Origin of the sequence: Pseudomonas sp. 102515 (genome assembly GCF_031085165.1) — a bacterium.
GTDB lineage: Bacteria > Pseudomonadota > Gammaproteobacteria > Pseudomonadales > Pseudomonadaceae > Chryseomonas.
Map to the genome: position 1 here is coordinate 114245 of NZ_JAVHTY010000003.1, position 224692 is coordinate 338936.

209 protein-coding genes and 1 pseudogene (2 of these 210 cut by a window edge) are annotated in these 224692 nt (G+C 67.0%); 107 read left to right on the forward strand and 103 right to left on the reverse strand.

Annotation, left to right across the window (positions count from 1 at the left end; genetic code table 11):
* From rho to RCF34_RS11890, 3 genes are all read right to left on the reverse strand, one after another.
* Nucleotides 1-226: the 5' portion of a transcription termination factor Rho gene (gene rho / locus RCF34_RS11880; RefSeq protein ID WP_059316550.1), read on the reverse strand. Its footprint begins 1037 nt before the window's first position; 226 of the gene's 1263 nt are visible here — the first part of the coding sequence; it begins with the start codon at nucleotides 224-226; its stop codon lies beyond the left edge, outside the window.
* Between the two features lie 226 nt (nucleotides 227-452).
* Nucleotides 453-779 carry a thioredoxin TrxA gene (gene trxA / locus RCF34_RS11885; protein WP_017639417.1) on the reverse strand — a complete coding sequence of 109 codons (327 nt, stop codon included), beginning with the start codon at nucleotides 777-779 and terminating at the stop codon, nucleotides 453-455.
* Between the two features lie 227 nt (nucleotides 780-1006).
* Nucleotides 1007-1702 (reverse strand): FadR/GntR family transcriptional regulator, encoded by a 696-nt coding sequence (locus RCF34_RS11890; RefSeq protein WP_308708352.1) that lies wholly within the window; start codon nucleotides 1700-1702, stop codon nucleotides 1007-1009.
* A 267-nt stretch (nucleotides 1703-1969) separates the two neighbouring features.
* Between RCF34_RS11890 and RCF34_RS11895 the strand changes: the two genes are divergently transcribed.
* The 5 genes from RCF34_RS11895 to ppx all read left to right on the forward strand — a co-directional run bounded on the left by RCF34_RS11895 (nucleotide 1970) and on the right by ppx (nucleotide 6408).
* Nucleotides 1970-2752, forward strand: a complete 783-nt coding sequence (locus tag RCF34_RS11895; RefSeq protein WP_308708353.1) for a transporter substrate-binding domain-containing protein — start codon at nucleotides 1970-1972, stop codon at nucleotides 2750-2752.
* Between the two features lie 13 nt (nucleotides 2753-2765).
* Nucleotides 2766-3431, forward strand: a complete 666-nt coding sequence (locus tag RCF34_RS11900) for an amino acid ABC transporter permease (RefSeq protein ID WP_308708354.1) — start codon at nucleotides 2766-2768, stop codon at nucleotides 3429-3431.
* Nucleotides 3428-4078 (forward strand): amino acid ABC transporter permease, encoded by a 651-nt coding sequence (locus RCF34_RS11905; RefSeq protein WP_308708966.1) that lies wholly within the window; start codon nucleotides 3428-3430, stop codon nucleotides 4076-4078. The genes RCF34_RS11900 and RCF34_RS11905 overlap by 4 nt, the downstream gene beginning before the upstream one ends.
* Nucleotides 4065-4796, forward strand: coding sequence for an amino acid ABC transporter ATP-binding protein (locus RCF34_RS11910; protein WP_183631757.1), 732 nt, complete (start codon nucleotides 4065-4067; stop codon nucleotides 4794-4796). Before RCF34_RS11905 ends, RCF34_RS11910 begins: the two co-directional genes overlap by 14 nt.
* A 112-nt stretch (nucleotides 4797-4908) precedes the next feature.
* Nucleotides 4909-6408: an exopolyphosphatase gene (gene ppx / locus RCF34_RS11915; RefSeq protein WP_308708355.1), complete on the forward strand. Its 1500-nt coding sequence runs from the start codon at nucleotides 4909-4911 to the stop codon at nucleotides 6406-6408.
* A gap of 89 nt (nucleotides 6409-6497) precedes the next feature.
* On the opposite strand, the gene ppk1 is transcribed toward ppx, so the two are convergent.
* Nucleotides 6498-8720, reverse strand: a complete 2223-nt coding sequence (gene ppk1, locus RCF34_RS11920) for a polyphosphate kinase 1 (RefSeq protein ID WP_308708356.1) — start codon at nucleotides 8718-8720, stop codon at nucleotides 6498-6500.
* A gap of 9 nt (nucleotides 8721-8729) precedes the next feature.
* On the reverse strand, nucleotides 8730-9752 hold the full coding sequence (hemB, locus tag RCF34_RS11925; protein ID WP_308708357.1) for a porphobilinogen synthase: 1023 nt from the start codon (nucleotides 9750-9752) through the stop codon (nucleotides 8730-8732).
* Nucleotides 9753-10015: 263 nt separating this feature from the next.
* On the opposite strand from hemB, the gene RCF34_RS11930 reads away from it, so the two are divergent.
* Both RCF34_RS11930 and RCF34_RS11935 read left to right on the forward strand, forming a co-directional pair.
* Nucleotides 10016-10570 (forward strand): DedA family protein, encoded by a 555-nt coding sequence (locus RCF34_RS11930; RefSeq protein WP_308708358.1) that lies wholly within the window; start codon nucleotides 10016-10018, stop codon nucleotides 10568-10570.
* A 117-nt stretch (nucleotides 10571-10687) separates the two neighbouring features.
* Nucleotides 10688-12808: an EAL domain-containing protein gene (locus RCF34_RS11935; RefSeq protein ID WP_308708359.1), complete on the forward strand. Its 2121-nt coding sequence runs from the start codon at nucleotides 10688-10690 to the stop codon at nucleotides 12806-12808.
* A 14-nt stretch (nucleotides 12809-12822) separates the two neighbouring features.
* On the opposite strand, the gene RCF34_RS11940 is transcribed toward RCF34_RS11935, so the two are convergent.
* The gene (locus tag RCF34_RS11940) at nucleotides 12823-13284 is read right to left on the reverse strand and encodes a YaiI/YqxD family protein (protein WP_308708360.1); all 462 of its coding nucleotides are present in this window, start codon (nucleotides 13282-13284) and stop codon (nucleotides 12823-12825) included.
* 100 nt (nucleotides 13285-13384) lie between these two features.
* Between RCF34_RS11940 and RCF34_RS11945 the strand changes: the two genes are divergently transcribed.
* Nucleotides 13385-14149, forward strand: coding sequence for an SDR family NAD(P)-dependent oxidoreductase (locus tag RCF34_RS11945; protein WP_308708361.1), 765 nt, complete (start codon nucleotides 13385-13387; stop codon nucleotides 14147-14149).
* 9 nt (nucleotides 14150-14158) lie between these two features.
* Here the strand turns inward: RCF34_RS11945 and rhtB are convergent, their stop codons facing one another.
* Genes rhtB through RCF34_RS11960 form a run of 3 tightly spaced genes read right to left on the reverse strand, consistent with a single transcriptional unit; the run spans nucleotide 14159 to nucleotide 17284 of the window.
* The gene (gene rhtB / locus RCF34_RS11950) at nucleotides 14159-14794 is read right to left on the reverse strand and encodes a homoserine/homoserine lactone efflux protein (RefSeq protein ID WP_308708362.1); all 636 of its coding nucleotides are present in this window, start codon (nucleotides 14792-14794) and stop codon (nucleotides 14159-14161) included.
* Nucleotides 14795-14798: 4 nt separating this feature from the next.
* On the reverse strand, nucleotides 14799-15377 hold the full coding sequence (locus tag RCF34_RS11955; RefSeq protein WP_308708363.1) for a mechanosensitive ion channel family protein: 579 nt from the start codon (nucleotides 15375-15377) through the stop codon (nucleotides 14799-14801).
* On the reverse strand, nucleotides 15377-17284 hold the full coding sequence (locus RCF34_RS11960; protein WP_308708364.1) for an ATP-binding cassette domain-containing protein: 1908 nt from the start codon (nucleotides 17282-17284) through the stop codon (nucleotides 15377-15379). The genes RCF34_RS11955 and RCF34_RS11960 overlap by 1 nt, the downstream gene beginning before the upstream one ends.
* A 47-nt stretch (nucleotides 17285-17331) precedes the next feature.
* Here RCF34_RS11960 and RCF34_RS11965 point away from each other — a divergent pair, with 47 nt between their 5' ends.
* Nucleotides 17332-17796: a TIGR02444 family protein gene (locus RCF34_RS11965; protein WP_308708366.1), complete on the forward strand. Its 465-nt coding sequence runs from the start codon at nucleotides 17332-17334 to the stop codon at nucleotides 17794-17796.
* On the opposite strand, the gene rsd is transcribed toward RCF34_RS11965, so the two are convergent.
* From rsd to RCF34_RS12005, 8 genes are all read right to left on the reverse strand, one after another.
* Entirely contained in the window at nucleotides 17793-18269 is a 477-nt protein-coding gene (gene rsd / locus RCF34_RS11970) for a sigma D regulator (protein ID WP_133860452.1), read from the reverse strand. The genes RCF34_RS11965 and rsd overlap by 4 nt on opposite strands.
* A gap of 109 nt (nucleotides 18270-18378) precedes the next feature.
* Nucleotides 18379-18864: a disulfide bond formation protein B gene (locus RCF34_RS11975; protein WP_133860451.1), complete on the reverse strand. Its 486-nt coding sequence runs from the start codon at nucleotides 18862-18864 to the stop codon at nucleotides 18379-18381.
* A gap of 88 nt (nucleotides 18865-18952) precedes the next feature.
* Complete coding sequence (locus tag RCF34_RS11980) at nucleotides 18953-20161, reverse strand: heme biosynthesis HemY N-terminal domain-containing protein (protein ID WP_308708367.1); 1209 nt, start codon at nucleotides 20159-20161, stop codon at nucleotides 18953-18955.
* Nucleotides 20158-21324 (reverse strand): uroporphyrinogen-III C-methyltransferase, encoded by a 1167-nt coding sequence (locus RCF34_RS11985; protein ID WP_374941180.1) that lies wholly within the window; start codon nucleotides 21322-21324, stop codon nucleotides 20158-20160. Before RCF34_RS11985 ends, RCF34_RS11980 begins: the two co-directional genes overlap by 4 nt.
* A 17-nt stretch (nucleotides 21325-21341) precedes the next feature.
* Nucleotides 21342-22100 carry a uroporphyrinogen-III synthase gene (locus tag RCF34_RS11990; protein ID WP_308708368.1) on the reverse strand — a complete coding sequence of 253 codons (759 nt, stop codon included), beginning with the start codon at nucleotides 22098-22100 and terminating at the stop codon, nucleotides 21342-21344.
* Nucleotides 22097-23035 carry a hydroxymethylbilane synthase gene (gene hemC, locus RCF34_RS11995; RefSeq protein WP_308708369.1) on the reverse strand — a complete coding sequence of 313 codons (939 nt, stop codon included), beginning with the start codon at nucleotides 23033-23035 and terminating at the stop codon, nucleotides 22097-22099. The genes RCF34_RS11990 and hemC overlap by 4 nt, the downstream gene beginning before the upstream one ends.
* A gap of 100 nt (nucleotides 23036-23135) precedes the next feature.
* Nucleotides 23136-23882, reverse strand: coding sequence for a LytTR family DNA-binding domain-containing protein (locus RCF34_RS12000; RefSeq protein ID WP_017639394.1), 747 nt, complete (start codon nucleotides 23880-23882; stop codon nucleotides 23136-23138).
* Between the two features lie 4 nt (nucleotides 23883-23886).
* On the reverse strand, nucleotides 23887-24963 hold the full coding sequence (locus tag RCF34_RS12005; RefSeq protein WP_308708370.1) for a sensor histidine kinase: 1077 nt from the start codon (nucleotides 24961-24963) through the stop codon (nucleotides 23887-23889).
* Nucleotides 24964-25091: 128 nt separating this feature from the next.
* Between RCF34_RS12005 and argH the strand changes: the two genes are divergently transcribed.
* Together argH and RCF34_RS12015 are read left to right on the forward strand one after the other, a co-directional pair.
* The gene (gene argH, locus RCF34_RS12010) at nucleotides 25092-26486 is read left to right on the forward strand and encodes an argininosuccinate lyase (protein ID WP_308708371.1); all 1395 of its coding nucleotides are present in this window, start codon (nucleotides 25092-25094) and stop codon (nucleotides 26484-26486) included.
* Between the two features lie 331 nt (nucleotides 26487-26817).
* The gene (locus RCF34_RS12015) at nucleotides 26818-27546 is read left to right on the forward strand and encodes an endo alpha-1,4 polygalactosaminidase (protein WP_271653329.1); all 729 of its coding nucleotides are present in this window, start codon (nucleotides 26818-26820) and stop codon (nucleotides 27544-27546) included.
* A gap of 146 nt (nucleotides 27547-27692) precedes the next feature.
* On the opposite strand, the gene RCF34_RS12020 is transcribed toward RCF34_RS12015, so the two are convergent.
* Together RCF34_RS12020 and RCF34_RS12025 are read right to left on the reverse strand one after the other, a co-directional pair.
* Nucleotides 27693-28568, reverse strand: a complete 876-nt coding sequence (locus tag RCF34_RS12020; protein ID WP_308708372.1) for an NAD(P)-dependent oxidoreductase — start codon at nucleotides 28566-28568, stop codon at nucleotides 27693-27695.
* 36 nt (nucleotides 28569-28604) lie between these two features.
* Nucleotides 28605-29591: a magnesium transporter CorA family protein gene (locus RCF34_RS12025; protein WP_308708374.1), complete on the reverse strand. Its 987-nt coding sequence runs from the start codon at nucleotides 29589-29591 to the stop codon at nucleotides 28605-28607.
* A gap of 55 nt (nucleotides 29592-29646) precedes the next feature.
* Here RCF34_RS12025 and RCF34_RS12030 point away from each other — a divergent pair, with 55 nt between their 5' ends.
* Complete coding sequence (locus tag RCF34_RS12030) at nucleotides 29647-29925, forward strand: hypothetical protein (protein ID WP_308708375.1); 279 nt, start codon at nucleotides 29647-29649, stop codon at nucleotides 29923-29925.
* On the opposite strand, the gene rnk is transcribed toward RCF34_RS12030, so the two are convergent.
* Entirely contained in the window at nucleotides 29922-30305 is a 384-nt protein-coding gene (gene rnk, locus RCF34_RS12035) for a nucleoside diphosphate kinase regulator (RefSeq protein ID WP_308708376.1), read from the reverse strand. The genes RCF34_RS12030 and rnk overlap by 4 nt on opposite strands.
* Before the next feature lie 192 nt (nucleotides 30306-30497).
* Nucleotides 30498-30827: an iron donor protein CyaY gene (cyaY, locus tag RCF34_RS12040; protein ID WP_059316577.1), complete on the reverse strand. Its 330-nt coding sequence runs from the start codon at nucleotides 30825-30827 to the stop codon at nucleotides 30498-30500.
* 169 nt (nucleotides 30828-30996) lie between these two features.
* On the opposite strand from cyaY, the gene RCF34_RS12045 reads away from it, so the two are divergent.
* The 16 genes from RCF34_RS12045 (at nucleotide 30997) to RCF34_RS12120 (ending at nucleotide 49413) form a co-directional block, all read left to right on the forward strand.
* Nucleotides 30997-31122, forward strand: coding sequence for a lipoprotein (locus RCF34_RS12045; RefSeq protein WP_007161378.1), 126 nt, complete (start codon nucleotides 30997-30999; stop codon nucleotides 31120-31122).
* A gap of 9 nt (nucleotides 31123-31131) precedes the next feature.
* Entirely contained in the window at nucleotides 31132-32379 is a 1248-nt protein-coding gene (gene lysA / locus RCF34_RS12050) for a diaminopimelate decarboxylase (RefSeq protein WP_308708377.1), read from the forward strand.
* 10 nt (nucleotides 32380-32389) lie between these two features.
* Entirely contained in the window at nucleotides 32390-33220 is an 831-nt protein-coding gene (gene dapF / locus RCF34_RS12055) for a diaminopimelate epimerase (protein WP_308708378.1), read from the forward strand.
* The gene (locus RCF34_RS12060) at nucleotides 33217-33903 is read left to right on the forward strand and encodes a DUF484 family protein (protein WP_308708379.1); all 687 of its coding nucleotides are present in this window, start codon (nucleotides 33217-33219) and stop codon (nucleotides 33901-33903) included. Before dapF ends, RCF34_RS12060 begins: the two co-directional genes overlap by 4 nt.
* A gap of 15 nt (nucleotides 33904-33918) precedes the next feature.
* Complete coding sequence (gene xerC / locus RCF34_RS12065) at nucleotides 33919-34812, forward strand: tyrosine recombinase XerC (RefSeq protein ID WP_308708380.1); 894 nt, start codon at nucleotides 33919-33921, stop codon at nucleotides 34810-34812.
* On the forward strand, nucleotides 34809-35519 hold the full coding sequence (locus tag RCF34_RS12070; RefSeq protein ID WP_308708381.1) for an HAD family hydrolase: 711 nt from the start codon (nucleotides 34809-34811) through the stop codon (nucleotides 35517-35519). The genes xerC and RCF34_RS12070 overlap by 4 nt, the downstream gene beginning before the upstream one ends.
* A 1021-nt stretch (nucleotides 35520-36540) precedes the next feature.
* The gene (locus RCF34_RS12075) at nucleotides 36541-37869 is read left to right on the forward strand and encodes a pyridine nucleotide-disulfide oxidoreductase (protein WP_308708382.1); all 1329 of its coding nucleotides are present in this window, start codon (nucleotides 36541-36543) and stop codon (nucleotides 37867-37869) included.
* 44 nt (nucleotides 37870-37913) lie between these two features.
* On the forward strand, nucleotides 37914-39086 hold the full coding sequence (locus RCF34_RS12080; protein ID WP_308708383.1) for a DegT/DnrJ/EryC1/StrS family aminotransferase: 1173 nt from the start codon (nucleotides 37914-37916) through the stop codon (nucleotides 39084-39086).
* A gap of 19 nt (nucleotides 39087-39105) precedes the next feature.
* Complete coding sequence (locus tag RCF34_RS12085; RefSeq protein ID WP_308708384.1) at nucleotides 39106-40641, forward strand: oligosaccharide flippase family protein; 1536 nt, start codon at nucleotides 39106-39108, stop codon at nucleotides 40639-40641.
* A gap of 1 nt (nucleotide 40642) precedes the next feature.
* Nucleotides 40643-41578 carry a glycosyltransferase gene (locus RCF34_RS12090; protein WP_308708385.1) on the forward strand — a complete coding sequence of 312 codons (936 nt, stop codon included), beginning with the start codon at nucleotides 40643-40645 and terminating at the stop codon, nucleotides 41576-41578.
* A gap of 57 nt (nucleotides 41579-41635) precedes the next feature.
* Nucleotides 41636-43849, forward strand: a complete 2214-nt coding sequence (locus RCF34_RS12095; RefSeq protein ID WP_308708386.1) for a polysaccharide biosynthesis tyrosine autokinase — start codon at nucleotides 41636-41638, stop codon at nucleotides 43847-43849.
* Nucleotides 43850-43896: 47 nt separating this feature from the next.
* Nucleotides 43897-44427 carry a transcription/translation regulatory transformer protein RfaH gene (rfaH, locus tag RCF34_RS12100; protein ID WP_133860432.1) on the forward strand — a complete coding sequence of 177 codons (531 nt, stop codon included), beginning with the start codon at nucleotides 43897-43899 and terminating at the stop codon, nucleotides 44425-44427.
* A 35-nt stretch (nucleotides 44428-44462) separates the two neighbouring features.
* Nucleotides 44463-45461, forward strand: a complete 999-nt coding sequence (locus RCF34_RS12105) for a glycosyltransferase (protein WP_308708387.1) — start codon at nucleotides 44463-44465, stop codon at nucleotides 45459-45461.
* Entirely contained in the window at nucleotides 45458-46705 is a 1248-nt protein-coding gene (locus tag RCF34_RS12110) for a glycosyltransferase family 4 protein (RefSeq protein ID WP_308708388.1), read from the forward strand. Before RCF34_RS12105 ends, RCF34_RS12110 begins: the two co-directional genes overlap by 4 nt.
* Before the next feature lie 31 nt (nucleotides 46706-46736).
* Entirely contained in the window at nucleotides 46737-47825 is a 1089-nt protein-coding gene (locus RCF34_RS12115; protein WP_308708389.1) for a glycosyltransferase family 1 protein, read from the forward strand.
* Between the two features lie 388 nt (nucleotides 47826-48213).
* Entirely contained in the window at nucleotides 48214-49413 is a 1200-nt protein-coding gene (locus RCF34_RS12120) for a glycosyltransferase family 4 protein (RefSeq protein ID WP_308708390.1), read from the forward strand.
* A gap of 3 nt (nucleotides 49414-49416) precedes the next feature.
* On the opposite strand, the gene RCF34_RS12125 is transcribed toward RCF34_RS12120, so the two are convergent.
* A complete protein-coding gene (locus tag RCF34_RS12125; RefSeq protein WP_308708391.1) occupies nucleotides 49417-50280 on the reverse strand; it encodes an oxaloacetate decarboxylase in 864 nt (287 codons plus the stop codon).
* A gap of 288 nt (nucleotides 50281-50568) precedes the next feature.
* On the opposite strand from RCF34_RS12125, the gene RCF34_RS12130 reads away from it, so the two are divergent.
* The 19 genes from RCF34_RS12130 (at nucleotide 50569) to RCF34_RS12220 (ending at nucleotide 78543) form a co-directional block, all read left to right on the forward strand.
* Nucleotides 50569-51777 (forward strand): methyltransferase, encoded by a 1209-nt coding sequence (locus RCF34_RS12130; RefSeq protein ID WP_308708392.1) that lies wholly within the window; start codon nucleotides 50569-50571, stop codon nucleotides 51775-51777.
* 820 nt (nucleotides 51778-52597) lie between these two features.
* A complete protein-coding gene (locus tag RCF34_RS12135; protein WP_308708393.1) occupies nucleotides 52598-54007 on the forward strand; it encodes an undecaprenyl-phosphate glucose phosphotransferase in 1410 nt (469 codons plus the stop codon).
* A gap of 154 nt (nucleotides 54008-54161) precedes the next feature.
* A complete protein-coding gene (locus tag RCF34_RS12140; protein WP_133860422.1) occupies nucleotides 54162-54602 on the forward strand; it encodes a low molecular weight protein-tyrosine-phosphatase in 441 nt (146 codons plus the stop codon).
* 15 nt (nucleotides 54603-54617) lie between these two features.
* On the forward strand, nucleotides 54618-56834 hold the full coding sequence (locus tag RCF34_RS12145; protein WP_308708394.1) for a polysaccharide biosynthesis tyrosine autokinase: 2217 nt from the start codon (nucleotides 54618-54620) through the stop codon (nucleotides 56832-56834).
* 200 nt (nucleotides 56835-57034) lie between these two features.
* Complete coding sequence (locus RCF34_RS12150; protein ID WP_308708396.1) at nucleotides 57035-57910, forward strand: glycosyltransferase family 2 protein; 876 nt, start codon at nucleotides 57035-57037, stop codon at nucleotides 57908-57910.
* Nucleotides 57903-58643: a WecB/TagA/CpsF family glycosyltransferase gene (locus RCF34_RS12155; RefSeq protein ID WP_308708397.1), complete on the forward strand. Its 741-nt coding sequence runs from the start codon at nucleotides 57903-57905 to the stop codon at nucleotides 58641-58643. Before RCF34_RS12150 ends, RCF34_RS12155 begins: the two co-directional genes overlap by 8 nt.
* Before the next feature lie 84 nt (nucleotides 58644-58727).
* A complete protein-coding gene (locus tag RCF34_RS12160; protein WP_308708398.1) occupies nucleotides 58728-60005 on the forward strand; it encodes a hypothetical protein in 1278 nt (425 codons plus the stop codon).
* A gap of 55 nt (nucleotides 60006-60060) precedes the next feature.
* A complete protein-coding gene (locus tag RCF34_RS12165) occupies nucleotides 60061-61332 on the forward strand; it encodes a flippase (RefSeq protein ID WP_308708399.1) in 1272 nt (423 codons plus the stop codon).
* 57 nt (nucleotides 61333-61389) lie between these two features.
* A complete protein-coding gene (locus tag RCF34_RS12170; protein WP_308708969.1) occupies nucleotides 61390-62424 on the forward strand; it encodes a glycoside hydrolase family 5 protein in 1035 nt (344 codons plus the stop codon).
* Nucleotides 62425-62708: 284 nt separating this feature from the next.
* Nucleotides 62709-63821, forward strand: coding sequence for a polysaccharide biosynthesis/export family protein (locus tag RCF34_RS12175; protein WP_308708400.1), 1113 nt, complete (start codon nucleotides 62709-62711; stop codon nucleotides 63819-63821).
* Between the two features lie 328 nt (nucleotides 63822-64149).
* Nucleotides 64150-66906, forward strand: a complete 2757-nt coding sequence (locus RCF34_RS12180) for a bifunctional glycoside hydrolase 114/ polysaccharide deacetylase family protein (protein ID WP_308708970.1) — start codon at nucleotides 64150-64152, stop codon at nucleotides 66904-66906.
* The gene (locus RCF34_RS12185; RefSeq protein ID WP_308708401.1) at nucleotides 66887-70483 is read left to right on the forward strand and encodes a tetratricopeptide repeat protein; all 3597 of its coding nucleotides are present in this window, start codon (nucleotides 66887-66889) and stop codon (nucleotides 70481-70483) included. The genes RCF34_RS12180 and RCF34_RS12185 overlap by 20 nt, the downstream gene beginning before the upstream one ends.
* A gap of 22 nt (nucleotides 70484-70505) precedes the next feature.
* On the forward strand, nucleotides 70506-71021 hold the full coding sequence (locus RCF34_RS12190; RefSeq protein WP_308708402.1) for a penicillin-binding protein activator LpoB: 516 nt from the start codon (nucleotides 70506-70508) through the stop codon (nucleotides 71019-71021).
* Nucleotides 71021-72394 (forward strand): PelD GGDEF domain-containing protein, encoded by a 1374-nt coding sequence (locus tag RCF34_RS12195; RefSeq protein ID WP_308708403.1) that lies wholly within the window; start codon nucleotides 71021-71023, stop codon nucleotides 72392-72394. Before RCF34_RS12190 ends, RCF34_RS12195 begins: the two co-directional genes overlap by 1 nt.
* The gene (locus RCF34_RS12200) at nucleotides 72372-73361 is read left to right on the forward strand and encodes a HEAT repeat domain-containing protein (RefSeq protein ID WP_308708404.1); all 990 of its coding nucleotides are present in this window, start codon (nucleotides 72372-72374) and stop codon (nucleotides 73359-73361) included. The genes RCF34_RS12195 and RCF34_RS12200 overlap by 23 nt, the downstream gene beginning before the upstream one ends.
* On the forward strand, nucleotides 73358-74881 hold the full coding sequence (gene pelF / locus RCF34_RS12205) for a GT4 family glycosyltransferase PelF (protein ID WP_308708405.1): 1524 nt from the start codon (nucleotides 73358-73360) through the stop codon (nucleotides 74879-74881). The genes RCF34_RS12200 and pelF overlap by 4 nt, the downstream gene beginning before the upstream one ends.
* 1 nt (nucleotide 74882) lies before the next feature.
* Complete coding sequence (gene pelG, locus RCF34_RS12210; protein ID WP_308708407.1) at nucleotides 74883-76253, forward strand: exopolysaccharide Pel transporter PelG; 1371 nt, start codon at nucleotides 74883-74885, stop codon at nucleotides 76251-76253.
* An 80-nt stretch (nucleotides 76254-76333) separates the two neighbouring features.
* Entirely contained in the window at nucleotides 76334-76945 is a 612-nt protein-coding gene (locus RCF34_RS12215; RefSeq protein WP_308708408.1) for a hypothetical protein, read from the forward strand.
* Nucleotides 76946-77049: 104 nt separating this feature from the next.
* A complete protein-coding gene (locus tag RCF34_RS12220; protein ID WP_308708409.1) occupies nucleotides 77050-78543 on the forward strand; it encodes an aldehyde dehydrogenase in 1494 nt (497 codons plus the stop codon).
* A 48-nt stretch (nucleotides 78544-78591) separates the two neighbouring features.
* Here the strand turns inward: RCF34_RS12220 and gmk are convergent, their stop codons facing one another.
* Both gmk and RCF34_RS12230 read right to left on the reverse strand, forming a co-directional pair.
* Nucleotides 78592-79212 carry a guanylate kinase gene (gene gmk, locus RCF34_RS12225; protein WP_183631867.1) on the reverse strand — a complete coding sequence of 207 codons (621 nt, stop codon included), beginning with the start codon at nucleotides 79210-79212 and terminating at the stop codon, nucleotides 78592-78594.
* A 10-nt stretch (nucleotides 79213-79222) separates the two neighbouring features.
* Nucleotides 79223-80083: a YicC/YloC family endoribonuclease gene (locus RCF34_RS12230; protein WP_308708410.1), complete on the reverse strand. Its 861-nt coding sequence runs from the start codon at nucleotides 80081-80083 to the stop codon at nucleotides 79223-79225.
* 172 nt (nucleotides 80084-80255) lie between these two features.
* On the opposite strand from RCF34_RS12230, the gene rph reads away from it, so the two are divergent.
* The 3 genes from rph to RCF34_RS12245 all read left to right on the forward strand — a co-directional run bounded on the left by rph (nucleotide 80256) and on the right by RCF34_RS12245 (nucleotide 83088).
* On the forward strand, nucleotides 80256-80978 hold the full coding sequence (gene rph / locus RCF34_RS12235; RefSeq protein WP_308708411.1) for a ribonuclease PH: 723 nt from the start codon (nucleotides 80256-80258) through the stop codon (nucleotides 80976-80978).
* A 171-nt stretch (nucleotides 80979-81149) separates the two neighbouring features.
* On the forward strand, nucleotides 81150-81512 hold the full coding sequence (locus tag RCF34_RS12240; protein WP_308708412.1) for a DUF4870 domain-containing protein: 363 nt from the start codon (nucleotides 81150-81152) through the stop codon (nucleotides 81510-81512).
* Nucleotides 81513-81795: 283 nt separating this feature from the next.
* Nucleotides 81796-83088, forward strand: a complete 1293-nt coding sequence (locus RCF34_RS12245) for a hypothetical protein (protein WP_308708413.1) — start codon at nucleotides 81796-81798, stop codon at nucleotides 83086-83088.
* 85 nt (nucleotides 83089-83173) lie between these two features.
* Here the strand turns inward: RCF34_RS12245 and garD are convergent, their stop codons facing one another.
* From garD to RCF34_RS12295, 10 genes are all read right to left on the reverse strand, one after another.
* Nucleotides 83174-84730, reverse strand: coding sequence for a galactarate dehydratase (garD, locus tag RCF34_RS12250; RefSeq protein ID WP_308708414.1), 1557 nt, complete (start codon nucleotides 84728-84730; stop codon nucleotides 83174-83176).
* Between the two features lie 21 nt (nucleotides 84731-84751).
* Nucleotides 84752-86110: an MFS transporter gene (locus tag RCF34_RS12255; protein WP_308708415.1), complete on the reverse strand. Its 1359-nt coding sequence runs from the start codon at nucleotides 86108-86110 to the stop codon at nucleotides 84752-84754.
* A 166-nt stretch (nucleotides 86111-86276) separates the two neighbouring features.
* Nucleotides 86277-87314, reverse strand: coding sequence for a LacI family DNA-binding transcriptional regulator (locus RCF34_RS12260; RefSeq protein WP_308708416.1), 1038 nt, complete (start codon nucleotides 87312-87314; stop codon nucleotides 86277-86279).
* A gap of 436 nt (nucleotides 87315-87750) precedes the next feature.
* On the reverse strand, nucleotides 87751-88791 hold the full coding sequence (locus RCF34_RS12265; RefSeq protein WP_308708417.1) for a low specificity L-threonine aldolase: 1041 nt from the start codon (nucleotides 88789-88791) through the stop codon (nucleotides 87751-87753).
* Nucleotides 88788-90599 (reverse strand): aminopeptidase P family protein, encoded by a 1812-nt coding sequence (locus RCF34_RS12270; RefSeq protein WP_308708418.1) that lies wholly within the window; start codon nucleotides 90597-90599, stop codon nucleotides 88788-88790. Before RCF34_RS12270 ends, RCF34_RS12265 begins: the two co-directional genes overlap by 4 nt.
* Before the next feature lie 120 nt (nucleotides 90600-90719).
* The gene (locus tag RCF34_RS12275; protein ID WP_308708419.1) at nucleotides 90720-90890 is read right to left on the reverse strand and encodes a hypothetical protein; all 171 of its coding nucleotides are present in this window, start codon (nucleotides 90888-90890) and stop codon (nucleotides 90720-90722) included.
* A gap of 118 nt (nucleotides 90891-91008) precedes the next feature.
* Complete coding sequence (locus tag RCF34_RS12280; protein ID WP_308708420.1) at nucleotides 91009-91950, reverse strand: LysR family transcriptional regulator; 942 nt, start codon at nucleotides 91948-91950, stop codon at nucleotides 91009-91011.
* Nucleotides 91951-92171: 221 nt separating this feature from the next.
* On the reverse strand, nucleotides 92172-95222 hold the full coding sequence (locus RCF34_RS12285; RefSeq protein ID WP_308708421.1) for an efflux RND transporter permease subunit: 3051 nt from the start codon (nucleotides 95220-95222) through the stop codon (nucleotides 92172-92174).
* Nucleotides 95219-96289 (reverse strand): efflux RND transporter periplasmic adaptor subunit, encoded by a 1071-nt coding sequence (locus tag RCF34_RS12290; RefSeq protein ID WP_308708422.1) that lies wholly within the window; start codon nucleotides 96287-96289, stop codon nucleotides 95219-95221. Before RCF34_RS12290 ends, RCF34_RS12285 begins: the two co-directional genes overlap by 4 nt.
* On the reverse strand, nucleotides 96286-97389 hold the full coding sequence (locus RCF34_RS12295; RefSeq protein ID WP_308708423.1) for an efflux RND transporter periplasmic adaptor subunit: 1104 nt from the start codon (nucleotides 97387-97389) through the stop codon (nucleotides 96286-96288). Before RCF34_RS12295 ends, RCF34_RS12290 begins: the two co-directional genes overlap by 4 nt.
* A 307-nt stretch (nucleotides 97390-97696) precedes the next feature.
* Between RCF34_RS12295 and RCF34_RS12300 the strand changes: the two genes are divergently transcribed.
* A complete protein-coding gene (locus RCF34_RS12300) occupies nucleotides 97697-97924 on the forward strand; it encodes a hypothetical protein (protein WP_308708424.1) in 228 nt (75 codons plus the stop codon).
* Between the two features lie 125 nt (nucleotides 97925-98049).
* Here the strand turns inward: RCF34_RS12300 and RCF34_RS12305 are convergent, their stop codons facing one another.
* Both RCF34_RS12305 and gabP read right to left on the reverse strand, forming a co-directional pair.
* Complete coding sequence (locus RCF34_RS12305; RefSeq protein WP_007161433.1) at nucleotides 98050-98259, reverse strand: DUF1127 domain-containing protein; 210 nt, start codon at nucleotides 98257-98259, stop codon at nucleotides 98050-98052.
* Between the two features lie 354 nt (nucleotides 98260-98613).
* Complete coding sequence (gene gabP / locus RCF34_RS12310; RefSeq protein WP_308708426.1) at nucleotides 98614-100002, reverse strand: GABA permease; 1389 nt, start codon at nucleotides 100000-100002, stop codon at nucleotides 98614-98616.
* Nucleotides 100003-100565: 563 nt separating this feature from the next.
* Here gabP and RCF34_RS12315 point away from each other — a divergent pair.
* From RCF34_RS12315 to RCF34_RS12325, 3 genes are read left to right on the forward strand one after another with little or no spacing between them, the layout of a single operon-like run.
* Nucleotides 100566-101297: a gluconate 2-dehydrogenase subunit 3 family protein gene (locus RCF34_RS12315; RefSeq protein ID WP_308708427.1), complete on the forward strand. Its 732-nt coding sequence runs from the start codon at nucleotides 100566-100568 to the stop codon at nucleotides 101295-101297.
* Nucleotides 101297-103084 carry a GMC family oxidoreductase gene (locus tag RCF34_RS12320; RefSeq protein ID WP_308708428.1) on the forward strand — a complete coding sequence of 596 codons (1788 nt, stop codon included), beginning with the start codon at nucleotides 101297-101299 and terminating at the stop codon, nucleotides 103082-103084. The genes RCF34_RS12315 and RCF34_RS12320 overlap by 1 nt, the downstream gene beginning before the upstream one ends.
* A gap of 11 nt (nucleotides 103085-103095) precedes the next feature.
* On the forward strand, nucleotides 103096-104439 hold the full coding sequence (locus tag RCF34_RS12325; RefSeq protein WP_374941181.1) for a c-type cytochrome: 1344 nt from the start codon (nucleotides 103096-103098) through the stop codon (nucleotides 104437-104439).
* Between the two features lie 8 nt (nucleotides 104440-104447).
* Here RCF34_RS12325 and RCF34_RS12330 read toward each other — a convergent pair whose 3' ends face one another.
* A complete protein-coding gene (locus RCF34_RS12330; RefSeq protein WP_308708430.1) occupies nucleotides 104448-105362 on the reverse strand; it encodes a LysR family transcriptional regulator in 915 nt (304 codons plus the stop codon).
* Between the two features lie 102 nt (nucleotides 105363-105464).
* Between RCF34_RS12330 and RCF34_RS12335 the strand changes: the two genes are divergently transcribed.
* The 3 genes from RCF34_RS12335 (at nucleotide 105465) to gpmA (ending at nucleotide 107918) form a co-directional block, all read left to right on the forward strand.
* Complete coding sequence (locus RCF34_RS12335) at nucleotides 105465-106454, forward strand: aldo/keto reductase (RefSeq protein ID WP_308708431.1); 990 nt, start codon at nucleotides 105465-105467, stop codon at nucleotides 106452-106454.
* Between the two features lie 361 nt (nucleotides 106455-106815).
* The gene (locus RCF34_RS12340; protein WP_308708432.1) at nucleotides 106816-107043 is read left to right on the forward strand and encodes a hypothetical protein; all 228 of its coding nucleotides are present in this window, start codon (nucleotides 106816-106818) and stop codon (nucleotides 107041-107043) included.
* A gap of 128 nt (nucleotides 107044-107171) precedes the next feature.
* Complete coding sequence (gene gpmA / locus RCF34_RS12345) at nucleotides 107172-107918, forward strand: 2,3-diphosphoglycerate-dependent phosphoglycerate mutase (protein ID WP_308708433.1); 747 nt, start codon at nucleotides 107172-107174, stop codon at nucleotides 107916-107918.
* 270 nt (nucleotides 107919-108188) lie between these two features.
* Here the strand turns inward: gpmA and RCF34_RS12350 are convergent, their stop codons facing one another.
* The 4 genes from RCF34_RS12350 to RCF34_RS12365 form a co-directional block, all read right to left on the reverse strand.
* Nucleotides 108189-109154, reverse strand: coding sequence for a YihY/virulence factor BrkB family protein (locus RCF34_RS12350; RefSeq protein WP_308708434.1), 966 nt, complete (start codon nucleotides 109152-109154; stop codon nucleotides 108189-108191).
* A gap of 128 nt (nucleotides 109155-109282) precedes the next feature.
* Nucleotides 109283-110125 (reverse strand): galactosyltransferase-related protein, encoded by an 843-nt coding sequence (locus RCF34_RS12355; RefSeq protein ID WP_308708435.1) that lies wholly within the window; start codon nucleotides 110123-110125, stop codon nucleotides 109283-109285.
* Nucleotides 110122-111159: a hypothetical protein gene (locus RCF34_RS12360; protein WP_308708436.1), complete on the reverse strand. Its 1038-nt coding sequence runs from the start codon at nucleotides 111157-111159 to the stop codon at nucleotides 110122-110124. The genes RCF34_RS12355 and RCF34_RS12360 overlap by 4 nt, the downstream gene beginning before the upstream one ends.
* 7 nt (nucleotides 111160-111166) lie before the next feature.
* Nucleotides 111167-112243, reverse strand: a complete 1077-nt coding sequence (locus RCF34_RS12365; RefSeq protein WP_308708437.1) for a glycosyltransferase — start codon at nucleotides 112241-112243, stop codon at nucleotides 111167-111169.
* Between the two features lie 187 nt (nucleotides 112244-112430).
* On the opposite strand from RCF34_RS12365, the gene RCF34_RS12370 reads away from it, so the two are divergent.
* The gene (locus RCF34_RS12370; protein ID WP_308708438.1) at nucleotides 112431-113162 is read left to right on the forward strand and encodes a glutathione S-transferase; all 732 of its coding nucleotides are present in this window, start codon (nucleotides 112431-112433) and stop codon (nucleotides 113160-113162) included.
* A 51-nt stretch (nucleotides 113163-113213) separates the two neighbouring features.
* On the opposite strand, the gene RCF34_RS12375 is transcribed toward RCF34_RS12370, so the two are convergent.
* Nucleotides 113214-113405, reverse strand: coding sequence for a CsbD family protein (locus RCF34_RS12375; protein ID WP_026083651.1), 192 nt, complete (start codon nucleotides 113403-113405; stop codon nucleotides 113214-113216).
* A 246-nt stretch (nucleotides 113406-113651) separates the two neighbouring features.
* On the opposite strand from RCF34_RS12375, the gene gloA reads away from it, so the two are divergent.
* The 3 genes from gloA (at nucleotide 113652) to RCF34_RS12390 (ending at nucleotide 116284) form a co-directional block, all read left to right on the forward strand.
* Nucleotides 113652-114176: a lactoylglutathione lyase gene (gene gloA / locus RCF34_RS12380; RefSeq protein WP_308708439.1), complete on the forward strand. Its 525-nt coding sequence runs from the start codon at nucleotides 113652-113654 to the stop codon at nucleotides 114174-114176.
* A 197-nt stretch (nucleotides 114177-114373) separates the two neighbouring features.
* The gene (locus RCF34_RS12385) at nucleotides 114374-116002 is read left to right on the forward strand and encodes a methyl-accepting chemotaxis protein (RefSeq protein ID WP_308708440.1); all 1629 of its coding nucleotides are present in this window, start codon (nucleotides 114374-114376) and stop codon (nucleotides 116000-116002) included.
* Between the two features lie 159 nt (nucleotides 116003-116161).
* On the forward strand, nucleotides 116162-116284 hold the full coding sequence (locus RCF34_RS12390) for a hypothetical protein (RefSeq protein ID WP_255211814.1): 123 nt from the start codon (nucleotides 116162-116164) through the stop codon (nucleotides 116282-116284).
* Nucleotides 116285-116326: 42 nt separating this feature from the next.
* On the opposite strand, the gene RCF34_RS23030 is transcribed toward RCF34_RS12390, so the two are convergent.
* Complete coding sequence (locus RCF34_RS23030; RefSeq protein ID WP_374941189.1) at nucleotides 116327-117199, reverse strand: methyl-accepting chemotaxis protein; 873 nt, start codon at nucleotides 117197-117199, stop codon at nucleotides 116327-116329.
* Nucleotides 117182-118081 (reverse strand): annotated as a pseudogene (locus RCF34_RS23035) (MCP four helix bundle domain-containing protein); the annotation flags it as partial. The pseudogene RCF34_RS23035 and the gene RCF34_RS23030, both read right to left, overlap by 18 nt.
* Before the next feature lie 531 nt (nucleotides 118082-118612).
* On the opposite strand from RCF34_RS23035, the gene RCF34_RS12400 reads away from it, so the two are divergent.
* From RCF34_RS12400 to RCF34_RS12410, 3 genes are all read left to right on the forward strand, one after another.
* Entirely contained in the window at nucleotides 118613-119320 is a 708-nt protein-coding gene (locus tag RCF34_RS12400; RefSeq protein WP_133860378.1) for a carbonic anhydrase, read from the forward strand.
* 211 nt (nucleotides 119321-119531) lie between these two features.
* Entirely contained in the window at nucleotides 119532-121091 is a 1560-nt protein-coding gene (locus RCF34_RS12405; RefSeq protein WP_308708442.1) for a SulP family inorganic anion transporter, read from the forward strand.
* A 419-nt stretch (nucleotides 121092-121510) separates the two neighbouring features.
* Nucleotides 121511-121786 (forward strand): HU family DNA-binding protein, encoded by a 276-nt coding sequence (locus RCF34_RS12410; protein ID WP_017639309.1) that lies wholly within the window; start codon nucleotides 121511-121513, stop codon nucleotides 121784-121786.
* Between the two features lie 92 nt (nucleotides 121787-121878).
* On the opposite strand, the gene RCF34_RS12415 is transcribed toward RCF34_RS12410, so the two are convergent.
* Nucleotides 121879-122046, reverse strand: coding sequence for a rubredoxin (locus RCF34_RS12415; protein ID WP_007161456.1), 168 nt, complete (start codon nucleotides 122044-122046; stop codon nucleotides 121879-121881).
* A gap of 173 nt (nucleotides 122047-122219) precedes the next feature.
* Between RCF34_RS12415 and RCF34_RS12420 the strand changes: the two genes are divergently transcribed.
* Entirely contained in the window at nucleotides 122220-123368 is a 1149-nt protein-coding gene (locus tag RCF34_RS12420) for an MFS transporter (RefSeq protein WP_308708971.1), read from the forward strand.
* Between the two features lie 189 nt (nucleotides 123369-123557).
* Here the strand turns inward: RCF34_RS12420 and RCF34_RS12425 are convergent, their stop codons facing one another.
* The 4 genes from RCF34_RS12425 to RCF34_RS12440 all read right to left on the reverse strand — a co-directional run bounded on the left by RCF34_RS12425 (nucleotide 123558) and on the right by RCF34_RS12440 (nucleotide 126910).
* The gene (locus RCF34_RS12425) at nucleotides 123558-124334 is read right to left on the reverse strand and encodes a MetQ/NlpA family ABC transporter substrate-binding protein (RefSeq protein ID WP_308708443.1); all 777 of its coding nucleotides are present in this window, start codon (nucleotides 124332-124334) and stop codon (nucleotides 123558-123560) included.
* A 69-nt stretch (nucleotides 124335-124403) separates the two neighbouring features.
* The gene (locus RCF34_RS12430) at nucleotides 124404-125186 is read right to left on the reverse strand and encodes a MetQ/NlpA family ABC transporter substrate-binding protein (RefSeq protein WP_374941190.1); all 783 of its coding nucleotides are present in this window, start codon (nucleotides 125184-125186) and stop codon (nucleotides 124404-124406) included.
* Between the two features lie 51 nt (nucleotides 125187-125237).
* A complete protein-coding gene (locus RCF34_RS12435) occupies nucleotides 125238-125903 on the reverse strand; it encodes a methionine ABC transporter permease (protein WP_017639302.1) in 666 nt (221 codons plus the stop codon).
* The gene (locus RCF34_RS12440) at nucleotides 125903-126910 is read right to left on the reverse strand and encodes a methionine ABC transporter ATP-binding protein (RefSeq protein WP_308708445.1); all 1008 of its coding nucleotides are present in this window, start codon (nucleotides 126908-126910) and stop codon (nucleotides 125903-125905) included. The genes RCF34_RS12435 and RCF34_RS12440 overlap by 1 nt, the downstream gene beginning before the upstream one ends.
* Nucleotides 126911-127195: 285 nt before the next feature.
* On the opposite strand from RCF34_RS12440, the gene katE reads away from it, so the two are divergent.
* Nucleotides 127196-129325, forward strand: a complete 2130-nt coding sequence (gene katE, locus RCF34_RS12445; protein WP_308708446.1) for a catalase HPII — start codon at nucleotides 127196-127198, stop codon at nucleotides 129323-129325.
* 214 nt (nucleotides 129326-129539) lie between these two features.
* Here katE and RCF34_RS12450 read toward each other — a convergent pair whose 3' ends face one another.
* The 8 genes from RCF34_RS12450 to glcD form a co-directional block, all read right to left on the reverse strand.
* The gene (locus tag RCF34_RS12450) at nucleotides 129540-129920 is read right to left on the reverse strand and encodes a RidA family protein (protein WP_064307739.1); all 381 of its coding nucleotides are present in this window, start codon (nucleotides 129918-129920) and stop codon (nucleotides 129540-129542) included.
* Nucleotides 129921-129979: 59 nt separating this feature from the next.
* Nucleotides 129980-132139 carry a bifunctional GTP diphosphokinase/guanosine-3',5'-bis pyrophosphate 3'-pyrophosphohydrolase gene (gene spoT, locus RCF34_RS12455; protein WP_308708448.1) on the reverse strand — a complete coding sequence of 720 codons (2160 nt, stop codon included), beginning with the start codon at nucleotides 132137-132139 and terminating at the stop codon, nucleotides 129980-129982.
* A gap of 3 nt (nucleotides 132140-132142) precedes the next feature.
* Nucleotides 132143-132415: a DNA-directed RNA polymerase subunit omega gene (gene rpoZ, locus RCF34_RS12460; RefSeq protein ID WP_007161465.1), complete on the reverse strand. Its 273-nt coding sequence runs from the start codon at nucleotides 132413-132415 to the stop codon at nucleotides 132143-132145.
* 159 nt (nucleotides 132416-132574) lie between these two features.
* Nucleotides 132575-134749, reverse strand: a complete 2175-nt coding sequence (locus tag RCF34_RS12465) for a malate synthase G (RefSeq protein WP_308708449.1) — start codon at nucleotides 134747-134749, stop codon at nucleotides 132575-132577.
* A 37-nt stretch (nucleotides 134750-134786) separates the two neighbouring features.
* Nucleotides 134787-135191 (reverse strand): heme-binding protein, encoded by a 405-nt coding sequence (locus RCF34_RS12470; RefSeq protein WP_308708450.1) that lies wholly within the window; start codon nucleotides 135189-135191, stop codon nucleotides 134787-134789.
* A gap of 14 nt (nucleotides 135192-135205) precedes the next feature.
* Nucleotides 135206-136438: a glycolate oxidase subunit GlcF gene (gene glcF / locus RCF34_RS12475; protein ID WP_308708451.1), complete on the reverse strand. Its 1233-nt coding sequence runs from the start codon at nucleotides 136436-136438 to the stop codon at nucleotides 135206-135208.
* A gap of 12 nt (nucleotides 136439-136450) precedes the next feature.
* Nucleotides 136451-137497: a glycolate oxidase subunit GlcE gene (gene glcE / locus RCF34_RS12480; RefSeq protein WP_308708452.1), complete on the reverse strand. Its 1047-nt coding sequence runs from the start codon at nucleotides 137495-137497 to the stop codon at nucleotides 136451-136453.
* A complete protein-coding gene (gene glcD / locus RCF34_RS12485; protein ID WP_308708453.1) occupies nucleotides 137497-138996 on the reverse strand; it encodes a glycolate oxidase subunit GlcD in 1500 nt (499 codons plus the stop codon). The genes glcE and glcD overlap by 1 nt, the downstream gene beginning before the upstream one ends.
* A gap of 206 nt (nucleotides 138997-139202) precedes the next feature.
* Here glcD and glcC point away from each other — a divergent pair, with 206 nt between their 5' ends.
* Together glcC and RCF34_RS12495 are read left to right on the forward strand one after the other, a co-directional pair.
* Nucleotides 139203-139970, forward strand: coding sequence for a transcriptional regulator GlcC (glcC, locus tag RCF34_RS12490; RefSeq protein ID WP_308708454.1), 768 nt, complete (start codon nucleotides 139203-139205; stop codon nucleotides 139968-139970).
* Nucleotides 139971-140116: 146 nt separating this feature from the next.
* The gene (locus RCF34_RS12495) at nucleotides 140117-141481 is read left to right on the forward strand and encodes a hemolysin family protein (protein WP_308708455.1); all 1365 of its coding nucleotides are present in this window, start codon (nucleotides 140117-140119) and stop codon (nucleotides 141479-141481) included.
* A gap of 12 nt (nucleotides 141482-141493) precedes the next feature.
* Here the strand turns inward: RCF34_RS12495 and RCF34_RS12500 are convergent, their stop codons facing one another.
* Both RCF34_RS12500 and RCF34_RS12505 read right to left on the reverse strand, forming a co-directional pair.
* Entirely contained in the window at nucleotides 141494-143395 is a 1902-nt protein-coding gene (locus RCF34_RS12500; RefSeq protein WP_308708456.1) for a diguanylate cyclase, read from the reverse strand.
* 188 nt (nucleotides 143396-143583) lie between these two features.
* Nucleotides 143584-144471 carry a M23 family metallopeptidase gene (locus RCF34_RS12505; protein ID WP_308708457.1) on the reverse strand — a complete coding sequence of 296 codons (888 nt, stop codon included), beginning with the start codon at nucleotides 144469-144471 and terminating at the stop codon, nucleotides 143584-143586.
* A gap of 349 nt (nucleotides 144472-144820) precedes the next feature.
* On the opposite strand from RCF34_RS12505, the gene RCF34_RS12510 reads away from it, so the two are divergent.
* Nucleotides 144821-145621, forward strand: a complete 801-nt coding sequence (locus RCF34_RS12510) for an AraC family transcriptional regulator (RefSeq protein ID WP_308708458.1) — start codon at nucleotides 144821-144823, stop codon at nucleotides 145619-145621.
* 186 nt (nucleotides 145622-145807) lie between these two features.
* Here RCF34_RS12510 and RCF34_RS12515 read toward each other — a convergent pair whose 3' ends face one another.
* The 7 genes from RCF34_RS12515 to RCF34_RS12545 form a co-directional block, all read right to left on the reverse strand.
* The gene (locus RCF34_RS12515) at nucleotides 145808-146707 is read right to left on the reverse strand and encodes a M23 family metallopeptidase (protein WP_308708459.1); all 900 of its coding nucleotides are present in this window, start codon (nucleotides 146705-146707) and stop codon (nucleotides 145808-145810) included.
* Nucleotides 146708-146784: 77 nt separating this feature from the next.
* A complete protein-coding gene (locus RCF34_RS12520) occupies nucleotides 146785-147705 on the reverse strand; it encodes a response regulator (protein WP_308708460.1) in 921 nt (306 codons plus the stop codon).
* 72 nt (nucleotides 147706-147777) lie between these two features.
* Nucleotides 147778-148503, reverse strand: a complete 726-nt coding sequence (phoU, locus tag RCF34_RS12525; protein ID WP_308708461.1) for a phosphate signaling complex protein PhoU — start codon at nucleotides 148501-148503, stop codon at nucleotides 147778-147780.
* Nucleotides 148504-148561: 58 nt separating this feature from the next.
* On the reverse strand, nucleotides 148562-149389 hold the full coding sequence (pstB, locus tag RCF34_RS12530) for a phosphate ABC transporter ATP-binding protein PstB (RefSeq protein ID WP_308708462.1): 828 nt from the start codon (nucleotides 149387-149389) through the stop codon (nucleotides 148562-148564).
* 22 nt (nucleotides 149390-149411) lie between these two features.
* Nucleotides 149412-151124 carry a phosphate ABC transporter permease PstA gene (gene pstA, locus RCF34_RS12535; RefSeq protein ID WP_308708463.1) on the reverse strand — a complete coding sequence of 571 codons (1713 nt, stop codon included), beginning with the start codon at nucleotides 151122-151124 and terminating at the stop codon, nucleotides 149412-149414.
* Entirely contained in the window at nucleotides 151111-153396 is a 2286-nt protein-coding gene (locus RCF34_RS12540) for an ABC transporter permease subunit (RefSeq protein WP_308708464.1), read from the reverse strand. The genes pstA and RCF34_RS12540 overlap by 14 nt, the downstream gene beginning before the upstream one ends.
* A gap of 94 nt (nucleotides 153397-153490) precedes the next feature.
* The gene (locus tag RCF34_RS12545) at nucleotides 153491-154462 is read right to left on the reverse strand and encodes a phosphate ABC transporter substrate-binding protein PstS family protein (RefSeq protein WP_308708465.1); all 972 of its coding nucleotides are present in this window, start codon (nucleotides 154460-154462) and stop codon (nucleotides 153491-153493) included.
* 269 nt (nucleotides 154463-154731) lie between these two features.
* Here RCF34_RS12545 and RCF34_RS12550 point away from each other — a divergent pair, with 269 nt between their 5' ends.
* The 3 genes from RCF34_RS12550 to RCF34_RS12560 all read left to right on the forward strand — a co-directional run bounded on the left by RCF34_RS12550 (nucleotide 154732) and on the right by RCF34_RS12560 (nucleotide 158199).
* Entirely contained in the window at nucleotides 154732-156039 is a 1308-nt protein-coding gene (locus RCF34_RS12550) for an MFS transporter (RefSeq protein WP_308708466.1), read from the forward strand.
* Between the two features lie 11 nt (nucleotides 156040-156050).
* A complete protein-coding gene (locus RCF34_RS12555) occupies nucleotides 156051-157232 on the forward strand; it encodes a M20 aminoacylase family protein (protein ID WP_308708467.1) in 1182 nt (393 codons plus the stop codon).
* A gap of 100 nt (nucleotides 157233-157332) precedes the next feature.
* Nucleotides 157333-158199 (forward strand): hypothetical protein, encoded by an 867-nt coding sequence (locus RCF34_RS12560; protein WP_308708468.1) that lies wholly within the window; start codon nucleotides 157333-157335, stop codon nucleotides 158197-158199.
* 158 nt (nucleotides 158200-158357) lie between these two features.
* Here the strand turns inward: RCF34_RS12560 and RCF34_RS12565 are convergent, their stop codons facing one another.
* From RCF34_RS12565 to arnB, 9 genes are read right to left on the reverse strand one after another with little or no spacing between them, the layout of a single operon-like run.
* On the reverse strand, nucleotides 158358-160040 hold the full coding sequence (locus RCF34_RS12565) for a glycosyltransferase family 39 protein (RefSeq protein ID WP_308708469.1): 1683 nt from the start codon (nucleotides 160038-160040) through the stop codon (nucleotides 158358-158360).
* On the reverse strand, nucleotides 160040-161437 hold the full coding sequence (locus tag RCF34_RS12570) for a UDP-glucose/GDP-mannose dehydrogenase family protein (protein ID WP_308708470.1): 1398 nt from the start codon (nucleotides 161435-161437) through the stop codon (nucleotides 160040-160042). The genes RCF34_RS12565 and RCF34_RS12570 overlap by 1 nt, the downstream gene beginning before the upstream one ends.
* Nucleotides 161434-161835, reverse strand: a complete 402-nt coding sequence (arnF, locus tag RCF34_RS12575) for a 4-amino-4-deoxy-L-arabinose-phosphoundecaprenol flippase subunit ArnF (RefSeq protein ID WP_017639274.1) — start codon at nucleotides 161833-161835, stop codon at nucleotides 161434-161436. The genes RCF34_RS12570 and arnF overlap by 4 nt, the downstream gene beginning before the upstream one ends.
* Nucleotides 161832-162173, reverse strand: a complete 342-nt coding sequence (locus RCF34_RS12580) for an EamA family transporter (protein ID WP_308708471.1) — start codon at nucleotides 162171-162173, stop codon at nucleotides 161832-161834. Before RCF34_RS12580 ends, arnF begins: the two co-directional genes overlap by 4 nt.
* Nucleotides 162170-163813: a lipid IV(A) 4-amino-4-deoxy-L-arabinosyltransferase gene (gene arnT, locus RCF34_RS12585; protein WP_308708472.1), complete on the reverse strand. Its 1644-nt coding sequence runs from the start codon at nucleotides 163811-163813 to the stop codon at nucleotides 162170-162172. Before arnT ends, RCF34_RS12580 begins: the two co-directional genes overlap by 4 nt.
* Nucleotides 163810-164691, reverse strand: a complete 882-nt coding sequence (gene arnD / locus RCF34_RS12590) for a 4-deoxy-4-formamido-L-arabinose-phosphoundecaprenol deformylase (protein ID WP_308708972.1) — start codon at nucleotides 164689-164691, stop codon at nucleotides 163810-163812. Before arnD ends, arnT begins: the two co-directional genes overlap by 4 nt.
* 11 nt (nucleotides 164692-164702) lie before the next feature.
* Entirely contained in the window at nucleotides 164703-166682 is a 1980-nt protein-coding gene (arnA, locus tag RCF34_RS12595) for a bifunctional UDP-4-amino-4-deoxy-L-arabinose formyltransferase/UDP-glucuronic acid oxidase ArnA (protein WP_374941182.1), read from the reverse strand.
* A gap of 14 nt (nucleotides 166683-166696) precedes the next feature.
* Nucleotides 166697-167686, reverse strand: coding sequence for an undecaprenyl-phosphate 4-deoxy-4-formamido-L-arabinose transferase (arnC, locus tag RCF34_RS12600; RefSeq protein ID WP_241807518.1), 990 nt, complete (start codon nucleotides 167684-167686; stop codon nucleotides 166697-166699).
* Nucleotides 167683-168831 carry a UDP-4-amino-4-deoxy-L-arabinose aminotransferase gene (gene arnB / locus RCF34_RS12605; RefSeq protein ID WP_308708974.1) on the reverse strand — a complete coding sequence of 383 codons (1149 nt, stop codon included), beginning with the start codon at nucleotides 168829-168831 and terminating at the stop codon, nucleotides 167683-167685. The genes arnC and arnB overlap by 4 nt, the downstream gene beginning before the upstream one ends.
* A gap of 300 nt (nucleotides 168832-169131) precedes the next feature.
* On the opposite strand from arnB, the gene RCF34_RS12610 reads away from it, so the two are divergent.
* The 5 genes from RCF34_RS12610 (at nucleotide 169132) to RCF34_RS12630 (ending at nucleotide 172556) form a co-directional block, all read left to right on the forward strand.
* On the forward strand, nucleotides 169132-169407 hold the full coding sequence (locus RCF34_RS12610) for a hypothetical protein (protein ID WP_308708473.1): 276 nt from the start codon (nucleotides 169132-169134) through the stop codon (nucleotides 169405-169407).
* The gene (gene zapA / locus RCF34_RS12615) at nucleotides 169404-169688 is read left to right on the forward strand and encodes a cell division protein ZapA (RefSeq protein WP_308708474.1); all 285 of its coding nucleotides are present in this window, start codon (nucleotides 169404-169406) and stop codon (nucleotides 169686-169688) included. The genes RCF34_RS12610 and zapA overlap by 4 nt, the downstream gene beginning before the upstream one ends.
* A 236-nt stretch (nucleotides 169689-169924) precedes the next feature.
* Nucleotides 169925-170476 (forward strand): chorismate mutase, encoded by a 552-nt coding sequence (locus tag RCF34_RS12620; RefSeq protein WP_308708475.1) that lies wholly within the window; start codon nucleotides 169925-169927, stop codon nucleotides 170474-170476.
* An 11-nt stretch (nucleotides 170477-170487) separates the two neighbouring features.
* Nucleotides 170488-171165: a response regulator transcription factor gene (locus tag RCF34_RS12625; RefSeq protein ID WP_308708476.1), complete on the forward strand. Its 678-nt coding sequence runs from the start codon at nucleotides 170488-170490 to the stop codon at nucleotides 171163-171165.
* A complete protein-coding gene (locus RCF34_RS12630; RefSeq protein WP_308708477.1) occupies nucleotides 171162-172556 on the forward strand; it encodes an ATP-binding protein in 1395 nt (464 codons plus the stop codon). Before RCF34_RS12625 ends, RCF34_RS12630 begins: the two co-directional genes overlap by 4 nt.
* A gap of 112 nt (nucleotides 172557-172668) precedes the next feature.
* Here RCF34_RS12630 and RCF34_RS12635 read toward each other — a convergent pair whose 3' ends face one another.
* Genes RCF34_RS12635 through RCF34_RS12645 form a run of 3 tightly spaced genes read right to left on the reverse strand, consistent with a single transcriptional unit; the run spans nucleotide 172669 to nucleotide 176609 of the window.
* Nucleotides 172669-173898: a thiolase family protein gene (locus RCF34_RS12635; RefSeq protein WP_374941191.1), complete on the reverse strand. Its 1230-nt coding sequence runs from the start codon at nucleotides 173896-173898 to the stop codon at nucleotides 172669-172671.
* A gap of 4 nt (nucleotides 173899-173902) precedes the next feature.
* Nucleotides 173903-175135, reverse strand: a complete 1233-nt coding sequence (gene mhpT / locus RCF34_RS12640; RefSeq protein WP_308708479.1) for a 3-(3-hydroxy-phenyl)propionate transporter MhpT — start codon at nucleotides 175133-175135, stop codon at nucleotides 173903-173905.
* 10 nt (nucleotides 175136-175145) lie between these two features.
* Nucleotides 175146-176609: an alginate export family protein gene (locus RCF34_RS12645; protein WP_308708480.1), complete on the reverse strand. Its 1464-nt coding sequence runs from the start codon at nucleotides 176607-176609 to the stop codon at nucleotides 175146-175148.
* A gap of 392 nt (nucleotides 176610-177001) precedes the next feature.
* Between RCF34_RS12645 and RCF34_RS12650 the strand changes: the two genes are divergently transcribed.
* Entirely contained in the window at nucleotides 177002-177337 is a 336-nt protein-coding gene (locus tag RCF34_RS12650; RefSeq protein ID WP_027598593.1) for an I78 family peptidase inhibitor, read from the forward strand.
* 52 nt (nucleotides 177338-177389) lie between these two features.
* On the opposite strand, the gene RCF34_RS12655 is transcribed toward RCF34_RS12650, so the two are convergent.
* Nucleotides 177390-178037: an HAD hydrolase-like protein gene (locus RCF34_RS12655; RefSeq protein ID WP_308708481.1), complete on the reverse strand. Its 648-nt coding sequence runs from the start codon at nucleotides 178035-178037 to the stop codon at nucleotides 177390-177392.
* Nucleotides 178038-178134: 97 nt separating this feature from the next.
* On the opposite strand from RCF34_RS12655, the gene RCF34_RS12660 reads away from it, so the two are divergent.
* Nucleotides 178135-179031, forward strand: coding sequence for an alpha/beta hydrolase-fold protein (locus tag RCF34_RS12660; RefSeq protein WP_308708483.1), 897 nt, complete (start codon nucleotides 178135-178137; stop codon nucleotides 179029-179031).
* On the opposite strand, the gene RCF34_RS12665 is transcribed toward RCF34_RS12660, so the two are convergent.
* Complete coding sequence (locus RCF34_RS12665; protein WP_308708484.1) at nucleotides 179028-179516, reverse strand: GNAT family N-acetyltransferase; 489 nt, start codon at nucleotides 179514-179516, stop codon at nucleotides 179028-179030. The two genes, RCF34_RS12660 and RCF34_RS12665, sit on opposite strands and share 4 nt — an antisense overlap.
* Before the next feature lie 37 nt (nucleotides 179517-179553).
* The gene (locus RCF34_RS12670) at nucleotides 179554-180144 is read right to left on the reverse strand and encodes a TetR family transcriptional regulator (protein ID WP_308708485.1); all 591 of its coding nucleotides are present in this window, start codon (nucleotides 180142-180144) and stop codon (nucleotides 179554-179556) included.
* A gap of 76 nt (nucleotides 180145-180220) precedes the next feature.
* Between RCF34_RS12670 and RCF34_RS12675 the strand changes: the two genes are divergently transcribed.
* The 3 genes from RCF34_RS12675 to RCF34_RS12685 all read left to right on the forward strand — a co-directional run bounded on the left by RCF34_RS12675 (nucleotide 180221) and on the right by RCF34_RS12685 (nucleotide 182341).
* Entirely contained in the window at nucleotides 180221-180850 is a 630-nt protein-coding gene (locus tag RCF34_RS12675; protein WP_308708486.1) for a glutathione S-transferase family protein, read from the forward strand.
* A gap of 146 nt (nucleotides 180851-180996) precedes the next feature.
* Nucleotides 180997-181755, forward strand: coding sequence for an SDR family oxidoreductase (locus RCF34_RS12680; protein WP_308708487.1), 759 nt, complete (start codon nucleotides 180997-180999; stop codon nucleotides 181753-181755).
* Nucleotides 181756-181807: 52 nt separating this feature from the next.
* Nucleotides 181808-182341 carry a DUF924 family protein gene (locus RCF34_RS12685; protein WP_308708488.1) on the forward strand — a complete coding sequence of 178 codons (534 nt, stop codon included), beginning with the start codon at nucleotides 181808-181810 and terminating at the stop codon, nucleotides 182339-182341.
* Nucleotides 182342-182387: 46 nt separating this feature from the next.
* On the opposite strand, the gene RCF34_RS12690 is transcribed toward RCF34_RS12685, so the two are convergent.
* From RCF34_RS12690 to RCF34_RS12705, 4 genes are all read right to left on the reverse strand, one after another.
* Nucleotides 182388-182837, reverse strand: coding sequence for an Lrp/AsnC family transcriptional regulator (locus tag RCF34_RS12690; protein WP_308708489.1), 450 nt, complete (start codon nucleotides 182835-182837; stop codon nucleotides 182388-182390).
* Nucleotides 182838-182898: 61 nt separating this feature from the next.
* The gene (locus RCF34_RS12695; protein ID WP_308708490.1) at nucleotides 182899-184230 is read right to left on the reverse strand and encodes a VOC family protein; all 1332 of its coding nucleotides are present in this window, start codon (nucleotides 184228-184230) and stop codon (nucleotides 182899-182901) included.
* A gap of 118 nt (nucleotides 184231-184348) precedes the next feature.
* On the reverse strand, nucleotides 184349-184597 hold the full coding sequence (locus RCF34_RS12700; protein WP_308708491.1) for a hypothetical protein: 249 nt from the start codon (nucleotides 184595-184597) through the stop codon (nucleotides 184349-184351).
* A gap of 70 nt (nucleotides 184598-184667) precedes the next feature.
* Nucleotides 184668-184868, reverse strand: a complete 201-nt coding sequence (locus tag RCF34_RS12705) for a hypothetical protein (RefSeq protein WP_308708492.1) — start codon at nucleotides 184866-184868, stop codon at nucleotides 184668-184670.
* Between the two features lie 198 nt (nucleotides 184869-185066).
* Here RCF34_RS12705 and RCF34_RS12710 point away from each other — a divergent pair, with 198 nt between their 5' ends.
* From RCF34_RS12710 to RCF34_RS12755, 10 genes are all read left to right on the forward strand, one after another.
* A complete protein-coding gene (locus RCF34_RS12710; RefSeq protein WP_308708493.1) occupies nucleotides 185067-186881 on the forward strand; it encodes an ATP-binding protein in 1815 nt (604 codons plus the stop codon).
* A gap of 29 nt (nucleotides 186882-186910) precedes the next feature.
* A complete protein-coding gene (locus tag RCF34_RS12715; RefSeq protein ID WP_308708494.1) occupies nucleotides 186911-188344 on the forward strand; it encodes a sigma-54 dependent transcriptional regulator in 1434 nt (477 codons plus the stop codon).
* Nucleotides 188345-188440: 96 nt separating this feature from the next.
* Nucleotides 188441-189451: an SIS domain-containing protein gene (locus tag RCF34_RS12720; RefSeq protein ID WP_308708975.1), complete on the forward strand. Its 1011-nt coding sequence runs from the start codon at nucleotides 188441-188443 to the stop codon at nucleotides 189449-189451.
* Nucleotides 189452-189678: 227 nt separating this feature from the next.
* Nucleotides 189679-190299: a response regulator transcription factor gene (locus RCF34_RS12725; protein WP_308708495.1), complete on the forward strand. Its 621-nt coding sequence runs from the start codon at nucleotides 189679-189681 to the stop codon at nucleotides 190297-190299.
* On the forward strand, nucleotides 190296-190679 hold the full coding sequence (gene csgE / locus RCF34_RS12730; protein WP_308708496.1) for a curli production assembly/transport protein CsgE: 384 nt from the start codon (nucleotides 190296-190298) through the stop codon (nucleotides 190677-190679). The genes RCF34_RS12725 and csgE overlap by 4 nt, the downstream gene beginning before the upstream one ends.
* A complete protein-coding gene (locus RCF34_RS12735; protein WP_308708497.1) occupies nucleotides 190676-191083 on the forward strand; it encodes a curli assembly protein CsgF in 408 nt (135 codons plus the stop codon). Before csgE ends, RCF34_RS12735 begins: the two co-directional genes overlap by 4 nt.
* Nucleotides 191084-191098: 15 nt before the next feature.
* Nucleotides 191099-191938: a CsgG/HfaB family protein gene (locus RCF34_RS12740; protein WP_308708498.1), complete on the forward strand. Its 840-nt coding sequence runs from the start codon at nucleotides 191099-191101 to the stop codon at nucleotides 191936-191938.
* Between the two features lie 108 nt (nucleotides 191939-192046).
* Nucleotides 192047-192493 (forward strand): curli fiber surface-exposed nucleator CsgB, encoded by a 447-nt coding sequence (locus RCF34_RS12745; RefSeq protein WP_308708499.1) that lies wholly within the window; start codon nucleotides 192047-192049, stop codon nucleotides 192491-192493.
* A gap of 23 nt (nucleotides 192494-192516) precedes the next feature.
* A complete protein-coding gene (locus tag RCF34_RS12750; protein WP_308708500.1) occupies nucleotides 192517-193437 on the forward strand; it encodes a hypothetical protein in 921 nt (306 codons plus the stop codon).
* Entirely contained in the window at nucleotides 193434-193766 is a 333-nt protein-coding gene (locus RCF34_RS12755) for a hypothetical protein (protein WP_308708501.1), read from the forward strand. The genes RCF34_RS12750 and RCF34_RS12755 overlap by 4 nt, the downstream gene beginning before the upstream one ends.
* A gap of 32 nt (nucleotides 193767-193798) precedes the next feature.
* Here RCF34_RS12755 and RCF34_RS12760 read toward each other — a convergent pair whose 3' ends face one another.
* Nucleotides 193799-194752 carry a homoserine kinase gene (locus RCF34_RS12760; RefSeq protein WP_308708502.1) on the reverse strand — a complete coding sequence of 318 codons (954 nt, stop codon included), beginning with the start codon at nucleotides 194750-194752 and terminating at the stop codon, nucleotides 193799-193801.
* A 62-nt stretch (nucleotides 194753-194814) separates the two neighbouring features.
* Nucleotides 194815-195105 carry a DUF2782 domain-containing protein gene (locus RCF34_RS12765; RefSeq protein ID WP_308708503.1) on the reverse strand — a complete coding sequence of 97 codons (291 nt, stop codon included), beginning with the start codon at nucleotides 195103-195105 and terminating at the stop codon, nucleotides 194815-194817.
* A gap of 111 nt (nucleotides 195106-195216) precedes the next feature.
* On the opposite strand from RCF34_RS12765, the gene polA reads away from it, so the two are divergent.
* Entirely contained in the window at nucleotides 195217-197964 is a 2748-nt protein-coding gene (gene polA, locus RCF34_RS12770) for a DNA polymerase I (RefSeq protein ID WP_308708504.1), read from the forward strand.
* A gap of 165 nt (nucleotides 197965-198129) precedes the next feature.
* On the opposite strand, the gene RCF34_RS12775 is transcribed toward polA, so the two are convergent.
* The 7 genes from RCF34_RS12775 to RCF34_RS12805 form a co-directional block, all read right to left on the reverse strand.
* A complete protein-coding gene (locus RCF34_RS12775; protein ID WP_374941183.1) occupies nucleotides 198130-198930 on the reverse strand; it encodes an electron transfer flavoprotein subunit beta in 801 nt (266 codons plus the stop codon).
* Entirely contained in the window at nucleotides 198920-200155 is a 1236-nt protein-coding gene (locus RCF34_RS12780; RefSeq protein WP_308708505.1) for an electron transfer flavoprotein subunit alpha/FixB family protein, read from the reverse strand. The genes RCF34_RS12775 and RCF34_RS12780 overlap by 11 nt, the downstream gene beginning before the upstream one ends.
* A gap of 52 nt (nucleotides 200156-200207) precedes the next feature.
* Nucleotides 200208-202196, reverse strand: a complete 1989-nt coding sequence (dgcB, locus tag RCF34_RS12785) for a dimethylglycine demethylation protein DgcB (protein WP_308708506.1) — start codon at nucleotides 202194-202196, stop codon at nucleotides 200208-200210.
* A gap of 138 nt (nucleotides 202197-202334) precedes the next feature.
* Nucleotides 202335-204395: a dimethylglycine demethylation protein DgcA gene (gene dgcA / locus RCF34_RS12790; protein ID WP_027597312.1), complete on the reverse strand. Its 2061-nt coding sequence runs from the start codon at nucleotides 204393-204395 to the stop codon at nucleotides 202335-202337.
* Between the two features lie 105 nt (nucleotides 204396-204500).
* Nucleotides 204501-205031 carry a DUF5943 domain-containing protein gene (locus RCF34_RS12795; protein ID WP_308708507.1) on the reverse strand — a complete coding sequence of 177 codons (531 nt, stop codon included), beginning with the start codon at nucleotides 205029-205031 and terminating at the stop codon, nucleotides 204501-204503.
* Nucleotides 205032-205150: 119 nt separating this feature from the next.
* Nucleotides 205151-206128, reverse strand: a complete 978-nt coding sequence (locus RCF34_RS12800; RefSeq protein ID WP_027597310.1) for a dipeptidase — start codon at nucleotides 206126-206128, stop codon at nucleotides 205151-205153.
* A gap of 131 nt (nucleotides 206129-206259) precedes the next feature.
* On the reverse strand, nucleotides 206260-207246 hold the full coding sequence (locus RCF34_RS12805; protein ID WP_308708508.1) for a GlxA family transcriptional regulator: 987 nt from the start codon (nucleotides 207244-207246) through the stop codon (nucleotides 206260-206262).
* A gap of 155 nt (nucleotides 207247-207401) precedes the next feature.
* Between RCF34_RS12805 and choX the strand changes: the two genes are divergently transcribed.
* The 6 genes from choX to RCF34_RS12835 all read left to right on the forward strand — a co-directional run bounded on the left by choX (nucleotide 207402) and on the right by RCF34_RS12835 (nucleotide 212166).
* Complete coding sequence (gene choX / locus RCF34_RS12810) at nucleotides 207402-208334, forward strand: choline ABC transporter substrate-binding protein (RefSeq protein ID WP_308708509.1); 933 nt, start codon at nucleotides 207402-207404, stop codon at nucleotides 208332-208334.
* Nucleotides 208335-208353: 19 nt separating this feature from the next.
* Complete coding sequence (locus tag RCF34_RS12815; RefSeq protein WP_308708510.1) at nucleotides 208354-209241, forward strand: 3-keto-5-aminohexanoate cleavage protein; 888 nt, start codon at nucleotides 208354-208356, stop codon at nucleotides 209239-209241.
* Nucleotides 209238-210182, forward strand: coding sequence for an L-carnitine dehydrogenase (locus tag RCF34_RS12820; RefSeq protein ID WP_308708511.1), 945 nt, complete (start codon nucleotides 209238-209240; stop codon nucleotides 210180-210182). Before RCF34_RS12815 ends, RCF34_RS12820 begins: the two co-directional genes overlap by 4 nt.
* Nucleotides 210183-210190: 8 nt before the next feature.
* A complete protein-coding gene (locus tag RCF34_RS12825) occupies nucleotides 210191-210661 on the forward strand; it encodes a thioesterase family protein (RefSeq protein ID WP_308708512.1) in 471 nt (156 codons plus the stop codon).
* Entirely contained in the window at nucleotides 210658-211647 is a 990-nt protein-coding gene (locus tag RCF34_RS12830) for an alpha/beta hydrolase (RefSeq protein ID WP_308708513.1), read from the forward strand. The genes RCF34_RS12825 and RCF34_RS12830 overlap by 4 nt, the downstream gene beginning before the upstream one ends.
* A gap of 267 nt (nucleotides 211648-211914) precedes the next feature.
* On the forward strand, nucleotides 211915-212166 hold the full coding sequence (locus RCF34_RS12835) for a hypothetical protein (RefSeq protein ID WP_308708515.1): 252 nt from the start codon (nucleotides 211915-211917) through the stop codon (nucleotides 212164-212166).
* A 6-nt stretch (nucleotides 212167-212172) separates the two neighbouring features.
* Here the strand turns inward: RCF34_RS12835 and RCF34_RS12840 are convergent, their stop codons facing one another.
* From RCF34_RS12840 to RCF34_RS12850, 3 genes are all read right to left on the reverse strand, one after another.
* On the reverse strand, nucleotides 212173-212964 hold the full coding sequence (locus RCF34_RS12840) for a phosphatase PAP2 family protein (RefSeq protein ID WP_308708516.1): 792 nt from the start codon (nucleotides 212962-212964) through the stop codon (nucleotides 212173-212175).
* 104 nt (nucleotides 212965-213068) lie between these two features.
* Nucleotides 213069-213947, reverse strand: coding sequence for an alpha/beta hydrolase (locus tag RCF34_RS12845; protein ID WP_308708517.1), 879 nt, complete (start codon nucleotides 213945-213947; stop codon nucleotides 213069-213071).
* 1 nt (nucleotide 213948) lies between these two features.
* Complete coding sequence (locus RCF34_RS12850) at nucleotides 213949-215034, reverse strand: tartrate dehydrogenase (protein ID WP_308708518.1); 1086 nt, start codon at nucleotides 215032-215034, stop codon at nucleotides 213949-213951.
* A 105-nt stretch (nucleotides 215035-215139) separates the two neighbouring features.
* Here RCF34_RS12850 and RCF34_RS12855 point away from each other — a divergent pair, with 105 nt between their 5' ends.
* The 3 genes from RCF34_RS12855 (at nucleotide 215140) to RCF34_RS12865 (ending at nucleotide 217760) form a co-directional block, all read left to right on the forward strand.
* Nucleotides 215140-216036 (forward strand): LysR family transcriptional regulator, encoded by an 897-nt coding sequence (locus tag RCF34_RS12855; RefSeq protein WP_308708519.1) that lies wholly within the window; start codon nucleotides 215140-215142, stop codon nucleotides 216034-216036.
* A 252-nt stretch (nucleotides 216037-216288) separates the two neighbouring features.
* Nucleotides 216289-217128, forward strand: coding sequence for an AraC family transcriptional regulator (locus RCF34_RS12860; protein WP_308708520.1), 840 nt, complete (start codon nucleotides 216289-216291; stop codon nucleotides 217126-217128).
* Between the two features lie 47 nt (nucleotides 217129-217175).
* Nucleotides 217176-217760, forward strand: coding sequence for a LysE family translocator (locus tag RCF34_RS12865; RefSeq protein WP_308708521.1), 585 nt, complete (start codon nucleotides 217176-217178; stop codon nucleotides 217758-217760).
* On the opposite strand, the gene RCF34_RS12870 is transcribed toward RCF34_RS12865, so the two are convergent.
* From RCF34_RS12870 to RCF34_RS12880, 3 genes are all read right to left on the reverse strand, one after another.
* The gene (locus tag RCF34_RS12870; RefSeq protein WP_308708522.1) at nucleotides 217757-218092 is read right to left on the reverse strand and encodes a type II toxin-antitoxin system RelE/ParE family toxin; all 336 of its coding nucleotides are present in this window, start codon (nucleotides 218090-218092) and stop codon (nucleotides 217757-217759) included. The two genes, RCF34_RS12865 and RCF34_RS12870, sit on opposite strands and share 4 nt — an antisense overlap.
* Nucleotides 218093-218341, reverse strand: coding sequence for a type II toxin-antitoxin system Phd/YefM family antitoxin (locus RCF34_RS12875; protein WP_308708523.1), 249 nt, complete (start codon nucleotides 218339-218341; stop codon nucleotides 218093-218095). It lies immediately after the preceding gene.
* A 135-nt stretch (nucleotides 218342-218476) separates the two neighbouring features.
* Nucleotides 218477-219385 (reverse strand): LysR family transcriptional regulator, encoded by a 909-nt coding sequence (locus RCF34_RS12880; protein WP_308708524.1) that lies wholly within the window; start codon nucleotides 219383-219385, stop codon nucleotides 218477-218479.
* Between the two features lie 110 nt (nucleotides 219386-219495).
* On the opposite strand from RCF34_RS12880, the gene RCF34_RS12885 reads away from it, so the two are divergent.
* On the forward strand, nucleotides 219496-220098 hold the full coding sequence (locus RCF34_RS12885) for an NAD(P)H-dependent oxidoreductase (RefSeq protein ID WP_308708525.1): 603 nt from the start codon (nucleotides 219496-219498) through the stop codon (nucleotides 220096-220098).
* 151 nt (nucleotides 220099-220249) lie between these two features.
* Here RCF34_RS12885 and RCF34_RS12890 read toward each other — a convergent pair whose 3' ends face one another.
* Nucleotides 220250-221230: an aldo/keto reductase gene (locus RCF34_RS12890; RefSeq protein ID WP_308708526.1), complete on the reverse strand. Its 981-nt coding sequence runs from the start codon at nucleotides 221228-221230 to the stop codon at nucleotides 220250-220252.
* A 118-nt stretch (nucleotides 221231-221348) separates the two neighbouring features.
* On the opposite strand from RCF34_RS12890, the gene RCF34_RS12895 reads away from it, so the two are divergent.
* Both RCF34_RS12895 and RCF34_RS12900 read left to right on the forward strand, forming a co-directional pair.
* Complete coding sequence (locus tag RCF34_RS12895; protein ID WP_145008323.1) at nucleotides 221349-221777, forward strand: OsmC family protein; 429 nt, start codon at nucleotides 221349-221351, stop codon at nucleotides 221775-221777.
* Between the two features lie 114 nt (nucleotides 221778-221891).
* Nucleotides 221892-222020 (forward strand): hypothetical protein, encoded by a 129-nt coding sequence (locus tag RCF34_RS12900; protein ID WP_278442829.1) that lies wholly within the window; start codon nucleotides 221892-221894, stop codon nucleotides 222018-222020.
* Nucleotides 222021-222305: 285 nt separating this feature from the next.
* Here the strand turns inward: RCF34_RS12900 and RCF34_RS12905 are convergent, their stop codons facing one another.
* Nucleotides 222306-222539 (reverse strand): hypothetical protein, encoded by a 234-nt coding sequence (locus RCF34_RS12905; protein WP_308708527.1) that lies wholly within the window; start codon nucleotides 222537-222539, stop codon nucleotides 222306-222308.
* 65 nt (nucleotides 222540-222604) lie between these two features.
* A complete protein-coding gene (locus tag RCF34_RS12910; RefSeq protein ID WP_308708528.1) occupies nucleotides 222605-223021 on the reverse strand; it encodes a MarR family transcriptional regulator in 417 nt (138 codons plus the stop codon).
* A 54-nt stretch (nucleotides 223022-223075) separates the two neighbouring features.
* On the opposite strand from RCF34_RS12910, the gene RCF34_RS12915 reads away from it, so the two are divergent.
* Both RCF34_RS12915 and RCF34_RS12920 read left to right on the forward strand, forming a co-directional pair.
* Nucleotides 223076-223870 carry a siderophore-interacting protein gene (locus RCF34_RS12915; RefSeq protein WP_308708529.1) on the forward strand — a complete coding sequence of 265 codons (795 nt, stop codon included), beginning with the start codon at nucleotides 223076-223078 and terminating at the stop codon, nucleotides 223868-223870.
* Nucleotides 223867-224692 carry the 5' portion of an MFS transporter gene (locus tag RCF34_RS12920; RefSeq protein WP_308708530.1) on the forward strand. 518 nt of this gene lie beyond the right edge of the window, so 826 of the gene's 1344 nt are visible here — the first part of the coding sequence; its start codon is at nucleotides 223867-223869; its stop codon lies beyond the right edge, outside the window. The genes RCF34_RS12915 and RCF34_RS12920 overlap by 4 nt, the downstream gene beginning before the upstream one ends.

Sequence of the window (224692 nt, forward strand, 5' to 3'; positions counted from 1 at the left end):
GACCGGCCAGGTAGGAGGAGTCGGCGCTACGCAGGAAGCCGAAGCCGTCCTGCAGGATCTCCAGCACGCCATCCCCGGAAATCTCGTCGCCACCCTTGGCGTGCTTCTTGAGCAGCGCAAAGATGATGTCCTGCTTGCGGGACCGGGCCATGTTTTCCAAGCCCGCGGCATCCGCCATTTCCAACAGTTCCGTGATGGGCTTTTGCTTGAGTTCGGTCAGATTCATAGACGTATGTTGACGTGAGAAGAGGCGAAGGAGGGATTCGAGCTGAGCGGCCGGATGCGAGATTAGCTTCGCGGGATGCGTTCCGAAGAGGAGAACTGACGGCTACAGCAGATGAGAAGACGGCCCGCTGATGGGGTCGTGGCTGGAATCTAGCACTTGCATGGGTACTCGTCCAGCCGTCCGGGCATAAAAAAGCCCCGCATGGCGGGGCTTTCGACTGGCTGCCTCAGACGTTGGCGTCGAGGAAGGCGGCCAGTTGCGACTTGGACAGGGCGCCGACCTTGGTGGCCTCGACCGCGCCGTTCTTGAACAGCATCAGGGTCGGGATGCCACGCACGCCGTACTTCGGCGGGGTGTCCTGGTTTTCGTCGATGTTCAGTTTGCAGACCTTGAGCTTGCCTTGGTAGTCCTTGGCGATCTCGTCCAGAACCGGGGCAATCATCTTGCACGGACCGCACCATTCGGCCCAGTAGTCGACCAGCACGGGGCTGTCGGACTTCAGCACGTCCTGCTCGAAGCTGGCGTCGCTGACATTGGTGATGTATTCGCTCATTGACTCTCTCCGAATTCGGGTGCGACTTGAAGTATGGCCATGATAGCCCTGCCGCCGTCACTTCGAAAGCATTCGAACATTGATGGTGGCTATGACCGGCATTGATGGCAGAGGCGGTTCACAATCTGGCGAGCGGGCGGCAAGGCCTGGGAAAGCGGAGTTAAGGTGCGCTTCCGAGGCCTTCGCAACCCTGGTCGATCACCGCTCAGCCAATCATGGAACGTCGTTTAGACAGCAGGGACCGTGAAGGGGGTTCCACTGCGCAGGGCTGCATTGCGGATATGTTCGCGCATGGCCTTTTGCGCCGCCGCAGGCGAGCGGCGGCTCAGGGCCCTGAGGATGCGCCGGTGTTCCTGCCAGGTTTCCAGGGCTCGCTCGGGGCGCACGAAGGGCAGCTTCTGGCTTTCGTGGAAGCGTCCGGGACTGCTGGTGATCACCGCCAGCATGGCCGGATTGTCCGCCGCCAGCAGCAGTTGGCGATGGAAGTCGAAGTCCAGCACGGCCGCCTCCTCCAGCTCGTTGGCCCGCAGCGCCCGGTGCAGGGCGGCCAGGTTGACCTCCAGGCGATCCAGGTCGGCGGGCCCCAGGGTGACGGCGGCCAGCCCTGCGGCGAAGCCTTCCAGGGCGAATCTCAGCTGGAACACGTGGGCGGCCGTCACCTCGTCGGCGAAGGGCCAGTGTCCATCCACCGCACCCGTCGCCTCCTGCACATAGACGCCGCGCCCGGGCTGGACACTGACCAGGCCCAGGGCGCTCAGGGTGGACAGCGCCTCGCGCAGGGAGGCGCGGCTCACCCCCAGCCGCTCGGCCAGCTCGCGCTGCGCGGGCAAGGCCGCGCCGGGGGCATAGCCTTCGGTCTCGATCAGTCGGCGAATGGCGTCGACGGCATATTGGGGTACGGCGCGGGTGGCAGCGAGGGGCATGGCGTGGTCAGGCCAGTCAGTCCGGAAGCTTGCCTTTTATGCCCAATTCCCAGCGACTTCAAGTGCAGCCCCAAGGCAGAGCACGCCGCCATAGCCGCGCACCAAAGCGGCTCACGGCAAGCGCCAGCGCAGGTGACTGCCCAACGCAACTGTTCAGACCAGTAAGACCAATCCTCAGGCCTGACGGCCCTTGCGCCCTTCCGGCAGGTGGCTGGCACATGAAATGCACTGGGCAGAGCCATCCCAACCTGCTTCCGGAGTCTCGTCATGCTCAAGCGCTGGACCGCCCTCTCCTTGCTCGCCCTGGGCCTGACCGCCCTGCACACCCCCGCCCGGGCCGATCAACTGGCCGACATCCAGCAGCGCGGCGTATTGAAGGTCGCCGTTCCGCAGGACTTCCCGCCCTTCGGTTCGATCGGCCCGGATCTCAAACCGCGTGGCCTGGATATCGATACCGCGCAACTGATGGCGGACAAGCTGAACGTGAAGCTGGAAGTCACCCCGGTCAACAGCACCAACCGCATTCCCTTCCTGACCACCGGCAAGGTCGACCTGGTCATCTCCAGCCTGGGCAAGAATCCCGACCGGGAAAAGGTCATCGACTTCAGCAAGCCCTATGCACCCTTCTATCTCGGCGTCTTCGGCCCCAAGGATGCCGCCATCAGCACACCCGAGCAGCTGGCCGGCAAGGTGATCTCGGTCACGCGCGGCTCCATCGAAGACCTGGCGCTCACCGACGTGGCGCCGAAGGACAGCGTGATCAAGCGCTTCGAGGACAACAACTCCACCATCGCCGCCTACCTGGCCGGGCAGTCCGAGCTGATCGCCAGCGGCAGCGTGGTGATGAAGGTGATCGGCGCGCGCAACCCGGCCAAGGAACCGGTCCTCAAGGTCAAGCTCAAGGACTCGCCGGTGTACGTGGGCATCAACAAGAACGAGCCGGCGCTCAAGGCCAAGGTCGACGCCCTTCTCGATGCGGCCCGCGCCGACGGCACCCTGAGCAAGAACTCCGAAAAGTGGTTGGGCGACCCCCTGCCGAACGCTCTCTGAGGATCGACGCGCCATGGCGTATCAGTTCGACTTCCAGCCCGTGCTCGCGCAGAGCGACCTGCTGCTCAAGGGGGCGCTCTACACCCTTGAGCTGACGGTGATCGGTGGCTTCTTCGGCATCCTCATCGGCATCGTCGGCGCCACCTGCCGCGCCTGGCGCCTGAAACCCTTCGCCCAGGCCTTCGGGATCTACGTCGAGCTGATCCGCAATACGCCCTTCCTGATCCAGCTGTTCTTCATCTTCTTCGGGCTGCCCTCCATCGGGGTGCGGATCGAAGCCGGCCAGGCGGCGGTGCTGGCCATGGTCGTCAACCTCGGCGCCTACTCCACCGAGATCATCCGCGCCGGTATCCAGGCGATACCGCGTGGCCAACTGGAAGCGGCGGCGGCCCTGGCCATGACCCGCTTCGAAACCTTGCGCTACGTGATCCTGCGTCCGGCCCTCGCCAAGGTCTGGCCGGCGCTGTCGAGCCAGCTGGTGATCGTGATGCTGGGCTCGGCGGTCTGCTCGCAGATTTCCACCGAAGAGCTGACCTTTGCCGCCAACTTCATCCAGTCGCGCAACTTCCGCGCCTTCGAAACCTATCTGCTGACCACCCTCATCTATCTGCTCATGGCCATTGGCGTGCGTCAGGCGCTGCATTGGCTGGGCGTCTTCTTCATCGTCAGGAGGCGCTGATGGACTTCACTCTCGCCGACATCCTGCGCAGCCTGGCCAGCGGCCTCGGCCTGACCCTGGTGCTGTCCCTGGCGGCCTTCCTCTTCGGCGGCCTGGCCAGCGCCCTGGTCCTGCTGGCGCGCAACTCGACGCTCCGGCCGCTACGCCTGCTGGCGCGCGGCTACATCGAGCTGTTCCAGGGCACCCCGCTGCTGATGCAGCTGTTCCTGACCTTCTTCGGGCTGTCGCTGCTGGGCCTGGAAGTCCCTGCCTGGCTGGCCGCCGGCCTGGCCCTTACCCTGTTCACCAGCGCCTATCTCGCCGAGATCTGGCGCGGCTGCGTCGAAGCCATTCCCCACGGCCAGTGGGAAGCCTCGGAAAGCCTGGCGATGACCCGCTTCGAGCAGCTGCGCCACGTGATCCTGCCGCAGGCCCTGCGCATCGCCGTGGCGCCCACCGTGGGCTTCTCGGTGCAGGTGGTCAAGGGCACCGCGGTGACCTCCATCATCGGCTTCACCGAACTGACCAAGATCGGCGGCATGCTCGCCAACGCCACCTTCCAGCCCTTCACCGTCTACGGCCTCGCCGCCCTGGGCTATTTCATCCTCTGTTATCCGCTGTCGCTGGCCGCGCGCTGGCTGGAAAGGAGACTGCATGCCGCTGCTTAGAGTGACCGCCCTGCACAAACACTATGGCAACCACCATGTGCTCAAGGGCATCGACCTGACCGTCGAGGAAGGCCAGGTGGTGGCCATCATCGGCAAGAGCGGTTCCGGCAAGAGCACCCTGCTGCGCACCCTGAACGGCCTGGAATCCATCAACGACGGCGTCATCGAGGTGGATGGCGAATACCTGGACGCGGCCAGGGTCAATCTCCGATCGCTGCGGCAGAAGGTCGGCATGGTCTTCCAGCAGTTCAACCTCTTTCCGCACCTGACCGTGGGCGAGAACGTGATGCTGGCGCCCCAGGTGGTCAAGAAGACCAGCAAGGACGAGGCCCGCGCCCTGGCGCGGCAGATGCTCGACCGGGTCGGGCTGGCGGAGAAATTCGACAGCTATCCGGACCGCCTCTCCGGCGGTCAGCAGCAGCGGGTAGCCATCGCCCGCGCCCTGGCCATGTCGCCCAAGGTGCTGCTGTGCGACGAGATCACCTCGGCGCTGGATCCGGAGCTGGTCAACGAGGTGCTGGCGGTGGTCAAGCAACTGGCCCGCGAGGGCATGACGCTGATCATGGTCACCCACGAGATGAGATTCGCCCGCGAGGTCGGCGACAAGCTGGTGTTCATGCATCAGGGCAAGGTCCACGAAAGCGGTCATCCCCAGGAGCTGTTCGCCCGTCCGCAGACACCGGAACTGGCCCAGTTCATCGGTCAGGTGGCTTCCTGAGGCGGAGAAACCCTATTTTTTCTGCCACTTTGCGCAACCGTAACCGCTGTGCGCTTGAAGCCGTCACCGGCTAGCTGGCACGATGGCGCGGTTTATCGCCGAGAGCCTCCAGATGCAGCCTTCGCCAGCCGAACCCCACGAACTGATCGCCGCCATCGACCTGGGCTCGAACAGCTTTCACATCGTCCGGGCGCGCCATTCCCACGGGGAGATCCGCATCCTTGAGCGGCTGGGCGAAAAGATCCAGCTGGCCGCCGGCCTGGACGAGTCGCGCCTGCTCAGCGAAGAGGCCATCCAGCGCGGCCTGGACTGCCTGCGCCGCTTCGCCCAGCTGATCGCCGGCATGCCGCGCGGGGCCGTGCGGGTGGTGGGCACCAACGCCTTGCGCGAAGCGCGCAACCGCGGCGAATTCATCCAGCGCGCCGAAGCCGTGCTCGGCCATGCGGTCGAAGTCATCTCCGGTCGCGAAGAGGCCCGCCTCATCTACCTGGGCGTGTCCCACTCCATGCCCGATGTGCCCGGACGCCGCCTGGTGACCGACATCGGCGGTGGCAGCACCGAATTCATCATCGGCCAGCGCTTCGAGACCCTGCAGCGCGAGAGCCTGCAGATGGGTTGCGTCAGCTTCACCAAGCGATTCTTCGCCGACGGCAAGATCACCGCCGCCCAATACGCCCGTGCCTACACCGCTGCCCGCCTGGAGTTGATGAACATCGACCAGGGCCTGCGCGAGATGGGCTGGCACCAGGCCCTGGGCGCCTCCGGCACCATCCGCGCGGTGGCCCTGGCGATCCAGGCCGCCGGCCGCGGCAATGGCGAGATCACCCCGGATGGCATCGAGTGGCTCAAGCGCAAGCTGCTCAAGCAGGGCGATATCAACCTGCTCAACATCGACGGCGTGAAGCCGGATCGACGCGCCATCCTGCCGGGCGGCCTGGCCATCCTCGAAGCCCTGTTCAAGGCTCTGGAATTGCAGGAGATGCACCTCTCCGAAGGCGCCCTGCGCGAAGGGGTGCTCTACGACATGATCGGCCGGCACAGCCACGAGGACGTCCGCGAACGCACCCTCAACGCTCTGGCCGAGCGCTACCACGTCGATCAGCGCCATGCCGAGCGGGTGGAAAAGCGCGCCCTGAAGTCCCTGGCACAGGTCGCCGAGGCCTGGGCCCTGACCGACGAGAATCATGCCGAACTGCTGCGCTGGGCGGCGCGCCTGCACGGCGTCGGCCTGGACATCGCCCACTACCAGTACCACAAGCACGGCGCCTACCTGATCGAGCACTCGGACCTGCCCGGCTTCTCCCGCCGCGACCAGCAGGCCCTGGCCTTGCTGGTGCGCGGCCATCGCCGCAACATCCCCCTGGAGCGCCTGCAGGAGCTGGGCCCGGAAGGCGAGCCGCTGCTGCGCCTGACCCTGTTGCTGCGCTTCGCCATCCTCTTCCACCACATCCGCCACAAGAGCATCCCGGACGTCCAGCTCAGCGCCGGCGAGCGCAGCCTGGACGTGCAATTCCCCGATGGCTGGCTGGCGGAGAATCCGCTGACCCAGGCGGACTTCGAGCTGGAAGCCCAATGGCTGGAGCGGGTGGGGTATAAGTTGAGCGTTCGCTGAGGGGATTTTTCGTAGGTTGGGTTGAGTGGTAGCGAAGCCCAACCTACGAAACCGGCCAGGGCCCACGTCGGCATGGGCCCGAAACTCCCTCAGCGTGTATTCACCACCGGGCTGGCCAGTCGCTCCAGCAGCGTCGCCTGCACACTGCGGGCATTCTGGTTGCCGGTCGGCGATTGCCGAACGTAGCTGCCGTCTTCCTGCAGCACCCAGGCCTGGGTGTTGTCGGTGAGGTAGCCTTCCAGCTCCTTCTTGACCCGGCTGATGAGCTTCTTGCCTTCCACCGGGAAGCAGGTCTCGACGCGCATGTCGAGGTTGCGTTCCATCCAGTCGGCACTGGAAAGATAGAGCCTCTCGTCACCACCGTTGAGGAAGTAGTAGATCCGGCTGTGCTCCAGGAAGCGGCCGATGATGGAGCGCACCTGGATGTTGTGGGACACGCCCGGTACACCGGGGCGCAGGCAGCACATGCCGCGCACCACCAGGTCGATCTTCACCCCGGCCTGGCTGGCCTTGTAGAGGGCGCGGATGACCTTGGGATCGGTAAGACCGTTGACCTTGGCCATGATCTGCGCCGGCCGTCCCTCGCTGGCCGCCACCGCTTCGCGGTTGATCATCTCCAGCAGGTTCTTCTTCAGGGTGAAGGGCGCGTGCAGCAGCTTCTTCATGCGCAGGGTCTTGCCCATGCCGATCAGCTGGTTGAACAGCTTGTGCACGTCCTCGGTCAGGGCCACGTCGGCGGTCAGCAGGCTGTAGTCGGTATACAGCTTGGCGTTGCCGGCATGGTAGTTGCCGGTGCCCAGGTGGGCGTAGCGGCGCAGCTCGCCGTTCTCGCGGCGCAGGATCAGCATCATCTTGGCGTGGGTCTTGAAGCCCACCACGCCATAGATGACCACGGCGCCAGCCTGCTGCAGGCGGCTGGCCAGCTGCAGGTTGGACTCCTCGTCGAAGCGCGCGCGCAACTCGATGACCGCGGTCACCTCCTTGCCGCTGCGTGCCGCATCCACCAGGGCGTCGACGATCTCGGAGTTGGCACCGCTGCGGTAGAGCGTCTGCTTGATCGCCAGGACATTGGGGTCCTTGGCGGCCTGGCGCATCAGGTCGATCACCGGGGTGAAGGACTCGAAGGGGTGCAGCAGCAGCACATCGAGCTTGCCCAGGACGTTGAAGAGGTTGTCCTTCTTCTGCAGGAGCTTGGGAATGGTCGGCGTGAAGGGCGCGTTCTGCAGCTCGGGATGGCTGTCCAGGCCGGTGATGGAGAACAGCCGGGTCAGGTTGACCGGACCATTGACCTTGTACAGCTCGCTGTCGCCCAGATTGAACTGCTTGAGCAGGTAGTCGGTGAGGTGTTTCGGGCAGATGTCCACCACCTCGAGCCGCACCGCATCACCGTAGCGCCGGGAGAACAGTTCGCCGCGCAGGGCGCGGGCCAGGTCTTCGACGTCCTCGGTGTCCACCGAGAGATCGGCGTTCCGGGTCAGGCGGAACTGGAAGCAGCCCTTGACCTTCATGCCGGGGAACAGGTCATCGGCATGGGCGTGGATCATCGAGGACAGGAAGACATAGTTGTCCCCGGGGCCTGCGACCTCCTCCGGCACCCGGATGATCCGCGGCAGCAGGCGCGGCGCCGGGATGATGGCCAGACCGGAGTCGCGGCCGAAGGCGTCCATGCCCTCCAGCTCGACGATGAAGTTGAGGCTCTTGTTCACCAGCAGCGGGAAGGGGTGGGTCGGATCCAGGCCGATGGGAGTGATGATGGGGGCGATCTCGTCGCGGAAGAACTTGCGTACCCAGGCCTTGATCTTGACGTCCCAGTAACGTCGGCGGATGAAGCGGATCTGCTGCTCGGCCAGGGCCGGCAGCAGGACGTCGTTGAGGATGGCGTATTGCCGCTCCACCTGACCGTGAACGATGTCACTGATGCGTGCCAGCGCCTGGTGCGGCAGCAGACCGTCGGCGCCAGCCTGCTCGCGGGCGAAGGCGATCTGCTTCTTCAGGCCCGCCACGCGGATCTCGAAGAACTCGTCCAGGTTGCTGGAAAAGATCAGCAGGTACTTGAGCCGCTCGAGCAGCGGATAGGATTCGTCGAGGGCCTGTTCCAGTACCCGGATGTTGAACTGCAGCTGCGACAGCTCGCGATGGATGTAGAGGCTGCTGTCGTCCACGTTGGCCGCCGGCACACTGGGCGCGGCCGGTACCTCGGCGGCGGGCGCCGGTACTTCGGCGTCCAGCGCCAGCGTCTCTTCCGCAGTCTCCAGCGACTCGGCGGTGACGGGCTGTTGCAGATCGGTCTCGACGAAACCCTGGCTACTCATTGAAGCTCCTTAGGAACGCGAAGGCCCCTGGCGAAGTTGTTGGGCGGCGCGTTTGGCGAAATAGGTGAGGATGCCGTTGGCCCCGGCACGCTTGAAGGCCAGGAGCGACTCGAGGATCACGGCGTCGGACAGCCAGCCGTTCTGGATCGCGGCCATGTGCATGGCGTACTCGCCGCTCACCTGGTACACGAAGGTCGGCACGCGGAATTCCTCGCGGACCCGGCGGACGATGTCCAAGTAGGGCATGCCCGGCTTGACCATCACCGAGTCGGCGCCCTCGGCCAGGTCGCCGGCGATCTCGTGCAAGGCCTCGTCGCTGTTGCCCGGATCCATCTGGTAGGTGGCCTTGTTGCCCTTGCCCAGGTTGGCGGCCGAGCCGACGGCGTCGCGGAACGGCCCATAGTAGGCGCTGGCGTACTTGGCCGAGTAGGCCATGATCTGCACGTTGTGATAGCCGGCGTCTTCCAGGGCGGCGCGGATGGCACCGATGCGACCGTCCATCATGTCCGACGGGGCGATCACCTGGGCCCCGGCAGCGGCATGGGACAGCGCCTGCTTGACCAGCACCTCGACCGAGATGTCGTTGAGCACGTAGCCGCGCTCGTCGAGGATGCCGTCCTGGCCGTGGGTGGTGAAGGGATCCAGGGCCACGTCGGTGATCACCCCCAGGTCGGGGAAGTGCTCGCGCAGGGCGCGGGTGGCGCGCTGGGCGATGCCGTCGGGGTTGTAGGCCTCGGCGCCGTCCAGCGACTTGCGCTCGGTGGGCGTGACCGGGAACAGGGCGACCGCGGGAATCCCCAGCGCCACCAGCTCGGCGGCTTCTTCCAGCAGCAGGTCGATGGACAGCCGCTCGACGCCGGGCATCGAGGGGATGGCCTCGCGGCGGCCTTCGCCATCGAGCACGAATACCGGCAGGATCAGGTCATCCACCGTCAGCACATGCTCGCGCATCAGGCGGCGGGAAAACTCGTCGCGTCGCTGACGGCGCATGCGAGTGGCAGGATAGCTACGGTTGATGGGGGTAAAACTCACGATCGACTCCCAGACCCGGATCACGGGTCAGTGTGATGGGTTATAGGCCACAATCATGACCGATTGGTAACAGCAGATGACAATATGGTGTGCCTATAGGTCCTATCCAAGGCAGACGCCGGCTGGACCCGGCGTGACACAGGGTCGCAGCGAAATCCCTGCCTGACCGTCTGGCACCTGGCGGACGGAAGTCCGTCACACTTTCTTTCCAGGCGCCAACCGGGGTAGGCTGCGCCATCTTTATTCACCTCGTGTAGCGCCGAATGCTCCAACAATTCCTCCATGATTTCGGCTATTTCGCCCTTTTTCTCGGCACCTTTTTCGAGGGCGAAACCATTCTGGTGCTGGCCGGTTTCCTGGCCTTCCGCGACTACATGAATATCCAGACCGTCATCCTGGTCGCCTTCTGTGGCAGCTATGCCGGCGATCAGCTCTGGTACTTCCTCGGCCGGCGCCATGGGCGCAAGCTGCTGGCGCGCAAACCCAAGTGGGAAGCCGCGGGCGAGAAGGCGCTGGCGCACATCCGGCGTCACCCGGATCTCTGGGTACTGAGCTTTCGCTTCGTCTACGGCCTGCGCACGGTGATGCCGGTGGCGATCGGCCTGTCGGGCTATCCGCCGGCGCGCTATCTGATCCTCAACGGCATCGGCGCCATCGTCTGGGCCACGGTGCTGGGCTATGCCGCCTATCACTTCGGCGCCGTCCTCGAAGGGGTGCTGGGCAATCTCAAGCGGTACGAATTGATGGTGCTGGGCGGTCTGGTGGTGATCGGCCTGCTGCTCTGGCTGTGGCGACGCAACCGCACGCCCAAGGCCTGATGGCCGGACAGCCCGTGTCCCGCTACGTCCATCGAACGGATTAAAGGCTCGGCTGCCGCTGCCGATGCCCTGAGCATCAACCTCTCCCGACCTCTCCATGCAAGCTGGCGATTGAGCATGCTGAACTTCTCCACCTTGCTTCCCCCCGACCATCAGATCCTGGCTGCCAACGAGTACGAAAGCCTGCTCGTGGTCCTGGCGTACCTGATCGCCAGCGCCGCCGGCTACACCGCCCTGGCCATGGCCGACTGGGTGACCAACAGTCGCTCCCGCCGCGGCAGCGAGCTGGCCAAGCTGATCGGTGCCATCGCCCTGGGCGGGGGCATCTGGTCGATGCACTTCCTGGCCATGCTGTCGTTCAAGATCGGCATCCATGTGCACTACGCGCCCCTGCAGACCCTGGCCTCGCTGCTGATCGCCATCGCCGTGTCCTACACGGTCATGCATCTGATCGGGCGCGAATCCCTGACCGCACCGCAATACCTGCTCGCGGCCCTGGCCGCCGGCCTGGGCATCGCGACCATGCACTACACCGGCATGCTGGCGATGCAGTCGGTCGCCGTGCAGCTCTATGATCCGCTGCTGGTGGTGATCTCGGTGGTGATCGCCAGCCTGGCGTCCCTGGGTGCCCTGCTGCTGGCCTTCCGCCTACGCGGCAGGACCGGCCTCAGGACCCTCTGGCTGCGCCTGCTGGGCAGTCTGGTCCTGGGTTTCGCCATCGTTTCCATGCACTTCACCGGCATGGCCGCCCTGACCCTCGCCGTGCCCATCGGCTTCGAACCCGACGGCCTGGTAGAAGTGAATCAGCACCTGGAGCTGGGCATGGGCATCGCCCTCGGCACCCTGTTCATCATCATGGTCGGCCTGCTCGCCGCCTGGGCCGGCGAACGCTTCCATGCCCAGCGCCTGCGGCTGGAGCGGGTCTCGACCACCCTCGATCAGATCACCCTGCACGATCCCCTCACCCACCTGCTCAACGGCGGCAGTTTCATCCAGACCGTCGACCGGGCCATCGGCCAGGCGCGCACCGGTGAGCAGTTCGCCTTGCTGATGCTGGACATCGATCACTTCAAGCGCATCAACGACAGCCTCGGCCACGCCCTCGGCGATGAATTGCTGATCCAGATGGCGCAGCGGATCCGCGCGGTGCTCGACAACGACCTGCCACTGGCCCGTTATGCCGGCGACGAATTCAGCCTGTTGCTGCCGCTCGGCCAGCGCGGTGACAGCCAGCCCCTGGCCATGCGCCTGCTGGAGCAGTTGCGCCCGCCCTTCGAGCTGGCCGGACAGCGCATTGCCATGACCTTCAGCCTGGGCATCGCCCACTATCCCCAGGACGGTGCCAATGCCGGCCAGTTGCTGCGCAGTGCGGGCCTCGCGGTCGGTCATTGCAAGCGCAGCGGACGCAATCGCAGCCAGAGATTCACCACCGACCTCCAGCGCGATGCCGACGACCTGCTCAGCCTGGAGATGGACCTGCGCCATGCCCTGGCCCAGGGTGGCCTGCACGTCGCCTATCAGCCCATCGTCGATCCGGACGGTGCTCCGGTGGCCCTGGAAGCGCTGGTGCGCTGGCAGCATCCGGTCCTGGGCCCACTGAGCCCCGAACGCTTCGTCCGCGTCGCCGAGGAAACCGGACTGATCGCCGATCTGGATGGCTGGGTCATGCGCCAGGCCTGCGCCGATCTCGCCCAGCTACACCGCGAGGGTCACTCAGAACTGCGCGTTTCGGTGAATTGCTCGGCACTGAATCTGAGTGATCGTCTCCTGCCCCAATCCATCGCCCGGACCCTGCAGGCCGAGGACCTGCCAGCGTCGGCGCTGATCCTCGAAGTGACCGAGAACGCCCTGATGCACAGCCTCAACGTAGCCGTCGAGGTGCTCGGCGAGATACGTACCCTGGGCGTGCGGGTGTCCATCGACGACTTCGGCAGCGGCTATTCGTCACTGGCCTATCTGAGCCGGCTGCCGGTGGACTCGCTCAAGGTCGATCGCGCCTTCGTTCGCACCATTCCCAAGCAGAGCAACGACATGGCCATCGCCGCGGCGATCATCGCCATGGCGCACAAGCTGGGCCTCAATGTGGTCGCCGAAGGGGTGGAAACCGGCGAGCAACGCCAGTTCCTGCAGGCCAACGGCTGCAACTTCATGCAGGGCTATCTGTTCGGCCGGCCCATGCCATTGCCGCAACTGCGCACCTGGCTGCAGCAACCCGCGATCGCGGCCGTCCCGGCCTAGCCGACGTATCGTTCCTAGCCAGTCGCGCTGCGCTGGAGACGGGTGATCAGCCGATCCAGGGCATTGGCGAAGGCCTGGCGATCACGTTCGCCGTAGCCGGCCTGGCCTCCGCCCATCTGGCCCTGGTCGCGCAGGTCGGTCATCAGATTGCGCATGGCCAGGCGCTGGCCCATGTTGCGCTCGTCGAATTCCTGGCCGCGCGGATCGAGGGCGACCACGCCCTTCTTCACCAGCCGGTCGGCCAGGGGGATGTCGCTGCAGATCACCAGGTCACCGGGCTGCGCCTGCTCGACCAGATGATCGTCGGCGGCGTCGGGGCCACTGGGCACCACCACCAGGCGCACACAGGCGAAGGGCGGCTTGATCTGCGGCTGGCCAGCCACCAGCACCACCTCCAGCTTGCGCTTGAGGGCGAACTTGCAGACCAGCTCCTTGGCGGCGCGCGGACAGGCATCGGCATCGATCCACAGGATCACGGGGATTTCTCCGGCAAAACCCCAGGATACCGCGCCGCCGCGGCGCACCCCAGCGCAGCGGCGCGGTCCGACAGGGATAGCGAGCTGACTGGAGTCTCCCATGACCTTCTGGCAACGCCTGGAGCAACCCGCCCAGGTCCTGGTGTATGGCGCCACCGGCGGCCTCGGTCTGGCCCTGTGCGAACAGCTGCTGGCCCGCGACGACGTCGCGCGGGTCTGGGCCGGTGCCCGTCAGGCCGAAGGGCATGCCGGTCTGGCCGCGCTGGAGCGCCGCCACGGCCCGCGCCTGCGCCGCCTCGACGTCGATCCGTTGGCGGAACCCGACCTGGTGGCCCGCCTGGCTGACGAGACGCCCCGCCTGGATCTGCTGCTGTGCGCCGCGGGGCTGCTGCAGGGCGCGCGGGCGCGCGCCGAGAAGAGTCTGGCGCAGGTGGACCAGGCCGGGCTGCTGGAAAGCTATCTGGCCAATGCCGTGCTGCCGCTGCTGCTGATCCGCCAGCTGATACCGCTGCTCAAAGGCCACCATCCTTGTCAGATCGCGGCGCTCTCGGCACGGGTCGGCTCCATCGGCGACAACCAGCTGGGCGGCTGGTACGGCTATCGGATGGCCAAGGCTGCGCTCAACCAGGGCTTGCGCTGCGCCAGCATCGAACTCGCCCGGCTCAATCCCCAGAGTTGCGTGCTGGCCCTGCACCCTGGCACCACCGATACGGCGCTGTCCCGGCCCTTCCAGGCCCGGGTACCGGCCGACAAGCTGTTCACGCCAGCCTATGCGGCAGAACGTCTGCTGGAGGTGCTGGCCACCCGGGTGCCGGCCGAGACCGGCAGCTTCTGGGACTGGCAGGGCCAGCCGGTGATCTGGTAGCGCCCGGCTTCAGACCGCGGCGCGGCGCACCGTGGACAGCAGCGCGGCCGCGGCGAGGAACAGGCTGGCGAACACCCGGTTGGTGATGCGCTGCTGCCGGGGCGTGCGCAGCAGGATCAGCACCTGGGCAGCCAGACCGGTGTAGCCGGCCATCACGATCAGGTCGACGGTGACCATGGTCACCCCGATGACCAGATACTGCGCGGCCAGGGGCGCGTGGGGATCGACGAACTGCGGCAACACCGCGAGCAGGAAGATCAGCGCCTTGGGGTTGCTCACGTTGACCAGGAAGCCGCGCATGACCAGGGCACCGATCCGCGGTGGCAGACGTTCGCCGACCACCTGTTCACCCAGGTCCAGCGGCGCCGCGCGCCATTGGCGGATGGCCAGGTAGGCGAGATAGGCCACGCCAAACCATTTGATCAGGGTGAAGGCCAGCTGCGAGGTCGCCAACAAGGCGCCGACGCCCACGGCGACCACGGCGATCTGCAGCGCCAGTCCCAGCTGCAGGCCCAGCGCCGTCCAGTAGCCGCGACGGAAACCGTGGTTGACGCCCGCGCTCATGGAGGCGACGGCGCCCGCCCCCGGCGAGAGGCTGATCATCCAGCAGGCAATGAAGAAACCGGTCCAGACCTGCAGACTCATGGATTCACCTGTCGAGATGGAAATCGAAGGAGCCGTCGGCATCGCGCCAGCGCCGGACCGATTTCTGGAAGAACTGCGTATTGGGGATCTGCACCAGGGCGCCCTCCTGGTTGTCGTCCAGTTCCTGCAGGGTCACGAAGAGCATGTTGATGGCCACCACCCGGCCCTTGATGCCCGGCTTGTCCGAGGCGTCCAGCACCTCGATGCGGTCGCCCAGGCGGAAGGGGCCGACGGTAAAGATCAGCACCGCGCAGAACAGGTTGGAGAGCACGCTCCAGATGGCGAAGAAGGCCACCGCGGCCACGGCGACGAAACCGGAAATGGCCGTCCAGAGCACCGCCGCGGAGACCCCGAAGCGCTCCAGCGCCATGAGGATGGCACTGCCCATGATCAGCCAGCGCAGGACTCCGCGCAGCCCGAGGACGATCTGCGGCGGCAGCGGATAGCGCTCGCCCAGGCCGGTGACGGCGCGGGCCACGATACGCTGCAGCACGTAGCCGAGCAGCAGCACCAGGGCCACCTGACCGGCCACCAGCAGGTAGTCGCCCCAACCCGGCAACCAGGTGTACAGCCACTGCGTCATCAGGCCCCCTCGAGTTCAGCTTGCAGACCTTCCAGCCGCTCCAGGGCCTCCAGCCACTGCTCTTCCAGCTCGGCTTCGCGGGTCTTGGCAGTGGCCTGGTCGGCCAGCGCCTGGCGCAGTTCCTCCTTGCGGGAGGCGTCGTAGAGTCCGCTGTCACCCAGGCGGGCTTCCAGGCTGGCGAGTTTTTCCTGCAGCTTGCCCAGTTCGGCTTCCAGCTTGTCGGCGGCCTTTTTCAGCGGCGCCAGCTGCTGGCGCAGGGCGGCGGCGGCCTGGCGCTGGGCCTTGCGATCGGTCTTGTCGACCGCCGGGTCGCCGTCCGACACGGACTCCTGCCGGGCACGGAAATCCACCAGCCAGCGGCTGTAGTCGTCCAGGTCGCCGTCGAAGGCCTGCACCTTGCCATCGGCCACCAGCAGGAATTCGTCGGTGGTGCTCTTGAGCAGATGACGATCGTGGGAGACCACCAGCACCGCCCCGGCGAACTCCTGCAGCGCCAGGGTCAGCGCCAGGCGCATGTCGAGGTCCAGGTGGTTGGTGGGTTCGTCCAGCAGCAGCAGGTTGGGCTTCTGCCAGGCGATCAGCGCCAGGGCCAGCCGGGCCTTCTCGCCACCGGAGAAATTCAGCACCGCCTCGTCGCAGCGCGGACCGCGGAAATCGAAGCCGCCGAGGAAGTCGCGCAGACCCTGCTCACGCTCGCCGGGGGCGATGCGCTGCAGGTGCAGCAGCGGGCTGGCCTTGGCGTCCAGGGAATCGAGCTGGTGCTGGGCGAAGTAGCCGATGGCCAGGTTCTCGCCGCGCTGCAGGCGGCCGCCGAGGGGTTCGAGTTCGGCAGCCAGGGTCTTGATCAGGGTCGACTTGCCGGCGCCGTTGGGGCCGAGCAGGCCGATACGTGCCCCCGGCGTCAGCTGCAGCTTGACCGGGTGCAGGATGGTGGTCTCGCCGTAGCCGAGTCGGCCTTCGGCCAGGTCGAGCAACGGACTGGACAGCTTGTCCGCCTCGCGGAAGGCGAATTCGAAGGGCGAGTCGACATGGGCCGGCGCCAGTTCTTCCAGGCGTTCCAGGGCCTTGATCCGGCTCTGCGCCTGGCGGGCCTTGGTGGCCTGGGCCTTGAAGCGGGCGATGTACTTCTCCATGTGGGCGCGCTGGGCCTGCTGCTTGTCGTAGGCCTGCTGCTGCTGCGCCAGGCGTTCGGCGCGGGTACGCTCGAAGCTGGAATAGCCGCCGCGATAGAGCACCAGCTTCTGCTGGTCCAGGTGCACCACATGATCGACCACGGCATCGAGGAAGTCGCGGTCGTGGGAGATCAGGATCAGGGTGCCGGGATAGCCCTTGAGCCAGTCTTCCAGCCAGAGGATGGCGTCCAGATCCAGGTGGTTGGTGGGTTCGTCGAGCAGCAGCAGGTCCGAGGGGCACATCAGCGCCTGGGCCAGATTCAGGCGCATTCGCCAGCCACCGGAAAAGTCGCCGACCTGGCGCTCCATCTGCGCGGCGGTGAAGCCCAGACCGGCCAGCAGCTTGCGTGCCCGGGCATCGGCGGTATAGCCGTCGGCGGCCTCGAAGTCGGCATGCAGCCGGCCGAGGGCGTTGCCGTCCTGGGCCGCTTCGGCCGCCGCCAGTTCGCGCTGGATGCCGCGCAAGTCGATGTCGCCATCCAGCACATAGTCCACCGCCAGCCGCTCCAGGGTATCCACCTCCTGGCGCATGTGGGCGATGCGCCAGGCCGCCGGGATGTGGCAGTCGCCGGCGTCGGCACCGAGCTGGCCGCGCAGCAGGGCGAAGAGACTGGATTTGCCGGCACCATTGGCACCGATCAGACCGGCTTTCTGGCCGGGATGCAGGGTCAGCTCAGCGCTTTCGAGCAGGCGCTGGGGACCACGCTGTAGAGTAAGGTTCTGTAGTCGGATCATGGCGGCGGAGTGTAGCAGCTCCACCACCCACGAATGGGGAGGCGGACATGCAAGAGGACCTGTGGGAATTCGCGTTGGCAGTATACGCCCGGCCCGGCGTGGAAGGAGCCTGTTTGCGTCTGCAGGAAGCCGGCGCCGATGTCTGCCTGGTGCTGACGGCGCTCTGGCTGGATCGGCGTGCCTGCGCCCTCGACAGCGAAGGCCTGGCGCGGCTGCAGCGCGCCTCGCAGCACTGGCAGGACACGGTGGTACGTCCGCTGCGCCAGCTACGGCAGGCCTGGAAGGCAGCGTCCAGCGCGGACGAAAGCCTGGCGGCACTCCGCGAGCAGCTCAAGGGACTGGAATTGGCCGCGGAACGTGAACAGCTCGCGCGCCTGGCGCGACTCGCGGGCCATTGGCCGTGCCGCGAGGCACAGGGCCCGGGGGACTGGCTGCACGCGCTGGCACCGCGCGAGGCGGCCGTAGCGGACCTCGACCTGCTGGCCGAGGCGACTCGGATGATAAAGGTCTAGACCGAAGCCAGGCGCGGTTGCTGGTGCGAGGTGTGCAGCACCTCGATGAGGCAGTCTTCCAGCTCGAAACGCTCGCGCAGGGTTTCGCCCAGCAGCTTGAGCTCGATGGTCAGCAGACCCGGGTCCCGGTAGGCCCCGCGCTCGAATCTGTCGTTGAAGTTCAGGGCGGCGTCGGTCAGGGCCTGCAGGCGCGGATAGACGCTGTCGGCGAACTCGATGGCGCGCTCGTCCTGGAATTCGCGGGCTTCGGCCACCAGCTGCTCGTAGATCTCGAAATGCGCGGTGGACATGTAGTCGACCAGCATGTCGCAGAGTCGCTCCAGTTCACCGACCTCGCGCACCGGTCCCAGCAGGGGCTCCATGTCCAGGGTTTCGTAGGCGGTCACCAGCTCGCGGCGGGCAATCAGCCAGCGGTCGATCAGCTGGTGGACCCCACCCCAGCGTTCCTGGGCATTGCGGCAGGTTTCTAGCATGACGGCAGCTCTCTATACGGGCGAGACGGTCCGGGCGCGGGCGCCCGGGTGTTATCAGGAACTATACCGACATCGTCTCGCCAGGCGAGTGCCGTTGCTCGGAGAAAGCTCAGCGACGGCGGAAGACCTTGACCAGGCTCAGGGCCATGAGCAGCACGAAGGCCAGCAGGCTCCATTCCGGGATGCTCAGACCGAACAGCGTCCAGTTGACCTCGGCACAGTCGGCGGTGCCATGCAGGACCAGCCGGATGATCTCCTGGAAGGGCAGCGCCTGCATCATGTAGTCCAGGCTCGGCAGGCAGGCCGCCAGCTCTTCCGCTGGGACCGTCTGCAGATAGACCTGGCGGCCGGCGGTGGCGGCACCGGCCGCGGCCAGCAGCAGCAGGACCACGCCATAGATGCGCCGTCCGCGCTTGCCCGGTGCCTGGATGCCGGCGATCAACGCCACCACCCCGACCAGGATGAAGAAGATCCGTTGCATGACGCACAGCGGGCACGGCTCGAGGCCGACCACGTGTTCGAGATAGAGACCGACGCCCATGAGCACCGCGCAGGTGGCGGCCATGAACAGGAAGATGAAGCGGGGACTAGTCACGGACGCGCCGTCTCCAACAGGGAATTGGGACGTTACGGTAGTGAAAGCCCGGGCACCTTTCAAGGACCCGGGCAGACGAGGCGCGCCGTCAGACCCTGGGGGTCGGCAGCGAAGTAGCGTCGTACTCGCGCCATTGGCTCTGCAGGAGCTGCTGGCTGCGGTTCACATCGCCCAGCTGGATGGCCACCCGCGCCAGTTCGCCGGCGGTGACCGCGGATGGCCGCTGCGCCAGGCTGCGCTCCAGATATTCGCGCGCCTTGCCCCACAGCTGGTTGCTCATGCACAGCCGGCCCAGGGCCAGCAGCAGCACCGCATCCTGGGGTCTGTCCTTGAGCCAGCCCTCGGCGTGGTGGAGTGGGCGACTGGCGTCGCGCGGACGCAGCTGGCCATAGAGATCGACCAGGCGCTCGTCCCACTGGCGATTGAGGGTGATGTGCAGCACCTCCTCGGCCAGATCGTCGCGGCCGATGGCGCGCAGCTGACGGGCATAGGCCAGCACCACCGAGGTGTCACCCTTGAGCGCCGTGGGCACCTGCTGCCACTGGGCATCCACCGCCGACTCGGCGCCCTGAGCGGGAACCTCGTCGAGGGTGGCGATCCACACCTTGCGCTCCAGGTCATCCTGCTCCTGGGGCCGCAGCACCTGCTGCTTGCGCAGTTGCGGCAGCAGGGCGATCAGCGCCGGCCAGTCGCGCAGGGTCACCTGCAGGCGCTGCAGTTGCAGCAGCACCTCGCCATTCTTCGGATACTTGGCCTGCAACGGCGCCAGGCTGTCACGGGCTTCCAGGTACTGGCCCTGGTCGATCTGCAGCCGGGCCTGTTGCAGACCGATGGCCAGCTCGGCCTGGGGCTCACGCTCGCGGGCCTGGCGCAGCAGGCGATCACGTTCTTCCAGGTCACCCAGCTCGTTGGCGGCGCGGGCGGCGCCCAGCAGCACGAACAGCGGCTGGTCGGCGTGCTCGGCGGCGCCTTTCAGATGCTTGAGGGCACCGCTCCAGTTGCCTTCGGCCAGTTCCAGCTGCCCCTTGTGGCGAGCCTGCTCCAGGCGGCGCTGGCGATTGTGCCGCGACCAGGGGTTGAGCACCTTGCCGGTCAGGCCCAGGGCACCCAGCACCAGCTTGAGGATGTAGAGCGCCAGCCACACGGCCACCAACAGGGCCAGGAAGGCCCAGAGACTCGATTCGTAGCGGAAGTTGCTGTAGGACAGCAGCACGTAGCCCGGCTCCTTGGCCAGCACCACGGCGACGCCCAGGCCGACGAGCAGGGCGAACAGGAACAGCAGGTACAGGCGCTTCATGGGCGATTCTCCTGAGCCGCGTCGGCGGCGGCATTGTTCGGCTGGATTTGCTGACGCTGGGCGATGTAGGCCTGCAGCGCGGTCAGGGCCGGCGTCAGGTCAGGCGCCTCGAAGGTAACCGGACGCTCGGCCAGCTCCTGCAGGCGCAGCTTGACCGCACGGCTATCGGGATTCTGGTTGTTGAAGTGAGCGGCGAGGACGTCTTCGGCCTGCTCGATGGACAGCCGATAGACCTCCTGATTGCCGTTGAGCACGGCCCACTGCGCCTGCTCCAGCGCCAGGCTCATGGCCAGGCGCACCTGGGCCAGGGACTCCTCGGCCAGCAGCGGACGGATCGGCTGGTCGGCGGAAAAGTCGATGCGGAAATAGCTGGAGATGCGCTGGCGGAAGTCCTGCCACCACTGCTGCAGGGCATTGCTCGGCGGGACCGCGGCCTTCTCGACGCCGGGCTGGTCGGCCACCGTGGTGGAGAAGCGCGGCGGCAGGGGCTCCAGGCTCTGCACCTGGTTGCGCAGCGAGGCCAGCTGGACGAACTGCCCGGTGCGATCCAGATCGGGCAGTTGCCGCAGGGTCTGCTGGGCATTGGCCAGTTGCTGGCGGGCGGCAAAGGCCGCCGGGTCGTTCTGCGCCTTGAGGATGTCATCGACGCCCTGCAGCAGATTCTGGGCGCTGGGCACGTCCTGCAACGCCGTCATGCGCAGGGTCGCCATGCGCAGCAGGTGCTCGGCTTCGGTCAGGCGCCAGGCCTGGCGACTCTGGCCGACCACCTCCTTGAACTGTTCGGCGAGGTGCTGCTGGTCGCCCTGCAGGGCTCCGAGCTGACGGCGGCGCTCTTCCAGCTCGTTGGCCGAAGGCAGGCGGCCCAGATCGGCACTCAACGCCTGGTTGCGGTTTTCCAGCTGGCGCAGCTGGCTGCGCAGATCTTCGGCCTGGGCGGCCTGGCTCTGCTCGGCCTGGCGCACCTGCTGCAGCTGCCAGACGCTCCAGCCACCGACACCCAGGCCTCCGGCGGCTACCAGCAGGGCCAGCAGCGCCAGGCCAGACGCCTTGCCCGAGCCCTTGCGGCGCACGCCTGCCGGTGGCGGTGCCGGCGGCGGCGAGGCGGGAGTCACGACTGGATCGGGAGAGACGTCGTCGGCGCGGGGGGCTTGAGTTTCGCTCACGGGAATTCCTTGTAGGGTCAATCCGGATGGTGATGGGCAAGCGCGGCGATCAAGGCGCTGGCGCTGGCGCCCTGGCACTCGATGATGCGGTCGCAGCCGCTGGCGCGAGCCAGTTCGGCCACACGGGCGCTGGGTACCAGCAGGGGATAACGGCGCACCGCGGGCCAATCCGCACCCGCACAGGCCTGCAGATGCGCGAAACCCTGCCCACTGCTGACCATGATGGCATTCAGGCGTTCCGCTGCCAGGGTCTCTAGGACCTGCCCTGCGGGGTACTCCGGGCACTGGCGGCGATAGAGTTCGAGCACCTCGACGCGGGCGCCGCGGGCGGCGAGGGTTTCGACCAGCAGGTCGCGGCCGCCCTCCCCGCGCAGGAGCAGCACCTCGGGTTCCGGGCCTTGCAGGGCTTCCTGCAAGGCCGGCAGGGCCAGCAGGCCTTCGCTGTCCTCACGCCGGGGATGGTGCACCCGCAGCCCATAGTCTTCGAGCACAGCGGCGGTGGCCGCGCCCACGGCGAACCAGGCCTGCAGCGGTGGCTGCGGCCAGTAGCGGTCGAGGGCGGCGAGGCCCAGGCGGGCCGCCGGCTTGCTCACCACCAGCACGGCGGCATAGCGATCGAGATCGAGCCAGAGCGAGCGCTGCTCGGGCGTTTCCGCCAGCGGCTGCAAGTCCAGCACTGGCAGGCTGGCGGTGGCGATGCCCGCCTGGTCCAGAACGGCGGCGAGCGGTGGATTCTCCTCCGCCGGCCGGGTCAGCAGCAGCCGCCAGCCGCTCATGATGCGCCGCTGGTCCCGTAGACGGCATCGAGGATGGCCTGGGCGCCCTGGGCGAGCAGGTCTTCGGCCACCGCCACGCCAAGGGTGGCGGGATCGTTCAGCGGCCCGCGGGCCTCGGCGCGCAGCAGCAGGCCGCCATCGGGCTGGCCGACCAGGCCACGGAGCCAGAGCAACTCGCCCTGCTGCACGGCATAGCAGGCGATGGGCACCTGGCAGCCGCCATTGAGGCGGCGATTCAGGGCGCGCTCGGCAGCGACCCGGCGTTCGGTGTCGAAATGGTGCAGGGGTTCGAGCAGGGCATGGACCTCGGCATCATCGGTCCGGCACTCGATGCCCACGGCGCCCTGGCCGCCCGCCGGCAGGCTGTCTTCGACGGTCAGGTATTCACGGATGCGCGCGGCGAAGCCCAGGCGGATCAGCCCGGCCGCGGCCAGGATGATGGCGTCGTAGTCATCGGCATCGAGCTTGGCCAGGCGGGTATTGACGTTGCCGCGCAGGAAGCGGATCTCGAGATCCGGGCGCAGGGCCAGCAACTGGGCCTGGCGCCTCAGGCTGGAGGTGCCCACCACACTGCCCTGGGGCAATTCGGCAAGACAAGAATAGCGATTGGAGACGAAGGCATCGCGTGGGTCTTCCCGCTCGCAGATGGCGTACAGGCCCAGGCCCGCAGGGAATTCCATGGGCACGTCCTTCATGGAGTGCACGGCGATGTCGGCGCTGCCGTCGAGCAAGGCGTTTTCCAGTTCCTTGACGAACAGGCCCTTGCCGCCGATCTTGGCCAGCGGCGCGTCGAGCAGCTTGTCGCCGCGACTGATCATGGGCAGCAGGGTCACCCGCAGCCCCGGATGCGCCGCCTCGAGGCGATCTTTCACAAAGTTGGCTTGCCAGAGCGCCAGGGCACTCTGGCGCGTGGCGATACGAATTTTGCGGGGCATGGGCATTACCGGCACGTCAGGACGTCAGATTGCCGGCCATGATAGCAAATCGACCGGCGCCGCTTCCGCGCTGCGCGCCGGTCATCGGCCCATGAACGCGTCAGATGCTGTGCATCAGGCGGCGCACACCGGCCACGTGGCGGCGGCTGACGGTCAGGGCGTCGCCGTTCATGCCCTTGAGGAACAGCTGGAAGTGGCCCAGGGGCGTACGCTGCAGGCGCTCGATCCGCTCGCGGGAGACCAGCGCATTGCGGTGGATGCGCACGAAGCGCTCGCCGAATTCGTCTTCCAGCGCCTTGAGCGGCTCGTCCAGCAGCACCTCGCCGCCGGAATGCCTCAGGGTCACGTACTTGTGGTCGGCGATGAAGTAGACCACGTCGTCCAGGGGGATCAGCTCGATGCCCTTGCGGGTCCGGGCGCTGATGTGGCTGCGCGGGCCCGGGCCACCGCTGGCCGGCGGCTTGGTCAGGGCGGCCAGCTGCATCCGGTTGGGACGCTGGGCCTTGCCCAAGGCGGCAGCCAGATCCTCCTGGCGTACCGGCTTGACCAGATAGCCGACGGCACTCACCTGGAAGGCGTCGAGCGCGTATTCGTCGTGGGCGGTCACGAAGATCACCGCGGGCGGCGATTCACGCTCGCAAAGACGCGCGGCCACTTGCAGACCGTCCAGACCCGGCATGCGGATGTCGAGCAGGACGATATCGGGCTTGAGGTTTTCAACCAAAGCGAGGGCTTCCTCACCGTTGGTGGCTGTTGGCTCCAGGGCGGTATAACCGTCCAGTTGCCCCACCAGACGGGCCAGACGCTCGCGCGCCAAGGGTTCGTCATCGACGATCAGGACATTCATAAGCTCAGGCTTCCCGCATGAGTCGCTCGCATGGATAGCGAAGAGACGTTGTATGCCGCTGGTCGCGGCGTTCGATTTTGAGACTCGCAGCTGGTCCGAAAAGTGCCGTCAATCGCGCCTCGATATTGCTTAAAGCTTGACGCGTGCCCTTGGGTGGGCGTGGCTGCTGCTCCACCTCGGGATCATAGGGGTTGCTGATGACCAGTTCGAACACCCCGTCCCGGTAGGTGGCGAAGATGGTCACCAGACCCCCTTCGATGCGTGGCGCGACGCCATAGATCAAGGCGTTTTCCAGCAGCGGCTGCAGGGTCAGTTGCGGAATCGGCAGGTCCGCCGGCACCCCGTCGACGTCCCATTGCAGTTGCAACCGGTCGCCCAGGCGCAGGCGTTCGATCTCCAGATAGCGGCGCGACAGTTCCAGCTCCTCGATCCAGCGCACCTTGGTGCCGGGCTGGGCGAGGCTGGCGCGAAACAGCGCCGACAGGTCCAGCACCGCGCGCTCGGCCTTGTCGGCGTCCAAGGCGACGAGGCTGGCGATGCTGTTCAGGCTGTTGAACAGGAAATGCGGGCGAATCCGCGCCTGCAGCGACTCGATGCGCGCCTGCAATTCGGCCTGCTGCTGGCGGCGCCACTGGCTTTGCAGCCAGAAATAGCGCAGCAGCAGCATGGACATGATCAGGGCGATCAGTGCATGTCTCATGTACAGCCGCACCTCGCCGACCCGCTGCAGCGGTCCGGCCAGCTGCAGCCAGTCGGCCACCAGGGTGCAGAGCAGGGTCAGGGCCACTACGATGGCGCAGCAGAAGCCGCCCGCCACCACCGGCCGATGACGCGCCAGCCAGGGCCGCAGGCGACAGAGCAATGCCGCCGACAGCAGCACGATCCACTGCACGAACAGCGACACCAGCGCCAGGCGGATCCAGTTGAATTGCAGGGTGAAGGGTTCCGCCAGCACCAGCACCAGCACCAGCAACTCGGCCAGCACCACCAGCACGAGCAGGGCTTCCGGTTCGCAGAGCGCCGGGACGAAGAAGTCGTCGACCTTGACCGGTCGGGGGGTTTTACGGCGTTCGAGTATCATTCGGGCAGTGTGGGTCAGATACCACTCGTCGGCAAGTCGGCTCCGCTGATTCGGGCCGGAACCCGCGCAGGACTGCTATCATCGGCCTTCTCCTACCCTTACCGACAAGCCCAGCAGCAGGCCGATCCATGAGCAGCGAAAAAACCAACCAGTCCTGGGGCGGACGCTTCAGCGAACCCGTCGACGCCTTCGTCGCCCGCTTCACCGCCTCGGTGGACTTCGACAAGCGCCTCTACCGCCACGACATCCTCGGCAGCCAGGCCCATGCGCGCATGCTGACCCAGGCCGGGGTGCTCAGCGAAGCCGAGCGCGACGCCATCGTCGCCGGGCTGGACGAGATCCGCGGCGAGATCGAGGCCGGTACCTTCGAGTGGCGCGTCGACCTGGAAGACGTGCACATGAACATCGAGGCGCGCCTGACCGAGCGCCTGGGCGTGGTCGGCAAGAAGCTGCACACCGGGCGTAGCCGCAATGACCAGGTGGCCACCGACATCCGCCTGTGGCTGCGCGACGAGATCGACGCCATCCTCGTCGAGTTGAATCGCCTGCAGGAAGGCCTGCTGCAACTGGCCGAGACCGAAGCCGACACCATCATGCCCGGCTTCACCCATCTGCAGACCGCCCAGCCGGTGACCTTCGGCCACCACCTGCTGGCCTGGTTCGAAATGCTCTCCCGCGACCATGAGCGCCTGGTCGACTGCCGCAAGCGCGTCAACCGCATGCCCCTGGGCAGCGCCGCACTGGCCGGCACCACCTACCCCATCCAGCGCCAGGTCACCTGCGAACTGCTGGGCTTCGAAGCCATCGGCGGCAATTCCCTGGATGGCGTCTCGGATCGCGACTTCGCCATCGAGTTCTGCGCCGCGGCCTCCCTGGCGATGATGCACCTGTCGCGCTTTTCCGAAGAGCTGGTGCTCTGGACCAGCGCCCAGTTCCAGTTCATCGACCTCCCAGATCGCTTCTGCACCGGCTCCTCGATCATGCCGCAGAAGAAGAATCCCGATGTGCCCGAGCTGGTCCGGGGCAAGACCGGCCGCGTGTTCGGCGCCCTCACCGGCCTGCTGACCCTGATGAAGGGCCAGCCGCTGGCCTACAACAAGGACAACCAGGAAGACAAGGAACCGCTGTTCGACGCCGCCGACACCCTGCGCGATTCCCTGCGCGCCTTCGCCGACATGGTCCCGGCCATCAAGCCCAAGCGCGAGATCATGCGCGAGGCAGCGCGCCGCGGCTTCTCCACCGCCACCGACCTCGCCGACTACCTGGTGCGCAAGGGCCTGCCCTTCCGCGACTGCCACGAGATCGTCGGCCATGCGGTGAAGTACGGTGTGGACAGCGGCAAGGACCTGGCCGAGATGAGCCTGGATGAACTGCGTCGTTTCAGCGACCAGATCGAGCGGGACGTCTTCGCCGTCCTGACCCTGGAAGGCTCGGTCAACGCCCGCGACCATATCGGCGGTACCGCTCCGGCCCAGGTCCGCGCCGCCGTGCAACGCGGTCGCGCGCTGCTGGGCCAGCGCTAACCCCGTCACTGCGCTTCTCGCTCACCCCTTGGCGGGGCGGGCGAGCAGGCCGCCGGCCGAAGACCCTACCCCTGCCGCTCATCGGCAGCGCGAACGGGCGCAAGTGCTCATTCCACCGTCCAGCAGGCGCCTGATCCGACGGCAAGGGCTCTAGGCCAGGGCTCTCTGCGGAAAGGGACTTGAAAGCCCGTCAGACGATGGCCGACCAGCCGTTGATAGGTACGACGACTGGCGCTCAGGACGGCGACCGGGCAGCCGATACTGGAGACTTGACCAGCCGTTCGAGTCAAGCCTCATGCGCCCTTCAGCCTGTTCCATCCTGCTTTGCGGAATGTTCGCCGCGGCTTCCAGCCAGGCCGCCCTGCCGCCGCCGCTGCCACAGACGCTCACCTGGCATGTCCAGCTGAACGGCGTGCTGCAAAAGCCCAATCGTACCCTCTACGACATCGACCTCTATGACACCAGCAAGGCGGTGATCGCCAACCTGAAGGGCAATGGGAAGACGGTGATCTGCTATTTCAGCGCCGGCACCTGGGAAGACTGGCGACCCGATGCCGCCCTCTATCCCAAGGCGGCCCTGGGCAAGGCGCTGGACGCCTGGCCGGGCGAACGCTGGCTGGACATCCGCCGCGCCGACGTCCGCGTATTGCTGGCCAAGCGCCTGGACCTGGCGGTGCAGAAGGGCTGCCAGGGCGTGGACCCGGACAACGTCGACGGCTTCAGCAATCCCAACGGCCTCAAGCTGACCAAGGCCCAGCAGCTGGACTTTCTCAACTGGCTGGCCGACGAGGCACACAAGCGCAGTCTGCTGGTGGGCCTGAAGAATGCCGTTGACCTGGTGCCGAGCCTCTACACCAAGTTCGACTTCGCCCTCAACGAGAGCTGCTACGACTACGCCGAGTGCAACGCCTACAGCTACTTCCGCACCCAGAAGAAGCCGGTGATGATCATCGACTACGGTCTCTACAGCACCAAGCGCTGCAGCCAGGCCAAGACCTCCGGCTACAACCTGCAGTTCTACCCACTGTCGCTGGCGGCGCTGGGCACCGCCTGCAAGTAGCCGCGAGAGCCTATTCAAAGGCTCGCGAGCTAGAGCCAAACAAGGCGAAAAGGCCTGAGGAAGCGGAGTTTACGAGTGGTAAATGAGCATTCCGAAGGCCTTTTCAACGTAGTTTGGCCGACGCGCAGCAGACTTTGAGCAGGCTCTCAGTCGAGGCCGGCCTTTTTGTGGGACCGCTGCCCCAGCGCGACCCAGTCCAGATCGCCCTCGCCCTGGGCGACGGCCTCCAGCAGGTTGTCTCTCAGGACGCTGGCGAAGGGTAGCGGCACCGCCTTCTCCTGACCGGCCGCCAGGGCCAGGCCGACGTCCTTGAGCCCCAGGCTGAGCTTGAAGGCCGCGGGCGAGAACTGTCGCTCGGTCAGCAGGCGACCATAGTTCTGGTACACCGGCGCGGCGAACAGGGTGCTGGTGAGGATCTCCAGCAGCGCCGCCGGCTCCACGCCATAGCTGCGTGCCAGAGCGGTGCTCTCGCCCATGGTCTCGATGGCGCTGGCGATCATGAAGTTGCCGGCGATCTTGACCACATTGGCCTGCCGCGGCGCCGCGCCCACCGGCCAGGTCTTGCGCCCCAGCACATCGAGCAGCGGCTGGACACGCGCGATCGCCTGCGGGTCCCCCGCCACCACGATGTTGAGCTGGCCACTGGCGGCCACGTCGGTGCGCCCGAACACCGGCGCCGCCACATAGCCCACGCCGGCCTCGGCATGGCGCACGACCAGTTCGTCGACCAGGGCCACCGACAGGGTGGCCATGCTGACGTGGATCAGTCCGGCCCGCGCCCGTTGCAGGGCGCCACTGTCGAGGATCACCTCGCGGGTGGCGGCGTCATTGGCCAGGATGCTGAAGACCACCTCCACGTCGAAGGCCTCCGCCGGCGTCGCCGCCGCGCGGGCGCCCTGCTCGACCAGGGTCTGGACCGGCTCCGGGGAGCGATTCCAGACCACCACCTCATGCCCGGCCTTGAGCAGATTGGCGGCCATGCCCTGGCCCATGCCACCCAGGCCGATGAATCCGATACGCATAGATTTGCCTCCTCGAGATGCGATGGATGCCGCCGGCTACAGCCAGCGGCGAAACTTGAACCAGGCATAGGGAATCAGCGCCGAGACCACCATGGCGCCCAGCGCCAGCGGATAGCCGAAACGCCAGTCCAGCTCCGGCATGACCTTGAAGTTCATGCCGTAGATGGTGCCCACCAGGGTCGGTGGCAGGAACAGCACCGAGGCGATGGTGAACACCTTGACGATGTTGTTCTGCTCCACGCTGATCAGCCCCAGGGTGGCGTCGAGCAGAAAGCCGATCTCGCCGTTCATCTTGGTCTGGTAGTCGCTCAGCGAGCGGACGTCGCGTTCCAGCGTCTTGAACCAGGTCTTGGCCGTACCGGAGATCCAGGTCGCCCCCGCTCGCCGCAGGTAGGAGACGATGCGATTGATGCCCAGCAGACTCTCGCTGAGCTGGGCCAGCAGCTGGTTGCTGCGACCCAGCTGCTTGACGATGGATTGCAGATCGGTCTTGGGCTGCTGGTTTTCCTGATGGGGATCCAGGGGTTCGCGAAACACCGCCTTGGCCAGGCGATTGAGGTGCGCCTGCACCGATTCGAGGATGTCGGCCACGCGGTCCACCAGGCTGTCCAGCAGCGAGGCGAAGATGACATCGCTGCGACAGTGCTGGCTCGCCTGCTGCTGGGCCTTGCCGAGAAAGGTCTTGAAGGCGGCCAGTTCGGCGTAGCGCACCGTCACCAGCCACTCGGGCGTCAGCACGAAATTGACCACCGAGGCCTGCGGCTGATGCTCGCTGAAGCCGCTGACCACCGTGGTGGTCAGGTGCAGGGCCTGGTCGGTCTGATAGAGTCGCGAGGATTCCTCGATCTCGGCGATTTCTTCCCGGGTGGGGATGTCCATCGCCAGCGCCTGCTCCAGATAGCGCTCTTCCGCCTCACTGGGATCGAGCAGATCGACCCAGAGCAGATCCGCGGGCAGCGGGTCTCCCGGCGACAAGGGCTGCGCGACCAGCTCGTCGGCGGATAGGCGATAGCAGGTGATCATCGAGAAGACTCCAGGCCAGAATCAGGGGTCGCACTGTAACAAAAGGTATCCAGACATGATTGACCACGCCGATGACGAAGAATCCTTCGTGTCCTCCCATCTGATCGAAGCGGTGGAGAATCAGCTCGCCGCCGGCGAGCCGGACTATGTCCAGGCCGTACTCAACAAGCTGACCCTGGTCGGCTATGACCGCGAGGAAGCGGTGCTGCTGATGGCCCAGGCGCTGTCCTGCGAGATCGCAGCCATGCTCGACGCCGACCGTCCCTTCGACGGCGCCCACTACGAGCGCCTGTTACGGGCCCTGCCGGACCTGCCCGAGGTCGCGGACGACTAGGCCTCGGCCGGCTCCAGCGCCAGCAGCTCCACCTGCTGCTCCTTGCCGCCGGGCACCGGCCAGCTGAGGTGCTCGCCGGGCGTCGCCCCGAGCAGCGCGCTGCCGGCCGGCGCCAGCACCGAGACCCGGCCCTCGCCACCGGCGTCCTCCGGATAGACCAGCACCACCTGGTACTCCTTGCCGGTATCGGTCTCGCGGCAGCGTACGCGCGAATTCATGGTGACCACCGCGCCGATCTCCTCGGGCGCCACCACCCGGGCCTGGGACAGTTCCTCGTCCAGGGCCTCGGCCACGGGCCCGAATTCGGGCAGGGCGTCGAGCAGCCTTTCGAGACGGGGCAGGTCGACGGCGGAAACGGTGATGGGCGATGCATGGCGCATGGCGGACTCCTGGAGGACAAGACGACGCGGCCCCTGCCGCGAGCAGCGGCGGACCAACGGGATGACGGGCAACAGACGCCCAGTGGGAAGCCGCGACACGGGCGGCAAAAGAAAACGGCGCTCGAAAGGCGCCGTTAGGTCACGCTAGCACAGGGGTCGCGGCAGAGGTCAAGCCGCACCGACCACAGGTCGTTACAGCCCGGGCAGGGCCACGCTCTCGCCGGTCTGCTCCAGGGTCACCCGCACCAGCAGCGCGCCGAGGGTCTCGGACGAGGTGTCGCAGATCCAGCTCTGGCCATCCCAGTCGAAGTGATAGCCACCCGAACGCGCCGCCACCCAGAGCTGCACCAGCGGCGGCTGGCGGCTGAGAATGACCTGGCTGCCGTTGTCGAACTTGATCGTCAGCACGCCGCCGGCATTTTCCAGATCGAGGTCCAGCCCGCTGTCGTCATAGGCATCTTCGACCTGGCGCTGGGTCTGGTCGACGAGGTGATGGAATTGCGCTTCGCTGAGCCGGCTCATGGCGATCCTCGAAAGAAGGGAAAGAATCGCCGCACGGTAGCGGGCCGCCCACATGACGTCCAGTCGCGGCTGCTGCCGGCAGCTGCGCTTCAGCCATCCGGGCGTGTCAAAGAGTCGCTCAACCCCGTTATACTCCGGGCAATATTCGCCTGAATAAAGGTTTAGCGTCATGAAGCGCCTGTCTCTCCTCTTCATCGCCTGCGCCTGCCTGCTGGCCGGCTGCGGTCAGAAAGGCCCGCTGTACCTGCCCGACGACCAGAAAGCCGCCAAAGAACACCGCCACGACGTGTTCTAAGGAGCCACCATGGAAGTCTTCGCTGTCCGTGCAGGTGAACTGCATGCGGAAGGGGTAGCCCTGAGCGCCGTGGCGCAGGAATTCGGCACCCCCGCCTACGTCTATTCGCGAGCGCACATCGAGGGCCAGTACCGCGCCTATACCGATGCGCTGGCCGGTCTGCCACACCTGGTCTGCTTTGCCGTCAAGGCCAACTCCAACCTCGGCGTGCTCAATGTCCTGGCCCGCCTCGGCGCCGGCTTCGACATCGTTTCCCGCGGCGAACTGGAGCGCGTCCTGGCCGCCGGTGGCGATCCGCACCGGGTCGTGTTCTCCGGGGTCGGCAAGGCCCGTGACGACATGCACCGCGCCCTGGAAGTGGGCGTGCACTGCTTCAACGTCGAATCCACCGACGAGCTGGAGCGGCTGCAACAGGTGGCCGCGGAGCGGGGTGTGGTCGCGCCGATCTCGCTACGGGTCAACCCCGACGTCGACGCCGGTACCCACCCCTACATCTCCACCGGCCTCAAGGAAAACAAGTTCGGCATCGACATCGCCGACGCCGAGGCGGTCTACGCCCGCGCCGCCGAGCTGCCGAATCTGCACATCCTCGGGGTGGACTGCCACATCGGCTCCCAGCTCACCACCCTGCCGCCCTTCCTCGACGCCCTCGACCGCCTGCTGGCGCTGATCGATCGCCTCGCCGAGCGCGGTATCGTCCTGCGCCACCTGGACCTCGGCGGTGGCCTGGGCGTGCGCTATCGCGACGAGCAGCCGCCGCTGGCCGGCGACTACATCCAGGCCATCCGCGAACGCATCGCCGGGCGCAACCTGACCCTGGTGTTCGAACCCGGCCGCTTCATCGTCGCCAACGCCGGCATCCTGCTGACCCGCGTGGAATACCTCAAGCACACCGCCCACAAGGATTTCGCCATCGTCGACGCGGCGATGAACGACCTGATCCGTCCGGCGCTGTACCAGGCCTGGATGGCGGTGGAGCCGGTGGCCGCGCGCCAGGGCCAAGCCCGCCGCTACGACCTGGTCGGCCCCATCTGCGAGACCGGCGACTTCCTCGCCAAGGACCGCGAGCTGGTCCTGGCCGAAGGCGATCTGCTGGCCATCCGCTCCGCCGGGGCCTATGGCTTCACCATGAGTTCCAACTACAACACCCGTGGCCGTGCGGCCGAGGTGATGGTGGATGGCGACCAGGCGCACCTGGTCCGTCGGCGCGAGACGCTGGAAGAACTCTTCGCAGGCGAGAGCCGGCTGCCGGCCTGAGGGGAGATCCATGCAACTGCGCTTCACCAAGATGCACGGTCTGGGCAACGACTTCATGGTCCTCGACCTGATCAGCCAGCACGCGCACATCCAGCCCAAGCACGTTCGCCTGTGGGGTGACCGCAAGACCGGTGTCGGCTTCGACCAGCTGCTGATCGTCGAGACCCCCAGCACCCCGGACGTGGACTTTCGCTATCGCATCTTCAACGCCGATGGCTCCGAAGTCGAACAGTGCGGCAATGGCGCCCGCTGCTTCGCCCGCTTCGTCTTCGACAAGCGCCTGACGGTCAAGAAGCAGATCCGCGTCGAAACCCGCGGCGGCATCATCGAGCTGCTGCTCAAGAGCGACGGCCAGGTCCGCGTCGACATGGGCGCACCGCGCCTGCAGGCGGCCGAGATCCCCTTCATCGCCGAGACGGAGACCCTGAGTCATGCCGTCCAGGTCGAGGGCGAGACGGTCGAGCTGGCGGTGGTCTCCATGGGCAATCCCCATGGCGTGCTGCGGGTCGCCGATGTCGACCAGGCGCCGGTACTCACCCTCGGGCCCAAGCTGGAATGCCATCCGCGCTTTCCGCAAAAGGCCAACATCGGCTTCCTGCAGATCATCGACGCCCAGCGCGCCCGTCTGCGGGTCTGGGAACGCGGCGTCGGCGAGACCCGCGCCTGCGGCACCGGCGCCTGCGCCGCCGCGGTGGCCGGTATCCGCCAGGGCTGGCTGAAATCGCCGGTCAGCATCGAATTGCCGGGCGGCCTGCTCAACATCGAGTGGGACGGCGTCGGTCAATCGGTACTCATGACCGGTCCGGCCACCCGCGTCTACGAAGGCCAGGTAAGAGTATGAGCGACATCCCCGAACTGACCGCGGACCAGGTCGCCGACTGGCTGCTGGACCATCCGCACTTCTTCGCCGATCGCGAAGAGCTGCTGGCGGAGATGCGCGTGCCCCATCAGCGGGGTACCGCCATCTCCCTGGTCGAACGGCAACTGGGTCTGCTGCGCGATCGCAATGGCGAGATGCGCCATCGCCTGACCCACCTGATGGACGTAGCGCGGGACAACGACCGGCTGTTCGACAAGACCCGTCGGCTGATCATCGGCCTGCTCGACGCCAACAGCCTCGAAGAGGTGATAGGCACCGTCGAGGACAGCCTGCGCCATGAATTCAAGGTGCCCTACGTCGGCCTAATCCTGTTCCACGAGCATCCCCTGCCGGTCGGCCGCAGCGTCACGCCTGCCGAGGCACAAAAGGTGATCGGCGGCCTGCTGGGCGGCGAGAAGACCACCAGCGGTGTCCTGCGCGCCCACGAACTGGCCTTCCTGTTCGGCGACTCGGCCAAGGAAGAGGTCGGCTCCGCGGCCGTCGCCGCCCTCTCCCACCAGGGCCTGCATGGCGTCCTGGCGATCGGCAGCCCCGATCCCCAGCACTATCGCAGCAGCCTGGGCACGCTGTTCCTGAGCCACGTGGCGGAAGTCCTGGCGCGGGTACTGCCGCGCTTTCCCGTCCCCTTGCGTACGGTGCGCTGAGCCCGGGAGCGGAGCATGCAGGTCCAGCTCGATGCCTATCTCGACCACCTGCGCCTGGAGCGCCAGGTTTCGCCCCACACGCTCGACGGCTACCGACGCGACCTGCGCAAGCTGCTGACCTTCGTCGAAGCCGAAGGCCTGAGCGACTGGGGCGGCCTGGACAGTCGCCGCCTGCGCGCCCTGATCGCCCAGCTGCACCGGGCCGGCGCCTCCAGTCGCAGCCTGGCGCGGCTGCTGTCGGCCTGCCGCGGCTTCTATCTCTACCTGATCCGCGAAGGCCACTGCAGCCAGGACCCGGCCCATGGACTCACGCCCCCCAAGGCACAGAAGGCCCTGCCCAAGGTGCTCGACGTCGACCGCTCCATGCAGCTGCTCGATGGCGCCGTGGAGGACGACTTCCTCGGCCTGCGTGATCAGGCGCTGCTGGAGCTCTTCTACAGCTCCGGACTGCGACTCGCCGAGCTGGTAGGGCTGGACCTCGCGGACGTGGATCTGGCCCAGGGGCTGGTCCAGGTACGCGGCAAGGGCAACAAGGAGCGGGTGCTGCCCATCGGCAGCAAGGCCCGAAACGCCCTGGAGGGCTGGCTCAAGGTCCGGCTCCAGGCCGCACCGCGGGACGACGCCCTGTTCATCGGTCAGCGCGGTCTGCGCCTGACGCCTCGCGCGGTACAGCTGCGGGTGCGCGAGGCCGGCGTGCGCGAGCTGGGCCAGCACCTGCATCCGCACATGCTCAGGCACAGCTTCGCCAGCCACATGCTCAGCGCCTCCGGCGATCTGCGCGCGGTGCAGGAGTTGCTCGGCCACGCCGACATCGCCACCACCCAGATCTACACCCACCTGGACTTCGGCCAACTCGCCGAGGTCTATGACAAGGCGCACCCCCGCGCCAAGCGCAAGGCCAGCCGATGACGATTCGCCTCGTGACCTTCGACCTCGACGACACCCTTTGGGAAATCGCGCCGGTCATCCACTCCGCCGAAGCCCTGCTGCGCGACTGGTTCGCCGCCTCCGCGCCGCGGCTGGGCAGCGTTCCGGTCGAGCACCTCTGGGCGATCCGCGATCGCCTGCTGCAGCAGGACGCTGGTCTCAAGCACCGGGTCAGCGAGATGCGCCGTCGCGTCATCCATCAGGCGCTGCTCGATGCCGGCTATATCGAACCCGAGGCCGCCCAGCTGGCCGAAGCGGGCTTCGCGGTCTATCTGGCCGCTCGCCAGCAGGTCACCCTGTTCGACGACGTCCACCCCACCCTGGAGCGCCTCGCCGATCGCTATACCCTGGGGGTGCTGACCAATGGCAATGCGGATGTCCAGACCATCGGTCTGGCCGACTACTTCCGCTTCGCCCTGAATGCCGAGCAGCTGGGCGTCGGCAAACCCGACCCCACGCCTTTCCGCGAAGCCCTGCGTCTCACTGGCATCGCCGCCGACGCCGCCGTGCACGTGGGCGACAACCCCGTGGATGACGTCCAGGGCGCGCAGCGTGCGGGCATCCGCGCCGTATGGTTCAACCCCTTGCGGCATCCCTGGATGGATCCAGGCAAACCGGATGCGGAAATTCGCAGCCTGGGCGAGCTCCCTGCCGTGCTGGCAGGCTGGTCGGACAAATCGAATCAATAGTCATACAAAATTATGGAAAGCTGATTTTTTAGCACTCGCCAGCCGTCCGCTTAATCCTTCGATTCTGATAACCAATCGCCAAAATATTCGTCACATTTGTCGCCTTTGATAGCAATCACTTTGCGACCCCTTTCACCAAATGCTCCGGGGTCGGACGATTTTTTGCCAAGCACGCCTCATTTGCTTATCGATTCCCGAATAACAACGACGCCAATAGCCGTCTCGCTGACCAAATCTTCCTCGCGGACCTTGCGTTGACAGTCCAAACCCTTTTGACAATCATTGCCACAGGTTCGAAGTAGCGCTGGGATTGCGCGCTGGACCTGCTGCCGTACAGGTCAGGGAAGACAGCATTACCTCCCCCTCCTCTGCGTCTCGCCGATGGCTTCTCAAGTTCCTGTCTGCTGCGTTGTCGGGTCTTGATATCGGTAAATAACCCTCTGTTCATCCTGTCCAGGTGCAAACCCGTGCGGTAGCCATGTCCGAACAGGACCGGTTGCAGCCAAGACACGGCAAACCTGTGCGGTAGCCACGCCCAGGCGCTGGACAGACAGGGACGATCAGCATGCCAGCGAGTACCTGCAGGAATACATGGATGTCACCTGGACCGGACTTAACTCTTTTCGCTTACTCAACTTCGATCCTGCCTAAAAACAGCCAAGCGAATGGCTGCCCAGGCAAGTGAACTTCAGCACGATCCCGCGCCCTGTGTTCCAGGCCGGCATTAGTCCGAAAAGATTGAAAATGCCAGGCAGATGGTCTTGTGCACGTTTGCGAAGTTCTGGTACCGGCGCCCAAGCATTAGTTATCGGTAACGGCTACCGCCGGTACCGACCGACATTCATCAGACGGTCATTAATTCAATAAAGATTAAAACGATCCGCTGCATTTCTTGCTGACTGCCGGGCACTGCGAAAGCCAGTTTCAACAACGTTAATTGCGCCCTAACGCGCACAGAGAGGAAGACCCGATGGCAAGGAATGACCTGTCGGAATCGACATTAGGATGTCTAATTGGCGGCATGGGTCCGGCCGGCCTGGGCTTCCTGTTCAATGCCATCAAGCGTGGCGCCCTGAAGGAACTCGCCCAGGCCGGCACCGTCATCGTCGATGCGGGTAGCGAACTGGGTGCCGGCAAGCTGGGTGACTATCAGATCATCGCCAACTCGGTGAGCGACGTCTTTCTGGACTGCCTGCGCGATCCGCTGCTGGCACCCATCCTGGCCCCGCTGCAAGCGTCCCCGACCTTTCGCCACCTCAAGCTGAATGCCCAGGAAGCACCGGCGCTGCCCATCGTCGGCCAGCTCTTCCAGCAGGCCGCCGGCCTGGTCCTGCCCTGGCTCGAACGCCAGTACGGCATCCCCACCTGGCGCCAGACGCGCATCACTGAAGTCACCTGCGAAGGCTCGAGCCATGTCGTCTGGCTGGAGCAGGCCGGCGCCATCCGCCGCGTCCGCACCTCCAGCCTGGTACTGAACCTGGGCGGCAAGCAGACCCGGTCCAGCTTCGAGGAGAGCATCCAGGCCATGGGCCTGCAACTGCCCCAGAGCGCCTCGATCGACAGCTCCGACAACCTGCTGCGCCTGCAACCCGAAGCCCTGCGCCAGCGCTATCGGGCCCGCCTCAAGGATGGCGGGCCGATCTGCGTGGTCGGCGGCTCCCACAGCGCCTTCTCCGCCCTGGACAACCTGGCCAGCGCCCTGCACCACGATGGTCTGCGCGAACTGACCCTGGTCCATCGCTCACCGATCCGGCTGTTCTACGAGACCGCCGCCGAAGCCCTGGCCGCCGGCTACGCCTTCGACCCGCTGCAGGACATCTGCCCCATTTCCAGGCGGGTCAATCGCTCCGGCGGATTGCGCTACCGCGCCCACGAGATCGGCCGCCAGGTCCTTGCCGGCCAGGGCATCGGTGGTACCCCGGTCAAGGTCAGGACGCTGCAACTGGATGGCAGCGCCGAACGACTCGCCAGTGCCCAGGCGCTGTTCGACAGCGCCGCCCTGCTGGTACAGGGCATGGGTTACCAGCCCATCGTGCCCGAGCTGCGCTGCCAGGACGGCCGTCCGCTGACCCTGCGCACCCTGCGCGGCGGTCTGGACTCCGATGCCGCCGGCAGCCCGCTGGACCAGCATGGCCAGCGCCTCAAGGGCCTGCACCTGTTCGGCCTGGGCTCGGGACTGGCAGTGGATCCCCGCCTGGGGAGCGAGGCGTCCTTTTCCGGACGCATCTACGGGGTCTGGCAGTTCCACAACGATGCCAGTCGCGAGGCCCTGGAGTCGGTTCTGGAACGTCTGGACAAGCCCGGCGCCGCCTTCCGGCGACCGGCCAGCCCGGTCGCCGAACACGCTTGACCGAACCGACACGTATCAAGGACTCGATAAGCAGGTACCGGATCATGATCAATGTGACCAAGCCCTACCTTGGCGATAAGGAACGCTTCAAGGCGTATATCGACAAGATCTACGCCAACAACTGGATCACCAACCAGGGTCCTCTGCACGCTCAGCTCGAAGAGCGCCTGCGCGACTATCTGGGCGTCAGAAACATCATCCTGGTCAACAACGGTACCCTGGCCCTGCAGGTCGCCTATCGCGCCCTGGGCCTGACCGGCAGCGCCATCACCACGCCGTTCAGCTTCGTCGCCACCACCAGCACCCTGCACTGGGAAGGGATCCGGCCGGTCTTCGCCGACATCCATCCGGAAACCTGGAACCTGGATCCGGCCAACGTCGAAGCCGCCATCGAGCATGACACCTCGGCCATCGTCGCCACCCACGTGTTCGGCAATCCCTGCGACGTGCGCGGCCTGCAGCAGGTCGCCAACCGCCACGGCCTGAAGGTCGTCTACGACGGCGCCCATGCCTTCGGCACCCTGTTCGAAGGCCGCTCGGTACTGCAGTGGGGCGACATCACCACCGTCAGCTTCCACGCCACCAAGCTGTTCCACACCATCGAAGGCGGTGCGATCATCACCGAGGACGACGAGCTCGCCGAGCGCATCCGCCGCATGATCAACTTCGGCATCGTCGATGCCGAACGCATCGAAGGCGTGGGCATCAACGCCAAGCTCAACGAGGTCTCCGCGGCCATGGGGCTGTGCATCCTCGACGAGCTGGAAGACATCCTGGCCCGCCGCGCCGTCATCGGTCAGCACTATGAAAGACGCCTGCAGGGCACGTTCGACCTGCAGCGCCCCACCTACGGCACCCAGCTGAACTACAGCTACTTCCCGGTGGCCCTGCGTGACGAGCCGAGTCTGCTGGACACCAAGAAGGCCCTGAACGCCGTCGGCATCAATCCGCGCCGCTACTTCTATCCGTCGCTGGAAACCCTGGATTACCTGCAGCCCCAGGCGATCAAGCCGGTCTCGCGCAAGCTGAGTCACCGCATCCTCTGCGTGCCGCTCTATCCGGACCTGCCGCAGGCGACCCAGGACCTGCTGATCGACACCCTGCTCCTGGCGCAGCAGAAAAAGACCAGCATGGAATCCCTGCGGGCACTCATCACCCCGGCACAGTTGCTGCCGAGCTGGGATTTTCCCGGCGACTCCTCTCCTGCCCTAACTTGATCCTGGCCCGCTATCTCCCATGACCAGTCCCGCGAAAGTGTCGGTGTTGCGCAACACCCTGATCAACTATGCCGGCCAAGCCTATGCGCTGCTGATCGGCATCTTGATCCAGCCGATGTATCTCGGTCATCTGGGTGCCGAAACCTATGGTCTGATCGGCTTCTTCGCCGTGCTGCAGACCTGGCTGCAACTCCTCGACGTCGGCATTTCCGCCTCCCTGGTGCGCGACGTCGCCCATGGCCGGGGCCAGACCGGCGCCGGGCGCACCCGCGGCCAGCTGCTGCGCTCGCTGGAATTCATCTTCATCCCCCTGGCGACCCTGGCCTTCGTCGCCATCGAGCTGAATTCGGACTGGATGGCGGGCCACTGGCTCAACGTCCAGGGCCTGCCCACGGAGACTGTGGCCCACTGCATCGGCCTGATGGGGCTGATGATCGCCTTCCGCCTACTGTCGACGCTGTACAAGAGCGGGGTCCAGGGGGTCGAGCTGCACGGCTGGCTGAATCTGGTCAATGTGCTGATCGCCACGGTGCGCTACTTCGGCGGCCTGATCCTGGTGATGTGGATTTCCCAGGAGCCCCTGGACTTCTTCGTGTTCCAGGCCTTCGTCGCCGTCTTCGAGATGCTGGTCTATGCGCTCAAGGCCTATCGGCTGCTGCCCAACCCCACCTGGTGGAGCGGCTTCGACTGGCAGCGGGTGAAGCCCATCGTGCCCTTCGCCCTGAGCATGTCCTTCACCTCGATCCTGTGGATCGCCCTGACCCAGCTCGACAAGCTGGTGCTGTCCAAGGCGCTGCCCCTGGCCGAGTACGGCTACTTCAGCCTGGTGGCGCTGATCTCCACCGGCATCGTCACCCTGACCAACCCGCTGGTACAGGCGCTGCTGCCGCGCATGACGGTGCTGGTGTCCCAGGACAAACCGCTCGAACTGGAACGGCTCTATCGCAACGCGGCGCGCTTCGCCTTCGCCATCCTGCTGCCGCTGGCGGCCATGGTGGCCTTCCACGGCGAAGCGCTGGTCTTCGCCTGGACCGGCGACAAGGTCTCCGCCCACTGGAGCGAGCCGATCCTGTTCTGGTACGCCCTGGGCTCGGCGCTGCTCGCCCTGAGCCAGTTCCAGTTCTACCTGCAGTACGCCTACGGCAAGTTGCGCCTGCACGTCTGGTACAGCCTGGTATCCGCGGCCATCTCGGTGCCCATCGTGATCCTGGTGGTCCTGCACTACGGCGCCTATGGCGCGGCGCTGGCCTGGTTCTTCATGCGCCTGATCCCCTTCGTGATCTGGCCGATGATCGTCCACGGCCGCTTCGCGCCGACTCTGCAGCGCTACTGGAACCAGGACCTGCTGGTGGCCGTGGTGGTGACCGCCATCGGCGTGGGCCTGAGCAAGCTGCTGTACCAAGAGATTCAACCGCAGGAGCGGTTCGCCATCCTGGCCACCCTCGCCCTGGGCGGTGGCCTGACCCTGGTGCTGATGGCGCTGAGCTACGTGCTCTGTTCTCCGAAACAGACCCGCTCGCGCCTGTTTTCCCAACTCTACAAAGCAGGTATCTGACATGGACGCTCGGACCGAAGCAGAGATCATGAAGCACTGGCCGACGGATTGCAGTCGGCCGGTCGCCAGCATCGTCTGCCTGACCTTCAACCATCGTGACTACATCGGCCAGGCCATCGACGGCTTCCTGCGCCAGCAGACCGATTTCCCCTTCGAGATAATCGTCAACGACGACGCCTCGACCGATGGCACCCGGGACATCCTCCAGGACTACGAGCGCCGCTACCCCCGGCTGATCCGCCTGATCCTGCAAAAGGAAAACCAGTACAGCCAGGGCAAGCCCTATGGCATGCCGGTGTTCCAGCACGCCCGCGGCGACTACATCGCCTACTGCGAAGGCGACGACTACTGGAACGATCCGCGCAAGCTGCAGCTGCAGGTGGACTTCCTGGAGAACAACCGGGACTACGCCCTGACCTTCCACGCCTCCTATGCCTTCAACAGCAAGGGGATCGTCAATCCGCAGCGTTTCGATGGCCAGGATCACTACGATCGCAGCGAAACCGACCTGAAGAAGGCGCTACCGCTGTCCACCCTGACCGCCTGCTTCCGCAATGTCCTGCGGGAACTGCCGCCGGAGCTGGAAACCGCCGCGCTCATGGACATCGTCTGGTGGTCGCTGCTCGGTGCCCACGGCAAGGGCAAGTTCATGGATGAGATCCGCCCCGCCGCCTACCGCGTGCACGAGGGCGGGATCTTTTCCATGCGTGCCAGCCAGAAGCGCCTGCAGATGGATCTCCACACCCAGTACTGCCTGGCCAACTACTACTACCGGCTGGGCGAGCGCGACCTGCATGTCTTCTTCCTGCGCCAGGTCCTGAGTCTTTCGCTGTCCTCGATTCCACCGACGCAGAAGGTCAAGGCGCTCCTGCGGGCGGTGAGCAACATCACCCTCAACATCGGCCGACGCTTCGCCCCCAAACGCGTCACCTACTGAACTTACACAGAGCAGTTTTCCGGCTGCGCTGTATCCAGCTAAAAGGAAGGGACCCCAATGACCGTCATGCAGCGCTCTTCGTTCGAACAACACGAAGAACAACACCTGGATCTCAAGACGATGGCCCTCACGCTTCTTGACCACAAGAAGCTGATCGCGGGCATCACCGCGGGCTTTCTGGCCGTGGGCATCGCCTACGCCGTGCTGTCCACCCCGCAGTACGTCGCCGGGGCGATGATCCAGATCGAACCCAAGAAGAATGCGCTCACGGCGGTCGCCGAGACCGTGGTGCGACCCAATTCGGCCTCGCCGGCCGTGGCCGAGATCGAGCTGCTGAAGTCGCGCGCGGTGCTGACCAAGACCGTGGAGAACCTGCGCCTGGACATCGAGGCCAAGCCGCGCTTCTTCCCGCTGATCGGCCACTACCTGTGGCGCCACTACGAAGCCGACAAGCCGGGTCAGCTGGCGGACAGCTGGCCGCAACTGCGTGGCTTCGCCTGGGGCGGCGAGCAGATCGACGTCTTCCAGTTCGACGTCCCGGACGACATGTACGGCGAGACCCTGACGGTGGTCGCCGGCAGCAACGGCCGCTATCGCCTGCTGGACAAGGACAAGCAGCCCCTGCTCGACGGCCAGGTCGGCCAGATGGCCGCCGGGAACGGCTACCGCATGCAGATCAAGACCCTGACCGCGCGCCCCGGCACCGAATTCAAGGTCACCCGCAATCGCGTCATCACCACCGCGCAGCTCTATCAGAATCGCATCAAGACCAGCGAAGCCGGCAAGGAGTCGGGGATCATCTACCTGTCCCTGGCGGACGAGAATCCCGACCTGGCCAAGAGCGTCCTGTCCGAGATCAGCCGCCTGTACGTCATGCAGAACGTCGAACGCAGCTCGGCGGAAGCCGCCCAGCGCCTGGACTTCCTGCGCGGCCAACTGCCGGCGGTGCGCAAGGACCTGGAAAGCGCCGAAGCGGCCCTGAACAGCTATCAGACCAACAGCCGCTCCGTGGACATCAGCCTGGAAACCAAGGGCGTCCTGGACAAGATCGTCACCCTCGACACCTCCATCTCCCAGCTCAAGCTCAAGCAGGCCGAATACGATCGCCTCTATACCCGCGATCACCCCAGCTACAAGACCCTGCTGAACCAGCTCGCCCAGCTGGAAGTGGAAAAACGCAGTCTGCAGCGCAAGGTGGAAGCCCTGCCCAGCACCCAGCAGGAACTGCTGCGCCTGAACCGCGACATGAAGGTCACCAACCAGACCTATCAGCTGCTGCTGAACCAGGCCCAGGAACAGGACATCATCCGCGCCGGCACCATCGGCAACGTGCGCCTGGTCGACAACGCCGACGTCAACCTCGACGAGCCGGCCACCAACCGCAAGATCGCGCTGATCCTGTCGCTGCTGCTGGGTCTGGTGACCTCCGTGGTGGTGGTCTTCGTCCGCCAGGCCTTCCAGAAGGGCATCGAGAATCCGGACACCGTCGAGCAGATCGGCCTGCCGGTCTATTCCACCCTGCCCTTCACCAAGGACCAGGAGCGCCTGAATCGTCGCCTGAAGAAGAAGACCCGTACCGGCGAACCCAATCTGCTGAGCGTGGTGCAGCCGGCCAACCTGGCGGTGGAATCCCTGCGCAGCCTGAGATCCAGCCTGCACTTCGCCATGCTGGAAGCCAAGAACCGGGTGATCATGATTTCCAGCCCGACCCCGGGCGTCGGCAAATCCTTCGTCTCCAGCAACCTCGCGGCCGTGGTCGCCCAGTCGGGTCAGCGCGTGCTGCTGATCGACGCCGACATGCGCAAGGGCTATCTGCACCGCGTGTTCGGCCTGCAACCGCAAGCCGGCCTGTCCGAGCTGCTGACCGGTCGCAGCAAGCTGCGTGAAACCATCGTGCCGAGCGGTATCGCCCAACTGGACATCATCAGCTGTGGCCAGGCCGCGCCGAATCCCTCGGAGCTGCTGATGCACGCCAACTTCTCCCGTCTGCTGGACGAAGTGGGCAGCCTCTACGACCTGGTGATCATCGATACCCCGCCGATCCTGGCGGTGACCGATGCCGCCCTGGTGGGGCGCCTCGCCGGCACCACGCTGCTGGTCACCCGTTTCGGTCAGAGCACCCTCAAGGCGGTGGAGAACTCCCGTCGTCGCTTCGCCCAGAACGGTATCACCATCAAGGGCGCCATCCTCAACGGCGTACAGCGCAAGGCCTCGATGGCCATCGAGGACGATGGCGCCTACGGCTACTACGAATACGGCCCCCGTACCTGATACGCCGCTCCGCCGCGCCTGACTGCCCCTAGAGAAGGAACTCGCCCATGACGCTCGCCCATCCCGCCGGTCACTGGTATCTGGTGCAGACCAAGCCCAATCAGGAAGTCCGCGCCGAAGAAAACCTGAGCAGACAGGGTTATGTCTGCTTCCGGCCCCAGCGCGAGCGCAAGGCCTCCGGCAGAAGTCGTGCGAGCGGCAGCGAGTCGCTGTTCCCGGGGTATCTGTTCATCCAGCTCAACGATGTGAACGACAACTGGTACCCCATCCGCTCGACGCGCGGCGTCAATCGGATCGTCAGTTTCGGCACCCAGCCGACGGCCGTGAGCGAAGGCATCATCGACGATATCCGCCAGCGACTCGCCGCGCTGGCGGAGCCCGCACCCAGCCATCAGCCCGGTGAGACCGTGCGGGTGCAGTACAGCCAGGAGCTGGAAATGGACGCCGTGTTCCTGAGCGCAGATGGCAACGAGCGGGCCATCATCCTGCTACGCATCCTGCAACGCGAACAACGGGTCAGCGTCGCTCTTGATCAACTGTCGGCAGTCGCCACCGTCAACCAGCGGCTGCGCGCCTGACCAAGAACTGTAAGGCCCTTTGGAGGAATCTATTCATGCAATGCAAGACCACGGTCGTTACCGTCACCTACGGCAATCGCCTCGGCTATCTGGAGCAGCTGGTCACCCGCGCCCTGGCCGAACGCACCATTCACCAGGTCGTCGTGGTGAGCAATGCGGCGACGGTGTCGCTGGATAGCCTCGAAGCCCGCTGGCCCGGTCAGGTCAAGGTGATCGCCCTGAGCGAGAACACCGGTTCCGCCAACGGTTACGCCGTGGCCCTGGAAGCGGCCCTGGCCACCGATACCACCCATATCTGGATGATGGACGACGACAACGCACCCCTGGGCGATGCCCTCGACGTGCTGCACCGTCGCCTCGACGAACTCGGCGCCGTCCACGGTCGCGACAAGGTCGCCGTGCTCGGCTACCGGCCGACCCAGCAGGCCGACATCGCCCAGTGCATCCCGACCAGGATGATCACCCAGCCGCGTTCGAGCTACTTCGGCTTCCACGTGGCCCGCATCCCCTACAAGATCTGGCGCCGCCTGCCCTGGGGCCGTCCGCGCGGGGGCCAGCCGGAAGCCTTGGTCGAGCTGCCCTTCGCCCCCTATGGCGGCATGCTCGCCCACCGCAGCCTCTATGAGCGCATCGGCCTGCCCCTGCGCGAGTTGGTGCTCTACTCCGATGACACCGAGTACACCTACCGCATCACCCAGGCCGGCGGAAAGCTGTTCATGGTCACCGAGGCGGAGCTCGAAGAACTGGAGCATTCCTGGAACATCAAGGAAGGCACCAGCAACGTCTACCAGAACTACCTGCAGGCCGGCTCGGACTTCCGTGCCTACTACGCCGCGCGCAACCAGGCCTGGTTCGACAAGAACGTCTGGGCCAGCTCCCGGCCGATGTACAGCCTCAACCGCTACGTCTTCCACACCCTGCTCAAGCTATTCGCCCGTGACGACAAGAGCCGTCAGCGCCTGGCGCTGATCCGGCAGGCGGTCCAGGACGGCGAAACCGGCGCGCTGGGAATAAACCGCAGCTATCCGCTATGAAACTGCTCTTTCTCAACAGCTTCTATCCGCCCCATGTGGGCGGTGGCGCGGAGCTCATCCTGCAACGCAGCGTGGAAGGCTTCCAGCAGCGCGGTCACGACGTGGCCGTGCTGGTGACCGGTCCCGAGCAGGGTGTGCGGCAGGAGACGGTGAACGACGTTCGCGTCTATCGCGCCGGGCTGAAGAATTTCTACTGGCCCCTGACCCAGCAGCGTCCCGGTCCGCTGGCGCGCTTCGGCTGGCACTTTCGCGACCAGTACAACAGCGCGATGCGGGCGCCCCTGCGCCAGGTGCTGCAACAGGAAAAGCCGGACCTGGTGGTGTGCCACAACCTGTCCGGCTGGTCGGTCGCGGCCTGGGACGAGATCCGCGCCAGCGGCGTTCCCATCGTGCAGGTGCTGCACGACATGTACCTGCTGTGCCCGAAGAACACCCTGTTCAAGAAGGGCCAGAGCTGCCAGAAGCTCTGTGGCAGCTGCGCCGCCCTGCGCCGGCCCCACGCCGAGCAGTCCGCCAAGGTGGATGCCGTCGTCGGCGTCAGTCGCTACCTGCTGGATACCATCGTCAACAAGGGCTACTTCGGCGGCGTTCCGCGCCAGGTCATCCATAACGCCAGCCTGATCGCCGGCAGCAATGCCGAGACCGCGCCCCCCAATCCGGACGGCGTCGTCCGCTTCGGCTACATGGGCACCCTGTCGGAGAACAAGGGCGTGGGCTGGCTGATCGAGCAGTTCCAGCGGCTGTCGCTCAACGCGACCCTGACCATCGCCGGCAAGGGCCAGCTGGATTACGAAACCCAGCTCAAGGCCATGGCCGATCCGCAAAGGGTCCACTTCGTCGGCTATCAGAAGCCCGAGGCCTTCTATCGGAGCATCGACGTCTTCGTCGCGCCGTCGCTGTGGGCCGAGCCCTTCGGCATGGTCGCCGTCGAGGCCTGCGCCTTCCGGAAACCGGTCATCGCCAGCCGCATGGGCGGCCTGCCGGAGATCGTCCGCGATGGCGTCAACGGCCTGCTCTGCAACCCCGACGACCGCGACTCCCTGGGCCGCGCCCTGCAGTGCCTGCACGACGATGCCGAGCTGCGCCAGCGACTGAGTCTGCTGAGTCGTACCGCGGTGGCCGATCTGCTGAGCATGGACACCATGCTCGACCAGTACCTGGCGCTTTTCGAGGACGTCCTGGGCAAGGCGCAACACGGCTCCGCCAAGCAGCTTCACGTACCTCACACACAGCTTTCCAACTGATCCATCCCAGGTCACGGCAACGGGCAGAATCATGATCATCGTCAATTCCCGCTTCATCACCCAGGATCTTCGCGGCGTTCAGCGCTTCGCGGAATGCATCTCGCTGGAGCTGGCGAAGCTGAGATCCGACCTGCGTTTCGTCGCGCCGCCCGGTGTCGTCAGGCCCGACGTGGCCAAGCGGCTGAACATCGAGATCATCGGCACCCGCCAGGGCCAGCGCTGGGAGCAATGGGACCTGCCGAACTGGCTGAAGAGCCAGGGCAGCCCCCTGCTGCTGTCGCTGTGCAGCACGGCACCGCTGCTCTACACCAACCAGATCGCCACCCACCACGACATCAACTACGTGCGCTTTCCCGAGAGTTACTCGTGGAAATTCCGCACCTCGTACCGCTGCCTGATCCCCATGCTGCTCAAGCGCTCGAATGCCCTGATCACCGTGAGTGAGTTCTCCCGGGACGAGATCTCGCGCTTCTATCGCTACCCGAGCGACTCGATCACGGTCGTGCCCAACGCCGTCGCCGACGCCTTCACCCTGGAGCCGCGGATCGACAGCGCCGACATCCCCTATCTGCTGGCGGTGTCCTCGCCCAGCTACCACAAGAACTTCTCGCGGATGCTGGAAGCCTTCGCCGCCCTACCGCGGGATCTGAAGGTCGAATTGCGCATCGTCGGCGACAGCCACGCCGTGTTCGGCCAGAGCGATCTGGCGACCCTGGCTGCCAGGGATCCGCGGGTCAAGCTGCTCGGCCGCATCGACGATGCCGAACTGGCGCGCCAGTATCGCCAGGCCACCGCCTTCGTCTTTCCGTCGCTCTACGAGGGTTTCGGCATCCCGCCCCTCGAAGCCCAGGCCTGCGGCTGCCCGGTGATCTCGGCCAATACCGCCTCCATGCCGGAAGTGCTGCAGGACAGCGTCCTCTACTTCGACCCCTACGAGACGGCCAGCATCACCCAGGCGATGCGCACCATCCTCCAGGACGCACCGCTCAGAGAAGCGCTCCGCGCCAAGGGCCTGGCCAACATCCAGCGCTTCAACTGGCAGACCTCCGCGAGAAAGGTCTCCGACCTGCTGGACAGCGCCCTGGCGACCGCCTCGAAGGCCACGGCCAGGGCCGCCTGAAACGACCACAGCACAATAATTCAGCGATCAAGAACTCATGGAAGAGACAAGCAACGCCATGGCAGGCCAGAGCCGTTCCTCGGTACCCCTGGCGCTCGACAACGACACGAGAACGTCCGGGCGCGCCCTTCAGCTCGCTGAATGCCACCTTCTGCAAGGAGGCTCGGCAGAGACCGCGGAATGCCCGGATAACGCCGATTCTTGCGAAATGCCTGCAACAGACACCGTCTTTGCAAAAAGCCCAACCATCAAGTTGCACGCGCTCGACGGCCCTTCGGACAGCATCGAGATAACCCGGCTGCCCTGGGGATATGCAGTGACCAGAAAGACCGGCACTCCATGAGTCAGCACCAGCACTTGATTTCATTTCACGCTTAAGGAAGACGACATGAAAATCGCCATCGTTCACGATTGGTTGGTAACCTTTGCTGGCGCCGAACGCGTGCTTGCCGAACTGCTCGATATCTGGCCGGAGGCGGACCTGTTCAGCGTGATCGACTTCCTCTCGGACGAGGATCGGGCGCAGTTGCAGGGCAAGCGGGCGACCACCACCTTCATCCAGCGCCTGCCCCAGGCCAAGAAGCGCTACCAGACCTACCTGCCGCTGATGCCGCACGCCATCGAGCAACTCGACCTGTCCGGCTACGACCTGATCATCTCCAGCAGCCATGCGGTGGCCAAGGGCGTCCTGACCGGTCCGGACCAGCTGCACATCAGCTATGTCCACTCGCCCATCCGCTACGCCTGGGACCTGCAGCACCAGTACCTCAAGGAAGCCGGTCTCGACCGCGGCCTCAAGGGCAAGCTGGCGCGGGTCATCCTGCACTACGTACGGATCTGGGATCAGCGCACCGCCGCTGGTGTGGACGCCTTCGTCGCCAACTCCCACTTCATCGCCCGGCGCATCAGCAAGGCCTATCGCCGCGAAGCCAAGGTCATCTATCCGCCGGTCGACATCAGTCGCTTCACGCCCAGCGGCGGCAAGGAGGACTTCTATCTCACGGCGTCGCGCATGGTGCCCTACAAGCGCATGCCGATGATCGTCGAAGCCTTCAGCTCGATGCCCGACAAGAAGCTGGTGGTGATCGGCGCCGGCCCCGAATTCGAGAAGGCCAAGGAAGTCGCCGGCCCCAATGTCACCCTGCTGGGCTACCAGGACTTCGACTGCCTGCTGGACCACATGCGCCGGGCGCGGGCCTTCGTCTTTGCCGCCGAGGAAGATTTCGGCATCACCCCCATTGAAGCCCAGGCCTGCGGTACCCCCGTCATCGCCTATGGCCGGGGTGGCGTCCTGGAAACCGTGCGTGGCCTCGATACGGCCCATCCCACCGGCGTCTTCTACCCGGAGCAGAGCGTAGCCTCGCTATGCGCCGCCGTGCGCCAGTTCGAGGCCCTGGAAACGCCGATCAGCCAGCAGGCGTGCCGGCAGAATGCCGAGCGCTTCGCCACCAAGCGCTTCCGTCAGGAAATGCGGGCCTTCGTCGAAGCCCGGGTCGCCGCCCTGCACCTGCCGGCCGATCTGGATCTGGAGATCGTCACGCCCTTTCCCAGCAAGGGCCTGCAACCGAGTTCGCTGAGCACGGCCTGATGGTTACTCCTTCACGTCCATGAATTCCCGCGCCCAGACTCGATACTCCTGCAGTGTCGAGTACTTGGTGGAGAGTTCCGACGCGGACAGGTCGGACGCGGTGATGTCGCGCTGCTCCCTGAGGCAGTCATAGGTCGCCTTGATCGCCGCGAAGTAGGCGGCATGCCCGTTCACCACGACCCTTACCCCGGCCTTGGCCAGGCGGGCGTTGTCACGCAATTGGGGATTGCCGTAGGTCACCAGCATCACCGGCACGCTCAGGTGCTGGGTGATCTCTTCCAGGTGGGCGAAGTCGCGAATGCCGACCATGCAGATACCGTCCGCACCCGCTGCCTCGTAGGCCTTGGTGCGGGAGATGACTTCCTCGGTGCTCAGTTCGGTGGCGTTGGTCCGGGCAAAGATGCTCAGGGCTTCGTCGATACGGGCTTCCAGCGCGCCCTTGATCTTGCCGATGCCTTCTTCGACGCTGACCAGGTCGGTGGACTTGCGGCCATAGCCGGCCGGCAGCACGGTGTCCTCGATGGTCAGGGCAGCCACTCCGGCACGTTCGAGCTCGGTGATGGTGCGCATCACGTTCAGCGCATTGCCGTAGCCATGGTCGGCGTCGGCGATGATGGGCAGCCGGGCGACCCGACCGATGCGCGTGGCCTGCTCGACGAACTCGCTCAGGGTGATCAGGGCGAAGTCCGGCGCGGCCAGCACCTGCAGGGAAGCCACCGACCCGCCGAGGATGCCCATTTCGAAACCGAGATCATTGGCGATGCGCGCCGACATGGGATCGAAGACGGACGCCGTGTGGTAGCAGCTGTCCGATTTCAGCAGGGATCTGAACGCTAGACGCAGCTTGTGCGGGGAGGTTGGCTTCATAGGATTTTCCTTCTGGGATATACCGAACAGACAATGTTAGCGCGACAAGTAGTGGTGACACGACCAGATGTCCGGCTTTGAGATAAATCGATTCATCAAGCTGACTCACGGTCACCGCTCGGCCTCGCAATCTTCAGGTACCGGAAGCCAGGGTCCGAACGTCATCGAGCAGGGATCAGCCAGCGCAGCCAGGCGCCGGAAATTTCGATACCCAAGCATGCCCGGGCGAAGTGACAATAGTGGCCAGGCCCTGCCTTCCTGCCAATCCCGTCATTGCCTAATGCCATCATGCTTGCCGCTGACTTCCTAGACCGCTTCACCGCCCTGGATCTCTTCCTGACCCGGCATCAGCACCTGTGGCGGCCCAGACCCTTCGTCGAACGGGAACTGGCCTGGGAGTCGAGCCATCCGGATCTGGCCCGCTGGCTGCGGGCCCGCAGTCTGGAAGAGGCCGAGGCGGCCCATAATACTCCCCAGCTGCTGGATGCACCTGAACCCTTCCGCTCGTTGGCAGCCGCCTCGCTGGCACTGGGTCAGGTCGACGAACGCCAGGCGCAACCCCGCCGCGGTCTGCCTGGCAAGCAGGAAGTCGACGTGCCCGGACGCAAATGGCTGCAGATAGAAGCCTTCGCCCGCACGCTGGATTTCCAGCAACCCGTGCAGCGCTGGGTCGACTGGTGCGCGGGCAAGGGCCACCTCGCCAGGCACCTGACCCATCAGGGTGCGCCAGCCGTCTGCCTGGAGGTCGATGCGGCCCTTGTCGAGGAAGGCGCAAGGCTCAGCCACCGGGCTCGAACCCCTGTACACCATTATCAGGCCGATGTGCTCCAACCGCTGCCAGGGGAATCGCTCGGCAGTCGCGACACCCCCGTCGCCCTGCACGCCTGCGGCGACCTGCACGTCCAGCTGCTCAGGGTGACCGCGGAACGCGGCTGTCAGCAGCTGGCCCTGGCGCCCTGCTGCTATGATCGCATCACCGCCGCGACATATGGCCCGCTGTCGGTGCCGGCCAAGGCCTCGGCGCTGCGCCTGGACCGGGAAGCCCTGCGCCTGGCCCTCTGTGAAACCGTTACCGGCGGGCAGCGGGTACGGCGGGACAGAGACCTGTCCATGGCCCGCCGGCTGGGATTCGATCTCCTGCAACGCGAGATCAGGGGCTGCGACGCCTATCTCAATACGCCACCCCTGCCCAGCCACTGGCTGCGCCAGCCCTTCTCGGCCTTCGGTGCGGAACTGGCGCGGCGCAAGGCGTTGCGGCTTCCTACCAGGATCGACTGGCCACTCTGGGAACAACGGGGCTTCCAGCGGCTGGCAGAAGTTCGTAATCTCGAACTGCTGCCCGGTCTGTTCCGGCGCCCGCTGGAGCTCTGGCTGGTGCTGGACCAGGCGCTGTTCCTACAGGAGCAAGGTTACAGTGTGACGTTGGGGACCTTCTGTCCCGTCAGCCTGACACCGCGAAACCTGCTGCTGACCGCGGAAAAACGCCGTTTGGTATAGGCCTACAGCCGCTCTACCCTGCACGTTTGTCGGAATCTGCGCAGAGGAGTGTAAAAAATACCTTTTGGTGATGGACTTCTCACAAAGTCTGCACAATAGTTAAGTCGCAATCTCGCAAAAAAAGCAGGAATAACAAAAATGCGCTACTACCTGCCCGTTTGGACCGGCGTTGCCGGTTGCCTCGTCTTCGCCCAAGCCCAGCTGCCCTGGCTTGCGGTGGCCTCCCTCCTTGTCAGCTGGTCTTTCCTGTTGTTCTCGCACGACAGCGCGAGAAGCTCAGCCTGGCATTCCAAGATCTCCAGCCTCCCCGTCAACTCCCCCCTGAGTTTTCAGTCCCACCATCGCCATTGAGGCGTGCTCCAGGCCAGGGACTGGCCTACACCCGACCTGACGGTCTGGCTGTCTCATTGTTTAGTGAAGCAGCTCACAATTTCCGCATCCCGCATTAAAGTCCGACGGAACGTTTTACCTCCCCCCGCTGCCCGGGCAAGCCATTCATCGCACCCTGATGCGAGAGAAGTGTGCCACCCGTCCGCCCGCGTTGTGACGCACTCCGCCCTTCTTCACTTCGCCTCCCCTGCCGCAGCCCGACTGGCGTGCTATTTGCCCCGAACTGGGGCAACTCGACAGCGTCGTCCGGCCTTTCTACCGTGTGAACCTCTTAATCAGTGCCGAGTCCTAACGTCGCTACAGCCATCATGGCATTTAGCGATCGGTGGTCAGTCATCGGTCCTAGAGCGCCATAGTGAACATTTCATACGCTGGTAGCTGCCTCGCCCAGTTGAAAGTTCGTGCACGGTATACGCACAAGGATGGAACCATGAATTTGAAAGAACGCGGCATTTTGCATACGAATTCCTCGGCAATCTCGCTCGCACACCGCCTGCTCGATCTCGCCGTGATCACGCTGAGCGCCTACGTGGCAGGCACCTGGGCGTCGGACACCGGCATGCGTCCCGAGCATTGGGTCGTCATCTTCCTGTCCTTGCTGATCTTCCACTTCCTCACCGAGCTGAACCACGTCTATGGTTCCTGGCGCGGCGAGCGCATCACCGATGAACTGCTCAAGATCGCCACCTACTGGGTGCTGACCTTCGCGACCGTGTTCATGGTGGACTATTTCTTCTTCGATCAGTCCTATCTGACGCCTGGCGTGATGCAGGGTTGGCTGGGTCTGACGCTGGGCACTCTGTGCGGCTATCGCGTCCTGCTGCGCTCGATCATGCACTCCCTGCGCAAGGCCGGCATCAATACCCGCAACGTCGCCATCGCCGGCAACGGCATGGTCGCCCAGCGTCTGGCGCACACCATCAGCACGGCGCCCTGGATGGGCCTGCGCATCGCCGGCTTCTATAGCGAAAACCAGGACACCGGTGAAGAAGGCGTGCCCAGCCCGGCGTTGAACGGCGGCCTCGAGCAGCTCATGCAGGATGTCCGCTCCGGCCAGGTCGACAAGGTCTACATCACCCTGGGCATGGCCGATCAGAGCAAGATCAACTGGCTGGTCCAGGAGCTGAGCGACACCACGGCCTCGGTTTACATCATCCCGGACATCTTCATGTTCCACCTGCTGCACGCCCGCAGCGAAAGCCTGGACGGCCTGCCCAGCATCAGCATCTTCGATACCCCGATGGATGGTGCCAGCCACATCGTCAAGCGTATCGAGGACATCGTGCTGTCTTCGATCATCCTCGCCATGATCTCCCTGCCCATGCTGGCCATCGCCATCGGCATCAAGATCACCTCGCCCGGCCCGATCTTCTTCAAGCAGAAGCGCTACGGCATGGACGGCAAGCCGATCGAAGTGTGGAAATTCCGCAGCATGAAGGTCATGGAAAACGGGGCCAAGGTCACCCAGGCCACCAAGAATGACTCCCGGATCACCCCCTTCGGTGCATTTTTACGACGTACGTCTCTCGATGAATTGCCTCAATTCATTAATGTACTCCGCGGCGAAATGTCCATCGTCGGTCCCCGCCCTCATGCGGTCGCTCACAACGAGCAGTACCGCAAGCTGGTGCAGGGCTACATGCTCCGCCACAAGATGAAGCCCGGCATTACCGGTTGGGCTCAGGTCAATGGCTGGCGCGGCGAGACCGACACCCTGGACAAGATGCAGAAACGCGTCGAGTTCGATCTGGACTACATCCACCATTGGTCCTTCTGGTGGGACGTCAAGATCATCTTCCTCACGCTGTTCAAAGGCTTCATCAATAAGAACGCATACTGAGTCTGGCCGGGGCCGCTGGCCCCACTGCTCAGCACGACGATCTGGAGCCTGGACTCCTGACTCTAATTACATCGGCAGCGAGCAACTCCCGAAGGGATTGCTGGGCTATCTGCCGTAGATATCTGTTGTCCGGACAACAGGAAGGTTTTGAAGAATGATCAAGTCGATATTGGTTGTATGCGAAGGGAACATCTGCCGTAGCCCAGTCGCAGAAGCACTACTGGCCAAGGCCCTGGAAGGCCGTGACGTCCAGGTCGGCTCGGCCGGCATCAGGGCGCTGGTCGGCCATGGCATCGAGAAGACCGCTCAGGAGGTACTACTACGGGAGAACGGCATCGATTTCACTACCCACAAAGCTCGCCAGGCGGATGCAGAGATGCTGCGCAAGGCGGATTTGATTTTGACCATGGAAGAGTTCCACTCACGCTCCGTCGAAAGTATTGCTCCTGAAGTCAGGGGTAAGGTTTTTCTGATCGGGAAATGGTTGAGCAATCAAGAAGTACCAGACCCTTATCGCCTTTCTAAAGAGATGTTTCAAAATGTCCAAATACTTTTGACGCGCTGTGTAGACAGTTGGCTTCCATACATCAAATAGGGAAGAAGGAATTTCATGACCACGATGCCTCGCTTTACTCCCGAAGTTAAGAATGAGTCGGATATCAACTTCTCCGCACTCTTCGGTATGTTGATCGATTACAAATGGCAACTCTTGTCGGTAATCGGTATTTTCGCTGCGCTCGGTATTGGCTATGCCATTCTGGCCACGCCGATGTATTCGTCCAACGCCATGATCCAGATCGAAATGGAGAAGAAGGGCGTTACCCGACTGACCGATCAGTCCACCGGCATGCCGCCGCCCATGCCCGAGGCGGTGACCGAGATCGAACTGCTCAAGTCGCGTTCCGTGATCGGCAGGGCGATCGAGAACCTCAAGCTGGATATCGAGGTCAAGCCGCGCTACTTCCCGCTGATCGGCAACTTCGTCGCGCGTCGTTTCGAGCCGCAGAATGAAACCGACGTCGCCTCTCCCCTGCTCGGCCTGAACAGCTTTGCCTGGGGCGGCGAGAAGCTGGTCATCGACCAGCTGGAAGTACCGGACAGCAATCTCGACAAGCCGATGAAGCTGAAGGTCGAGGACAACCAGAACTTCACCGTCTTCAACGCCGACGACGAAGTGGTGCTGCACGGTGGCCTCGGCCAGCCGGTGAGCAATGCCGGTTACCAGATCAAGGTGACTACGCTGCAGGCTCGTCCTGGCACCGAATTCACCATCATGAAGAAGCGCTTCTCCAAGACCATCCAGGAATACCAGGGTCGCATCGTCGCCGGTGAGCGCGGCAAGATGTCGGGCATCATCGGTGTCGGTCTGCAGGACGCGGATCCGCTGAAGGCCCAGGCCATCGTCCAGGAAGTCGCGGACATCTACGTTCAGCAGAACATCGATCGCAACGCCGCCGAGTCCACCCAGAGTCTGGAATTCCTGCGTGCCCAGATCCCGGTCGTGAAATCCGACCTGGAAAAGGCCCAGTCCGCGCTGAACTACTATCAGACCAACAAGAAGTCGGTCGATATCGACAGCGAGACCAAGGGTGTCCTGGAACAGACCGTTGCCCTGGACAACCAGATCTCCGAGCTTAACCTGAAGCGCACCGAGATGGATCGCAAGTTCACTCGCCAGCACCCGGCCTACCAGGCGCTGATGAGCCAGCTGGGCCAACTCCAGGCCGAGCGCGCCAAGCTGCAGAAGCGCGTCGAAGTACTGCCGGAAACCCAGCAGGAACTGCTGCGCCTGAACCGCGACATCGAAGTGACCGGCCAGACCTATGCGCTGATGCTGAACAAGGCTCAGGAACTGGAAGTCATTCGCGCCGGTACCGTGGGTAGCGTCCGCATCATCGACAACGCCAACGCCAACGTCGACGATCCGTCCGCCCCCAACAAGCCGCTGATCATCGCCGTCGCCATCATCCTCGGTGGCATCGTCGGCCTGGCCATCGTCTACACCCGTCACACCCTGCGTCGCGGTGTCGAGACCCCGGAAGCCATCGAGCAGATCGGTCTGCCGGTCTACGCCTCGATCCCCTACAGCAAGAACCAGGCGGACACCACCAAGGTACTGGGCACCAAGCAGCCGGGCGAATCCTCGCTGACCGCCATCACCCATCCGACCGATCTGAGCACCGAGGCGCTGCGCAGCCTGCGTACCAGCCTGCACTTCGCCATGATCGAGGCCAAGAACAACATCCTGATGATCTCCGGTCCCAGCCCGGGCGTCGGCAAGTCCTTCGTGTCCTCGAACCTGGCCGCGGTGATCGCCGAATCCGGTCAACGTGTCCTGCTGATCGACGGCGACATGCGCAAGGGCTATCTGCACAAGCTGATGAACACCAAGCAGCAGGACGGTCTGTCCGATCTGCTGAGTGGCCGCATCGCGCTGAACGACGCCATCAAGAAGACCGAAGTGGGCAGCCTGGATTTCGTCTCCTGCGGCCAGTTCCCGCCGAATCCGTCGGAACTGCTGATGAGCCTCCGCTTCACCACCGTGCTGAAGAAATTCAGCGAGCTGTACGACATCGTTATCATCGACACCCCGCCGATCCTGGCGGTGACCGAGGCCGGCATCATCGGCAGCCACGCCGGTACCAGCCTGATCGTCGCACGTTTCGGCGTGAACAGTGTCAAGGAGCTTGAGGCGACCAAGCGCCGCTTCGACCTCAACGGCATTCCGCTCAAGGGCGTGATCTTCAACGCCGTCGAACGCAAGGCCAGTAACTACGGCTCCTATGGCAACTACCACTACTCCTACGAGCAGGACGCCAAGAGCTGATGCACTACCCCGGCTGGACGGCCTGAGCGCCGTCCAGCCAATCCCTTCAGGGATCGCGGCAGTATTCGTACAGGCGCACGAACAAGAAACTACCTCACACAGCGATTTCGAAGGGTTCGCTCCTGAACCCGGCCACGCTTGGCAGCCTTGGATCTCGACGCTGTACCGGATTGATGATTCTGAAGAATAGGAACACGCCAATGAACGTAGTCATGGTGCTCAACTACAAGGCCCCCAACGAAACCATCAGTTGTGTGGAGAGCATCCTCAAGCACTGCCCGTCCATCGATCACGCGGTGGTGGTGGACAATGATTCCCAGGACGGCTCCATCGACGTCCTGCAACGCTGGCAGGCCGAAAACGGCCTCAGCCAGGTCACCGTGCTCGCCAGTCCGCGCAACGACGGCTACGCCGGTGGCAACAACTACGGCATGCGCTGGGCGCTGGACAATCTGGCGGTCAAGCATTTCTGGGTCGTCAACAACGACGCCTACGTCAAGGACGATGCCTTCGCGCCGCTGCTGGCCGAACTGCAGCGCGCACCCAAGACCATCGTCGGCTCGGTGATCCTGAGTTCCCAGACCGGTCGCCTGGAGTGCTATGGCGGCGGCATCCTCTATCCGCTGCTGGGCAAGTCCAAGCTGCTGGGCAAGGACATCGAGGTCAGCGAGATCTCCAAGCTGGACCGTGAACCCGACTACATCATGGGCTGCAGCATGGCCTTCTGCGCCAGCCTGCTGACCGAGATCGGTTTCATGGACGAAGCCTACTTCATGTATTCCGAAGAGGTGGACTGGCAGCACCAGGCCAAGCGCAAGGGCGTCGCCCTCAAGGTCTCGCGGGAGAGCCAGCTCTATCACTATGGCTCCATGAGCTCTGGCGGCCGCAGCGCCTTCTACCACTACTTCCGTAATCGCGCGGCGACCCGTTTCAATCGCAAGTTCCACGGCGCCCCCTACGCACTGGTCTCCGCCGTGCTGCTGTCCGGCATCACCGTGCTCAAGGAATTCAAGAATCCGAAACTGGCCTGGTCCGGCGTCAAGGGCGCCTTCAAGGGAGCGACGATGCATGTCTAACCTACGCACCCAAGCTTTCGGTATCGATTTCTTCACCGGTACCAAGGACGAGTTGATGAGCTCGATCAGCCAGGACATCCATCGGCCCTACAGCTACATCGTCACGCCGAACATCGACCATGTCGTGCAGCTGCAAAGCAACTCCGACATGCGCGAGTCCTATCAGCGCGCCGGCAAGCGCATCTGCGACAGCCGGATCCTGATGCCCATCCTCAAGTCGCTCGGCGTCGCCGTGCCCGAGGTCATCACCGGCAGCGATCTCACCCTGAGCATCCTGCGCAAGGCCAACGACGAGCGCCTGTCGGTGGTGCTGATCGGTTCCAGCGAGAATGACGTCGGCAAGCTGCGCCGGATGTATCCGCACATCCAGCTGGCGCACTACAACCCGCCGATGGGCTTCATCAACGATCCGCTGGAGACGCAGAAATGCGTCGACTTCGTGATGCAGAATCCGTCGGAATTCATCCTCTATGCCGTAGGGGCTCCGCGTCAGGAAAAGCTCGCGCGGCAGATCGACAGCAGCAAGCGTACCGGCGTCGGTCTGTGCATCGGCGCGTCCATCCTGTTCGCCGTGGGCACCGTCAAGCGCGCACCGCGCTGGATGCAGAAAGCCAGGCTGGAATGGCTGCACCGGCTGTGCTCGGAGCCCAAGCGGCTGGCCAAGCGTTACGTGCACGATGCGCTGAGCATCCTGCCCATCTATCTCAAGGAACGCAGCAGTCGACGCACCTGAGTGGCTGCCCCGCAGCTTTCTCAGCCGCAAGGAAGATGACCACCGGACAAGCAGTCCGGTGGTCCCGTCTGGATGGGTAGGTCTATGAGCATTCTCCGTAAAAGTACCGTTTCCTTCGTTCTCCTGATCCCGTTGCTGATCCTGCACCTGGACGTGTTCGGCGAAAGCCCGCACAACCCGGTCGGCATCCTCTACCTGAACGAGCTGTATCTGGCCATCTGCATGGCCTTCACCTTCTTCTACCTGCTGACCAGCATTGGTACCCAGCAGCGCGAATTCAAGATCCTGATGACCTACGCCGTCTATTCTTCGGCGATCTTCATCGGGTTGCCGGCGATCTTTTCCTTTCTGTTCTACGGTCAGCCGATCTTCTACGGTCTGATCGAAGAGCGGCGGATCCTGTTCAGCTTCGGCTTCGCCACCCTGATGTTCCTCGGGCGCAACATGAGCGCCTCGCAATTCGAGAAAGCCCTGCTGATCACGGCGCTGCTGGCCGCCGTCATGGCCTGGATGTTCAAGTTCGGCGTGCTGCCGGACCTGCGCGACAAGCAGTCCTCCTTCGACCGCCCGGACCGTTCTTCCATCGGTGCGCCGGCGCTGTGCCTGGCCTACTTCTACTGCATCCAGACCTGGAACAAGGGCATCTCGCCGATCGATGGCTCGACGCGTAGCAAGACCGTCCACATCGTGCTGGCCATGGTCTTCCTGCTGACCCTGGTATTCGGTACCCAGACCCGGCAGCTGATCGTGCTGGCGTTGGTTTTCACCGTGTTCTGCCTGAAGAGCAAGTCGATCGTCTGGATCTGCGTCTCCACGCTGCTGCTGTCGCCCTTCTTCATCTTCCCGGACCTGATGAAGGTGCTGGGGCTGAATCTGGACTTCTATGCCCAGTCGGTGGAGGACGGTCCCACCGATGGCGTGCGTGAGCAGACCATCGGCTACATCTTCTCCCACCTCAGCCAGAACCACTGGTTGCCGAGCGGCTCGCTGTCGCTGATGTGGAACAACGGCTTCATCCCCTATTTCGGCGAGTACTTCTTCCTCTCCGACGTCGGGGTGTTCGGCACCCTGTTCCGCTTCGGCTTCCTGGCCTTCATCATCATCCCGGTATCGCTGTTCCTCTACTATCGCTGGGCCAAGATGCTGCACCCCGATACCGGCTTCGTGGTGACCGCCACCCTGGCCCAGCTGGTGATCTGGCCGCTGGCCGGCTTCTTCGAGTACCTCCAGGCCACCATCTGCTACCTGATGGTGATCCAGGCCCTGCGCGCGCTGCACCACTACAGCTCCGCCCCGGTCCAGGAGACTTACGTCAGCAGTCCCTACCCGCGTCCGAGCAGCCCGCTGGCTCGCCCGGTCTGATCCCTCGTGCCGCCCGGAGTCCGCCGGGCGGCCCCAAGGAGTTTTCACCCCCACGATGTCGATGATCAAAAACAGCACCTGGAACATCCTGGGTGTCGTCATTCCCAGTGCCATCGCGCTGCCCACCATGGGCGTGCTGTCGCGCCTGCTCGGTGTCGAGCAGTTCGGCCTGTTCACCCTGGCCTTCGCCATCGTCGGCTATGCCACCCTGTTCGATGCCGGCCTGTCGCGCGCGGTGATCCGCGCCGTCGCCATGCACCACGGCGACAAGGCGCTCAACCGATTGGTCATGGGCACGGCCACCGGCGCCGTCATCGGCCTGAGCCTGCTGGCGACACTGCTGCTGTGGTTCGGCGCGGGCAAGGTGGTGAGCCTGCTGCACGTCTCGCCCGAGCACTTCGACAACGCCGTGGCCGGCTTTCGCTGGCTGAGCCTGTGCGTCCCGCCCTTCCTGCTGGCGACGGTCTGGTTCGCCTACCTGGAAGGCAACGAGCGCTTCGGCGAATTCAACATCCTGCGGACCTTCTCCAATAGCCTGCTGGCGATCGCGCCCCTGATCGCGGTGCTGATCGAACCGAGCTTTTCCGCCACCGTGATCGGCCTGGTGCTGGCCCGGGTGGTCTCCATGGCGCTGGCCTACTGGCCGTTGCACAAGGACTTCCCGGAAGGCATCCGTACCTTCAAGGTCGAGGTGTTCAAGGAGCTGCTGAAATTCGGCAGCTGGATGACGGTGAGCAACATCATCAGTCCGCTGATGGTCTATTTCGACCGCTTCGTGCTCTCGCACATGGTCGGTGCCAGCCGCGTGTCCTTCTACACCGCCCCGGCCGAGGCGGTCTCGCGGATGCTGATCATCCCCAATGCCGTGGCCCGCGTGGTGTTCCCGCTGCTGAGCAAGAGCGGCGAGGACGCCGCGCGCCAGGCCAACAAGGCCTTCTGGGGCCTGTTGCTGATCAGCCTGGCGATGGTGCTGCCGATCCTGGCGCTGGCGCCCTGGATCATGACCGTGTGGATGGGCCCGGAGTACGGCGGCGATGCCGCGCAGATCCTGCGCATCCTGGTAGTGGGCTTCATCTTCAACGCCCTGGCGCAGATTCCCTTCGCCAAGATCCAGGCCCGTGGCCATTCGCGGACCACCGCGATGATCCATCTCGCCGAACTGCTGCCCTACCTGGGCCTGCTGGTGGTCTGCATCCAGCATTTCTCCATCATGGGCGCCGCCATCGCCTGGACCATCCGGGTGACCGTGGACTATCTGGCGCTGGAATACTTCGCCCGGCGCACACCGCCGCTGCAACCCACGCCGGTCTATCAGCAGAGTTCCTGAGGGAGCCCTGCCCTGACGAACTTACGCAACACACGAGAGGTGCTGTCCGTGTCACGAGTGAAACGTCGTATCGGTGGTGGCCTGCTGGCCACCGTCTTGTTGTCCGCAGCGCTTTATGGCCAGGCTCAGCCACAACCGGCGACAGCCAAGGTGGACCTCATCGGCATCAACATGTCGGCCGCCGGCTTCGCCGGCCAGGTCCTGCCCGGCGTGGAAGGTACCAACTACTTCTATCCCGGCGAAGAGTACTTCCGCCGCTACGCGGACAAGGGCATCCGCTTCATCCGCTTCCCTTTCCTCTGGGAGCGGGTGCAACCCCAGCTCGGCGGTGAACTGGACCAGGCCCAGGTCGCGCTGCTGCAGCGCACCCTGGATTTCGCCGACAAGTACGGCATCCGGGTGATCCTGGACATGCACAACTACGCGCGCTATCGCGGTCAGCTGATCGGCTCGTACCAGGTGCCCTACGCCAGCTACGCCGATGCCTGGAAACGCCTGGCCCTGACCTTCCAGAAGCATCCGGCGCTGTACGGCTACGATGTCATGAACGAGCCCCACGACACCCAGGGTCTCTGGCCCCGGGCGGCGCAGACGGCCGTGGACAGCATCCGCAGCGTCGACATGAAGACGCCGATCTTCATCGCCGGCGACAGCTGGTCCAGTGCCCAGCGCTGGCCCCAGGTGAATGGCGATCTGCTGATCAAGGATCCGGCGGACAACCTGATCTACGAAGCCCACATCTATTTCGACGACGATTCCAGCGGCAATTACGCCTCGGGCATGAAGGGCGTCCATCCCATGATCGGCGTGGAAAGAACCCGCCCCTTCATCGAGTGGCTGAAAAAGCATAATTTGCGCGGCTTCATTGGCGAATATGGGATACCTGCACACCCACAGTGGCTGGAAGCCATGGACAATCTGCTGAGCTATCTGGGCGAGCAGTGCGTACCCAGCGCCTATTGGGCGGCCGGTCCGGGTTGGGGCGACTATCCTCTGGCCATCGAACCGAAGAACGGTGCGGAAAAGCCGCAGACGGCCCTGCTGCAAAAACACCTGAACAAACATGACTGCCAGGTCATAGGACCTCGTTAGCGGAGATGTGACAGATTTCGAACGGCGTCACCTTTTCCGTTCCCGGGGTGCTGAACTCGATGGCTAAAGGCCAGTCCTAGACCAGCAGACTCAGGTGCTCATACAACTAGAAGCTGAGACCTCGAGTTCTCTCGCACGCTGGACAGGCTGGTCACATGGAACCTGGTCCACCGTCGAGGCTCGCTGCGTCTCGCGAAGGAACACCATGAATAACCGGCTCGTCGCTTCTACCTTCCGATTTATTCCTCTTGCTCACACTCAATCAGCAATCAAGGACGAATGACATGAAAACCAAATTTACCGCTCTGGCCTTGCTGTCCGGCATCGTCCTGCAGGGTTGCGCCTACTCCCCGGGTCAGTACCTGGACCAGGACGACCTGAAGAGCGATCCGAGCATCCAGGGCACCAAGGTCCAGCTGATCCCGATCACCAGCTCGCTGCTGATGAGCCAGGATTCCGCGGCCCTGTCCAAGGCTCCCGACCTCAAGCCCCTGCTGGACTACAAGCCGCAGGCCTACCGCGTCGGTCCGAGCGACCTGCTCTACATCACCGTCTGGGATCACCCCGAACTGACCGCTCCGTCCGGCGCCCAGCAGCAGCTGGAAGCCAACGGTCGCCTGGTGCGTCCGGATGGCACCCTGTTCTACCCCTACGTCGGTACCGTGCGCGCCGCCGGCAAGACCCTGGAAGAGATCCGCACCGATATCTCCCGCCGTCTGGCCACCTTCATCGACAATCCCCAGGTCGACGTTAGCGTGCTGAAGTTCGGCAGCCAGAAGGTCACCATCTCCGGTGCCGTGAACAAGGGCGACGCCATTCCCCTGACCACCAAGCCCATCACCCTGGTGGAAGCCCTGGGCCAGGCCGGTGTGGCCAACAGCGGTGACGCCGACCTGACTGGCGTGACCCTGGTCCGCGACGGCAAGGAATACCGCCTGGATACCGACAGCCTGAACCGCAAGGATTCCAAGCTGTACGGCATCTACCTGAAGGACGGTGACAGCCTCCACCTGCCCTACAACGATGCCCGCAAGGTCTATGTGGTCGGTGAAGTCCGCGCTCCGGCAGCGGTCAGCTACAAGATCACCAACCTGAACCTGATGGAAGCCCTGAGCCAGGCCGGCGGCATCCAGCAGGAAACCGCCAACGCCGACGCCGTCTACGTCATCCGTGGCCCGGAAGACCTGAAGGCTCCGGGTGCCACTGCCCAGGTCTTCCACCTGGCGGCCAAGAACCCCACCGCCTATGTGCTGGCGCAGAACTTCCATCTGCAGCCGCAGGACGTGGTCTTCGTCGGCCCGGCCGGTATCACCCGCTGGAACCGCTTCGTCAGCCAGCTGCTGGGCTCGACCAACATCCTCTCCACCAGCGCCAACCTGAACAGCAGCTTCAAGTAACGGTGCCCGTTGCCGTCATGCCGGTTACCGCCGCGCATGACGGCAATTCCTCTGGACGTATCGCCACATCCCCGCTGTATTCCCCGCTTCACCTCCCCCGTCAAAACGCTTGAAATCCGCTGCCTAGAGAGCCTTGCCCTCCAGTCATTGGTTATTTCGATACCTGTTGGCCCCCTAATTGCTGCCGCTCGGCTTGGCACAGGCAGTTTTTCGTCACGCTTTTGCGTAATGTAGCTACCCTGATACCGAAGTTGGGCACGTTTAAGGACTGGGTGTGGCGTCAGGCAAGGCAACGAGAGCAAGGTCCCGCTTCGGTTGGTGGCGCAGGCTGACAGTAGGGCTCCTGGGCTACCTGTCCCTCCTGGGGACGGCCCTGGCGGCGCCCGCCAGCGTGGCGTTCTGGTACGCGGAAAAACCGCCGGTAGCCGAACTCGCCCAGTTCGACTGGGTGGTGCTCGAACCCGGCCATGCCGGCGCCGCCGATGTCCGCGCCCTGCACGAGGCCGGTGCCCAGCCCTTCGCCTATCTGTCCATCGGCGAATTCGCCGGAGACGCGGCCGCCCTGGACATGGCCGGCCTCAGCGCGGGTGCCAGCCCGGTGGCCAACAAGGCCTGGGGCAGCCAGGTGATGAATCTGGCGTCCCCGGTCTGGCGTGCCCATCTGCTCGAACGCGCCGTCCAGCTGGCCAAGGCCGGTTACACCGGGCTCTTCCTCGATACCCTCGACAGCTTCCAGCTGGTGGCCGAAGAACAGCGGGAAAGCCAGCGCCTGGCGCTCAAGAGCCTGCTGGCCGAACTGCACCGCCGTCAGCCGTCGCTCAAGCTGTTCTTCAATCGTGGCTTCGAGGTGCAACCCGAATTGCCCGGTGTCGCCGCCGCCATGGCGGTCGAATCCATCTATGCGGGCTGGGATGCCGGCAAGAAGACCTATCGCCCGGTCAGCGAGCAGGACCGCGCCTGGCTGAAGCCGCGGATCGAGGCGGCGCGCAGTGCCGGCCTCCCGGTCATCGCCATCGAGTACCTGCCGCCGGAGCAGCGCGACGAAGCCCGGCGCCTGGCCAAGCGGTTGCGCGACGAAGGCTATGTGCCCTATATCACCACCCCCGACCTCAACACCCTGGGTATCAGCTCGGTAGCCCTGCAGCCACGACGGCTGGCGCTGCTCTACGATGGCCGCGAAGGCGCCCTGCGCCAGTCGGCGGTGCACCGCTTCCTGGGCAGCGCCCTGGAATACCAGGGCTATCGCCTGGACTATTTCGATGCCTCCAAGCCGCTGCCCACGGCCTGGCCTGGCGCGCTCTACGCCGGAGTCGTGACATGGATGACCAGCGGTCCGCCACCCCATTCGCGGGAGTTCAGCGACTGGATCGGCCAGCGCCTGGACGAAAAGACGCCGCTGCTGATCCTCGGCGGCCTGCCGCTGGACAACGAGGCCCTGCTCAAGCGGCTGGGCCTTGGCGTCAGTCGCAAGCCGCTGCCCGACAACCTGAGCCTCAAGGTGCTGGACCCCGCCCTCGCCGGCAACTTCGAGGCACCGGTCAAATTGCGGACGCGTGACCTGCCCGCCGTGCAGACGCTGCCCGGCGGGCCGACACCGGTGGTCAGCCTGACCGGCCCGGGCGGGACCTTCGTACCCATGGGCGTGGCCTCCTGGGGCGGCTTCGCCTTCGGTTCCTATGTCATGGAAGACGGTCCCGAAGCCAGTCGCTGGATCATCGACCCCTTCGCCTTCACGGCGAAGACACTGCAACTGCCGCCCTTGCCGGTGCCCGATCCGACCACGGAGAACGGCCGGCGCATCGCCACCGTGCACATCGACGGCGACGCCTTCGCGTCCAAGGCGGAGATTCCAGGCGCGCCCTTTTCCGGCCAGGTGGTGTTGGAGCAGTTCATCCAGCCGCACCCCTTTCTGACCTCGGCCTCGATCATCGAAGGCGAGGTCGGCCCCAAGGGCCGCTATCCGGAGCTGACCGCGCAACTGGAGCCCATCGCCCGCCGCCTGTTCGCCGATCCCAAGGTGGAGGTGGCCACCCACACCTTCAGCCATCCGTTCTTCTGGCAACCGGCGGTCTCCGAGCAGAGCGAGAACTTCGAAGCCCAGTACGGCTACATGATGCAGATTCCCGGCTACGACAAGGTGGATTTCACCCGGGAGATCGTAGGTTCGACGCGCTATATCAACGAGCGCCTGACCACCCCGCAGAAGCCGGTGAAGATGGTGTTCTGGTCCGGTGACGCCCAGCCCGATGCCGCCACCCTCAAGCTCGCCTACGACAACGGCCTGCTCAACGTGAACGGCGGCAACTCGCACATCACCCGGTCGCAGCCTTCGGTGAGCGGTCTCTACCCCTTCATTCGCCCCACCCCGGGCGGCCTGCAGTTCTATGCGCCCATCATCAACGAGAACGTCTACACCAATCTCTGGCGCGGTCCCTATTACGGCTTTCGCGATCTGCTCTATACCTTCGAGCGTACCGAGCACCCCCGGCGCCTGCGCGGGCTGAATCTCTACTACCACTTCTACTCGGGCACCAAGCAGGCCTCGCTCAAGGTCATGGAAGAGATCTACCAGGGCATGGCCGCCGAGCACCCGCTGTCGCTGTGGATGAGCGACTACCTGAGTCGACTGCGGGGCTTCTATACCGCCAGTCTGGCCCGGGAGGACGACGGCAGCTGGTCGATCAAGGCCCTCGACGGCCTGCGTACCCTGCGCCTGGATCCGCGCCTGGGCTGGCCGGACCTGCAGCGTTCGAAGGGCATCGCCGGAGTCCGCGACCTGCCGCAGGGACGCTATGTCCACCTGGCCGGCGATCAGGCGCGGCTGGTACTGCGCGACAGCCGCGACCCCACTCCCGCCCTCGAAGAGGCCAACATCCCGCTGCAGCAGTGGGACTACCTATCGCCTACGCGTATCCGCTTCGCCTTCGCCGGGCAGTTTCCGCTGGAGATGACCCTGCGCGCGCCCTCGGCCTGCGAGGTGCGGGTCGGTCGCGAGCGCTACAAGGGCCAGCCAGGCCAGGCCGGACTGCTGACGTTCAAACTTCCGCTAACACGAGTGAGTGACGGTGAGATCGTCTGCGGCTAAGAAAACCCGGCTCCTGAGCGGTTGGACACTGCTGGGGGTCGCGCTCCTCACCGCCCTGGTGCTGGTGCTGACCTTTCACGGCAAGCAGGTCTTCCTGCCCGGCGAAGAGCCGGCCGATCAGGTCTCCATCAGCTATGCCCAGGTGCTGCTCAAGGCGACGCCGGACGATACCGGGCTGCGCATGAAGCTGATCGACCAGTTGATCGCCCTGGGGCGCATCGACGAGGCCCGGCGTCAGTTGCAACTGCTGCCCGAGCCCCTGGCGTCGACGCCCTTCTACGCCCTGGAACTGGACATCCTGCAGGCAGAAGCCCAGCCGCAAGGCCTGGCCGACACCGATCGCGAACGCCTGGCGCAACGGTTGAGCGCCCTGGACGTGGCGACCCTGAGCACGCCCCAGCTGCAACGGGTGGCCGAGCGCGCCCTGCAACTGGCGGATCCGGCCACGGCGGCGCAGCGTTACGTCGAACTGGCCCAGCGCGATCCGTCCCGGCGCCAGCAGTGGCTGGAACAGGCGGCGCGCTGGAGTCTGGCCGGCGGTCGTCAGCCGGAGGCCGCCCGCCTCTATCTGCGCCTGGCCGATCTCGCCGATTCGGCCGAACAGCGCCAAGGCTACCGGCACCAGGCCTTCGATGCCTGGCTCGCCGCCGGCCAGGGCGCCGAAGCCGCCGCCCTGCTGGAGCAGGAACTGCCGTGTCTGCAAGCCGATGCCAGCGGTCTGGCCTGGCTGCAGGCCGGGGTGGCCGCCGCCCAGGGCAGCGGGCGCCTGGACCTGGCCCAGCGCCTGATCGATCGCTGGCGCGAGTGGCAACCGGACGATCCTGCCGCCCTGGAGGCCGGCTACCGCCTGGCCCTGGGACGGGGCGACACCGAACGTGCCTGGGAGGAAGGTCATCAGCTGCTGGCACTGCGTCCGGACGATGAAAAACTGCTCGCGGAACTGGCCCAGCTGGGCGAATGGACCGGCCATATGGACGAAGCCCTCGGCCTCTGGTTGCGCCTGCTGGCCCGCCAGGACGATCCGGCCCGCCGCGACCACGCCTGGAAGCTGGCCGCCCGGGCGTTTCGCTTCGATGCCGTGGTCGAGTTGCTGGCCGGAGCGTCGCGGCAGCGCCAGCTGGACAAGACCGAACTGGATGCGCTGATCTTCGCCTACGAGTCCCTGGGGGATCCCGCCGCCGAGGAGCGCTGGCTGCGGGACTACATCAAGCGTCAACCGAAGCAGCGCCTGGCCTGGGAGCGGCTGCAGCAGCTGCTGGCCCGTACCGAGCAGGGCGATGCCGAAGCCGAGGGCTGGGCAGCGTTCGGCAAGAGATTCCCGCTGACCAATGCGGAGTATCTGACCTGGGCCGGCACCCTGTGGCGGCTGTTCAAGCCCGAAGAGGCCTGGAAGGTGCTCGAGGGCATGCCGGCCAAGCAGCGGCAGGGCGTCGACTACTGGCGCCTGCGAGCGGAGCTGGCCTGGGAACTGGAGCGCGATGGCGAGGCCCAGCTGGCCTTCGAACGCCTGGCCGCGAGCGACAAGGGCCTGGCCGCCAACGACGAGGATCGGCTGCTGGCGATCTATCTGCGCACGGCGCCGCGCAAGGCCCTGGCCTTGCTGGAAAAGAGCTGGGAAAAGAGCAAGAGCCAGAAGCGCCTGACCGACGCCCTGCAATGGGCCGAGCAACTCAAGGACACGGCGGCGCTGGAGCGGCTGCTGGCCAGTGCCGCGCGCGAGCCGGCCTCGGCCGACAATCCCGCCGTCTGGCTGGCGCGCTCGGGTCTGGACTTCCAGCGTGGCCGCGTCGCCCAGGCCGAAGAGGGCTATCGCCAGGCGCTGCAGCGCTTCCCGGACGACGACCGCTTCCGCGAACGGCTGCTGTGGCTGCTCATCGACCAGAATCGCCAGACCGAACTGGCCACCCTGTTGCGCGACTGGAAGGGCCGGGCCCGGGGCAGCGATGTGCTCTGGCTGCCCTTCGGCAGTGGCCTGGTGCTCCTGGGTCAGGCGGAAGAGGCGCTTGGCTGGTATCGCCGCTACCTGGACGCCCACCCCCAGGACTGGCTGGTGCAGGCCGCCTACGCCGATGCCCTGGACGCCGCCGGTCACCAGGACGCGGCGCTGCGGCTGCGCAAGGCCGTCACGCCGCACCTGGCCAACGACGAGGTGCCGGCCACCCCCGAGCGCTATGCCACCTACCTGCGCCTGCTCTCCAGCCTGCGCGGTCCCCAGGCGGCGCTGGCCCAGGCGCGCGCCTGGCAGGATGGCTCGCCGAGCATGCTGCAACTCTGGTTCGACCAGTGGCTCGACGCCCTCAGCCAGAACAACGACGACGGCCTCAAGAGCGAATGGCTGGCCTGGGCCAAGAGTCGTGGCCTGAAGGTGCGCCAGTACGAGCAGTTGCAGGAGGTCCTGCGCCGGCAGAATCGCGGTGAGCTGGAGAAGCTACTGGCGGCCGGCGATCTGGATCCGGCGCAGCGCGTCGAGGTGCTGCAGCGCCTCGGCCATGCCGGCGACGCCCAGGCCGCAGCCCTGACGGCCGCCGGCGACGAACCACCGGAGGTCATCCAGCGACAGCTGCTGCGCCAGGCCACCGAGCAGGCCGAACGCACCCCCAATGGCGTCCAGGCCGGCTGGGAGCGCCGCGACTATGGTGGTCTGGTCGAACAGGGCACCGAGGTGCGCGCCGCCCGGCGGCTCGGCGATGACGTCTATGCCGATGTCCAGCTCAAGCAGAATCGCGTGGAGAGCAGCGGCCTCAAGTCCGATGCCCTGGGCAACGAACACCAGATGCTGCTCAAGGTGTTGAAGAATCTGGCCGACGGCGGTCTGGAAACCACCGTGGACGCCAGTCAGCGTTCGGACAGCAATCGCCTGGGCCTGGGCGTCGCCCGCACCTGGCGTATCGATGGCAACACCGAGATCGAGGCGGCCCTGGACTGGCACCGGCAACCCGACGAGAGTGGCTATCTGCGCGCCCTTGGCCGGCGTGACAGCGTCAGCCTGGCGGGTCGCCACAACCTCACGCCACGCGACCAGCTGAGCTGGCGGGCGGCGCACAATCGCTATTCCAGTCGGGACGGCGATGCCCTGGGCAGTGGCTTCGCCTTCAACCTGGAGCTGAGCCATATGATCTTCTTCGAAGGTCCCACCTGGCAGGTGCGCAGCGGCATCACCTACCAGCAGAACAGTGCGCGCAGCACCCTGCCCGCCAGCGTCACCCGCTACCTGCAGCCGCTGGCCGGCAGTGGCGGGAACGGCGAGGTCACCGCGGCCGACCTGGAAGCCCTGGGCGGCACCCAGCTCTTGCAGGATCGCTATGGCCAGCTCTATGTCGGCAGCAGCTGGCGCCGCGGCATTCCCGGCTCGCTCAACCGCACCCATCCCCAGTACAGCTGGCTGGTGGACACCCTGGTCGGCTGGCAGTGGACCGAGCGCGAATTCAACTACGGTTTGAATGTCGGCCTGGGCATGGTAGTGCTCGGCGACGACGAACTGGCGTTCACCGCCGGCTACCAGTCCGCGCCCCAGGGCAGCGGCGGTCAGGCCGGCAGCACCCTGGGCATTCAATACAGCAATCGAATCGGTCGCTAGACCGCTTCAAGGGAGAGACCTCATGAACATCACGCGTCTGCTCGTCGCCAGTGTCGCCACCGTGCTCCTGGCCGGCTGCTCGAGCTTTACCCGTCCCAGCGGCGAGGCCCTGCCCAAGGATGCGCGCTGGGGCCTGGTGCCCCTGGCCAACTATGCCCAGGCGCCCATGGCCGGCGATCGTGCTGCGCAGATCCTGGTCAGCGTGCTGGGCGAGCGCGGCATCCGTCCGCAGGTCTATGACGACAGCCAGGGCGGCAATCCTGCCGACGACGAAAAGGCCCGCCAGCGCGCGGCCCTGGACTGGGCGCGACAGCAGAATCTGCAATACGTGCTCACCGGCAGCGTCGACGAGTGGCAGTACAAGAACGGCCTGGACGGCGAGCCGGCGGTGGGCGTGACCCTCCAGGTCATCGAGCCGGCCAGCGGCCGGGTGGTCTGGAGCAACAGCGGCGCCCGCTCCGGCTGGTCGCGCGAGAGCCTGGCGGCCACCGCACAGAAGGTCCTGCGCGGCACCGCGCAAGAGCTGCAGTTGCGCTGATGGCCCTGCAATCCGTCCACAAGGACTACACCCTGGCGCCCCGTGCCAGCGGCCGCCTGTCCTGGCTGGAAACGCTGCTGGTCACGGCGGCCGCCCTGGGGCTGGGATTCTGGCTGGTGCCGGAAGATCCCCTGATGGTCGGCCTGGCCTTTCCCTGGGTGGTGTTCGCGCCCATCCTCATGGGCGTGCGCTATGGCTTCATACGTGGCCTGGTGAGCGCCAGCCTGCTGGTGGTGGCGCTGCTCTATCTGCATCGCCAGGGCTATCCGGCCTACGAGGAAATCCCGCCATCCTTCATCGTCGGCGTGCTGCTCAGCGCCATGCTGGTGGGTGAATTCCGCGACCTCTGGAATCGTCGCCTGGAACGCTTGGACCTGGCCAACGACTATCGCCAGCTGCGCCTGGACGAATTCACCCGCGCCCACCACCTCTTGCGCATCTCCCACGATCGCCTGGAACAGCGCGTCGCGGGCAACGATCTCAGCCTGCGCAGCTCCTTGCTGGATCTGCGCCGTCAGCTGCGCGAGGTGCCCCGCGAGCAGGATTCCCTGCAGGCCCTGGCCGAACCCATCGTCGGTCTGCTGACCCAGTACGGCTCGCTGCGGGTGGCCGGGCTGTACCGGGTCGACGGCAATGGCCGGGTGGATCGTCGCGCCCTCGCCAGCCAGGGCGAGATGCCCGGCATCGATCCCGATGACCTGCTGGTGCGCCTGGCCCTGGAGCGCGGCGAGACCCTGAGCATCCGCCAGGCGCTGCTGGAGCGCGGCGAGACCCAACATTCGGCGCTGCAGGCCTGCGTGCCGCTGCTGGACACCGAGGAGCGGCTGCTGGCGGTGCTGGCCATCGAACAGATGCCGTTCTTTTCCTTCAACGAACGCACTCTCAATCTGCTGACCATCCTCGCCGGCCACATCGCCGACCTGCTGGGGAGCGATCACCAGGCGCTGGCCCTGGCCGACGACGACGCCCAGCAATTCTCCCAGCATCTCAAGCGTTCGCTGCGCGATGCCCAGCAGCACGCCCTGCCCGCCTGCCTGTTCTGCTTCGAGATGACCGAGGCCGAGGGTGGCGAGCGTGCCCTGGCGCTGCTGGAAGGCAGTCGCCGCGGCCTCGACCTGCAACTGCGCCTGACCAACCAGGCGGGCCACTCCTGCCTGCTGGTACTCCTGCCGCTGACCTCCTCCGATGGCCTGGAAGGCTATCGCCGCCGGCTACGCCAGCTGCTGGCCGAGCGCCATGGCCAGGACAGCACCCTGGAAAGCCTGGGCGTGCGCAGCCACGAGCACGAGCTGCTGCCCAAGACCCGCGCCCAGGAGCTGCGCGTCTTCCTGTTCAACGAGTGTGGCCTGCATGAACAGCAAGTGGCTGTTTAGCGGCGCCTTCGCCTTCGAGGCCAGCAGCTGGGCGCTGCTGTTCGCCAACCTGCCGGTGGCGGCGGCGGCCCTGGCCTTCGCCGCCGCCCATGCCGCCGGCAGCGCCCTGCTGGCAGGCGGCGCCTGGCTGCTGCTGCCGCGGCGCTACCAGCGCCCGCTGCCCTGGAGTCCGCTGTTTCTCTTCGCCCTGGCCTTCTTCATTCCGCTGCTGGGCGCGGCCGGGGTGATCGCCGCGGTGTTTCCGGCGCTCTATCTGCCGCGCAAGCACCGCGAGATCGCCTGGGAGGCACGCAGCGTGCCCAATCTGCCGTTCCGCCCACTGGAGCGGCGCGAGGAGATGCTGTTCAGCGATGGCGGCCTGCAGGACGTCCTGCGCCATGCGCCCAGCACCGACAAGCGCCTGACCGCGCTCTTCGCGACCCGCCGCATGCCGGGGCGCGACGCCATTCCGATCCTCAAGCTGGCCCTGCGCGACCCGGCCGACGACGTGCGCCTGCTCGCCTATTCGATGCTCGACCAGCAGGAAAGCCAGATCAACCAGCGCATCGAGACCCAGCTCGGCGAACTGGCCAGCACCCCTGCCGAGCGCCAGCCGGCGCTGCACGGCACCCTGGCCCGCGGCTACTGGGAGCTGGCCTACCTGGGCCTGGCCCAGGGCAGCGTCCTGCGCCACGTGCTCGGCCAGGCGCGGGAACACATCGAACTGGCCCTGGCTGGTGAAGAGAACGAAGAGCTGCGCATCCTCGCCGGGCGCATCGCCCTGGAACAGGGCGAGCCGGAACGGGCCCTGGCATTCTTCCAGGCCGCCGAGGCGGCGGGCGTGCCCCTGGCCCAGCTGGCGCCCTTCCGTGCCGAGATCGCCTTTCTACGCCGCGATTACGCGGTCATCCCGGCCCTGCTCGACAGCCTGCCGGCGGATCTGAAGAAGCGGCCGCCGTTCGCCGCCCTGGTGAAGTACTGGTTATGAAAGACGCCCCTGCCGCGACCGTGACGCCCGATGTCTGCCTGCTCCTGGAGGGCACCTGGCCCTATGTGCGCGGCGGGGTGTCGAGCTGGGTCAACCAGCTGATCCTCGGCCTGCCGGAGCTGACCTTCTCGGTGTTCTTCATCGGCGGCCAGCGCGAGAACTACGAGAAGCGCCACTACGCCATCCCGCCCAACGTGGTGCACATCGAGGAACACTTCCTCGCCGGCTCCTGGGTACCCAAGGGCGCGCCCATCAGCCCGCGGCGCCAGGCGCCGGTGCAACTGCTGCGCGACCTGCACGCCTTCCTGCACCACCCGGACGAACCCAGCGCCGCCCAGGGCGATGCCCTGGTGGATGCCTTCGCCCAGGGCAGCGTGACCCTGGACGACTTCATGTACAGCCGCGCCAGCTGGGAAGCCATCACCGAGGGCTACGAGCGCTATTGCACCGACCCGTCCTTCGTCGACTACCTCTGGACCCTGCGCGCCATGCAGGCGCCGCTGCTGATGCTGGCCGAGGCCGCGCGGCGCCTGCCGCGGCCGCGGATGATCCATTCGATCTCCACCGGCTATGCCGGCATGCTCGGCGCCATCCTGCAGCGGCGCTGGGGCTGCGACTTCCTGCTCAGCGAGCACGGCATCTACACCAAGGAGCGCAAGATCGACCTGGCCCAGGCCAAGTGGATCGCCGAAGGCCCGGACGAGGCCCTGCGCACCGGGCTGGACGTGGACGTCAGCTACATCCGCCGGCTGTGGATCCGCTTCTTCGAGCGCATCGGCCTGCTCACCTACAAGGCCGCCGATCCGATCATCTCGCTCTATGACGGCAACCGCCGCCGGCAGATCCAGGACGGCGCCGAGCCGGGCCGCTGCCGGGTGATTCCCAATGGCATCAGCCTCACCCAGTGGCAGGACGCCCTGGAGCGCCGCCCCGAGGGCGTGCCGCCGGTGGTCGGGCTGCTCGGCCGGGTGGTGCCGATCAAGGACGTCAAGACCTTCATCCGCGCCATGCGCGGGGTGATCAGCGCCATGCCCGAGGCCGAGGCCTGGGTGGTCGGTCCGGAAGACGAAGACGAAGAATACGCCGCCGAATGCCACAGCCTGGTCACCAGCCTGGGCCTGGAGGGCAAGGTGAAATTCCTCGGTTTCCAGAAGATCGGCGACATCCTGCCCAAGCTCGGCCTGATGGTGCTGACCTCCATCAGCGAGGCCCAGCCGCTGGTGATCCTCGAAGGCTGGGCCGCCGGGGTACCGGTGGTGAGCAGCGACGTGGGTTCCTGTCGCGAGCTGATCGAGGGTTCCATCCCCGAAGACCGCGCCCTGGGCACCGGCGGCAGCGTGGTCGCCATCGCCGATCCCCAGGCCACCGCTCGCGCCATCCTCGCCCTGCTGCGCAATCCCGGTCGCTGGCAGGCCGCGCAGCGCACCGGCCTGGCCCGGGTCAATCGCTACTACACCGAGCCACTGATGCTGGAACGCTATCGCGAGCTCTACCAGGATGCCATCGGGAGGGTCGTCTGACATGGCCGGCATCGGCTTCGAACTGCGCAAGATCCTCGCGCGCGACTCCTACACCGCCACCCTGCGCGCCTATGTCTACGCCGGCCTGATCAGTTCCGGCCCCTGGGTGCTGTCGATCATCAGCGTCATGCTGATCGGCGTGCTGGCCACCGGCATCGTCACCCCCAACGTGCTGATCCGGCAATTCCTGGTCACGGTGACCTACCTCATGGCCAGCTCGCTGATCCTCACCGGCGGCCTGCAGCTGTATTTCACCCGCTTCGTCTCGGACCGGCTGTTCGAGGAGAAACAGACGAGCATCCTGCCCAATCTGGTGGGCATCCTGCTGCTGGTGACCCTGGTCGCCGGTGGCCTGGGCTTCCTGTTGCTGGCTACCCTGTTCGATCAGCCCTTCGCCTACCGGCTGCTGGTGCTGGCCAACTTCGTCACCCTCTGCGATCTCTGGCTGGTGATCATCTTCCTGTCGGGGATGAAGGCTTACAACCGCATCCTGGTGGTGATGACGCTGGGCTACGCCATCATGATCGCCGCCGCCTTCGTGCTGCGCTTCCTCGGCATGGACGGCCTGCTGATGGCCCTGCTGCTGGGCCACGCCGCGCTGCTGTTCATGTTTCTCTACGACATCATCCGCGAGTATCCGGCCGACCGCCTGGTGGCCTTCGACTTCCTCGACCGCAAGCAGATCTTCGTCAGCCTGCTGGTCACCGGGCTGTTCTACAACCTGGGCATCTGGGTCGACAAATTCGTCTTCTGGTTCAATCCGCTGACCTCCGACGCCGTCATCGGTCCCCTGCGCGCCTCCATCCTCTACGACCTGCCGATCTTTCTCGCCTACCTCGCCATCATCCCCGGCATGGCGGTGTTCCTGGTCCGCATCGAGACCGACTTCGCCGAATGGTACGAGCGGGTGTTCAACGCCGTGCGCGGCGGCGAGACCCTGCAGCACATCAGCCAGCTCAAGGAGCAGATGATCCTGGCCATCCGCCAGGGCCTGCTGGAGATCTGCAAGGTCCAGGGCCTGACCCTGGTGCTGGTGTTCCTCCTGGCGCCCCAGTTGCTGGCCTGGCTCGGCATGTCGCACTACTACCTGCCGCTGTTCTACATCGACGTGGTGGGCGTGAGCATCCAGGTGGTGTTCATGGCCCTGCTCAACGTCTTCTTCTACCTGGACCGGCGCGACACCGTGCTGATGCTCTGCACCCTCTTCCTGGGTCTCAACCTGGCGCTGACCCTGCTCAGCATCGAGCTGGGTCCGAGCTTCTTCGGTTACGGCTTCACCGTTTCCCTGGCCTGCTGCGTCCTGCTCGGCCTGCACCGCCTGGACCGGGTGCTGGACGACCTGGAGTACGACACCTTCATGCTCCGGCACTGAAGGCCGCCGGCACCGGACGAACGGTGTGACCCGTCCACCCTGGGGGCGTCCAACACAGCTCACCCCTGCAGGACCCTGCCATGAATACCGCCGCCTTGCGCCTCGTGATCCAGACCACCCAGGCGCGCGCTCGGGACAGTGGCGAGGCCAGCCGCACCTTCGCCGACCAGGCGGCGCGCACCGCCAGCGCCGATGCCTCGCGTGGCCCGGCCCTGGAGCGCTTCGCCAGTGCCTATGTCGACAAGGTGCCGGATGCCCTCGAAGCCCTGCTGCTGCAGGCGCGGGCGGTGGCCTTCGAGGCGCCCCTGGCCGGGGTGGTCGAGCGCGCCCTGGCCGGCTTCGCCCCGGCGGCGCTGGCCCAGGCGCCTTCCGCCAGCCTGGCGCTGCTGGCCGCGGCCTATCGCCTCCACCGCCTGCTCGAAGGCCTCCAGCAACGCCTGGCCGCCTGGTGGGGCACCACCGGCGAATCCACCGCGCCCAGCCTGGGCAATCTCATCGCCCACCAGGTGCTGGGACAACTCACCGTCGCGGCCCTGGAAGACGCCGTGGAGGGCTGGCTCGATGACCTGGACGCCAGCGTCGAAGCGCCGCTCACCCAGCAGTGCTTTCAGCCCCGGCAACGGCGCGGCACCCTGGCCGCGGCCCGCCCAGCCCTGACCTTGAGTCGCCAACGCCAGCGCAGCGTTCGATAAAACGCACGTTTCCGCGCCTTTGGCGGCCGACTGTCAAATATATTGATAACCCTTCCGGGCCTGGTTTAGGGTGGCTGCTCACCGCCATTAGCGAGGAGTCACCCATGAGCTTGCCCAGCCGCGCCGAATGGGAGCAGCGCTTCCAAGGTCTCACCCTGGAAGGTCGCGCCTTCATCGACGGCGCCTATGTCGACGCCGCCGCCGGCGCCACCTTCGATTGCCTGAGTCCGGTGGACGGACGCTTCCTCGCCAAGGTCGCCAGCTGTGACGCCGCCGATGCCGACCTGGCCGTGGCCGCCGCCCGCGCCGCCTTCCAGAAGGGCACCTGGGCGCACCTGGCGCCGGCCCAGCGCAAGCGCGTGCTGATCCGCTTCGCCGACCTGCTGCTGGCCAATGCCGAAGAGCTGGCGCTGCTGGAAACCCTGGACATGGGCAAGCCCATCGCCGACTCCCTCGAGATCGATGTGCCGGCGTCGGCCAATGCCATCCGCTGGAGCGCCGAGGCCATCGACAAGCTCTACGACGAGGTCGCCCCCACGCCCCATGACCAGCTTGGCCTGGTCACTCGCGAGCCGGTCGGCGTGGTCGCCGCCGTGGTGCCCTGGAATTTCCCGCTGATGATGGCCTGCTGGAAACTCGGCCCGGCGCTGGCCACCGGCAATTCGGTGGTGCTCAAGCCCTCGGAGAAATCGCCGCTGACCGCCATCCGCGTCGCCCAGCTGGCCCAGCAGGCCGGCATCCCGGCCGGGGTGTTCAACGTGCTGCCGGGCTACGGCCACAGTGTCGGCAAGGCCCTGGGCCTGCATGCGGACGTCGATACCATCGTCTTCACCGGCTCCACCCGGGTCGCCAAGCAGCTGCTGGCCTACGCCGGTGAATCCAACATGAAGCGCGTCTGGCTGGAAGCCGGCGGCAAGAGCCCCAACATCGTCTTCGCCGATGCCCCCGACCTCAAGGACGCCGCTGCGGCGGCCGCCAGCGGCATCGCCTTCAACCAGGGCGAGGTCTGCACCGCCGGTTCGCGCCTGCTGGTGGAGCGCTCCATCAAGGAGGAATTCCTGCCGCTGGTGGTCGAGGCCCTCAAGGGCTGGAAGCCCGGCCATGCGCTGGACCCCGAGACCAACGTCGGCGCCCTGGTGGACGCCACCCAGCTGGAAACCGTACTGCGCTACATCGAGGCCGGCCATGCCGAAGGCGCCACCCTGGTGGCCGGTGGCAAGCGCACCCTGGAAGAGACCGGCGGCGTCTATGTCGAGCCGACCATCTTCGACGGCGTGAGCAACGCCATGAAGATCGCCCGCGAAGAGATCTTCGGCCCGGTGCTCTCGGTGATCACCTTCGACACCGCCGAGGAAGCCGTGCAGATCGCCAACGATACCCCCTACGGCCTGGCCGCCGCGGTCTGGACCCGCGACATTTCCAAGGCCCATAAGACCGCCCGCGCCCTGCGCGCCGGCAGCGTCTGGGTCAACCAGTACGATGGCGGCGACATGACCGCGCCCTTCGGCGGCTTCAAGCAATCCGGCAACGGCCGCGACAAGTCCCTGCACGCCTTCGACAAGTACACCGAGCTCAAGGCGACCTGGATCAAGCTGTAAGTTGAAGCGCCTCTGGTGGTGCCCGGCAGGCACCGCCAACCCTCACATTCAGCCCAGCAGGTCCACCAGCAGGTCGTCATGTCGGCGCTGCTGGCGATCCAGGCGCAGCTGGCGGGTGCGGAAGATCGACTTGAGGTCTTCCAGGGCGCTGGCGAAATCGTCGTTGATGATCAGGTAGTCGTACTCGACATAGTGGCTCATCTCGCTCACCGCCTCGCGCATGCGGCGTTCGATGATCTCGGCGCTGTCCTGGCCGCGATTGTCCAGGCGCTGGCGCAGGGCGGCCTGGCTCGGCGGCAGGATGAAGATCGACTGGGCGTGGGGCAGCTTGCGGCGGACCTGCTGGGCGCCCTGCCAGTCGATTTCCAGGATTAGGTCGTGGCCTTCGGCGAGGGTGCGCTCCAGTGCCGCCTGGGAGGTGCCGTAGTAGTTGCCGAACACCTCGGCGTGCTCGAGGAAGTCGCCGTGCTCGAGCAGGTTGGTAAAGGTCGCGCAATCGACGAAGTGGTAGTTCACCCCGTCGGTTTCACCCGGGCGCATGGCGCGGGTGGTGTGGGAGACCGACACGCGGATGTCGGGCAGGGCATCCAGCAGGGCCTTGACCAGGCTGGTCTTGCCGGCGCCAGAGGGCGCGGAAACGATGTAGAGGGTGCCGGGAAGGGCTGTCATGAGAGTCCGCCTATTCGATGTTCTGCACTTGCTCACGCATCTGTTCGATGAGCACCTTGAGATTGATGGCCGCCTGGGAGGCCCGGGCGTCGATGGCCTTGGAACCCAGGGTATTGGCCTCGCGATTGAGTTCCTGCATGAGGAAATCCAGCCGCCGTCCGGCCGCGCCGCTGCCCGCCAGCACCCGCCGTACCTCGGCCACGTGGGTTTCCAGCCGATCCAGTTCCTCGGCCACGTCGCTCTTCTGCGCCAGCAGCACCAGTTCCTGCTCCAGCCGCGCCGATTCGAACTCGACCCCCGCCTCGGCGCAGCGCTCGAGGATACGGCGCCGCTGCAGGGCCAGCAGCTCGGGCAGCAGCGCGCGCAGGGTCGCCACCTCCGCCAGCACCTGGGCCAGGCGTTCCTCGATCAGTCGCGCCAGCTCGCGCCCCTCGCGCTGCCGGCCGTCGAGCAATTCATCCAGCGCCGCCTCGAACAGCGCCAGGGTCTGGGCCTTGAGTTCGGCGCCATCCACCTCGGCGCCCGCCAGCACCCCGGGCCAGGCCAGCACGGCCAGGGGATCGAGCTTGGCCGGGCGAGCGATCAGCGCGGCGATGTCTTCGGCAGCGGCCACCAGTTGCGCGGCCCGGCGGGCATCGACGCGCAGGGCCGCGCTCTCGTCGCGCTCCTCGCGCAGCACGCACTCCAGCTTGCCCCGCGACAATCGCCGGCGTAGCGCCTCGCGCACGCCGGACTCCAGATCGCGAAAGGTCTCCGGCAGCCGCAGGTGGGGCTCCAGGTAGCGGTGATTGACCGAGCGCAACTCCCAGCTCAGGGTGCCCTGGGGCCCCGGCCGCTCGACCCGGGCGAACGCCGTCATGCTATGCACCATGGCAGGATCCTCGTCTGACGATGCGCGGATCTGGGGCGATCCCGAGCGACCACGCATGTAAAACGCACGATTCTAGCGCACCTGATCGGAGCGACCCAATGCATCCGTGTCGCATGAGCCGGACGCTCCCTATACTATGGACCTGATATCTACGCCTTACAGGAAGCCCGCAATGAAGCGTCCCAGTGGCCGCGCCGCCGATCAGCTGCGCCCCATCCGCATCACCCGTCAGTACACCAAGCACGCCGAGGGTTCGGTTCTGGTGGAGTTCGGTGATACCAAAGTGATCTGCACCGCCAGCGTCGAGGCCGGGGTGCCGCGCTTTCTCAAGGGCAAGGGCCAGGGCTGGCTCACCGCCGAATACGGCATGCTGCCGCGCGCGACCGGCGAGCGGAACCAACGTGAAGCCGCCAAGGGCAAGCAGGGCGGTCGTACCCTGGAGATCCAGCGTCTGATCGGCCGTTCGCTGCGCGCCGCTGTCGACCTGTCCAAGCTGGGCGAGAACACCATCTACATCGACTGCGACGTCATCCAGGCCGATGGCGGGACCCGCACCGCCTCGGTGACCGGCGCCTGCGTGGCCCTGGTCGACGCCCTGGGCGCGCTCAAGCGCCGCGGCAACCTCAAGGGCAATCCGCTCAAGCAAATGGTGGCCGCCATCTCCGTGGGCATCTACCAGGGCACCCCGGTGCTCGACCTGGATTACCTGGAAGACTCCGCTGCCGAGACCGATCTCAACGTGGTCATGACCGACGCCGGTGGCTTCATCGAGGTTCAGGGCACCGCCGAAGGCGCGCCCTTCCAGCCGGCCGAACTCAACGCCATGCTCGAACTGGCCCAGGGTGGCCTGCGCGACCTGTTCGAGCTCCAGCAAGCCGCCCTGCGTGGCGAGTAAGAGCCTAGTCAAAGGCTCACGAGCTAGCGTCAAACAGGGCGAAAATGGCTGAGGAAGCGGACCGGGCTGGCGCTCGAGTTTACCGTCGGTAAATGAGCGCTCCGAAGCCATTTCCAACGCCGTTTGGCCGACGCGCAGCAGCCTTTGGATAGGCTCTAAGGGAGACCAGCCATGCACGATCTCATCCCCGCCCCCAGCGCCGAAGCCCGGCGCTGGGCCATGCTCTGCCACTACGCTGCCTTCCTGGGCTTCGTCGTGCCCTTCATCGGTAACGTGATAGGTCCGCTGGTGGTCTGGCAGTTCAAGCGCGAGGACGACCCCTTTATCGACCGCCAGGGCAAGGAGGCGCTGAACTTCCAGCTCACCGTCACCCTGCTGCACATGATCTGCTGGCTGCTGGTGTGGGTGCTGATCGGTTTTCCGCTGATGCTGCTGGTGGCCTGCGTGGCCTTCGTGCTGACGGTGATCGCCGGCATCAAGGCCAACCAGGGCCGCGACTACCGCTACCCCCTGACCTGGCGGATGGTGAAGTAGCGGTCTTTTTGTGGCCTGCTTCTGATATCCGCGCTGAGGATTTCCAGTCGGCCCGGCGTCGTTTGACAGGCGCCGGAAGCCCTCCGCTATCATCCCTTCGGCTTACTTCTCACGCCTTCGCCGCGACCGATTTCGAGAGTCGCTGGCGGTAGCGTGCCCGCCTTTGCGCTTTTGCCTCAGCAGTCCGTCGATAACGCCAAGGTGGCGTGCCCCGACGGTCCTCGCTTCTTACGTCAGACTGGTGGCCTCCGGCGCCATCGGCATCAAGACAGGGATGATCATCATGTCGGTTGCAACCGCCACCCCCTCCCCCTTCCAGCGCGTGCTCGAATGGCGCTACTCCACCCTCATGGTGTGGACGGCCATCGGCCTGCTGGTCGTCGAGACCTTTTCCGGTTTTCTGCGCTATGCCCTGGACATGGTCGGTGCCTCGGCGCTGGTCTATCTGCCAAAGATCGCCTGTCTGGCGCTGTTCGCCCTGCAGGTGGCGACGGTCAAGCTGCCCCGGGTGATCTGGGTCGGCCTGTTCGCCGGGCTGGCCTACGCCGCCCTCGCCCTGCTGCATGGCGGGACCTTCAACAACGTGCTGTTCTCGCTGTTCGTCTACAGCCCGCTGCTGTTCGGCCTGGTCTGCGGACGCGAATTGCTCAAGCAGCGCCGCCTGCTGGGCCGGGCCATGTTCCTGCTGCTGCTCGCCAGCCTGATCGGCATCGCCCTGGACAAGTACACCTCGGTGCCCTGGAAAGGCTACAGCTACAACCTCGGCGGCAACGACATCGCCGGCAATACCCAGTGGGTAGCCGGTGAAGAGGACCGGATCGCCGGTTTCGCCCGGGTATCCAACGTGCTGGCGGCGCTGATCGCGGTCTATTGCCTGTTCCTCGCGCAATTCGCCCGGTCCAGGACGCTCTGGCTGGTGGTCGCCCTGGTCGGCTTCTTCGGCATCCTGCTCACCACCAGCAAGGCGCCGGCAGCGGCCTTCGCCTTTACCCTGGCGCTGATGATGACCCGCCGCTTCCAGTGGCCGACCTATGCGCTGATCCTGCTGGCGGTGGTGGGTGGCATGCTGCTGCCGGTGCTGAGCCTGGTCCGCGACTTCGATCCCCTGGTGGTGACGAGCGACAGCGGCCTGGCCTCCTTCTACGATCGCCTGGTCAACACCTGGCCGAATGTCGTCGCGGAGATGAGCCGCCATGGCTGGACCGTGGAAGGCGCCGGCTTCGGCCTGTTCGGCAGCTCCATGGCCGCCTTCCCGGTCCCCGGGATCGACCTCTTCGTCACCAGCGACAGCAGCGTGGTCTATCTCTGGTGCGTGTTCGGCGTGGTCGGCATCCTCGGCTATGCCATGCAGCTGCCGGTGTTCATCCGCCTGCATACCAATCCCGACCGCCTCAGCCACACCCTGCTGGCCATCGCCTTCTGCCTCTGCCTGATCGGCTGGACCACCGACCTCTTCGATATCGGCGTCGGCAACCTCTTCGTCGGCATCATCCTCGGCTACGTGCTGATGCGTGATCCGGAAGACGACGGCCAGCAGCGCCTGCGGCCGGTCAGCGGCAGCGCCCTCGCCGACTGAGCGCGCCGCGCCGTGACAGTGTGAAATCGCCGCACAAAAAAGGGCCGATCCCAGGGGGATCGGCCCTTTTTCATTGCCGTGTGGATCAGGTCACCGGAGCCGGATTGAACAGCGCCAGGTCGTTGTGCAGGCGATGGCGTTCGGCCCAGGTCTGGCGGCGGCCGCTGGCCACGTCCAGATAGCACTGGAAGATCTCCCAGCCCATCTCCTCCAGCGACAGCCGCCCGCTCACCACCCGACCGGCATCGATGTCGATCAGGTCCGGCCAGCGCTCGGCCAGCTGGGTGCGGGTCGAGACCTTGATCACCGGCACCATGGACAATCCATAGGGGGTGCCGCGACCGGTGGTGAAGATGTGCAAATTCATGCCTGCGGCCAGTTGCAGGGTACCGCAGATGAAGTCGCTGGCCGGGGTAGCGGCGAAGTACAGGCCCTTGCCGCGGATCTTCTCACCGGGCGCGATGACCCCGGCGATGGGGCTGGTACCCGACTTGGCGATGGAGCCCATGGCCTTTTCGACGATGTTGTTCAGCCCGCCCTTCTTGTTGCCTGGGGTGGTATTGGCACTGCGATCGGCCATGCCCCGCTCCAGGTAGCGGTCGTACCAGTCCATCTCGCGGATCAGGGCATCGGCCACCTCGGGGGTGGCGGCGCGCGGAGTCAGCAGGTGGATGCCATCGCGCACCTCGGTGTTCTCGGAGAACATCACGGTGGCGCCGGCCCGCACCAGCAGATCGGCGGCCACGCCCAGGGCCGGGTTGGCGGTGATGCCGGAGAAGGCGTCGCTGCCGCCGCACTGCATGCCCACCACCAGCTCCGCGGCCGGCACCGTCTCGCGGCGGCGCTGATCGAGCACCTCCAGACGCGCCTCGATCAGCCTCATGATCTGCTCGACCATGCCGGCGAAGCCGTTGGCCGAATCCTGCAGGCGGAACAGCCAGTCCTCTTCGTTCTGCCCGGCGGTCAGGTCATCGCCCGGCATCAGCTGGCTGGCCTGCAGCTTCTCGCAGCCGAGGCCGATGACCAGCGCCTGGCCTCCGAAATTGGGGTTGCGGCTGATGTTATGCAGGGTACGGATGGGGATCACCGCATCCGGGGCGTTGATGGCCACCCCGCAGCCGTAGCTGTGGGACAGTGGCACCACGTCGTCGACGTTGGGGTAGCGCGGCAGGAGCTCCTTGCGTACCCGCTCCACGCAGTGGTCCAGCACGCCCACCACACACTGCACGGTGGTGGTCACCGCCAGGATGTTGCGGGTGCCGACGCTGCCGTCCGGATTGCGGAAGCCCTCGAAGGTGTAGCCCTCCAGGGGTTCGCCGACCTGACCGGGTGCGGTGGCCTTGGGCAGGTTGTCCAGCGCGGGTGGCTCCGGCATGCGCAGCAGGGCCTCGGTGATCCAGCTGCCGGCGGGAACGTCCTGCAGGGCATAGCCGATGACCTCGCCATAGCGCACCACCTCGGCGCCCTCCGCGAGATCCACCAGGGAGACCTTATGGCTCTGGGGAATGGCCTCGACCGTGGTCAGGCCATCGGCGAAGGCGGTGCCGGCGGCCACGCCGGGTTCGTTGACCACCACCCCGACGTTGTCCTGGAGGTGGAGCTTGATGTAGCGCGGCGAATCACGGTGATCGATCAGGTGCATATTCTTATCCTCCGCCGGGGCTCAGGCCCGGGCCGGGTCGGGCTGGGTCGCGCCCAGGATCTCGCCGTCGGCGGTACGCAGCTCGACGCGCTGGATGCGACCGACGATGAACAGGTAGCTGAACACGGCCACCAGGGCATTGGCCCCGACATAGACCAGCGCCCACTTGAAGGAGCCGGTGGCGGCGATGAGATAGCCGATGACGATGGGGGTGGTGATGGAAGCCAGGTTACCGAAGGTGTTGAACAGGCCACCGGACAGCCCGGCGATCTGCTTGGGCGAGGTGTCCGCCACCACCGCCCAGCCCAGGGCGCCGATGCCCTTGCCGAAGAAAGCCAGGGTCATGAAGCCCACCACCATCCAGTCGGCATCGACGTAGTTGCAGAAGATCATGCTGGTGGAAAGCAGCAGGCCACAGACGATGGGCAGCTTGCGGGCGAAGGTCAGGGAATGGCCGCGACGCAGCAGGTAGTCGGAGATCACCCCGCCCAGTACCCCGCCGATGAAGCCGCAGATCGCCGGCAGCGAGGCGATGAAGCCGGCCTTGAGGATGGTCATGCCGCGCTCCTGCACCAGGTACACCGGGAACCAGGTCAGGAAGAAATAGGTGATGGCGTTGATGCAGTACTGGCCGAGGTAGACGCCCAGCATCATGCGGTTGGTCAGCAACTGGGTGATGTAGTGCCACTTCGGCCCGCCATCCCGCTGGCGAGCGCTGTTATCCATGTCCACCAGACCGCCGTTGTCGCGGATGTGCGCCAGCTCCGCGGCGTTGATGCGCGGGTGCTCCTTGGGATTGTGGATGTATTTCAGCCAGACCCCGGAGAACAGGATGCCCAGGGCGCCCATGATGACGAAGACGTGCTCCCAGCCGAAGTGGAAGACGATGCCGCCCATGATCGGCGCGAACAGCGCGGTGGCGAAATACTGCGCCGAATTGAAGATCGCCGAGGCGGTACCGCGTTCGGCGGTGGGGAACCAGGCAGCGACGATGCGCGCATTGCCGGGGAAGGACGGCGCCTCGGCCAGCCCGACCAGGAATCTCAGCATGAACAGGGTGGTTACCGCCCAGGCCACCGGCAGACCACCGACCAGCCCCTGCAGCAGGGTGAAGAACGACCAGAAGAAGATACTGCCGGCGTAAACTTTCTTCGAACCGAAGCGATCCAGCAGCCAGCCGCCGGGAATCTGCCCGGCCACATAGGCCCAGCCGAAGGCGGAGAAGATATAGCCGAGGGTGACGGCGCTGATGCCGAGGTCTTTCTGCAGGCTGGAGCCGGCGATGGCGATGGTGGCGCGGTCGGCGTAGTTGATGGTGGTCACGACGAACAGCATCAACAGGATCAGGTAGCGCACCCGGGTCGGTCTTGTGGCATCCATGGGGATCCCTCTTGCGTGATTGTTTTTATTGAAGGCGCGGACCGCTGGATGATTGCGCAATCATATCTCGATGCGACAATCGGCCTCAGCCCTTGCGTTTGCTCAAGACTAAGCCATGATTGCGCAACCATACAAGTATGATGTCTAACAAGATCAGGACCGGCGGTCAGGTCGTGGCGCGGTCGATGATATGGAAACCCGTGTCGATGCGCACCGCCTCCCGGGCCTGGTCGCCCTCGTTGAAACGCTGCAGCAGCGCCTCTGCCGCCAGGGTGCCCATGCGATCGCCCTCGACGCTCACCGACGACAGCGCCGGGTGCATCTGGGCGGCGCTGGAGAGATTGCCGAAGCCCAGCACCCCCAGGTCCTCGGGCAGGCGCAGACCGCGACTGGCGGCTTCCGCCATGACGCCCTGGGCGACGGTGTCCGAGCTGCAGACCACCACGTCGAAAGCCTCGTCGCGGGCCAGCAACTGGCGCAGGCCAGCCCGCCCGGACTCCACCAGCGCGGGGGCTGGCAGGATCTCCAGCGGCGGCTCCGCCAAGCCCAGCTCTGCCAGCCGCGCGACCAGGCTGCGACAGCGCCGCAGGGCGCGGGGGTCATCCACCGAGACCACGGCGAAGCGCCGATAGCCGCGGGCGTGCAGATGCTCGGCCTGGGCGCGCCCCACGGCTTCGTGGGAAAAGCCCACCTGCATGTCCAGGGGGTCTTCGCCCAGGTCCCAGGACTCCACCACCGGGATGCCGGCCTGGGCCAGGCGCTGGCGGCTGGCGGCGGTGTGCAGGGTACCGGTCAGCACGATGCCATCGGGCTTGCGTCCCAGCACCGCGGCCAGCAGTTGCTCTTCCTGTTCGGCGCTGTAGCCGGTCAGGCCCAGCAGGGTCTGGTAGCCGGCCTGGGACAGGCGCGCCATCAAGGCCTGGACGGTCTCGGCGAAGATGGAGTGGACGATGGTCGGCACGAACAGCGCCACCAGGCGACTGCGATTGGAGGCCAGGCCGCCGGCCAGCAGGTTGGGCACGTAGCCAGTGGCCTGCACCGCCGCCAGCACCTTCTCCCGCGCCGCCTCGCTGACGATCTCCGGTCGATTCAGCGCCCGCGAGACGGTGATCGGCGACACCCCGGCGACCCGGGCCACGTCGATGAGCGTGGGGGCAGCGGAATTGACCGCGGCAGAGAGGGCTTTGCTGGACTTCTTGGCCATGGATCGCTGGAGACGGGAAAGAGATCGGCCATGGTAACGGTTGGGGCGGGCGGCGTCCCCGGTGAACACCGTAGCGTGGAAAACCGCGCAGCGTTTTCCACGTCGGAGTGGAGCATCGACGAATGAGCGGCGCGATGCTTTGTTGATCGCGACGCCACGCAACATTCTCAACCTGAGGCCTTGGCAGCGGTGGTCTAGCTACACCGCCATCCATCCTACGCCCTGATCGCGATCCTACCGGGGCTACTGGCGACGACCGGCTGCTCGGGCAGCGCCCTCTCCCCGCGGGAGAGGGTTGGGGTGAGGGGGCTCCGGCCATGGAAGTCCCTGTGGAAAAGGCTACGCCGTTTTCCACGCTACGGTTCGCGCCCCCACGGCGCTGTACCCTCCCCGGAGGAGCGACCGCATCGACGGCCTGCCATGGCCGGGATACGCCCTACCCGCCCATCGCCGTACGAATATCCGCCGCCAGCTCCAGTACCCGCGCTTCCTCGGTGTCCCAGGAGCACATGAAACGCGCCCCGCCGCTGCCGATGAAGGTGTAGAAGCGCCAGCCGCGGTTGCGCAGGAATTCCAGCGCCGGTTCCGAGAGCTGCAGGAATACCGAATTGGCTTCCACCGGGAACATGAAGTCCACGCCGGGTACCCCGCGCACCCGCTCGGCGAGCAGCTGGGCCATGGCGTTGGCATGGCGGGCGTGGCGCAACCAGGTGTCGTTTTCCAGCACGCCGAGCCAGGGGGCGGAGAGGAATCTCATCTTGGACGCCAGCTGGCCAGCCTGCTTGCAGCGGTATTCGAAGTCCTCGGCCAGTTCGCGGTTGAAGAAGAGGATCGCCTCCCCCACCGCCATGCCGCTCTTGGTGCCGCCAAAGCAGAGCACGTCGACGCCAGCCTTCCAGGTCACCTCGGCCGGGGTGCAGCCCAGGCCGGCCACGGCATTGGAAAAGCGCGAGCCGTCCATGTGCAGGTGCAGGCCGAGGTCGCGGCAGGTGGCGCTGATGGCCTGCAGTTCGTTGAGGCCATAGAGGGTGCCCACCTCGGTGGCCTGGGTGACGGTCACCGCGCGCGGTTTGGGAAAGTGGATGTCGGCGCGCTTGGTGGCGATCTGCTGGATGGCGCCCGGCGTCAGCTTGCCCTGGTGCGCCGGCGCCAGCAGCAGCTTGGAGCCGTTGGAAAAGAATTCCGGCGCGCCGCATTCGTCGGTCTCGACGTGGGCGGTGTCGGAGCAGATCACGCTGTGGTAGCTCTGGCACAGTGCCGCCAGGGCCAGGGAGTTGGCCGCGGTACCATTGAAGGCGAAGAACACCTCGCAATCGGTCTCGAACAGCTGGCGAAAGCGATCGGCGGCGCGCGCCGTCCAGGTGTCGTTGCCGTAGGCGGTCTCGTGGCCGACGTTGGCCGCGGCCATGGCGGCCCAGGCTTCCGGGCAGATGCCGGAGTAATTGTCACTGGCGAATTGCTGGGCGTTGCTGCTCATCGGGCGGTCCTCGCGACGGGTTCGGTGCGGGCCAGCAGCCAGTCGCGCGCGGCGCCCTCGACCAGCGGCAACACGCGGCGGCGGACCTCGGCGTGATAGCCATCCAGCCAGTCCAGCTCGTCGCTGCGCAGCAGGGCCAGATCCAGGCAGCGGGTGTCCAGCGGACAGAGGGTCAGGGTCTCGAAGGCCAGGAAATCGCCGAATTCGGTGGTCTCGGCACGGGTGCACAGCAGCAGGTTCTCCAGCCGCACGCCCCACTGGCCAGGGCGATAGATGCCCGGTTCGTTGGAGGTGATCATACCCTCGCGCAGGACATGGTGCGGGGTGACCGTGGCATAGAAGGAAATCGACTGCGGCCCCTCGTGCACATTGAGGAAGTAGCCCACGCCATGCCCGGTGCCGTGGCCGTAGTCGATGCCGGCGGCCCAGATCGGCTCGCGCGCCAGGGCGTCGAGCATGGGCGCGGCGACACCGGCTGGAAAGCGCGCCCGCGACAGCGCCAGCATGCCCTTGAGCACCCGGGTGAAATCGCGCTTCTGGGCGGCGCTGGGGGTGCCGATGGGCACCACCCGGGTGATGTCGGTGGTGCCGCCCAGGTATTGGCCGCCACTGTCGATCAGCAAGAGGCCGTCGCCCTGGAGTTCGGCATGGGCCTCTTCGGTCGCCCGGTAGTGCGGCAGGGCGCCACCGGCATTGAAGCCGGCGATGGTGGCGAAGCTCAGGGAGACGAAGTTGGGACGGGCGGCACGCGCCTCGCTCAGCCAGTCGTCCACGGTCAGCTCGGTGAGGCGTTCGCCGCGGGCCAGGGCCGCCTCGAAGCGGGCGAAGAAGACGCACAGCGCCGCGCCATCCTCTTCCATGGCAAGGCGCACCTGGGCCACCTCCTCGACGGTCTTGCAGGCCTTGAGCAGGGTCGAGGGATTGATCTGCTCGTGCCGCTCGACGCCCTGGGGGGCGGCCTCGGCCAGTCCCAGGGTGACCCGCGCCGGGTCCACCAGCAGGCGACTACCAGCCGGCAGGCTGGCCAGTTCGACGGCGGCCTGGGAGTAGTCGGCCAGGGTCACGCCGTCTGCTTCCAGAGCCGTGCGGATCTCGGCCGGCACCTTGGCCGGATCGATGAACAGCTGGCAGCTGTCCCTACCCAGCAGCAGGTGGGCGAGGAACACCGGGTTGTAGGGCACGTCGGCGCCACGCAGGTTGAGCAGCCAGGCGATGTCGTCCAGCGAAGAGATGAAATGCCAGTCGGCCTTTGCGTCCGCCAGCGCCTGGCGCACCTGGGCGAGCTTGGCGCTGCGCGGCTGGGGCGCCTGGGGGGCGGCATGGGCATAGACCGGCGCGGCCGGCAGCGCGGGGCGCCCGTTCCAGATCGCCGCCAGTGGGTCGAGATCGGTCCGCAACTGAATACCCTTGGGCTCCAGCGCCCGGCGCAGGGCCGCCGCCGCGCCGAGTGACAGCACCTGGCCGTCCACCAGTACCGTGCCGCCCGCGGGCACCTGCTCGGCCAGCCACTGCAGGTGGGCCTGGGGCTGGCTGGCGACCTGCTTCATCAGGTCGATGCCGCTGTCCGCCAGCTCCTGGGTGGCCTGCTCCCAGTAGCGGCTGTCGGTCCAGACGCCGGCGGCCTGGCGCGTCACCAGCAGCAGCCCGGCGGAGCCGGTGAAACCGGACAGCCAGGCACGGCCCTGCCAGTGTTCCGGCAGGTATTCGGACAGATGGGGATCGGCGCTGGGGATCAGGCAGGCATCGGCGCTCTGCTCGGCCAGGAAGGCCCGCAGGTCGGCAAGTCGTTGAGCGGAAGTGGCGGTCATGAGCACCTCGACAAGGTCAGGGGCTCAGTGTGCCGCAGATATAAAAAAGCCGCACCCGAAGGGTGCGGCGGAGAAAGACCAAAGGAGCAAAGAGGGGTGGTCTTTCGAAAGCGGAGCGGCTCAGCGACGCACGTCGGCGGCGGGAGCGGCCTGATCGCCGTAGTGCTGCATGGCGGCATGATTCTGATCGACCAGCTTGTATCTCAGGCTGGGATTGTCGTCGGCAGCGGCGAACTGGGCAGCGGTCAGGGCAGCAAGGGTCAGCAACAGGGCGGACAGAGAACGTTTCATGGCGAACTCCTGAAAGGTCGTGTTCATCGGGGTACGGGACCATTCTAGGGAAAGAACGCCGCCTAATAAATAGCATGCTAATTAAATGACTGTTGCAAGTATTGCAACAAGCCCTGACCTAGTCCTTGGCCCAGTAGCGCTGGTCCTCCAAGACCAGATTCTCCAGCTGCAGACGTTCGGGCAGCTCTTCCTTGAGGAAATCGATCCACGTCTTGATCTTGGCGTCGAGAAAGCGCCGCGAGGGATAGAGCGCGTGGATGTTGCGTTCGCGCAGGCGGAAATTGGGCAGCAAGCGCACCAGACTGCCATCGCGCAGGTAGTTGACCGCGATGTAGCTGGGCAGCAGGCAGATGCCCATGCCCTGGCGGGCCACGCTGGCCAGGGCCTCGGCGACGTTGACCTGGAAGACGTAGCGCGGCGCGACCTGCTGCTCGCCGTCTTCACCGGCGAAGACCCAGCGTTCGGAGAAGTTCGGATCCAGCAGGCGCAGGCAGTCGTGCTCGGCGAGATCGGCCGGTACCTTGGGCGCCGGGCGCTGCGCCAGGTAGCTGGGCGCCGCGCAGACCACGCTGTAGACGCCACCGAGACGCTGGGCGACGAAATCCGAATCGGCCAGCTCGGTGTCCAGGGTGATGGCGATGTCATGCCCATCCTCCAGCAGCGCCGGATGGTTCTGCGAGAGAGTCATGACGATCTCGACATGGGGATAGCGCGCGCAGAAGCGTGACACCAGCGGCGCCAGCAACTGGGTGCCCAGGCCGGTCATGGAATGCAGGCGCAGATGGCCATGGGGCTTTAGATGGGCGCCGCTGGCCTCGGCTTCGGCCTCGCCGACGTCCTGCAGGATGCGCCGGCAGCGTTCGAGATAGCGCTCGCCCGCCTCGGTCAGCGCCAGGCGCCGGGTGGTGCGGTGCAGCAGGCGGGTCTGCAAATGGCTTTCCAGTTCCGCCAGCAGGCGCGACACCTGGGCGGTAGACAGGGCGAGGGTATGGGCGGCAGCCGTGAGACTGCCCAGATCCACCACCCGGACGAAGATGCGCATGCCTTGGAAAATATCCATTATTGCCTTTTTCGCAATGGAGTTTCGTCAAGCCGTCACTTTATTGAAAAAGTCGCACGCACGATAGTGGTGCGGTGAGCTGCTGTGGATTCGACATTCTGACCGCGCGAATCCTTCCCTCCGGCAGTGGCTCCTTGGATAGCTCCTTGCGGCCTTCTGGCAGATGTCTCCTCTGGAGACCTCCGCCAGAGGGCCGTTTTTTTGCCCGACTCTTTCACTCGTCACCCCTCACGCCCCGGCTCGCGAATGCGATAGCTGGCGATGTACAGCGCCGGCAGGAACAGCAGGGTCAACAGGGTCGCCGCGACGATGCCGCCGATCATGGCGTAGGCCATGGGGCCCCAGAATACCTCGCGGGCGATGGGAATCATGCCCAGGCTGGCCGCCGCGGCGGTCAGCAGGATCGGCCGGCGGCGGTGCCGGGTGGCTTCCACCACGGCGTCCCAGGGCGAACGACCGGCCTGCTCGAAGGCATCGATCTGGGTCACCAGGATCACCGAGTTGCGGATGATGATGCCGATCAGCGCCAGCACCCCGAGGATGGCGACGAAGCCCAGCGGCTGGCCGAAGGGGATCAGCCCCAGTACCACACCGATCAGGCCCAGGGGCGCCACGCTCGCCACCAGGAACAGCTTGCGGATGCTGTGCAGCTGGATCATCAGGAAGGTGGCCATGAGGAACAGCATCAGCGGCACCACCTCGGCGATCGGACCCTGGGCCTTGCTACTCTCCTCCACCGTGCCGCCCACCGCCACCTGGTAGCGCGGCGGCAGCTTGGCGATGAAGGCATCCACCTCCGGCTGCAGCTGCTTGACCAGATCCGGCGCCTGGGTCTCGCTGAGGATCGAGGCCTTGAGGGTGATGGTGGGCAAGCGGTCGCGGCGCCACACCAGCGGCTGCTCCAGGGCGTAGTCGATGCGGGCGAAGGCCTTGAGCGGCACCGCGACGCCCTGGGGCGTCATGATCTGCAGATTCTCCAGGGTCTCCACCGAGCGCCGCTCGGCCTCGCTGGCCCGGGCCACCACGTTGACCAGGTAGATGTCGTCGCGTACCTGGGTCACCGGGGTACCGGTCACCACGCCATTGAGGATCTGCGCCACGTCCTGGGACGAGAAGCCCAGCTGCCGCGCCTTGTCCTGGTTGACCTCGACCTTGAGCATCCGCGCCGGCTCGTTCCAGTCGTAGAGGAAGTCCCCCAGTTGCGGACTCCTGCCCAGCACGCTGGCCAGCGCCAGCGCCTGGCGACGCACCTCGGCGACGTCCGGACCACTGATGCGGTACTGGATCGGCCGGCCCACTGGCGGACCCATCTCCAGGGGCTGGACGTAGCCGGACAGGCCGACGAAGTCCTGGCGTAGCCGCTGCTTGAGCTTGGGCAAGAGGCGATTGCGCGCCTCGAGGTCCTTGGCCACCAGGATCACCTGGCCGTAGAAGGGATTCTCCAGCTGCTGGTCCAGCGGCAGATAGAAGCGCACCGCACCCTGGCCGACATAGGAACTCCAGTGGGCCACGTCCGGATCGTCGGCCAGGGTCTTCTCGAATCTGTCCATCTGCGCGCGGGTGGCGTCGAGGGAGGCGTTCTGCGGCAGGTTGAAGTCGATCAGCAATTCGGGCCGGTCCGAGGACGGGAAGAACTGGTTCTGCACGAACTTCATGGCGAACAGCGCCGCGGCGAACAGCAGCACGGTGAGGACGATGGTCAGCCAGCGATGGCGCATGGCGCCCAGCAAGAGGCCGTCGGACCAGCGTGCCAGGCGCCCGGGCTGGTCGTGATCGTGCTTCTTCACCTGTTTCGGCAGGATGTGCACGCCGATCACCGGCGAAAAGAACACCGCGACGATCCAGGACAGCAGCAGGGCCACGGCGATCACCGCGAACAGGGTGAAGGTGTACTGGCCGGCGCTGCTGGAATTGAGGCCGATGGGCACGAAGCCGGCCACCGTCACCAGGGTGCCGGTGAGCATGGGAAAGGCGGTCGACTCGTAGGCGAAGGTCGCCGAGCGGTGCAGCGACTCGCCCTCCTCGCGCTTGGTCACCATCATCTCCACGGTGATCATGGCGTCGTCCACCAGCAGGCCCAGGGCGATGATCAGGGCGCCCAGGGAGATCCGCTGCATGGTGATGCCGCTGTATTCCATGAAGACGAACACCAGCGCCAGGGTCAGGGGGATCGACAGCGCCACCACCAGGCCGGCGCGCACGCCGAGGCTGATGAAGCTCACCACCAGCACGATGATGACCGCCTCGAACAGCGCCCGGGTAAAGCCGCCGACGGCCTTTTCCACCACCTGGGCCTGGTTGGAGACCACGTGTACGCCGATGCCCACCGGCAGGGCCCCGGTCAGTTCCTGCATCTTCTCGGTCAGGGCGGCGCCAAAGGTCTGGATGTTGCCGCCGCTGCTCATGGCGATGGCCAGGCCGATGGCCGGCTGGCCGTTGTAGCGAAACAGCGAACTGGGCGGATCGGCGTAGCCACTGCGGATGTCGGCCAGGTCGGTGAGCCGATAGAAGCGGTCGTCGATGCGCAGATTGACCGCGGCCAGATCGGCGGTGGAGCGGAATTCGCCGCTGGTGCGCACGCTGATGCGCTCGGCGCCGGATTCGATGGTGCCCGAGGGGGCTACCGCATTCTGCTGTTGCAGACTCTGCATCACCTGGCGCTGGTCGATGCCCAGGGCCGCCAACTTGCGGGTGGAGAAGTCCAGGTAGATGACCTCGTTCTCCGCGCCGATCAGCTGCACCTTGCCGATGCCCGGCACGCTGCGGATCTCGCGGCGTACCTGCTCCACCTGGTCGCGCAGCTGGCGCATGCTGAAGCCGTCGCCGGTGAAGGCATAGATGCTGCCGAAGACGTCGCCGAATTCGTCGTTGAAGGCCGGTCCCTGGATGCCTTGAGGGAATTCGCCCTGGATGTCCGAGACCTTCTTGCGCACCTGGTACCAGATGTCGGGAATCGCCTTGGCCGGTGTGGTGTCACGCAGATAGACGAACACCGTGGACTGCCCCGGCCGGGTAAAGCTCTTGGTGTAGTCGAGGGAATCCAGTTCTTCGAGCTTCTTTTCCACCCGCTCGGTGACCTGGCGCAGGGTCTCCTCGGTGGTCGCCCCCGGCCAGCGGGTCTGGATGACCATGGTCTTGATGGCGAAGGACGGATCTTCCTCGCGTCCCAGCTTCATGTAGGAGAAGACGCCCATCAGCAGGGCGACGAACATCAGGTACCAGACGAAGGATTGGTGGCGCAGCGCCCAGTCCGACAGATTGAAGCCTTTCATGGCCGAGCGCCCTCCTGATCCTTCACCCGCTGTCCCTCCTCGAGACTGTTCACCCCTGCCGTCACCACCCGCTCACCCGCCTTCAGGCCCTTGCCGATCCACGCCAGGCCAGCGGCCTCGCGCAGCACCTCGACCGGACGCCGGCGCACCTGAGCCTGCTCGCCCTGGCCTTCCACCACCCAGACCGAGGCCTGGCCGTCCTGGCGCCGCAGCGCCTGGGTCGGGAGCGGCAGGCCCGCGGCCGGTGGCGACGCCAGCTCGCCCTGCACCAGGGTGCCGATACGCAAGGCGTCCGGCGGATCGCTCAGGGTCAGGCGCACCCGCCGGGTACGGGTGGTGGCATCGGCCTGGGGCTCGATCTCGCGCACCCGCCCCGTCACCGCCACCTCGGGATCCAGGGCCATGCGCACGGTCAGGACGCGCCCCGGGGTCAGCTGGCCGATGGCCTGAGCCGGCAGATCCAGGACCGCCTCGCGAACATCCGGCCGGGCGACCCGCACCACCGGCTGACCGGCGGACACCACCTGGCCGACCTCGGCCTGCCAGGCGGTGATCACCCCGTCGAAATCACTCTGGAGTTCGGCATAGTTGCGCTGGTCGCGGGCCTGGCGCTCGGCGCTCTGGGCCTGCTCGCGGGAGGCTTCCAAGGTGTGCAGCCGGGTCAGCGCCTGGTCCAGCTGGGAGCGCGAGCCGACCCCCTGGTCGAACAGCTGCTGTTGGCGCCGCGCATCGTTGCGCGCATCGCGCCACTGGGCTTCGGCATCGGCGCTCTGGCCCTGCCGACTGCGCAAGGCATTGTCCTGGTCGGTGGGGTCCAGCGCCGCCAGCAACTGGCCGCGACGCACCGGCTGACCCACGTCCAGCAGGCGACGGGTCATGCGGCCGCCGACGCGAAAGCCCAGCACGCTTTCGTAGCGCGCCTGGATGCTGCCGGCGAAGACCTCACGCCCGGGCGGCGGCGCACTGAGGGTCAGGGTCGCCACCGGCCGGATCGGCGGCGGCGGGGCCTCGTCGTCGGAGCAGCCGGCCAGGACCAGCAGCAGGCACAGCGGCAGCAGAGGCTTCATGGGCGCACCTCGTTGAAGGCGGAGCGCTCGGCGAGCTCGACCTTCTGCCCGGGACTGAGCGCCTGGCCACCGGCGACCACGATGCGATCACCGGCCTTGAGCCCGTCGCTGACGATGATGCTGTCACGGGTGTAGCGCTCGATGCGCAGCGGCTGCAGGCTGACCCGGCCATCGTCATTGAGGCGCCAGGCGGCGGGCTGGTCGGTGGTGCCATTCAGCGCCGTCCAGGGCAAGGCGAAGCCCTGCTCGGCCACGCCCTCCAGTTGGGCGTTGACCACCGCGCCCAGGGTCATGGGCGCTGGCGGCCGGTCGAGTTGCACCTTGATGCGCACCGTGCCGCTGCTGGCCACCGTCGGGGCGATCTCGCGCAGGGTGCCCTGGGTCGCGATCGCCGGTTGCGCCTGCAGGGTGACGGGCAGGGTCTGGCCGACCTTGAGTTCGCGGGCCAGGGATTCGTAGAGATCGAAGACGGCGTCGAGTTCGCCACTCACCGCCAGATCGAAGATCGCCGCCCCGGCCTGCACCACCTGCCCGGCCTCGGCGTGACGGGCGGTCAGCACCCCGGCGGCGCTGGCGCGTAGTTCGGTGTAGCCGAGCTGCTTGCGCGCATCGTCGCGCTGGGCCATGGCGGTCTGCAGGGCGCTGCGCGCACCGTCGAGGGTGGCCTGGGCCTGGTCGTACTGGCTGCGACTGGTGTAGCCCTTGGGCAGCAGCGCGGCCTGGCGCTCGAAATCGACGCGTGCCAGCCGCGTGCGGGCTTCCTGGGCCTCCACCTGGGCCTGGGCGGCGGCCAGGTTGTTGCGCAGATCCTGGGGGTCGAGCCGGGCCAGCACCTGGCCCTCGCGCACGCGATCACCGACGTCCGCCAGCCGCTCGTTGATCTTGCCGCTCACCCGGAAGCCGAGCGGCGCCTGGACGCGCGCCTGGATGTCTCCGGTGAAGGGGATGCGCTGGCTGTCCCGTATCGGACTCAGCTGCGCCACCACCACCCGTGCCAGTTCCTCGGTGGGGGGTTGCTCCTGGGAGCAGCCCGGTAACAGCGTTACCAGCGTCAGAGCAGCCGTTACCTGGCAGAGGCGAGCAAGGCGGAGAGCCCTCATGATTGTCCTTGTTGGTGGAAGGGACGCGATCTGCGAACTGACCACGCGCGCCGCAGGGGGTTCGTCTAGCGAATTGTCAGGTGCCTGACGCCACTTGGGAAGCGTTACGCCAAGGGCCAGGTGCAAACGCCCGCTCCCGGAGCGGCCACTCACCCACAAATGTTCACAAATGCCCTGGAACCCGACATTCCAGGCGGCAGTCAACTGAGACGTGCGCTGTGGACCTGTCCGTCTGCAGCTGATGCCCGCCGCCCTCCCGGTGCGGGCCCCATCGGATTCACAGGTTCATTTCGACGAGGCCGAACTCATGAAAAAGCTGCTGATCACCTCTACCGCTGCTGTGATGCTGTCGATGGCCACGGGTGTCTTCGCGGCCGATCCCTCCAAGAGCGCCACGGCCGTCGACGGCTCCGCCACCACCGAGGTGCCGGGCAAGACCACCGTCAAAGGGGGTGCCGACGGCGCTGCCGAGGTGCCCTTCAAGAGCGACAAGCCCAACAAGGTCGACGCCCGCAACCAGAACAACACGCAGTAACCGTCGTTTCCTGGCGGTAACAGAAAGCCCCGGCATACCGGGGCTTTTTGCTGTCTGCAGTGCGGCCTGCAGACAAGACAAACCCCGCCGAAGCGGGGTTTGAGGAAAGGGTGCAGCTGCCGGGCTTAGCGCCAGAACGGCTTGTGCATTTCCTGGTAGCGCTGGGCCTCCGTGATACCGGCGTCGGCCAGCATACGGGCGTCCAGGCGGGCCAGTTCGTTGCGGCTGGCGATGCGGCGCTGCCAAGTGGACAGGGTGGAGATAACGCGCAGGGCAGCGGGCACACGGTTGCTGGGCTTGGCGTTGTACAGCGAGGAACTGAAGGTGCGTTCCATGGTGGCTTTCCTTCCCGCTTGTGACGGGTACTGGTCATCGAATGGCGCCATTGTCTCGCCAGGCGAGTGCTACCACCAGTAACAGTCCAGGGAAAGGTTCGCGGATCACCCGGCACACAATTGCAACTGTACTGCTGCAATTTGGGTCATTCTGTAACGTATTGCACCACTGCAGTGCAAAACTTGGTTACCAGAGGGAACATCGCGAGAATTTGAGCTATACAGTTGGCCCGAAGGCCAAGAAACAGGAGTGCTGTTCTACCTGTTACCGCTCCAGCTGTCCAGCCTGGAAACACCTCCGTGCTCCAGAAAAGAGCGCTCCCGACGTCCATCGACGTCGGAAGCCTCTCGCGATCAACGTGCGGCGGCAGCCAGGCTCGGCGTGGCGGGCTGGCGACGGCCGACCCAGGTGCCGATGGCCACGACCACTAGGGCCAGCAGACCGGTCGCCAGGATCTCGAAGCGATGCGCTTCGCTGAACAGCATCACGGTCAGGGCGCCGACGATGAAGACGATCACCGCCCAGGTCAGCCAGGGGAACAGCCACATGCGGAATTCCAGGTGCTCGCCGCGGGCCATCAGCTTGCGTCTCAGGCGCAACTGGGTCACGGCGATCACCAGATAGACCAGCAGGGCCACGGCGCCGGAGGTGGACAGCAGGAAGCTGAACACCGCCTCGGGCATGGTGTAGTTGGCGATGGTGGTGAGGAAGCCCACGGTGGTACTGGCCAGCACGGCAGCGCGCGGCACGCCGCTGCTGGAGGCCCGACCCATCTTGGCCGGGGCATCGCCACGGCGAGCCAGGGAATAGAGCATGCGCGACGCGGTGTAGAGCGCCGAGTTCAGGCAGCTGGCCACGGCGACCAGCACCACGCAGTCGACGATCAGCTTGGCGTTGGGGATCGACAGGACCTCCAGGGCGCGCTGATAGGAACCCACCAGCGGCAGCTGGGCGTCGTTCCAGGGCACCATGGACACCACCAGGAAGATGGAGACCAGATAGAACAGCGCGATCCGCCAGATCACCGAGTTGGTGGCCCTGCTGATCTGCCGCGACGGATCCTTGGACTCGGCGGCGGCGATGGTGACGATCTCGGTACCCATGAAGCTGAACATGGTGGTCAGCAGGGCGCCCAGCACCGCGCCGAAGCCATTGGGCATGAAGCCGCCGGTATGGGCCATCAGGTTGCTCAGGCCACTGACTTCGCGACCCGGCAGGGCCCCGACCAGGGCCGCCGCGCCCAGGGCGATGAAGGCGACGATGGCGATGACCTTGAGCAGGGCGAACCAGAATTCGAACTCGCCGTACTTGGCGACGCTGAACAGGTTGGTCACCGTCAGGATGCCGGTGATGATCAGGGCGAACTGCCAGGTGGCGATCGCCGGGAACCAGGCATTGAGGATGGCTGCGGCAGCTACCGCCTCCAGCGGAATCACCAGCACCCAGAACCACCAGTACAGCCAGCCGATGGTGAAGCCGGCCCAGCGGCCGATGCCCTGCTGCGCATAAGAAGAGAAGGAACCGGTATCGGGCGAGGCGACGGCCATTTCACCCAGCATGCGCATGACCAGCACCACCAGGGTACCGGCCAGGGCATAGGCCAGCAGTACGGCCGGGCCGGCCGCGGCGATGGCATGACCGGAGCCGACGAACAGACCGGCACCGATCACCCCGGCGATGGACAACATGGTCACATGGCGCGGTTTGAGCGCCGGAGAGAGGTTGCATTCGACGTTGGACATAAGGTGTTACCTGACAACGGAAAGCCTGCCAAGTGCAACTTGCGCGCCACCCGGGCTGAAATTGGCACAAAATGAACACAAAGGGTGCATCACCTCGCGGAAAGCGGCGAAAAAGCGGCGTTCCATCGAGCTATCGCGCTAACCAACTGATGTAAAAAGCGATTTCTTTTGGATACGGATGCCCTTTGGCTTGCTTCGTTAGGTATCACCTTGTGCAACTTGCACTCTTATGGTGCTTGCCCGGGTGGAACCTTAGGTAACTCCAGGCCTGGGCTAGCCGCCGCGCCCTCTTCTGTCTGGCCACAAAACCTGGACACAACCAAAAGACCCCTCGGCCCGGCGCCTGCCGCCGGCCCGCTTGGGTGTCAGGGACCGCCCAAGGGCGCGGCCTGGGCGCTTTTCCATGCCGATGCTGCAACAGTGGGAACTTGCCAGGCCGCCAAGCCTCCACACCTGCGACAAAATGTAACCGCGACCAGCAGATGTTGGTAATATTCCAACAGATTAGCTAGCTAACCATAAGCCCTGCGGTTTCACGTCGGGCACCTGATGAGACCCTGACCATGTCCGCAGACGATCCCGTCCCGGCCCGCCGCGACTTCCTGCGCAAGTCCCTGAGCCTGATTCCCGTGGTCGCCCTGGCGGGCGGTGCCCCCTCGGGCCTGGCCCTCGCCACGCCCTCCCCGGACAACAAGCCGGGCAGCAGTCCGCGCGCCGACCACTATCAGCCGGTGTTCTTTACCGCCGAGGAATGGGCCTTCGTGCGGGCCGCGGTGGCCCGGCTGATTCCGGCGGACGAACTCGGCCCGGGCGCGCTGGAAGCCGGTGCGCCGGAATTCATCGATCGGCAGATGCAGACCTCCTATGCCCGTGGCGGCCTCTGGTACATGCACGGCCCCTTCGCCGCCGATGCCGCACCGGAGATGGGCTACCAGAGTCGCCTGGTACCCCAGGACCTCTATCGCCTGGGCATCGCCGCGGTGGATCGCTGGAGCCGCCAGCAGCATGGCAAGGTCTTCGCCGAGCTGGCACCCGCCGAGCAGGACACGGCCCTCAAGGCCCTGGAAAGCGGTGACGCCGCTCTCGAGGGCGTGCCGGCCAAGCTGTTCTTCGCCCAGCTGCTGCAGAACACCCGGGAAGGCTTCTATTGCGACCCGCTGCATGGCGGCAACAAGGAACTGGTCGGCTGGAAGCTGGTGAATTTCCCCGGTGCCCGCGCCGACTTCATGGACTGGGTGGAGCGCGACGAGCGCTATCCGCTGCCGCCGGTCTCCATTCGTGGGGAGCGCGGTTGATGGCCAAGGTATTGCCCAGCAAACAGGTAGTGATCGTCGGTTTCGGCTGGACCGGCGCCATCATGGCCAAGGAACTGACCGAGGCCGGCCTGGACGTGGTGGCCCTGGAACGTGGCAGCTACCGCGACACCTATCCCGACGGCTCCTATCCCCAGGTGATCGACGAACTCACCTACAGCATCCGCAAGAAGCTGTTCGTCGATGTCTCCAAGGAAACCGTCACCATCCGCCACGGCGTCAACGACGTCGCCCTGCCCAACCGCCAGCTCGGCGTCTTCCTGCCCGGCGATGGGGTGGGGGGCGCCGGCCTGCACTGGTCGGGGGTGCACTTCCGCGTCGACCCGGTGGAGTTGCGCCTGCGCAGTCATTATGAAGAGCGCTACGGCAAGACATTCATCCCCGACGGCATGACCATCCAGGATTTCGGCGTCAGCTACGCCGAGCTGGAGCCCTACTTCGACTTCGCGGAAAAGGTCTTTGGCACCTCGGGTACCGCCTGGAGCGTCAAGGGCCAGGTGGTGGGCGACGGCAAGGGCGGCAATCCCTATGCGCCGGATCGCTCCAGCGACTTCCCGCTGCCGGCGCAAAAGAACACCGTCTCGGCGCAGCTGTTCGAGAAGGCCGCACGGGAGGTGGGCTATCACCCCTACAACCTGCCCTCGGCCAACACCTCGGGACCCTACACCAACCCCTACGGGTGCCAGATGGGTCCCTGCAACTTCTGCGGCTACTGCAGCGGCTACGTCTGCTACATGTATTCCAAGGCCTCGCCCAATCTCAACGTCCTGCCGGCGCTCAAGCAGGAGCCGCGCTTCGAATTGCGCAGCCAGGCCCATGTGCTCCGGGTCAATCTCGACAGCACCGGCAAGCGGGCCACCGGGGTGACCTACCTGGACGCCCAGGGCCAGGAGCTGGAGCAGCCGGCCGATATCGTCATCCTCGCCGCCTTCCAGTTCAACAACGTGCGCCTGATGCTGCTGTCGGGCATCGGCCAGCCCTATGACCCCAGGACCGGCGAGGGTGTGGTCGGGCGCAACTTCGCCTACCAGAACATGGCCACCATCAAGGCCTTCTTCCGCCAGGATCAGCACCACACCAATCCCTTCATCGGCGCCGGTGGCAATGGCGTGGCGGTGGACGATTTCAACGCCGACAACTTCGACCACGGCCCCCACGGCTTCGTCGGTGGCTCGCCCATGTGGGTCAACCAGGCCGGCACCCGCCCCATCGCCGGGGCGGCCAACCCGCCCGGCACGCCGCAATGGGGCAGCGCCTGGAAAAAGGCCCAGGCCGGCTACTACAACCACCAGCTGTCGATGGACGCCCACGGGGCGCACCAGTCCTATCGCGACAACTACCTGGACCTGGACCCCACCTACCGCGACGCCTACGGCCAGCCGCTGCTGCGCATGACCTTCGACTGGAAGGACAACGACATCCGCATGACCCGCTTCATGGCGGCCAAGATGAAGAAGATCGCCGAGGCCATGAATCCCGAGCACATCAGCGTCTCGGTCAAGGATTTCGGTGGTCACTTCAACACCGCCAGCTACCAGACCACTCACCTGAACGGTGGCGCCATCATGGGCACCGACCCCAAGACCAGCGCGGTCAATCGCTACCTGCAGAGCTGGGACGTGCACAACGTCTTCGTGCCGGGCGCCTCGGCCTTTCCCCAGGGCCTGGGCTACAACCCCACCGGCCTGGTGGCGGCCCTGACCTACTGGTCGGCGCGGGCCATCCGCGAGCAGTACCTGAAGAATCCCGGCCCGCTGGTGCAGGCATGAGAGGCGCGCCCATGATCCTTCGTACCCTCGCGATCCTGCTCTTGGGCAGTGGCCTGGCGCTGGCGGCCCAGGCCGCGGAAGACGCCGACCCGGCGCTGGTCAAGAAAGGCGAGTACCTGGCGCGGGCCGGCGACTGCGTGGCCTGCCACACGGCGCCGGGCGGCCAGCCCTTCGCCGGCGGCCTGCCCATGCAGACGCCCATCGGCACCCTCTATTCCACCAACATCACCCCGGATCGGCAGACCGGCATCGGCGACTACCGCTTCGCCGACTTCGACGCCGCCATCCGCCAGGGCATCGCCAAGGAGGGCCATACCCTCTATCCGGCCATGCCCTACCCCTCCTATGCCCGGGTCAGCGAGGGCGACATGCGCGCCCTCTATGCCTACTTCATGCACGGCGTGACCCCGGTGGCCCAGGCCAATCGCGACAGCGACATCCCCTGGCCGCTGTCCATGCGCTGGCCCCTGGCGATCTGGCGCCAGCTGTTCGCGCCCGAGGTGGTGCAATTCCAGCCCGCGCCGGACCAGGATCCGGTGGTGGCTCGCGGCGCCTATCTGGTGGAAGGCCTCGGCCACTGCGGCGCCTGCCATACCCCGCGTGCCATCACCATGCAGGAAAAGGCGCTCTCCCCCGCCGACGGCAAGGACTTCCTGGCCGGCAGCGCGCCCCTGGAAGGCTGGATCGCCAAGAATCTGCGCGGCGATCAGCGGGACGGCCTGGGCCACTGGAGCGAAGCGCAGCTGGTGCAATTCCTCAAGACCGGGCGCTCCGCCGACAGCGCCGTGTTCGGCGGCATGACCGAGGTGGTGCAGCACAGCCTGCAGTACCTGAGCGACGCCGACCTGCAGGCCATCGCCCGCTACCTCAAGACCTTGCCGGCCAAGGACCCGCACGACGCGCCCTTCCAGGCCGACGGACGCACCGCCGCGGCGCTCTGGCGCGGCGACGACAACGCCCGTGGCGCCCAGGTCTATGTGGACAACTGCGCCGCCTGTCACCGCACCGATGGTCAGGGTTACGACCGGGTGTTCCCGGCGCTGGCCGGCAATCCGGTGCTGCGCACGGCCGACGCCAGTTCGCTGATCAACATCGTGCTCAAGGGCGGCACCCTGCCTGGCCTGCACACGGCGCCGTCGACGATCGTCATGCCGCCCTTCGGCTGGCGGCTGAACGACGCCCAGGTGGCCGACGTGGTCAGCTTCATCCGCGCCAGCTGGGGCAATGCCGCTGCGTCGGTCAGCGCCACCGACGTCGCCAGGTGGCGCACCGATGACAATCGCACCACGTCCGGTGATGACCTGGGCCAGGCCTTCGGTCACGGTCAGCCTGAGACGCCTGAGACGGGTAAATAGCGGTCGCGTCAGCGGCGCAGCCAAGCCGGATCGACCGCGGCGAACACCTCCACCAGCCACTCGACCCAGGCGCGTACCCGCGGTGAGGTCTGGCTGGCCGGGGGGTAGATCGCCGCCAGCGGCAAGCCCGGCGGTGGCAGGCCGGGCAGGACTTCGCACAGCCGGCCGGCGGCCAGGTCTGCTGCCACGTGATAGCGCGGCGCCTGGATCAGGCCCAGCCCAGCCAGGGCGGCACCGACATAGACGTCGGCCCCGCTGAGGGTCAGCCGTGCGGGTTGATCCAGGCACTGCAGCTCACCCTCGCAGAGAAATTCGAAGGGCAGCCGACGGCCGCTGCGCTGGGAGCGGTACCGTACCAACTGGTGATGGGCGAGTTCCGCGAGGTTGTCCGGCTGGCCCTGGCGGGCCAGATAGCTCGGACTGGCACAGGTCACCTGTACCAGCTCGCCCAGGGGCTGGGTGGCCAGGCCTTCGTCGAGCAGTGGCCCGCTGCGCAGCACGCAGTCGATACCTTCGCCGATGACGTCCACCGGCCGGTCATCGGCGCTGATCACCAGCTCCAGGCCGGGATAGCGCTGACAGAAGTCCGGCAGCGCCGGAATCACCAGGGCGCGCCCAAGGGACCCCGGCAGATCCACCCGCAGCCGACCGCGCGGCTGGCGCCGCCGCTGGCTGAAGGCCCCCTCGATATCGTCCAGCTCGGCCAGCCAGCTGACGCAGCGCTCGTAGTAGGCGGTGCCATCCAGGGTCGGGCTGACGCGGCGAGTGGTCCGGTGCAGCAACGTCACCCCCAGGTGGGCTTCCAGCTGCTGCACCAGCAGCGTCGCCATCGCTGGCGACAGGCCAAGATCGGCGGCCGCCCGGCTGAAGGAGCGACGCTCGACGATACGCACGAAGCCGCGCATGGCTGCCAATCGATCCAAGATCATTCATTCCTGTCGAATACTGCCTGTCGTGATAGCAGCTTTGTTCAGCCTGGCTCAATAGCGAGACTGATCCCATCTTTCACGAGAGGAGCGAACGTCATGCTGCAACGACGACTGGGCCGTAACGGCCCACGGGTGTCCGCCCTGGGGCTGGGCTGCATGGGGATGAGCGAGTTCTATGGCGCCACCGACGAGACCGAGGCCCTGGCCACCCTGGACCTGGCCTTGGAACGCGGCGTGACCCTGCTGGATACCGCCGATGCCTATGGTCCCCACCGCAATGAGGAATTGCTGGGCCGGGCCCTGCGCGGACGCCGCGAGCAAGTGTTCCTGGCCAGCAAGTTCGGCCTGGTGCGCAGTGCCGATCCTACCGCCCGCGGTGTGAATGGCCGGCCCGAATACGTGCGTCAGGCGGTGGAAGGCAGCCTGCGCCGACTGGGCGTCGAGCATCTCGATCTCTATTACCAGCATCGGGTCGATCCCGAGGTGCCGATCGAGGAGACCGTGGGCGCCATGGCCGAGCTGGTGCAGGCCGGCAAGGTGCGGTACCTGGGGCTGAGCGAGGCCTCCAGCGAGACCCTGAGACGTGCTCACCGGATCCATCCCATCGCTGCCCTGCAGAGCGAATTCTCGCTGTGGTCGCGCGATCCGCAGCAACACGGGGTGCTCGCCACCTGCCGCGAACGGGGAATCGCCCTGGTGGCCTACAGCCCGCTCGGCCGCGGCTTTCTCACCGGCGCCCTGAAATCGCCGGAGGACTTCGCCGCGGATGACTATCGCCGCCTGAGTCCGCGCTTCCAGGGCGACAACTTCCAGCGCAACCTGGAACTGGTGGAACGGGTACGCGCCCTGGCCAGCGCCAAGGGCGTCACGCCTGGCCAGTTGGCCCTGGCCTGGGTGCTGGCCCAGGGCGAGGACATCGTGCCCATCCCGGGGACCCGGCGGCGCGGTTATCTGCTGGAGAATCTCGCCGCGCTCGAGGTGCAATTGAGCGCAGACGAGGGCGTCGAACTGGATCGACTGTTCACCCCGGAGCAAGTGGCCGGTACGCGCTATCCCGCCGCCTGGATGCAGCTCGTCGAGCGCTAGTGACCATCAAGCCCGTCGCCGACCGACGGGCTTGCGCGGTTGGCATCGATCCTGCTAGCTTGATCGGGTTAGTACCAAGCTGACCCCAATCGCTGGACGCCTTTCCGCTCGTTGTAGCAGCGCGAAATAAGCGTCATCCGGATCGAATCGATCCCTCGATTGCTCAGGATCTGCCGCCCTGGCCTCTGAATCTCGCGCCCGGCCGGTTGCCTGCCTTCCCAAGTACTTACCTGCATGCCTGGGCATCTTGCCCACACGCTGCCTTCCTCCAGCCAGAGATTCAGCCGTCGGCCGTCATGGGTACGAGGTTGCTGGAGTTATTTCACCGCGCCGACTGAGCGTGGATCCCAAGGATAGTCAGATGAACATTCAAAACCAGGCCATCGCGGCCATGCAACACCTCCAGGCGGCCTTCGCGCCGTTCCAATGCATCACCACCCCGGCTTCGCGCAAGGGCGGCTTTAGCTTTACCGTGCTCGACGAGCGCGGTGTCGCCTGTCGCAGCGAGCGCCTCTATCCCGAGCAGTACAACGCTGCCGACGGGCTGGAGCGGGTCATCGCCCGTACCCGCCGCGCCCTGGTGGCCTGAAGCGCCACACGAGTGCCGGACGCATCACGGTTTCCGTGATGCCGATGCCGGCCGCCTCCATCTGCGGTATGTTTGGCACAGCTTCGCGTAGGCGTGAGCCAAACAATGAATCCCAAGATGGAGGTCGCATGTCGCAAGTCGTATTCATCCGCCATGGCCAGTCGGCGTGGAACCTGGAAAACCGCTTCAGTGGCTGGGCGGATGTGGATCTGACCGAACAGGGGATCCGCGAGGCCCACGAAGGCGGCCAGGCGCTCAAGGACGCCGGCTTCCTCTTCGACGTGGCCCACGTGTCGGTGCTCAAGCGCGCCGTGCGGACCCTCTGGCACGTGCAGGAAGGCATGGACCAGATGTGGCTGCCGGTGGTGAGCGACTGGCGCCTCAACGAGCGTCACTACGGTGGCCTGACCGGCCTCAACAAGTCCGAGACCGCCGCCAAGTACGGTGAAGAGCAGGTGCTGGTCTGGCGCCGCAGCTACGACGTGCCACCGCCCGAGCAGAGCGTCGAGGAGCAAAAGGCCCTGGCCGCCGATCCGCGCTATGCCGGTCTGTCGCTGGACCAGGTGCCACGCACCGAGTGCCTCAAGGATTGCGTCGAGCGCGTGCTGCCCTACTGGAACGAAGTCCTGGCCCCGGCCATTCGCAGCGGCCAGCGTGTGCTGGTGGTCGCCCATGGCAACTCCATGCGCGCCCTGATCAAGTACCTGGACAACATCTCCGACAGCGACATCGTCAGCCTCAACATCCCCAACGGTGTGCCGCTGGTGTACGAGTTCGACGAGGACCTCAAGCCCACCAAGCACTACTACCTGGCCGACCCGGATGAGGTCGCCGCCAAGATGGCCGCGGTGGCCAATCAGGGCAAGGCGAAGTAAGGCCTCTTTCGTCCTTCCTCGGATGGAGGCCTTGCAAGGTTTTCCACAGGGTCGACGAGGGGTGAGCGGTGGATAAGGCTGAAGCCGTCGTCCACCCTGCCGACTGCCCCTTGTCGTGGCCACGGGTCGCCGTAGGTTGGGTCGAGCGCAGTGAAGCCCAACAGGTCTCGTTTCGAGGGGCTGGCCAGGTTGGGCTGCGACGGTGAAGCCGTCTCGGCCCAACCTACGATCCAGGGCCGCGATCGGCGCACGTGAAAACAGCTGTTCCTGCTAGCGCTTAACCACCCGCGCCTCGCCCAGCACGCCCTCTTCTTCCGCCTGGACCGCCTGGATCTCTTCGTCGCCTTCCACCCCGCCATCGCCCGGGGTCTTCTCGCCCTTTTCCTTGCCGTCATCGCTGTGGTGCTCGATCACCGCATTGATCTCCGCGCCGAACAGCAGCACCGCGGAAGACAGATAGAAGTACAGCAGTAGCACGATGATGGCGCCGATGCTGCCGTAGGTGGCGTTGTAGTTGGCGAAATTCTGCACGTAGTAGCCGAAGCCCAGCGATGCCAGGATCCAGACCACCACCGCCAGCATCGAGCCGGGCGTGATGAAGCGGAAACTCTGCTTGACGTCCGGAGTGACGTAGTAGAGCGCTGCCACGGCGATCATCAGCAGGAACACCGCCAGCGGCCAGCGGATCAGCGCCCAGAGGGTCACCATGTAGTCTTCCAGACCCACATAGGCGGCCAGCCAGTTCATCACCTGGGGACCCAGTACCATGAGGGCGGCGGCGCTGAGCAGCAGCCCGGCGAGACCTATGGTGTGCAGCACCGACAGCGGGATGCGCTTCCAGGCCGGGCGGCTTTCCACCACGTCGTAGGCACTGTTCATCGCGGTCATCAGCGAACGGAAGCCGCCCGAGGCGGACCACAGCGCGATGATGATACTGAAGGACAACAGGCCGCCCTGCTGGGTCTGCAGCTGGTCGATGATGGGATTGACCGTATCCAGCGCGGTGGGCGGCAGCAGATAGGCGGCCTGTTCGCGCAGGAAGGTGAAGAAATCCGGCAGGTGCAGGAAGCCGATCAGGGCGATCAGGAACAGCAGGAAGGGAAACAGCGAAAACAGCATCTGGTAGGCCAGGGCTGCCGCATAGGTGGGCATGTCGTCGGCAACGAACTCCTGGACGGCACGCTTGATGAGGGTGAACGGCGCAACGCCGCGCAGGCTGAAGGCAAACAAGGACATAAAAGGCTCCTGACGAACGCTCCCCGGAAAGGATTTCTGCGGGCTGTCCGCAAGGGCCTGCGCCCGGCGGCTTTTCAGACCAGCCCTACCTTCAGAGTGGCAGCGGCTGGGTTCGTTGCGCCCAGGTGTCAGAAGCCGGAATCGGAAGCGTCCCGGCAGGCGGCGATTTCGGCGGCCGTGGGTGCTCGGATTTCCTCTATTCCGCGGCTTTCCTCGAAGTCGATATAGCCGGCGGCGGCGAATTCGCGTAGCCAGCCCTCCATGGGCCAGAGTCCCCAGCGTGCCTGGAAGCGCCGGGCGTTCTCCAGGATGCTGGAGAAATGATTGAGTGGCGGATGATAGGTGGGGTGGTATTGGTGGAAGGCGCGCGCCTCGGCCTGATAGACGGGCACCTCGGCTTCGCGGGCACGGAAGGCGAAGTCGGTGTCCTCGCCGCCATAGCCGCGATAGCGCTCGTCGAAACCGCCGATGCGGCTGAAGGTGGCGCGGGTGCAGGCGAAATTCAGCGACCAGAACAGTGGATGGGGGATCGCCTCGCCACGCGGACGATCCCGGTGCAGGGGATGGACGACGCCAGTGGCGAGCAGCTCGTCCGGTGTCCAGTCGCCTTCCGCGATGCCGGCCGGCAGGTAGTGGACGAACCCCTGGTGCAGCGCCTCGGGGCGCACTGTCAGCGCCTGGCGATAGGCGTCGAGCAAGTCAGGTGCGGGGATGCAGTCCACGTCGAGAAACACCAGCGCCTCGCCTGGGGCGGCGGCTACGGCGGCGTTGCGCGCGGCGGCCAGGGGCAGGATGCCGTCGCCTTCCACGCCAAGCACCTGGATCGGAAAGCGGGGGCTGTGCAGCACGCGCGGCGGCTCGTTCATCTGCACCACCACCAGGGCAACCGGAGGCGTCGGTGCCAATTCCAGCCCGCGGATGAGATTGGCCAGTTGCCGCTCGCGACCATGCACCAGGGTCAGGACGATCATGCCAGCACCTCGCGGGCGACCTGTCGAATACAGGCCGCGGCGCGTCGGGCGCCCTCGCCATCGCTTACCGCTGCCCAGCGCTCGGGATCGAGCTCGCGCGCCCTGGCCAGCAGCCCTGGCCAGTCAGCGTCGCCAGGCCAGGTTTCGCAGGTGATCGCCAGGCTCTGCGCGGCCAGTAGGCGCCCGGTGGACAGTTGCTCGTCGAAGGGCCGGGCGTCCGGCAGGCAGAGGAAGCGGCAGCGCAAGTCGGCCAGCTCCGCCACCAGGCTGTCGCCCGCCGAGCCGATCACCAGTTCGGCGCGGATCAGCCAGGGTGCGGGATCGGCCACATTGCCCAGAAAACTCAGATTGGACGGCGCCGCGGCGGCGTCGTCCAGCACCGGACCCAGCACCGTCCAGTGCCAGTCAGGACAGGCCCGGGCCGCCGCGACCAGTCGCGCGCGACCGAAGGCGGTGCCACCATGGCCGGCGATGACGGTGACCGTGCCGAGCTCACGCAGGCTGCCGTGCCGTTGCCCGGCATAGCGCGACAGGCTGCCGGCATAGCAGGTCTTGGCCCGCCAGGGGGCCGGGGTACCAGGCTCTTCCAGGCATTCACGATAGGGCGCGAGCAGGCGACTGGCACTGGCATAGGCCAGTTCGTGAGCGGCATCGAAGCGGCTGCCGCGCTGGCGCAGGTAGATCGTCGGCACGCCGCACAGCCGGGCCAGCAGCGCCACCTCCACCGAGACGTCGACCACCAGCAGGCAGGGCCAGGCGCGGCGGAACCAGTCCACCAGCAGGCCCATGCGCTCACGCAGTCCTGCCACGCCCAGCGGCGCATAGTGCAGGCAGGTGAAGGCTTCGCCCTCGACACCAGGGGCCACGTCGGGCGGCAGCGGGCAGAGCCGGACGTTGGGCAGCGCCACCTGCTCGGGCAGGCGACTGCCGAACAGGGTCAGGGAGCCGTCGAAGGCCGCGGCGATGGCCAGGGCGCGGGTCACATGTCCGGCGCCATGATGGTGGGCGTAGTAACCGATGTTCAGCTCAGTCAAGGGCGGTCTAGCCACGGGCCACCCGGCCGGCAGCGACATCGGCGAGCAGGCGCTCGTAGCGGTCGATCATCAGCCCGAGGCTCCACTGCGCCTCGGCCCGCGCCCGGCAGGCGTCGCGAGACAGCGACAGGGCTTCGCGCAGGGCCGCCGCCAGGGCCGGGACGTCGCCCGGCGGGGCCAGGGCGCCGGTCTCGGCGGTGAGGAGTTCCGGTAGGGCGCCGCGGGCAAAGGCGGCGACCGGTGTGCCACAGGCCAGGGCCTCGGCGACGATCAGGCCGAAGGGTTCGTTCCAGCAGGGCGTGACCAGGCAGGCGCGGGCCTGGGCGACTTCCGTCGCCAGGGCGGTACGGTCCAGGTGACCGAGGTAGACGGCCCGGTCACCCAGGCGCGGCTCGATCTCTTGGCGGAAATAGCGCTCGTCGGTGGCCTGGCCGGCCAGGCGCAGCGGCACGCCGGCCTCGCGCGCGGCATCCAGCGCCAGGTGCGGCCCCTTGTCCGGCACCAGGCGGCCGAACCAGAGGGCGTGGTCGCCGATCGGCGTATCGCGTGGGCGCCAGGCGTCGAGGTCGATGCCATTGGGAATCACGTGGCAGGCCGGCGCGAGGTGCGCCCAGTTGTCGGCATTGGCCTGGGAGACGGTGCAGTAATGGCCGCCACCGCGTTTGTGCAATTCGCCGATGGCGTTGATCAGTTCGAAGAACGGCGGGGTGTGCAGCACCGTGAGCATGGGCGTGCGGATCAGCCCGGACATGGTCACCGGCACATAGTGCAGGGCGTTGTTGAAGATGACGTCGAAGCCATGGCCATCGATGCGCTGCATGCAGTCGAGATAGCCGTGGTGCTCGTCGAGGTACTCGGAGCTGAGCACGTTGCGCTTGCGCCGGCAGCCATCCGCGCCGTAGTTGCCGTCGTCGAGGATGGGCACCACCTCCAGCTCCGGCGCCGAGGCCGAACTGGCGAACAGCGTCACCGCGTGGCCACGTTCGCGCAGCTGCAGGGTGATGTCGTAGGTGAAGGCTTCGAGACCGCCGGCGAAGGGCTGGCGTACCGGGTGTTTCACATGGGTAAGAATGCCTATGCGCATGGAACCGTCCGCCTGCTGTTGCCTGTCATCCCACCGTCCTTATCGCGAGCCGCTGGTTGATAGGAGTCTCAGCGACGGGAATTGGTTGTGCGCTTCGTCGTGAAAGCCGCGTGGTGGGCAAACCTCCGCAGCGGGCCGGGGGTCAGCTTTCCTGGACCCGTATTCCCAGCAGACGACGGAGGTTTCCATGCGTTATGAACTGCACTACTGGCCCAGTATCCAGGGCCGCGGCGAATTCGTCCGCCTGGCGCTCGAAGAGGCTGGCGCCGACTATCTCGATGTCGGCAACGCCCCGGAGGACGAAGGTCTGGGCGTACCCACCCTGCAGGACTACCTGCAGGGCCAGAAGACCGGCCGCCCGCCCTTCGCCCCGCCCTTTATCAAGGCCGGCGACGAGGTCGTCTCCCATGTCGCCAACATCCTCCAGTTCCTCGGGCCACGGCTGGACCTGGTACCGGCCGATGAAGAATCCCGCTTCTGGGTCCACGGCCTGCAGCTGACCATCACCGACCTCACCGCCGAGGCCCACGACGCCCATCATCCGGTGGCCATCTCCCTGACCTACGAAGAGCAACAGGACGAAGCCCGGCGCCGGGCCAAGGCCTTTGCCGGGGAACGGATCCGTACCTATCTGAGCTACTTCGAGCGAGTGCTGGGTTACAACCCAGCTGGTGATACCTGGCTGGTGGGCGAGCGTCGCTCCTATGTCGACCTGTCGCTGTTCCAGGTGGTGGCCGGCCTGACCTATGCCTTCCCGAACGCCATGCGGCGCCTGGCGCCCGAGATACCGCGGGTGCTGGCCGTGGCCGAGCGGGTAGCCGCGCTACCCAACATCGCCGCCTACCTGGCCTCGCCCCGCCGCCTGCCCTTCAGCGAGAACGGCATCTTCCGCCATTATCCGGAGCTGGATCCGGCCTGACGGGCAAAAGAAAAGGCCGCCCTGGGGCGGCCTTTTCCGTACAGCCTGGACTCAAGCGCGGTCGATGGTGTTCTTGACCGCTTCCTTACCCTTGCCGACGTTCTTTTGCAGTTTGCCTTCGGCTTCCTGGGCACGACCCTCGCCTTTCATGCGCGAGTTGTCGGTGGCATCGCCGACGCCTTGCTTGACCTTGCCGGCCACTTCTTTGGCGGTACCCTTGATCTTGTCGCTGGTGCTGCTCATATCAGTCTCCTTGGGATCGCACAGGCAGTGCGCTTGTAAAATCCGACTGCGGCTCTAGCCGGGTGTTTCGACCATTCGTCGCACAGCGCAGCGGCGAGCAGCGCCCGGAAGCTTTGGGCAGCGGCGCTGGAAGCCTTTAGACTGCCCGCCCTTTTTCGTGAGCGACCGCCCAGGCGCCTTTCCCGCCGGGAACGTTGCGCGGGGCCGCCTCTCCAATTTTCCACACCCCTTCACCGGAGACTTCTGATGTCGCTGAGCCAATTCGACAACCTGCCGGGCGTGACCGCCCAGCCCGACGCCGCCACCCGCGAGTTCGTCTTCAACCACACCATGCTGCGGGTCAAGAACCTGGAGACCTCACTGGACTTCTATACCCGCGTGCTGGGTTTCACCGTGGTCGATCACAAGGATTTCCCGGACGCCAAGTTCAGCCTGACCTTCCTTGCCCTGGTCGATCGTAACCAGGTGCCGGAGGACCCGGAAGCCCGCCAGCGCTGGCGCAAGTCGACCCCGGGCATTCTCGAGCTGACTCATAACCACGGTACCGAGAACGACGCGGAGTTCAGCTACCACAATGGCAACAGCGATCCACGCGGCTTCGGCCACACCTGCGTGGCGGTCCCGGACATCCGCGCCGCCTGCGAGCGGTTCGAGCAACTTGGCGTCGCCTTCCAGAAGCGCCTGACCGACGGCAGCATGAAGGAAATCGCCTTCATCAAGGACCCCGATGGCTACTGGGTCGAAGTCATCCAGTTCACCCCGCTGTCCTGATCCCTCCGGGCCCGGCGTCCGTCGGGCCCACCCCTGCCTGCCCTTCTGAAGACATCCGACGACTCTTCGGCGCTTAACTGATACCGACTGGCTCCAGGTCATCGACGCCTACTCGCGCCTTTGGCGTACTGCTGGCGGAAAGCCTTACCAAAGTCGTATTGCGCATCCCAGCCAGCGACGTCGTCAGAGAGTCCAACATGAAAAAAACAACAAGAATCCGTACCGGGATGTACAGCGTGCTCAGCCTGTTCGTCGCCTGCCTGCTGCTGGCTTGCCTCTATGGGTGGCTCAGCGCCCGGACCAGTGCCCAGCAGATCCGCGACCTGGATAGTCTGACCATGGAGCAGCTGGACCGGGTCAACAACGCCGCCACCTGGATCAGCCGCGCCAGCGCCAACTCCCATACCGCCATGCTCGACCGGGTCAACGGCGATGCGGCCAAGGCCGAGAAAGGCGTGAAGCTGGCACTGGAGCGATTGGACATCGCCCGCAAGCTGATCACCGACATGCAGGCCAGCGTCGGCGATCCCAAACTGAGTGGCCAGATCGAAGCCATGCTCAAGGCCTTCGACGCCTACAAGGTCATCGTCGAAGGGCAGATCGCCGCCTGCCGCGCCGGCGACCTGCCCGGCTACATCCGTATCAGCGACGGGGCCAAGGGTGCCAGCACGGCCTTCGCCGATACCCGCCAGGCCTTCACCGACGAGATCACCAGCCGCATCGCGGCCACCCTCGCCGCCTCCGACAGTCGCGTGTCCCAGGCCCAGATCGGCAGCCTGCTGCTGGTCGGTCTGACCCTGCTGCTGGCGGTGCTCTCCGGCTGGTTCATCGCCCGCCGCGTGCTGGCCCCGCTCAACGAGGCCGGCGAGCACTTCGCCGCCATGAGCGAAGGCGATCTGACCCGCCGTATCGAGGTGCGCAGCCATGACGAGATCGGTCAGCTGTTCGCCGGCCTCGCCACCCTGCAGAGTCGCCAGCGCGACACCCTGGCCCAGCTCAATCGCACCGCCGAGCAACTCGACAGCGCCGCCCAGGAACTGGGCCAGGTGACGGCCCAGAGCAACCGCACCCTGAATCAGCAACAGCAGGAACTGGAACAGGCCGTGACGGCGGTGACCGAGATGACCACCGCCGTGGAAGAGGTGGCACGCAACGCCGCGTCCACCTCGGATACCGCCCGCGAATCCGATCGCCTGGCCGCGGGCAGTCGCGGCCAGGTGGCCGAGGTGCTCAGCGAATTGCAGAGCATGCAGACCACAGTCAACGAAAGCGAAGCCGTAATCGCCAGCCTGGCGCAGCAGGCCAACCAGATCGGCAAGGTGCTGGACGTGATCCGCGCCGTCTCCGAGCAGACCAACCTGCTGGCGCTCAACGCCGCCATCGAGGCCGCGCGCGCCGGCGATGCCGGCCGTGGCTTCGCCGTGGTGGCCGACGAGGTGCGCAGCCTGGCCCAGCGTACCCGCCAGTCGACCCTGGAGATCGAGCAGATGATCGGCAACATCCAGACCGGCACCGGTCAGGCGGTGGCTGCCATCCAGCGCAGCAGCACCCTGGCCGGCACCACCCTGAGCACCACCCAACGCCCCGGCGAGAGCCTGGAGCACATCTTCGTCGCCATCGGCGACATCAACGAGCGCAACCTGGTCATCGCCAGCGCCGCCGAGGAACAGGCCCAGGTGGCGCGGGAGGTGGATCGCAACCTGATCAATATCCGCGAACTGGCAGGCGTGTCCAAGCGCGGCGCCGACCAGATCGAGACCTCCAGTCGCCAGCTCGTCGCGCTGACCCGCGAGATCCACGGCCTGGCGGCGCGCTTTCGCGTTTAGCCCGACGCGCCGCTACCCTCGGGACCAGGCGTCCCGGCGGTAGCCGCGGCTTTACCCAACTTTACGTTTTCTTGGCATGACGTCGTCGCCGCTACAGGCGAAAATTGGCCCCGGGCGCCAGGCGTGGCGCCCGTTCTCGCTAAGGAGCTGCCTGACGTCATGACGACCTGCCCTACCCCGCGCGGCCCTCGCCTGAGGTGCCTGCTGCTGTCCTTTCTCGCCTCGCCCCTGGGCCTGCTGGTGCTGCTGACCGGCGTGCTGCAGCTGCTCGGCCCCGGCTAGGGCCGCAGCGTCCGGCCACCGAAGCGGCCGGCCCCGCCTGGATCACAGGCGGAAGCGCGTCACCAGACCATTGAGGTCCACGGCCAGGCGCGACAGCTCGGCGCTGGCGGCGCTGGACTGCTCGGCACCCGCGGCGGTCTGGACCGACAACTCGCGGATGTTCACCAGGTTGCGATCCACTTCGCGGGCCACCTGGGCCTGCTCTTCCGCCGCGCTGGCGATGACCAGATTGCGTTCGTTGATGCCGCCGATGGCGCCATGGATGCGCTCCAGGGCATGGCCGGCACCGCGGGCCACTTCCAGGGTGGACTGGGCGCGCTCGGTGCTGCTGCGCATGGCCGCCACCGCCTGATCGGTGCCCTGCTGGATGGTGGCGATGGAGGTCTCGATCTCGCGGGTGGATTCCTGGGTGCGATGGGCCAACGCCCGCACCTCGTCGGCCACCACGGCGAAGCCACGACCCGCTTCACCGGCGCGCGCCGCCTCGATGGCGGCGTTGAGCGCCAGCAGGTTGGTCTGTTCGGCCACGCTGCGGATCACGTCGAGCACCTTGCCGATGTCGTTGACCTGGACCGCCAGGTCGCCCACCAGGGTGGCGCCGTGCTGGACGTCGTCGCTCATGGTGGCGATGGCGCCCACGGTCTCCTGCACCAGGTCGCGGCCGTCACGGGCCACACCGGCCGACTCCTGGGAGGCCTGGGAGGTGCTGACGGCATTGCGCGCCACCTCGTCCACCGCCGACGACATCTGGTTCACCGCGGTGGCGGCCTGTTCGATCTCGGCGTTCTGGCGCTGCAGGCCGCGACTGGATTCATCGGTCACGGCATTGAGTTCTTCCGCCGCCGAGGCGAGCTGGGTGGCCGACCCGAGGATGCCCTGCAGGGTCTGGCGCAGCTGGCCCTGCATGGTCTTCATGGCCTGCAGCAGGCGCGCGGCCTCGTCGCGGCCTTCGCTGTGGATCTCCTGGCTGAGGTCGCCGGTGGCGATCACCTCGGCGGCCTGCACGGCGCGGGCGATGGGCTGGGTGATGCTGCGGATCAGCAGCCAGGCGAAGACCACGGTCAGCAGCGCGGTAGCCGCCAGCAGCAGCAGCAGCCACTGGATGGCGTGACGATAGTCGGCAGCGGACTGGGCGTTGGCCGCGGCGGTCTGCTGATCCACCAGGTCGGTGAGTTGCTTGAGCACGCCGTTGACCGCATCGGAGTTGGCCAGCAGGTCTTCGTTGAGCAGGCGGCGCAGGGGCTCCAGCTGATCGGCGGCGGAAAACGCCAGCATGCGCTGCTGCAGACCATCGTACTGGGTGATCAGCTGACCGTAGCGGCCGTAGGCGGTGCGTTCTTCATCGGACTGGATCAGCGCCTCGTAGCGCTGCTGGGCGGCGCGCATCTGGCCGTTGCGCTGCTGGAACAGCGCCTGGGTCTTGGCGATGATCTCGGGCTCGCGATTGAGCAGCAGGCGATAGGAGAGTACCCGCAGGCGCAGGGTCAGGGCGGTCAGTTCGTCGAGAGCCGCCACGCGAGGCATGGCGCGGTCCTCGATGGCCAGGCCCGAGGCGCGGATATCGTTCATCTTGACGAGGGCGGTGCCGCCGAGCAGCAGCAGGAGCAGACCGATAAAGGCGAAACCAAGGGTAGCGCGCCGCGCGATGGAGAGATTACGAAAGGACATGGAGAGTTTCCGTTGAGCCTGGAAAGCCCCCGCTATCGACCGCAAGGTGCAAATCCTGAGGCGGCTTGTCGGCCCGCATTTCCCCGCCACTATCGAGCAAACGCAGCAGACCCTTGTCCTATAGGGCATTGGGACTATTGAAAGCCTGGCGAAAGGTCTAGGCTGCGGCACTGTGCCGCAGATCACAGGCCGGATGCAAAGCGGGCGAAAGACGCTCGATTTCCGCCAGCGGCATTGCGTTCACATTTTTGCACATCTCTCGCAAGCCACTGATCGCCAAGGAAATCTGCTCGGCTATCGCGATTCACGTTTTCTTCACGGGGAAAACCGCGATCCGGTGGCGAAATTCCGGGTTCGTGCCGATAAAAGGGCGAAATGTAATGATCGTGTGGCGATAATGGCGGGATGATCTCAGTATAAGTTTGAAATATCTTCCGCGTTGTCCGTCACGAGCTATTGTTTCAGCGTGGATTAAGGTTGAGGTCACCAAGATGGCCTACCGGGTGCCAGGACAACGCCCGGATACGCGATGGACCGCCAGACAATGAAGCCGCCAGCGCCCGAGAGGGCCGGGGCGTATCGAGGCGATGCCAGGGGGCGTCTAGCCACTAACCAGCGCTTGCCGCTGCCATTGCGTACTTGAGAAGAGGTCAGAAACAGATGAGCGACAACACGGATACCTTCGGCGCACCCGACGAGGCCCTCCTGCAGCTGGTCGATGGTTTCAAGCGTTTCCGCCAGGATGTCTTTCCCGAACAGGAAGCGCTGTTCAAGAAACTCGCCAGTGCGCAGTCACCCAAGGCCATGTTCATCACCTGCGCCGACTCGCGCATCGTCCCGGAACTGATCACCCAAAGCTCGCCGGGCGATCTGTTCGTGACCCGGAACGTCGGCAACGTGGTGCCCCCCTACGGCCAGATGAACGGCGGCGTCTCCACCGCCATCGAGTACGCGGTCGTGGCCCTGGGCGTCAAGCACATCATCATCTGCGGCCACTCCGACTGCGGCGCCATGAAAGCCGTGCTCAATCCCGATCCACTGGAGAAGATGCCGACGGTAAAGGTCTGGCTGCGCCACGCCGAGGTCGCCCGTACCGTGGTCGAAGACCATGGTCATTGCGACTGCGGCCACGGCGGCACCCTGGGCTTCCTCACCGAGGAAAACGTGGTCGCCCAGCTGGTCCACCTGCGCACCCATCCTTCCGTGGCTTCCCGTCTGGCCAGCGGTCAGCTGCAGATCCACGGCTGGGTCTATTCCATCGAGACCAGCGAAATCAAGGCGTACGACGCCCAGCAGGAGCGCTTCCTGCCCCTGGATGGCGAAAACATGCCAGTCGCCACCCCGCGTCCGCGCCTGCAACCGGCCTGACCCACCGCGGCCAGCCGGTCCGCCGGCTGGCCACCCCCGAGAGGGGCCGATCGACCCGTCCCCATAACAGCGCACCGCGCCGGACGATCCCACCTGGGGCTCCATCGGGATCGCCCACCCTAGCCGCTAGCCGCCTGAATCCCGAACCGTGTCATATGACGTGATATGACACGCGGGCACCCTTTTTCCTAGTCGCTGGAGGACCAGGACCATGCTTGGCAATCAACAGACCCCGGGGCGCAACCTGTCGCGCGACGCCCTGGCCTCACTCGTGGTGTTTCTGGTCGCCCTGCCGCTGTGCATGGGGATCGCCATCGCCTCCGGCATGCCGCCGGCCAAGGGCATCATCACCGGCATCATCGGTGGCCTGGTGGTCGGCTTTCTCGCCGGCTCGCCGCTGCAGGTCAGCGGTCCGGCCGCCGGCCTGGTGGTGCTGGTCTTCGACCTGATCAACCGCCATGGCATCGAGGCGCTGGGCCCGGTCCTGCTGCTCGCCGGTCTGCTGCAACTCATCGCCGGCTTCACCCGGCTGGGCGCCTGGTTCCGCGTCACCTCACCGGCGGTGGTCTACGGCATGCTCGCCGGCATCGGCATTCTCATCGTGCTCTCGCAACTGCACGTGATGTTGGATGCCAAACCGGCGGCCTCGGGTCTTTCCAACCTGCTGGCCTTCCCGGGCGCCGCCCTCACCGCGGCGGGCCAGTGGAACGGCAGTGGCAGCGGCGCCCAGGCGGCGCTGATCGGTCTGCTGACCATCGCCAGCATGTGGCTGTGGGAGAAATTCCGCCCGCAGACGCTGCGCTTCCTGCCCGGCGCCCTGATCGGGGTGACCCTGGCGACCCTCGCCAGTCTCTGGCTGGCGCTGGACATCCGCCGCGTGGAAGTGCCCAACAACCTGGCCGATGCCATCGACTGGGTGACCTTCGCCGACCTCGGCATGCTGGCCAATGCCGAACTGGTGGTGGCCGCCCTCGCCCTGGCTTTCATTGCCAGCGCCGAGACCCTGCTCTCGGCCGCCGCGGTGGACCGCATGCACAACGGGCCGCGCTCGCACTTCGACCGGGAACTGGGCGCCCAGGGCATCGGCAACCTGCTCTGCGGTGCCGTCGGCGCGCTGCCCATGACCGGGGTCATCGTGCGCAGCTCGGCCAATGTCCAGGCCGGCGCCACCAGTCGCGCCTCCACCATCTTCCACGGTCTCTGGCTGCTGGCCTTCGTCGCCGCCCTGCCCTTCGTGCTCAAGTTGGTGCCGGTGGCGAGCCTGGCCGGCGTGCTGGTATTCACCGGTATCAAGCTGGCCGATCCCAAGTCGCTGACCGGACTCAAGCGCTATGGCCGGACCCCCATGGTCATCTATGCCCTGACCGCCCTCATGATCGTCGCCACCGATCTACTGACCGGGGTGCTGGTAGGCTTTGGTCTGTCGATCGCCTTCCTGGCGGTCAAGGCAGCTCAGCTCAAGGTGAGCCTGATCTATCGCGAGGACCAGCCGGGCCAGGCCGATCTGCGTCTGCTGGGCGCCGCGACCTTCCTGCGCGTACCCCAGCTGACCAAGGTGCTGGAGCAGGTCAAGCCGGGCACCACCCTGCACGTGCCCCTGGAGCACGTCTCCTATATCGATCATGCCTGCATGGAGCTGCTGGAGGACTGGGGACGGACCCAGGCCAGCAATGGCATGCGGCTGGTGATCGAGCCCAAGGCACTGGAGCGGCGCCTGGAAGGCCAGGCCCCGGCGGGTCAACCGGTCATGCCGACCCAGGCACCGGCCTGATCCGGGTGGCGGAGCGGCCAGGAGGCGCTCCGCCACGCCTCACCCCACGCTAGCGGCCCATCGATGGACGGCCAAGCCCCAGCACGATCACCGATCGCTGATCGCGATACTGGCTTGCCAGAGCCTCGCAGCGCCCCGGTGCCATGCAAAGGCCACTCCACGAAGTGGACACTCTGTCCACAAAAAGCGCCTGAATTGGCTGATAAATGTCCAAGTTGGCGTCGGTCATCCTACCAATGGGTAATAGTCTGCTAATTAACTTTCGCTCTTCTCGGGTTTGCCTTATAACGCTATTTGGTTCGACTTTTGTCGCACCAACGATCTTTGTGTCGGGCCACCCTCTATCTCGGGGGTAATCGCTTTGCCAGGAAAGCCATGCGACGCCCACACGGCTAAAAATGACCCCACGAGAGGTAGCTATGCGCAAGCCTGAATTGGCGACTGTGATCGCTGAAAAAGTCGGACTTCCAAAGGAACAGGCCAACGTCGTGCTCAACACGCTGTTGGATGAGATCGCAAATGCGCTGCATCGCAAGGACAGCGTTACCCTGGTTGGCTTCGGCACCTTCCTGCCGCGTCACCGCGGTGCCCGCATGGGGAAGAATCCCCAGACCGGCGAGCCGGTCAAGATTCGTGCGAGCAACACGGTGGCGTTCAAGCCCGGCAAGGCGCTGAAGGACAGTATCGAAGGCTGAGCGTGAGGCGGCACGGATCGCCGCTGCAGCCAAAAGGCATCGCCCCTGCGATGCCTTTTTTGTGTCCGCGCGGAGGACGCGGAGCGGGGTGATCAGCCGATGGCGATCATCTCGAAGTCGCCCTTGCCCACGCCGCAATCCGGGCACAGCCAATCCTCGGGCACATCCTCCCAGCGCGTCCCCGGCGCGATGCCGTCATCCGGCCAGCCCAGGGCTTCGTCATAGATATAGCCGCACACGATGCACTGCCATTTCCGCATTTTCTGTTATCTCCCAACCGGCTTCAGGTAGCGCGCACGCTACGCGAAAGCCCGGCAAAGGCCAACCGTACCGGAACCCGGACGGATACCCAGCGCTCCATAGCTGCTCTTGGCGGCTGTCCGTCATCCGCGTTCACAGCTAGGCTGCGTCCATGAATTCCTCGTCCCCGCCCATGCCCTGGGCCATCTACTTCGCCGTGTTGGGCAGCGTCATCAGCGTCGGTCTGGCCATCGGCCTGTCGATGCCGCTGGTCTCGCTACGCCTGGAAGGTTGGGGTTATGGCAGCTTCGCCATCGGCGTCATGGCCGCTTCACCGGCCCTTGGTATCCTCACCGGCGCCAGTCTGGCCGGGCGCCTGGCGGCGCGGCTCGGCACACCCCGACTGATGCGGCTGTGCCTGATGAGCGGCGCCGCCTCGCTGATCCTGCTGTCGCTGCTGCCCAGCTATCCACTGTGGCTGCTCCTGCGCCTGGCCCTGGGCGCCATCCTCACCCTGGTCTTCGTGCTCGGCGAAAGCTGGATGAACCAGGTCATCACCGATCGCTGGCGCGGCCGCCTGGTGGCGCTCTATGGCAGCAGCTATGCCCTGAGCCAGCTGGCTGGTCCGCTGCTACTGGGGGTGCTGGGGACCGAGGGCGACCAGGGCTTCTGGCTGGGCGCCCTGCTCATGCTCGGCGGCGCCACCCTGCTGCTCGGCCGCCAGGGTGCCCCGGCCGCCGGCGGCCACACCGCGGCCTGGCGAGCGCTGCTGGACTTCTGCCGCGGCGCCCCGGCCATCGCCTGGGCGGTGGCGCTGTTCGCCTGCTTCGAGGCGATGATCCTCACCCTGCTGCCGGTTTACGCCCTCAACCAGGGCTTCGGCCAGCAACTGGCCCTGTACATGGTCAGCGCCGTGGTGGTGGGCGATGCCCTGCTGCAGCTGCCGCTGGGCCTGCTCGCCGACCGCCTCTCGCGCCAGGGACTGTTTCTCGGCTGCACCCTGGGCCTGCTGGCGGTGAGCCTGGCCCTGCCGCTGCTGCTGCACACCTCCGGCGTCTGGCCGCTGCTGGTGCTGTTCGGCGCCACCGCCGGCGGCCTCTTCACCCTGGCGCTGATCCTGGTCGGCGAGCGCTATCGCGACGCCGAACTGGTCAGCGCCAATGCCTGCATCGCCCAGCTCTGGGGGCTCGGCTGCCTGGTCGGTCCGCTGGTCACCGGCGCCGCCAGCCAGTGGCTCACCGGTCACGCCCTGCCGCTGCTGATGGCCGTCGGCGCCGCCGTGCTGCTGGTGATCGTCAGCCGCCGAGGCAGCGCGCCGGTTACAGCTAAAACGGCAATTTAATGCCTAAATTTATTCCTTAGAGCCGGGATTTCGGCACTAGATTGCCGGACGAAGGCAATCCCACCCTGGCGACGCTGCAGGCGGTCTTTCGACCCTTTGGCCTGGGAATGGGCGTCAGACCCCTGAAACGCCGTTGAGCCCCATGAAAAACGCCGGCACTGGGCCGGCGTTCTTCATGTCAGGCAGCGCTCAGAACGCCGGCACCACGGCGCCCTTGTACTTCTCTTCGATGAACTGCTTCACCGCCGGGGTGTTCAACGCCTTGGCCAGCTTCTGCACGGCGTCGCTGTCCTTGTTGTCCGGGCGGGCGACCAGGATGTTGGCATAGGGCGATTCCTTGCCTTCCAGCAGCAGGGCGTCCTGGGTCGGGTTGAGCTTGGCTTCCAGGGCGTAGTTGGTGTTGATCAGCGCCAGGTCGACCTGATTCAGCACGCGCGGCAGGGTCGCGGCTTCCAGCTCCTTGAACCTGAGCTGCTTGGGATTCTCGGCGATGTCCTTGGGCGTGGCCAGGATGTTGGCGCTGTCCTTGAGCGTGATCAGGCCGGCCTTTTCCAGCAGCAGCAGGGCACGGCCGCCGTTGGTGGCATCGCTGGGGATGGCCACGACGGCGCCTTCGCGGAGTTCGGCGAGCTGCTTGATCTTCCGCGAATAGATGCCGAAGGGCTCGACATGCACCTGGGCGACGGTCACCAGGTCGGTACCGCGGCTCTTGTTGAATTCATCCAGGTAGGGCTGGTGCTGGAAGAAATTGGCGTCCAGACGCTTCTGGGCCACCTGCAGGTTGGGCTGCACGTAGTCGGTGAAGACCTTGATCTGCAGGTCCACCCCTTCCTTGGCCAGCTGGGGTTTGACGAATTCGAGGATCTCGGCGTGGGGCACCGGGGTGGCGGCGACGCTGAGGGTCTCGGCGGCGTGGGCGCTCAGGCTGGCGGCCAGCAGGGCGGCGGTGGCGAGCAATTTCTTCATGGCAGTTTCCTAAAGCGGGGTGGAACCGTCGGCGCCTCTGGCGGGCGCCGACGGCAGTGGAGCGGAGGCTCAGAACGCGGGAACGACGGCGCCCTGGTACTTCTTCTCGATGAACTGCTTCACCTCGGGGGTGGTCAGGGCCTTGGCCAGCTTCTGGATGGCCGGGTCGTTGGCCTTGTCGGCGCGGGTGTAGAGCAGGTTGGCGTAGGGCGACTCGCCGCTCTCGATGAAAAGGGCGTCCTTGGTCGGCACCAGCTTGGCTTCCAGCGCGTAGTTGGCGTTGATCAGCGCCAGGTCGACCTGGTTCAGCACGCGCGGCAGGGTCGCGGCTTCCAGCTCCTTGAACTTGAGGTGCTTGGGATTCTCGACGATGTCCCGCGGGGTGGCGGTGACGTTGCTCGGATCCTTGAGGGTGATCAGGCCCTGCTTGGCGATCAGCAGCAGCGCACGACCGGAGTTGCTCGGGTCGTTGGGGATCGCCACGGTGGCGCCATCCTTGAGTTCCTTGATGTCCTTGATCTTCTGCGAATAGGCACCGAAGGGCTCGACGTGCACCGCCACCACCGGCACCTGGTCGCTGCTCGGGTTGCTCTTCTGGTAGCTGGCGTAGTACGGCTTGGTCTGGAAGTAGTTGGCATCCACCTGCTTCTGATCGGTCTGGCGATCGGGCTGGATGTAGTCGGTGAAGACCTTGATCTTCAGGTCCACGCCTTCCTTGGCCAGCTGCGGCTTGATGAACTCCAGGATCTCCGCATGGGGCACCGGATTGACCGCGACGGTCAGGGTCTCGGCGGCCTGGGCGGCGGTGGCGACACCTAGGCCGAAGGCCAGGGACAGCAGGGTACGTTTCAGCGACATCTGGGATTTTCCTTGTGCAAAACCTTCGAGTGGATGAAGCCTGAATCAACGACGACTGAAATGGGCGACGAGGCGATCGCCGACCATCTGCAGTACCTGGACCAGCACCAGCAGCAAGAGCACCGTGACCACCATGACGTCGGTCTGGAAGCGCTGGTAGCCGAAACGGATGGCCAGATCGCCCAGGCCACCACCACCGATCACCCCGGCCATGGCGGTGTAGGACACCAGGGCGATGGCGGTGACGGTGGTGGCCGCGATCAGCCCGGGCAGGGCCTCGGGCAACAGGGTGCGGGTGACGATCTGCCAGAGACTGGCGCCCATGGCCTGGGTCGCCTCGATGATGCCGCGGTCGACCTCGCGCAGGGCGGTCTCCACCAGCCGGGCGAAGAAGGGCGCGGCGCCCACCACCAGCGGCGGAATGGCGCCCTCGACACCCAGGGAGGTGCCGATCAGCCAGACCGTGATGGGGATCATCAGGATCAGCAGGATGATGAAGGGCACCGAGCGCAGCACGTTGACCACGAAGGAGAGGATGCCGTAGACCAGCGGCTGCTCCAGCAGCTGGCGGCGGCTGGTGAGAAACAGCAGCACGCCCAGCGGCAGCCCGAGGATCAGGGTGAAGAGCATGGACCAGCCGAGCATGGCCAGGGTGTCCTGGGTCGCCTGCCAGATCTCGGCCCAGTCGATGTTGCTGAAGAGTTCGTCCATCAGCGCAGGACCTCCACGGTGACGTCGGCGGCCTGGAAGCGAGCCAGGGCGGCGTCCAGGTCACCGCCCACCAGGGCGATGGTGAGCTGGCCATAGGGCTCGTCCCGGATGCGATCGATGCGACCGCCGAGAATGCTGTAGTCCACACCGGTCTCGCGGGCGACGTGGCCCAGCAGCGGTGCATAGGTGGCTTCGCCGCGGAAGGTCAGGCGCAGGATGCGCCCCTCGACGTGGGCATAGGCGTCGGCCAGGTCGGCCTCGTCCTGGTGCTCGGCCTCGAAGACAAACCGGCGGGTGGTGGGGTGCTGCGGATGCAGGAAGACATCGGCGACGGTGCCCTGCTCCACCACGGCGCCACCATCGAGTACGGCGACGCGGTCGCAGACGCGACGGATCACATCCATCTCGTGGGTGATCAGCACGATGGTCAGGCCCAGTTCGCGATTGAGCTCGGCGAGCAGTTGCAGCACCTGGGCGGTGGTCTGGGGATCGAGGGCACTGGTGGCCTCGTCACAGAGCAGGATCTTCGGCTCGGTGGCCAGGGCGCGGGCGATGCCGACGCGCTGCTTCTGGCCGCCGGACAGTTGCGCCGGATACTTGCGCGCCTGGTCGGACAGGCCGACCCGCGCCAGCAGCTCCTCGACCCGCTGGGCGATCTGCGCCCGCGAGCGGCCGCCGGCCAGTTCCAGAGGCAGGGCCACGTTGGCCGCCACGGTCTTGGACGAGAGCAGGTTGAAGTGCTGGAAGATCATGCCGATGCGGCGGCGGAAATCGCGCAGCTCGGTCGAACCCAGGGTGGTGACCTCGGCACCATCGACCAGCAGGCGACCGCCACTGGGGGCTTCGAGGCGGTTGATCAGGCGCAAGAGGGTGCTCTTGCCGGCACCCGAATGGCCGATCAGGCCGAAGATCTCGCCGGCTTCGATCCTCAGGTCGACCGGCTGGAGCGCCGCGACCTCGCGACCGCGCGTGCGGTACGTCTTGTGGACAGCGTGGAATTCGATCAATGGAAAAACCTTGTGGGTATCGTCAGACAACAGGATGGTGATCCAGCCGTGCAGTTTAACGTGCGCGCTTATATCTGCTTAGCACTTGTTGTCGGGTATTACGCCAATAAAGGCATATGGCCAGCCCAGACCCCAGCCGGGCGCCAGGCGAACAGCCCGTCGCTTCGCATCAGCCAAGCGGAACACCGGCTCTGGACCGCGAGTCACTAGAAGACTGCCTGAATTCGCCCCACATTCCGTAGGGGACGCAAAGAGCGCCCTCCAGGCGCCTGATGAGGACTTCCCATGGCTACGCCCCCCAAGAGTGAACTCGCCGGTACCGATACCCTGGATCGCCAGAACACCTCGAAGAAACTCGAGCAGCTGGAGCAGTTCCGCTCCGATGCCACCGGCCAGGCACTGCGCACCAATCACGGCGTCAAGATCGCCGACAACCAGAATTCGCTGCGCGCCGGCACCCGCGGGCCTTCCCTGCTCGAAGACTTCATCATGCGGGAGAAGATCACCCACTTCGACCACGAGCGCATCCCGGAGCGCATCGTCCATGCTCGTGGCACCGGCGCCTATGGCTACTTCCAGCCCTATCAGGACTGGTCCGACCTGACCAAGGCCGCGCTCTTTCGCGATCCCAACCATCAGACCCCGGTGTTCGTGCGCTTTTCCACCGTACAGGGCCCGCGTGGCTCGGGTGACACCGTCCGCGACGTACGTGGCTTCGCCATCAAGTTCTACACCGAGGAAGGCAACTGGGACATGGTCGGCAACAACATGCCGGTCTTCTTCATCCAGGACGCCATCAAGTTTCCCGACTTCGTCCATGCGGTGAAGCCCGAGCCGCACAACGAGATCCCCACTGGCGGCAGCGCCCACGACACCTTCTGGGATTTCGTCTCCCTGGTGCCCGAGTCGGCGCACATGGTGCTCTGGACCATGACCGACCGTGCCATCCCGGTGAACCTGCGCAGCATGCAGGGTTTCGGCATCCACACCTTCCGCATGATCAACACGGCCGGCAAGGGCGTCTTCGTCAAGATCCACCTCAAGCCCGCCGGTGGCGTGCGCTCCCTGGTGTGGGACGAAGCCCAGAAGCTGGCCGGCAAGGACACCGATGCCCACCGTCGCGACCTCTGGGAAGCCATCGAGTCCGGTGACTATCCCGAATGGGAATTCGGCGTGCAGATCATCCCCGAGGAAGACGAGCACAAGTTCGACTGGGACATCCTCGACGCCACCAAGATCATCCCCGAGGAGCTGGTGCCCATCACGCCCCTGGGCAAGCTGGTGCTCAATCGCAATCCGGACAACTACTTCGCCGAGACCGAGCAGGTGGCCTTCTGCCCCGGTCATGTCGTGCCCGGCATCGACTTCAGCAACGATCCGCTGCTGCAGGGCCGGCTGTTCTCCTACACCGATACCCAGATCAGCCGCCTGGGCGGGCCGAACTTCCACGAACTGCCGGTCAACCGCCCGGTGGTGCCGAACCACAATGGCCAGCGCGACGCCAAGTACCGCATGACCATCGACAAGGGTCGCGCCTCCTACGAGCCCAACTCCATCGATGGCGGCTGGCCCAAGGAAACCCCGCCGGCGCCCCAGGACGGTGGCTTCGAGAGCTACTACGAGCGCATCGACGGTCATAAGGTGCGCGAACGCAGCGAGACCTTCGGCGACCACTTCTCCCAGGCCACGCTGTTCTACAACAGCCTGTCGGAAGCCGAGCAGGCGCACGTCGCCGATGCCTACAGCTTCGAGCTGGGCAAGGTCGAGCGGATGTGGATTCGCGAGCGGCAGGTCAACGAGATCCTCGCCAACATCGATCTGGAACTGGCGCAGAAGGTGGCCAAGAAGGTCGGTGTGATCCCGCCCACCGCGCCCACCGTGCAGCCGCGCAAGATCTCCATCGACAAGTCGCCGGCGCTGAGCCAGCTCAACCTGCTGTCCGGCAACATCAAGGGCTTCAAGGTGGCGGTGCTGGTGGGTGACGGCGTCATCGCCAGCGAAGTGGAGGCCATCAAGCAGGCACTCAAAGCCGAAGGTGCCCATGTGAAGGTGCTCGGCCCCACCGCAGGACCGGTCAAGGCCGCCGATGGCAGCGAAGTGGCCGTGGACGGTTCGGCCGAAGGCATGCCCTCGGTGGCGCTGGACGCGGTCTATGTGCCGGGCGGCGCCGAGAGCGTCAAGGCCATGCTCGACGACGGCGTGATCAAGCACTACCTGCTGGAAGCCTACAAGCACCTCAAGGCCATCGCCCTCACCGGCGAAGCCGAACAGTTGCTCCAGGCGGTCTACCTGAGCCCCGACGAGGCGCTGCTCACCGGCGGCGATTTCAAGGCGGTGCAGCAGGACTTCTTCGCCGCCATCGCCAAGCACCGTTGCTGGGCGCGGATGCCGAAGATCAAGTCCATCCCGGCCTAGTCACGCGGGCATGAAAAAAGCCGACCGTCGCGAGACGGTCGGCTTTTTTCGTTAGGGGTTATCGCGGTCGTTGCCTGTCCGGCCCAAGGCCGCGATGCATCCGTAGGTTGGACTGGGACGGCGCCATCGTCGAAGCCCAACAGGGCGAGCCGTCCGCGCGCTCTGCTCTTGGGCTTCGCTGCGCTCAACCCGACCTACGGATCCTGCGCCGGGATCAACCCAACACCAGCACCCCGTCCATCTCCACCTGGGAGCCCTTGGGCAGCGCGGCAACGCCGATGGCGGCACGAGCCGGATACGGCTGCTGGAAGTAGCGACCCATGATTTCGTTGACGGTGGCGAAATGCGAAAGGTCGATCAGGAAGATGTTCAACTTGACGATGTCGGCCAGGGAACCACCGGCGGCTTCGGCGACGGACTTGAGGTTCTCGAACACCTGGACCACCTGGGCTTCGAAGCCGTCCACCAGCTCCATGCTGGTCGGGTTGAGCGGGATCTGCCCGGAGAGATAGACGGTGTCACCAACCTTGATCGCCTGGGAATAGGTGCCAATGGCGGCGGGCGCCTTGTCGGTGTGGATCACTTGCTTGCTCATGGGTCGCTCCTGTGCGGGAAAGGCCCGATTCTGCAAGCCCGTGGCGACCCGCTGCAACCTCAGCTGCGAACTCGAGTGATACCAGCGACGCCCTTGAGCGTGCGCAGCTTCTTGATCACCCGCGCCAGGTGCACGCGATCATGCACGCTGACCACCAGCTGGACCACGCTGACCCGGCCGTCGCGCTCGTTCATGCCGATCTTCTCGACGTTGGCGTCCACCGCGGTGACGTGGTTGGCCAGCATGGCGATCAGGCCGCGCTGGTGCTCCAGCTGGACACGCAACTCGACGCTGAATTCGCCGGTGACGTCCTTGGCCCAGTTGAGCACGATGCATTTTTCGCTGTTGTGCCGGAATTCGGCGATGTTCCGACAGTTTTCCAGGTGGATCACCATGCCCTTGCCGGCCGACAGGTGGCCGATGATGGGATCGCCCGGAATCGGCGTGCAGCACTTGGCGTAGCTGATCACCAGGCCTTCGGAGCCGCGGATGGCCAGCGGCCCCTGCGGCGTGGTGCCGGGCTGCGGCTCCAGCGGCTCTTCCTGCTCGCTGCCGGACACCAGACGCCGCGCCACCACGTAGGCCATGCGATTGCCCAGGCCGATCTCTTCGAGCAGGTCCTCCAGTACCACGCCCCTGTACTCGCCCAGCACCGAGAGGATGCGCATCGGCGAGATCTTCGACAGCTGGGTGCCGAAGCCGGACAGTGCCTTGTTCAGCAGGCGCTCGCCGAGACTGATGGACTCGGAGCGACGCTGCTGCTTGAGGGCATGGCGGATGTTGGTGCGGGCCTTGCCGGTGACCACGAAGTTGAGCCAGGCCGGATTCGGCCGGGCGCCGGGTGCGGTGACGATCTCCACCGTCTCGCCGCTGCCCAGCGGCTGCGACAGCGGCGCCAGGCGACGATTGATGCGGCAGGCGATGCAGCTGTTGCCGACGTCGGTGTGCACCGCGTAGGCGAAGTCCACGGCCGTGGAGCCCTTGGGCAGCTCCATGATGCGGCCCTTGGGCGTGAAGACGTAGACCTCGTCGGGAAAGAGGTCGATCTTCACGTTCTCGATGAATTCCAGGGAGTTGCCCGCCCGCTGCTGCAACTCGAGGATGCCCTTCACCCACTGGCGCGCGCGCAGGTGGCTGGCGCGCGGCTCGTCGCCCCCGGCCTTGTACAGGCCATGGGCGGCGATGCCATTGTTGGCCATCTCTTCCATCTCGCGGGTACGGATCTGGATCTCGATGGGCACGCCGTGCATGCCGAACAGGGTGGTGTGCAGGGACTGGTAGCCATTCGCCTTGGGGATGGCGATGTAGTCCTTGAAGCGTCCTGGGAACGGCTTGTAGAGATTGTGTACCGCGCCGAGCACCCGGTAGCAGGTGTCGACCTTGTCGACGATGATGCGGAAGCCGTAGACGTCCATGATCTCGTTGAACGACTTACGCTTGCCGCGCATCTTCTGGTAGATGCTGTGCAGGTGCTTCTCGCGCCCGACCACTTCGCCGTCCAGGCCATCGCGGGCCAGGCAGTTGGCCAGGGATTCCTGGATCTTGCCAAGGATCTCGCGGCGATTGCCACGCGCGGTCTTGACCGCGCGCTGGATGCGTTCGGCGCGCATCGGGTGCATGGCGCGGAAACCCAGATCCTCGAATTCCACGTAGAAATCGTGCATGCCCAGCCGGTTGGCGATGGGCGCGTAGATTTCCAGGGTCTCCTTGGCGATGCGCCGGCTCTTGTCCGGCGGCATGGCGTCCAGGGTTCGCATGTTGTGCAGCCGGTCGGCCAGCTTGACCAGGATGACGCGGATGTCCTTGGACATCGCCATGGTCATCTTCTGGAAGTTCTCCGCCTGGGCCTCGGCCTTGGTCTCGAACTTCATCTGGGTCAGCTTGCTGACCCCGTCCACCAGCTCCGCCACCGTTTCGCCGAACTGGGCGACCAGGGCTTCCTTGGCGATACCGGTATCCTCGATCACGTCGTGCAGCATGGCCGCCATCAGGCTCTGATGGTCCATGTGCATGTCGGCGAGGATGTTGGCGACGGCCAGCGGATGGGTGACATAGGGCTCGCCGCTGCGGCGGCGCTGCCCATCGTGAGCCTGCTCGGCGTAGTAGTAGGCCCGCCTGACCAGATTGACCTGGTCGGGGGTCAGGTAGTCCGCCAGACGCTCGGCCAGCAAATCGATGCCGGTCGGGCGGACGTCACCATACGCAGGCTCGGCGGCCATGGCTTAGAGGGCCTCGCCGTCCGCTTCTTCGTTCACTTCGAAGGCGGCGAACAGCGGCTCTTCTTCGACGATGTCGTCCAGGCGGATGACTTCCTCGTCGACCAGCCCTTCGGCGATCTCGCGCAGGGCGACGACGGTGGGCTTGTCGTTGTCCCACGGTACCTTGGGCTCCTTGCCGCCGGTGGCCAGCTGGCGCGAGCGCTTGGTGGCGAGCATGACCAGCTCGAATCGGTTGTCTACGTTATCCAGGCAGTCTTCGACAGTAACGCGGGCCATGGTCTTCCTCGTGGCGATGATGATCCCGGGAACGGGGGACCCGATAGTATAAAAATTCGCCAGTGGCAAGGGAAGAGGCGGTGGTCGGAGGACCACCGGCACCGCTCCGTGCAGAGGCGGCTCCCGCCCGCGCCGGACGGGAGCCTTGGCCGGGTCGGGTCAGGCGCCGGCTTTCTTCTTCAGGCGCCAGGCGTGCAGCAGCGGCTCGGTGTAGCCGCTGGGCTGCTCGCGGCCCTTGAAGATGAGGTCGCGGGCGGCGCGGTAGGCGTAGGAGCTGTCGAAGTGGCCGGCCATGGGTTCGTAGAGGGCATCGCCGGCGTTCTGGCCGTCGACCACCTTGGCCATGCGCTGCAGCGTCTCGTCCACCTGTTCGGCCGTGACCACGCCGTGGTGCAGCCAGTTGGCGATGTGCTGGCTGGAGATGCGCAGGGTGGCGCGGTCTTCCATCAGGCCGACGTCATGGATGTCGGGCACCTTGGAGCAGCCGACGCCCTGGTCGACCCAGCGCACCACGTAGCCGAGGATGCCCTGGCAGTTGTTGTCCAGTTCCTGCTGGATGGCTTCGGCGGACCAGTCCGGCGCTGCGGCCACCGGCACGCTGAGCAGGCCGGCGAGCAATTCGCCGCGGGCGGCGTCGACGTCGCTGCGTTCCAATTCCTGCTGCACCTGCTGGACGTTGACCTGGTGGTAATGCAGGGCGTGCAGCACGGCGGCGGTGGGCGACGGTACCCAGGCGGTGTTGGCGCCGGCCTTGGGATGGCCGATCTTCTGCTCCAGCATGGCCGCCATCAGGTCGGGCATGGCCCACATGCCCTTGCCGATCTGCGCCTTGCCGCGCAGGCCGCAGGCCAGGCCGACCAGCACGTTGTTGCGCTCGTAGGCGGTGATCCACCTGGAGGTCTTCATGTCGCCCTTGCGCAGCATGGGCCCGGCCAGCATGGCGGTGTGCATCTCGTCACCGGTGCGGTCGAGGAAGCCGGTGTTGATGAAGGCCACCCGCGCGGCGGCGGCGGCGATGCAGGCCTTGAGGTTGACGCTGGTGCGGCGCTCCTCGTCCATGATGCCCAGTTTGACGGTGTTGGCCGGCAGCCCCAGCAGGGCCTCGACGCGGTCGAACAGCTGGACGGCGAAGGCCACCTCGGCCGGACCGTGCATCTTGGGTTTGACGATATAGACCGAGCCGCTGCGGGAATTACCCTGGCGCTTGAGGTCGTGCATCGCGATGGTCACGGTGACCACGGCATCGAGGATGCCCTCGGGGATCTCGCGACCATCGTCCAGCAGCACCGCCGGATTGGTCATCAGGTGGCCGACGTTGCGGATGAACAGCAGCGAGCGCCCGTGCAGGCTCAGCGGCTGGCCGTCGGCGCCCTGGTACTCGCGATCGGGGTTGAGGCGACGGGTAAAGGTCTCGCCCCCCTTGCTGACCTCCTCGGCCAGATCGCCCTTCATCAGGCCCAGCCAGTTGCGATAGGCCAAGACCTTGTCGGCGGCGTCCACCGCGGCGATGGAATCTTCTAGGTCCATGATGGTGCTGACCGCGGCTTCCATGAGCAGGTCCTTGACCCCGGCGGCGTCGGTCTTGCCGATGGCGCTGTCGCGGTCGATCTGGATCTCCAGGTGCAGGCCGTTGTGGCGCAGCAGGACCGCGGACGGCACGGCGGCGTCGCCCTGGTAGCCGACGAAGGCGGCCGGATCGGCCAGTTCGCTGGTGCCGCTCCTGAGATCCACCACCAGCCGACCGTCCTGGATGCGGTAGGCGGTGGCGTCCCGGTGCGAACCACTGGCCAGGGGCGCCACGCCATCCAGCATCTGGCGGGCGAAGGCCACCACCTTGGCGCCACGGGTGGCGTTGTAGCCCTTGCCGCGCTCGGCGCCGTCGGTCTCGGGCAGGGCGTCGGTGCCATAGAGGGCGTCGTACAGCGAACCCCAGCGCGCGTTGGCGGCGTTCAGGGCGTAGCGGGCGTTGAGCACCGGCACCACCAGCTGCGGACCGGCCTGCTCGGCGATCTCGCGGTCGACGCCGGAGGTCGAGGCCTGCACCTGGCCGGGGACCGGTTGCAGATAGCCGATGCCTTCGAGGAAGGCCTGGTAGGCGGGCAGGTCGGTGACCGGGCCGGGATGGGCGCTGTGCCAGTTGTCCAGCTCCACCTGCAGGCGATCACGCTCGGCCAGCAGTTCGCGATTGCGCGGCGCCAGCTCGTGCACCAGGGTGTCCACGCCCGACCAGAAGGCGGCGGTGTCGAGCCCGGTGCCGGGCAGCACTTCCTCGTCGATGAAACGCTGCAGTTCGGTGGCCACCTGCAGGCGGCCCAGGGTAGTGCGGTCGGTCATGATGGCTTTCCTTGATAACGAAACTGTCGAGAGAGGGTTAACCCAGTGCCGCGATGGCGGCCTTGGCGACCTGCGCGTCTTCCGGGGCCTTGACGCCGGAGACGCCGACCGCGCCCACCACCTGGCCGTCCACCAGGATGGGTACCCCGCCTTCGAGCATGCCCTGCATCAGCGGAGCGCTGAGAAAGGCGGTACGGCCGTTGTTGATCATCTCTTCCAGCACCTTGGACTCCTTGCGTGCGAGAGCAGCGCTGCGGGCCTTTTCCGGGGCGATGTAGGCGCTGTTGGGCGCGGCGCCGTCGAGGCGCAACAGCGCCAGCGGATGGCCGCCGTCATCGGCCACGGCGATGCACACGGCCCAGCCCTGGCGTTCGGCTTCGGCGCGACCGGCGGCCAGCAGGGTGTCGATCTCGGCAAGGGTGAGCACGGCTTTGGTGTTCATGGGGCCTCCAGGGTTCAGGGTTGGGTCGGGGCGGCCAGGGCCGCGTCGAGGATTTCGATCCAGTGGCGCACCGGGGTGCGCCCGGCGCCGTCGAGATGGCTCTGGCAACCGATGTTGGCGGTGGCGATCACCTCGGGGTGACCACTCTCCAGGGCATCGAGCTTGGCGTCACGCAGCCGCCGCGACAAGTCCGGCTGGGTCAGCGAATAGGTGCCGGCCGAGCCGCAGCAGAGGTGACCGTCCGGCACCGGCGCCAGCGGAAAGCCGAGGCGCTGCAGGACGCCTTCCACGGCGCCACCCAGGCGCTGGGCGTGCTGCAGGGTGCAGGGGCAATGGAAGGCCAGCCGCGGGGTGTCCTTCAGCTGCAGCGCTTCCAGCGGGAGCTCGCGCAGCACCTCCACCAGGTCACGGGTGCGCGCCGAGACTTCCCGCGCCTTGTCGGCGTAGACCGGGTCGTCCTTCAGCAGGCTGGCGTATTCCTTGACGAAGGCGCCGCAGCCGCTGGCGGTCTGGATGATGGCTTCGGCGCCGCCCTGCAGGGCTGGCCACCAGGCGTCGATATTGCGCCGGGCGCGATCAAGGCCGGCTTCCTGGGCATTGAGGTGATAGTCCACCGCGCCACAGCACCCGGCGCGGGGCGCGGCGTCCAGGCTGATGCCGAGGCGATCCAGCACCCGCGCGGTGGCGGCATTGGTATTGGGCGACAGCCCCGGCTGCACGCAGCCCTCGAGGATCAGCATGCGCCGGGCATGGCGCGGTGCCGGGCGCACGCCCGGGGCGGCGATGCGCGCCGGCAGCTTGGCCTGGACACCTGCCGGCAGCAGCGGCTTCAGCGCCTGGCCGCCTTTCAGCAGCGCCCCGAACAGTCGCGGCTGCGGCAGCACCTGGCGCAGCCCGGCGCGTAGCAGGCGCTGGCCCAGCGGCCGCGGCACCCGGCGCTCCACCTCGGCGCGGCCGATGTCGAGCAATTCGTGGTAGGAGACGCCCGAGGGGCAGGTGGTCTCGCAGTTGCGGCAGGTCAGGCAGCGGTCGAGGTGCTCGCGGGTCTTTTCGCTGACCTCGCCGCCTTCGAGCATGCCCTTGATCAGGTAGATGCGCCCGCGCGGACCGTCCAGCTCGTCGCCGAGCAACTGGTAGGTCGGGCAGGTGGCGTTGCAGAAACCGCAGTGCACGCAGCTGCGCAGCACCCGCTCGGCATCGGCGGCGCGGGGCAGTTCGCGGGCGGCGGGACTCAGATTGGTTTGCATGACGTCTTTCCCCTACAGCCCGGCGTACAGCCGACCCGGATTGAAGATCCCCTGGGGGTCCAGGCGCGCCTTGAGGCGGCGGTGATAGTCGAGCAGCGCGGCCGGCAGCGGATGCTGGGCCTCGCGCTCGGCGTCCGGCGTGTAGCACAGCGCATGGCCACCGGCACGCTCGGCGATCTCGCGCAGGACCGTGGCCGGGGCATCGCTCTTGAGCCAGTACTGGGCACCGCCCCAGTCCAGCAATCGACTGCCGGGCAGGTCCAGCAGCGGGGTATTGACCGGTACCGACAGCCGCCACAGCGGCCTGGGGTCGTCGAAGAAGGCCAGCCGCTGTTCGTTGAGCTCGTCCCAGAAGGCCTCGCCCAGGGCTTCACCGCCCAGGCGATCGACGGCCGAGCGCACCGAGCCCTCGCCGCCCTCCAGGCGCAGCTGCAGCCGCTGGCCATCATGACAGGCCGCCGAGATCGGCAGCGCTTCGCGGCCCCATACGGCGAGGCGCTGCAGGGCGCGCGCGGCGTCCAGTTCCAGGCTCAGACTCTGGGTGCAACGCGGCCTGGGCAGCACCTTGAAGGACACCTCGGTGACCACCCCCAGGCAGCCTTGGCTACCAGCCAGCAGCCGGGAGACGTCGTAGCCGGCGACATTCTTCATCACCTCGCCACCGAATCTGAGGTGCTCGCCGGTGCCGGTGATCAAGCGGGTGCCCAGGACGAAATCCCTCAGGCTGCCGGCCCAGGGCCGGCGCGGACCGGAGAGGCCGCAGGCCAGGGTACCGCCGACGGTGGCGCCCTCTCCCAGCCGTGGCGGTTCGCAGGGCAGCATCTGCCCCCGCTCGGCCAAAGCGGCATCGAGTTCGGCCAACGGCGTGCCGGTGCGTACCGTGGCCACCAGTTCGGTGGGATCGTAGTGCACCAGACCGTGATGGCCGCTGACGTCCAGCGGCTCGCCGTCCACCGGGCGCCCCAGCCGGGCCTTGGTGTCGCCGCCATGGATGCGCAGCGGCTGGCGGCGGACCAAGGCCTCGCGGACCTGGTCGAGGAGCAGTTCCAGGCTGTCCATCAGAAGCGCTCCAGTTCGGGGTGGGGCAACTGGCCACGATGCACGTGCAGGCCACCGAATTCGGCGCAGCGCTGCAGGGTCGGCACGTTCTTGCCGGGATTGAGCAGCCCGGGGGCGTCGAAGGCGGCCTTCACCGCGTGGAAGAAGAGCAGTTCGCCGGATTGGAACTGGGTGCACATGGCATTGATCTTTTCGCGACCCACGCCGTGTTCGCCGGTGATGGTGCCCCCCACCGCCACACAGAGGTCGAGGATGCGGCCACCCAGGGCCTCGGCCTGCTCCAGCTCGCCGGGCCGGTTGGCATCGAAGAGGATCAGCGGATGCAGGTTGCCGTCGCCGGCATGGAAGACATTGCCCACCGCCAGGCCGTATTCCGCCGACAGCGCCTCGATGCCGCGCAGCACCTCGGGCAGGGCGCGGCGTGGAATGGTGCCGTCCATGCAGTAGTAGTCGGGCGACAGCCGCCCCACCGCGGGAAAGGCGTTCTTGCGCCCGGCCCAGAATTTCTGCCGCTCGGCTTCGTCGCGGGCCAGGCGGATCTCGGTGGCGCCGGCGGCCGCCAGCAGGGCGCTGACCCGTTCGATGTCGGCGGCCACGTCGGCTTCCACGCCATCCAGCTCGCAGAGCAGGATGGCGGCGGCATCCACTGGGTAGCCGGCGTGGATGAAGTCCTCGGCGGCTCTCAGGGTCAGGTTGTCCATCATCTCCAGGCCACCGGGGATGATGCCGGCGGCGATGATGTCGGCCACCGCCGCTCCAGCGCGTTCGATGTCGGCGAAGCTGGCCATCACCACCCGGGCACAGGGCGGCTTGGGCAAGAGCTTGACGGTCACCTCCACCACGACGCCGAGCAGGCCCTCGGAGCCGGTGAACAGCGCCAGCAGGTCGAAGCCGGGACTGTCCAGGGCGGCGCTGCCCAGAGTCAGGCGCTCGCCCTCCAGGGTGACGATCTCCACCGCCAGCACGTTGTGCACGGTCAGGCCGTATTTCAGGCAGTGCACGCCGCCAGCGTTCTCGGCCACGTTGCCGCCGATGGAACAGGCGATCTGCGACGAGGGATCGGGGGCGTAGTAGAGGTCGTGGGGCGCCGCGGCCTGGGAGATGGCCAGGTTGCGCACCCCGGGCTGGACCCGGGCGCGGCGGCCATCGGGGTCCACCTCGAGGATGCGATTGAAGCGCGCCATCACCAGCAGCACGCCCTGCTCCAGGGGCAGGGCGCCGCCGGAAAGGCCGGTCCCGGCGCCGCGCGCCACCAGGGGCACCTGGAGTTCGTGGCAGAGGCGCAGCGTCGCCTGCACCTGCTCCACCGTTTCCGGCAGCACCACCAGCAGCGGCGTGGTGCGATAGGCCGCCAGGCCGTCGCATTCGTAGGGCTTGAGGTCTTCCCTGTCGTGCAGCAGGCAGTGCTCGGGCAGTTCGGCGCGCAGCCGCTGCAGCAGTTGCGCCTTGTCCGGGCGGGGCAAGGCGCCGTCGAGACGTTCGTCGTAGACCAGGCTCATCGGGTAACCGCCATTGTTGTTGTTCTGGCTGGAAAGGCTTCGTTGTACCCCGACTGCAATCGGGGCGTCCATGGCCCAGAGCACTGGTCATACCAGTTTTTACACCCTATTCGACCAAAGGATGAGCCATATTCAGCACACTTGACAGCTAAAGCGGCCAGTGGCTCACTAGCGCTAAACCTCGTGGTCATACCAGCAGGAAACCCATGTCTGTGCCCGCCCCCCGCCTCCCCGTCGCCGAGAACGTCAGCCAGCAGATCGAACGCCTGGTGGTGGACGGGGTGCTCAAGGTCGGCCAGCCGCTGCCGTCCGAGCGGCGCCTGTGCGACAAGCTCGGCGTCTCCCGCACCGCCCTGCGCGAGGGCCTGGGGCTGCTGCGCGCCCGCGGCATCATCGAGACCCGTCACGGCCAGGGCAGCTTCGTCGCTCGCCTGGCGGCGCCGGCCGCGGAGAATCCGCTGCTGCACCTGTTCAGCAGCCAGCCGCGCACCCTCTACGACCTGCTGGAGGTACGCGCCCTGCTGGAAGGCGAAGCCGCACGCCTGGCCGCGCTGCGCGCCACCACCGCCGACCTGGTGCTCATAGGCCGCCGCTACGACGAGCTGTGCGCCGCCTGCCAGGACCCGGCCAGCCTGCCGGCGGAAACCCACGCCCGCCTCGACCACGCCTTCCACTTGGCGATCAGCGAGGCCTCGCACAACCCGGTGCTGGTCCACACCCTGCAATCGCTCAACGAGCTGCTGCTGGGTTCGGTGTTCGCCTGCATCGCCAACCTCTACCATCGCCCGCCGCAGCGCCGCGAAATCGACGCCCAGCATGCCCGCCTCTATGCCGCCGTGAGCCAGCGCCTGCCCGACGAAGCCCACGCCGCCGCCCGCGAGCACATCCACAGTGTCAGGGACAGCCTGCGCGAGATCGAACAGGAAGAGCAGCGCCTGGTGCGGGCTACCATGCGTCTGGAAGGCTGGATCTAGCGAAAAAGGCCCGCCGGCAAAGGTCGGTGCCAGAGCCGCTGCCCGTCAGCCCAGGGTGCGCCCCGTCCCTCCGGTGGGCGCAACATCTTGCAACTGCCCTGCCCCGCCCCCATGCTTAGCCGACCTTTCTCCAGCTCTCGGCCCTAATGGACCCTTCCACCAGTCTCGCCTCGACGTTGTTCGCCGATCTCGGCCTCGTGTTCTTCGCCTTCTTCCTCGTGCTGCTCAACGGCTTCTTCGTCGCCGCCGAGTTCGCCATGGTCAAGCTGCGCGCCACCCGCGTGGAGGCCATCGCCAAGAAGCATGGCTGGCGCGGGCGCATCCTGAAGAAGGTGCACAACCAGCTCGACGCCTACCTCTCCGCCTGTCAGCTCGGCATCACCCTGGCTTCCCTGGGGCTGGGCTGGGTCGGCGAGCCGGCCTTCGCCGAGTTGCTCGAACCCCTGCTCGGTGCCGTCGGCGTCCGCAGCCCCGAGGTGATCCACGGCATCGCCTTCTTCTCGGCCTTCTTCATCATCTCCTACCTGCACATCGTGGTCGGCGAGCTGGCGCCCAAGTCCTGGGCGATCCGCAAGCCCGACCTGCTCTCGCTGTGGACGGCGGTGCCGCTGTACCTGTTCTACTGGCTGATGTACCCGGCCATCTGGCTGCTCAACGCCAGCGCCAACGGCATCCTGCGCATCGCCGGCCAGGGCGAGCCGGGCGCGCACCACGAGCACCATTACAGCCGCGACGAACTCAAGCTGATCCTGCACTCCAACCGCGCCACCGACCCGGACGCCCGGGTACTGGCCTCGGCCGTGGAACTGGGCGAGCTGGAGGTGGTGGACTGGGCCAATTCCCGCGAAGACCTCATCTACCTGGACAGCAAGGCCAGCCTGGACGAGATCCTCACCCAGATCCGCCGCTCCAAGTACAGCCGCTACCCGGTCTATGACGAAGACAGCCAGACCTTTACCGGGGTGCTGCACATCAAGGACCTGCTCCTGGCCATCGCCGGCCTGGACAGCGAAGCCGCCTCCTTCGACCTCGACGACCTGGTGCATCCGCTGGAGCGGGTGACCAAGCACATGCCGCTGTCCGACCTGCTGGAGCAATTCCGCCGCGGCGGCGCGCACTTCGTGCTGGTGGAGGAAGCCGACCACAAGGTCATCGGCTTCCTGACCATGGAAGACGTGCTCGAGGTCCTGGTGGGCGACATCCAGGACGAACACCGCAAGACCGAACGCGGCGTGGTCGCCTACCAGCCGGGCAAGCTGCTGGTGCGTGGCGACACCCCGCTGTTCAAGGTCGAGCGACTGCTGGGCATCGACCTGGATCACGTCGAGGCCGAGACCCTGGCTGGCCTGATCTACGACAGCCTCAAGCGCGTTCCCGAAGAGGAAACGGTGCTGGAGGCCGAGGGCCTGCGCATCATCGTCAAGAAGATGAAGGGCCCGAAGATCGTCCTGGCCAAGGTCATCAAGCTGGATCCCAAGGACGTCCGCCGGCGCCAGCCAGAGGAGCGCTGAGCCGACGCGGCCTCAGCCGCGTCCGCTGCCCAGGGCCGGCAGGCCATCGCTCAGGCAGACGCGATTGCGCCCGCCGCGCTTGGCCGCATAGAGCGCGCGATCGGCGTCTTCCAGGAGCCCCAGGCCGTGTTCGAGATTGCTCGGCACGGTCACGGCGACGCCGATGCTGACCGACGGCCGCAAGCGCCCCCGCTCGGTCTGCAACTCCAGCCCCGCCACCTCCTGGCGGATGCGCTCCGCCAGCGTCCGGGCCGCGACCTGGTCGCTACCGGGCAGGGCGATGACGAATTCCTCACCGCCATAACGCGCCGCCACCTCCCCCGCCCGCTGGACGTGCTGGCGCAGCACCTGGGCCACGCACTTGAGGCATTCATCGCCCAGGGTATGGCCATGGGTGTCGTTGACCGCCTTGAAATGGTCGAGGTCCACCAGCAGCACCGCCAGCGGCAGCTCGGCGCGGATGGCACGGCGGATCTCCTGCTGGAAGACCCGCTCGAAATGCCGGCGATTGCCGAGGCCGGTCAGGGAATCGGTCTGGCTCTGGTGCAGCAGCTCGCGATTCAGTCGCTCCAGGCTGGCCTTGGCCTGCTGCAACTCCACGGTGCGCAGCGCCACCCGCAATTCCAGCTCGACAAAGGAGGCCTCGCGCTCCCGCGCCAGGGCGGTGGAGGCTTCCAGGGCCTGCCGCTGGGCCTCGATCCGCGCCCGCCGCTGCAGACTCAGGCCCTCGGTGAGTCCCATCGACAGCAGCACGAAGCCCAAGGCGAAGCCAGCCATCTGCCCGTGGAAGGCCAGGCCGTCCGCGGCCAGCCAACCGGCCACCGCCAGCAGCTGGACCAGGCTGCCCATGAGCAACAGGGCCCAGGCGGCGCTGAACCACAGCGCCATGCGACTGCCGCGCAGTGCCAGGTAGGTGGTGGTGCCCAGCAGGCCCAGGCAACTCAGCGCCATCATGCCGAGCAGTTCCTGGAAGCTCAGCAGATTCGGCCAGAACAGTGCGACGACCAGCGCCACGCTCCAGTAGCCGATCAGCAGGCGATTGCCGAAGTCGATCCAGCGGCCGCCCTGATAGAGGCTGAGCAGATAGCGGACGAACAGCCCGGCGCTCAGCAGGCACAGGGCGGCAAAGGCCAGATGGGCACGCAGGGCGAAGGTCGGGCTCTCCGGCCAGAGCTGCCAGGCGCCATAACCGGTGGTGACCGCCTGATAACCGATGACGCTGAACAGATAGAGGGCGTACCGGCCAAAGCCGGAGCGGCGGCCAAAGCTCCATAGCGTGAGGGTCAGGAGCAGGATGGTGAACAGACAGCCAAAGAAACCGCCGATCAGCCAGGCGTCCTGCTGGGCTTCGCGCAGATAGGCGGCCGGGGTCACCAGCCGCAGCGGCAGGACGAAGGTTTCCCGCGAATCCAACCGCAGATAGACCTCCTCCACCGCACCGGCGGTTGGTGCCAGGGCGAACATCAACTGCCGACCAGGCAGTGCCCGCTGCGACGCCGGCAGGACCAGGCCACTCTGCTGCAGCGGACTCCAGTGACCATCGGCACCGCGGGTGCGCAGGTCCAGGCGGTCCAGCACCGGCCAGGTCGGAATCAGCCACCAGGCCTGGTCGTCGCGCCCCTGGATGGCGAAGCGCAGCCAGAGGCCCTGGCGACCGTCATGGAGCAGCATCTCCAGTTCATCGGGCGCATGCCAGCCATCTTCGCCGCCACTGGGGCGTGCGGCGGCCTCGGCAAACGTCAGACTGGCAGGTGCCTTGAGGATCTCCAGCGCCGGTCGGGGATCGTAGCTGCGTCCCGGGTCATCGAGCCGCAAGACCTGCGCCTGGCCGTCGAGGGTGATCAACAGCCATACCAGCAGGTGCAAAGCTCGATTGCGCCCACCGGCGCACAGGGCGGCCAGGAATCCATTCATGGGGCGGCATCCACAGCCTGGAGGAAGATAAGGCAGCTGTAGCACCAGTGCCCTGGAGAAAAAAGCGTGTTGATAGCATAACGCCATCAAGCCTGTTCCTGCCAAGGGATTTCTGCAGGCGACCAGAGGCCTGGGCCCGGGACGGACCCAGTGGCGCCACCCTGTCTGGAACGCCTTGGAGCGTGGTCCTAGCGGTCGCCCAGCGCCATGTTGGGTAGGGCCGCCAGCGGCCGTACGAAACGGAAGGGAATGGAGACCATTTCACCGCCAGCGTGGGCCTGAACGACGAAGTGCAGATGGGGACCGGTGCTGCGCCCAGTGTTGCCCGACTCCGCCAGGGGCGTGCCGATCTCCACCCGCTCGCCGGGCCGCACCTTGACCGAGCCGCGGCGCAGGTGCAGATAGGCGCTCTGGCTGCCGTCCTCGTGGGCGATGCGCACGAAGTTGCCGGAGGGGTTGGGACCATGGCCGAACTGGCCGTTTTCCACGTCGATCACCGTGCCGGCCCGGGCAGCGCTGATCGGCGTGCCCTCGGGCATGGCGATGTCCACCGCATAGCGACCCTTGGGCGTGTTGTGGCTGAAATCGCCACCCGCGCCCTGGGTCACGTAGTAGACACCCTGGCGCCAGGGCCAGGCGTAGCCATAACCGATGCCGTTGTCGGCGCTGGCCGCGACACCCGTCGCCAGCGGCGGCAGGGTACCGACCGGCAACTGCGGACTGTAGCTGAACGCCTGATCGAAGTGCATGGGAAAGCCCTGCTGCCGCTTGCGGATCACCGCCAGCTGCACCGTGGAGCGTGGCTCGATGACCTGCCGGATCGGGCGCTCGGCACCGGCCACGTTGACGGTGCGTTGCAGGCGCAGCTCGACCCGCACGGGCACGTCGAAATCGTTGCGAACCTCGAAGATGCGGCCTTCACTGGCATTGCGCACCTTGAGCTTGACCTGCCCCTTGCGGGCCGGGCTCTTGGCGGAGGTCTTGGTCAGGGCCGCCTTCTCGGCAGCCGGCGCGAGAGTGGGCACGGCCAGGGCGAGGGTCAGGCAGGTGATCAGGGCGGTCAGGCGTCGGTCCATGGCATAGGGCCACCATGATGGGCAAGGACAGAACCTAACAAAGCCGTGCAGGGTGGGCGATGGCCAAACCACGGCTTTGTGAAGCCGCTGGCAAAGCATCGACGCAAATAAAAAAGCGTGGCACTCAAATCCCTGTGCCACGCTGCCACCGATCGGACGGTAGTTCAAATACAGGCCTGATGGTTCAGGCAGGTCAGCCAAGCGGCGGGTGTTCTGTGCGACACTCCCGCAAGAGGCAGGTTTTAGGCGTGCAGAGGGGTCACCCCTGGACGCGCGCGATGCTCCGGCCATAGTGCTGCAGGTTAGGCTCTGGCACCTGGACCCGGCCCAACCGAAACGGACAGCTGTTATGCAGGAACAGACAATCGACCGAGCGCGGAGCGTGGTGGCGGATGCCCCCGTCCCGCCTGCCGGTCCCCTGGTGTCCCAGCTAGGCACCTTCGCCCATGGCCAGGTGTGGCCGCCGCATGTGCACGATCAGGCGCACCTGATGTACACGGTGAACGGCGTGCTGGAGGTCACCACCCACGAAGGGGTCTGGTACGTGCCGCCCAAGCAGGCGATCTGGATCCCGCCGCGCATCGAGCACCAGGCGCGGGCCAACGGCGAAGCCACCCTGCAGGTGGTGATCATCGAATTGCCGAGCGGCCTGCCCTGTCCCCAGGCGGCCACCCGCATGGTGCTTATCTCGCCGCTGCTGCGCGAATTGCTGCGCTGCCTGAGACGCGGTGGCGCCTCCTACGGCGATGCCGAACTGGGCAGCCACGTACGGGCGCTGATGCTGGCGGAACTGGTGTTTCTCGAAGAGACCGCCCTGCACCTGCCGGCGCTGGCCGACCGGCGGTTGCGCACCATCCAGACCAGTCTGCACGCCGATCCCGCCGACGACACGGCGCTGGCGACCTGGGCGCAGCAACTGCACCTCTGCTCGCGCAGTCTGGCGCGGCTGTTTCTCAAGGAAACCGGCACCAGCTTTTCCACTTGGCGCCAGCACACCCGGCTGATGCTGGCCCTGCCGCGGCTGGCCGCCGGCGAGCCGGTGACCCGGGTGGCCCTGGATCTGGGCTATGCCTCGCCCTCGGCCTTTACCCGGATGTTCCGCCGGGTGCTGGGCGTCTCGCCCAGCGAATACCTCGACGCCCAGGGCTGAAACTAGACAAGGGTAAGAGCCTGCTCAAAGGCTCGCGAGCTAGAGCCAAACAAGGCCTAGGCGGCCCCACGAAAAGCCCTGAGGAAGCGGATCGGACCCGCGCTCGGGTTTACAGAGGGTAAATGAGCATTCCGAAGGGCTTTTCAACGCCGTTTGGCCGACGCGCAGCAGCCTTTGAACAGGCTCTCAAGGTCCGCCCACGGCGAAGTTCGGCAGGCTGTCCACCGCCTGGGCGAAGCGGAAGGGAATGGATTCGACCGCCTCGCCGGTGTTGCGCTGGACGACGAAGTGCAGGTGCGGCCCGGTGCTGCGCCCGGTGTTGCCCGAAGACGCCAGCGCCTGACCAGGGCGCACCCACTGGCCTTCGGCGACCTTGATCGAACCGCGCTGCAGGTGCAGGTAGACGCTCATGGTGCCGTCGTCGTGGAGGATGCGCACGAAGTTGCCGGAGGGGTGATTGCCGCGCCCGTCCTGATCGTTCTCCACCTCCACCACCTGACCGGCGCGCGAGACCACGATGGGCGTGCCCTCGGGCATGGCGATGTCCACCGCATAGCGACTCTTGGGCGTATTGTGGCTGAAACCGCCGCCGGCGCCCTGGCTGACGTTGAAGGGACCGCCCAGCCAGGGCAACGGATAGGCGAAACCGGACGCGAAGACGGGGGTGGCACTGCCCATCAGGGTGGTGAGCTGCGGGGTATAGCGTTGCGGACGGCCTGGATCGGGCGCGATCAGGGTCGCCAGGCGCGTCAGGCTGCGCGCCGGCAGGACCTTGCGGATGGGCGCCTCGCCTACCCCGCTGACATTCTGCAGCGCCGAGAGGCGCAGGGTGACGGTCACCGGCAGGAAGCTGTCGTTGCGCACCTCCAGCACCGTGCCGCCGGCATAGTGCCGCGGCTGCAGCTTGACCCGCTGGTCGAGCCGCTCGATGGGATCGTCGCTGAAGGTCATCACCTTGGCGCCCTTCTGCGCCTTGTCGGTGTAGGTGACCACACCGTTGGCATCGACGTACTTGTAGATGGGCGCCGCCAGGACGGGACCCGAGAAGGCGAGCGACAGCAGCAACAGGCGACAGGCAAGGGGCATGGGCAGGGCGTCAGAAATCCGCGGTGTTTCAGCGCGAAGCAGTCTCCGTGCCAGCCTCTTCATGGCGCCGCCCTGCCCTAGGCGCCCGGCACGTAGTGCCGCTGGGCGGTGCCCTTGGCGATCAGCCGCGACAGGTAGTCGAGCTTGGCCGGGTCACGGTCGATGAAGCGGAAGTTGACCTGCACCCACTCGCTGGCCGGCGTCGCTTCCACCGCGCTGAGGGAATGCAGATAGCCATTGAGGCGTGCCACGTCGCCACCGTCCTCGCCCTGCTCCAGGTCGAGCACGGCGGTTTCCAGAATCTGCGGCAGCGGATCGCCGCGCCGGACCACCAGCAGGGCCTCCTTGATGCTGAGGGCCTTGATCAGGCAGGCCATGCTGGCGTTGGGCAGCCGCAGCTGGCCCTGGCCGAAGTTGGCGGCCGGCTTGCCGCGGGCGGGTGGCGGCGGCGCGCCGCCGGTGAGCAGGGCGGCACTGGAGGCGGCGACCGAGGCCGCTACCGGGGCGGCGACGGGCTGGATCACGTCGCTGCGGCCGGCGGTCAGGGCGCCGAGCGAATCGTTGGCGAAGCCAGTGGCCGGGCGTGGCTGAGCGCCGGCCTGCAGCTCGGCGAGCTTGCCGGTGCGCTGCAGGGCCTTCTTGACCTTGGCCGCCAGCTGTTCGTTGGAGAAGGGCTTGCCCATGTAGTCGGACACGCCGGCCTGGATGGCCTGGACGACGTTTTCCTTGTCGCCGCGGCTGGTGACCATGATGAAGGGCACGCCCTTGTGGTCCGGCTGGGCACGGAACCAGGCCAGCAATTCCAGACCGGTCATGCCGGGCATTTCCCAGTCGCAGAGGATGAGGTCGAAACGCTGCTTGCCAAGCATCGTCTGGGCGCGGCGACCGTCGGCCGCCTCGTCCACCACGAGCCCGGGAAACAGATTGCGCAGGCCCTTCTTGATCAGATCGCGGATGAAGGGCGCATCATCCACCACCAGTACGTTCAACTTGCTCATCGGTCACTCCATGCCAAGTCTTCCAGCATAGCAGGCAGGTCCGGGACGCCACCCGGGGAGTGACCGGGCGGATCATTCGCGCGACCGATTGACCTCTTCGGCCATGCGCTTGAGGCCCAAGTGCCGTACGTCGGTCCCCTGTACCAGGTAGATCACCAGCTCGGCGATGTTGCGCGCATGGTCGCCGACCCGTTCCAGCGAGCGCAGCACCCAGATGATGCTCAGCACCCGCGAGATGGAGCGTGGGTCTTCCATCATGTAGGTGGCCAGTTCGCGCAGCGCGGACTTGTATTCGCGGTCGATCAGCTTGTCGTACTGGGCCACGGACAGCGCCAGTTCGGCGTCGAAACGGGCGAAGGCGTCCAGCGCCTGATGGACCATCTTGCGCACCTGCTCGCCGATGTGGCGGACCTCGACGTAGCCGCGCGGGGCCTCGCCGTCCTCGGTCAGCTCGATGGCGCGGCGGGCGATCTTGGAGGCTTCGTCGCCGATGCGCTCCAGGTCGATCACCGACTTGGAGATGCTGATGATCAGGCGCAGGTCGGAGGCCGCGGGCTGCCGGCGGGCCAGGATGCGCAGGCATTCCTCGTCGATGCCGCGCTCCATGATGTCGATCTGGTCGTCGATGGTGCGCACCTGGCGCGCCAGGCCGGCATCGGCGTCGATCACCGCGCGCACGGCGTCGCTGACCTGCTTTTCCACCAGACCGCCCATGGCCAGCAGGTGACTGCGGACCTCTTCCAGTTCGACGTTGTATTGCTGGGAGATGTGCTGCGTGTGGCCTTCTTTGTTGATCATGCTGTCAGTCCTGCCTGAGAGGAGCGAGTCGCCGGGTGGGGCACCGGCCTGCCTGGAACTAGCCGTAGCGGCCGGTGATGTAGTCTTCGGTCTGCCGCTTCGCCGGGTTGGTGAAGAGGGTGTCGGTGTCGCCGTGTTCGACCAGCTGGCCCATGTACATGAAGGCGGTGTAGTCGGACACCCGCGCCGCCTGCTGCATGTTGTGGGTGACGATGACGATGGTGTAGCGCTGTTTCAGTTCGTGGATCAGCTCTTCCACCTTGAGGGTGGAGATGGGGTCCAGCGCCGAGCAGGGTTCGTCGAGCAGCAGCACATCGGGTTGCACGGCGATGGTGCGGGCGATCACCAGGCGCTGCTGCTGGCCGCCGGAGAGGCCCAGGGCCGACTCGTGCAGGCGGTCCTTGACCTCTTCCCACAACGCCGCGCCGTGCAGCGCCCACTCCACCGCCTCGTCGAGCACCCGCTTCTGCTTGATGCCCTGGATGCGCAGGCCGTAGACCACGTTCTCGTAGATGCTCTTGGGAAAGGGATTGGGCTTCTGGAACACCATGCCCACCCGCCGCCGCAACTCGGCGATCTCGGTGCCGCGGGCATAGATGTTCTGGCCATCGAGCAGGATCTCGCCGTCGATGCGGCAGTCCTCCACCAGGTCGTTCAGGCGATTGAAGCAGCGCAGCAGGGTCGACTTCCCGCAGCCGCTGGGGCCGATGAAGGCGGTGACCCGCTGGCGCGGGATCTCCAGGGCGATGTCCTGCAGGGCCTGCTTCTTGCCGTAGAACAGATTGAGCCGCGGCACCGACAGGGCCACGCCACCTTCGCTCGCCGCGGGCTGGGCACTGGCCGCGTAGGCGGCGGCGGTTCTGAAGATGGAGGAATCGGAAGGCATGGGGTCTCCTCGGCCGCGGGCGCTAGTCTTCCAGCAGCCGGTACTTTTCGCGCAGCCGGTTGCGCAGGAACACGGCGGACAGGTTCAGCCCGGCGATCACCAGCACCAGCAGCAGCGCGGTGGCATAGACCAGCGGGCGGGCGGCTTCCACGTTGGGGCTCTGGAAGCCGACGTCATAGATGTGGAAGCCCAGGTGCATGATCTTCTGATCCAGGTGCAGATAGGGGTAGTTGCCGTCCAGCGGCAGCGAGGGCGCCAGCTTGACCACCCCCACCAGCATCAGCGGCGCCACCTCGCCGGCGGCGCGGGCCACGGCCAGGATCAGCCCGGTCATCAGCGCCGGACTGGCCAGCGGCAGCACCACCTTCCACAGGGTCTCGGCCTGGGTCGCGCCCAGCGCCAGGGAGCCCTCGCGGATGCTGCGGGGGATGCGCGCCAGGCCTTCTTCGGTGGCGACGATCACCACCGGCACGGCGAGGATCGCCAGGGTCAGCGAAGCCCACAGTAGCCCCGGGGTGCCAAAGGTCGGCGTCGGCAGGCTGGCCTGGAAGAACAGCTGGTCCAGGGAGCCGCCGAGCACATAGACGAAGAAGCCCAGGCCGAAGACGCCATAGACGATGGCCGGCACCCCGGCGAGGTTGTTGACGGCGATGCGGATGGTGCGGGTCAGCGGACCCTGGCGGGCGTATTCGCGCAGGTAGATGGCGGCGATGACGCCGAAGGGGGTGACGATCACCGCCATCAGCAGGGTCATCATCACGGTGCCGAAGATGGCCGGAAAGACGCCGCCTTCGGTGTTGGCCTCGCGCGGATCGGCGCTGAGGAATTCCCATAGCTTGCTGCCATAGAAGCCGAGCTTGGCGCCCAGGCCCATGGCATTGGGCTGGTAGGCGCGCACGATGCGGGCGAGATTGAGTTCCAGGGTGCGGCCCTCGACGTCGCGCAGCACCACGCTGTCGCGGCGGCGTTCCTGGCGCAGGCTGGCCAACTGGTCTTCCAGCTGGCCATAGCGCGCGTCCAGCTCGGCGCGGCGGGCGGCGAGATCGGCCTGGGCGGTGGCGTCGAGACGGCCGTCCAGCTCCAGGCCGCGACCCTCCAGGCGCAGGCGCTCCAAGGCATGGTTGACGCTGCCGATGTCCTGCTTTTCCAGGCGCTCCAGGCGCTCGCTCAGGTCGCGGGCGCGCAGCAGGCGGCGCTGCAACTCGGGCACCGCTGCGGCGCCCTTGGCCACCTGGCGTCCCTCTTCACGTACCTCCAGCGCATAGCCGTAGAAGTTGCCCCATTCGCGGCGCTCCAGCACCAGGGCGTCGGCCGGGGCCTTCCGATCCTGCAGCCAGTCGCCGACCAGCCAGACGAAGTCGCTGCCGTAGAGATCGCGGTTGCCCAGCTTGAAGAGTTCGCGGGTCAGGGTGTCACCGCTGTCCGCCGGCAGGGGCACCCCGGCGCTGCGCAGCCGCTCGACCGGTATCGTCTCCTGCTCCACCACCTGGCCGAGCACCAGGCGCGGCTCCAGGCCCGGCGGCGTGTAGCGCGCCTGCACCACCTCGGCTGGCCAGAAATGCGCCAGGCCACGTACGGCGAGGATGCCGATCAGCCCCAGGGTCATGAGCACGGCGATGGCCACGGCGCCGGCGCTGAGCCAGACCCCGGGCGCGCCGCCGCGCAGCCAGGCACCCAGGGAGCGCCGCTGCCCGGTGCCCTGCCCCTGCGGCGCGCCAGCGCTAGAGGGCCGCATACTTTTTCCTCAGCCGCTGGCGGATCAGTTCGGCCAGGGTGTTCATCAGGAAGGTGAAGCTGAGCAGCACCAGCGCGGCCAGGAACAGCAGCCGGTAATGGGTGCCGCCCACCTCGGATTCGGGCATCTCCACGGCGATGTTGGCCGCCAGGGTGCGCATCCCCTCGAACAGGTTGGCATCCATGATCGGAGTGTTGCCGGTGGCCATGAGCACGATCATGGTCTCGCCCACGGCGCGACCCAGGCCGATCATCAGCGCCGAGAAGATCCCCGGGCTGGCGGTGAGCAGCACCACCCGCACCAGGGTCTGCCAGGGAGTGGCGCCCAGTGCCAGGGAGCCCAGAGTCAAGCTGCGCGGCACGCTGTAGATGGCGTCCTCGGCGATGGAGAAGATGTTGGGAATGACCGCGAAGCCCATGGCCAGCCCGATGATCAGGGCATTGCGCTGGTCGTAGGCGATGCCCAGCGTCTGGCTCAGCCAGAGGCGCAGGTCGCCGGCGAACAGCAGGCCCTCCAGCCAGGGGCTGAGCCACAGCGCCAGGGCGGTGGTCAGCAGTACCACCGGCAGCAGCAGCAAGCTTTCCCAGCCTTCCGGAATGCGCTCGCGCAGCGCCAGTGACAGGCGCGACCAGCCGAAGCCCGCGGCGAGGATGGCCAGCGGCAGGAGCAGCAAGAGGCTGAACAGTCCTGGCAGGTGATTTTCCACGAAGGGCGCGAGGAACAGCCCGGCGAAGAAGCCGAGGATCACCGTGGGCAGGGCTTCCATCAGCTCGATGACCGGCTTGACCGTGCGCCTCATGCGCGGCGCCATGAAGTAGGCGGTATAGATCGCCGCGGCGATGGCCAGGGGCGCGGCGAACAGCATGGCGTAGAAGGCCGCCTTGAGGGTGCCGAAGGTCAGCGGCGCCAGGCTCAGCTTGGGCTCGAAATCGGCGGTGGCGGCGCTCGACTGCCAGACCCGCGCCGGCGCCTCGTAGTTCTCGTACCAGACCTTGCCCCAGAGCGCCGACCAGGAAACTTCCGGGTGCGGATTGTCCAGGCGGAAGCCGAGCAGCCGGCCCTGCTCTTCCAGCAGCAGCCGATCGGCGCGCGGCGACAGCGCCAGCATCCCGGCGGTGGGGGCGAGCTGCTCGCGCAGCAGGGTGCGCCCGGCGGTGCTGTGGAAGACCCCTAGCTCGCCCGCGGCATCCAGCGCCACGAAGCCTTTGCGCCGCTGCTCGGGCACCAGCTGGACGATGGGGGCGCTGCCCAGCTGGAAATCGCGGATATGTCTCAGCACCGGCTCGCCATCCTGGCCACGGACCATGAACCACTGGCCGATGCCGCCCTTGGCGGTACCCACCAGCAGGGACACGCCGCCCAGCAGCTGGGTGCTGGCGGTGACCTCGTCGTCGGCCGCGTCGAGCAGCTTGTAGTGGCCATTGAGACTGCCGTCGCGCAGGTCGAAGACATCCGCCTGGGCGCGGCCATTGAGGGCATAGAGCCAGCGGCCGCGAGGATCGAGGTGAATGGCCTTGACCGCGGCATTGAGCGGCCCGAGGGTGATCGAGGTGCGTACCGGCGCGGCCTTGCCACCGGTCACCGGCTCCGCCAGCCCAGCCAGGCGCAGGGCCGTCACCCGGTTCCCTTGGGCACCGGCCAGCACCAGCAGGTCCTCGTCACCGGCGATGGCGACGCGTTCCAGGACGGCACGGGCTGCGCCCAGCTCCAGCGGCTCGCGCCCGTAGGGGAAATCCAGTTCAGGGGTGATGACCCGCTCGCCCTGGGGATAGCGGGAGACGTAGCGCTTGTGCGCCACCAGCACGCGACCATCGGACAGACCCAGGGCGATCAGCCCACGGGGGGCATCCTGGGCCTGGCTGCTGATGGTGACGCCAGGCGGCAACGGCAGGCGCTCGCGCATGACCGGCTGGCCGTCGGCCAGGGTAAAGAACGTCGCTTCGCCGGCCTGGGAGAGGTGCAGGCCGAGGCGATTCTGCTCGTCGATGCCCAGCAGCAGCGGCGCCCCGGCGGCCGCCAGCCAGTCCGGCTGGGGCAGCGGCTGGGCCTCGAGACTGGCGCCGCGCAGCAGGGGCAGCACCACGTAGGCCAGATAGAAGAAGATCAGGGTGATGGTGGCCAGCACGGCCAGACCGCCGGCCAGCACCGAGCCCCGTACCAGTCGATCCTGCAGAGCCCGCCAGCGCCGCCGCCGGCGCAGCGCAGGCGTGTTGAAGTCCAGCCGAGCGGGGCCGCGAGGATCGGGCAGGGACGGAGGTACCGGGGATTTCATGGCGCAGAGCCTAATCACGTCGTGTGACAGAAAGGTTACAGCGAATGGGCAGCCAGAGGCGCTACGCCCGGTGCGGGCGCAGGGTGCCGCGCGCTCAGTAGCCCAGGGTCTTCCGCGCCTGCTGCACCACTGAGGCCGGCAGGGGAATATAGCCGTCCTTGAGCACGGCCTCCTGGCCGTCGCGCGAGAGGATCAGGCGCAGGAATTCCCCTTCCAGGGGATTGAGCGGGCGGTTGGGCGCCTTGTTGACATAGACGTAGAGGTAACGCGCCAGGGGATAGCGCCCGGACAGGGTGTTTTGCTGGTTGTCCTCGACGTAGTCGGTGGTGCCTTGCCGGGCCAGCGCCAGGGTGTGGACACTGGCCGTCTGGTAGCCGATGCCGGAATAGCCGATGCCACCCAGGGACTGGCTGATGGCCTGGACCACCGAGGCCGAGCCGGGCTGCTCGTTGACGTTGGCGCGGAAGTCGCCACGGCACAGCGCCGCCTCCTTGAAGTAGCCGTAGGTGCCCGATACCGCATTGCGGCCGAAGCGCTGGATCGGGCGCTTGGCCCAGTCGCCGGTCAGGCCCAGGTCGCCCCAGGTCTTGAGTTCGCGCGGGCCACCGCAGAGCCGGGTGCTGGAAAAGATCGCATCGACCTGCTCCAGGGTCAGCTGGCGCAGGGGGTTGTCCTTGTTGACGAAGATCGCCAGGGCATCGATGGCCACCGGCACCGCGGTGGGCTGGTAGCCGAAGCGCTGCTCGAAGGCCTGCAGTTCGGCGTCCTTCATCTTGCGGCTCATGGGGCCGATGCCGGCGGTGCCCTCGGTGAGCGCCGGCGGCGCGGTGGACGAGCCGGCCGCCTGGATCTGGATGTTGAGGTTGGGATACTGGCGCTTGTAGCTCTCGGCCCAGAGCGTGACCAGGTTGGCCAGGGTGTCGGAACCCACGCTCGACAGATTGCCGGAGATCCCGCTCACCTTCTGGTAGTCGGGGATGGCCGGGTCGACGCCCTCGGCCCGAGCGGTCGTGCCGCTCAGCGCCAGAGCGAGCGCCACAGCGGTCAGCGGACCTTTGATGTCCATGCCGGATTCCTCGCGGGGATGGGAGACGGGTCTGGGCCGGCGACGCTCAGACGCGGCCTGGCACTTTAGCCGGGCATTGTGACGGATTTATGAGAGACCGCCAGCCGTGGCGACGGGTTCGACTAGGCTGCAATGAGGCCGTGCCTGCACCAACCTGGCGCGGGGGCAGCGCCGGTATGCCGGTTCGAACGCCCTAAGGTACGCGGCGCCAGCGGACCGGACCATCATTTGCATAGCTAAGCATTCATCTCAGTGCAGAGGAACGCACCATGGCCCAGGCTCTTCCGACGTCCTCCTCCCCCACCGGCGGGGCAGCCGCCGCCGCGGGCGCCACGCCCTCTCGCGCCAAGCTGATCGCCGCGGCCAGTCTCGGCAACGGACTGGAGATGTTCGACTTCACCGTCTTCAGCTTTTTCGCCGCCATCATCGGCCAACTCTACTTTCCCTCGGATACGCCCTATGGCTCCCTGCTGATGGCGGTTGGCGTATTCGGCGTCGGTTTCGTCATGCGGCCGCTGGGCAGCATGGTGCTGGGCGCCTATGCCGATCGCCACGGTCGCAAGCAGGCCATGCTGCTGACCATTACCCTGATGGGCCTGGGCAGCGCCCTGATCGCCTTTACCCCGACCCACGCCCAGATCGGTATCGCCGCGCCGCTGATCCTGCTCCTGGGGCGCCTGCTGCAGGGCTTTTCCGCGGGTGGCGAGATCGGCGCCGCCACCACCCTGCTGCTGGAGTCGGCCAGCCCGGGCCGGCGCGGCTTCCATGTCAGCTGGCAGGTGATCAGCCAGGGCGGCAGCGCCCTGCTCGGTGCCGGTCTGGGCGCCCTGCTCACCCGCAGCCTGTCCGAGGCCGAGCTGCACGCCTGGGGCTGGCGCGTCCCCTTCCTGGTCGGCCTGCTGATCATCCCGGTCGGCCTCTATATCCGCCGCCAGGTGGACGAGACCTGGAGCGGCGCCGGCACGGTCGAGGGCGGCCCGGTGCGCGCCTTCCTGCGCGAGCATCCGCGGCGCTTCGGCCTGGGCCTGCTGATCGTGATGTCGGCGACCCTGCTGACCTACCTGATGCAGTTCTACATGCCTACCTACATGACCCGCATCGTCGGCCTGCCGACCACCAGCGCCTACCTGGCCGGGGTGGCCTCCAGCGCGGTGCAGATGGCCGCCGCCCTGGCCGCCGGGCTGCTGCTGGATCGCTTCGGGCGCTACAAGCCGGTGGCCCTGGTCAGCCTGGCGGTGGCCCTGCTGGGCATCTACCCGGCCTTCGTCTGGCTGAACGATCCCACCACCCAGGGCCTGGCCTTCGCCGCCCGCTTCGTGGTGATCACCGCCATGAGCGTCAACATGACCGCCGGGCTGCTGCTGATCCTCGCCGGCCTGCCGCGACCGGTGCGCGCCACCGGCCTGGCCATGACCTACGCCCTGGCGGTGACCCTGTTCGGCGGCACCGCCCAGTTCATCGCCACCTGGCTGATCGGCGCCACCGGCAGCCCGCTCGCCCCGGCCTGGTACCTGATCGTCATGCTGCTGATAGGATGGCTGGCACTGCTGAGCTATCCCGAACGCCACCTGGATTGAGAGAGATCGCCATGAGCCTTGCCACCGCTGCGGATCAAGACGCCACCGCCCGTCATATCGCCGGCTACCTGCCGGACATGGTCGCCCTGCGCCGCGACATCCACCGCCATCCCGAGCTGGGTTACCAGGAACAGCGCACCAGCGACCTGGTGGCCGCCGCCCTCGCCGGCTGGGGCTACGAGGTCCATCGCGGCCTGGGCGGCACCGGGGTGGTCGGCACCCTGCGCGCCGGCAGCGGCAGCAAGGTGCTGGGCATCCGCGCCGACATGGACGCCCTGCCGATCCTGGAAACCACCGGCCTCGACTACGCCAGCCAGCACCCGGGCCGCATGCACGCCTGCGGTCACGACGGCCACACCACCACCCTGCTCACCGCCGCCCGTTGCCTGGCCGAGACCCGCGCCTTCGACGGCACCCTGCACCTGATCTTCCAGCCGGCCGAGGAAGGCCTGGGCGGCGCCCTGAAGATGATGCAGGACGGCCTGTTCGAGCTGTTCCCCTGCGACCAGGTGTTCGGCCTGCACAACATGCCCGGTGTGCCCACCGGCAAGTTCTGCTTCGTCGACGGCGCCGCCATGGCCTCGTCCGACACCGCCCTCCTGCGCATCCGCGGCCAGGGTGGCCACGGCGCGGTGCCGGACAAGGCGGTCGACCCCATCGTCGCCAGTGCGGCCACGGTGATGGCGCTGCAGACCGTGGTCTCGCGCAACGTGGCGCCGCTGGACACCGCGGTGATCACCGTGGGCAGCATCCACGGCGGCGAGGCCTCCAACGTCATCCCCGATGCGGTGGAGATGAAGCTCACCATCCGCGCCTTCCAGGACAGCACCCGCGACCTGCTGGAGCAACGCATCGGCGCCCTGATGCGCGCCCAGGCGGAAAGCTTCGGCGCCACTGCCGAACTGGACTACCAGCGCGGCTATCCGGTGCTGGTCAACCACGACGGCCCCACCGCCTTCGCCCGCCAGGTGGCGGTCGAGCACTTCGGCGCCGAGGCCCTGCATCCCTTCGCGCCCATCCCGGCCAGCGAGGACTTCGCCTACATGCTGCAGCAGGTGCCCGGTTGCTACCTGTTCGTCGGCAATGGCCCGAGCGCCAACCTGCACAACGCGGCCTACGACTTCAACGACGCCCTGCTGCCGGTGGGCGCGCGCTACTGGGTCAAGCTGACCGAGGCCTTCCTCACCGCCTGAGGCCGCTCCCCGCCGGCACCCTCACCCAGGGTGTCGGCGACGGAATCTTCACGCGTGGGCCGCTAGACTGCAGGGTCATCCCCAACCTCGAGAGGTCGCCATGGGACGTGTTCCGCGCCTGGGCTGGCGCCAGGGTCTGGCGCTGGGCGTCGCCGTGCTGGCCGCGGGCTTCGCCTATCCGGCCTGGCGACATTTCCATCCGGTCAGTGCGGCCGAGGGCTGGCGCTACCGGGAAGTCGCCGCCGACATCCCCATGGTCAGCGCCCTGGCCCTGGACGTCGATGGCAGCCTGTTCGTGACCCAGGAGTTCTCCAGTCGCCGCGGCAGCCTCCTGCGGCTGCTGCCCAGCGGCGAACGCCAGCCGGTGCTGGGCGAGCTGTCCAAGCCCGATGGCCTGGTCATGTTCCAGGGCGGCCTGGTGGTCAGCCAGGAAGGCGGACCGCTGCCGGTGTTTCTCCTGCGCGATGGCCAGCGCCAGGCCCTGTTCGACGGCAACGACGTCGAGGGCGTGGCCACCGATGGCCAGACCCTCTATGCCATCGAGGACCTGCCGCGCGGTCGCCTGCTCAGCTACGACCCGGTGCAGCGTCGCCTGGCGGTGCTGCGCGACGGCCTGGAAGAAGGCGAAGGGGTGGCGCGCTGCCCGGATGGCCGGTTGTTCTATACCGAAAAGGCCAAGGGCTGGGTCAAGCAGTGGCAGGCCGGGGGTACCGATACCCTGGTCGCCGCGGGCCTCGACGCCCCCGGTTTCGTGCAGTGCTCGGCCGACGGCCTGTGGATCACCGAAGACGCCACCCACGGCGCCCGGGTGCTGCTGGTGCAGCCCGACGGCCGCCTGGTCACGGTGCTCTCGCACCTGCGCTCGGCGCAGACCCTGATCCCGCGCGGCGACGGTCATTACCTGGTCGCCGAGCAGGGGCGCAACCGCATCCTGGAGCTCTCGCGAGAAGCCGGAGCCGCTCGCTAAGAGTCTGCTCATAATCTGCTGCGCGTCGGCCAAACTACGTTGAAAAGGCTTTCGGAATGCTCATTTACAATCTGTAAACTCCGCTTCCTCAAGCCTTCTCGCCTTGTTTGGCTCTAGCTCGCGAGATTATGAACAGCTCTAGGTCGGCTCCGGGGGCCTCAGGGCAGGCGATACACCAGGCAGGGATTGCCGTTGAGGCGGCGACCCAGCACCGGGGTGAGGTTGGCCAGCGGGGTGCCCGCCAGCAGTTCACGGTCGTCGCGGGCGAGGATGATCCAGGCGCCGGACGGCAGGTGCGCCAGGTCCGCGACCTGCGGCCGGGCGATGAAGATCGGCTGCTCGTCGTGGTCCAGGTTCATCATGTAGCGGATCGCCCAGCTGTCCTGGCCGAGGCCGAAGAACACCAAGGGACCCGGCTGCTGCTGGCGCAGGCCTTCCACCTGCTGGACGAAGCCACGGGTGTCGTACTGCAGGTCCTGGGCCGGCTCCACCACCGTGACCAGCATCAGCCACTGGGCGGCCAGCGCCAGGGCGCTCAGCGTGAGCAAGCGGCGGTTGCCGTGCAGGCGACGCCAGCTGACCAGGGCGGCGATCTGCAGGGCGACGAAGACCGGTACCAGCAGCGCCAGGGAGATATCCGGCCAGTAGCCGTGGCGCTGCCAGAGGTGACGACAGACCAGCATGGCCACCAGGGCCAGCCCCGGCAGGGCCAGCACCAGCACCGTGTAGAGTGGCGCGATCCGGCGGAACCCGCCCGCGGCGCGCAAGAGGCCATGGGCGGCGATGGCGGCCAGGAAGGGCACCATGGGCACCACATAGTAGGCGCGCTTGAAATGCGGGATGGACAGCCCGACCAGGATCAGCAGACCACTGCCGGCCAGCCCCAGCAGCAGACGGCGCTGGGCGGTGTGCGGCCAGGCGAGCAGGCGGCGGCGCTCGGCCACCAGCACCAGCAGCGCCAGGGGCAGCACCGGCAGATAGCGATAGAGCCCGAGCTGCAGATAGAACCAGAACGGCTTGCCACTTTCGTCCAGCCGGCCGCTGACCTGCATGTGCCATACCTCGGCGGCGAAGTCCGCCCCGCCCTCGTGGTGGGCGAGCTGGATCAGCGTCCACCAGCCGAGGGCGAGCAGGGCCAGACCGGCCAGGCCATAGCCGAAGAGGCGCTGCAGGGCGAAGGTGCGGCGGGCCGGTTCACCCCAGGCGACCACCAGCCAGTAGAGGCAGACCACGCCGCAGGGCTCGATCAGCCCCAGCGGTCCGCGGATGGCGAAGCCCAGGGCGAACAGCGGCAGCACCAGCAGGCGGCGCAGTGGGCGATCGTCGCGATCAGCGCTATGGAGCAGGTAGAAGCACAGCACCACCACCAGGGCGACCAGTTGGTCCAGGCAGACCGCGCGGGCCTTTTCCAGCCACTGCGGGGTCAGGGCCACCAGCAGCACCGTGAGCAGCGCCCAGGCGCGGCGGGTGTCGGCCAGCAGCCGATAGGTCAGCGCCAGCACCGCGGCCGAGGCCAGGGCGGTGGGCAGGACATTGGCCAGGTGATTGGGCGCGCCGATCACCCGCGCGGCCAGCCAGCTCAGCCAGGTGGCGGTGCCGGGATAGTCCGGATAGGGCTGGCCGTAGGTGGTGGCGAAAAAGGCCGGTCCATGGCGGAACATCTCGCCGAGAAAGACCGCCCAGCGACCGTCGAAACCCTGGGGCGCCTGGTTCCAGATGCCGAGGGTGAACATCAGGGTGGCGACCACCCCGAGCAGCAGGCTTTCGCGGCGCAGGCGACTGGCCGCCGGCAGCGTGGCGAGGGGCGCGCTGCGTGGGGTCAGGGGCATGGGCGAGACCATCAGGCGGCGTCCACGCGGCGGGTGACCTGGGGACCGCCCAGGGCGGCGCCACGCCCGATGGCGAAGTATTCGATGCCGCGGCGCTCCATGCGCTCGGGATCGAACAGGTTGCGACCGTCGAAGATCACCGGCTGGTTGAGCTGGCGGGCGATGAGGTCGAAGTCCGGCGCCTTGAATTGCTGCCACTCGGTGCAGATGACCAGGGCATCGGCCCCGGCCAGGGCCGCCTCGGGAGTGCCCATCAGCGCCAGGCGCTCGTCGTGGCCATAGAGGCGCTGGGCCTCGGCCATGGCCACAGGGTCGAAGGCGCGCACCTTGGCGCCGGCCGCCCACAGGGCTTCCATCAGTACCCGGCTGGGCGCATCGCGCATGTCGTCGGTGTTGGGCTTGAAGGCCAGGCCCCAGAGGGCGAAGGTGCGACCGCGCAGGTCACCGTCGAAGTAGGTATTGATGCGCTCGAACAGCTTGGTCTTCTGGCGCACGTTGATGGCTTCCACGGCGCGCAGCAGGTCCAGCTCCACGGCGTTTTCCTCGCCGGTGCGGATCAGCGCCTGCAGGTCCTTGGGGAAGCAGGAGCCGCCGTAGCCGCAGCCCGGGTAGATGAAATGGTGGCCGATGCGCGGATCGGCGCCGATGGCCTGGCGCACCGCCTCGATGTCGGCGCCGACGTGCTCGGCGAGTTCGGCGATCTGGTTGATGAAGCTGATCTTGACCGCCAGCAGGCTGTTGGCGGCGTACTTGGCCAGCTCGGCGCTGCGCAGGTCCATGCACTGGATGCGGTCATGGTTGCGGTTGAAGGGCGCATAGAGTTCGCGCATCACGTCGCGGGCCACCGGCGAGTCGGTGCCTACCACGATGCGATCGGGCTTCTTGCAGTCGGCAATGGCGGCGCCTTCCTTGAGGAATTCCGGGTTGGAGACCACCTCCACGTGCAGGGTGCGACCCTCTTCGGCGAGCACCTCGTGGATCAGTGTGCGGACGCGGTCGCCGGTGCCCACCGGTACGGTGGACTTGTTCACCACCAGCAGCGGATCGCGGGAGACCGGCTGGCCGATCAGCGGCTCGCGACGCAGGCGGGCGATGGTCTCGGCCACGGCGAAGACGGCGGACAGATCGGCCGAGCCATCGGCGGCCGGCGGGGTGCCGACGGCGATGAACTGCACGGCGCCATGGGCCACGGCTTCGGCGGCCTCGTGGGTGAACACCAGGCGGCCGGCGGCCAGGTTGCTGCGCACCAGCTCTTCCAGACCCGGCTCATAGAGGGTCACCTCGCCGCGCTTGAGCTTGTCGATCTTGGCGCGGTCGATGTCCATGCACACCACCTGGTGGCCGACTTCCGCCAGCACGGCGGCCTGCACCAGACCCACGTAGCCGATGCCGAAAACGCTGATGTTCATAGGGTATTCCTCAGGGTGGGAGCGGCGCTGGCGCGGGGCCCGCCGACGAGGGCGACGCCGGCCACGACCAGCGCGACGCCCAGGGTTTTCCAGGGGGTGAAGGATTCGGCGGCGCCTGGCAGCCAGGCCGCGCCGAGGTGGACGAAGACGTAGGAGAGGCCGAGCGCCGCATAGGCGCGGCCCAGCGGCAGGCGCGCCAGGGCCGCCAGCCAGGCCAGCAGCGACAGGCCGTAGCAGAGGATGCCCAGGGCCAGCAGCAGCCCGGCCGCGCCGAACAGCGCCGACGGTGTGCTCAGCCACGTGGCCATCGCCGGCAGCCGCACCAGGGCGGCGCGCAGAGACAGTTGCGCGAGGGTGGTGAGCAGGATGCTCAGGCCGAGCGGCAACAGGCCGTTCATAGCTGGCCGCCCAGCAGCGCGGCGCCGGCGACGATGCACAGGCAGCCACACCAGGCGCGGGCATCCACCGCCTCGCCGAACACCAGGCGGGCCAGCAGGGTCACCGCCAGGGTGTTGAGCGAGAGCAGGGGATAGGCGACGCCCACCGGCACCCGCTGCAGCACCGCGCACCAGACCAGCAGGGCCAGGCCCAGGCAGACCAGGGCGCCCCACAGCCATGGCGAGCGCAGTCGCGCGGCCAGGGCGTTGCCAGCGGCCACCGCGCGCTTCTGGCCCAGTTGGCCGGCGCTGGTGAGGCCGATCACCACGGCGATCAGCAGGCCGTCGAGGGCCGTCATGGCGCCGGCCTCGGATAGACCAGCAGCACCAGGCGCTCGCTGGCGATGCTCTCGCCGGGCTCGGGCAGGCTGTCGAGCAACTGGCGATCGCTGGGCCCGTCGACCCGCAGCAGGATGGCCACCGGACCCTGATCACGATGGGCAGCGAGCCAGGCGGCCAGGTCGCGCTCCTCGATCAGGCGCCCGCTGGCGGGCTCGCGGGTGAAGCCGTACTTGAGTTCGCCCGGACCGCCCACCAGCACGACGTCGTCGCGGTGGGTGGCCCAGGCCAGGCTGGCGGCCACGCCGAGGTCGTTGCTGACCAGCAGGCCGGCATTCTTGAAGTGGCCGAGCTGGGCCTGGATGAAGGTGCTCGGCAGCTTGTTGTCGACCAGGCCGTTGGGCAGGGCGATGGACAGCAGCGGCAGCAGCACCCAGAGCGCCAGGGCCGGTGCCAGCAGGGTGCGCCGCGGCCAGACCAGGGCGGCCAGGCCGGCCAGCAGCAGCGCCAGGGGCGCCAGCAGGGCCAGCGCGTGGGTCAGGCTCTCGCCGGCGGCATAGAGCCGGCCACCATAGACCAGCAGGGCGGCCACGCCGGCCATGCCCAGCAACAGGTTGCACAGGCCGTTCAGGCGCAGGGTGCCGGTGGCGCCGCGCCGGCCCGCCTCCAGCAGGGTGCGCGCCAGCAGCGGCACCAGGGCGGTCAGGGTCGGCAGCAGGTAGGTGGGCAGCTTGCCGCGGCTGAAGCTGAAGAACAGCAGCTGGCCGACCACGGCGATGCCGAGGAAGGCGGTACCGGCATGGCGGCGCTCCTGCCAGGTCCGGCCCAGGGTACGCGGCAGGAGGCCGGCCCAGGGCAGGATGGCCAGCAGCAGCACCGGGCCATAGAACCAGAACGGCCGCTCGTGCTGGGCATCCTGGCCGGCGAAGCGCTGGATGTGCTCGTGCCAGAAGAAGAAATTCCAGAAATCCGCATCGCGCTGGGCCACCAGCAGCGCCCAGGGCGCCACCACCAGGATCGCGACCAGCACCGCCAGGGGACCGCGGCGGAGCAACTCGCCCAGGCGCCGCTGCAGGAGGAAGAAGGGCACGGCCACCAGCACCGGCAGCACCAGGGCGAGAAAGCCCTTGGTCAGCAGGCCGCAGCCACAGGCCAGCCCTAGCAGCGCCCACTGCCCCAGGGCCGCGCCGCGGGTCTCGGCGGCCTGGGCTTGCCAGAGGGCGAGCAGCGCCAGGGCCATCCAGAAGGCGAACTGGGCGTCGAGGGTCACGTAGGTGGCCAGGCCCGCCACGGCCACGCAGGAGAGATAGACCACCCCGGCGAGCAGCGCCAGCGGGCGGTCCTGCCAGATCAGCCGGGTCAGGCGCACCACCAGGGCGGCGGTGGCCAGACTGGCCAGCAGCGGCACCAGGCGTACGCTGAAAAGCGAGTCACCGAGCCAGGCCTGGGCGATGGCCTGGGTCCAGTAGCCGCCGATGGGTTTCTCGAAATAGGGCAAGCCGAGGAAGTGCGGCACCACCCAGTCGCCACGCCGCCAGAGCTCCTGGGCGATCTGCGCATAGCGCGACTCGTCCGGAATCCACAGGCCGCGCCAGGCCAGCGGCAAGGCATAGGCCAGCAGCGCCAGCGGCAGCAGCATCCACAGGCGACGCCGACTCATGCCTGGACCCCTAGCCAGCCCTGGCGGCCGGCCAGGCTGCCACGCACCAGGTTGCCCGCGGGCAACTGGCGCGGATCGGCCGGCAGGCGATCGCCCAGGGTCAGGAAGAGGACGCCTTCCTCCCGCGCGGCCTTGAGCAGGGCGCGAAAGTCCTCGGCGAAGGCGATGCCTTCCACCTCGGCGTGCAGGGTGTAGACATTGAGCGCCCCCGGACGGAAGCGCTTGAGCAGATAGTTGTTCCAGTCACCGGCGGCCAGCTCCGGGCCGACCACCTCGTCGAAGGTCGGCATGTCCACCGGCACCTGGGGGGTACCGTGGCTGCCGTTGCCCAGTCGCGGGCGGAACAGCGCACTGCCGCGGCAATCGCTGTTGTACCTGAGGCCGAAGGCTTCCTTGGCCAGCACCACGCGTGGATCGGCACGCCAGCCGGCGGCGGCGGAGCAGTCGACCTTGGTACCGAGGATGTCTTCCAGGGCCTGCAGGCCACGGCCGAACTCGGCGCCCAGGCGCTCCAGGCTCCAGCTGCCGGTATGGGCCTGCCAGGCGTGGTGGTCCCAGGCGTGCAGCCCGACCTCGTGGCCACGGGCGCGGGTCTCGCGCATCAGGTGACCGAGGTCGCGGCCGATGGGCCGACCCGGCCAGGCGGTGCCGGCCAGCAGGATGTCCCAGCCATAGAGGCTGGCGGCCTTGGAACGGAGCATCTTCCACAGGAAGGTGGGCTTCACCAGGCGCCAGAGGTGGCGCCCCATGTTGTCCGGCCCGACGCTGAAGAAGAAGGTGGCCTTGACCCCGGCTTCGTCCAGCAGGTCGAGCAGTCGCGGTACCCCTTCGCGGGTGCCGCGATAGGTGTCCACGTCGATGCGCAGGCTGGCCGGGATCAGGGTGTTCATCAGGCCTCCCGCTGCGCCATGGCTTCGCGCAGGAAGAAGTCCAGCGTCTTGCCGACGGTGGCGGCCATGGCGGTGGTCGGCTGCCAGTCGATCAGGCGGCGGGCGTTTTCCACGCTGGGCTTGCGGTGGGCCACGTCCTGGTAGCCGTCGCCATAGAAGCTCTTGCTCTCCACCTCGCGGAAGCCGGCGAAGGGCGGGAATTCGTGGCGCAGCGGATGGGCCTCGAACTGGGCCAGCAGCTCTTCGGCCAGCTCGCGGATGCTCGCTTCGTTGTCCGGGTTGCCGATGTTGACGATCTGGCCGTCGCAGCGACCGCCCTGGTTCTCGATGATGCGGAACAGCGCCTCGATGCCATCGTCGACGTCGGTGAAGCATCGCTTCTGGGCGCCGCCGTCGACCAGCTTGATCGGGGTGCCTTCCACCAGGTTGAGGATCAGCTGGGTGATGGCGCGGGAACTGCCGATGCGCGCCGAGTCCAGGCGATCCAGGCGCGGACCCATCCAGTTGAACGGGCGGAACAGGGTGAATTTCAGGCCCTTGGCGCCGTAGGCCCAGATGACCCGGTCGAGCAGCTGCTTGGAGACCGAGTAGATCCAGCGCTGCTTGTTGATCGGGCCGACCACCAGGTTGGAGCGGTCTTCGTCGAAACGCTCGTCCTGGCACATGCCGTACACCTCGGAGGTGGACGGGAAGATCACGCGCTTGTTGTACTTAACGCAGTGGCGAACGATCTTGAGGTTTTCCTCGAAATCCAGTTCGAACACGCGCAGCGGATTGCGGGTGTATTCGATGGGGGTGGCGATGGCCACCAGCGGCAGGACCACGTCGCACTTCTTGATGTGGTATTCCAGCCACTCGGTGTGGATGGAGATGTCGCCTTCCACATAGTGGAAGTTCGGATTGGCCTTGAGGCGCTCGATGGCGTCGGAGCCGATGTCCAGGCCATAGACCTCGTACTCGCCGTCGGCCAGCAGGCGCTCGGACAGGTGGTTGCCGATGAAGCCGTTGACGCCCAGGATCAGCACCCGGGTGCGGCGCTTGGCGCGGCGATCCTGGCGATGCAGGCGGGCACCGGCCACCAGACCGGCTTCGCGGGCCAGTTGCGGACCGGACAGATAGAGGCCGTTGTCGCCCAGTTGGCCGGCCTGGATTTCTAGGACGCCCTCGCCACAGGCGATGCGCAGCGGCTCCAGGCTCAGCACGCTGCCGGGGGCCTGGTCATGGGCTTCCTGGCGGGCCAGGGCGCTCCAGACGATCAGCTTGCGGTCACCGATCCAGCCGAAGGCGCCCGGATAGGGTTGGGTCACGGCGCGCACCAGGTTGGCCAGCGCGGCGGCCGGACGGCTCCACTCCAGCTCGCCATCGGCGGCGCTGCGGCGGCCAAAGGTGGTGGCCTGGCTTTCGTCCTGCTCGCGCTCGACCAGACGACCTTCGGCCAGGGCCGGCAGGCTGTCGCGCAGCAGCGTCTGGCTGGCTTCGCGCAGCTTGGCGTGCAGGGTCAGGGCGGTGTCGTCGGCGGCGATGGCGACGCGCTGCTGGGCGACGATGGCGCCGGCATCGGCGCGCTGGACCATGCGGTGCAGGGTCACGCCGGTCTCGCTCTCGCCATTGACCAGCACCCAGTTGGCCGGGGCGCGACCGCGATAGCGCGGCAGCAGCGAACCGTGCAGGTTGTAGGCGCCACGCTTGGCGCAGGCCAGGACGTCGTTGGACAGCAGGTTGCGGTAATAGAAGGAGAAGATGAAATCCGGCTCCAGGGCGCGGATGCGCTCGACCCAGATCGGGTGGTTGACGTCTTCCGGGGCGTGCACCGGGATGCCATGGCGGGCGCAGAGCTGGGCCACCGAACCGAAGAAGCGATTCTCGCTCGGGTCATCCGGGTGGGTGAAGACGGCGGCGAGGGGATAGCCGGCCTGGATCAGCGCGGCGAGGCCGGCGCAGCCGATGTCGTGGTAGGCGAAGACGATGGCGGTTTTCATCAGGGGCTTTCCTGTTACTGGACCTGGCGCAGCGGCGCCGGCGAAGGAGAAAGGGTGGCGGCGCGGATCACTTGTTCCACGTGGAACCGGGGCCGGGCACGGACGTCGTGGTACACCCGGCCGAGGTACTCGCCGAGCAGACCGAGGCCGACGAACTGGGCGCCAGTGAAGATGAACAGCACGGCGAACAGCGAGAACACGCCATCGGCCGCCCACTCGGCGCCGTGGGTGACGCGCAGCACCAGCAGCAGCGCGGCGAAGAGGAAGCCGAAGACGGCCAGGCCACCGCCGAACAGGCTGAGCATGCGCAGCGGGGTGGTGGTCATGCAGGTCAGCAGGTCGAACATCAGGTTGATCAGCTTGAGGAAGCCGTACTTGGAATCCCCGTGTTCGCGCTCGGCGTGGGCCACCTCGATCTCGGTGGTGTGGCGGGCGAAGCTGTTGGCCAGGATCGGAATGAAGGTGCTGCGCTCGTGGCAGGCCAGCATCGACTGCACCACCTGGCGGCGATAGGCGCGCAGCATGCAGCCGTAGTCGCGCATGGCGACGCCGGTGGAACGTTGCACGGCCCGGTTGATCAGCCGCGACGGCAGGGTGCGCAGGTAGGAATCCTGGCGCTGCTGGCGCACGGTGCCGACCACGTCGTAGCCCTGGGCGGCGGTGTGCACCAGGCGCGGGATCTCTTCCGGCGGATTCTGCAGGTCGGCGTCCAGGGTGATGATCAGATCGCCCCGGGCCTGCTCGAAGCCGGCGAGGATCGCCGAGTGCTGGCCGTAGTTGCGATTGAGCAGCACCGCCACGACGGGACTGTCCGGCTCGCTGGCGGCCTGCTGCAGGAGTTCGGCGCTGCGGTCGCGGCTGCCGTCGTCGACCAGGATGATCTCCACCTGGCAATCCAGCAGGCGGCAGGCGGCGCGGGTGCGGCGCAGCAATTCCGGCAGGCTGGCTTCTTCGTTGTAGACGGGAATCACCACGGATACCCGGTCGATGGCATAGGGCTTCATGCGCCTTTCTCCAGCAGGTCTTCGATGGCGCCGACCACGCGGTCGACGTCGGCGAGGGTCATGTCGGGAAACAGCGGGATGGAGCACAGCCGTGCCGAATTCCATTCGCTGTTGGGCAGCGCCAGCGCCGGCCAGCGCTCGCGGTACCAGGGATGCAGGTGGGTGGCGGTGAAATGGATGCCGGTGCCGATGCCACGCGCCTTGAGGCCGGCCATGAAGGCTTCGCGCTCCAGCCCGCAGCGCTCGGGGCAGATGCGCAGGATGTAGAGGTGCCAGGCGTGGGTCTGGGCGTAGCCGGGCAGCGCCAGAGGGGCGACCGGCAGGTGCGCCAGGCGCTGGGTGTAGGCCTGGGCCAGCAGCCGGCGGCGGCTGTTGATGTCGCCCAGGCGATCCAGCTGCACCAGCGCCAGGGCGGCGTGGATGTCCGAGAGGTTGTACTTGAAGCCGGGTTCCTGCACCTGGGCCTGGGGCTTGCGGCCCAGGGTCTGACGGTCGAAGGCATCCACCGCCAGGCCGTGGAATTTCAGCCGGCGCACGCGCTCGGCCAGGGTGGCGTCGTCGGTCACCAGCATGCCGCCTTCGGCGCAGGTCAGGTTCTTGATGGCGTGAAAGCTGAAGATGGCGGTGCCGCGCTGGCCGATGGGCTCGCCCTGGTAGCGGGTGCCGGCGGCGTGGGCGGCGTCTTCGATCAGCGCCACGCCATGCTCGCGGGCCAGGGCGCGCAGCGGGGTCAGGTCGCAACTGGCACCGGCGTAGTGCACCGGCACGATGGCCTTGGTGCGCGGGGTGATGGCGGCGGCCACCTGCTCGGCGGAAACCATCAGGGTGTCGCGGTCGACGTCGACGAACACCGGGGTGGCGCCGATCAGGGTGATCATGTTGGCGGTGGAGACCCAGGTCAGCGAGGGAGTGATCACCTCGTCGCCCGGGCCGATGTCCAGCGCCAGCAGGGTCACATGCATGGCGGCAGTGGCCGAGCACAGGGCCACGGCGTGGGCGGCGCCCACCGAATCGGCGAAGCGCTCTTCCAGCAGGTTGGCCTGGGGCCCGGTGGTGATCCAGCCCGAGGTCAGCACCTGGCTCACCGCGGCCACTTCCTCGGCACCGATGCTGGGCCGGGAGAACGGCAGGAAAGGCTCGTCCAGCTGACGCGGGGCAGTGCTCTGGGACAGATCGGTCATGGCGGCTCATCCGAAGCGAGGGGCGCCGGGACAGGACAGCCGACGCGATGAGCCCAGGCTAAGGCGTCTTGCCTTACGGCCCCCTTAGCGCAACCTGACAACTGCCTGACAGCCGGTCAGCTCGCTGGCCACCCCCGTGAACCTCTTGGCAAAACAAGGGCTTAGCCTGTTACGAATGGGGTGCCGGTGGTCGGTGAGAGGCCTAGAATGCCGACCCCTGCCCCCTTGGCAGTCCTGAACCTGACACGAGAGACGACCGCGCCCATGCTGGACAACACCCTGAGCGAACTGGAAACCGCCATCCGCGACCTGCTGCAGCGCAACCAGCGCCTGACCGCCCGCACCCAGGAACTGGAGCAGGCCCTGCTGGCCGCACGCGAGGAAAACGACATCCTGCAACTGAGTCTGCTGGAGCAGGAAGAGCACGGCGCCAGCACCCGCCAGCGCGTGGAAGGCCTGCTGGCCCTGCTGTCCGCGCAGTCCGTCGAGCAGGCCGTAGCCGCCGACGCCGAGCAACGCCACGCGGCCAGCGTCGAGTGAAGACTGCAGGCGCCGACGACGAGGTCGAGGTGCTCGGTCGCCGCTACCGCTTCAAGGTGGCCGAAGGCGACCGCGCCGCCCTGCAACAGGCCGCCGCCCGCCTGCGCGACGAACTGGTCGCCATCCAGGGCGATCGCCGCCGCGGTGACGCGACCGAGCTGCTGGTGCTGGCCGCCCTGCGCCTGAGCCTGGACACCGCCGCCGACGCCGGCGCCCTGAGCGCCCTCGACGCCCGCCTCCGGGCCCTGACCGCCGAGGTGCACGCCGCGCAGGAAGGCTAGGGCTGCGCCTTGCCCTCTCGCCCGTCGACAGAGGGTCGTGAAGACACCGCTCGGCTCAGCGCCGCCGTAGGGCGGATGACGGCGTAGCCTCATCCACGGAGGCACAGCACCCGCGCGGAAAACGCCGTGCGGTTTCCACCCTACGCCATCCCAACCGGCCCCCCTGCCCCGCCCGCTTGACCACCCCGCCGCCCCGTGCGAGCTTCGGGGCCCTTTCCCGCGCCCTGGAGGTCGTCATGCCCGGCGTTCGCTGGCTCGCCATTCCCCTATTGAGCCTCACCCTCGGCGCCCAGGCCGCCCCGGCGCCCCTGCCCGAGCTGCTGGACGCCATGGCGCAGCGGCTCGCGGTGGCCGATCGGGTCGCCCGCAGCAAATACGACACGGGCAAGCCGGTACTGGACGAAGTCCGTGAGCGCCAGGTGCTCGACCGCGTCGCCCAGGCGGCTCCGGGTGCCGACGTCAGCTCCGCTACCGCCCAGACCTTCTTCGCCGCCCAGATCGAAGCCAACAAGCTGGTGCAATACGGCCTGCTCGACGCCTGGCGCCGTGGCGAGCGCCCCCTACCCGCCGCGACCACCGAGCTGGCCGCGCTCAGAACCCAGCTGAACGAGCTGCAGACACGTCTGCTCGGCGGTCTGGCCGCCACTGGTGGGCTACGCGCGACCGCGGATTGCCCCACGCAACTGGACCGCGCCCTCGCCGTCCACTTCGCCGCCGCGCGTCCCGACGACCTCCACCGCCTGGCGCTGGTGCGGGCGCTGGGCGACTTCTGCACCCTGCCTCGTTGAGGACGTCCGCCATGCACATCCTCCTCGTCGAAGATGACGCCACCCTGGCCGACGGCATCCGCCGCGTCCTGGAAGGCCATGGCATGCAGGTAGACCTCCTGCGCACCGGCGCCGAGGCCGACGCCTGGCTGCGCACCACCCGCTTCGCCGTGGTGGTGCTGGACATCGGCCTGCCCGGTGGCCTGGACGGCTTCGAGGTGGTCCGCCGCCTGCGCCAGCGCGGCAGCGACCAGCCAGTGCTGCTGCTCACCGCCCGCGATGCCATCGACGACCGGGTGCATGGCTTCGAGGTCGGCGCCGACGACTACCTGGTCAAGCCCTTCGCCGTGCCCGAACTGGTGGCGCGGATCAAGGCGCTGGTCCGCCGCGCCGGTGGCCAGAACAGCGCCGACCTCACGCTGGGCGCCCTGCGCCTGGACACCGCCGCCCACCAGGCGCGTCTCGGCGACACGCCGCTGGATCTCTCGGCCCGGGAGTGGGCGGTGCTCGAACACCTCCTGCGCCAGGCCGGCAAGGTGGTTTCCAAGCAGCAGATCATCGACGCCCTGGCCCCCTGGGGCAGCGAGGACCTGACCCACAACGCCGTGGAGGTCTATGTCTCGCGGCTGCGGCTGAAACTGGCCGACTCCGGGGTCGGCATCCGCACCGTGCGCGGCTTCGGCTATCGCCTGGAAGAAGCCGCGCCATGACCGCCACCGCGCCCAGCCTGCGCCGGCGGCTGCTGAAATGGCTGGTGCTGCCGGTGCTGCTGGTCAATCTCGGCGGCGCCGTGGTCAGCTACCAGTTCGCCCGCAAACCGGCCTTCAGCGCCCTGGACGGCGATCTCACCGACGCGGCGATCCTGCTGCTCGAACAGCTGGAGGTGGACGGCAACGGCCGCCTGTGGCTGCCGACGGAAGCGGACTACCTGCTGCGCCACAACAGCCACGACCACGTCTGGCTGGCCGTTCGCAGCCTCGACGGCCAGCTGCTGTTCGGCGATGCCGCCATGCCGGTCCAGGAGATCACCGACGAGATGCGCGACGGCCATACCACCGCGCTGCGCACCCGCATCAACGACCGCTCGGTGTTCATGGTCGGCCGCCTGGGCGTAGTGGCCGGGCAACCGGTGGTGGCCAGCGCGGCCCAGACCCTGAGTCGCCACACCGCCGCCCTGCAACGCATGGTGCTGACCCTGGTGGCGGTGCAGATCCTGGTCGCCCTGCTCATCGCCGCCCAGTTGCTCTGGGCGGTACGCCGCGGCCTCAAGCCCCTGGAGCGGCTGGAGCGTCAGCTCGACAGCCGCCACTACGATGACCTGGCGCCACTGCGCGAAGAGGGTGCGCCCCGCGAACTGGGCACCTTCGTCACCGCGCTCAACGGCCTGCTGCTGCGCATCCGCGAGGGTGCGCGCAACCAGCGCGCCTTTCTCGACGACATGGCCCACCAGCTGCGTACCCCGCTGGCCGGCATCAGCACCCTGACCCAGTGGCTGCACCAGCGCCATGCCGGCGATGCCGAGAGCGCCGCCGCCCTGGCGCAACTCCAGGCCGCCACCGAGCGCATGACCCGCCAGACCAACCAGTTGCTGACCCTGGCCCGCGCCGCCACCGCGCGGCTGGAAAGTCCGCCGCGCGAGCCCCTGCGGCTGGACGAACTGATCGGCGAGGCCATGCCCAGCCAGCTGTCCCAGGCCGATGGCCACGGCATCGACCTGGGGTACGAACTGGAGCCGCAAACGGTACTGGGCAACGCCTTCCAGCTGCGCGACCTGCTCGACAACCTGGTGGACAACGCCCTCAGATACACCCCGCGTGGCGGTCAGGTCACGGTTCGGCTGCGCGGTCAGACCGGGGCGACGGTGCTGGAAGTGGAGGACGACGGCCCGGGCATCCCCGAGGCGGAGCGCGAACGCATCTTCGAGCGCTTCTATCGCCTCGACAGCGGCATCCACGGCACCGGCCTGGGTCTGGCCATCGTCCGCGACATCGCCACCGCCCACGACGCCGGCATCGAACTGGCGACCGCGACCAGCGGCCACGGCCTACGGGTGGCCATTCACTTCCCACCGCTGGTCGTGCCGCTGCCGGAGGCCTCGTAGGTTGGGTTGAGCGCAGCGAGGCCCAACACGGCAGAGCCTACCCCCTCACCCCAGCCCTCTCCCCATGGGAGAGGGGGCTGTCCGGCGCGGATCGAAATCCCGGTGTTCTACCCTATCCCCGCCACCCCGGATTCTCCAGCAACACCGCCATGCCCTGCCCACCGCCGATGCACACCGCCGCTACCCCATACCTGAGCCCCTCGGCGCGCAACTGACGCGCCAGGGTGATGGCCAGGCGCAGGCCAGTGGCGGCCAGCGGATGGCCGAGGGCGATGGCGCCGCCATGCACATTGAGTCGCGCCGGATCCAGTTCCAGGGCGCGCTGCACTGCCAGCAACTGGGCGCCTTGGGCTTCGTTGATCTCCAGGCGGTCGATGGCCTCCAGCCTGAGGCCGGCGCGGTCGAGCAGACCCTGGATGGCCGGCACCGGGCCGCTGCCCATGACGTCCGGCGGTACCCCGACCACACAGCTGCCGCGCACCCAGGCCAGTGCCTGGTCCGGCGCGGCATCCGCGCCCCGCGCCAGTAGCACGGCGGCGGCGCCGTCGGCCACCGCGCAGCTGTTGCCGGCGGTCTGGACCCCGCCCGGATGCACCGGTGTCAGCCGTGCCAGGGCCTCCCGCGAGGTCTCCCGCGGATGGCTGTCATGCTCGAGCACCGCGCAGCCCCGCGGCAGGCGCAACGCCCGCGGCGCCAGGCCCTCGGCCTCGAAACGCGCCGCCGCCACCGGCACGATCTCTTCAGCGAACCAGCCCTGGCGCTGGGCCGCCAGGGCCCGCTCGAAGCTCTGCAGCGCCCAGGCATCCACCGCCTCGCGGGCGATGCCATGGCGCTGCGCCAGGCGTTCCGCGGTGGCGATCATGTCCAGCCCGGCCGCCGGGTCCTTGAGCGCCTCCCAGAGAAAGTCGTGGAATTCCACCGGCGCGCCGAGGCGAAAGCCGCTGCGGTGGGTGTAGGCGGCGATGGGATTGCGGGTCATGGACTCGGCCGCCACGCACAGCACCTGGCTGGCCTGGCCGCTCTGCAACTGATCGCCGGCCTGGCGCAGCAGCTCCAGGCCGGTGCCGCAGACCCGTTGCACCTGCAGCGCCGGCACCGCCTCGGGCACCCCGGCATAGAGGCCGATATGGCGTGGCAGCAGATAGGCGTCGAAGCTGGCCTGGGCCACCGAGCCGGCCAGCACGGAGTCCACTGCGCCGGCTTCATGCCCGCGCGCCAGCAGCGCCCGGGCCACGGCGATCCCCAGGTCGGTGGGCGATACCTGCCCCAGGGCGCCATTCAGATCGGTCCAGGGCGTGCGCACGCCATCCAGCAACAGGACATCGTCGTAGAGCGCACCCATGCCGCTACGCATGACCAGGCGCCTCGGCGCGGGCTGCGGCCGCTGGCGCCGCTGCCCGCCGTTGCAGCAGGGCCAGCACCGCGCCCGCCGCCACCAGTACCGCCGGCGTGGTGGCCACCACCAGGGTCGCCGCACCACCGCCCACGGCCAGTACCTGGCCGGCCAGCAGTGGCCCGGCCATGGCGCCCAGGCGCCCGACCGCCACCGCCGCGCCGGTCCCGGTGGCGCGTACCGCCGCTGGATAGAGCTGCGGCGCCAGGGCATAGAGCACCAGTTGGCCGCCGACCACGAACAACCCGGCGGCGAAGCCGGCCAGGGCCACCAGCGGATAGGCCTTGGCCAGGCCGAGGCCGGCCAGACCCAGCAGGATGCCCAGGTAGATGGCCAGCACCGTCAGCCGCGGCCGCCAGCGATCCATGAGCAGACCGAACAGCACCGAGCCGATACCGCCGCCCAGGTTGAAGAGGATCTGCACCCCCACCGCCTGGCCGCGGCTGAAGCCCTGGCCCACCAGCAGCGAGGGCAGCCAGTTGAGCAGCATGTACATCACCGTGAGGGTGAAGAAGTAGCCGAGCCACAGCAGCAGGGTGGTCGATAGCGGCACTGCGCCCAGCCAGGCCCCGCGCGGGCCGTCCGCCTGCGTCCCACCGTGCGTGCGGAGAAAGCCGGCGGTCTCCGCCAGGTAGCGCCCGAGCAGCGGCGCCACCAGCAGCGGCGCGAGGCCGCCGACATAGAACACCGTCTGCCAGCGACCGACGTCCAGCAGCCCCACCACCGCCGCCAGGGCGCCACCCAGGGGCACGCCGCAGTACATCAGGCTGACCGCCGTGGCGCGGGCGCGCTCGTCCACCGATTCGGCGGACAGAGCGATCAGATTGGGCAGGGCGCCGCCCAGGCCGATGCCGGTGAGCAGCCGCGCCAGCAGCAGGCTCTCCAGACTCCAGACATGGGCGGTGGCCACCGAGAAGACCCCGAAGATCAGCACGCAGGCGATCAGCACCTTCTTGCGGCCGATGCGATCGGCGCACCAGCCGCCGATGAAGGCGCCGGGCAGCAGGCCGAGGATGCTGGCGCTGAACACCAGGCCCATCTGCCCCGGCTGGAAGCCGAAGGCCTTGGCCATGGCCGGGGCGGCAATGCCCATGGCCTGGAGGTCCATGCCCTCCAGCAGGGCGACGATGAAGCACAGCAGAAGGGTCAGGCGGGCCCCGGGCGGGGCGGTCGAGAGCAGGCGCATGGTGGACTCCTCAGAAACGGAAGGTGGTGGCGGCCATCAGGAAGCTGGTGTCGTCGCCATCGGCCTGACGCACGGCGGCGCCGGCCTGGAAGTAGCTGTATTCCAGGTCCAGGGTCAGGTTGGCGGTGGGCATCCAGCGCAGGTTGTTGCGCCAGAGGGTGCCGGCCTTGCGCGCCGAGCTGGCCGTGGTGCCCGGCACCGTGGTCATGCCCGGCAGGTAGACGCCGTCTTCGGTGCTCTGCCGCCAGACGCCGAACAGCCCGCTCTCCAGCTGCAGGGTCGGTCGCGGCGCCAGGGTCAGCAGCGGGCCGACCAGATAGAGGTTGGCCAGGGTGGTGAGGCCGGAGTCGCCGTAGAAGCCGTTCTTCGGATAGAGCGGATCGAAGGTGCCGACGCGGTCGTCGCCCAGGCCGTGATCGCCACTGGCGGCATCAAGGCGCAGGGCGAGCCGCGGCTTCCAGGCGCCGGCCAGGCGATAGCCGGTTTCGCTGCTCAGCCCCCAGGCGCGAATCCGGGCGCCGGCCAGATGCCCGCCCTGCCCGGCCAGGTCCCAGCTCCAGTCCCAGGGACCAGCGTTGCCGAACAGCCGGAGGCCGGCGGTGTAGCGCTTTTCCACGCCGGTCAGGCCATCCAGGGTGCGTTGGTCGGTGTCCAGGCCGAAGCCGTAGACATCGAGCTTGAGCGGCCCGGCCAGCGGCAGGGTGCCGTAGAGGCCATAGAACTTGACCGCGTTGTTGGAGCCGTCGTCGAAGCTGTCTTCGCCGGTCACCACGGGCCTCAGGCCGAAGGCGTCCAGCCGATAGCCGTCCGGACGACTCCAGGCCAGGCGCAGGCCGTCGAAGTTGAGGCGGATGTTGCGGGCGTCGCGGTAGGTGACGAAGGCCTGGTTGCCGTAGCCCAGTTCCTGGCGCCCGATGCGGGTCATCAGCTTGCCGCCGGCCAGCGGCGTGTTGAGGTCGATGAAGGCCTGGTGCAGCTCGGTGTGGCTCTGGTCGTAGGGGCCGTAGAGCGCCTTGTTCCAGGCGCGGGTGTTTTCCAGCTGGACGAAGGCGCGCACGGCGTCGTCGAACAGGTGCAGGTCGGCGTGCAGTTGCAGGCGCTGCTGGATGTAGTGATCGGTGGCCACCCCGCGCCGGCCAAAGACCGGATTGCGGATGCTGTCGAAGCGATAGCGCGCCTCGCCGCCGGTCTGCAGCCAGGCCGACTCGCCGAGGCGCTGGTAGCGCAGCCCGTCGAAGGGATCGGTGCGTTTTTGCGGATCGTCGAGAAAGCGATAGTCCTCGGCCCAGCGCGGCGGTCCGGGCGGCAGGGGACGCGCCGTCTCCAGGCTGTTGAGGGGCTTGGGCCGGGCACTTTCCAGGGTGGTGGAAGGCGCGGCGAGCACGTCCTGGCTGGCCAGCAAGGAGGCGAGAGCGGTAAAGGCGAGGCACGAGCGGGCCCGTGCGCTGGCCGGAAGCGAGCGCGAAAAAGACATGAGATGACCGTCCTGACTGAGGAAGCGGAAGGCGCCGCCGGGGCGCGCGGATCAGGGCCTAGCGGGCGCGGATCGGGTAGCGGTCAGGAAGGAGGGTGGTTGGATAGCGAGCTGACATGGCGGGTGTCCCTTTGTTGTTGTTGTCGTCACCGGGGGGCGGTTAGCCCTGGCTCGATGATGGTCCATGGCAGAAATGGATCAAGCCATCCAGGCCGAATCTGGCCGATTACCGAACGTTATCTTTATTAACTTTATCCCTGTAGGACGACTGGTCAGCCAGGGCTCTCAACGTCTTCTGTATCGCGATTTGTAACAATGCCCACCCGAGAGGGGTCCATCAGGAGGCCCGTACGGGTTAAGGTTCCTCCTCTCACGATCGAAAAGGCGAACTCATGAGCTCCAAGACCCCTCTCCTGCTGGCTGGTGCCGCGCTCTTCACCCTGCTGGCCGGTTGCGGCTCGCACGAAACCCAGAGCAGTCCAGCGGCGGCCTCCTCGGCCCCGAGCGGCGCCGTCAGCAGCAGTGGCCGTTGCAACTCCGACGCGGTCCAGGATCTGGTCGGCAAGGCCCTCTCCCCGGCCCTGGCCGAAGAAGGCCGGCAGCGCGCCGGTGCCCAGGTCGTCCGGGTGGTCCGTCCGCAGGACCCCATGACCATGGACTTCAACTCCCAGCGGCTGACCATCACCACCAGCGCCAGCCTGGTGGTGCAGACCGCCACCTGCGGCTGACCCCTACGCTCCTCGACCTGCCGGCCCCGGCCGCGCAGGTCGGCGCGCTCCACTAGAGGCCGAAGCCCTGGCGCAGGGCCGCCACACTGTGGAAGTGAAAGGCCGGACAGTGGCGTTCCAGTTCTTCCCGACTGCCGAAGCCATAGCCCAGGGCCACCGCCGCCACGCCGTTGGCCTGGGCGGCGATCAGGTCGTGCTCGCGGTCACCCAGCATCAGGCAACTTTCCGGCGCCAGGCCTTCAGTTTCCAGCACGAAGCGCAGCAGTTCGGTCTTGTCGGCGCGGGTGCCGTCCAGTTCGCTGCCATGCAGCGCGGTGAAGAACTCCGTCAGGGCGAAGTGCCTGAGGATCTCCACGGCGAACACCCGCGGCTTGGCCGTCACCAGATAGAGCCGCCGCCCGGCCGCCTGCAGATCGGCCAGCAGGTCGCGGATGCCCGCGTAGACCTCGTTCTCATAGAGGCCGGTAGCGCGGAAATACACTCGATAGGCCTCCACCGCGCGCCAGGCCCGCGCCTCGTCGAAGCCATAGTGGAGCCTGAAGCTCTCCAGCAGCGGCGGACCGATGAAGACTTCCAACGCCCGCAGATCGGGCGCCTCGATCCCCTCGGCGCGCAGCGCCACCTGGATCGCCCGGGTGATGCCCAGGCGCGAATCGGTGAGGGTGCCATCGAGATCGAACAGCAGATGAGGGTAATGCATGGGGTGTCCTGGCAACAGGAAATCCTGGCCAGTATGGCGAGCGGCAACAGAGATCGGTAGGCTCGACCGCTCCACTGGAAATGAGTCTTGTTCGCTGATGCCGCTTTCACCTCGTTTCGTCCGTCAGAGCGCCTGGCTGGCCCTGCCGCTGCTGCTCGCCCTCGCCGCTCCCGGCCAGGCCCGCCCCATCGATCAGCCCATGAACGCCCAGGTGCTCCAGCAGCCGGGCCACGGCTATGCCTTCAGCGAACTCCAGCTGGATTCCGTCGATGGGGCCCGGCACTACCAGGTATGGATCGCCCGACCCGCCACCCCGGCACCGGCCGCCGGCTATCCGGTGCTCTATCTGCTTGACGGCAACGCCGCCCTGGGCGGGCTGAACGCCGAGTTGCTCAACACCCTGGCCAAGCAGCCCCATCCGCCCGTGCTGGTCGCGGTGGGCTATGTGGGCGGCAAGCGCATCGACGGCCCCGGACGGGCCTACGATTACACGCCGTCGGCGCCTACCAGCGAACGCTTTCGCGAGATGGCCACCGGTGGCGCCGACGTCTTTCTCGCCTGGCTGCTGGACCACCTGGAACCGGCAGTTGGCCGTCAGGTGCCGCTGGATCCCCGCCAGCGTGCGCTCTGGGGTCACTCCCTGGGCGGGCTGTTCGTCCTCCACGCCCTGCTCACCCGCCCCGACGCCTTCGCCCAGGGCTACGCCGTGAGCCCCTCGCTGTGGTGGAGCCCTACCGTGCTGCCGCAAGATGACGAGCAATTGAAGGCGCGCTTCAAGACCCATCCAGCCCGCCTGGTGCTGCTGCAGGGCGGCGCCGAACGCGAACTGCCCGCGCACTTCCAGAGCGAGGTCCCTGCCGATGCCACCCGGCGCCTGGCCGACCGCCTCGGCCGGATCCCCGGCATCCAGGTGCGCTACGAGGTGCTCGCAGGCCTGGGCCACGGACCCATGCTGCCGGCCTCGCTGAAAGCCGTGCTGAGCGAGTGGCGCTAGTCCGCCAGCCACCGATACATCACCAGGCAATCCACCAGCCCCAGGCTGGCATGGCGATAGGCCCTGGGCAGGGTGCCGACGATCTCGAAGCCGTGCTTCTGCCAGAGCCGCACCGCCACCTGGTTGCTGGCCACCACCGAGTTGAATTGCATGGCCTGGAAGCCCAGCTCGCGGGCCACCTGCAGGGAATGCTCGCAAAGGGCGCCAGCCACGCCCTGGCCGCGGGCGGCGGGGGCGACCATGTAGCCGCAATTGCAGACGTGATCGCCCGGGCCCATGGCATTGGCCTTGAGGTAGTAGCTGCCGAGAATCTGGCCATCGCGTTCGGCGACGAAGGTTGCCCGGGGCAATTCCACCCATAGTCGCCAGGCGTCGTCGCGGCTCATGTCCGGGTCGTAGGCGTAGGTCTCCCGGGCCTGGGCGACCTGCTGGATCAGCGGCCAGACCTGATCGAAATCGGCGGCTACGAAGGGGCGAATCTGCATAGGTGACTCCGGTGGACGAAAGAGTCGCCAGTGTCGCCTAGCCGGCTGCCGCTGCCAAATCATCGCCCTCTTCCAGCAGTCCCTGACCGCCCTGGCGACAGGCCGCCAGCAACTCCTCGGCCAGGCCCTCGTCGTCCAGCGCCCGCGCCAGGGCCACGCCACCGATCAGGGTAGTGGCCAACTGCAGCGCCCGGGCGCGCCGCTGCGCCGGCGGTCCTGGCAGATCTCGCTCCAACCGGCTGACGAAGCGCGCGAAGAAGCGGGTGTAGCTGTCACGGATGGCGGCCTCCCGATGGGTGACGTCGGCCGCGAGAAAGGCCAGCGGACAGCGCAGCGGCTCGCCCTCGGCATGCTCGCGACTCAAATAATGCTCGACCAGCTGGCCGAGGCCTGAGCCGCCGAGACTGTCGAGCCGGGCGCTGCCGACCTGGGCGGCATGGGCGATGGCCTGGTCATAGACCTCGGTCTTGGTGCGGAAGTGGTGATAGAAAGCGCCGCGGGTGAGACCGGCATCGGCCATCAGGTCATCGAGTCCGACCGCATCGAAGCCCCGGAGGGCGAACAGCCGGGCGGCGCTGTCGAGGATGCGCTGGCGGGTCTGCGCGCGCTGATCAAGGGGCCAGGCCATGGTTGCTCCAGATTATGTTCTTGAACATAAGGTCTCCTTTGCCAGCATCGCGGCTTCTTTACAAGGAGTCTGCAGCATGAAGCCCTATCTCTTCGGCCCCGCCTTCAGCACCCTGGTGCGCAGCGTGCGCCTCCATGCTCTGGAGCGCGGCCTGGACTTGCCCTGTGGCCTCGCCCCGGGTGGCCAGGCCATCGCCTGGCGCAGCGAGGCCCACCTGGCGCTACATCCCTTCGGCCAAGTGCCGGTGCTGCTCGATGGCGAGCGCCGGATCTTCGAGACCCTCGCCATCTGCCGCTATCTCGATCGGCAGCTGTTGCCGGAGCGCGGCGGCAACCCGGAGCAGGACGCCTGGAGCAGCGCCCTGCTCACCACCGTGGATACCCGCCTGGTCCGCCGTTATCTGCTGCGGGTCAGCGGGCCGCGACCCGCACCCTTCCGCTCGCTGGAGGAGCAGCAGCGCGCCATCGCCGAGGTCGACACGACCCTGGCCGTGCTCGATCGCCAGCTGGGCGACCAGGCCTTTCTCTGCGGCGCCGAGTTCTGCCTGCCCGACGCCCTCCTGGCGCCCATGCTGGACTACTTGGAGCCCCTGCCGGAACTTCGCTGGCGGGCAACCTGGCCCCGCCTCGCCGCCTACCTCGACCGCCTGCGCGTGCGACCCTCTGGCCAGGCGATCCTGGTGGCGACCGACTTCAGGCTGCGGTGAGCCTACAGGGGCTACCAGTGACCACCTACCTTCCCAACACACCGTAACCATCCCCTCTCCCCCCGGGAGGGGGCTAGGGTGAGGGCCGCCCACCACCCCTGCCTACCTGCTAGCCTTGGAAGCTCCTCTCCCGCCAAGGACCGCCCATGACCACCGTCCACCCCATCGCCCTCGTCACCGGTGCCTCCCAGGGTATCGGCCGCGCCGTCGCCCTCGGCCTGCTGCAGGACGGCTTCCGCGTGGTCCTCGCCGCCCGCCGCGCCGAACCCCTGGAGGCGCTCGCCGAAGAAGCCCGGCAACAGGGTGGCGAAGCCCTGGCCGTACTCTGCGACGTCACCGATGCCGCTAGCGTCGAGGCGCTGTTCGCCCGCATCCGCGACACCTACGGCCGCCTGGACCTGCTGTTCAACAATGCCGGCGTCGGCGCCCCAGCGGTGCCCATCGACGAGCTGGAACTGGACGCCTGGCACCGGGCGGTCAACACCAACCTCACCGGCGTCTTTCTCTGCAGCCGCGCAGCCTTCGCCCTGATGCGGGAGCAGACACCCCGTGGCGGACGCATCATCAACAACGGCTCCATCTCGGCGCATACGCCCAGGCCCTTCAGCGCGCCCTATACCGCCACCAAGCATGCCGTGGCCGGGCTGACCAAGGCCCTGGCCCTCGACGGCCGCGCCTTCGATATTGCCTGCGGCCAGATCGATATCGGCAACGCCGCCACCGAGATGACCGAGCGCATGGCCAACGGCGTGCTCCAAGCCGATGGCAGCACCGCCGTGGAGCCGCGCATGGATGTCAGGCACGTCGCCGACGCAGTCCGCTACATGGCCAGCCTGCCGCTGGATGCCAACGTCCAGACCCTTACGGTGATGGCGACCAAGATGCCCTATGTGGGTCGGGGCTGAGGGGTTCGACGTGGACCCCGATCAGGCAAGATCGCTAGCCGAGGAGCAAGGCATGAATCCAGCAGAGGTCGTCACCTTCTGGCGCGCCGCCGGTCGCCGCCAGTGGTTCAATGGCGGCCCTGACTTCGACGCTGAATGCTGCACTCGCTTCAAGGCCGCGCATCTGGCCGCCAGCCGCGGTGAACTGGACGGCTGGGCCACCAGCGTCGAAGGCGCCCTGACCCTCTGCCTGCTGCTCGATCAGATCCCGCGCAATATCTTCCGCCACAGCGGCCACGCCTTCGCCACGGATGGCCTAGCCCTGCAGCACGCGCGACAGGCAATCGACGCCGGCCTTGATCAGCAGATCGAAGCCGAACTGCGCGCCTTCTTCTATTTGCCCTTCGAGCACTCCGAGGCGCTGGACGATCAGCATCAGTCGCTCATACTTTTCGAGGCCTTGGGGATCGAGCACTACCGGCACTATGCGGAGGCTCATCTGGAGGTGATCGTTCGATTCGGTCGTTTTCCGCACCGAAATCATGTCTTAGGCCGGCTCAACACTCCGGACGAACAGGCATGGTTAAACGCAGGTGGCGGCTTTTAAACAAGCAGTAAAGGTACTTCCGGTAAGCTCCAAGAAGGCCAAGCTATCAAGTACCCAAACGCCGGTCGATCTTCCGGTTCAGGATGATCGACGTCTGCGTCTGCCTGACCCCTTCGAGGTTGCCGATGCGGTCGAGCAGCTCGTCGAGCTTTTCGTGGGTGGTGCAGCGCAGGAAGGCCAGGTAGTCGAACTGGCCGCTGACCGAGGAGACCTCCTCGACCTCGACCATCTTTTCCAGGGCGCGGATGACGCCGGCGGTGCTGCGCGGCAGGACGCTGATGGCGCAGTAGGCGCGCACGGCGGCCTGTTCCAGTTCGGAGCCCAGGCGCAGGCCGTAGCCCTGGATGATGCCCTCGCGCTCCAGGCGCGCCAGGCGGGTGACAACGGTGGTGCGCGCCAGGCCCAGCTGGCGGGCCAGGGTCGCATTGGAGGCGCGGGCGTTCTGTTGCAGCATGTGGATGAGCTGCCAATCGGTCGGATCGAGTTTGGTGAACATCGTGGCTGCCTGCCAGGGGCGGGCGTCGGAGCCGGGGGCCGCCGACGCGGGAGCCGCCATTCTAGGCGGGGCGACCGAGGGCAGCCAGGGCCGCTGTCAGGGATTCACGCTGCTGGCGTTCGTACAGCGCCATCTCGTCGAGCACCGGCGCACCCAGGGCGGCTTCGAAGGCGGCGCGATTGCCGCCGCTCTGGTATTCCTGCTGGGTGCCGGCACCCAGGTTGGACTGGAAGATGCCCGCGGCACTGACCGGCAGGAAATCTTCGTAGGTGATGGGATCGGCGAGGAGCTGGCCGGCCGCGATCAGGGCCTCGGGATCGCGGCTATCGGTCGCCGCTTGGCTGCCAGGCGCAGCGCGATAGCGAAACCAGGCCAGACCCTGACGGCGCAGCTCATCCCAGTCATCGGGCAGCGCCTGGAACACCTCGGCCAGTACCGTTGCGTAGTCACTGCCGGCAGCCTTGCTGCGCTGGCGCACCTCCTGCAGCAGCTCGTCGTAACGCTGGCGACCGGCTGGCGTAAGGGCGATGCCGCGCTGTTCGATCTCGCCGAAGCGCGCCGTGTGCGAGCCCTGGACCTCGCCCTGGAAGAGGATGGGTTCTTCCAGGGCCTTGAAGCTGGTCTGGCGCAGCAGGATGGGGCACTGGCGGCGGGGCGGACCTTCGATGGTTTCCTTGGGTGCGATGCCACCGGCGGGCATCCGGGCCTGGACGGCGTCGATGTCGAGGGTGCGCGGGGTCAGGTGGTTGATGTGCGGACCCTTGAAGCAGACCACATCGGCGATCAGCCGGTGGGCATCGTGCAGGCGCTGATAGAGGCTGGCGTCGACATTGGCCTCGCGGTGCCAGCGAAAGGTCTCCAGGGCTTCCTGAACGAAGGCATCGGCTTCCGCATCGGTGAGACCACCCTGGGCCTCGGCGCGCTCGATCAGCTCCAGCGCGCCCGGGGTGAAGATGTGGCGTGCGTACAGGACCTTTTCGGCCAGCTGGCGCAGCTCGGCGTCCTCGATCAGCTCCAGGCGCAGCAGCGAGGTGAAGACGCGAAACGGATTGACCTGCAGGGCAGCAGGCTCGACGGGGCGGAAGGCGGTGGAATGCACCGGCACCCCAGCCACGCTGAGGTCGTAGTAGCCGACCGGCTGCATACCCATCACGGCGAACAGGCGGCGCAGGGTGGCCAGCTCGGCGGCCGTGCCGACGCGAATGGCGCCATGGCGTTCCAGATCCAGGCGCTCCGCGGAATCCCCGGCGAAGGCCGGCTGTCCGGCGTTCACCTCGGCGACCAGTTCCAGCAGGGTGCCGTACTGGGGCACTTCCTGGCGGTACATCGTCGACATGGCCTGGGAAAAGCGAGTGCGGATCAGGTCCGGGGAAAGCAGCGACGCGGCGGTCATGGGAGCGGCTCCTGGCTCAGGCTAGACGTCGATTTCGACACGCCGCCGCGCGCTGCTCAAGCGATCTTTGCTCATTGGATCATTCCCCTGGGGAATGGGCGCACCGGTAGCTGCTGCCCTAGTGATCCTTGTGCTGGGCCTTGGGCTTCTTCACGTGATCGGCACCGGTATCGCTGCCCGAACCGCCGCTGGAGCCGTTGTCGGCCGCGCCGACGCCGGTGCTGGGCGCCTTTTCCATGCCGTGGGTGCTGGTGGGATCGGGGCGCGCGGGGGTGGCCGGGGGATTGGTCGGGCTGGTCTGGGCTAGGGCGGCGCCGGACAGGCCCAGGCCCAGGATCAAGGTGGGAAGCAGCAGGGACGTGCGCATGGGAGGACTCCTCTGGACGGATTCACTCCCGTTTAGGCACCTCCCGCGCAGGGAGGTGCCACGCCGTGGGTCAGCTGCCGCTGGTGCTGGCCTTGTGAACCTTCTTGTGGGCCACCTTCTTGTGATGGGTCGTGGCCTGCTTGCCGGTCTTGGCCGGGCTGCTGCTGGTCGCGGCAGGCGGCGCTGCCGGATCGGCGGGCGCCGTCTGGGCGAAGGCGGCAGAGGTGGCCAGGAGGCCGGCGAGGGTCAGGCAGAGGGTGGTGCTTTTCATGGAAGTCACTCCTTCGGTGGCTGATTGCACCCTCAGTTAGCCGCCTTTCGCCCGGTAAAACCGTGTCCCTTTCCACAGCCAGGGCCATTGGTAACAAGATATTTCAATCGACTGCCAAGGCGTTAACAGTCTGGCGATCTCTTCGCCGGGGGCTCGGCTTGGGCATAATGCCGGGACGCCCCCTTACCGTAGCCGCGCATGCCCAAGAGTCCTCACCTTCCCAAGCGCCCCCGCTGGAGCAGCCTGCTGCTGCTGGCCCTGGGGCTGACGCTGCTGCTGATTCCGCTACGCTATGCGGCCCAGCACTATTACGAGGCGCAACTGGGCGAGCAGAACGGCCAGACCCTGGATCTCTATGTCGCCAACCTGCTGGGCACGCTGCGGCGCTACGAGGTGCTGCCGGACCTGCTGGGCGATCTGCCGGTGCTGCGCCATGCGCTGGAAGGACAGGGCGACAGCACGGCGCAGGATGCCGCCAGCCAGATGCTGGAGGACATCCGCCAGCGCACCGGGGCGGACGTCATCTACCTGATGCAGGACGACGGCACCTGCCTGGCCAGTTCCAACTATCGCCAGGCGGACAGCTTCGTCGGTCGCGACTTCTCCTTCCGGCCCTATTACAAGGCGGCCATGCAGGGCCAGCCGGGACGCTTCTTCGGCCTCGGCACCACCTCCAGCAAGCGCGGCTACTATTTCGCCGCCGCCGTGCGTGACGGTGCGCGCGCCATCGGCGTGGTGGTGGTCAAGGTCGATCTGGACAGTGCGGAACGGCTCTGGGGCAACGCGCCCGAGCAGTTGCTGGTGACCGATGACCTGGGCGTGGTCATCCTCACCTCCCATGACGCCTGGCGCTTTCGCGCCACCCATCCGCTGGACGAGCGCCAGCGCGAGCAGGTCAACGCCAACCGGCCCTACCCCACCATCAATCCCGCGCCCCTGACCCTGGTACCCGGCGACTGGCTGACCCAGACCCGCGATCTCGACGAGGTGGGCTGGAAGGCGCAGATCCTGGCACCGCGGGAGATGGTCGAGCGGCAGGTGCGCAGCGCCCTCTATGTCGGCGCGGCGACCCTGCTGGCGCTGCTGCTGTTGCTGGTGGTCATGACTCTGAGACGGCGCCACTTCATCGAGCGCCTGGCGCTGGATGCCCGGGCCAAGCGCGACCTGGAACTGAACGTGGAGGAACGCACCCGCGACTTGCAGACGCTCAACGCGCGGCTGCAGCAGGAGGTGCACGATCGCGAGCAGGCCCAGCGCGAACTCATGCGCGCCCAGGACGAAGCCGTCCAGGCCGGCAAGCTGTCGGCCCTGGGGACCATGTCGGCCAGCATCAGCCACGAACTCAACCAGCCGCTGGCGGCCATCCGCAGCTACACGGAAAACGCCGTCGTGCTCCTCGATCACGATCGCCTGGACGATGCCCGGGGCAATCTCAAGCTGATCGGCGAGCTGACCACGCGCATGGCCAACATCATCGCCCACCTCAAGGCCTATGCCCGTGGCGCCCGCCGCGCGCCGGAGAGCGTGGTGCTGCAGGGCGCCCTGGAAGATGCCCTGGCACTGGTCGCCGCGCGGCGTCGGGCCATGCAGGTGGAGCTGATCCGCGACCTGCCCGATGCACCGCTGTGGGTGCAGGCCGGCGAAACCCGCCTGCGGCAGATCATCAGCAACCTGCTGAGCAATGCCCTCGACGCCCTGGCGGAAAAGACCAGCACCCGCCGGCTGTGGCTGACGACCAGCATCGACGAACGCGGCGTGACCCTGATCCTGAGAGACAACGGGCCGGGCTTTTCCAGCGAGGCCCTGGCCCGCGCCCACGAACCCTTCTTCACCACCAAGGCCACCGCCCAGGGTCTCGGCCTGGGCCTGGCAATCTGCGATAACCTGTTGCGGACCCTCGGTGGCCACCTGCACCTGTCCAACCATGGTGACGGTGGCGCCGAGGTACGTCTCTATCTGCTGCACGGCAAGCCGGGAGTCGCCTCGGTGCCCCAGGAAGAAGTCCGCGGTTGACCGTCAGCCCTCCACCTTAGGTCCCAGTCATGAGTGCCCTGCCCCCCTTCGATCCCGCCAGCCAGATCCTGTTGATCGACGACGACGCCCACCTGCGCCTGGCGCTGAGCCAGACCCTGGACCTGGCCGGCTTCAAGGTGACGACCCTGGCCGATGCCCGCGAGCTGGAGCTGGCGGCCGTGCGCGACTGGCCCGGCGTGGTGGTCAGCGACATCCGTATGCCCGGCATCGATGGCCTGGAGCTGCTGGCCCAGCTGCACCAGCGTGACGCCGAACTGCCGGTGGTGCTGATCACCGGTCACGGCGATGTGCCCCTGGCGGTGCAGGCCATGCGCGCTGGCGCCTACGACTTCCTGGAAAAGCCCTTCGCCAACGATGCCCTGATCGACAGCGTGCGCCGCGCCCTGGGCGCCCGGTATCTGGTACTGGAAAACCGCAGCCTGCGCCTGGCGCTGGCCGAGCGCCATGAACTGCAGACCCGGCTGATCGGCCAGACCCCAGGCATGGCCCGGCTGCGCGACCAGATCGGCGCCCTCGCCGCGACCCAGGCCGATGTGCTGATCCATGGCGAAACCGGTGCCGGCAAGGAGGTGGTGGCCCGCGCCCTGCACGACCTGTCCAATCGTCGCGACGGCCCCTTCGTCGCCATCAACGCCGGTGCCCTGGCCGAATCCGTGGTGGAAAGCGAACTCTTCGGCCACGAACAGGGCGCCTTCACCGGCGCCCAGAAAAGACGCATCGGCAAGTTCGAATACGCCAGTGGCGGCACCCTCTTTCTCGACGAGATCGAGAGCATGAGCCTGGATGTCCAGGTCAAGCTGCTGCGCCTGTTGCAGGAGCGCAAGGTCGAGCGCCTCGGCTCCAACCAGCAGATCCCGCTGGATATCCGGGTGGTCGCCGCCACCAAGGAAGACCTGCGCCAGGCCGCCGACCAGGGCCGCTTCCGCGCCGACCTCTACTACCGGCTCAATGTCGCCACCCTGCGCATTCCCGCCCTGCGCGAGCGCAGCGAAGACATCCTGCCGCTGTTCCGCCACTTCGTCCTGGCCGCCGCCCAGCGCCATGGCACCCCGCTACGCGAACCCGATGCCGAGCAGCGTGCAGCCCTCATCGCCCACAGCTGGCCGGGCAACGTGCGTGAATTGCAGAACGCCGCCGAGCGCTTCGCCCTGGGCCTGGACCTGGCGCTGGACAACAGCGCCTATGCGTCCCTGGCGCCCATGACGGCGGCGCCCGTAGCCGCTTCCACGGTGGCGGCAACGCCCGCCGCCGCCCTCGCAGCCGGGCTGGGCGAGCAGGTCGAGGCCTTCGAACGCGAGCTCATCCAGCGCGAACTGGCCCGTCCCCACGCCTCCCTGCGCAGCCTGGCCGAAGCCCTGGGCCTGCCGCGCAAGACGCTGTCCGACAAGCTGCGCAAGCACGATCTGCAATTCACCGGCGGCGCGGCGGACGAGGGCGACTAAGGGCGGCTGGTCGCGCCTGCCCAGGAGTGGCAGAGTGCAGTACTCAAGCGTCGTGCAACAGGCGTTCGCGCAAGGAGACCCCTCTTGACCTCGCTCATGCTTGCAGAAGCCGCCGCCAGCGGCGCGGCGGTCACTCGCCAACTGGCGACCATCGACCAGGCCCTGGCGGCCCTGGCCGACGACCTCAGAGCCCAGCCACCGCAGCTGGCGCTGACCGTGGCGCGTGGCAGCTCGGACCATGCGGCCAGTTATTTCGCCTACCTGGCCATGGCCCACCTGGGCCTGCCAGTGCTGTCCCTGCCGCCTTCGCTGGTGACCCTGCGCCAGGCGCCGCTGCGCGTCGAAGGCCAGCTCGCCCTGGGCTTTTCCCAGTCAGGGCGCAGCCCCGATCTGATCGAGACGCTGTCCGCCCTGGATCGCTACGGCGCCCGCACCGCCGCCCTGGTCAACGAGATCGACTCGCCGCTGGCCCTGGCCTGCCGCCACGCCATCGGGGTGCAGGCCGGCCCCGAACACAGCGTCGCCGCCACCAAGAGTTTCATCGCCACCCTGGCCGCCGCCGCCCGGCTGATCGCCCACTGGCAGCAGGACGAGACCCTACTCGCCGCCGGCGCCGCCTTGCCCGAGGCGCTGGATCGCGCGGCCGAGCTGAGCTGGGCACCGGCGCTACCGGTGCTGCGCGACGCCGAACGCTGCATGGTGGTCGGCCGCGGGCCGGGTTTCGCCATCGCCCAGGAGGCCGCGCTCAAGCTCAAGGAGACCTCGGCGCTGCAGGGCGAGGCCTTCAGCGGCGCCGAATTGCAACACGGCCCCCTGGCGCTGGTGGAGCGCGGCTATCCGCTGCTGATCTTCGCCCTGCGTGGCCCCGAGCAGGCCGGCCTGCTGCAACTGGCGCGGGACCTGCGCGGACGCGGCGCCCGGGTGCTGCTGGCCGCGCCGGACGAGGTCGCCGAGCGTGACCTGCCCCTCGCCGTCGCCGGCCATCCGGATCTGGACGGCCTGCTGGCGATCCAGAGCTTCTATCGCATGGCCGCCTTGCTGGCCGAGGCCCGGGGTCAAGACCCGGACCGGCCGCGCCACCTGCGCAAGGTCACCCTCACCCGCTGAGGCGACGATCGCCGGCCCAGGCGCTCCGCCATCCGGCGCGCCTGGTTCTGCGCTTCAACCCAAAGAGCTAAGTCCTTGGAGCTAGCCGCCGCTGGCTGGTCGACGGGTAATCTGCCAAGCGGTCCACAGAGCCGGTAAGTCGCCGGAAATCGATCAATTTTTTCTTGTCGCTCCCGGCGATTTGTCTCAGCGTTCGCGCAACGGATGATGAGACAGCCCATATGGACATGCGCGCGATACCTGCGAGCAAGGTCTGCCTGACGACAGGAAACGTCCTCCTGGCAGAACTGCTCAAACCCTTTCTGGAAGAACGCCACGGCATCGAGCTGAGTTGCGCTCGCGAGCTGGACGCAGCCGGCGAGGCCGGCCTGGTGCTGGTCGATCTCGGCAGCGTGCCCGAGCCGGCGCTGGAGCGCTGGCTGGAAGGCCTGACGCCGGCGGTCACCGTGGCCTTTCTCAACGCCAGCGTCGAACAGGCCCTGCCCTGGGTCGAGCGCTTTCCCGCCATCCAGGGCGTATTCGCCCCCCAGGCCAGTCGCGACCAGCTGCTGCAGGGGCTGGGCACACTGCTGGCCGGCGAGGACTGGCTGCCCCGCGCCATCCTGGCCCACCTGCTGCGCCGCTCCCGCGAGCGTCCCAGCATCGCCGCCGACGGCCTGACCCGCCGCGAGCGGGAGATCCTCCGGCTGGTCGGTCGCGGGCTGTCCAACGCCGCCATTGGCGAGACGCTGTGCCTGAGCACCCACACGGTCAAGAGCCACATGCACAACCTGCTGCGCAAGACCGGCGCCGCCAATCGCGCCGAGGCGGCGCTGCGCTTCCATGCCGGGCAGGACCTGCCGGGATGAAGGCGGTCTGGCTGCTGTTCGGCCTGCTGCTGGCCGGACCGCTGCGGGCCGAGGGTGACATCATCCAGGGGCTGCTGGTGGACAACACCATCTCCCGCTTCGGCCACGACTTCTATCGCCATTTCGCCGACCGCCTCACCGACACCACCGACCTGGACTTCAACCTGGTGGTGCGCGAACGCCCCTCGGCGCGCTGGGGCAGCCTGGTCTGGGTGGAGTACGAGCAGCGGCTGCTCTATCGGCAGTTCATTCCGCCCAACAACAGCGAACTCAAGGATGCCGCCTACGCCGCGGCGGACCAGGTCCACGAGGGCATCACCCGCCGGCGCCTGGAAAACCTGCTGCAGGACACTTTCGACATGGAAAAGGACGAGTTATGAACGCGCACGCCTGGAAGGCCCTGCCCCTGCTCTGCATCCTAGGCGTCGCCCCGGCCATGGCGACCGAGCTGGTCTACGCGCCGGTGAATCCGTCCTTTGGCGGCAACCCGCTCAATGGCACCTACCTGCTGAACAACGCCACCGCCCAGGATCGCCACAAGGATCCCGACCTGCGCGGCAGCGCCAGCAGCCAGTCGCCCCTCGAGCGCTTCACCAGCCAGCTGGAATCGCGACTGCTTTCCCAGGTGCTGACCGATATCAAGGACGGCAACTCGGGCACGCTCTCCACCGACCAGTTCATCGTCAACATCGTCGACGATTCCGGCAACCTGACCGTGCAGATCACCGACCGCGGTACCGGAGAGATATCGGAAATCTCCGTCAACGGCTTCAACCAACCCTGAGCACGGATGCCTGCCATGAACGCCTTTTCCCTGGCGGCGGCCCTGACCGCCGCCCTCGTCCTGACCGGCTGCGTGCGCGACCCCATGCCCGCCGAACAGCACGCCGCCCCGACCCTGACACCGCGCGCCTCCACCTACTATGACCTGCTGGCGCTGCCGCCGCCCAAGGGCCCGCTGGTGGCCGCCGTCTACGGCTTCCGCGACCAGACCGGGCAGTACAAGCCCAATCCGGCCAGCTCCTTTTCCACCGCCGTCACCCAGGGCGCGGGCAGCATGCTGGTGGACGCCCTGCAGGCCAGCGGCTGGTTCGTGGTGCTCGAACGCGAGGGCCTGCAGAACCTGCTGACCGAGCGCAAGATCATCCGTGCCACCCAGAACAAGCCGGACCTGCCGGAGAACCTGCAGCAGGCGCTGCCCTCGCTGCAGGCGGCCAACCTGCTGCTGGAAGGCGGCGTGGTGGCCTATGACACCAACGTCCGCAGTGGCGGCGAAGGGGCGCGCTACCTGGGCATCGGCCTGTCCGAGGAGTACCGGGTGGATCAGGTGACGGTCAATCTGCGCGCCATCGATACCCGCAGCGGCCGGGTGCTGGCCAATGTCATGACTTCCAAGACCATCTATTCCATCGGTCGCCAGGCCGGCGTCTTCAAGTTCATCGAATTCAAGAAGCTGCTGGAAGCCGAGTCCGGCTACACCACCAACGAGCCGGCCCAGCTGTGCGTGCTCTCGGCCATCGAGGCGGCGGTGGCCCATCTGGTCGCCCAGGGCGTGGACCGGCGCCTGTGGGTGGTGGCCGACGGTCGCGATCCGCGTGATCCGGCGCTGACCAAGTACCTGGAGCCGACCCGGCGCTAGGGATTAAGCCGCAGGCCCCGCGGGATTCGCTCCCTGGAGCGATAGCGATGGGCCAGGCGGCTCCGGACAATGCCAGGCGGAGAACCTTAGGCAATGACGGTGACAGAGATGCGCAGCCCAACCCGCGGCCTGGCCGTGGTCCTTGCCCTGACACTCGGCCTGGATGCCCTGGCGTCGGCCGCCGACCTCATGGAGACCGGCGACCTGGGTCAGGCGCCCGCAGCGGGGCGCGACGCCGCCATCCGCCAGCTCGGCGTAGGCAACCAGGCGCTCATCGACCAGCGTGGCACCGCGCTGCGCGCCCAGGTCGCCCAGAGCGGCGCCGCCCAGGAAGCCCGCATCCTGCAGGACGGCACGGAGCTGAGCGCGATCATCCTCCAGGGCGGCTACGGCAACGTGGCGCGCATCGAGCAGGTTGGCAGCGGCAACCAGGCCGACATCCTGCAACTCGGCGTCCAGGGCAACGCCCGCATCGAACAGCACGGCTCGGGCCTGTCCAGCCGCATCGTCCAGTACGGAAGCAACCAGAACACGGTGGTACGCCAGTACCGCTGATGGCACTCATGGAGATCAGACAGATGTTCCTACTCAGGCCCCTGGCCGCCCTGACGCTGGCCCTCGTGGCTACCAACGCCCTCGCCCAGAACAGCACCGCCACCGTCCAGCAGGACGGCAACAGCGGCACGATCACCCTCGACCAGAGCGGCCCCGGCAACAGCGCGTCGCTCTATCAGCTGCAGGGCGAAAGCAACGCGATCAGCGTGGTCCAGACCGGCGCCAGCAGCGCCACCATCACCCAGGGCGGCGACCTCTACGGCTACGCCCAGGGCAACGTGGCGAGCTTGCGCCAGGAAGGCGGCAGCAACGTCCATAGCCTGACCCAGGACGGCTTCGGCAACCAGGCCACCATCGCCTCCATGGGCAGCAACAGCGGCACCCTGGTCCAGTCGGCCTCCAGCGCCCAGCTGACCCTGGAGCAGAACGGCGACAACAACCAGGTACGGGTCGACCAGAGCGGCGATGCCGTGACGGCCACCCTCACCCAGTCCGGCACCGACAACCGCATCGACCTGACCCAGCAGGGCTACTCGGTCGACACCGTGGAGCTGACCCAGCGTGGCCAGGCCAATGTCGCCACGGTCCTTTCCTCCGGCAAGTTCAACGAACTGACCTTTACCCAGGACGGCAATCGCAACACCCTGAACGTCGACCAGGCCGGCCGCGGCAATCGCTTCAGCGGCAGCTCCACCGGCGACGACAACCTGGCCAGCGTCACCGTCCAGGGCGACAGCAACCAGACCAGCGTCGTCCAGACCGGCAACGGTAACGAGGCGCGTCTCGACGTCACCAGCGCCATCAGCACGGCCAGCGTCAGCCAGGTCGGCGACAGCAACCGCGCCAGCATCCTGCAGACCTCGGCCAACTTCAACGGCTTCAACGACAGCGCGCAGATCTCGCAGAGCGGCTTCGGCAACAGCGCCACCATCAACCAGCGGTGACGCGTGCTGCCTGGCTGCTCGCGGCCCTCCTGCCCCTGGCGGGCGGCGCCGCGGCCAGCGCCCGCCTGGAGTTGCAGCCGCAAACGGCGGGCGCCCAGGTGCAGCTGTGCTTTACCGGCGAAGACGCACCCCTGCGCTACGAACTCATCGTCGAAGTGCAGGGTCCGGGCGGTGTCGCTCGCACCCGCCAGGCCGGCGAGGCCAGGGGTGATGGCTGCCCGGTCACCACGCGCCTGGGCGCCGCGCCGGGCAGTCTGATCGAGGCGACGCTGAGTTGGCAGCGGCAGGGACAGGTGCAGTCCGCCATCGAGCGACGCTTGCAGCTGTAGCTCAGCGCAGAGGTTCCACGTGGAACCGCGGGCTACAGGGTCAGCGGCAATTCCAGCGGGGTCTGTTGCCGCGCCGCCAGGCGCTGCTGGAATTCCGCCGGATCATGGATCAGCACATCCTGGCCGGCGAAGGCCTGGGCAGCGATCAGCCGTGACAGCCAGAAGCGTACGCAGGCGACCCGCAGCAGCACCGGCCACAATTCGGCTTCGCGCGGCGTGAAGTGGCGGTCGGCGGCATAGGCCGCCAGCAGCGCCCGGGCCCGCGGCAGGTCCAGCGCGCCGCTCTCGGTGGAGCACCAGTCGTTCACCGTGATGGCGAGGTCATAGAGCATCCAGCCGGAACTGGCGTTGTAGAAGTCGATGACGCCCGACAGCCGGGGGCCGTCGAACATCACGTTGTCGCGGAACAGGTCGCCGTGCAGATTGGCCTCGGGGAGCGGGGGCTGCTCGCTCAGCAGCTCGCGGATCTCCGCCAGGGTGCGCTCCAGCAATGGCCGGGCGGTCGCGTCCAGGGTCGCCGCCAGGCGCTCGCCTTCGGCCAGCATCCAGGCCAGGCCGCGATCACTGGCGCGCTCGATGCGGCGCTCGCCGGCGGTGGCCCGGTGCAGATGGCCCAGCAGGTGGCCGACTTCGCCGCAGTGATGGGGATTGGGCGCACGCTCGTGGCGACCGGCCAGGCGCGGTTGCAGCAGCGCCGGCTTGCCGGCCAGTTCGCGCAGGGCCTGGCCATCCTGGGTGCGCACCGCATAGGGCACCGGCAGGTCGGCGTCGTGGAGGACGTCGAGCAGCTCGATGAAGAACGGCATCTCCGCCACCGGACCGCGCTCCACCAGGGTCAGGACGAATTCGCCGCCTTCCAGGCTGATGAAGTAGTTGGTGTTTTCCGACCCCTCGGCGATACCCTGGAAATCCCGCAGCCGGCCCAGGCCATAGGGCGCGAGAAAGGCTTCGAGGGTGGGACGATCGAGGGGCGTGAAGACGGACATGACGGGGCCTGACGGGAGAATGTGCGAGCGGCGCGCAGTTTACCGGTCCAGACGCCCTGCGCCTACCAGCTGAACAGCCGCCAGCTGGGGACGTGCAGGGTCGGCTTGTCGTTGGCGGCGGTGCTGCTGCCATCGGCGGGCACCAGCTCGTAGGGCGCGCCATGCTTGGGGATGACCCGGGTGGACTGCAGCACGCCGCGGATGCGCGTCTCCTCGATGGTCTGGCCGCCGGCCTGGTAGCGGATCACCTTGATCTCGTCAGGCAGGGGCTTTTCCCCCGGTGGCAGCGGTTCCCCGGCCTGGACCAGCGGGGCCAGCAGCAACGCGGCGAAGAGGAAGCGACGAGCACCCATGGTAACCTTTGACCTTTTGAACGGAGCGAGTGGTCGATTCTAGAACCCGGCCTTGCCGTCGTCGAGACTGGCCGGACAGACGCCGCACACGCCACGACAAAGGTCCAGACCATGAGCCACGCCCCTCTCGTCCTGGTGGACGGTTCCTCCTACCTCTATCGCGCCTTCCATGCCCTGCCGCCGCTGATGACTTCCACCGGCAAGCCGACCGGCGCGGTGAAGGGCGTGCTGAACATGCTGCTGTCCCTGCGCCGCCAGTACCCGGACAGCCTCTTCGCGGTGGTCTTCGACGCCAAGGGCCCGACCTTCCGCGACGCACTCTTCGCCGACTACAAGGCCCAGCGCCCGGCCATGCCCGACGACCTGCGCGGCCAGGTCGAGCCGCTGCACGCCTGCATCCGCGCCCTGGGCCTGCCGCTGCTGGCGGTCGAAGGCGTGGAAGCCGACGACGTCATCGGCACCCTCGCCCGTCACTGCGCCAGCGCCGAGCGTCCGGTGGTGATCTCCACCGGCGACAAGGACATGGCCCAGCTGGTCTGCCCCTATGTCACCCTGGTCAACACCATGAGCGGCAGCGTGCTGGACGTGGAAGGGGTCAGGACCAAGTTCGGCGTGGGCCCCGAGCTGATCATCGACTACCTGGCGCTGATGGGCGACAAGATCGACAACATCCCCGGCGTACCGGGGGTGGGCGAGAAGACCGCCGCAGGGCTGCTCAATGGCATCGGCGGTGGCCTGGATACCCTCTACGCCAATCTCGACGCCGTGGCCGCCCTGCCCCTGCGCGGTGCCAAGTCGCTGGCCGCCAAGCTGGACCAGCATCGCGAGCAGGCCTACCTGTCCTACCAGCTGGCCACCATCAAGCTGGACGTACCGCTGGAGCTGACCTTCGAGGAGCTCACCGTCGGCGAGCCCCATGTGGAAGCCCTGATGGCGCTCTACCAGGAGCTGGAATTCAAGTCCTGGCTGGATGACCTGATCCGCGATACCAAGCGCCAGGGCGCGCCCCTGCCGCTGGCCGAGGACGCCGCCACCACCCAGGTGGAGACCCACTACGATACCGTGCTGGAGCAGGCCGACTTCGACGCCTGGCTGGCGCGCCTGCAGGCCGCCGACCGCTTCGCCTTCGACACCGAGACCACCAGCATCGACGCCCAGCGCGCCGAGCTGGTAGGGCTGTCCTTCGCCGTGGCGCCGGGCCAGGCCGCCTACGTGCCCCTGGCCCACAGCTACATGGGCGCGCCGGCCCAGCTCGGCCTGGAGCCGGTGCTGGCGGCGCTCAAGCCGCTGCTGGAGGACCCGGCCAAGCTCAAGGTCATGCAGCACGGCAAGTACGACCTCAATGTGCTGACCCGCTACGACATCGCGATCCAGGGCATCGCCTTCGACACCATGCTCGAATCCTATGTGCTGGATGCCACCGCCACCCGTCACGACATGGACAGCCTGGCGCTCAAGTACCTGGGCCACAGCACCATCCGTTTCGAGGACATCGCCGGCAAGGGTGCCAAGCAGCTGACCTTCGACCAGATCGCCATCGAGCAGGCCGGACCCTATGCCGCCGAGGATGCCGACGTCACCCTGCGCCTGCACGAGACGCTCTGGCCCAAGCTGGAGGCCATCCCCGGCCTGGCTGGGGTCCTGCGCGACATCGAGATGCCGCTGGTGCCGGCGCTGGCGCGCATCGAGCGCAATGGCGCCTTGGTGGATTCGGCACTGCTCGGGGTGCAGAGCCGCGAGCTGGGCGAGAAGATGATCGCCCTGGAAAAGAAAGCCTATGAGCTGGCCGGCCAGGAATTCAACCTGGGTTCGCCCAAGCAGCTGGGTGAGATCCTCTTCGTCAAGCTGGGCCTGCCGGTGGTCAGCAAGACCGCTTCCGGCCAACCCTCCACCGCCGAGGCGGTGCTGCAGGAACTGGCCGACCAGGACTTCCCGCTGCCCAAGGTGCTGATGCAGTACCGGCAGATGAGCAAGCTCAAGAGCACCTACACCGACAAGCTGCCGCAGCAGATCAATCCGCGCACCGGGCGCATCCATACCAGCTATCACCAGGCGGTGACGGCGACCGGCCGGCTGTCTTCCAGCGACCCGAATCTGCAGAACATCCCGATCCGCACCGCCGAGGGCCGGCGCATCCGCCAGGCCTTCGTCGCGCCCCAGGGCTATCGCCTGCTGGCGGCGGACTATTCGCAGATCGAGTTGCGCATCATGGCCCACCTGGCCCAGGACGAGGGTCTGCTGCACGCCTTCCAGAACGATCTGGACGTGCACCGCGCCACCGCCGCCGAGGTGATGGGCGTACCCCTGGAAGAGGTCAGCAACGAGGATCGCCGCCGCGCCAAGGCCATCAACTTCGGCCTGATCTATGGCATGAGCGCCTTTGGCCTGGCCAAGCAGATCGGCGTCGGCCGGGCCGAGGCCCAGGCCTATATCGATCGCTACTTCCAGCGCTATCCAGGGGTGCTGGCCTATATGGAGCGCACCCGCGCCCAGGTGGTGGACCAGGGCTACGTGGAGACCCTCTATGGGCGCCGGCTGTACCTGCCGGACATCCACTCCAAGAACCAGGGCCTGCGTCGGGCAGCCGAGCGGGCGGCGATCAACGCGCCCATGCAGGGCACTGCGGCGGACATCATCAAGCGCGCCATGATCGCCGTGGACGCCTGGCTGCAGGCGACCCCGGAGCTGGACGCCCGGGTGATCCTGCAGGTGCACGACGAACTGGTGCTGGAGGTCCGCGAAGACCAGGTGGAGCCTCTGCGCGAAGGCCTGCTACCGCTGATGAGCGGCGCCGGCGAGCTGGACGTGCCGCTGCTGGTGGAATCGGGCGTGGGCGGTAACTGGGACGAGGCGCACTGACGGGCGCTGGAGGTTGGGATCGTTGGGCTTCGCCAGCTCAGCCCAACCTGCGGGTCCTGCACGTCGTGGTAGCCCGGTAGCATGGAAAACGGCGCAGCCTTTTCCACTGGAAGCCTGATGCCAAGGTCACCCTAGCCCTCTCCCAGAGGGAGAGAGGATAGGGCTTCAGCGCACCACGCCTTCCTCGCGCAACACCTTGAAGATGGCGGCTGCGGCCGCTTCCGGGGTCAGGTCCTTGAGGACCTGGCCGCCATCGCCGGAGGCCTTGGCCGTGGCGGCCTTGAAGCGGTCGGCGGCGGTCTTGGCCTTGATCACCTTGAGGCGCTTGGGGCGCGCCTTGGCCGGCTGCAGCTCGCCGCCGTCGAACAGGCTGTCCTGCACCACCTCGGTGGTCTCCACCTGCAGCTCGCCACGCCGGGCCGGACCGAAGGCGCTTTGCCGCGGCGCCGGCGCGGCGCTGTCGACGCTGGCGACGAAGGGCAGGCGTACGCGCAGCCGGCGGCGCTGACCGCGCGGCAAGGCCTGGAGCACCGTGGCCTGGCCGCCTTCCACGGCTTCCACCGCGGCGAGGCCGACCACCAGCGGCCAGCCGAGGGTCTCGGCCAGCAGATAGGGGAGCAGACCCGAGCCCTCGCCCGTCTCCGCCTGGCTGCCGGTCAGTACCAGGCTGGCACCGACCTCGCGCAGGGTATCGCCGAGGGCCGGCAGGGCATCGGCGCCCGCCGGTTGTTCCAGCACGTGCAGGGCCGGCACGCCCATGCCCAGATAGCCGCGCAGTGCCTCTTCGGCGGGATCACCGGCGTGCAGCACGCGCAGCTTTTCGCCCACCAGGCGCAGGCCGAGTTCCACCGCGCGGGCATCCTGCTCCGCCCGCCGGGCTCGCCCGGAGGTGGGGTGGGCGCCGACGGAGACCAGGGCCACGACCTTGACACCGTCCAGCGACGGCAGCTTTTGCTCAAGCGACATGCTGCAACTCCCCTGCCCGCTGTTGTTCGACCAGCCGCGCCAGGGCGGCCAGGATGGCGTCGCCGTTGCCGATCACCGAGAGATCGGCGCGCTTGACCATGTCGCAGCCTGGATTGGTGTTGATGGCGATGACCTTGTCGCAACTGGCGATGCCCTGCAGGTGCTGCACGGCGCCGGAGATGCCCACCGCCAGATAGACCCGGGCGGTGACCCAGGTCCCGGTGGCACCGACCTGACGATTGCGCGGCATATGGCCGTCGTCCACCGCCACCCGCGAGGCACCTTCGGTGGCGCCCAGCAGTGCGGCGGTGCTGTGGAAGAGGTTCCAGTCGCGGATGCCGTTGCCACCGGAGAGGATGAATTCGGCCTCGGCCAAGGGAATCTGCATGGGATCGACAGCGACCGGACCGAGATCCTCGATGCGCGGCAGGTGGCGGGCGATGTTGCCCTCCAGCTGCACGGGCAGGACTTCGTGACAGGTCTCGCCAACCGGCTCCGCGCATTCCGGCAGAGCCAGCACCAGGCGCGGCAGCGGCTGCTGCAGATCCTGGCGCCCGGCACCGGCGCGGCCGGTGGCCAGGCCGTCCTTGACCTGCCAGACGCGGGTGGCAGGGCGCTCGTGCAGGGCCGCGCCCAGGCGCCGACCCAGTTCGCCGCCACCACTGCGGCTGTCGGGCAGCAGCCAATGGCGTGGCTGCAGTTCGTTGTTGACCGCGCGCAGTGCGAGTACCCGCTGCTCGGGGGCATAGCCCTGGAATTGCTCGCCTTCCAGATGCAGCAGGCGATCCACCCCGGCGGTATCGAAGGCCGTTTCCTTGACCTCGCCGAAGACCACCGCCAGCACGGCGCCCTCGGCGCCGGCCAGTTGCCGGGCCAGGCCCAGCAGGTCACGGTCATGGGCGGTCAGGCGACCGCTGACCAGATCCGGCACCACGGCGATGTAGAAGGCCGGTTCGGCGATCCGGTGCAGCGGCAGCTGTTCTTCCACCGCCTGGGCGGCGCCCCGGCGACCGCCGCCCTGCTGGGCGCCGCTGCGGTCGATACGCTTGACGCCCTGGGGGCCAAGGAAGCCGGCAGCCGCGGCATGGGGATTCTTGCGGACCAGGCCGTTGGGGCCCATCCAGCGGCTTTCGGCATCGGCACTGCTGGCGATACTCGCATGCAGGGGATGCAGACGGTTGCGCGCGATCCACTCGCGGCGCGGATCGCGACGGATGATGCTCATGCTGGGCGCTCCTCGGAACGGAGGTTGATGGGGTAGGCAAGACGGCGGGTCATCAGAGCGCCTCCGCTACCGGCCGTCGCACGGCGGCCGGCTTGCTGTCCACCGGCGCCTCGACGATGGCCTCGGCCACCAGCTCGGCGATGTCCTTGATCTCCGGGCGCGGGGCGACCACGCCTTCCAGCATCAGGGTGCATTGGGGGCAACCCACGGCCACCAGCTCGGCACCGGTTTCCTTGATGTCGGCCATGCGCATGTCGGGGATCCGCTGCTTGCCGGGGATGTCGGTGATGGGCGCCCCGCCGCCACCGCCGCAGCAGCGCGAACGAAAGCCGGAACGTTCCATCTCCTTGACCGCGATGCCCAGCGCCTTGAGCACCGCGCGCGGCGCCTCGTACTCGCCGTTGTAGCGGCCCAGGTAGCAGGGATCGTGATAGGTGATGGTGGCGCCCTGCTCGGCCAGGGCGTGCTGCCCAAGGTGCAGGGTGCCGCGGCTGAGCAGGGTCTCGATGAAGGTGCTGTGGTGCTGCACCTGGTAGTGGCCCCCCAGGTCGCCGTATTCGTTCTTGAGCATGTGGAAGCTGTGGGGATCGCAGGAGACGATGGTCTGGAAGCGATACTTGCCCAGGGTCTCGATGTTGCGTTTGGCCAGTTGCTGGAAGGTCGCCTCGTCGCCCAGGCGACGGGCCACGTCACCGCTGTCGCGTTCTTCCAGGCCGAGCACGGCGAAGTCCACCTTGGCCGCCTTGAGCACCTTGACGAAGGCGCGCAGGGTGCGCTGGTTGCGCATGTCGAAGGCGCCGTCACCGACCCAGAACAGCACCTCGGCCTGGCCCTTGTCCTTCATCAGCGGCAGGTCCAGGTCGGCGGCCCAGTTCAGGCGCCCACCGGGGGCGAAGCCGCCGGGGTTGTCGGTGGCGATGAGATTTTCCAGCACCTCGGCGCCCTTGTTCGGCGTCTCGCCGCGCTCCAGGGTCAGGTGCCGGCGCATGTCGACGATGGCATCGACGTGCTCGATCATCATCGGGCATTCCTCGACGCAGGCGCGGCAGGTGGTGCAGGACCAGAGGGTCTCGGCGTCCACCAGCGCCTTGCCCTGGCGCGCGACGATGGGCAGGTGCGGACCGCCGGCGTGCTCGCCGACCGGCTTGCCGGGATAGGGCGAGCCGAAGTAGCGGGCGTCGCTGCCGCCCTTGAGGCCGACCACCATGTCCTGGATCAGCTTCTTGGGATTGAGCGGCTGGCCGGCGGCGAAGGCCGGGCACATGGCTTCGCAGCGACCGCACTGGACGCAGGCGTCGAAGCCGAGCAGCTGGTTCCAGGTGAAGTCGGCGGGCTTTTCCACGCCCAGCGGTGCCTTGGGATCGTGCAGGTCCAGCGCCTTGAGGCCGCTGGAGCGGGCGGCGCTGGCGTTGTGCGGGGTGCTGAAGCGCTCGGCGCGACGGTGCCAGGCCAGGTGCAGGGCACCGGCGAAGGCGTGCTTGATGGGACCGCCCCAGGTCATGCCGAGGAACAGCTCGGACACGCCCCAGGCCACGCCCACCGCCAGCACCGCGGCCAGCAGCCAGCCCCCGAAGTCCGGCGGCAGGATGCCGGCGACCGGCAAGGTGGCGATGAAGAAACTCGCGGCAAAGGCCAGCAGGCTCTTGGGCAGGCGCATCCAGGGGCCCTTGGACAGCCGCGCCGGCGGATCGCGACGGCGCTTGGCGACGAACAGGGCACCGGTGAACATGCAGGCGGTGGCCGCCAGCAGCGCCCAGCCGAGGATGCGGCTGTGCAGGCCGAAGCCATGCACCAGGATGGCCAGCAGCGCCGCCAGGACGAAACCGCCGGCGGTGGCCACGTGGGTCTTGGAGATGTACTTGTCGCGGTCGACCACGTGGTGCAGGTCCACCAGGTAGCGCCGCGGCATCTTCAGCAGCCCGCCCAGCCAGTCGACGTCGGCCGGACGCCCCTGTCGCCAGAGGCTGAAGCGGCGCACGGCACCGATCACCGTGAGGGCCAGGGCGGCGAAGAGCAGGATGGGGAGGATGGTGTTCAACATCGATCTATCCTCACAGGGCGGGCCCCGCAGGCGCGGCCGGGTTGGCCGCAAGAGGTGGGCTTATCGCGGTCGTGGGCCGCTCCTACCGGGTTTCGCCTCAGGTAGGAGCGGCCCATGGCCGCGATAGGTCTAGCCGTCTTAGAAGTCCTTGCACAGGCGCAGGGCGTCGTAGATGGCGGCGTGGGTGTTGCGCTGGGCCACGCAGTCGCCGATCCGGTAGAGCAGGTAGCCGTTGCCCGTCTCGCCCAGCGCCGGCTGCGGCTCGATGGCGAACAGCGCCTCGATGTCCATCTGGCCCTTGTTGCGCGAGTCTTCCTTGAGGGCGTAGTAGAGCCCCTCGTCCGGGCGCACGCCGTTCTCGATGACGATCTGGTCGACCACGCGCTCCTCGCGGGCGCCGGTGTATTCGTTCTCCAGCACCGCGACCTTCTTGTCGCCCTCGGCGTAGACCTTTTCCAGCATCAGGTCGCCGGTCATGATCACTTCCTTGGGATAGAGGCTGCGGTAGTAGGTCGGGAAGGTGGTCCCGCCGATGGCCACGCCCGGCTTGATGTCGTCGGTGACGATCTCGACCTGGGCGCCCTTGTCGGCCAGGTAGTCGGCCACCGACATGCCGGTGAATTCGCAGATGGTGTCGTACACCAGCACGTTCTTGCCCGGCTCGACCTTGCCCGAAAGGATGTCCCAGCTGCTGACGACCAGGCCGTCGGCGGCGTGCCAGTGGTCGACCTGCTCCAGGAAGGGATGGCCGCCGTTGGCCAGGATGACGATGTCCGGGCGCAGGTCGAGGATGGTCGCCGGATCGGCGGCGGTGCCCAGGCGCAGGTCGATGCCCAGGCGCGCCAGCTCCAGCTGGTACCAGCGGGTGATGCCGGCGATCTGGTCGCGCTGCGGGGCGCGGGAGGCCAGGGTGATCTGGCCGCCGAGCTGCTCCTGCTTCTCGAACAGGGTGACGTCATGGCCGCGCTCGGCCGAGACGCGCGCGGCCTCCATGCCGGCCGGGCCGCCGCCGACGATGACCACCTTGCGCTTGGGCCCGGTGGACTTCTCGATGATGTGCGGCAGGCCCATGTATTCGCGGCTGGTGGCGGCGTTCTGGATGCACAGCACGTCCAGGCCGTTGTACTGGCGGTCGATGCAGTAGTTGGCGCCGACGCACTGACGGATCTGGTCGATCTGCCCCATCTTGATCTTGGTGATCAGGTGCGGATCGGCGATGTGGGCGCGGGTCATGCCGACCATGTCGACGTAGCCGCCCTCCAGGATGCGGGTGGCCTGGTTGGGGTCCTTGATGTTCTGGGCGTGCAGCACCGGCACGTTGACCACTTCCTTGATGCCCGCGGCCAGGTGCAGGAAGGGCTCCGGCGGATAGGTCATGTTGGGGATGACGTTGGCCAGGGTGTTGTGGGTGTCGCAACCCGAGCCGACCACGCCGATGAAGTCGAGCATGCCGGTGTCGCTGTAGTACTTGGCGATCTGCTTCATGTCGTCGTGGGACAGACCGTCCGGGTGGAATTCGTCGCCGGTGATGCGCATGCCGACGCAGAAGTCGTCACCGACCTCGGCGCGCACGGCCTTGAGCACCTCCATGCCGAATCTCATGCGGTTCTCGAAGCTGCCGCCCCATTCGTCGGTGCGCTTGTTGACCCGCGGCGACCAGAACTGGTCGATCATGTGCTGGTGCACGGCGGACAGCTCGACGCCGTCCAGGCCACCGGCCTTGGCCCGGCGGGCCGCCTGGGCGAAGTTGCCGATCACCCGCCAGATCTCTTCCGGCTCGATGGTCTTGCAGGTGGCACGGTGCACGGGCTCGCGGATGCCCGACGGCGACATCAGGGTCGGCCAGTGGCCGCCGTCCCAGCGCGAGCGGCGCCCCATGTGGGTGATCTGGATCATGATCTTGGCGCCGTGCTTGTGCATGGCGTCGGCCAGATTCTGGAAGTGCGGAATGATGCGGTCGGTGGAGAGGTTGACCGAACTCCACCAGTGCTGCGGGCTGTCGATGGCGACCACCGAGGAACCCCCGCAGATGGCCAGGCCGATGCCGCCCTTGGCCTTCTCTTCGTAATACTTGACGTAACGCTCGGTGGTCATGCCGCCGTCGGTGGCATAGACCTCGGCGTGGGCCGTGGAGAGTACGCGGTTGCGGATGGTGAGCTTGCCGATCTGGATCGGCTGGAACATTGCTTCGAAGGCCATGACCTTCTCCTCGATCGGCTGGTGCGCGGTCTTAAGCCGCGCTCTTGCTCTGGGGTGTCGCTGGGGTGGCGGCGAGCGGGTCGGCGGCCACCCGGGGGCGGGGCGTTACTTCGGGCGGGTGACGAACAGGCCGTCGTCGTGGCCTTCTTCGGAACCGCTGTATTCCTGGACGGTGACGGTGCGGATGGCACTGCCCTTGGCTGCCAGGATCTGGTCGATGGCGCCGGAGAACCAGCCGGTGAACATGTAGTCCACCTTGCGATTGACCTTGCCGTAGACGTAGACGAAGGCGGAATGCTTGAGCTTGACCTCGGCATAGCCGGTGTCCAGGTCGAGCTGCTGGGTCTCGAACAAGCCCCAGCCGCGCTGCGACAGGCGCTTCATGTAGTGCTCGAACACCGCGGCGCCGTGGATGCCATGGCACTCGGCTTCCTTCTCGCACCAGTGCCAGGCGGACTTGTAGCCGGCCTTGTAGAGGATCTCGGCGTATTTGTCGGCGCCCAGGACTTCTTCGATGCCCATGTGGTTGTTGACGAAGAAGTGCCGGGGTACGTACAGCATCGGCAGGGCGTCGGTGGTCCAGACGCCGGTTTCGTCGTCGACCTGGATGGGCATTTCGGGGGCGTGGCTGGCCATGCGGGAACTCCAGTGCAAAAGGTCTTGGGTCGGGTTGGGCAGTGACCAGGCCCGACGGTCGGGAGAGGTTGGATAAGGTGCGTCGGGCTCCGCTGCGCTCAACCCGACCTACATCAGGATCATTCGCCCCAGACTTCGCCGAGAATGCGCATCCAGTTCTCGCCCATGACCTTGCGCACGGTGCGCTCGGGCATGCCGCGCTTGAGCAGGGTCTCGGTCAGGTTGGGGAATTCGCCCACGGTGCGGATGCCCAGCGGGTTGACGATCTTGCCGAAGTTGGTCAGGCGACGGGCGTAGCCCTTGTCGTGGGTCAGCCACTCGAAGAAGTCATGGCCGTGGCCTTGGGTGAAGTCGGTACCGATGCCGATGGAGTCTTCGCCCACCAGGTTCATCACGTACTCGATGGCCTCGGCGTAGTCGTCGATGGTCGAATCGATGCCCTTGGCCAGGAAGGGAGCGAACATGGTCACGCCGACGAAGCCGCCGTGGTCGGCGATGAACTTGAGTTCCGCATCCGATTTGTTGCGCGGATGCTCTTTCAGGCCGGACGGCAGGCAGTGGGAGTAGCAGACCGGCTTCTTCGACTCGAGGATGACTTCCTCGCTGGTCTTGGAGCCGACGTGGGAGAGATCGCACATGATGCCGACGCGGTTCATCTCGGCGACGATCTCGCGCCCGAAGCCCGACAGACCGCCGTCGCGCTCGTAGCAGCCGGTGCCCACCAGGTTCTGGGTGTTGTAGCACATCTGCACGATGCCCACGCCGAGCTGCTTGAAGATCTCGACGTAGCCGATCTGGTCTTCGAAGGCATGGGCGTTCTGGAAGCCGAACAGGATGCCGGTCTTGCCCTGGGCCTTGGCCTGGCGGATCTCGGCGGTGGTGCGTACCTGGACCACCAGGTCGCTGCACTCGCGGATCAGCTTCTGGCTCGCCGCGATGTTGTTGACCGTGGCCTGGAAGCCCTCCCATACCGAGACGGTGCAGTTGGCGGCGGTCAGGCCACCCTTGCGCATGTCTTCGAAGAGTTCGCGGTTCCACTTGGCGATGATCAGCCCGTCGATGACGATGCTGTCGGCGTGGAGTTCGGTGGCATTCATGACAGGCTCCGGCGTTGGGCTCGCGCCGGAACGGGTGCCGGCGATTCGAGGCCAGCATAGCCCCGGGGTCCTGGCCGACCGGATGCAAAAACGACAGGGGTATCACCAGAAGCGTCAGTGACCGAGTCGGCCTACCCCGGCGGCAGGCCAGCGACCACCGCCGCGGACTCCGGCGCCGACGACCGGTGTGGCCGGTCTTCCCGCGGACTCAGGCCGAAGCGCTGGCGGTAGCAGCGGGAGAAATAGGACGCGGACTCGAAGCCACAGGCCAGGGCGACGTCCAGCACGCTGGCCTCGCCCTGCTGCAGGAGCTGGCGCGCCCGGTCCAGGCGTAGCTGCAGATAGAAGGTGGAGGGGGTCGTCTGCAGGTGGAGGCGGAACAGCCGCTCCAGCTGGCGGCGGGTCACCTGGATGCCGGCGGCCAGCTCCAGGGTGCCCAGGGGCGTCTCGGTGTGGCGCTCCATGCGCTCCACCACCCGGATCAGCTTGCGGTTGGCGATGCCGTAGCGCTGGGCTACCTGCAGCCGCTGGTGCTCGCGCGGTGGGCGGATGCGCCCGAGCACGAACTGCTCGGAGACCTGCACCGCCAGTTCGCTGCCGTGGCTGCGGCCGATCAGCTCCAGCAGCAGGTCGAGACTGGCCGTGCCGCCGGCGCAGGTGATGCGACCCCGGTCGATCTCGAACAGCTCGCCGGTCACCTCGAGGTGCGGCCAGGCTTCGCGAAAGGCCGCCACCGCCTCCCAGTGCAGGGTGATCCGGTGGCCGTCCAGCAGCCCGGCACGCGCCAGCACCAGGGCACCGGTGTCGATGCCGCCCAGGGGATGGCCGTGGCGGGCGACCTGGCGCAGCCAGCGGGCGAGGCCGTCGTCGTAATGGGCCAGGGGCTCGAAACCGGCCACCACGAACAGGGTGGTGCCCGCTTCCAGGACGTCGAGGCCACCGTCGACATTGACCGACATGCCGTTGCTGGCGGTCACCGCCGCCCCTTCGCGACCGAGGATGCGCCAGCCATAGCTGCCCGGACGAAAGCGGTTGGCCACCCGCAGGGGTTCCAGGGTGGCGATGAAGCCCAGGGCGGAAAAGCCGGGCAGCAGGAGAAAGGCGAAGGACTGCGGCATGGGTGGGGCGTCCTCGGTAACGATCGGCTTCTGCAAGCAAGAAGGTCGCCAGGGTGCAAATTCCGGTCGTCGGGCTGCGCATGGCGGCTGGGCGAGGCGCCTAGGGTAGAAGGCAACCGGCAGTCATCCCCGCCCGCCGCTCCAGGGAGTTCGTCATGCCCAACAAGACCCTCAGCGCCACCCTCCTCGCCTGCGGCCTCCTGGCCGCCACCCTCGGCAGCGCCCGCGCCGCCGATCCCGACAGCTGCCAGACCGTGCGGATGGGCATCGTCGGCTGGACCGACGTGGTCGCCACCAGTGCCCTGGCCGAGGTCATGCTCGAAGGCCTCGGCTACGGGGTGAAGCCGACCACCGCCTCCCAGCAGATCATCATGGCGGCCATGGGCGACAAGAATCTGGATGTGTTCCTCGGCTACTGGCAGCCGACCATGCAGCCGGTGGTGCAGCCCTTCGTCGACAAGGGCCAGGTCAAGGTGCTGACCCCACCGCTGCTGGCCGACGCCCAGTCCACCTTCGCGGTGCCCGAGTACGTCCACGAGGGGGGCCTGAAGACCTTTGCCGACATCGCCCGCTTCAAGGACAAGCTCGGCGGCAAGATCTACGGCATCGAGCCGGGCAGCGGCGCCAACCGGGGCACCGCCGAGATGATCAAGGCCGATCGTTTCGGCCTCAAGGATTTCCAGCTGGTGGAGTCCAGCGAGGCGGGCATGCTCACCGCCGTGCGCCGCGCCGAGAAGCGCAAGGAGTGGATCGTCTTCTTCGGCTGGAAGCCGCACCCGATGAACCTGCAGATCAAGATGCGCTACCTGACCGGCAGCGAAGACGTCTTCGGCCCCAACGAGGGCCAGGCCACGGTCTCGGCGGTGACCACCGCCGACTATCCGCAGCGCTGCCCCAACGTCCAGCGCCTGCTCGGCAATCTGCACATGGACAGTGCCGAGGTCAGTGCCGTGATGGCACCCATCCTGGAGCGCACCGCGCCCAAGGACGCCGCCCGTGCCTGGCTCAAGAACAACCCGCAACGCCTCGACGCCTTTCTCCAGGGCGTGACCACCCGCACCGGCCAGCCCGCCGCCATCAAGCTCTGATCGCCCAAGGACAGACCCCATGAACACCGATGTCATCGTCACCTGCGCCCTGACCGGCGCCGGTGATACCGTAGGCCGCAATCCCCATGTCCCCGTTACCCCGGCGCAGATCGCCGCCGCCGCCCTGGAAGCGGCCCGCGCCGGCGCCACCGTGGTGCACGCCCACGTACGCGACCCTGCCACCGGCAAGCCGAGCCGCGACGTGGCCCTCTATCGCGAGGTGGTCGAGCGCATCCGCGAGGCGGACGCCGACATCGTCATCAACCTCACCGCGGGCATGGGCGGCGACCTGGAGATCGGCCCGGGCGAGACACCCACCGACTTCGGCCCCGGCTCGGACCTCGTCGGCCCCCTCACCCGCCTGCTGCACATCGAAGAGTTGCGCCCGGACATCTGCACCCTGGATTGCGGCACCCTCAACTTCGGCGACGGCGACTTCATCTACGTCTCCACCCCCGCGCAGCTGCGCGCCGGGGCCAGGCGCATCACCGAACTGGGGGTGAAGGCCGAGCTGGAGATCTTCGACACCGGCCACCTCTGGTTCGCCAAGCAGCTGCTCAAGGAGGGCCTGCTGAAGGATCCGCTGTTCCAGCTGTGCCTGGGGATTCCCTGGGGCGCCCCGGCCGACACCACCACCATGAAGGCCATGGTCGACAACCTGCCGGCGGGCGCCTGCTGGGCCGGCTTCGGCATCGGGCGGATGCAGATGCCCATGGCCGCCCAGGCCATGCTGCTGGGCGGCAACGTCCGCGTCGGCCTGGAAGACAATCTCTGGCTGGACCGTGGCGTCCATGCCACCAACGGCAGCCTGGTGGAGCGGGTCATCCAGATCATCGAACGCCTGGGCGGACGCGCCCTGAGCCCGGCCGAAGGGCGGGACCGGATGCAGCTGGGAGGTGCCCGATGAGCGCCGTCTTCGCCGCCCTCGGCACCGGCGTGATCGGCGCCGGCTGGATCGCCCGGGCCCTGGCCCGGGGCCTTACGGTGCGCGCCTGGGATCCGGCGCCCGGTGCCGAGGCCGCCCTGCGCACCCGCCTGGCCAATGCCTGGCCGGCGCTGGAAGCCCAGGGGCTGGCGCCGGGCGCCAGTCTTGACCGGCTGACGTTCCATACCGAACTGGAAGCCGCGGTGGCCACCGCCGACGTCATCCAGGAAAGCGCCCCCGAACGCCTGGAGCTCAAGCGCGAACTGCATGCCCAGGTCAGTCGCGCGGCACGGCCCGACGCCCTGATCTGCTCCAGCACTTCGGGCCTGCTGCCCAGCGACTTCTATGCCGAGGCGCTGCACCCCGAGCGCTGCCTGGTGGGCCATCCGTTCAATCCTGTCTATCTGCTGCCGCTGGTGGAGGTGGTGGGCGGCAGCCAGACCTCGACGGCCAACCTGGAGCGCGCCGAAGCCTTCTATCGCGAGCTGGGCATGCGGCCGCTGCGGGTGCGCAAGGAGGTGCCCGGCTTCATCGCCGACCGCCTGCTCGAAGCGCTCTGGCGCGAGGCCCTGCACCTGGTCAACGATGGCGTCGCCACCACCGGCGAGATCGACGACGCCATTCGCTATGGCGCCGGCCTGCGCTGGTCGTTCATGGGCACCTTCCTCACCTACACCCTGGCCGGCGGCCCGGCGGGCATGCGCCACTTCATGCAGCAATTCGGCCCGGCGCTGAAGCTGCCCTGGACCTACCTGGAGGCCCCGGCGCTGACCGACGGCCTGATCGACGCCGTGGTCGAGGGCACCCAGGCCCAGCAGGGCGACCTGGAACTGGCGGCGCTGGAGCGCTATCGCGACGACTGCCTGCTGGCGGTGCAGGCGGCCATCGCTGGCTGCAAGACGCGCCATGGGATTCGGGACTAGGAGCGGCCATGATCATCCATCGCACCGCGGTCGCGCCCGAGTGGGTCGACTACAACGGCCATCTGCGCGACGCCTACTACCTGCTGATCTTCAGCCACGCCACCGACGCCCTGATGGACACCATGGGCCTGGACGCCGCCGGCCGCGCCGCCAGCGGGCACTCGCTGTTCACCCTGGAGTGCCACCTCAACTTCCTCCATGAGGTGAAGGCGGAGGCCCGGCTGGAGGTGCGGGTGAGATTCCTGGCGCTGGACGCCAAGCGGCTGCACCTGCACTTCGGCCTCCATCACCAGGGCCAGGCCGACCTGCTGGCCGCCTCCGAGCAGCTGCTGCTGCACGTCCACCTGGACGGCCCCCGCTCCGCGCCCTTCGCGCCACGGGTGCACGACTGGCTGGCGACCCGGCTGGCGAGTCAGAGGGACGCGCCCTGGCCGGAGCATGTCGGACGGGTCATCGGCCTGCCCCCGCCCCGCCCATGAAGGCGCCGCCGCTGTCGGCGGACATGGCCGCCTTCGTCGCGGCCAGCCAGGCCTTCGTCACTACCGATCCGGACCTCCAGGCGCAGCGCCAGGCCTATGCGCGGCTCTGCGCCGCCCTGGCGCCGGCTGACTACAGGGGCCTGGCGATCAGCGATCACCGCGCCGGCGCCGTGCCGTTGCGCCTGGTGGCGCCGCGGGAGGCCGCCGCTGGCCGCCCCGCCCTGCTCTATCTGCACGGCGGGGGCTGGATGCTCGGCGACCTGGATTCCCACGGCTTTCTCGCGGCACGTCTGGCGCGGCGACTGGGGCTGGCGGTGCTGCTGGTGGACTATCGCCTGGCGCCCGAACACCCCTATCCCGCCGCCCTCGACGATGCCCGCCAGGCCTGGGACTGGTTGCAGCAGCAAGCCCTGACCCTGGGGCTGGATGACAGCCGGCTGGCGGTAGCCGGCGACAGTGCCGGCGGCACTCTCGCCGCCGCCCTGTGCCTGGCGCTACGGCAGCAGGGGCGTGCCCAGCCCCGGGCCCAGGCGCTGATCTATCCGGCGCTGACCGCGCGGGTGCTGCCCAGCGAACGCCGGCAGGCTCAGGCGCCGCTGCTGAGCGCCGCCGACTGGCGGGCTTGTCTGGACGTCTATCTGCCCCGCCCGGCGGAGCGCCGCGAGCCTCTCGCCCTGCCCCTGCAGGCTGGCGATTTCAGTGGACTGGCACCCGCCTTTGTCGCCGTGGCCCAGCGCGATCCCCTGGCTGACCAGGGCCGTGCCTATGCCACTGCCCTGCGTGGCGGCGGGACGCCCTGTCGCCTGTGGCAAGGCGCCGGTCTGCTGCACGGCGCCCTGCGCGCCCGGGGCCGGCGGGCCGAAGCCCTGCGCGAGGCCCTGGAAGCCTTTCTCGTTGGCGAACTGGGCGCCCTGCCCGCCACTGACCTGGCAAAAGACAAAAAAAAACCTCAACCGCTGGAGACGGAAGAGGTTCAAACGCCCTGATGGGCCTCAGTGTGTAACCGGGGGCTGCTCGACTCTGGTGGCGAACAACCGGAAAATGTCGTGGATAGGCGCCATTCTAACGACGAACGTCGATCCTGACCCTGCGGCAGATTGTCCAGGCATGGCGTCGTAATAAATCTACATTGCCCGGCTGGCAAGCGAGGCACTTTCCAAAAACGACATCCGGCTATGCGGCGACGCCAGCCCGGCTTGCCGTCTGCGGCGCCAATGGGAGAATCCAGGCATTCCACCGGAGAGGGCAGCACCATGATGATCGCCGACTTGATCGACCAGGACGACTTCCGCGACCGCCTGCGTGCGCTGGGTTTCAACGTGACGCCCGCGGCCACGGTGGACGAGGCCTGTCGCCAGGCGGTGACGGGCCTCAACCAGGAACGCGCCCAGGCCCTGCGGCAACTGATCCAGGAATTGTTGTCCGGCAGCGCGGCGCTGCTCCCAGCGGTACGCCAGGCCATCGACCAGCAATTGCTGCCGGCCCTGGCCCAGCAGCGCGCCTAGCGGACGCTAGGGCCGCAGCAGACTCAGCCGGCCCAGCAGCGGCAACCGTCCCAAGCCCCGCAACGGTGGCGTCAACAGGCGCTCGCCCTGACGGGCGAAGGCAGCGGCCAGCGGCGTATGCAGGCCCAGGCTGATCACGCCCAGAGCCAGCGCCAGGCCGCCGACATAGTCATCCGAGCCCCAGTGGGCGCCGGCCACCAGGCGCGGCAGCATGAACAGCACGGCCAGCCCGGCCACCACCAGCCGCCGTCCACCGCGGGTGAAACGCGCCATGAACAGCGCCCAGAGCAGCAGCACCGAGGCATGGTCGCCGGGAAAGCTGGCGCCGGACCTGTCCTTCAACTCCCAGCCGTGCTCCAGCCCGGGAAAGCGGTCGCTGAGTAGATAGGCGCCCGGGAGCACGTCGGACGGACTGGCATGCTGCAGGCCCCAGGCTTCGATGCCCTTGGTCAGCAGGGTGCGCACGATCAGCAGGATCACCAGCAGGCCGACGAAGGCCGCCAGCGCTGGCCGTACCTGCCGGGCCGGATAGGCCCAGCCACCGCGGACCAGCAGTGCCAGCAGGATCAGGCCAACCAGGGCATCCACCGGTCTCAGACTGAAGAAGGTCCAGAGATAGAGCCAGGCGGTGGACTGCGCCAGGGGGGCATTGAGGGCGTGGAACAAGCCGGCGTCGAAGGCCAGCAGGTGGTCACGAACGTCAGGAATGAGCCAGAGCAGCAGCAGGCCCAGGGCCAGGCCCTGGCACAGCACCAGGCGACGCCACTGCCAGGTGGAAACGAAGAGGGGAGCGTTCATCGAGGTCTCTTTTCACGAAAATTTCACGAATAGACCCGTCCGACCTCGATAACGTCACACTTTGTTACAGCCAGATGACGCAACGGTCCTTTGCAGTCACCGATTCAACCGAAGAAGGCCAGGGCTTCTTCCACGACCAGATCCGGTAACTCTTCCGCCAGATAATGCCCGCCCGGCAGGGCGCGGCCGCTGACCTGGGTGGCCACCTGGAGCCATTCGGCGAGGGGATCGAAGCAGCGTCCCACGGTGCCTTCCGCGCCCCAGAGTATTCGCAGCGGCAATGCCAGCCGGCGACCCGCATCCAGGTCGGCCTGGTCGTGCGCCAGATCGATCCCGGCACTGGCGCGATAATCCTCGCAGATACCCCGGGCGGTGCCGGGCAGGCTCAGGCAGCGCAGGTATTCGGCCAGCACCTCCGGCGGAAAGGGCGCGAGGCCGGCGCTGCGCGTACCCATCACGCCCTTGAGATAGCCTTCCGGATCGGCCTCGATCAACCGTTCTGGAAGCGGCGCCGGGCGGATCAGGAAGAACCAGTGCCAATAGGCGCGGGCGAAGGCCTCGTCGGTTTGCCGATACATGGCCAGGGTCGGCGCGATGTCCAGCAGCATCAGCCGCTCCACCGCTGCGGGATGATCCAGCGCCAGGCGATGGGCGACCCGGGCGCCGCGGTCGTGGGCCAGCACGGCGAAACGGTCGTGGCCGAGCAGGCGCATCAGCTCGACGTTGTCCCACGCCAGGGTGCGCTTGCTGTACGCCTCGGCACCCGCTTCGGGCTTGGCGCTGTCGCCATAGCCGCGCAGGTCGGCGGCCACCAGGGTGAAGCGCTCGGCCAGCCGCGGCGCCACCCTGTGCCACATGACATGGGTCTGGGGATGACCATGGAGCAGCAGCAGCGCCGGGCCCTGGCCGCCGACGCGGCAATTGAGCTCGACGCCGTCGACGTTCAGCCGCCGCTGTTCGAAGCCCGCAAAGAGGCCGTCCATCTCAGGCCAGCGCCGCGGCGATGGCCTGCCCCAGGCTCGCGGTGGTGCCCTGGCCGCCGAGGTCGCGGGTCAGGGGCGCCTGCTCGGGCCCCTGGCGCAGCACCGCCTCGATGGCCGCCACCACGGCAGCACCGGCGTCGGCATGGCCGAGGTGCTCCAGCATCATGGCGCCGCACCAGATCTGGCCGATGGGATTGGCGATGCCACGGCCGGCGATGTCCGGCGCCGAGCCGTGCACCGGCTCGAACAGGCTGGGGAAATTGCGTTCCGGATTGATGTTGGCCGAGGGGGCGATGCCAATGGTGCCGGTGCAGGCCGGGCCCAGGTCGGAGAGGATGTCGCCGAACAGGTTGCTGGCCACCACCACGTCGAACCAGTCCGGGTGCAGGACGAAGTTGGCGGTGAGGATGTCGATGTGGAACTTGTCCACCGCCACGTCCGGATAGGCCTTGCCCATCTCCTCCACGCGCCTGTCCCACCAGGGCATGGTGATGGCGATACCGTTGGACTTGGTGGCCGAGGTCAGTTTCTTGCGCGGCCGCTGCTGGGCCAGGTCGAAGGCGAACTTGAGGATGCGGTCGGTGCCATGGCGGGTCATCACCGTTTCCTGGATCACCACCTCGCGTTCGGTGCCCTCGAACATGATGCCGCCGACGCTGGAGTACTCGCCCTCGGTGTTCTCGCGCACCACATAGAAGTCGATGTCGCCCGGCTGACGATTGGCCAGGGGCGCCTTGACGCCAGGCATCAGGCGGCAGGGGCGCAGGTTGACGTACTGGTCGAAGCGGCGGCGGAATTGCAGCAGCGAACCCCACAGCGAGATATGGTCGGGCACCACGTCCGGCCAACCGACGGCGCCGAAGTAGAGGGCATCGTAGCCCTTGAGCGTCTCGAACCAGTCGTCCGGCAGCATCTTGCCGTGGGCCTGGTAGTACTCGGCGCTGGCGAAGTCGAAGTGATCCCACTGCAGGACGATGCCGAAGCGCTGGGCGGCGGCGTCCAGCACGCGGATACCTTCGGGCATGACTTCCTTGCCGATGCCGTCTCCGGCGATGACCGCGATCTTGTGGGGCTTGGACGCTTGCATGGGCCTTCTCCGGCAGTCTGGGTGGGATGGACCCAGTGTAGTCCTGCGCCGGGGACGTACAATCCCACTCAAGAGAAAGCCATTCTTAACCTGAGATCAAGAATCTTGTCCGCCGATGAGCTCGCCTTCTTCGTCCGCCTGGCTGGCCACCCCAGCCTGACCGCCGCCGCCCGGGAACTGGGCCTGTCCCTGGCGGCGGTGAGCAAGAGACTCACCGCCCTGGAGCGCCGGCTGGGTGTGCAACTGATCCGCCGCACCACGCGACGCCTGGACCTGACGCCGGAAGGCCTGCGCTATCTGGAAGGCGCCCGCCCGCTGCTGACCCAGCTGGAAGACCTGGAAGCCGCGGTCGGTCGGCCCGATGCGCCCCTGAGTGGAACGCTCAATCTCAACGCCACCTTTGGCTTCGGTCGCCGCCACCTGGCACCGCTGCTGTCGGACTTCGCCCGCCGTCACCCCGGGCTGGAGCTCAACCTGCACCTCTCCAGCCATCCGGTGAATCTGCTGGACGGTCCCTTCGACCTGGACATCCGCGTCGGCGAGCCCCCGGATGCCCGGGTCATCGCCCACCGCCTGCTGGACAACCGCCGCCTGCTCTGCGCCGCCCCCGCCTACCTGGCCCGGGCCGGCGTGCCGGAAAGCGTGGCCGACCTGGCGCGGCACAACTGCCTGGTGCTGCGCCAGGACGCCGGCGACTACGCCGTCTGGCGCTTCATCCGGGACGGCCAGCATTTCGCCCAGAAGGTCAGCGGCAGCCTGAGCAGCAACGACGGCGAAGTAGTGGTGCGCCTGGCGCTGGAAGGCCACGGGCTGATCCTGAGATCGGAATGGGACGTGGCCGAGCTGATCGCCAGCGGCGCCCTGGTACAGGTGCTGGCCGATCACCAGGCGCCAGCGGCGGCCATCTATGCGGTCTATCGCCAGCAGCGCCACGTGCCACGGCGGATCTCCGAACTGATCCGTCATCTGGCGCGGGAACTGCCCGCACGGCTGGGACGCTAGTGTGGTGTTTCAGAGGTTCGCGCAAGAATTGGCGAGTGATTTTTTGGCGGTTCGGCGTTCCGATTGGGCTAGGCGCCGCGACGAGTCAGAGCAGGGCTATGGCGAGGAGTGGCAACGCCGCCCAAGCCGAAAAAGCGCCGCCAAAATCGTGCAGTTAACTTCTGAAACACCACACTAGGTTGCACGAATCTTCCAGACCGCCGGGGGATCTCACCCTAGACTGGAAAGCCCGCAGATCTTCTCTTTCCCGCCATGGCCGACGATCACTGGATCCAGTTGCAGCAGGACGCCGAGACCGGCATCGAGACCCTGCGCGCCCATTTCGAGGGCCATGCCTATGACCCGCACTGGCACGACGCCTATCTGGTGGGCTACACCGAGCAGGGCCTGCAGCAATTCCACTGCCGCGGCCAGCGCCACCTGAGCACCCCCGGGCAGGTCTTTCTCCTGGAGCCCGGCGAACTGCACGACGGCCAGGCGCCGGAGGCCGAGGGCTTCACCTATTCCATGCTCTACCTCGATCCCCAGTGGCTGGCGCGTGAGCTGCAGGGCTTGCATGGCGACGCCCGGCCACTGGGCGAACCCGGCTTCGCCCGGACCTTGGTGGAGCAGGCCGAATTGCATCGCGCGGTGGCCTGGGCCCATGAGGTCCTGAGTCGTCCGGAATTGCGTATCGTCCGCCAGAGCGCTCTGGATGCCCTGCTGCTGCGCCTCCTGCCGCAGCTGCAATGGCGGGCGCCCCAGACCGGCGATCCGCGCCTGCCCCAGGTGGCCCTGCGCGCCCGCGACTTCCTGCATGCCCATCACCACGAGGACATCGGTCTGGATGAATTGGCCCGGGCCGCTGGGGTGGACAGATTTCGCCTGACCCGCGCCTTCAAGGCGGCCTTCGGTCTCGCGCCCCATGCCTATCTGGTACAGCTGCGCCTGTCGCGAGCGCGGCGGCTGCTGGCCGATGGCCTGTCGCCGGCAGAAACCGCCGCCGCCCTGGGCTTTGCCGACCAGAGTCACCTGGGTCGCTGGTTCCGCCGCGCCTATGGCCTGACCCCGGCGGCCTATCGCGCGCGCTGCTCGAATCTTCCAGACCGCTAGAGGCGAGGCTTGCGACCCTGGTGGCTCAGTCCTTCCAGGAGTCTCTCATGTCCCTGTTGCCCTTCCTGCTGTTCGCCCTGGTCGCCTCCATCACCCCCGGACCGACCAATGTGCTCATCCTCGGCCACAGCGCCCGCCATGGTGCCCGGGCCAGCCTGCCGCTGGTGCTGGGCGGCAGCCTGGGCGCGGTGGCCCTGGTGCTGGTGGTGGGCTTCGGTCTTGGCCAGACCCTGGCGCGACATCCCGACTGGCAGCGCGGCCTGGCCTGGGCCGGAGTGCTCTGGCTGAGCTGGCTGGCCTGGCAACTGGCGCGTGCCGGAGCGCCCGCGGTGGCGGACGACAGCGCCCGCCTGGGCTTCGGCGGCACCGCCGGCCTGCAGGTGCTCAACCCCAAGAGCTGGAGCATGGCGCTGGCGGTGGTCACCGTCTACGCCGAACCCGGTGCCGATCTCTGGCAGCAGGTGCTGGTGCTGGCCCTGGTGTTCCTGCTGGTGTCCGTACCCTGCCTGGGCCTCTGGGCGCTGCTCGGCCGGGTCGCGGCGCATGGCCTGAAATCGACCCGCGCCTGGCGCGGCTTCAACCTGGGGATGGCGGCGCTGCTGCTCGCCTCGGCCTGGGCGACGGTGATCTAGCGCAACAGGCAGTAGCGGATCAGCGCCTTTTCCACGCTCTGCTTCTGTCTGAGCACGAGCAGTACCACTACCGCCCGCTCTGCAGTCTTGATCTCGTAAAAGACCCGGAAGCCGTCATGGTTGAATTCGCGGTAATGCAGGACGCCTAATTCACTGGCCTGGCGGCTGATGGGAAAAGCCGGGGGCGCTGCTGGCAGCTGGCTCTCGATAGCGTCGATCAGCCCGGTGATCCTGGCGAGCGCATTCCGCTGGTTGCTGTGATCGGCCAGGTGATGAACCTGATCTTCGAGGCTCAAGGCCGCACACTCGGTAAAACGTAGCGCTAGGCTCATTCAATCTCCAGAAAAACGCCCGGCCAAGCGATCCTTGATCTGTGCAGCGGTTTGATGCTGCCCCTCGTTATCCTCACGCGCGCTCATGGCCAGCAGTTTGACCAGGGCAATGGCCTCGTCGCGACGTTTGCGCTCCTCGTAGGACTCGATGACATAGGCAGGTACCCCGTTCTGGGTAACGACCATGGGTTCGTCAAGATCAAGATTGGCCGCGTGGCGCTTCAAGTAGCTGATGGTTTCGGTTTTCATCGGATGTCCTCCTGGGCCGAATGCCTGGGCGTCCCTTCTAGGGAAGACACAGGCGTCATTGCATGGCTGTCAGCTTACCGGGACGCACCGCGAAACCCAAATACAGACTAAATAAAGACCAAGCAGGCCTATCGATCACACCGGCATCCCGCCCTGATCGCGAAAGCTCTCCTCCAGGTGCTCCAGCCAGGCGCGTACCGCCGGCAACTGGCCGCGTCGGTGGGCATAGGCGGCCTGCAGATGGCCGCCGGGCAGCGACCAGTCCGGCAGCAGGCGCTGCAGGCGACCCTCGGCCAGTTCGGACTCGCAATAGAGCAGCGGCAGCATCGTGTAGCCGAGGCCCGCCAGGGCGGCGGTCTTGCGTACGCTGAAGTCGTCGATGCCCAGCCGGGCTTCCAGTACCAGTTCGCGGCGCTGGCCGTCGGGACCGACCATGCGCAGGTGCACCCGGCGATCCAGCTCCAGGGCGCCGAGCAGCGGGACGCCCAGCAGGGCTTCCGGCGCATCCAGCTGGCGACCGACGAGAAAGGCGGGTGCGGCCACCAGCACCCCGGAGGCCTGGCGCAGGCGGCGCACGATCAGCCCCGGTTCCACGTCGTCGACGTCCCTCACCCGCAAGGCCACGTCGAGGCCCTCGTTGACCACGTCCACCCGCCGATTGACCAGCACCATCTCCAGCTGCACCAGGGGATAACGCTGCAGGAAGCGGGTGACGACGTCGGGCAGGTAGTCCTGAGCCAGGGCCACCGGGCAAGACACCCGCAGCGGCCCGCGCGGTTCGCTGGACAGGCTGGCCGCCGTTTCGGCAGCGCTCTCCGCCTCGCGCAGCAGCGCCTGGCAGTGCACCAGGTAGCGCTCGCCGAGGGTGGTCAGGGTCAGGGTGCGGGTGGTGCGCTGCAGCAGCCGCGCGCCCAGGCGGGTCTCCAGCTCGGCGATGCGCCGGGACAGCCGCGACTTGGGAATGCCCAGCAGGCGCCCGGCGGCGGCGAAACCCCCGGCGTCCACCACCTTGGCGAAGTAGGCGAGATCATTGAGGTCTTGCAAGGGCGATTGTCCTATCCATGGGACGAAGCATCGCATTCTAGGCGACTAATCAGCCGATCGTCTTATCGGTAGTCTGGGCTCATCGCGTCGAACCCTACAGGACTACCGCCATGAAACTCTTGCACATCGATTCCAGCATCCTGGGTGATCATTCCGCCTCCCGTGCCCTGACCGCCAAGGTCGTCGGCGCCCTCAAGGCCGCTACGCCAGGCCTTGAGGTCAGCTACCACGACCTCGCCCACGATTCCCTGGGTCACTTCTCCGCCGCCAGTCTGGCTGCCGGTGCGACCGCTGCCGAGCAGCGCAGCGCCGAACAGCGCGACGAGGCCGAGCGCAATGCCCGCGCCCTGCAGGAATTCCTCGCCGCCGACGTGCTGGTCCTGGGTGCGCCCATGTACAACTTCACCATTCCCACCCAGCTCAAGGCCTGGATCGACCGCATCACCGTGGCCGGCACCACCTTCCGCTACGGCGAAGCCGGTCCGGAAGGCCTGTGTGGCGGCAAGAAGGCGATCATCGTCGCCACCGCGGGCGGCATCCATGCCGGCAAGCCCACCGGCATCGCCCACGAAGACTATCTGAAGCTGCTGCTGGGCTTTCTTGGCATCACCGACATCCAGATCGTCCGCGCCGAAGGCCTGGCCTATGGCGACGAAGCCAAGCGCGCGGCCCTGGCCAGCGCTGAACGCCAGATCGCCGACCAGTACGCCTGAATCGGGGCGCCCTCACCCCCAGCCCCCCTCCAGCTAGGCGAGGGAAACGAAGCCGGCAGCGCTAGCGCCGGTTGGGGGACCAAAATCCAGTCCAAATACCACGCCCCCCTCTCCCTCCGGGAGAGGGCCGGGGTGAGGGCAAGGCACCGCCTCAGCTGAATCCCACCACCGGATGCGGCACATAGGGCGCTTCCAGGGCACTGATCTCTTCTGCGCTCAGCTGCAATTCCAGCGCCGCCACCGCATCCTCCAGATGCTGCGGCTTGGACGCCCCGACGATGGGCGCGTCGATGCCCGGCTTCTGTAGCAGCCAGGCCAGGGCCACCTGGGCACGCGGTACGCCGCGGGCTTCGGCGATGCGCGCCACAGCGGCGACGATTTGCCGATCGGATTCTTCACTGGCGGTATAGAGCGTCTTGCCGAAGGCGTCGCTTTCGGTCCGCGCCGTGCTGGCGTCCCAGTCGCGGGTCAGGCGACCCCGGGCCAACGGACTCCAGGGGATCACGCCGATGCCGGCATCGCGACACAGCGGCAGCATCTCCCGCTCCTCTTCACGAGCGAGCAAATTGACGTGGTTCTGCATGGTGGCGAATGTCGTCCAGCCATGGCGCTCGGCCGTGTGCAGCGCCTTGGCGAATTGCCAGGCGTACATGCTGCTGGCGCCGATGTGCAGCGCCTTGCCGGCCTTGACCACGTCGTGCAGGGCCTCCAGGGTCTCCTCGATGGGCGTGTGATAGTCCCAGCGATGGATCTGGTAGAGATCGACATAGTCGGTGCCCAGGCGCTGCAGGCTGGCATCGATGGCGGCGAAGATGGCCTTGCGCGACAAGCCGCCGACGTTGGGTTTGTCCCGCAGCGGGAAGTACACCTTGGTCGCCAGCACGATCTCCTCGCGCACGGCGTTGGCCTTGAGAAAGCGGCCGACGATCTCTTCGCTGGTGCCGTCGGAGTAGCTGTTGGCGGTGTCGAAAAAGTTGATGCCGAGATCCAGCGCCTTCTTCAGCAGCGGCTGGCTCTGGTCTTCCGGCAGGGTCCAGGGGTGATTGCCGCGCTCGGGGACGCCGTAGGTCATGCAGCCGAGGCAGAGGGGCGAGATCTTCAGACCGGTGCGGCCTAGGTTGCGGTAGTTCATGGGGGCCTCCAGGGGTAGTCGAAAAGGGTTGACCACGGCATTCCCGGATCGACTGCAACGAACTTCTCGGCGGCCGCCTGGTTCTAGATGAATTCTCATCCACAACCGGAGACGCTCCATGAAGAAATATGCTTCCGCGGTCTGGCAAGGCGGTCTGAAGGATGGCAAGGGCCATATCACCACCGAGAGCGGCGCGCTCAAGGACAATGCCTACGGCTTCAACACCCGTTTCGAAGGCACTCCGGGCACCAACCCCGAAGAACTGATCGGCGCGGCCCACGCCGGCTGCTTCTCCATGGCCTTCTCCATGCTGCTGGGCCAGAACGGTCTGACCCCCGAGCGCATCGAGACCAAGGCCGACGTGACCCTGGACAAGGTCGGCGACGGCTTCGAGATCACCACCATCGATCTGACCATGAAAGCCAAGATCCCCGGTGCCACCCAGGAGCAGTTCACCACCATCGCCAACCAGGCGAAGGAAGGCTGCCCGGTGTCCAAGGTGCTCAAGGGCGCCAAGATCAACCTGAACGCCACGCTGGAAGGCTAAGGGTCAGAGGTGCCTGCCGGTGCCGTCTGGCATCGGCAACACCGCGTCATAAAGGCCGTCCGCAGCGATAGGCCGAATCGCTAGACTGCTCCGACCCTGCTTTCGGAGAGCACGATGAACGACTCCCTCTTCATGACCCTCTTTTCCATCCTCGCCCTGTTGCTGTTGGGCGGCGGCATCTATGGCTGCGTGATCCTCAATCGCCAGCGCAAGGACATCGAGAAGAACGACAGCGAGGGCTAGGCCGGTCGCCGACCTGCAGGTCACGCGCGCCCTCGGTACCGAACAGCTCCGAATGCGGCGCGTGGGTGGCCAGGTGGAAGACCTCCCGGGCGAGTTGCTCGATGAAGGTGGCCTGATCCGAGGGTGCGCCTCACCCTGAGAGGGGCTAACCATCCTCCAGGCCAAGGGTGCCGGCCTGTTCTCGATCAGTGCGAAGTCGCCATGCCGGGCCTTGGTCTGGACCTTGGCGAGCCATGGCCGGTGACGCGTGGAAGCCCCGGCTGGCCCGAGGTTCCACGTGGAGCATCAGCGTTCCAACTTGCGCTCGACCTCGGCGGTCTTGCGCTCGATCTCTTCGGCTTCCTGTTCCTTGGTCTTGATATCGGTGGGCGTGATGACCTTGTCGATGCCATCGGTCGGCGTCGATTCCGGCTGCTCCATGTCCTTTCTCACCACATCCACCGGCCGCCCCGCCTCGTCGAGCACGGGTTCATTGGGTGGGGTCTTGCCCAGATGGGCATCGGAACGCTGGTCGCTCATGAGAGGCTCTCCTCGGTAGGGTCCTTCTTTCGAGCGCGACGACCGCTGCGGAGTTCGCTCGCCGCTTACTTGCGAATACGGACCCGCTCCAGATAGGCCAGCAACTGCGCCTGCTCGCTCGCATCCAGCGGCGCGAAAACCGCTTCCAGTGCCTGGGTGCGCGGCGCCTGGGCCTGGTCCAGCGCCTGGCGGCCCTGCTCGGTGAGATGGACCAGCAGCGCCCGGCGATCCTGGGGATGAGGCTCGCGACGGACCAGGCCGTCACGCTCCAGCGCATCGAAGGCATCGGTCAGGGTACGCGGCGCATGGCGCAGCTGTTCGGCGACCTCGCCCGGACGGCAGGGGCCCATGCGTTCCAGCACCTTGAGCACCTTGTAGCGGGCGAAGGAAAGTCCGGAGGCCTTGAGAGTCTCATCCAATTGTTGGCGCATCTGCCGTTTCAGATCCATCAGGGCTTCGGCAATGGCGGCGGCGGTTGACATGAAAGCTCCTTACCTCGAACATAGTGAGGAACCTCAATGAATGGTACCTCCGCAATGGCGACATCTTTTCACAGCCGCGAGGGCGATGCCAGTGCCCCTCACCTTTTCCAGCGCGTGCGTTTCGACCTCAAGCGGCGCTGGGCAACCGTCGTCCGCCGCGAAGAACTCGGTGGCGACCTGCTGCGCCTGACCTTTGGTGGCAGCGACCTGGCCGATTTCCAGAGCGCGGCCTTCGACGAGCACGTGAAGCTGTTCGTCCCCGCCGACACCACCCCGATTCGCGCCGCCAGCCCCGAGCAGCTGGTGGGTCGCCACTACACGCCGCGCCACTACGATGGCGCGCGTGGCGAACTGGCCATCGATTTCTATCTGCATGAAGCCGGGGTGCTGACCACCTGGGCACGCCAGGCGCAGCCGGGTGCCGAGCTGATCATCGGCGGACCCAAGGGGGCCCTGGTGCCGCCCGAGGACTTCGACTGGTACCTGCTGGCCGGCGACGAGACCGCCCTGCCCGCCATCGCCCGCCGCCTGGAACAGCTGGCCGCTGGCGTCCGGGTGACGGTCATCGCCGAAGTGGCCCGTGCGGGCCTGGAGATCGCCCTGCCGACGGCTGCTGCCGCCGAGCTCCACTGGGTCTATCGCGAGACCGAGCCCGATGCCCTGGTGCAAGCCCTGGAGCGGCTGGAGCTGCCGGCAGGTGAAGGCTATGCCTGGATCGCCGGTGAGGCCACGCAAGCCCGCGCCGCGCGCCAGGCGCTACTGGCCAAGGGACTGCCACGGGACTGGGTCAAGGCGGCCGGCTACTGGAAACTCGGCGAGAGCGACCAGCACGTGAAGGTCGAGGATTGAGCACCGCCGCCGTCACCGACGGCCTGCCTCCGCCACGCCGCTGTCGCGCCGTGGCCGCCTTGCTGCTGGCCATCAGCATGACGGTGCTGGACAGCGGCATCGCCAATTTGGCGCTGCCCAGCATCGCCGAGGCCCTGGATGTCTCGGCTGCCGCCGCGGTCTGGATCGTCAGCGCCTATCAGCTGAGTCTGGTGGCGCTGCTGTTTCCCCTGGCCGCGGTGGCCGAGCGCCTTGGCCTGCGGCCGGTATTCACCGCCGGGGTCGGGATCTTCGGCCTGGCCTCCCTGGGCTGCGCCCTGGCGCCGGATCTCGCCAGCCTGGTGGCCGCACGGGCGCTGCAGGGGGTAGGCGCCGCCGCCATCATGTGCGTCAGCGCCGGTATCGTCCGTCTCTCCTATCCACGCGACCGCCTCGGTCGTGGTATCGCCATCAATGCCCTTTGCGTGGCCCTGGGATCGGCCGCTGCACCCAGCCTGGGGGCGGCCATCCTGGCCCTGGGCGGCTGGCCCTGGCTGTTCGCCGTCAATGTGCCCGTGGCGATGCTGATCGCGCTGCTGGTGCATAACCTGCCCGACAGCCCCCGTGCGCAGCGCCGCCTCGACCCGTTCAGCGTGCTGCTCAATGCCCTGCTGTTCTGCGCCGGCATCGGCGGTCTCGAACGCCTCGGTGCCGCGCCGCTGCAGGGCATGGGCCTGCTGCTGCTGGCCGCGGCCAGCCTGGTGCTGCTGGTACGCCGCGAGCGCGGCCTGCCGGCGCCTCTGCTGCCGGTCGATCTGCTGGGGCTGCCGGCCATGCGTCATTCGGTGCTGGCCTCGGTCTGCT

Coding starts and splice junctions, on each gene's coding strand:
- RCF34_RS12365 (WP_308708437.1), bottom strand. CDS start 112,243: ATGCGCATAGGCATTCTTACCCATGTGAAACACCCGGTACGCCAGCCC.
- RCF34_RS12450 (WP_064307739.1), bottom strand. CDS start 129,920: ATGAGCAAGCAAGTGATCCACACCGACAAGGCGCCCGCCGCCATTGGC.
- rsd (WP_133860452.1), bottom strand. CDS start 18,269: ATGCTAGAAACCTGCCGCAATGCCCAGGAACGCTGGGGTGGGGTCCAC.
- RCF34_RS12425 (WP_308708443.1), bottom strand. CDS start 124,334: ATGAAGAAATTGCTCGCCACCGCCGCCCTGCTGGCCGCCAGCCTGAGC.
- RCF34_RS12725 (WP_308708495.1), top strand. CDS start 189,679: ATGCGCGCGATACCTGCGAGCAAGGTCTGCCTGACGACAGGAAACGTC.
- RCF34_RS12700 (WP_308708491.1), bottom strand. CDS start 184,597: ATGCGCACGTCCCTGCTGCTTCCCACCTTGATCCTGGGCCTGGGCCTG.
- RCF34_RS12885 (WP_308708525.1), top strand. CDS start 219,496: ATGAAACTCTTGCACATCGATTCCAGCATCCTGGGTGATCATTCCGCC.
- RCF34_RS12800 (WP_027597310.1), bottom strand. CDS start 206,128: ATGAATGCCACCGAACTCCACGCCGACAGCATCGTCATCGACGGGCTG.
- gpmA (WP_308708433.1), top strand. CDS start 107,172: ATGTCGCAAGTCGTATTCATCCGCCATGGCCAGTCGGCGTGGAACCTG.
- RCF34_RS12215 (WP_308708408.1), top strand. CDS start 76,334: ATGAATACCGCCGCCTTGCGCCTCGTGATCCAGACCACCCAGGCGCGC.
- RCF34_RS12835 (WP_308708515.1), top strand. CDS start 211,915: ATGATGATCGCCGACTTGATCGACCAGGACGACTTCCGCGACCGCCTG.
- RCF34_RS12780 (WP_308708505.1), bottom strand. CDS start 200,155: ATGAGCATCATCCGTCGCGATCCGCGCCGCGAGTGGATCGCGCGCAAC.
- RCF34_RS12745 (WP_308708499.1), top strand. CDS start 192,047: ATGCGCAGCCCAACCCGCGGCCTGGCCGTGGTCCTTGCCCTGACACTC.
- RCF34_RS12315 (WP_308708427.1), top strand. CDS start 100,566: ATGTCCGCAGACGATCCCGTCCCGGCCCGCCGCGACTTCCTGCGCAAG.
- RCF34_RS12815 (WP_308708510.1), top strand. CDS start 208,354: ATGAACACCGATGTCATCGTCACCTGCGCCCTGACCGGCGCCGGTGAT.
- RCF34_RS12695 (WP_308708490.1), bottom strand. CDS start 184,230: ATGACCGCCGCGTCGCTGCTTTCCCCGGACCTGATCCGCACTCGCTTT.
- RCF34_RS12025 (WP_308708374.1), bottom strand. CDS start 29,591: ATGATCACCTGCTATCGCCTATCCGCCGACGAGCTGGTCGCGCAGCCC.
- RCF34_RS23030 (WP_374941189.1), bottom strand. CDS start 117,199: ATGAAGACCATGCAGGGCCAGCTGCGCCAGACCCTGCAGGGCATCCTC.
- RCF34_RS12580 (WP_308708471.1), bottom strand. CDS start 162,173: ATGACGGCCCTCGACGGCCTGCTGATCGCCGTGGTGATCGGCCTCACC.
- RCF34_RS12190 (WP_308708402.1), top strand. CDS start 70,506: ATGAACATCACGCGTCTGCTCGTCGCCAGTGTCGCCACCGTGCTCCTG.
- RCF34_RS12470 (WP_308708450.1), bottom strand. CDS start 135,191: ATGAACACCAAAGCCGTGCTCACCCTTGCCGAGATCGACACCCTGCTG.
- RCF34_RS12030 (WP_308708375.1), top strand. CDS start 29,647: ATGATTGACCACGCCGATGACGAAGAATCCTTCGTGTCCTCCCATCTG.
- RCF34_RS12260 (WP_308708416.1), bottom strand. CDS start 87,314: ATGGCCAAGAAGTCCAGCAAAGCCCTCTCTGCCGCGGTCAATTCCGCT.
- RCF34_RS12910 (WP_308708528.1), bottom strand. CDS start 223,021: ATGTCAACCGCCGCCGCCATTGCCGAAGCCCTGATGGATCTGAAACGG.
- RCF34_RS12710 (WP_308708493.1), top strand. CDS start 185,067: ATGCCCAAGAGTCCTCACCTTCCCAAGCGCCCCCGCTGGAGCAGCCTG.
- RCF34_RS12655 (WP_308708481.1), bottom strand. CDS start 178,037: ATGCATTACCCTCATCTGCTGTTCGATCTCGATGGCACCCTCACCGAT.
- pstA (WP_308708463.1), bottom strand. CDS start 151,124: ATGCGGCCCTCTAGCGCTGGCGCGCCGCAGGGGCAGGGCACCGGGCAG.
- rph (WP_308708411.1), top strand. CDS start 80,256: ATGAAGCGTCCCAGTGGCCGCGCCGCCGATCAGCTGCGCCCCATCCGC.
- RCF34_RS12500 (WP_308708456.1), bottom strand. CDS start 143,395: ATGAATGGATTCCTGGCCGCCCTGTGCGCCGGTGGGCGCAATCGAGCT.
- RCF34_RS12900 (WP_278442829.1), top strand. CDS start 221,892: ATGAACGACTCCCTCTTCATGACCCTCTTTTCCATCCTCGCCCTGTTG.
- RCF34_RS12630 (WP_308708477.1), top strand. CDS start 171,162: ATGACCGCCACCGCGCCCAGCCTGCGCCGGCGGCTGCTGAAATGGCTG.
- RCF34_RS12000 (WP_017639394.1), bottom strand. CDS start 23,882: ATGAATGTCCTGATCGTCGATGACGAACCCTTGGCGCGCGAGCGTCTG.
- gloA (WP_308708439.1), top strand. CDS start 113,652: ATGTCGCTGAGCCAATTCGACAACCTGCCGGGCGTGACCGCCCAGCCC.
- RCF34_RS12620 (WP_308708475.1), top strand. CDS start 169,925: ATGCCCGGCGTTCGCTGGCTCGCCATTCCCCTATTGAGCCTCACCCTC.
- RCF34_RS12520 (WP_308708460.1), bottom strand. CDS start 147,705: ATGAGCAAGTTGAACGTACTGGTGGTGGATGATGCGCCCTTCATCCGC.
- trxA (WP_017639417.1), bottom strand. CDS start 779: ATGAGCGAATACATCACCAATGTCAGCGACGCCAGCTTCGAGCAGGAC.
- glcE (WP_308708452.1), bottom strand. CDS start 137,497: ATGGACAGCCTGGAACTGCTCCTCGACCAGGTCCGCGAGGCCTTGGTC.
- RCF34_RS12020 (WP_308708372.1), bottom strand. CDS start 28,568: ATGCGTATCGGATTCATCGGCCTGGGTGGCATGGGCCAGGGCATGGCC.
- RCF34_RS12435 (WP_017639302.1), bottom strand. CDS start 125,903: ATGGACGAACTCTTCAGCAACATCGACTGGGCCGAGATCTGGCAGGCG.
- RCF34_RS12135 (WP_308708393.1), top strand. CDS start 52,598: ATGAATTTGAAAGAACGCGGCATTTTGCATACGAATTCCTCGGCAATC.
- RCF34_RS12890 (WP_308708526.1), bottom strand. CDS start 221,230: ATGAACTACCGCAACCTAGGCCGCACCGGTCTGAAGATCTCGCCCCTC.
- RCF34_RS12550 (WP_308708466.1), top strand. CDS start 154,732: ATGGCCCAGGCTCTTCCGACGTCCTCCTCCCCCACCGGCGGGGCAGCC.
- dapF (WP_308708378.1), top strand. CDS start 32,390: ATGCAACTGCGCTTCACCAAGATGCACGGTCTGGGCAACGACTTCATG.
- arnT (WP_308708472.1), bottom strand. CDS start 163,813: ATGAGTCGGCGTCGCCTGTGGATGCTGCTGCCGCTGGCGCTGCTGGCC.
- RCF34_RS12625 (WP_308708476.1), top strand. CDS start 170,488: ATGCACATCCTCCTCGTCGAAGATGACGCCACCCTGGCCGACGGCATC.
- RCF34_RS12420 (WP_308708971.1), top strand. CDS start 122,220: ATGCCCTGGGCCATCTACTTCGCCGTGTTGGGCAGCGTCATCAGCGTC.
- RCF34_RS11990 (WP_308708368.1), bottom strand. CDS start 22,100: ATGAGCGGCTGGCGGCTGCTGCTGACCCGGCCGGCGGAGGAGAATCCA.
- RCF34_RS12670 (WP_308708485.1), bottom strand. CDS start 180,144: ATGGCCTGGCCCCTTGATCAGCGCGCGCAGACCCGCCAGCGCATCCTC.
- RCF34_RS12870 (WP_308708522.1), bottom strand. CDS start 218,092: ATGAGCCTAGCGCTACGTTTTACCGAGTGTGCGGCCTTGAGCCTCGAA.
- RCF34_RS11965 (WP_308708366.1), top strand. CDS start 17,332: ATGCAAGAGGACCTGTGGGAATTCGCGTTGGCAGTATACGCCCGGCCC.
- ppx (WP_308708355.1), top strand. CDS start 4,909: ATGCAGCCTTCGCCAGCCGAACCCCACGAACTGATCGCCGCCATCGAC.
- pstB (WP_308708462.1), bottom strand. CDS start 149,389: ATGCCTTCCGATTCCTCCATCTTCAGAACCGCCGCCGCCTACGCGGCC.
- RCF34_RS12610 (WP_308708473.1), top strand. CDS start 169,132: ATGCTGGACAACACCCTGAGCGAACTGGAAACCGCCATCCGCGACCTG.
- RCF34_RS12715 (WP_308708494.1), top strand. CDS start 186,911: ATGAGTGCCCTGCCCCCCTTCGATCCCGCCAGCCAGATCCTGTTGATC.
- RCF34_RS12905 (WP_308708527.1), bottom strand. CDS start 222,539: ATGAGCGACCAGCGTTCCGATGCCCATCTGGGCAAGACCCCACCCAAT.
- glcD (WP_308708453.1), bottom strand. CDS start 138,996: ATGAGCCTGGTCTACGACGAACGTCTCGACGGCGCCTTGCCCCGCCCG.
- RCF34_RS12825 (WP_308708512.1), top strand. CDS start 210,191: ATGATCATCCATCGCACCGCGGTCGCGCCCGAGTGGGTCGACTACAAC.
- RCF34_RS12290 (WP_308708422.1), bottom strand. CDS start 96,289: ATGAAGCCTCTGCTGCCGCTGTGCCTGCTGCTGGTCCTGGCCGGCTGC.
- RCF34_RS12005 (WP_308708370.1), bottom strand. CDS start 24,963: ATGATACTCGAACGCCGTAAAACCCCCCGACCGGTCAAGGTCGACGAC.
- RCF34_RS12495 (WP_308708455.1), top strand. CDS start 140,117: ATGGACCCTTCCACCAGTCTCGCCTCGACGTTGTTCGCCGATCTCGGC.
- RCF34_RS12665 (WP_308708484.1), bottom strand. CDS start 179,516: ATGCAGATTCGCCCCTTCGTAGCCGCCGATTTCGATCAGGTCTGGCCG.
- arnA (WP_374941182.1), bottom strand. CDS start 166,682: ATGAAAACCGCCATCGTCTTCGCCTACCACGACATCGGCTGCGCCGGC.
- RCF34_RS12570 (WP_308708470.1), bottom strand. CDS start 161,437: ATGAACATCAGCGTTTTCGGCATCGGCTACGTGGGTCTGGTGCAGGCC.
- phoU (WP_308708461.1), bottom strand. CDS start 148,503: ATGATCAACAAAGAAGGCCACACGCAGCACATCTCCCAGCAATACAAC.
- RCF34_RS12680 (WP_308708487.1), top strand. CDS start 180,997: ATGACCACCGTCCACCCCATCGCCCTCGTCACCGGTGCCTCCCAGGGT.
- glcF (WP_308708451.1), bottom strand. CDS start 136,438: ATGCAAACCAATCTGAGTCCCGCCGCCCGCGAACTGCCCCGCGCCGCC.
- RCF34_RS11895 (WP_308708353.1), top strand. CDS start 1,970: ATGCTCAAGCGCTGGACCGCCCTCTCCTTGCTCGCCCTGGGCCTGACC.
- RCF34_RS12245 (WP_308708413.1), top strand. CDS start 81,796: ATGTCGGTTGCAACCGCCACCCCCTCCCCCTTCCAGCGCGTGCTCGAA.
- rhtB (WP_308708362.1), bottom strand. CDS start 14,794: ATGAGTCTGCAGGTCTGGACCGGTTTCTTCATTGCCTGCTGGATGATC.
- RCF34_RS12690 (WP_308708489.1), bottom strand. CDS start 182,837: ATGTTCACCAAACTCGATCCGACCGATTGGCAGCTCATCCACATGCTG.
- RCF34_RS12840 (WP_308708516.1), bottom strand. CDS start 212,964: ATGAACGCTCCCCTCTTCGTTTCCACCTGGCAGTGGCGTCGCCTGGTG.
- RCF34_RS12410 (WP_017639309.1), top strand. CDS start 121,511: ATGCGCAAGCCTGAATTGGCGACTGTGATCGCTGAAAAAGTCGGACTT.
- RCF34_RS12175 (WP_308708400.1), top strand. CDS start 62,709: ATGAAAACCAAATTTACCGCTCTGGCCTTGCTGTCCGGCATCGTCCTG.
- RCF34_RS12750 (WP_308708500.1), top strand. CDS start 192,517: ATGTTCCTACTCAGGCCCCTGGCCGCCCTGACGCTGGCCCTCGTGGCT.
- RCF34_RS12275 (WP_308708419.1), bottom strand. CDS start 90,890: ATGAAACGTTCTCTGTCCGCCCTGTTGCTGACCCTTGCTGCCCTGACC.
- RCF34_RS11960 (WP_308708364.1), bottom strand. CDS start 17,284: ATGATCCGACTACAGAACCTTACTCTACAGCGTGGTCCCCAGCGCCTG.
- polA (WP_308708504.1), top strand. CDS start 195,217: ATGAGCCACGCCCCTCTCGTCCTGGTGGACGGTTCCTCCTACCTCTAT.
- RCF34_RS11900 (WP_308708354.1), top strand. CDS start 2,766: ATGGCGTATCAGTTCGACTTCCAGCCCGTGCTCGCGCAGAGCGACCTG.
- rfaH (WP_133860432.1), top strand. CDS start 43,897: ATGACGCTCGCCCATCCCGCCGGTCACTGGTATCTGGTGCAGACCAAG.
- RCF34_RS11935 (WP_308708359.1), top strand. CDS start 10,688: ATGCTGAACTTCTCCACCTTGCTTCCCCCCGACCATCAGATCCTGGCT.
- dgcA (WP_027597312.1), bottom strand. CDS start 204,395: ATGGCCTTCGAAGCAATGTTCCAGCCGATCCAGATCGGCAAGCTCACC.
- RCF34_RS12465 (WP_308708449.1), bottom strand. CDS start 134,749: ATGACCGACCGCACTACCCTGGGCCGCCTGCAGGTGGCCACCGAACTG.
- RCF34_RS12845 (WP_308708517.1), bottom strand. CDS start 213,947: ATGGACGGCCTCTTTGCGGGCTTCGAACAGCGGCGGCTGAACGTCGAC.
- RCF34_RS12860 (WP_308708520.1), top strand. CDS start 216,289: ATGGCCGACGATCACTGGATCCAGTTGCAGCAGGACGCCGAGACCGGC.
- RCF34_RS12085 (WP_308708384.1), top strand. CDS start 39,106: ATGACCAGTCCCGCGAAAGTGTCGGTGTTGCGCAACACCCTGATCAAC.
- RCF34_RS12775 (WP_374941183.1), bottom strand. CDS start 198,930: ATGTCGCTTGAGCAAAAGCTGCCGTCGCTGGACGGTGTCAAGGTCGTG.
- RCF34_RS12140 (WP_133860422.1), top strand. CDS start 54,162: ATGATCAAGTCGATATTGGTTGTATGCGAAGGGAACATCTGCCGTAGC.
- RCF34_RS12340 (WP_308708432.1), top strand. CDS start 106,816: ATGAACATTCAAAACCAGGCCATCGCGGCCATGCAACACCTCCAGGCG.
- RCF34_RS12090 (WP_308708385.1), top strand. CDS start 40,643: ATGGACGCTCGGACCGAAGCAGAGATCATGAAGCACTGGCCGACGGAT.
- RCF34_RS12120 (WP_308708390.1), top strand. CDS start 48,214: ATGAAAATCGCCATCGTTCACGATTGGTTGGTAACCTTTGCTGGCGCC.
- RCF34_RS12240 (WP_308708412.1), top strand. CDS start 81,150: ATGCACGATCTCATCCCCGCCCCCAGCGCCGAAGCCCGGCGCTGGGCC.
- RCF34_RS12650 (WP_027598593.1), top strand. CDS start 177,002: ATGAGCTCCAAGACCCCTCTCCTGCTGGCTGGTGCCGCGCTCTTCACC.
- RCF34_RS12795 (WP_308708507.1), bottom strand. CDS start 205,031: ATGGCCAGCCACGCCCCCGAAATGCCCATCCAGGTCGACGACGAAACC.
- RCF34_RS12375 (WP_026083651.1), bottom strand. CDS start 113,405: ATGAGCAGCACCAGCGACAAGATCAAGGGTACCGCCAAAGAAGTGGCC.
- cyaY (WP_059316577.1), bottom strand. CDS start 30,827: ATGAGCCGGCTCAGCGAAGCGCAATTCCATCACCTCGTCGACCAGACC.
- rnk (WP_308708376.1), bottom strand. CDS start 30,305: ATGCGCCATGCATCGCCCATCACCGTTTCCGCCGTCGACCTGCCCCGT.
- RCF34_RS12865 (WP_308708521.1), top strand. CDS start 217,176: ATGTCCCTGTTGCCCTTCCTGCTGTTCGCCCTGGTCGCCTCCATCACC.
- mhpT (WP_308708479.1), bottom strand. CDS start 175,135: ATGCGCCTGCTCTCGACCGCCCCGCCCGGGGCCCGCCTGACCCTTCTG.
- arnF (WP_017639274.1), bottom strand. CDS start 161,835: ATGAACGGCCTGTTGCCGCTCGGCCTGAGCATCCTGCTCACCACCCTC.
- RCF34_RS12150 (WP_308708396.1), top strand. CDS start 57,035: ATGAACGTAGTCATGGTGCTCAACTACAAGGCCCCCAACGAAACCATC.
- RCF34_RS12060 (WP_308708379.1), top strand. CDS start 33,217: ATGAGCGACATCCCCGAACTGACCGCGGACCAGGTCGCCGACTGGCTG.
- RCF34_RS12760 (WP_308708502.1), bottom strand. CDS start 194,752: ATGTCCGTCTTCACGCCCCTCGATCGTCCCACCCTCGAAGCCTTTCTC.
- RCF34_RS12385 (WP_308708440.1), top strand. CDS start 114,374: ATGAAAAAAACAACAAGAATCCGTACCGGGATGTACAGCGTGCTCAGC.
- argH (WP_308708371.1), top strand. CDS start 25,092: ATGAGCAGCGAAAAAACCAACCAGTCCTGGGGCGGACGCTTCAGCGAA.
- RCF34_RS12305 (WP_007161433.1), bottom strand. CDS start 98,259: ATGGAACGCACCTTCAGTTCCTCGCTGTACAACGCCAAGCCCAGCAAC.
- RCF34_RS12355 (WP_308708435.1), bottom strand. CDS start 110,125: ATGATCGTCCTGACCCTGGTGCATGGTCGCGAGCGGCAACTGGCCAAT.
- arnC (WP_241807518.1), bottom strand. CDS start 167,686: ATGAAGCCCTATGCCATCGACCGGGTATCCGTGGTGATTCCCGTCTAC.
- RCF34_RS12145 (WP_308708394.1), top strand. CDS start 54,618: ATGACCACGATGCCTCGCTTTACTCCCGAAGTTAAGAATGAGTCGGAT.
- RCF34_RS12105 (WP_308708387.1), top strand. CDS start 44,463: ATGCAATGCAAGACCACGGTCGTTACCGTCACCTACGGCAATCGCCTC.
- RCF34_RS12705 (WP_308708492.1), bottom strand. CDS start 184,868: ATGAAAAGCACCACCCTCTGCCTGACCCTCGCCGGCCTCCTGGCCACC.
- RCF34_RS12510 (WP_308708458.1), top strand. CDS start 144,821: ATGCAGGAACAGACAATCGACCGAGCGCGGAGCGTGGTGGCGGATGCC.
- RCF34_RS12675 (WP_308708486.1), top strand. CDS start 180,221: ATGAAGCCCTATCTCTTCGGCCCCGCCTTCAGCACCCTGGTGCGCAGC.
- RCF34_RS12015 (WP_271653329.1), top strand. CDS start 26,818: ATGTTCGCCGCGGCTTCCAGCCAGGCCGCCCTGCCGCCGCCGCTGCCA.
- RCF34_RS12320 (WP_308708428.1), top strand. CDS start 101,297: ATGGCCAAGGTATTGCCCAGCAAACAGGTAGTGATCGTCGGTTTCGGC.
- RCF34_RS12095 (WP_308708386.1), top strand. CDS start 41,636: ATGACCGTCATGCAGCGCTCTTCGTTCGAACAACACGAAGAACAACAC.
- garD (WP_308708414.1), bottom strand. CDS start 84,730: ATGCACCTGATCGATCACCGTGATTCGCCGCGCTACATCAAGCTCCAC.
- RCF34_RS12765 (WP_308708503.1), bottom strand. CDS start 195,105: ATGGGTGCTCGTCGCTTCCTCTTCGCCGCGTTGCTGCTGGCCCCGCTG.
- RCF34_RS12555 (WP_308708467.1), top strand. CDS start 156,051: ATGAGCCTTGCCACCGCTGCGGATCAAGACGCCACCGCCCGTCATATC.
- RCF34_RS11955 (WP_308708363.1), bottom strand. CDS start 15,377: ATGACGCAGTGGCTGTACACCTGGTTGCCGGGTTGGGGCGACTACCTG.
- RCF34_RS12720 (WP_308708975.1), top strand. CDS start 188,441: ATGCTTGCAGAAGCCGCCGCCAGCGGCGCGGCGGTCACTCGCCAACTG.
- gabP (WP_308708426.1), bottom strand. CDS start 100,002: ATGTCCAACGTCGAATGCAACCTCTCTCCGGCGCTCAAACCGCGCCAT.
- RCF34_RS12645 (WP_308708480.1), bottom strand. CDS start 176,609: ATGTCTTTTTCGCGCTCGCTTCCGGCCAGCGCACGGGCCCGCTCGTGC.
- RCF34_RS11890 (WP_308708352.1), bottom strand. CDS start 1,702: ATGCCCCTCGCTGCCACCCGCGCCGTACCCCAATATGCCGTCGACGCC.
- rpoZ (WP_007161465.1), bottom strand. CDS start 132,415: ATGGCCCGCGTTACTGTCGAAGACTGCCTGGATAACGTAGACAACCGA.
- RCF34_RS12070 (WP_308708381.1), top strand. CDS start 34,809: ATGACGATTCGCCTCGTGACCTTCGACCTCGACGACACCCTTTGGGAA.
- RCF34_RS12195 (WP_308708403.1), top strand. CDS start 71,021: ATGGCCCTGCAATCCGTCCACAAGGACTACACCCTGGCGCCCCGTGCC.
- RCF34_RS12300 (WP_308708424.1), top strand. CDS start 97,697: ATGAAAAAGCTGCTGATCACCTCTACCGCTGCTGTGATGCTGTCGATG.
- spoT (WP_308708448.1), bottom strand. CDS start 132,139: ATGGCCGCCGAGCCTGCGTATGGTGACGTCCGCCCGACCGGCATCGAT.
- pelG (WP_308708407.1), top strand. CDS start 74,883: ATGGCCGGCATCGGCTTCGAACTGCGCAAGATCCTCGCGCGCGACTCC.
- RCF34_RS12200 (WP_308708404.1), top strand. CDS start 72,372: ATGAACAGCAAGTGGCTGTTTAGCGGCGCCTTCGCCTTCGAGGCCAGC.
- RCF34_RS12565 (WP_308708469.1), bottom strand. CDS start 160,040: ATGGTCTCGCCCATGCCCCTGACCCCACGCAGCGCGCCCCTCGCCACG.
- RCF34_RS12660 (WP_308708483.1), top strand. CDS start 178,135: ATGCCGCTTTCACCTCGTTTCGTCCGTCAGAGCGCCTGGCTGGCCCTG.
- RCF34_RS12295 (WP_308708423.1), bottom strand. CDS start 97,389: ATGAGGGCTCTCCGCCTTGCTCGCCTCTGCCAGGTAACGGCTGCTCTG.
- RCF34_RS12545 (WP_308708465.1), bottom strand. CDS start 154,462: ATGGACATCAAAGGTCCGCTGACCGCTGTGGCGCTCGCTCTGGCGCTG.
- RCF34_RS12255 (WP_308708415.1), bottom strand. CDS start 86,110: ATGGATGCCACAAGACCGACCCGGGTGCGCTACCTGATCCTGTTGATG.
- RCF34_RS11980 (WP_308708367.1), bottom strand. CDS start 20,161: ATGAAGCGCCTGTACCTGCTGTTCCTGTTCGCCCTGCTCGTCGGCCTG.
- RCF34_RS12270 (WP_308708418.1), bottom strand. CDS start 90,599: ATGACCGCCACTTCCGCTCAACGACTTGCCGACCTGCGGGCCTTCCTG.
- lysA (WP_308708377.1), top strand. CDS start 31,132: ATGGAAGTCTTCGCTGTCCGTGCAGGTGAACTGCATGCGGAAGGGGTA.
- dgcB (WP_308708506.1), bottom strand. CDS start 202,196: ATGTTGAACACCATCCTCCCCATCCTGCTCTTCGCCGCCCTGGCCCTC.
- RCF34_RS12515 (WP_308708459.1), bottom strand. CDS start 146,707: ATGCCCCTTGCCTGTCGCCTGTTGCTGCTGTCGCTCGCCTTCTCGGGT.
- RCF34_RS12115 (WP_308708389.1), top strand. CDS start 46,737: ATGATCATCGTCAATTCCCGCTTCATCACCCAGGATCTTCGCGGCGTT.
- RCF34_RS12080 (WP_308708383.1), top strand. CDS start 37,914: ATGATCAATGTGACCAAGCCCTACCTTGGCGATAAGGAACGCTTCAAG.
- xerC (WP_308708380.1), top strand. CDS start 33,919: ATGCAGGTCCAGCTCGATGCCTATCTCGACCACCTGCGCCTGGAGCGC.
- RCF34_RS12415 (WP_007161456.1), bottom strand. CDS start 122,046: ATGCGGAAATGGCAGTGCATCGTGTGCGGCTATATCTATGACGAAGCC.
- RCF34_RS12075 (WP_308708382.1), top strand. CDS start 36,541: ATGGGTCCGGCCGGCCTGGGCTTCCTGTTCAATGCCATCAAGCGTGGC.
- RCF34_RS12895 (WP_145008323.1), top strand. CDS start 221,349: ATGAAGAAATATGCTTCCGCGGTCTGGCAAGGCGGTCTGAAGGATGGC.
- gmk (WP_183631867.1), bottom strand. CDS start 79,212: ATGACAGCCCTTCCCGGCACCCTCTACATCGTTTCCGCGCCCTCTGGC.
- RCF34_RS12685 (WP_308708488.1), top strand. CDS start 181,808: ATGAATCCAGCAGAGGTCGTCACCTTCTGGCGCGCCGCCGGTCGCCGC.
- RCF34_RS12505 (WP_308708457.1), bottom strand. CDS start 144,471: ATGGACCGACGCCTGACCGCCCTGATCACCTGCCTGACCCTCGCCCTG.
- RCF34_RS12370 (WP_308708438.1), top strand. CDS start 112,431: ATGCGTTATGAACTGCACTACTGGCCCAGTATCCAGGGCCGCGGCGAA.
- RCF34_RS12830 (WP_308708513.1), top strand. CDS start 210,658: ATGAAGGCGCCGCCGCTGTCGGCGGACATGGCCGCCTTCGTCGCGGCC.
- RCF34_RS12220 (WP_308708409.1), top strand. CDS start 77,050: ATGAGCTTGCCCAGCCGCGCCGAATGGGAGCAGCGCTTCCAAGGTCTC.
- csgE (WP_308708496.1), top strand. CDS start 190,296: ATGAAGGCGGTCTGGCTGCTGTTCGGCCTGCTGCTGGCCGGACCGCTG.
- RCF34_RS12265 (WP_308708417.1), bottom strand. CDS start 88,791: ATGAGCAGCAACGCCCAGCAATTCGCCAGTGACAATTACTCCGGCATC.
- RCF34_RS12335 (WP_308708431.1), top strand. CDS start 105,465: ATGCTGCAACGACGACTGGGCCGTAACGGCCCACGGGTGTCCGCCCTG.
- RCF34_RS12285 (WP_308708421.1), bottom strand. CDS start 95,222: ATGAAAGGCTTCAATCTGTCGGACTGGGCGCTGCGCCACCAATCCTTC.
- RCF34_RS12165 (WP_308708399.1), top strand. CDS start 60,061: ATGTCGATGATCAAAAACAGCACCTGGAACATCCTGGGTGTCGTCATT.
- choX (WP_308708509.1), top strand. CDS start 207,402: ATGCCCAACAAGACCCTCAGCGCCACCCTCCTCGCCTGCGGCCTCCTG.
- katE (WP_308708446.1), top strand. CDS start 127,196: ATGGCTACGCCCCCCAAGAGTGAACTCGCCGGTACCGATACCCTGGAT.
- glcC (WP_308708454.1), top strand. CDS start 139,203: ATGTCTGTGCCCGCCCCCCGCCTCCCCGTCGCCGAGAACGTCAGCCAG.
- RCF34_RS12390 (WP_255211814.1), top strand. CDS start 116,162: ATGACGACCTGCCCTACCCCGCGCGGCCCTCGCCTGAGGTGCCTGCTG.
- RCF34_RS12155 (WP_308708397.1), top strand. CDS start 57,903: ATGTCTAACCTACGCACCCAAGCTTTCGGTATCGATTTCTTCACCGGT.
- ppk1 (WP_308708356.1), bottom strand. CDS start 8,720: ATGAGTAGCCAGGGTTTCGTCGAGACCGATCTGCAACAGCCCGTCACC.
- RCF34_RS12820 (WP_308708511.1), top strand. CDS start 209,238: ATGAGCGCCGTCTTCGCCGCCCTCGGCACCGGCGTGATCGGCGCCGGC.
- RCF34_RS12230 (WP_308708410.1), bottom strand. CDS start 80,083: ATGGTGCATAGCATGACGGCGTTCGCCCGGGTCGAGCGGCCGGGGCCC.
- RCF34_RS11910 (WP_183631757.1), top strand. CDS start 4,065: ATGCCGCTGCTTAGAGTGACCGCCCTGCACAAACACTATGGCAACCAC.
- RCF34_RS11945 (WP_308708361.1), top strand. CDS start 13,385: ATGACCTTCTGGCAACGCCTGGAGCAACCCGCCCAGGTCCTGGTGTAT.
- RCF34_RS12850 (WP_308708518.1), bottom strand. CDS start 215,034: ATGCAAGCGTCCAAGCCCCACAAGATCGCGGTCATCGCCGGAGACGGC.
- RCF34_RS12735 (WP_308708497.1), top strand. CDS start 190,676: ATGAACGCGCACGCCTGGAAGGCCCTGCCCCTGCTCTGCATCCTAGGC.
- RCF34_RS12325 (WP_374941181.1), top strand. CDS start 103,096: ATGATCCTTCGTACCCTCGCGATCCTGCTCTTGGGCAGTGGCCTGGCG.
- RCF34_RS12110 (WP_308708388.1), top strand. CDS start 45,458: ATGAAACTGCTCTTTCTCAACAGCTTCTATCCGCCCCATGTGGGCGGT.
- RCF34_RS12405 (WP_308708442.1), top strand. CDS start 119,532: ATGCTTGGCAATCAACAGACCCCGGGGCGCAACCTGTCGCGCGACGCC.
- RCF34_RS12875 (WP_308708523.1), bottom strand. CDS start 218,341: ATGAAAACCGAAACCATCAGCTACTTGAAGCGCCACGCGGCCAATCTT.
- RCF34_RS12805 (WP_308708508.1), bottom strand. CDS start 207,246: ATGCCGCAGTCCTTCGCCTTTCTCCTGCTGCCCGGCTTTTCCGCCCTG.
- RCF34_RS12350 (WP_308708434.1), bottom strand. CDS start 109,154: ATGTCCTTGTTTGCCTTCAGCCTGCGCGGCGTTGCGCCGTTCACCCTC.
- RCF34_RS11930 (WP_308708358.1), top strand. CDS start 10,016: ATGCTCCAACAATTCCTCCATGATTTCGGCTATTTCGCCCTTTTTCTC.
- RCF34_RS12160 (WP_308708398.1), top strand. CDS start 58,728: ATGAGCATTCTCCGTAAAAGTACCGTTTCCTTCGTTCTCCTGATCCCG.
- pelF (WP_308708405.1), top strand. CDS start 73,358: ATGAAAGACGCCCCTGCCGCGACCGTGACGCCCGATGTCTGCCTGCTC.
- RCF34_RS12280 (WP_308708420.1), bottom strand. CDS start 91,950: ATGGATATTTTCCAAGGCATGCGCATCTTCGTCCGGGTGGTGGATCTG.
- RCF34_RS12540 (WP_308708464.1), bottom strand. CDS start 153,396: ATGAAATCCCCGGTACCTCCGTCCCTGCCCGATCCTCGCGGCCCCGCT.
- RCF34_RS12915 (WP_308708529.1), top strand. CDS start 223,076: ATGGCGACATCTTTTCACAGCCGCGAGGGCGATGCCAGTGCCCCTCAC.
- RCF34_RS12635 (WP_374941191.1), bottom strand. CDS start 173,898: ATGGGTGCGCTCTACGACGATGTCCTGTTGCTGGATGGCGTGCGCACG.
- RCF34_RS12400 (WP_133860378.1), top strand. CDS start 118,613: ATGAGCGACAACACGGATACCTTCGGCGCACCCGACGAGGCCCTCCTG.
- RCF34_RS12125 (WP_308708391.1), bottom strand. CDS start 50,280: ATGAAGCCAACCTCCCCGCACAAGCTGCGTCTAGCGTTCAGATCCCTG.
- hemC (WP_308708369.1), bottom strand. CDS start 23,035: ATGCCCCGCAAAATTCGTATCGCCACGCGCCAGAGTGCCCTGGCGCTC.
- RCF34_RS12740 (WP_308708498.1), top strand. CDS start 191,099: ATGAACGCCTTTTCCCTGGCGGCGGCCCTGACCGCCGCCCTCGTCCTG.
- RCF34_RS12130 (WP_308708392.1), top strand. CDS start 50,569: ATGCTTGCCGCTGACTTCCTAGACCGCTTCACCGCCCTGGATCTCTTC.
- RCF34_RS12560 (WP_308708468.1), top strand. CDS start 157,333: ATGGGACGTGTTCCGCGCCTGGGCTGGCGCCAGGGTCTGGCGCTGGGC.
- RCF34_RS12045 (WP_007161378.1), top strand. CDS start 30,997: ATGAAGCGCCTGTCTCTCCTCTTCATCGCCTGCGCCTGCCTGCTGGCC.